This is a genomic window from Halopseudomonas salina, assembly GCF_014637955.1.
GTDB classification, from domain to species: Bacteria; Pseudomonadota; Gammaproteobacteria; order Pseudomonadales; family Pseudomonadaceae; genus Halopseudomonas; species Halopseudomonas salina.
The window spans coordinates 1-192,287 of sequence record NZ_BMFF01000006.1 but is presented as its reverse complement, the minus strand read 5'-3'; the positions used below and the strand labels follow the sequence as shown (position 1 = coordinate 192,287).

At 57.9% G+C, this 192,287-nt stretch carries 141 protein-coding genes, 4 tRNA genes, 3 rRNA genes, 1 other RNA gene and 5 pseudogenes; 66 read left to right on the top strand and 88 right to left on the bottom strand.

Annotated elements, in window-relative coordinates; all coding sequences use genetic code 11:
- On the top strand, window positions 1–224 hold a 224-nt coding region (locus tag IEV54_RS17395), incomplete at its 5' end, for a hypothetical protein (RefSeq protein ID WP_229734579.1).
- 255 nt (window positions 225–479) lie between these two features.
- On the opposite strand, the gene rrf is transcribed toward IEV54_RS17395, so the two are convergent.
- The 9 genes from rrf to IEV54_RS14420 form a co-directional block, all read right to left on the bottom strand.
- Window positions 480–595: ribosomal RNA gene (rrf, locus tag IEV54_RS14460) — 5S ribosomal RNA — on the bottom strand.
- Between the two features lie 148 nt (window positions 596–743).
- Window positions 744–3,633 (bottom strand): 23S ribosomal RNA (locus IEV54_RS14455).
- 279 nt (window positions 3,634–3,912) lie between these two features.
- A tRNA-Ala gene (locus IEV54_RS14450) sits at window positions 3,913–3,988 on the bottom strand.
- A 29-nt stretch (window positions 3,989–4,017) separates the two neighbouring features.
- Window positions 4,018–4,094: transfer RNA gene (locus IEV54_RS14445), tRNA-Ile, on the bottom strand.
- Between the two features lie 146 nt (window positions 4,095–4,240).
- Window positions 4,241–5,777, bottom strand: a 16S ribosomal RNA gene (locus IEV54_RS14440).
- Together the 16S, 23S and 5S rRNA genes with 2 tRNA genes alongside form the textbook arrangement of a ribosomal RNA operon.
- Window positions 5,778–6,350: 573 nt before the next feature.
- Window positions 6,351–7,184 carry a CDP-diacylglycerol--serine O-phosphatidyltransferase gene (gene pssA, locus IEV54_RS14435; RefSeq protein ID WP_150278704.1) on the bottom strand — a complete coding sequence of 278 codons (834 nt, stop codon included), beginning with the start codon at window positions 7,182–7,184 and terminating at the stop codon, window positions 6,351–6,353.
- A 129-nt stretch (window positions 7,185–7,313) separates the two neighbouring features.
- The gene (gene ilvC, locus IEV54_RS14430) at window positions 7,314–8,330 is read right to left on the bottom strand and encodes a ketol-acid reductoisomerase (protein WP_150278705.1); all 1,017 of its coding nucleotides are present in this window, start codon (window positions 8,328–8,330) and stop codon (window positions 7,314–7,316) included.
- 47 nt (window positions 8,331–8,377) lie between these two features.
- Window positions 8,378–8,869 (bottom strand): acetolactate synthase small subunit, encoded by a 492-nt coding sequence (gene ilvN / locus IEV54_RS14425; protein ID WP_150278842.1) that lies wholly within the window; start codon window positions 8,867–8,869, stop codon window positions 8,378–8,380.
- A complete protein-coding gene (locus IEV54_RS14420) occupies window positions 8,869–10,593 on the bottom strand; it encodes an acetolactate synthase 3 large subunit (protein WP_150278706.1) in 1,725 nt (574 codons plus the stop codon). Before IEV54_RS14420 ends, ilvN begins: the two co-directional genes overlap by 1 nt.
- A 426-nt stretch (window positions 10,594–11,019) precedes the next feature.
- On the opposite strand from IEV54_RS14420, the gene IEV54_RS14415 reads away from it, so the two are divergent.
- Entirely contained in the window at window positions 11,020–11,451 is a 432-nt protein-coding gene (locus IEV54_RS14415) for a DUF4124 domain-containing protein (protein ID WP_188434470.1), read from the top strand.
- A gap of 34 nt (window positions 11,452–11,485) precedes the next feature.
- Here the strand turns inward: IEV54_RS14415 and IEV54_RS14410 are convergent, their stop codons facing one another.
- From IEV54_RS14410 to mrcB, 3 genes are read right to left on the bottom strand one after another with little or no spacing between them, the layout of a single operon-like run.
- Entirely contained in the window at window positions 11,486–11,818 is a 333-nt protein-coding gene (locus tag IEV54_RS14410) for a YqcC family protein (protein ID WP_150278710.1), read from the bottom strand.
- Window positions 11,815–12,438 carry a tetratricopeptide repeat protein gene (locus IEV54_RS14405; protein ID WP_444542568.1) on the bottom strand — a complete coding sequence of 208 codons (624 nt, stop codon included), beginning with the start codon at window positions 12,436–12,438 and terminating at the stop codon, window positions 11,815–11,817. The genes IEV54_RS14410 and IEV54_RS14405 overlap by 4 nt, the downstream gene beginning before the upstream one ends.
- Window positions 12,439–12,462: 24 nt before the next feature.
- Complete coding sequence (mrcB, locus tag IEV54_RS14400; RefSeq protein ID WP_150278712.1) at window positions 12,463–14,784, bottom strand: penicillin-binding protein 1B; 2,322 nt, start codon at window positions 14,782–14,784, stop codon at window positions 12,463–12,465.
- A 123-nt stretch (window positions 14,785–14,907) separates the two neighbouring features.
- Between mrcB and IEV54_RS14395 the strand changes: the two genes are divergently transcribed.
- The 3 genes from IEV54_RS14395 to IEV54_RS14385 all read left to right on the top strand — a co-directional run bounded on the left by IEV54_RS14395 (window position 14,908) and on the right by IEV54_RS14385 (window position 17,920).
- Window positions 14,908–16,455 carry a bifunctional aminoglycoside phosphotransferase/ATP-binding protein gene (locus IEV54_RS14395; RefSeq protein WP_150278713.1) on the top strand — a complete coding sequence of 516 codons (1,548 nt, stop codon included), beginning with the start codon at window positions 14,908–14,910 and terminating at the stop codon, window positions 16,453–16,455.
- A 209-nt stretch (window positions 16,456–16,664) separates the two neighbouring features.
- The gene (locus tag IEV54_RS14390) at window positions 16,665–16,931 is read left to right on the top strand and encodes a TfoX/Sxy family protein (RefSeq protein WP_150278843.1); all 267 of its coding nucleotides are present in this window, start codon (window positions 16,665–16,667) and stop codon (window positions 16,929–16,931) included.
- 194 nt (window positions 16,932–17,125) lie between these two features.
- Window positions 17,126–17,920: a cyclic nucleotide-binding domain-containing protein gene (locus tag IEV54_RS14385; protein WP_150278714.1), complete on the top strand. Its 795-nt coding sequence runs from the start codon at window positions 17,126–17,128 to the stop codon at window positions 17,918–17,920.
- A gap of 193 nt (window positions 17,921–18,113) precedes the next feature.
- On the opposite strand, the gene IEV54_RS14380 is transcribed toward IEV54_RS14385, so the two are convergent.
- The 3 genes from IEV54_RS14380 to IEV54_RS14370 are packed head-to-tail and all read right to left on the bottom strand — an operon-like array spanning window position 18,114 to window position 20,788.
- A complete protein-coding gene (locus IEV54_RS14380) occupies window positions 18,114–18,977 on the bottom strand; it encodes a ChaN family lipoprotein (RefSeq protein ID WP_150278716.1) in 864 nt (287 codons plus the stop codon).
- 9 nt (window positions 18,978–18,986) lie between these two features.
- A complete protein-coding gene (locus IEV54_RS14375) occupies window positions 18,987–19,751 on the bottom strand; it encodes a heme ABC transporter ATP-binding protein (protein WP_150278717.1) in 765 nt (254 codons plus the stop codon).
- A complete protein-coding gene (locus IEV54_RS14370) occupies window positions 19,751–20,788 on the bottom strand; it encodes a FecCD family ABC transporter permease (RefSeq protein WP_150278844.1) in 1,038 nt (345 codons plus the stop codon). The genes IEV54_RS14375 and IEV54_RS14370 overlap by 1 nt, the downstream gene beginning before the upstream one ends.
- A gap of 86 nt (window positions 20,789–20,874) precedes the next feature.
- On the opposite strand from IEV54_RS14370, the gene IEV54_RS14365 reads away from it, so the two are divergent.
- A complete protein-coding gene (locus IEV54_RS14365; protein ID WP_150278718.1) occupies window positions 20,875–21,213 on the top strand; it encodes a Rieske (2Fe-2S) protein in 339 nt (112 codons plus the stop codon).
- A 23-nt stretch (window positions 21,214–21,236) separates the two neighbouring features.
- Here the strand turns inward: IEV54_RS14365 and sfsA are convergent, their stop codons facing one another.
- Complete coding sequence (gene sfsA / locus IEV54_RS14360; RefSeq protein ID WP_150278845.1) at window positions 21,237–21,938, bottom strand: DNA/RNA nuclease SfsA; 702 nt, start codon at window positions 21,936–21,938, stop codon at window positions 21,237–21,239.
- Window positions 21,939–21,952: 14 nt separating this feature from the next.
- A complete protein-coding gene (locus IEV54_RS14355; RefSeq protein WP_150278719.1) occupies window positions 21,953–23,116 on the bottom strand; it encodes a pyridoxal phosphate-dependent aminotransferase in 1,164 nt (387 codons plus the stop codon).
- Window positions 23,117–23,359: 243 nt separating this feature from the next.
- Here IEV54_RS14355 and dksA point away from each other — a divergent pair, with 243 nt between their 5' ends.
- From dksA to IEV54_RS14300, 12 genes and pseudogenes are all read left to right on the top strand, one after another.
- The gene (dksA, locus tag IEV54_RS14350) at window positions 23,360–23,803 is read left to right on the top strand and encodes an RNA polymerase-binding protein DksA (RefSeq protein WP_150278720.1); all 444 of its coding nucleotides are present in this window, start codon (window positions 23,360–23,362) and stop codon (window positions 23,801–23,803) included.
- A gap of 83 nt (window positions 23,804–23,886) precedes the next feature.
- Window positions 23,887–24,783 (top strand): tRNA glutamyl-Q(34) synthetase GluQRS, encoded by an 897-nt coding sequence (gene gluQRS / locus IEV54_RS14345; protein ID WP_150278721.1) that lies wholly within the window; start codon window positions 23,887–23,889, stop codon window positions 24,781–24,783.
- 130 nt (window positions 24,784–24,913) lie between these two features.
- Window positions 24,914–25,090 (top strand): hypothetical protein, encoded by a 177-nt coding sequence (locus IEV54_RS14340; protein ID WP_150278722.1) that lies wholly within the window; start codon window positions 24,914–24,916, stop codon window positions 25,088–25,090.
- Window positions 25,074–28,025 carry a sensor histidine kinase gene (locus IEV54_RS14335; protein ID WP_150278723.1) on the top strand — a complete coding sequence of 984 codons (2,952 nt, stop codon included), beginning with the start codon at window positions 25,074–25,076 and terminating at the stop codon, window positions 28,023–28,025. Before IEV54_RS14340 ends, IEV54_RS14335 begins: the two co-directional genes overlap by 17 nt.
- A gap of 35 nt (window positions 28,026–28,060) precedes the next feature.
- Window positions 28,061–28,327: pseudogene (locus IEV54_RS17530) on the top strand (response regulator); the annotation flags it as partial.
- 180 nt (window positions 28,328–28,507) lie between these two features.
- Window positions 28,508–29,497 (top strand): annotated as a pseudogene (locus IEV54_RS14330) (sigma-54 interaction domain-containing protein); the annotation flags it as partial.
- An 820-nt stretch (window positions 29,498–30,317) separates the two neighbouring features.
- Window positions 30,318–31,697: a polynucleotide adenylyltransferase PcnB gene (locus IEV54_RS14325; RefSeq protein WP_150278725.1), complete on the top strand. Its 1,380-nt coding sequence runs from the start codon at window positions 30,318–30,320 to the stop codon at window positions 31,695–31,697.
- Entirely contained in the window at window positions 31,694–32,197 is a 504-nt protein-coding gene (gene folK / locus IEV54_RS14320; RefSeq protein ID WP_150278726.1) for a 2-amino-4-hydroxy-6-hydroxymethyldihydropteridine diphosphokinase, read from the top strand. Before IEV54_RS14325 ends, folK begins: the two co-directional genes overlap by 4 nt.
- Window positions 32,198–32,372: 175 nt before the next feature.
- Window positions 32,373–33,167: a 3-methyl-2-oxobutanoate hydroxymethyltransferase gene (gene panB, locus IEV54_RS14315; RefSeq protein WP_150278727.1), complete on the top strand. Its 795-nt coding sequence runs from the start codon at window positions 32,373–32,375 to the stop codon at window positions 33,165–33,167.
- Between the two features lie 5 nt (window positions 33,168–33,172).
- Entirely contained in the window at window positions 33,173–34,024 is an 852-nt protein-coding gene (gene panC / locus IEV54_RS14310) for a pantoate--beta-alanine ligase (RefSeq protein ID WP_150278728.1), read from the top strand.
- 171 nt (window positions 34,025–34,195) lie between these two features.
- Window positions 34,196–36,136: an acetate--CoA ligase gene (gene acs, locus IEV54_RS14305; RefSeq protein ID WP_150278729.1), complete on the top strand. Its 1,941-nt coding sequence runs from the start codon at window positions 34,196–34,198 to the stop codon at window positions 36,134–36,136.
- A 73-nt stretch (window positions 36,137–36,209) separates the two neighbouring features.
- Window positions 36,210–37,391 carry an acetyl-CoA C-acetyltransferase gene (locus IEV54_RS14300; RefSeq protein ID WP_150278730.1) on the top strand — a complete coding sequence of 394 codons (1,182 nt, stop codon included), beginning with the start codon at window positions 36,210–36,212 and terminating at the stop codon, window positions 37,389–37,391.
- Between the two features lie 17 nt (window positions 37,392–37,408).
- On the opposite strand, the gene IEV54_RS14295 is transcribed toward IEV54_RS14300, so the two are convergent.
- Both IEV54_RS14295 and IEV54_RS14290 read right to left on the bottom strand, forming a co-directional pair.
- On the bottom strand, window positions 37,409–37,819 hold the full coding sequence (locus tag IEV54_RS14295) for a DUF2784 domain-containing protein (protein ID WP_150278731.1): 411 nt from the start codon (window positions 37,817–37,819) through the stop codon (window positions 37,409–37,411).
- A 12-nt stretch (window positions 37,820–37,831) separates the two neighbouring features.
- Entirely contained in the window at window positions 37,832–38,200 is a 369-nt protein-coding gene (locus tag IEV54_RS14290) for a DUF1622 domain-containing protein (RefSeq protein WP_150278732.1), read from the bottom strand.
- Window positions 38,201–38,597: 397 nt separating this feature from the next.
- Here IEV54_RS14290 and IEV54_RS14285 point away from each other — a divergent pair, with 397 nt between their 5' ends.
- On the top strand, window positions 38,598–39,917 hold the full coding sequence (locus tag IEV54_RS14285) for an acetyl-CoA C-acetyltransferase (protein ID WP_150278733.1): 1,320 nt from the start codon (window positions 38,598–38,600) through the stop codon (window positions 39,915–39,917).
- Window positions 39,917–42,052: a 3-hydroxyacyl-CoA dehydrogenase NAD-binding domain-containing protein gene (locus tag IEV54_RS14280; protein ID WP_150278734.1), complete on the top strand. Its 2,136-nt coding sequence runs from the start codon at window positions 39,917–39,919 to the stop codon at window positions 42,050–42,052. The genes IEV54_RS14285 and IEV54_RS14280 overlap by 1 nt, the downstream gene beginning before the upstream one ends.
- Here IEV54_RS14280 and IEV54_RS14275 read toward each other — a convergent pair.
- A complete protein-coding gene (locus tag IEV54_RS14275) occupies window positions 42,049–43,485 on the bottom strand; it encodes an MFS transporter (protein WP_150278735.1) in 1,437 nt (478 codons plus the stop codon). The genes IEV54_RS14280 and IEV54_RS14275 overlap by 4 nt on opposite strands.
- A gap of 112 nt (window positions 43,486–43,597) precedes the next feature.
- Here IEV54_RS14275 and IEV54_RS14270 point away from each other — a divergent pair, with 112 nt between their 5' ends.
- Both IEV54_RS14270 and IEV54_RS14265 read left to right on the top strand, forming a co-directional pair.
- Window positions 43,598–44,614, top strand: coding sequence for a hypothetical protein (locus IEV54_RS14270; RefSeq protein WP_150278736.1), 1,017 nt, complete (start codon window positions 43,598–43,600; stop codon window positions 44,612–44,614).
- A 64-nt stretch (window positions 44,615–44,678) separates the two neighbouring features.
- On the top strand, window positions 44,679–46,556 hold the full coding sequence (locus IEV54_RS14265) for an acetyl-CoA hydrolase/transferase C-terminal domain-containing protein (protein WP_150278737.1): 1,878 nt from the start codon (window positions 44,679–44,681) through the stop codon (window positions 46,554–46,556).
- Between the two features lie 34 nt (window positions 46,557–46,590).
- Here the strand turns inward: IEV54_RS14265 and thpD are convergent, their stop codons facing one another.
- Window positions 46,591–47,550, bottom strand: a complete 960-nt coding sequence (gene thpD / locus IEV54_RS14260; RefSeq protein ID WP_223825528.1) for an ectoine hydroxylase — start codon at window positions 47,548–47,550, stop codon at window positions 46,591–46,593.
- Between the two features lie 510 nt (window positions 47,551–48,060).
- On the opposite strand from thpD, the gene IEV54_RS14255 reads away from it, so the two are divergent.
- Window positions 48,061–48,645 carry a hypothetical protein gene (locus IEV54_RS14255; protein ID WP_150278738.1) on the top strand — a complete coding sequence of 195 codons (585 nt, stop codon included), beginning with the start codon at window positions 48,061–48,063 and terminating at the stop codon, window positions 48,643–48,645.
- Window positions 48,646–48,713: 68 nt separating this feature from the next.
- Window positions 48,714–49,406, top strand: coding sequence for a pseudouridine synthase (locus tag IEV54_RS14250; RefSeq protein ID WP_150278739.1), 693 nt, complete (start codon window positions 48,714–48,716; stop codon window positions 49,404–49,406).
- On the opposite strand, the gene IEV54_RS14245 is transcribed toward IEV54_RS14250, so the two are convergent.
- Window positions 49,382–50,656, bottom strand: coding sequence for an MHYT domain-containing protein (locus tag IEV54_RS14245; protein WP_150278740.1), 1,275 nt, complete (start codon window positions 50,654–50,656; stop codon window positions 49,382–49,384). The genes IEV54_RS14250 and IEV54_RS14245 overlap by 25 nt on opposite strands.
- Before the next feature lie 288 nt (window positions 50,657–50,944).
- Entirely contained in the window at window positions 50,945–51,955 is a 1,011-nt protein-coding gene (locus IEV54_RS14240) for a helix-turn-helix domain-containing protein (protein ID WP_223825522.1), read from the bottom strand.
- Between the two features lie 116 nt (window positions 51,956–52,071).
- Here IEV54_RS14240 and IEV54_RS14235 point away from each other — a divergent pair, with 116 nt between their 5' ends.
- Window positions 52,072–53,058, top strand: a complete 987-nt coding sequence (locus IEV54_RS14235) for a sterol desaturase family protein (protein ID WP_150278741.1) — start codon at window positions 52,072–52,074, stop codon at window positions 53,056–53,058.
- 18 nt (window positions 53,059–53,076) lie between these two features.
- Here IEV54_RS14235 and IEV54_RS14230 read toward each other — a convergent pair whose 3' ends face one another.
- Window positions 53,077–53,490, bottom strand: a complete 414-nt coding sequence (locus tag IEV54_RS14230; protein WP_150278742.1) for a PaaI family thioesterase — start codon at window positions 53,488–53,490, stop codon at window positions 53,077–53,079.
- A gap of 136 nt (window positions 53,491–53,626) precedes the next feature.
- On the bottom strand, window positions 53,627–53,986 hold the full coding sequence (locus IEV54_RS14225) for a hypothetical protein (protein ID WP_150278743.1): 360 nt from the start codon (window positions 53,984–53,986) through the stop codon (window positions 53,627–53,629).
- 153 nt (window positions 53,987–54,139) lie between these two features.
- Here IEV54_RS14225 and IEV54_RS14220 point away from each other — a divergent pair, with 153 nt between their 5' ends.
- The gene (locus IEV54_RS14220) at window positions 54,140–54,316 is read left to right on the top strand and encodes a DUF6435 family protein (RefSeq protein ID WP_150278744.1); all 177 of its coding nucleotides are present in this window, start codon (window positions 54,140–54,142) and stop codon (window positions 54,314–54,316) included.
- Window positions 54,317–54,557: 241 nt separating this feature from the next.
- A complete protein-coding gene (locus IEV54_RS14215; protein ID WP_150278745.1) occupies window positions 54,558–55,211 on the top strand; it encodes a DsbA family oxidoreductase in 654 nt (217 codons plus the stop codon).
- A 69-nt stretch (window positions 55,212–55,280) separates the two neighbouring features.
- Here the strand turns inward: IEV54_RS14215 and IEV54_RS14210 are convergent, their stop codons facing one another.
- Window positions 55,281–55,571, bottom strand: a complete 291-nt coding sequence (locus IEV54_RS14210; RefSeq protein ID WP_150278746.1) for a hypothetical protein — start codon at window positions 55,569–55,571, stop codon at window positions 55,281–55,283.
- Between the two features lie 217 nt (window positions 55,572–55,788).
- On the opposite strand from IEV54_RS14210, the gene IEV54_RS14205 reads away from it, so the two are divergent.
- From IEV54_RS14205 to gabT, 3 genes are all read left to right on the top strand, one after another.
- Complete coding sequence (locus IEV54_RS14205; protein WP_150278747.1) at window positions 55,789–56,379, top strand: M23 family metallopeptidase; 591 nt, start codon at window positions 55,789–55,791, stop codon at window positions 56,377–56,379.
- 25 nt (window positions 56,380–56,404) lie between these two features.
- A complete protein-coding gene (locus tag IEV54_RS14200; protein WP_150278748.1) occupies window positions 56,405–56,959 on the top strand; it encodes a pyridoxamine 5'-phosphate oxidase family protein in 555 nt (184 codons plus the stop codon).
- A gap of 255 nt (window positions 56,960–57,214) precedes the next feature.
- The gene (gene gabT, locus IEV54_RS14195) at window positions 57,215–58,492 is read left to right on the top strand and encodes a 4-aminobutyrate--2-oxoglutarate transaminase (protein WP_150278749.1); all 1,278 of its coding nucleotides are present in this window, start codon (window positions 57,215–57,217) and stop codon (window positions 58,490–58,492) included.
- Window positions 58,493–58,565: 73 nt separating this feature from the next.
- Here the strand turns inward: gabT and IEV54_RS14190 are convergent, their stop codons facing one another.
- Window positions 58,566–60,056 (bottom strand): protein adenylyltransferase SelO, encoded by a 1,491-nt coding sequence (locus IEV54_RS14190; protein WP_150278750.1) that lies wholly within the window; start codon window positions 60,054–60,056, stop codon window positions 58,566–58,568.
- A 202-nt stretch (window positions 60,057–60,258) separates the two neighbouring features.
- Here IEV54_RS14190 and IEV54_RS14185 point away from each other — a divergent pair, with 202 nt between their 5' ends.
- Window positions 60,259–61,128, top strand: a complete 870-nt coding sequence (locus IEV54_RS14185) for an ion transporter (protein ID WP_150278751.1) — start codon at window positions 60,259–60,261, stop codon at window positions 61,126–61,128.
- A 12-nt stretch (window positions 61,129–61,140) separates the two neighbouring features.
- Here the strand turns inward: IEV54_RS14185 and IEV54_RS14180 are convergent, their stop codons facing one another.
- Together IEV54_RS14180 and IEV54_RS14175 are read right to left on the bottom strand one after the other, a co-directional pair.
- Window positions 61,141–61,422 (bottom strand): DUF503 domain-containing protein, encoded by a 282-nt coding sequence (locus tag IEV54_RS14180; RefSeq protein WP_150278752.1) that lies wholly within the window; start codon window positions 61,420–61,422, stop codon window positions 61,141–61,143.
- Window positions 61,423–61,447: 25 nt separating this feature from the next.
- A complete protein-coding gene (locus tag IEV54_RS14175; protein WP_150278753.1) occupies window positions 61,448–62,374 on the bottom strand; it encodes a DUF1853 family protein in 927 nt (308 codons plus the stop codon).
- A gap of 88 nt (window positions 62,375–62,462) precedes the next feature.
- Between IEV54_RS14175 and IEV54_RS14170 the strand changes: the two genes are divergently transcribed.
- The gene (locus IEV54_RS14170; RefSeq protein ID WP_150278754.1) at window positions 62,463–62,927 is read left to right on the top strand and encodes an EVE domain-containing protein; all 465 of its coding nucleotides are present in this window, start codon (window positions 62,463–62,465) and stop codon (window positions 62,925–62,927) included.
- Window positions 62,928–62,954: 27 nt separating this feature from the next.
- Here the strand turns inward: IEV54_RS14170 and ylqF are convergent, their stop codons facing one another.
- Together ylqF and IEV54_RS14160 are read right to left on the bottom strand one after the other, a co-directional pair.
- Window positions 62,955–63,965, bottom strand: a complete 1,011-nt coding sequence (gene ylqF / locus IEV54_RS14165; protein WP_150278755.1) for a ribosome biogenesis GTPase YlqF — start codon at window positions 63,963–63,965, stop codon at window positions 62,955–62,957.
- 79 nt (window positions 63,966–64,044) lie between these two features.
- Window positions 64,045–64,572 (bottom strand): DUF421 domain-containing protein, encoded by a 528-nt coding sequence (locus IEV54_RS14160; protein WP_373286453.1) that lies wholly within the window; start codon window positions 64,570–64,572, stop codon window positions 64,045–64,047.
- A 271-nt stretch (window positions 64,573–64,843) separates the two neighbouring features.
- Between IEV54_RS14160 and IEV54_RS14155 the strand changes: the two genes are divergently transcribed.
- Window positions 64,844–65,281 (top strand): DUF2231 domain-containing protein, encoded by a 438-nt coding sequence (locus IEV54_RS14155; protein WP_150278757.1) that lies wholly within the window; start codon window positions 64,844–64,846, stop codon window positions 65,279–65,281.
- The gene (locus tag IEV54_RS14150; RefSeq protein ID WP_150278758.1) at window positions 65,278–66,570 is read left to right on the top strand and encodes a PQQ-dependent sugar dehydrogenase; all 1,293 of its coding nucleotides are present in this window, start codon (window positions 65,278–65,280) and stop codon (window positions 66,568–66,570) included. Before IEV54_RS14155 ends, IEV54_RS14150 begins: the two co-directional genes overlap by 4 nt.
- Before the next feature lie 36 nt (window positions 66,571–66,606).
- On the opposite strand, the gene IEV54_RS14145 is transcribed toward IEV54_RS14150, so the two are convergent.
- The 3 genes from IEV54_RS14145 to IEV54_RS14135 all read right to left on the bottom strand — a co-directional run bounded on the left by IEV54_RS14145 (window position 66,607) and on the right by IEV54_RS14135 (window position 69,906).
- Window positions 66,607–67,650: a hypothetical protein gene (locus IEV54_RS14145; protein WP_188434469.1), complete on the bottom strand. Its 1,044-nt coding sequence runs from the start codon at window positions 67,648–67,650 to the stop codon at window positions 66,607–66,609.
- Window positions 67,651–67,772: 122 nt separating this feature from the next.
- A complete protein-coding gene (locus IEV54_RS14140; RefSeq protein WP_150278759.1) occupies window positions 67,773–68,693 on the bottom strand; it encodes a transglutaminase-like domain-containing protein in 921 nt (306 codons plus the stop codon).
- Between the two features lie 160 nt (window positions 68,694–68,853).
- Window positions 68,854–69,906, bottom strand: a complete 1,053-nt coding sequence (locus IEV54_RS14135; RefSeq protein WP_150278760.1) for an AraC family transcriptional regulator — start codon at window positions 69,904–69,906, stop codon at window positions 68,854–68,856.
- A gap of 115 nt (window positions 69,907–70,021) precedes the next feature.
- On the opposite strand from IEV54_RS14135, the pseudogene IEV54_RS17525 reads away from it, so the two are divergent.
- The 5 genes and pseudogenes from IEV54_RS17525 to IEV54_RS14115 form a co-directional block, all read left to right on the top strand.
- A pseudogene (locus IEV54_RS17525) lies at window positions 70,022–70,468 on the top strand (4Fe-4S dicluster domain-containing protein); the annotation flags it as partial.
- A gap of 1,218 nt (window positions 70,469–71,686) precedes the next feature.
- Window positions 71,687–73,831 (top strand): molybdopterin oxidoreductase family protein, encoded by a 2,145-nt coding sequence (locus IEV54_RS17385; protein WP_223825529.1) that lies wholly within the window; start codon window positions 71,687–71,689, stop codon window positions 73,829–73,831.
- A 134-nt stretch (window positions 73,832–73,965) separates the two neighbouring features.
- A complete protein-coding gene (locus IEV54_RS14125) occupies window positions 73,966–76,074 on the top strand; it encodes a putative bifunctional diguanylate cyclase/phosphodiesterase (protein ID WP_150278762.1) in 2,109 nt (702 codons plus the stop codon).
- A gap of 269 nt (window positions 76,075–76,343) precedes the next feature.
- Complete coding sequence (locus IEV54_RS14120; RefSeq protein ID WP_150278763.1) at window positions 76,344–77,474, top strand: sensor histidine kinase; 1,131 nt, start codon at window positions 76,344–76,346, stop codon at window positions 77,472–77,474.
- Between the two features lie 58 nt (window positions 77,475–77,532).
- Window positions 77,533–78,405 (top strand): MOSC domain-containing protein, encoded by an 873-nt coding sequence (locus IEV54_RS14115; RefSeq protein WP_150278764.1) that lies wholly within the window; start codon window positions 77,533–77,535, stop codon window positions 78,403–78,405.
- A 6-nt stretch (window positions 78,406–78,411) separates the two neighbouring features.
- On the opposite strand, the gene IEV54_RS14110 is transcribed toward IEV54_RS14115, so the two are convergent.
- Window positions 78,412–80,304, bottom strand: coding sequence for a putative bifunctional diguanylate cyclase/phosphodiesterase (locus tag IEV54_RS14110; RefSeq protein WP_150278765.1), 1,893 nt, complete (start codon window positions 80,302–80,304; stop codon window positions 78,412–78,414).
- 164 nt (window positions 80,305–80,468) lie between these two features.
- Window positions 80,469–81,167, bottom strand: coding sequence for a nitroreductase (locus IEV54_RS14105; RefSeq protein ID WP_150278766.1), 699 nt, complete (start codon window positions 81,165–81,167; stop codon window positions 80,469–80,471).
- 242 nt (window positions 81,168–81,409) lie between these two features.
- On the opposite strand from IEV54_RS14105, the gene IEV54_RS14100 reads away from it, so the two are divergent.
- On the top strand, window positions 81,410–82,864 hold the full coding sequence (locus IEV54_RS14100) for a catalase (RefSeq protein ID WP_150278767.1): 1,455 nt from the start codon (window positions 81,410–81,412) through the stop codon (window positions 82,862–82,864).
- Between the two features lie 174 nt (window positions 82,865–83,038).
- Here the strand turns inward: IEV54_RS14100 and IEV54_RS14095 are convergent, their stop codons facing one another.
- The 16 genes and pseudogenes from IEV54_RS14095 to rlmE form a co-directional block, all read right to left on the bottom strand.
- Window positions 83,039–84,280 (bottom strand): hypothetical protein, encoded by a 1,242-nt coding sequence (locus IEV54_RS14095; RefSeq protein ID WP_150278768.1) that lies wholly within the window; start codon window positions 84,278–84,280, stop codon window positions 83,039–83,041.
- 177 nt (window positions 84,281–84,457) lie between these two features.
- Entirely contained in the window at window positions 84,458–86,566 is a 2,109-nt protein-coding gene (gene pnp, locus IEV54_RS14090; protein ID WP_150278769.1) for a polyribonucleotide nucleotidyltransferase, read from the bottom strand.
- Between the two features lie 87 nt (window positions 86,567–86,653).
- Window positions 86,654–86,923, bottom strand: coding sequence for a 30S ribosomal protein S15 (gene rpsO, locus IEV54_RS14085; RefSeq protein ID WP_150278770.1), 270 nt, complete (start codon window positions 86,921–86,923; stop codon window positions 86,654–86,656).
- A gap of 400 nt (window positions 86,924–87,323) precedes the next feature.
- Window positions 87,324–88,244, bottom strand: a complete 921-nt coding sequence (gene truB, locus IEV54_RS14080) for a tRNA pseudouridine(55) synthase TruB (protein ID WP_150278771.1) — start codon at window positions 88,242–88,244, stop codon at window positions 87,324–87,326.
- Window positions 88,245–88,248: 4 nt separating this feature from the next.
- Window positions 88,249–88,635 carry a 30S ribosome-binding factor RbfA gene (gene rbfA, locus IEV54_RS14075; protein WP_150278772.1) on the bottom strand — a complete coding sequence of 129 codons (387 nt, stop codon included), beginning with the start codon at window positions 88,633–88,635 and terminating at the stop codon, window positions 88,249–88,251.
- Window positions 88,636–88,758: 123 nt separating this feature from the next.
- A complete protein-coding gene (infB, locus tag IEV54_RS14070; protein ID WP_150278773.1) occupies window positions 88,759–91,305 on the bottom strand; it encodes a translation initiation factor IF-2 in 2,547 nt (848 codons plus the stop codon).
- A 60-nt stretch (window positions 91,306–91,365) separates the two neighbouring features.
- Entirely contained in the window at window positions 91,366–92,847 is a 1,482-nt protein-coding gene (gene nusA, locus IEV54_RS14065; protein WP_150278774.1) for a transcription termination factor NusA, read from the bottom strand.
- Between the two features lie 53 nt (window positions 92,848–92,900).
- On the bottom strand, window positions 92,901–93,356 hold the full coding sequence (gene rimP / locus IEV54_RS14060) for a ribosome maturation factor RimP (protein ID WP_150278775.1): 456 nt from the start codon (window positions 93,354–93,356) through the stop codon (window positions 92,901–92,903).
- A 166-nt stretch (window positions 93,357–93,522) separates the two neighbouring features.
- Window positions 93,523–93,599, bottom strand: a tRNA-Met gene (locus IEV54_RS14055).
- A 101-nt stretch (window positions 93,600–93,700) separates the two neighbouring features.
- Window positions 93,701–93,785 (bottom strand) — tRNA-Leu (locus IEV54_RS14050).
- 12 nt (window positions 93,786–93,797) lie between these two features.
- Window positions 93,798–94,196 carry a preprotein translocase subunit SecG gene (gene secG, locus IEV54_RS14045; protein ID WP_150278776.1) on the bottom strand — a complete coding sequence of 133 codons (399 nt, stop codon included), beginning with the start codon at window positions 94,194–94,196 and terminating at the stop codon, window positions 93,798–93,800.
- Window positions 94,196–94,954, bottom strand: a complete 759-nt coding sequence (gene tpiA, locus IEV54_RS14040) for a triose-phosphate isomerase (RefSeq protein WP_150278777.1) — start codon at window positions 94,952–94,954, stop codon at window positions 94,196–94,198. Before tpiA ends, secG begins: the two co-directional genes overlap by 1 nt.
- A gap of 82 nt (window positions 94,955–95,036) precedes the next feature.
- Window positions 95,037–96,377 carry a phosphoglucosamine mutase gene (gene glmM / locus IEV54_RS14035; protein WP_150278778.1) on the bottom strand — a complete coding sequence of 447 codons (1,341 nt, stop codon included), beginning with the start codon at window positions 96,375–96,377 and terminating at the stop codon, window positions 95,037–95,039.
- A 48-nt stretch (window positions 96,378–96,425) separates the two neighbouring features.
- Window positions 96,426–97,298, bottom strand: a complete 873-nt coding sequence (folP, locus tag IEV54_RS14030) for a dihydropteroate synthase (RefSeq protein WP_150278848.1) — start codon at window positions 97,296–97,298, stop codon at window positions 96,426–96,428.
- A gap of 132 nt (window positions 97,299–97,430) precedes the next feature.
- Window positions 97,431–99,255 (bottom strand): annotated as a pseudogene (ftsH, locus tag IEV54_RS14025) (ATP-dependent zinc metalloprotease FtsH); the annotation flags it as partial.
- A gap of 174 nt (window positions 99,256–99,429) precedes the next feature.
- A complete protein-coding gene (rlmE, locus tag IEV54_RS14020) occupies window positions 99,430–100,056 on the bottom strand; it encodes a 23S rRNA (uridine(2552)-2'-O)-methyltransferase RlmE (RefSeq protein ID WP_150278780.1) in 627 nt (208 codons plus the stop codon).
- A 108-nt stretch (window positions 100,057–100,164) separates the two neighbouring features.
- Between rlmE and yhbY the strand changes: the two genes are divergently transcribed.
- Window positions 100,165–100,479: a ribosome assembly RNA-binding protein YhbY gene (yhbY, locus tag IEV54_RS14015; RefSeq protein ID WP_150278781.1), complete on the top strand. Its 315-nt coding sequence runs from the start codon at window positions 100,165–100,167 to the stop codon at window positions 100,477–100,479.
- A gap of 4 nt (window positions 100,480–100,483) precedes the next feature.
- Here the strand turns inward: yhbY and IEV54_RS14010 are convergent, their stop codons facing one another.
- Genes IEV54_RS14010 through carA form a run of 4 tightly spaced genes read right to left on the bottom strand, consistent with a single transcriptional unit; the run spans window position 100,484 to window position 105,751 of the window.
- Window positions 100,484–100,900: a DUF4149 domain-containing protein gene (locus tag IEV54_RS14010; protein ID WP_223825523.1), complete on the bottom strand. Its 417-nt coding sequence runs from the start codon at window positions 100,898–100,900 to the stop codon at window positions 100,484–100,486.
- Window positions 100,897–101,373 carry a transcription elongation factor GreA gene (greA, locus tag IEV54_RS14005; RefSeq protein WP_150278782.1) on the bottom strand — a complete coding sequence of 159 codons (477 nt, stop codon included), beginning with the start codon at window positions 101,371–101,373 and terminating at the stop codon, window positions 100,897–100,899. The genes IEV54_RS14010 and greA overlap by 4 nt, the downstream gene beginning before the upstream one ends.
- On the bottom strand, window positions 101,373–104,588 hold the full coding sequence (gene carB, locus IEV54_RS14000; protein ID WP_150278783.1) for a carbamoyl-phosphate synthase large subunit: 3,216 nt from the start codon (window positions 104,586–104,588) through the stop codon (window positions 101,373–101,375). Before carB ends, greA begins: the two co-directional genes overlap by 1 nt.
- A 26-nt stretch (window positions 104,589–104,614) precedes the next feature.
- Window positions 104,615–105,751, bottom strand: coding sequence for a glutamine-hydrolyzing carbamoyl-phosphate synthase small subunit (carA, locus tag IEV54_RS13995; RefSeq protein WP_150278784.1), 1,137 nt, complete (start codon window positions 105,749–105,751; stop codon window positions 104,615–104,617).
- A 326-nt stretch (window positions 105,752–106,077) separates the two neighbouring features.
- On the opposite strand from carA, the gene IEV54_RS13990 reads away from it, so the two are divergent.
- A complete protein-coding gene (locus IEV54_RS13990) occupies window positions 106,078–106,836 on the top strand; it encodes a hypothetical protein (RefSeq protein ID WP_150278785.1) in 759 nt (252 codons plus the stop codon).
- Window positions 106,837–106,857: 21 nt separating this feature from the next.
- Here the strand turns inward: IEV54_RS13990 and IEV54_RS13985 are convergent, their stop codons facing one another.
- Window positions 106,858–107,502 (bottom strand): response regulator transcription factor, encoded by a 645-nt coding sequence (locus IEV54_RS13985; protein WP_150278786.1) that lies wholly within the window; start codon window positions 107,500–107,502, stop codon window positions 106,858–106,860.
- 28 nt (window positions 107,503–107,530) lie between these two features.
- Entirely contained in the window at window positions 107,531–108,997 is a 1,467-nt protein-coding gene (locus IEV54_RS13980; protein WP_223825524.1) for a sensor histidine kinase, read from the bottom strand.
- A gap of 155 nt (window positions 108,998–109,152) precedes the next feature.
- On the opposite strand from IEV54_RS13980, the gene IEV54_RS13975 reads away from it, so the two are divergent.
- The 4 genes from IEV54_RS13975 (at window position 109,153) to IEV54_RS13960 (ending at window position 114,410) form a co-directional block, all read left to right on the top strand.
- Complete coding sequence (locus IEV54_RS13975; RefSeq protein WP_150278787.1) at window positions 109,153–110,772, top strand: acyl-CoA synthetase; 1,620 nt, start codon at window positions 109,153–109,155, stop codon at window positions 110,770–110,772.
- A 77-nt stretch (window positions 110,773–110,849) separates the two neighbouring features.
- Entirely contained in the window at window positions 110,850–112,235 is a 1,386-nt protein-coding gene (locus IEV54_RS13970; protein WP_150278788.1) for a xanthine/uracil/vitamin C permease, read from the top strand.
- A gap of 25 nt (window positions 112,236–112,260) precedes the next feature.
- Window positions 112,261–113,499, top strand: coding sequence for an OprD family porin (locus tag IEV54_RS13965; protein WP_150278789.1), 1,239 nt, complete (start codon window positions 112,261–112,263; stop codon window positions 113,497–113,499).
- 44 nt (window positions 113,500–113,543) lie between these two features.
- Entirely contained in the window at window positions 113,544–114,410 is an 867-nt protein-coding gene (locus IEV54_RS13960) for an MBL fold metallo-hydrolase (protein WP_150278790.1), read from the top strand.
- A 70-nt stretch (window positions 114,411–114,480) separates the two neighbouring features.
- Here the strand turns inward: IEV54_RS13960 and dapB are convergent, their stop codons facing one another.
- The 4 genes from dapB to grpE all read right to left on the bottom strand — a co-directional run bounded on the left by dapB (window position 114,481) and on the right by grpE (window position 119,161).
- On the bottom strand, window positions 114,481–115,287 hold the full coding sequence (gene dapB, locus IEV54_RS13955) for a 4-hydroxy-tetrahydrodipicolinate reductase (RefSeq protein WP_150278791.1): 807 nt from the start codon (window positions 115,285–115,287) through the stop codon (window positions 114,481–114,483).
- Between the two features lie 13 nt (window positions 115,288–115,300).
- Window positions 115,301–116,443 (bottom strand): molecular chaperone DnaJ, encoded by a 1,143-nt coding sequence (dnaJ, locus tag IEV54_RS13950; RefSeq protein WP_150278792.1) that lies wholly within the window; start codon window positions 116,441–116,443, stop codon window positions 115,301–115,303.
- A gap of 126 nt (window positions 116,444–116,569) precedes the next feature.
- Window positions 116,570–118,492 carry a molecular chaperone DnaK gene (gene dnaK / locus IEV54_RS13945; protein ID WP_150278793.1) on the bottom strand — a complete coding sequence of 641 codons (1,923 nt, stop codon included), beginning with the start codon at window positions 118,490–118,492 and terminating at the stop codon, window positions 116,570–116,572.
- 90 nt (window positions 118,493–118,582) lie between these two features.
- The gene (gene grpE / locus IEV54_RS13940; protein ID WP_150278794.1) at window positions 118,583–119,161 is read right to left on the bottom strand and encodes a nucleotide exchange factor GrpE; all 579 of its coding nucleotides are present in this window, start codon (window positions 119,159–119,161) and stop codon (window positions 118,583–118,585) included.
- A gap of 176 nt (window positions 119,162–119,337) precedes the next feature.
- On the opposite strand from grpE, the gene recN reads away from it, so the two are divergent.
- Window positions 119,338–121,011, top strand: a complete 1,674-nt coding sequence (gene recN / locus IEV54_RS13935) for a DNA repair protein RecN (protein WP_150278795.1) — start codon at window positions 119,338–119,340, stop codon at window positions 121,009–121,011.
- Window positions 121,012–121,091: 80 nt separating this feature from the next.
- On the opposite strand, the gene fur is transcribed toward recN, so the two are convergent.
- Window positions 121,092–121,496, bottom strand: coding sequence for a ferric iron uptake transcriptional regulator (fur, locus tag IEV54_RS13930; protein WP_150278796.1), 405 nt, complete (start codon window positions 121,494–121,496; stop codon window positions 121,092–121,094).
- Between the two features lie 92 nt (window positions 121,497–121,588).
- Between fur and IEV54_RS13925 the strand changes: the two are divergent.
- Window positions 121,589–121,963: pseudogene (locus IEV54_RS13925) on the top strand (outer membrane protein assembly factor BamE); the annotation flags it as partial.
- A gap of 88 nt (window positions 121,964–122,051) precedes the next feature.
- Here IEV54_RS13925 and IEV54_RS13920 read toward each other — a convergent pair.
- From IEV54_RS13920 to IEV54_RS13910, 3 genes are read right to left on the bottom strand one after another with little or no spacing between them, the layout of a single operon-like run.
- Window positions 122,052–122,345 carry an RnfH family protein gene (locus IEV54_RS13920; protein WP_150278851.1) on the bottom strand — a complete coding sequence of 98 codons (294 nt, stop codon included), beginning with the start codon at window positions 122,343–122,345 and terminating at the stop codon, window positions 122,052–122,054.
- A gap of 4 nt (window positions 122,346–122,349) precedes the next feature.
- Entirely contained in the window at window positions 122,350–122,787 is a 438-nt protein-coding gene (locus IEV54_RS13915; RefSeq protein ID WP_150278798.1) for a type II toxin-antitoxin system RatA family toxin, read from the bottom strand.
- Window positions 122,788–122,807: 20 nt separating this feature from the next.
- A complete protein-coding gene (locus IEV54_RS13910) occupies window positions 122,808–124,211 on the bottom strand; it encodes a sodium-dependent transporter (RefSeq protein WP_150278799.1) in 1,404 nt (467 codons plus the stop codon).
- Window positions 124,212–124,323: 112 nt separating this feature from the next.
- Here IEV54_RS13910 and smpB point away from each other — a divergent pair, with 112 nt between their 5' ends.
- The 3 genes from smpB to IEV54_RS13895 all read left to right on the top strand — a co-directional run bounded on the left by smpB (window position 124,324) and on the right by IEV54_RS13895 (window position 126,819).
- On the top strand, window positions 124,324–124,806 hold the full coding sequence (smpB, locus tag IEV54_RS13905; protein ID WP_150278800.1) for an SsrA-binding protein SmpB: 483 nt from the start codon (window positions 124,324–124,326) through the stop codon (window positions 124,804–124,806).
- Window positions 124,807–124,885: 79 nt separating this feature from the next.
- Window positions 124,886–125,274: a transfer-messenger RNA gene (gene ssrA / locus IEV54_RS13900) on the top strand.
- A gap of 90 nt (window positions 125,275–125,364) precedes the next feature.
- The gene (locus IEV54_RS13895; RefSeq protein ID WP_373286452.1) at window positions 125,365–126,819 is read left to right on the top strand and encodes an MATE family efflux transporter; all 1,455 of its coding nucleotides are present in this window, start codon (window positions 125,365–125,367) and stop codon (window positions 126,817–126,819) included.
- 45 nt (window positions 126,820–126,864) lie between these two features.
- Here IEV54_RS13895 and IEV54_RS13890 read toward each other — a convergent pair whose 3' ends face one another.
- A complete protein-coding gene (locus IEV54_RS13890; protein ID WP_150278802.1) occupies window positions 126,865–127,842 on the bottom strand; it encodes a potassium channel family protein in 978 nt (325 codons plus the stop codon).
- A gap of 123 nt (window positions 127,843–127,965) precedes the next feature.
- Here IEV54_RS13890 and IEV54_RS13885 point away from each other — a divergent pair, with 123 nt between their 5' ends.
- Both IEV54_RS13885 and IEV54_RS13880 read left to right on the top strand, forming a co-directional pair.
- Entirely contained in the window at window positions 127,966–128,946 is a 981-nt protein-coding gene (locus tag IEV54_RS13885; RefSeq protein WP_150278803.1) for an arsenic resistance protein, read from the top strand.
- 3 nt (window positions 128,947–128,949) lie between these two features.
- On the top strand, window positions 128,950–129,603 hold the full coding sequence (locus tag IEV54_RS13880) for a class I SAM-dependent methyltransferase (RefSeq protein ID WP_223825526.1): 654 nt from the start codon (window positions 128,950–128,952) through the stop codon (window positions 129,601–129,603).
- Here IEV54_RS13880 and IEV54_RS13875 read toward each other — a convergent pair.
- Window positions 129,600–130,367 carry an FCD domain-containing protein gene (locus IEV54_RS13875; protein WP_150278804.1) on the bottom strand — a complete coding sequence of 256 codons (768 nt, stop codon included), beginning with the start codon at window positions 130,365–130,367 and terminating at the stop codon, window positions 129,600–129,602. The genes IEV54_RS13880 and IEV54_RS13875 overlap by 4 nt on opposite strands.
- A 319-nt stretch (window positions 130,368–130,686) precedes the next feature.
- On the opposite strand from IEV54_RS13875, the gene IEV54_RS13870 reads away from it, so the two are divergent.
- The 3 genes from IEV54_RS13870 to IEV54_RS13860 all read left to right on the top strand — a co-directional run bounded on the left by IEV54_RS13870 (window position 130,687) and on the right by IEV54_RS13860 (window position 136,465).
- Window positions 130,687–132,381 carry an L-lactate permease gene (locus tag IEV54_RS13870; RefSeq protein WP_150278805.1) on the top strand — a complete coding sequence of 565 codons (1,695 nt, stop codon included), beginning with the start codon at window positions 130,687–130,689 and terminating at the stop codon, window positions 132,379–132,381.
- An 81-nt stretch (window positions 132,382–132,462) separates the two neighbouring features.
- Entirely contained in the window at window positions 132,463–133,608 is a 1,146-nt protein-coding gene (gene lldD, locus IEV54_RS13865) for an FMN-dependent L-lactate dehydrogenase LldD (protein WP_150278806.1), read from the top strand.
- Between the two features lie 43 nt (window positions 133,609–133,651).
- Window positions 133,652–136,465, top strand: a complete 2,814-nt coding sequence (locus IEV54_RS13860; RefSeq protein WP_150278853.1) for an FAD-binding and (Fe-S)-binding domain-containing protein — start codon at window positions 133,652–133,654, stop codon at window positions 136,463–136,465.
- Window positions 136,466–136,498: 33 nt separating this feature from the next.
- On the opposite strand, the gene IEV54_RS13855 is transcribed toward IEV54_RS13860, so the two are convergent.
- From IEV54_RS13855 to IEV54_RS13845, 3 genes are all read right to left on the bottom strand, one after another.
- The gene (locus tag IEV54_RS13855; RefSeq protein WP_150278807.1) at window positions 136,499–138,133 is read right to left on the bottom strand and encodes a ShlB/FhaC/HecB family hemolysin secretion/activation protein; all 1,635 of its coding nucleotides are present in this window, start codon (window positions 138,131–138,133) and stop codon (window positions 136,499–136,501) included.
- A gap of 42 nt (window positions 138,134–138,175) precedes the next feature.
- Window positions 138,176–154,225 carry a leukotoxin LktA family filamentous adhesin gene (locus tag IEV54_RS13850; RefSeq protein ID WP_188434467.1) on the bottom strand — a complete coding sequence of 5,350 codons (16,050 nt, stop codon included), beginning with the start codon at window positions 154,223–154,225 and terminating at the stop codon, window positions 138,176–138,178.
- 101 nt (window positions 154,226–154,326) lie between these two features.
- Entirely contained in the window at window positions 154,327–155,040 is a 714-nt protein-coding gene (locus tag IEV54_RS13845) for a SapC family protein (protein WP_150278809.1), read from the bottom strand.
- Window positions 155,041–155,398: 358 nt separating this feature from the next.
- Between IEV54_RS13845 and IEV54_RS13840 the strand changes: the two genes are divergently transcribed.
- Genes IEV54_RS13840 through IEV54_RS13830 form a run of 3 tightly spaced genes read left to right on the top strand, consistent with a single transcriptional unit; the run spans window position 155,399 to window position 158,679 of the window.
- The gene (locus tag IEV54_RS13840; RefSeq protein ID WP_150278811.1) at window positions 155,399–156,031 is read left to right on the top strand and encodes a methyltransferase; all 633 of its coding nucleotides are present in this window, start codon (window positions 155,399–155,401) and stop codon (window positions 156,029–156,031) included.
- Window positions 156,032–156,046: 15 nt separating this feature from the next.
- Complete coding sequence (locus tag IEV54_RS13835) at window positions 156,047–157,945, top strand: DUF294 nucleotidyltransferase-like domain-containing protein (protein WP_150278812.1); 1,899 nt, start codon at window positions 156,047–156,049, stop codon at window positions 157,943–157,945.
- Window positions 157,942–158,679, top strand: a complete 738-nt coding sequence (locus IEV54_RS13830) for a 3'-5' exonuclease (protein ID WP_150278813.1) — start codon at window positions 157,942–157,944, stop codon at window positions 158,677–158,679. The genes IEV54_RS13835 and IEV54_RS13830 overlap by 4 nt, the downstream gene beginning before the upstream one ends.
- A 91-nt stretch (window positions 158,680–158,770) precedes the next feature.
- On the opposite strand, the gene IEV54_RS13825 is transcribed toward IEV54_RS13830, so the two are convergent.
- Together IEV54_RS13825 and IEV54_RS13820 are read right to left on the bottom strand one after the other, a co-directional pair.
- On the bottom strand, window positions 158,771–160,432 hold the full coding sequence (locus IEV54_RS13825) for a BCCT family transporter (protein WP_150278814.1): 1,662 nt from the start codon (window positions 160,430–160,432) through the stop codon (window positions 158,771–158,773).
- Between the two features lie 276 nt (window positions 160,433–160,708).
- Window positions 160,709–160,900, bottom strand: a complete 192-nt coding sequence (locus IEV54_RS13820; protein ID WP_150278816.1) for a hypothetical protein — start codon at window positions 160,898–160,900, stop codon at window positions 160,709–160,711.
- 89 nt (window positions 160,901–160,989) lie between these two features.
- On the opposite strand from IEV54_RS13820, the gene ggt reads away from it, so the two are divergent.
- Genes ggt through IEV54_RS13800 form a run of 4 tightly spaced genes read left to right on the top strand, consistent with a single transcriptional unit; the run spans window position 160,990 to window position 165,073 of the window.
- Complete coding sequence (gene ggt, locus IEV54_RS13815; protein WP_150278817.1) at window positions 160,990–162,744, top strand: gamma-glutamyltransferase; 1,755 nt, start codon at window positions 160,990–160,992, stop codon at window positions 162,742–162,744.
- A gap of 59 nt (window positions 162,745–162,803) precedes the next feature.
- Window positions 162,804–163,805: an amidoligase family protein gene (locus IEV54_RS13810; protein ID WP_150278818.1), complete on the top strand. Its 1,002-nt coding sequence runs from the start codon at window positions 162,804–162,806 to the stop codon at window positions 163,803–163,805.
- Window positions 163,802–164,473 carry a gamma-glutamyl-gamma-aminobutyrate hydrolase family protein gene (locus tag IEV54_RS13805; RefSeq protein WP_150278820.1) on the top strand — a complete coding sequence of 224 codons (672 nt, stop codon included), beginning with the start codon at window positions 163,802–163,804 and terminating at the stop codon, window positions 164,471–164,473. Before IEV54_RS13810 ends, IEV54_RS13805 begins: the two co-directional genes overlap by 4 nt.
- A 6-nt stretch (window positions 164,474–164,479) precedes the next feature.
- Window positions 164,480–165,073 carry an IMPACT family protein gene (locus tag IEV54_RS13800; protein ID WP_150278821.1) on the top strand — a complete coding sequence of 198 codons (594 nt, stop codon included), beginning with the start codon at window positions 164,480–164,482 and terminating at the stop codon, window positions 165,071–165,073.
- Between the two features lie 11 nt (window positions 165,074–165,084).
- Here the strand turns inward: IEV54_RS13800 and recD are convergent, their stop codons facing one another.
- The 4 genes from recD to IEV54_RS13780 all read right to left on the bottom strand — a co-directional run bounded on the left by recD (window position 165,085) and on the right by IEV54_RS13780 (window position 175,722).
- A complete protein-coding gene (gene recD, locus IEV54_RS13795) occupies window positions 165,085–167,130 on the bottom strand; it encodes an exodeoxyribonuclease V subunit alpha (RefSeq protein WP_150278822.1) in 2,046 nt (681 codons plus the stop codon).
- Complete coding sequence (gene recB / locus IEV54_RS13790) at window positions 167,123–170,755, bottom strand: exodeoxyribonuclease V subunit beta (protein WP_150278823.1); 3,633 nt, start codon at window positions 170,753–170,755, stop codon at window positions 167,123–167,125. Before recB ends, recD begins: the two co-directional genes overlap by 8 nt.
- Window positions 170,752–174,267 (bottom strand): exodeoxyribonuclease V subunit gamma, encoded by a 3,516-nt coding sequence (gene recC, locus IEV54_RS13785; RefSeq protein ID WP_150278825.1) that lies wholly within the window; start codon window positions 174,265–174,267, stop codon window positions 170,752–170,754. The genes recB and recC overlap by 4 nt, the downstream gene beginning before the upstream one ends.
- 105 nt (window positions 174,268–174,372) lie before the next feature.
- Window positions 174,373–175,722: a glutamine synthetase family protein gene (locus IEV54_RS13780; RefSeq protein ID WP_150278826.1), complete on the bottom strand. Its 1,350-nt coding sequence runs from the start codon at window positions 175,720–175,722 to the stop codon at window positions 174,373–174,375.
- Window positions 175,723–175,899: 177 nt separating this feature from the next.
- Between IEV54_RS13780 and IEV54_RS13775 the strand changes: the two genes are divergently transcribed.
- Entirely contained in the window at window positions 175,900–177,588 is a 1,689-nt protein-coding gene (locus IEV54_RS13775) for a VOC family protein (RefSeq protein ID WP_150278829.1), read from the top strand.
- Between the two features lie 63 nt (window positions 177,589–177,651).
- On the opposite strand, the gene IEV54_RS13770 is transcribed toward IEV54_RS13775, so the two are convergent.
- A complete protein-coding gene (locus IEV54_RS13770; protein WP_150278830.1) occupies window positions 177,652–178,890 on the bottom strand; it encodes a saccharopine dehydrogenase family protein in 1,239 nt (412 codons plus the stop codon).
- A 46-nt stretch (window positions 178,891–178,936) separates the two neighbouring features.
- A complete protein-coding gene (locus IEV54_RS13765; RefSeq protein WP_150278831.1) occupies window positions 178,937–180,034 on the bottom strand; it encodes a carboxynorspermidine decarboxylase in 1,098 nt (365 codons plus the stop codon).
- Between the two features lie 307 nt (window positions 180,035–180,341).
- Here IEV54_RS13765 and IEV54_RS13760 point away from each other — a divergent pair, with 307 nt between their 5' ends.
- Window positions 180,342–182,306: an alkyl/aryl-sulfatase gene (locus tag IEV54_RS13760; RefSeq protein WP_150278832.1), complete on the top strand. Its 1,965-nt coding sequence runs from the start codon at window positions 180,342–180,344 to the stop codon at window positions 182,304–182,306.
- Window positions 182,307–182,367: 61 nt separating this feature from the next.
- Here IEV54_RS13760 and IEV54_RS13755 read toward each other — a convergent pair whose 3' ends face one another.
- The 4 genes from IEV54_RS13755 to glnT form a co-directional block, all read right to left on the bottom strand.
- Window positions 182,368–182,928: a porin family protein gene (locus IEV54_RS13755; RefSeq protein ID WP_150278833.1), complete on the bottom strand. Its 561-nt coding sequence runs from the start codon at window positions 182,926–182,928 to the stop codon at window positions 182,368–182,370.
- A 129-nt stretch (window positions 182,929–183,057) separates the two neighbouring features.
- On the bottom strand, window positions 183,058–183,669 hold the full coding sequence (locus IEV54_RS13750) for a TetR family transcriptional regulator (RefSeq protein WP_150278834.1): 612 nt from the start codon (window positions 183,667–183,669) through the stop codon (window positions 183,058–183,060).
- Window positions 183,670–183,729: 60 nt separating this feature from the next.
- Window positions 183,730–184,827, bottom strand: a complete 1,098-nt coding sequence (locus IEV54_RS13745; RefSeq protein WP_150278835.1) for a putative urea ABC transporter substrate-binding protein — start codon at window positions 184,825–184,827, stop codon at window positions 183,730–183,732.
- A 100-nt stretch (window positions 184,828–184,927) separates the two neighbouring features.
- The gene (gene glnT / locus IEV54_RS13740; RefSeq protein ID WP_150278854.1) at window positions 184,928–186,289 is read right to left on the bottom strand and encodes a type III glutamate--ammonia ligase; all 1,362 of its coding nucleotides are present in this window, start codon (window positions 186,287–186,289) and stop codon (window positions 184,928–184,930) included.
- Between the two features lie 151 nt (window positions 186,290–186,440).
- Here glnT and IEV54_RS13735 point away from each other — a divergent pair, with 151 nt between their 5' ends.
- A complete protein-coding gene (locus IEV54_RS13735; RefSeq protein ID WP_150278836.1) occupies window positions 186,441–187,466 on the top strand; it encodes an alpha/beta fold hydrolase in 1,026 nt (341 codons plus the stop codon).
- Window positions 187,467–187,543: 77 nt separating this feature from the next.
- On the opposite strand, the gene IEV54_RS13730 is transcribed toward IEV54_RS13735, so the two are convergent.
- Genes IEV54_RS13730 through cysP form a run of 5 tightly spaced genes read right to left on the bottom strand, consistent with a single transcriptional unit; the run spans window position 187,544 to window position 192,071 of the window.
- Window positions 187,544–188,158 carry a class I SAM-dependent methyltransferase gene (locus tag IEV54_RS13730; protein WP_150278837.1) on the bottom strand — a complete coding sequence of 205 codons (615 nt, stop codon included), beginning with the start codon at window positions 188,156–188,158 and terminating at the stop codon, window positions 187,544–187,546.
- A 40-nt stretch (window positions 188,159–188,198) separates the two neighbouring features.
- Complete coding sequence (locus IEV54_RS13725; protein WP_150278838.1) at window positions 188,199–189,296, bottom strand: sulfate/molybdate ABC transporter ATP-binding protein; 1,098 nt, start codon at window positions 189,294–189,296, stop codon at window positions 188,199–188,201.
- Window positions 189,293–190,165 carry a sulfate/thiosulfate ABC transporter permease CysW gene (gene cysW, locus IEV54_RS13720; RefSeq protein ID WP_150278839.1) on the bottom strand — a complete coding sequence of 291 codons (873 nt, stop codon included), beginning with the start codon at window positions 190,163–190,165 and terminating at the stop codon, window positions 189,293–189,295. Before cysW ends, IEV54_RS13725 begins: the two co-directional genes overlap by 4 nt.
- A gap of 4 nt (window positions 190,166–190,169) precedes the next feature.
- Complete coding sequence (gene cysT, locus IEV54_RS13715; RefSeq protein ID WP_150278840.1) at window positions 190,170–191,033, bottom strand: sulfate/thiosulfate ABC transporter permease CysT; 864 nt, start codon at window positions 191,031–191,033, stop codon at window positions 190,170–190,172.
- Between the two features lie 12 nt (window positions 191,034–191,045).
- The gene (gene cysP, locus IEV54_RS13710; RefSeq protein WP_150278841.1) at window positions 191,046–192,071 is read right to left on the bottom strand and encodes a thiosulfate ABC transporter substrate-binding protein CysP; all 1,026 of its coding nucleotides are present in this window, start codon (window positions 192,069–192,071) and stop codon (window positions 191,046–191,048) included.
- Window positions 192,072–192,287: the final 216 nt, after the last annotated feature.

The window sequence follows — 192,287 nt, the reverse complement described above, 5'->3', positions numbered from 1 at the left end:
CAAGCTGCAAGCTGCAAGCTGCAAGCTGCAAGCTGCAAGCTGCAAGCTGCAAGCTGCAAGCTGCAAGCTGCAAGCTGCAAGCGAATCAGTGTGGGGGCTGGGGTGGTATTGGGGTCAAGGGTTTTTTGCTGGAAGCTGGAAGAGTCTTGGCGATGGTGCCTATGACGTTAATCGTGGGTGCACATACACCCAGTCATACCCGCGAAGGCGGGTATCCATTTTGACGTTGAACTTGGGTGACTGTGTAACGGGCCTGGGTGCCTCCTGAAACCGACAATGGATCCCCGCGTTCGCGAGGATGACGAGGGTGCAGTGGGCCAGCGCGGAGGCGGGGTTGGGTTCAGCTTCAAGCTTCAAGCTTCAAGCAAAGCAGCATAGGTCTCAGGGTAGCTTGCGGCTTGCGGCTTGTAGCTTGCGGCTTTTATTGCGCGCAAAGAAAAGCCCCGCGCTGTTTCCAGGCGGGGCGTTTCAGTATAAGCGCTTGACGATGACCTACTCTCACATGAGGAAACCTCACACTACCATCGGCGATGCATCGTTTCACTTCTGAGTTCGGGATGGGATCAGGTGGTTCCAATGCTCTATGGTCGTCAAGCAATTCGTTGCTGTGGGGCGTTAGCCACACGGCGTAAAGGGGGTGGGCGGTGATAGTTGTATAGATTTAGCTTGGTAACCTGGATCTCATGCAGTTCCAGACTGTCGTTCATCGGTGTCATGACCACACCAAATTGCTTGGGTGTTATATGGTCAAGCCACACGGGCAATTAGTACTGGTTAGCTCAACGCCTTGCAACGCTTACACACCCAGCCTATCAACGTCGTAGTCTTCGACGGCCCTTTAGGGGAGTCAAGCTCCCGGTGAGATCTCATCTTGAGGCAAGTTTCCCGCTTAGATGCTTTCAGCGGTTATCTTTCCCGAACGTAGCTACCCGGCAATGCCACTGGCGTGACAACCGGAACACCAGAGGTTCGTCCACTCCGGTCCTCTCGTACTAGGAGCAGCCCCTCTCAAATCTCAAACGTCCACGGCAGATAGGGACCGAACTGTCTCACGACGTTCTAAACCCAGCTCGCGTACCACTTTAAATGGCGAACAGCCATACCCTTGGGACCGGCTTCAGCCCCAGGATGTGATGAGCCGACATCGAGGTGCCAAACACCGCCGTCGATATGAACTCTTGGGCGGTATCAGCCTGTTATCCCCGGAGTACCTTTTATCCGTTGAGCGATGGCCCTTCCATACAGAACCACCGGATCACTAAGACCTACTTTCGTACCTGCTCGACGTGTGGGTCTCGCAGTCAAGCGCACTTTTGCCTTTATACTCTACGCACGATTTCCGACCGTGCTGAGTGCACCTTCGTACTCCTCCGTTACTCTTTGGGAGGAGACCGCCCCAGTCAAACTACCCACCATACACTGTCCTCGATCCGGATAACGGACCAGAGTTAGAACCTCAAAGTTGCCAGGGTGGTATTTCAAGGTTGGCTCCACGTGAACTAGCGTCCACGCTTCAAAGCCTCCCACCTATCCTACACAAGCAAATTCAAAGTCCAGTGCAAAGCTATAGTAAAGGTTCACGGGGTCTTTCCGTCTAGCCGCGGATACACTGCATCTTCACAGCGATTTCAATTTCACTGAGTCTCGGGTGGAGACAGCGCCGCCATCATTACGCCATTCGTGCAGGTCGGAACTTACCCGACAAGGAATTTCGCTACCTTAGGACCGTTATAGTTACGGCCGCCGTTTACCGGGGCTTCGATCAAGAGCTTCGCCGAAGCTAACCCCATCAATTAACCTTCCGGCACCGGGCAGGCGTCACACCCTATACGTCCACTTTCGTGTTTGCAGAGTGCTGTGTTTTTAATAAACAGTTGCAGCGGCCTGGTATCTTCGACCGACGTGGGCTTACGTAGTAAATACTTCACCCTCATCGGCGCACCTTCTCCCGAAGTTACGGTGCCATTTTGCCTAGTTCCTTCACCCGAGTTCTCTCAAGCGCCTTGGTATTCTCTACCTGACCACCTGTGTCGGTTTGGGGTACGATTTCTAGTTACCTGAAGCTTAGAGGCTTTTCCTGGAAGCATGGCATCAACCACTTCTCTTTCTAAAAGAAAGATCGTCATCAGTTCTCGGCCTTGATCTCCCGGATTTACCTAAGAAATCAGCCTACCACCTTAAACACGGACTACCAACGCCGTGCTGGCCTAGCCTTCTCCGTCCCCCCATCGCAGTAACTACAAGTACGGGAATATTAACCCGTTTCCCATCGACTACGCCTTTCGGCCTCGCCTTAGGGGTCGACTCACCCTGCGTCGATTAACGTTGCGCAGGAACCCTTGGTCTTCCGGCGTGGGAGTTTTTCACTCCCATTGTCGTTACTCATGTCAGCATTCGCACTTCTGATACCTCCAGCCAACTTCTCAATTGACCTTCACAGGCTTACAGAACGCTCCTCTACCGCTCATCCTAAGATGAACCCGTAGCTTCGGTGTATGGTTTGAGCCCCGTTACATCTTCCGCGCAGGCCGACTCGACTAGTGAGCTATTACGCTTTCTTTAAAGGATGGCTGCTTCTAAGCCAACCTCCTAGCTGTCTAAGCCTTCCCACATCGTTTCCCACTTAACCATAACTTTGGGACCTTAGCTGACGGTCTGGGTTGTTTCCCTTTTCACGACGGACGTTAGCACCCGCCGTGTGTCTCCCGTGCTCGCACTCGCTGGTATTCGGAGTTTGCATCGGTTTGGTAAGTCGGGATGACCCCCTAGCCGAAACAGTGCTCTACCCCCAGCGGTGATACACGAGGCGCTACCTAAATAGCTTTCGAGGAGAACCAGCTATCTCCGAGCTTGATTAGCCTTTCACTCCTATCCACAAGTCATCCGCTAACTTTTCAACGGTAGTCGGTTCGGTCCTCCAGTGCCTGTTACGGCACCTTCAACCTGCCCATGGATAGATCGCCCGGTTTCGGGTCTATACCCTGCGACTAAACGCCCTATTAAGACTCGGTTTCCCTACGCCTCCCCTAGACGGTTAAGCTCGCCACAGAATATAAGTCGCTGACCCATTATACAAAAGGTACGCAGTCACGGAACAAGTCCGCTCCCACTGCTTGTACGCATACGGTTTCAGGATCTATTTCACTCCCCTCACAGGGGTTCTTTTCGCCTTTCCCTCACGGTACTGGTTCACTATCGGTCAGTCAGGAGTATTTAGCCTTGGAGGATGGTCCCCCCATGTTCAGACAACGTTTCACGTGCGCCGTCCTACTCGATTTCACGCTAAAGAGCTTTTCGTGTACGGGGCTATCACCCACTACGGCGGCCATTTCCAGGACCTTCCACTAAACTCTAAAACGCTTAAGGGCTACTCCCCGTTCGCTCGCCGCTACTTGGGGAATCTCGGTTGATTTCTTTTCCTCGGGGTACTTAGATGTTTCAGTTCCCCCGGTTCGCCTCACACACCTATGTATTCAGTGTGTGATACCCAGCTTATGCTGGGTGGGTTTCCCCATTCAGAGATCTCCGGATCAAAGTCTGTTTGCCGACTCCCCGGAGCTTATCGCAGGCTACAACGTCTTTCATCGCCTCTGACTGCCAAGGCATCCACCGTATGCGCTTATTCACTTGACCATATAACCCCAAACAATCTGTCGTTAGCCGAAGCTAGCGCCGATTATTCAAAGCGATATGTCATGACATGATTCACGACAATCCGGAACTTGCACTTGAGATCACAAGTTACCTTAGCCATAACGCGAGCAGTGAAACTCTCGTTATGTCTATATTTCTATCACCTTCCCACATTGTTAAAGAGCGACTGGCACAAAGACCAGACATCAACAATCCACTCGGAAACTTCCCGGTGATTGTTCATGTATGAACTCTGGCGTCTAGCGATATACGGTGTCTTGGTGGAGCCAAGCGGGATCGAACCGCTGACCTCCTGCGTGCAAGGCAGGCGCTCTCCCAGCTGAGCTATGGCCCCTTTTTCAAGACCTTCCACACCTCGACAATTGGTGGGTCTGGGCAGATTCGAACTGCCGACCTCACCCTTATCAGGGGTGCGCTCTAACCAACTGAGCTACAGACCCAATTGCCCGGGGACGCTCGAAACAGATAAGCCTAGACCTAGCTGCTACGGGTGAACTGTAGCTTGAGAGCTAAAGACCCTATCGCTTTCTAAATGAATCAAGTAATTCGTGTGAGTGCTTGACCGAGCGGTCAGTGATCTTTCGATTAAGGAGGTGATCCAGCCGCAGGTTCCCCTACGGCTACCTTGTTACGACTTCACCCCAGTCATGAATCACACCGTGGTAACCGTCCTCCCGAAGGTTAGACTAGCTACTTCTGGTGCAACCCACTCCCATGGTGTGACGGGCGGTGTGTACAAGGCCCGGGAACGTATTCACCGTGGCGTTCTGATCCACGATTACTAGCGATTCCGACTTCATGGAGTCGAGTTGCAGACTCCAATCCGGACTACGATCGGTTTTATGGGATTAGCTCCACCTCGCGGCTTGGCAACCCTTTGTACCGACCATTGTAGCACGTGTGTAGCCCTGGCCGTAAGGGCCATGATGACTTGACGTCATCCCCACCTTCCTCCGGTTTGTCACCGGCAGTCTCCTTAGAGTGCCCACCATTATGTGCTGGTAACTAAGGACAAGGGTTGCGCTCGTTACGGGACTTAACCCAACATCTCACGACACGAGCTGACGACAGCCATGCAGCACCTGTGTCTGAGTTCCCGAAGGCACCAATCCATCTCTGGAAAGTTCTCAGCATGTCAAGGCCAGGTAAGGTTCTTCGCGTTGCTTCGAATTAAACCACATGCTCCACCGCTTGTGCGGGCCCCCGTCAATTCATTTGAGTTTTAATCTTGCGACCGTACTCCCCAGGCGGTCAACTTAGTGCGTTAGCTGCGCCACTAAGAACTCAAGGTTCCCAACGGCTAGTTGACATCGTTTACGGCGTGGACTACCAGGGTATCTAATCCTGTTTGCTCCCCACGCTTTCGCACCTCAGTGTCAGTACCAGTCCAGGTAGTCGCCTTCGCCACTGGTGTTCCTTCCTATATCTACGCATTTCACCGCTACACAGGAAATTCCACTACCCTCTACCGTACTCTAGCTAAGCAGTTATGGATGCAGTTCCCAGGTTGAGCCCGGGGATTTCACACCCATCTTACTTAGCCACCTACGCGCGCTTTACGCCCAGTAATTCCGATTAACGCTTGCACCCTCTGTATTACCGCGGCTGCTGGCACAGAGTTAGCCGGTGCTTATTCTGTCGGTAACGTCAAGACTGATACGTATTAAGCATCAGCCCTTCCTCCCAACTTAAAGTGCTTTACAATCCGAAGACCTTCTTCACACACGCGGCATGGCTGGATCAGGGTTTCCCCCATTGTCCAATATTCCCCACTGCTGCCTCCCGTAGGAGTCTGGACCGTGTCTCAGTTCCAGTGTGACTGATCATCCTCTCAGACCAGTTACGGATCGCAGCCTTGGTGAGCCGTTACCTCACCAACAAGCTAATCCGACCTGGGCTCATCTGATAGCGCAAGGTCCGAAGATCCCCTGCTTTCTCCCGTAGGACGTATGCGGTATTAGCGTCCGTTTCCGAACGTTATCCCCCACTATCAGGCAGATTCCCAGGTATTACTCACCCGTCCGCCGCTCTCAAGAGAAGCAAGCTTCTCTCTACCGCTCGACTTGCATGTGTTAGGCCTGCCGCCAGCGTTCAATCTGAGCCATGATCAAACTCTTCAGTTTCAAACTGATTGGGTTTTGAAAAAACCCTAAACTTGGCTCAGCTTTATTACAAAAAACTCAGTGAATTCACAGAGTAACTTGCTTAGGCTGAAAATCTTTCGATCATCAAACCTCAAGGCAAGCACCCACACGAATTACTTGATTCACATTGTTAAAGAGCGTTTCGGTTCGCGTCTCCGCTTAACCAAGGTGGCGTATATTACGCTAACCTTCTAATCTGTCAAGCATTTTTGTGAGAAGTTGTTCATCACGTTTCTGCTTGATGGCCCCGAGATCAAAACCCTTTCTCGTGACCGGGAGGCGAATTCTACAGGAGTTTTAAGCCCCGTCAACCGCTTCCTTGAAACTTTTCAGATCTCTCTGACTTACCCGAATCAGCGATCGTGCTGCTGGCCCGGTGAGCGGCGTATTCTACCGCCTCAATCCACCCTGTCAACCCCTAAATTATCGCTAACTTATTGATTGTAAAGCGCTTTATGCAAAGCGCCCTGACTGGGCAGACGCGCATTATAGGGGATAGAAAATAACCGTCAACTGATTTCTGACGGTTATTTCATGCCGGGCGGTAAACCCCTATGCCTCGGAAGCAGGCTTCTGCTTCTGACGCCAGCGCCACAAGGCCTGGGCCGGACCGGACAAGCTGTAAGCGATGAAGATGAACCAGAGTATCCGCGACGGATCGGTTGAAATGATTGCGAACACCAGCACCACCAGGAGAATGACGAAGAACGGCACTCGGCCTTTCAAATCAAAATCCTTGAAACTGTAGTAACGGACATTGCTGACCATCATCAGACCCGCCAACGCGGTAAGCAAACCCACCAGAAAGCTGATATCGCCGCCATCAATACCGAAATCGCTGAGAGCCCAGACCATGCCGGCTACAAAGCCAGCACCTGACGGACTGGCCAGCCCCGTAAAGAATCGCTTGTCTTCATCACCTACGTGAGTATTGAAGCGCGCTAGACGCAACGCCGCTCCGGCGACGTAAATGAAAGCAAATATCCAGCCTACCTTACCCAGATCGCTTAGCGACCAGCTAAAGACAACCAGCGCCGGAGCAACACCGAAGGCGACCATATCGGAAAGTGAATCGAACTCCGCTCCAAAGGCACTCTGCGTATTGGTCATTCGGGCTACCCTGCCGTCCAGTCCGTCCAGCACCATCGCCACAAAGATCGCAATTGAGGCGTTGGCGAAATTGCCATCCATTGCACTGACAATAGCGTAGAACCCAGAAAACAGCGCCGCGGTGGTAAATAGGTTGGGCAGCAGGTAAATCCCCCGGTGCCTGACTTTCTCGCCGCCCGGACCTGGAACTTCCTCGATATGCTCATCAATGGGCAACATGTTATGTGCCGCTTGCATGTCGTCGTCGGTGGAATGCTGCTCTTGCTTGTCCGTCATGTATTTACCCTGAAAACGTTATCGTGAACACAGTGTGGCAACTGATCACGTGGTTTGCCAGTTATGGAGAGGGCAGGCACAAAAAACGCGGCCGTGGCCGCGTTCTTCGTCTGCTGCATCAAGGATGCATCAGTTCTTGCTCTTGTCCACGATCTTGTTCGCGGAGATCCAGGGCATCATGCCACGGAGCTTCTCGCCAACCTGCTCGATCGGATGCGCTGCGTTGATGCGACGGGCAGCAGTCATCGAAGGATAGTTGTGCGCACCTTCGGCGATGAACATCTTGGCATACTCGCCGCTCTGAATACGCTTGAGTGCATTGCGCATGGCTTCACGGGACTCGGCATTGATGACTTCCGGGCCTGTGACGTACTCACCGTACTCGGCATTGTTGGAGATCGAGTAGTTCATGTTGGCGATACCGCCTTCATACATGAGATCAACGATCAGCTTCAGCTCGTGCAAGCACTCGAAGTAAGCCATTTCGGGCTCGTAACCGGCTTCAACCAGCGTCTCGAAACCAGCCTTGACCAGCTCGACTGCGCCGCCACAGAGAACTGCCTGCTCGCCGAAGAGATCAGTTTCAGTTTCGTCTTTGAAAGTGGTTTCGATAATACCGGTACGACCACCACCTACACCTGAGGCGTAAGACAGGGCCAGATTCTTGGCGTTGCCGGAGGCATCCTGGAATACTGCGACCAGATCAGGAATACCACCACCCTTGGTGAACTCGGTGCGAACGGTGTGACCTGGCGCTTTCGGCGCGATCATGATCACGTCCAGATCCTTGCGCGGCACGATCTGGTTGTAGTGGATCGCGAAGCCATGGGCAAATGCCAGGGTGGCACCCTGCTTCAGGTTCGGTTCAATCTCGTCACGGTACAGCTGGGACTGAAACTCGTCCGGAGTAAGAATCATGACAACATCGGCAGCCGCAACAGCTGATGGCACATCGCTGACTTTCAGACCATGGGCTTCGGCCTTGGCGACCGAAGATGAACCTGGACGCAGACCAACGGTCACGTCGACACCGGAATCATTGAGGTTGCAGGCGTGGGCGTGGCCCTGTGAACCGTAACCGATGATGGCTACTTTTTTGCCCTGGATGATGCTCAGATCACAATCTTTATCGTAATAAACGTGCATGAAATTCCCCTGTTTCTAGGCAGACCCTATCCGGACCTGCTGTGTGATTAGATACTCAAGACCTTTTCGCCACGGGCGATACCCGAGACGCCGGTGCGTACCACTTCGATGACGGTGGTTGGCCCAATCGCTTCGATAAAGCTGTCCAGCTTATCGGTGGTGCCCGCCAGCTGCACGGTGTACACGCTGCTGGTCACATCGACAATCTGTCCACGGAAGATATCGGTCGTGCGTTTGACCTCCGCGCGCTGTGCACCAGTCGCTTTTATCTTCACAAGCATGAGCTCGCGTTCGATATGCGCCCCTTCGGACAGATTCACCAGCTTGACCACCTCGATCAACTTGTTGAGGTTCTTGGTGATCTGCTCGATCACCTCGTCGTGCCCAACCGTGGTAAGGGTAAGGCGCGACAAAGTCGGATCTTCAGTCGGCGCTACGGTCAGCGTCTCGATGTTGTAATTCCGCTGAGAGAACAGGCCCACTACGCGGGACAAGGCGCCTGGCTCGTTTTCGAGCAGAACGGATATTATATGTCTCATCATGTGCGCTCCGTCTTGCTCAGCCACATATCGCGCATCGAGCCATCCTTGATATGCATAGGATATACGTGCTCGGAGTCGTCAACCCGGATATCCATGAACACCAGACGCTTGGTGTTGGCAAAAGCCTCTTCCATTGCCGGCTTCAGGTCCTCAGGCTTCTCCACACGCATACCAACATGTCCATAGGACTCGGCCAGCTTGATGAAGTCCGGTAGTGACTCCATGTAGGAATGCGAATGGCGGCTACCATACTGCATATCCTGCCACTGGCGAACCATGCCAAGAGCCTGGTTGTTCAGGGTAATGATCTTTACCGGCAAGTCGTATTGCAGACAGGTCGACAGCTCCTGGATATTCATCTGGATACTGCCTTCACCGGTCACACAGGCAACCTGCGCATCGGGATAATGCAGCTTGATACCCATTGCCGCAGGCAAGCCGAAGCCCATGGTGCCCAGACCGCCCGAGTTGATCCAGCGATTGGGTTTGTCGAAGGGATAATACTGCGCAGCGAACATCTGATGCTGCCCCACGTCGGAGGTAACATAAGCATCACCCCGGGTGACATCCCAAAGGGTTTCGATAACGGATTGCGGCTTGATTATCGAGCCGTCGCCCTCGTCATAGGGGAACATCCGGCCTTCGCCACGCCATTCCCGAATCTGTTTCCACCAACTGGCCAGCGACTCCTTGGCCGGACGCAGGTTGTGCTCCTTGACCATGGCGACCATCTCGGTCAAAACGCTGTCTACCGGGCCGACTATAGGCACATCCGCGCGAATGGTTTTGGAGATGGACGCAGGGTCGATATCCACGTGCACGATCTTGGCATTTGGGCAGAACTTGCTTGCACCGTTGATAACCCGATCGTCAAACCGCGCACCAACGCAGAGAATCAAATCACTGTGATGCATGCTGACGTTTGCGGTGTAGCTGCCATGCATACCCAGCCAGCCGATAAATTGCGGGTCGGTACCCGGATAAGCACCCAACCCCATCAGCGTATTGGTAACCGGCACACCCAGTTCACGGGCCAGCTCAGTCAGTTGCGCCGCTGCGCCACCAAGGATGACGCCACCACCAGAATAGATAATCGGCCGCCGGGCCTCGACCATCAGATCCAGAGCCTTGCGGATCTGGCCGGAATGACCACGTACCGCCGGATTATACGAGCGCAGCTTCACCTTTTTCGGGTAGCTGTACTCGAACTTCTCGGCGGGATTGGTCATGTCCTTGGGAATATCCACAACCACAGGACCAGGTCGACCGGTTTGTGCGATGTAGAAAGCTTTCTTGATCACCTCCGGAATTTCCCGCGGATCCTTGATCATGAAACTATGCTTAACGATGGGACGAGAGATACCGACCATGTCGGTCTCCTGGAAAGCATCAGTGCCGACCATATCGCTAGCAACCTGACCGGACAGGATCACCATGGGAATGGAATCCATGTACGCCGTCGCAATACCGGTAATGGTATTGGTTGCACCAGGGCCTGATGTCACCAGCACAACGCCGGCCTTGCCGGACGCACGCGCGTAACCGTCGGCCATATGCGCGGCTGCCTGTTCGTGGCGCACCAGAATATGTTCGACTTCGTCCTGACGGAAAATCGCATCATAGACGTGTAACAGGGCACCACCGGGATACCCGTAAATATACTTAACACCCTCGTCACGCAATGAGCGGACGACCATCTCAGCGCCGGATAAAAGCTCCACTTTAGAATCACCTCTAGCTCGTCACCCGTCTGGGACGGGCAACAGGGTACCTGTTTACTGCTCGGCAGAGCATTGACAACGGTGGTTGCCATGCATCAGCTTGACTACGTGCAATGGAGGCAGACCCTGTTGGTGCCGGGTCTGACTCACCCAGCGCGAGGTAGCGCGTGCGGGTGCCAGGCCAGGAGCTGGCGGATTTCGCCACCTGGTTTGAGCAACAAAGCAGCCTGATTCGGTAACCTGTTGGGCACCAATACCAGCCTGCTCATGTGAACCACGAATTGTTTACACTCAGGCGCCACAAGTCAAGCCAAGTTGGACGAAAGCATGATATCCGACACGGCCTGGACAGAGACCTCTGGTCAATCATTCGGGGTCGGTTATATTAGGCGAGCCAGAAGCCCTCAACACACGGATGGACAGGATATGCACAAGACGCTAATCGCACTCACTTTCGGCCTGCTGAGCAGCGTCGTTGCTGCCGAACAAATGTATCGCTGGATTGATGACCAGGGCGTACCACAATTCGGGCAGCAGCCACCCGAAGGCAAAGCCTATCAACGGATGGACATCAGCTCACCGCCCCCACCCGGCGGCACATTGCGCGCACCGGCGCCGCTACCGAAAAGCGCTGACAGTGAGGCGCAAGCGGAGGAAGACCCTAGCACCACTGATGAGGCGCTGGCTGCCAAACGCGCCGAGCAGTGCGCCAAGATCCGCCGCAATCTGCAGACCATGGAGCGAAACCCTCGTCTGAGTAAGACAACTGATGATGGTGAAACCGTTCGAATAGGGGAAGAAGAGCGCCAGGAAATGATGGAACAGGCTCGCTCAGACCTGGAAGAGTTCTGCAATTGATAATACTGACACTCCGAGCCATCTATCACTCAGATCACTCCAGGTTGCCTGCCAACTGATCGATGCGTGCGAGAAGTGCCAATAAATCGGCCTGCCTGCGCCCCAGGTGCCGGAACGCTTGCTCGCCCATCGGCGTTACCTGGCAGCCACCGGGTAACGCAAGCCCCTGATCGGCAAGCAATCGCAATCGGGGTATGAACACCCATTGCAGCCACTGCTCGAAAGCCATGGTATCCACGCAAAAAGGCTGGGTACTGGCCAGCTGGATTCGGGAAGGCGCCTGCAGCGACCACAAATCCAGACTATACAGCTCACGTTCCAGCTCTTTCAGAGCCAGACATATTTCCGACCAGACAGCTTCTCTCACAACGCTACGCGTGCCCGCTGGCGAGCTTCGGCCGCACCCGCCCCGTTACCCTGCTGCTCACGCGCTTTGGCAATCAACTCCCACAACCCGGCTTGCAATGCGGGACGGCCGGAAGCGTAACTGAGTCCACGCTGGGCCACCTGTTCGGCCTGAGGAGCATCACCCTGCGCCAACCGCACCTGCGCAAGACGATAGAACACCTGAGGCTCGCGCGGTGCGATACGCATGGCACGTTCGAGACTGGAAGAAGCACCACCCAGATCACCTCGTCCTTCCTGGTCACGAGCAGCGGTCAACAATGCCAGCACCGGGCCGTCAAGTTGCTCGTCCTGCTGTAATGCCGAGCCCGTCGAAGGACTCTGAACACTCCCCTGGCCCTGCGTCTGAATATCGACCGGATACGACTGAATGGCCTGCGACCCCCCGGCCTCATCCGGCACCATGACAACGACACCACTGTCTGCGGGCCGCTCAACCTGCTGTGGAGGCGGCATCCCGGGCGAGTAGGTAATGTCTTCGCTGGATACCGGTCGACCGGAGTCGACCACCGGAACCGTACCTCCGGTACCAGCGCACCCCACCAATATTGTCGCGATGGCCAGCAGGCCGGGAAGTCTCATCTGCATTACTGTTTCCTCATTGTTTTACTGCAACCAGCCACGAATAGTGTCCATCAAGCGGTTGGCTCCGTCCTTCAATCCTTCCTCACTCAGTATCGGGTTGCAACCCGGGCCGGGTAACGGCTGATAGCCTGCCTTGAACGGCATCTGCACGCTGCCTTCACAACTCGGATCACTGCCCATTCCCGTCTCGCTATCTACCCAGGCCATGACCACACCCTGTACCGGGGCACTGCTGAGTCCCCTGGGATTGGCCTGGGCCATAAAGCCGCTCCAGACCTGCAAAGCACCGGACGCCCCGGTCAAGCCGGTATTACTGTTATCGTCTCTTCCAATCCAGCTGACCGCCAGCAGGTCGTCCGAGAAACCGGCGAACCAGCTATCACGCAGATCATTGGTGGTACCCGTCTTGCCAGCCAACCGGATGTTGCGATCAATCTGGTTATAGGCTGATCTGCCGGTACCTTCTGTCATGACCCGGGTCATTGCCTGCTGCAAGAGGTAGATACTGGCAGCATCAAAACGCTGTTCTACCTCGAAGGGATAACGCCGCAGCGGATCCCCCTCCGTCGTCAGTACGTTGCGAATGGCCCGCAATGGCGTATTGAACCCGCCACTAGCCAGCGTCTGGTACATGTCTGTTACCTGCATCGGCGTCATCGACCCGGATCCAAGCAGCATGGATGGAAATGCCGGCCAGTCATGCTGAACGCCCATTCGCCTGATGGTATCCAGCACCTCGGCAACACCTACATCAACGCCCAGGCGCACTGCCGCCTGGTTATAGGAGTGGCTAAGCGCTTCATGCAAGGGTACCCATCCATGGGACTTGCGATCGTAATTCTGAGGCGACCATGTCTGACCAGGTTCGGCCTGCAGGGAAATGGGTGCGTCCTCGACCAGCGTGGTCAGCGCGTACTCCTGAGGCCGCTCTAGCGCGGTCAGATAGATCGCCGGCTTGACCAATGAACCGATGGGACGTGAAGCGTCCAGCGCTCGGTTGAACCCCTGGAAGCGTGGATCAGTACCCCCCACCAGCGCCAGCACCTCGCCGCCCTGGGCACTTGTGACCACCATTGCCGACTCAAGCGGACTGGCCGCATCAGCAGGCGTCAAACGTTTAACTGTCGCCTGGACCGCCTGCTCGGCTTTCTTCTGTAATAACGGATCGAAGCTGGTAAAAATACGCAGGCCTTCGCTGGTCAGATCCTCGTCGCGGTAGTCCTCCCGCAGCTGGCGCTTGACCAGATCCATGAAAGCGGGATAACTGGTATCTGCCATGCTGCCGCGCACAGAGATGTCCAGGGGCTTGGCGATTGCCTCGCTGGCCTGCTCTGCGCTTATCATTCCCTGCTCGGCCAGCATTCCGATCACCAGATCACGGCGGGCCTTAGCGCGCTCTGGATGGCGACGCGGGTTGAACATTGACGGGCCTTTGACCATACCCACCAGCAATGCCACCTGGTGCAATTGCAGCTCGTGCAGGGGTTGAGCAAAATAGTACTGGCTACCCAAACCGAAGCCATGCACCGCTCGGCGCCCATCCTGGCCAAGAAAAACCTCATTCAGATAGGCCTCGAGAATGTCTTCCTTGGAGTAATGCGCTTCAAGCAAGACCGCCATGATCGCTTCGGTACCCTTGCGGATCAGACTGCGATCACTCGTAAGATAAAAATTCTTCACCAATTGCTGGGTCAGAGTGCTACCACCCTGCACCACACCGCCAGCCCGGACGTTGGCATACATTGCCCGGGCAATACCTCTTGGAGAGACACCGAAGTGCTGGAAGTAATCACGATCTTCCACAGCCACCAATGCTTCAACGAGAAAAGGCGGTGTCTGCTCGAGACGAATGAGAATCCGGTCTTCGTTATGAGCCGGGTAGATGCCACCTATCAACAAGGGCTCTAGGCGGCCCATTACCAGCCCCCCGTTACCGGCCAGACTCGTCACCTGACCGCCCTGAAACTGCAACTTCAGCAATTGTGCAGGCTCAGTCCCCTCGAAAAACTGGAAGCCGCGAGTGTAGACATTGACGCTGTTGCCATTGACTGAAATCTGACCAGGCTGCCTGGCAGCCGTGGCCCTGCGATAGCCCAATGCACCCAGCTCAGTAAGAAAATCGTCGCGACTCAGCTTCTGACCGGCAAACAGCTCCAGCGGCCGAGCAAATACCTTGGCAGGAACAGCCCAACGTTTACCCGTAAACTTCTCCTGTACCACCGCGTCCAGGTAAATGGTCAGGCCCGCGAGCAGCACCAGGCCCACCAGCACGAGTTTGATGAACAGCCCGGACCAGCCATGCCAAAGCCCTTTCTTTTTGCTGCTAGCGCGTTTTTTAGCCATAACCCTCTGCACTTAAGTAAACAGCGTCATCGACCTGTATCGATAATCGCATCTGTTTGCGGTTGGCCAGAGCCCGACCAACCCGCATAATGACCTTTTTGCCTTTCAAAGCAAGGATACACCGTGAGCCAGACACTGCTGAAAGCCCTGCAGAACCCCGACCTCTTCGACCACCCGGTTACCAGTTTCACATTGATGGAAACGCATATTTCCTGGGTCTTGCTGACTGGTGACTATGTTTACAAGATAAAGAAACCAGTCAATTTCGGTTTCCTGGATTATTCCACACTCGACCGTCGCCAGCATTTCTGCCATGAAGAAGTACGCCTCAACCGCCGGCTTGCACCTGAACTCTATCTCGACGTGATCAGCGTTCATGGCAGTGAAAACAAGCCCAACCTGCATGGCGAAGGCCCTGTTGTCGAATACATGGTCAAGACCCGGCAGTTCCGCCAACAAGACCTGCTCGGCAACATGCAGCGGGCCGGTCAGCTCGAAGCACGACACATCGACAGCCTGGCTCAAAAGCTGGCTGGCTTTCACCAACACATCGAGCGCGCGCCCCTGGAAACACCATGGGGCGAACCGGACAACCTGCATGCTCCGGTGGCAGAAAACTTTACCGACATTCGCGGCCTGATTTCCGAACCAGCTGACCTTGAACAACTCGAACAGCTGGAGCAATGGGCGCATAGTACCTTCCAGCGCCTGACTCCCAAATTCTCCCAACGCAAAGCTGAAGGCTTTATACGCGAATGTCATGGTGACATCTATCTCGACAACGTCACCCTGATAGACGGAGAGGTAACCCTGTTTGACGGAATAGAATTCAACGATGCGTTCCGCTGGATTGATGTCATGAGCGATGTCGCTTTCATGGCCATGGATCTGGAAGACAGGGGCCTTAACAACCTTGCCCAACGGTTCGTCAATGGCTATCTGGAGCACACTGGCGATTACGCCGGCCTGGCACTGCTCGACTACTACAAGGCCTATCGGGCAATGGTTCGCGCCAAGGTGGCCCTGTTACGCCTGACTCAGCCAGATGTCAGCGAAGTGGAACGCAAGGAAGTGCTCGCCCGTTACCACAGCTATGCTGACCTGGCTGAGCGTTACACCCACGTACCACAGCGGTTCGGCATCCTTACCCAGGGCGTGGCTGGCTCAGGTAAAAGCACCATAGCCCTGCACTTGGTACAACAGCTGGGGGCCATTCGTCTGCGCTCGGATACAGAACGTAAAAGACTGTTCGGCACCCGAGGCAGCGGTAACCTGGATGCAGGGTTGTATTCAACCGATGCCAGCGAGAAGACTTACGCCAGGCTGGCAAATCTGGCCACTCAGGTCCTGGCTGCGGGATACCCTGTGGTTATTGATGCGGCCAACCTCAAGCAGTCCCAGCGCGACGCGCTGCGTCTCGCCATCGAGGATCAGGGTGTACCCTGTCTGATATTGCAGTGCACGGCCGCCCTGGAAGTCCTCGAGGAACGCATCAGCAAACGGCAAAGCGAGGCGACCGACCCCTCCGACGCGGACATCAGAGTCGCACGGCACCAGCTCGAACACATGGAAGAGCTGACAGAGGACGAAAAGCTATGCAGCATGAGCGTTGCCACTGATGTGGAAGACAGTCTGGAGCAACTGGTAAACCAGCTACGCGAGCGGTTCTAGTTGTTCCAGCGACGTGGCTGTACCTATCAGCCACGTCGCACTACACTCCTTGCTGGGAACCAATAAAAAGAAGCCCAGACCATGCATACAGAAAAAGTCCAAGGCCGCGACGAAAACGTCCGTGCCTGCATTACCCCGCCAAGGTGTTTTCGAGCATCTTCCAGATACCATGAGTACCCTGCCCACCAGGCGCAAGGGGGCAGATCATGATCGATGATGAGCTCCTGGCCATGCGCAATCTCGGCAAGACCTCCGCCCAATGGCTGCACGCCACAGGCATCCACGATCGCGACGAACTCGATCGCCGGGGCCCCGTCGGGGCCTATTGCGCCGTGCGTGAAAGAGGCTTTCGGGCATCCAAGTCATTGATGTTCGCCATAGCCGGCGCGCTGCAAGGCGTGCACTGGAATGACCTGGACCCGGAATACAAAGAGCAATTGCTCGAGCAGCTGAAACAACGCCAGGCAAATCATTGATTCGGCGTAAATTGCGCTGGAGCCAAGGGTGCGGCACGCTGAATAGTTGAAGCTGATCACGCTCACGACAATTTATATTGGCAGTAGCAGAACCCACTGCAGTATCTTAATGCCAACGGCCAAGATTTCCCGAGCTCGTGCGACTTTCAGCTGCAGGTCTTGCCGAAAACAGGAAAACAAAAAGGAATTCGCACATGTATCTCATCGGTGACCAACCCCCCTACGCAGAAAAACTCATCAATGCGCTGCAGCTCATACCCGAGCAGCTGCTGGATGGGCTGTCACCGTGCGGGGAGCCCATATCCCTTGATGCAGTAAACGATCTGTACGAACACGTAGGCAATAATCGCATCTATCTGCTTCAATCCGGCCTGCTACATGCGGTTATCGAAGACAAACCCCTGTTCTACATTCAGGAGGGCGACCTGATCGGGTTACGTCAGGGCCTCAATACCGCCCCCTGCACCTACCGCAGCGACGAACCATTGATACTGGTCCCCTACGATCGCGAACTGTTGTTCAAGCACATTCATGGCAACAGCCAACGACAGGAACAGTTCACCCAGTATATCCTCGGCCAGGCGGCCCTGATGTCTGACGCGCTTGCCTACAGCCGCCCCCCTGAGGTACGCCCGGTAACCGGTTTTCAGCATTTCCCGGCCGGCGCCGAACTCATTCGTCAGGGCGACGATGCGGATCATGTATTCATTATTACCGAAGGTCACGCCGAGGCCTTTGTGCAGGGTATAAAGGTAGGTGACGTGCAGAAGGACGAAATTTTTGGCGCGATGGCCCTGTTTACCCGCGAGAAGCGTTCGGCGACCGTAATCGCCAGCGCTCCGACAACGGTAATGATGATCCCCAAGGAACAGTTTCTCGCTCTGATGCAAAGCAATCCGCGAATTGCCCATAGCCTGATCGAAAGCATGGCTCGCAGAATAGATCTGATGAACAAGGAACTCACCCAGTACAAACAGGCTACCCGCTAATTACTGCACAACGCTTGACATGCGAATGAGAATCTATATTATTAGCAACAAGTCGTCGCGAGATGACTTGTTGATAGCAGCTTGCTCCAAGCCGTTATCTCCTCATCAGGCTAATCACGGATTAGGCCCGCTCAATGAGCGGGCCATTTTTTTGGCTGATTAACTGATCAACAGAACAGTGCGATCGCCAGCTCTACTCCCATTGCGCACAGTAATCGGTTTCCGGTAGCGCCGCCGTCAACCAGATAAAATCTGCCTGCGTCCTGTCCGGTAACGGAGCTCCGGCTTCCACCAGGATCACGACCAATGGCACCGCAGGCCCATCTGCCGGCCAATACAGGGGCACGCCGAGGTCCTTGCGCACGTGATAACTACCTGCCAGCAGCAATGCAGGCGTCGGTGCTTCCAGCAACTGCTGCGCCATTCGCTGATCACGACCCTGTTGGATAGCCAGCATCGCGGGCAACTGGTCTTCGGGCATCTTTCCGCAATGGGCGGTAGCGATGGTTTCATTGAGTAGCTGTAGCGCCTCGGTGCTGTAAACGTCAGTCTCTAACGCAGGTTCCTGGTAGATTGCGCGCATCTCCTCTTTGGTAAGATTTGCTCCCAACAGACGCTCCGGGTTAGCCAGGCCCCACTTGACCAGCGGGCCGTATAAATTCCAGTCCCAACCGGGACTCCAGTCCAGTTTATCGTGCAGGACTGTATCGTCATTGTCGGCCCTGCCCTGCAATTCGTCTGCCGCCGCCTGCTGCGAGGGGTCGATCATTTCCATCAGCAGGGCGCCCTGGGAACGATTGCTGTGCAATTTCTGCAGGAGCCACAACTGCAAACGGTGGTGATCGGGATTGTCGTGTTTCTCTCCAACCAGCACATGGGGAGCGGAAGCCAGGCTCTCGACCAACATGGCCGGAGTCAGCCAGATACCGTTCGCTGTATCCAGCACCTGACCCAGGTGCGGGTCATTCAGCCCTTCCGGACTGACCCAGTCAGGCAACTGCTGTGCCTGCACCGCGAAACTGCAAACGCATAACCACACCAGGAGCAAACGGCGCATCGCGATACCTCAGCTGATAATTAATGGGCAATCCAGTTGCGGATGGGGTGCGACCTGTACCTCGACACCAAACACCTGACTGATCCGCTCTGCCTTGAGCACATCCCAGGGGGTACCCACGGCAGAAACCCCTCCACGATCAAGCAGTAGCAACCTGTCAGCGTAGCGTGCCGCCAGATTCAAATCGTGCAATACCAACAATACCGCATTGCCGCGCCCGGCGAGCTCACGGGCTTGTTGCAGAATCAGTCGCTGATGGGCCAGGTCCAGCGAGGCAGTAGGCTCGTCGAGTAGCAGGCAGGCAGGCTCCGCATTACTCCATATCTGCGCCAGTACCCGAGCCAGATGCACCCGCTGGCGTTCGCCACCAGACAAAGCAAGGTAGCTACGCTGACGCAAATGCGTGATGTCGGCTGCATGCATCACCTCTGCGGCTATACGCGCATCCTCGTCCCGCCCGCTGGCGTGGGGCAGCCGACCGAGCAGCACAACCTCCTCAACACTGAAGGCAAACGCGAGCGAGGAAGCTTGCGGCAATACGGCAAGACGCTGCGCGCGCTGGTTGGCGGCCCAGGACTCCAAGGGCCTGTCTGCCAGAAGAATATCGCCAGCAGCGCGGGGCAGCTCGCCGCTCAGGGTAGCCAGTAGCGTACTTTTCCCGGCCCCGTTGGTGCCCAACACCGCCAGCACTTCCCCAGCCTGCAGGCGGAAATCAATACCAGCAACAACCTGGCAGCCACCCCGCGCACAACTGAGCCCCCGAACTGCCAGCATTACCACCCCCGGCGCTGTGAGCGCAGCAACAGGATCAGAAAGAATGGCGCACCCAAAAGCGCGGTGAGAATCCCAATCGGCAGCTCCGCCGGTGCAATCACCAGCCGCGCCACCACGTCAGCCAGCAGCAGCAAACCGCCACCCAGCAGCATTGACCCAGGCAGTACCAGGCGATGATCAACGCCCAGCATCAAACGAATCAGATGCGGCACCACCAAGCCGACAAACCCGATCAGGCCCGCTACCGCCACGCAGGCCCCCACTCCCAGGGCAGTCAGCAGGATCAGCTCACGCTTGACCCGCTCAACGTCGACGCCCAGATGCCGAGCTTCGGACTCACCAAGCAGTAAAGCGTTAAGTGCGCGAGCCTGACGCGGCAATCGCCAACATATCAGTGCGCAACACAGCGCAAGTGCAAGGACCCGTGGATAGCTTGCCGAGCCCAGGCTACCCATGTTCCAGAAGGTGAGCGTGCGTAGCATACGGTCATCGGCCAGATAACCCAGCAGACCGATAAGCGCGCCGCTGATCGCGGCGATTGCGATACCGGCCAGTAACATGCTGGCGACCGAAGTGCCTTGAGCCGTCTGCCCCAATCGATACACCAACAGCGTAGTGACAACCCCTCCGCCAAACGCTCCGATAACGGTTGCGTAGGGCAGTAAAGCATCAGGCATGGCGGAAAACAGCCAGCCCCCCAGCACAATAACGACAGCCGCGCCGAGTGCCGCACCACTGGAAACGCCTATCAGGCTGGGATCGGCCAGAGGGTTGCGAAACAGTCCCTGCATAACAGCTCCGGTCAGCGCCAGCGTTACGCCGACCAGCAATCCCATCAGTGTGCGCGGCAACCGGATCTGTTCGATGATCACTTGAACTTCGCCGGGTGCCTCAGTCAACCCCAGCATGTTCCCCAAAGCCGCGAGGGTATCCAGCGGCGCTACAGTGACCGCCCCCAGCCCGAGTGACAATAGAATAGTCGACAGCAGAAAGATAAAAAGCACTGTGAGAATGGCTGGGCGCATCCGCGCATGCATAATCATCAGCGTTTCACCGACAATCTGCAGGGCCGGAGTAGTCTGCGAGACTGGCGGCGGCATGCGCCGGCGGAGATAATGGATCCATGACTGACAATGATGATTTTCTGCCCGCCCCCCTGTGTCGTCTCGACCAGCTCGCCGACCCCGGCAGTCTGGGAGTGGAACGCGATGGCGAAATGCTGATGGTGATACGCCAGGGCAACCGTGCCTACGTTTACGTCAACCGCTGCCCCCATCGCGGTATCCCCCTGGAGTGGGTCCCCAATCAGTTTCTCGACAGCTCCGGCAGACTGATCCAGTGTGCCAGCCACGGCGCGCTTTTTCTGCCGGAAAACGGCGAATGTGTCGCCGGTCCCTGTGCTGGCGCGTACCTGCAACCGCGCCGCTGCCATATCGGCAATGGTCAGGTCTGGCTTGACTGAACGCCCATGTCCGTCGCTCTGGCTCATATCTCCACCGGCAGTTGACCTGCCACTTCCAGGCCATGCGGTGAGGGGACTACCGACCAGGCGATGACCTCCACACCCTGGGCTACAGCCTGACGCAACAGCCGACCGTATTCGGGGTCTATCTCATCGGCGGGCCTCACCCACTCGATGCCAGAATGCATGACACAGAACAGCAGGCAGGCACGCCTGCCATTGGCGGCCAGGCTGGTCAGCTCGCGCAGATGCTTCTGCCCCCGCAGACTGACGGCGTCCGGAAAAGCGCCGCCGCCCGCACCCACCGCCATGGTTACGCTCTTGACCTCGACCACACATTCCCCCGGATCGCTGAGCAGAAAGTCGAAGCGGCTCTCGCCGCCTGGCAGCCTGACCTCCGGCCGCACCACACGATAGCCCACAAGTGGCGTGATCAGATCCTGCGCCAGCGCGGCAGCCACCACCTTGTTGGCCCGTGCACTGTGAATACAGGCCAGACCACCAAGCGGTGTTTCAACCAGCTCCCAGCTACCCGGCAGCTTGCGCCCGGTCTTCTGTTCCAGGCGCACCCAGACGGAGCTGCCCGGCTCGGCACACCCTTTCATTGATCCCGTGTTGGGACAGTGCACGGTCATTTCGCGGCCATCATCCAGGCGCACATCGGCGAGAAAGCGTTTATAGCGCTTGAGCAGGATGCCGCTGTGCAGGAGGGGTGAAAATGGTATCGATGTTGCGGACATTATCTGAGACCCCGCTCCAGACGCTCGACTGCCTGCCCGAGTCGATCGAGGGATGCGGTGTAAGCGAAACGTACATGCTCATGCTGGCGATAGTCACCGAAGTCCAGACCCGGTGTAATCGCCAGATATTCGCTTTCAAGCAAGCGCCGACACAGCGCGCTGCTGTCTGCGGAATGCCTGCTGATGTCGGCATATAGATAGAAGGCGCCCTGCGGGGTGGTCGGTATCCCGAAACCTAGATCACGCAGCGCAGGAAGAAGAAAATCCCGGCGAGCCTGAAAAGCTTTCCGACGCTCCTCGCAAATGGCTTGAGTTTCCTCTTCGAACGCCGCAAGCGCTGCCCACTGAGCCATGTGGGGCGCACAGATGTACAGATTCTGAGCCAGCTTCTCCAGTTCGGGAATCGCAGCCTCGGGGGCGATCAACCAGCCCAGTCGCCAACCGGTCATGCCGTAGTACTTGGAAAAACTGTTGAGCACGAATGCATCCGGCGCCACCTCAAGCACCGAGCTTGCCTCACAGTCGTAGGTCAGGCCATGGTATATCTCGTCAACCACCAGATGCCCACCCAACCGTCTGACTGTATCGGCCATTCCACGCAACTGGGGCTTGCTCAGCAGAGTACCTGTAGGATTGGCTGGAGAGGCCGCCAGTACCGCTGAACAACTGTCATCCCAGTGCTGCTCGATCAACTCGGGAGTCAGTTGGTAAGCGCTCTGCGGCCCAGTGGGTATCATCTTCGCATTGGCTCCGAGCAGGCGCAGAAAATTGCGATTGCAGGGATAGGACGGGTCGGCCATCACCACACTCTGTCCCGGATCAACAAGCAGCGAGGCTATCAGCAACAGAGCTGCCGAGCCTCCGGGGGTGACGACCACTCTACCTGGATCGACCTGCACACCGTAGCGGTGCGCATAGGAAGCGGCGATAGCCTCGCGTAACGCTGGCAAGCCCAATGCCGGCGTGTAGCCGGTATGTCCGTTGTCCAGGGCAGCCTGCCCGGCGCGAATAATCGGGGCAGGGGTTGCAAAATCGGGCTCGCCGATCTCCATGTGGATCACGTCGCGACCCTGCGCTTGCAGCGTCTTGGCCCGCGCCAGCACACTCATGACATGAAACGCCTGAATATCCCGCGTCCGCTCTGCCCACCCCTGCCTGCGCATGCCTGCTCCTGAATCTGTGATCGTTACCTGCGTCGAGACTGCGGATGATACCCGTCCAGCCCCGGCCCGGCAGCCTGTTTACACTGACTTGCATCAACTGAACCAACCATCTGACGGCAAACAGTAGCGCGGTTGGTCAGGTTCTGGTAGTTTTGCCGCCTTGCATGCCACTGGCTGCACCCTCAGGCCATCCGCGACGTGGGCCTGGCACAGAAAGATAGAGCAAAAAAGTGAGGGGTCCTCATGCCCAGCAATGCCAAAGAAAAAAGTTCAATGTTGATCCGTGGGTTCGCACCCTATAAGGAAAAGAAAGGCGAAGAGTATATGAACGAGCAGCAGCTCGAGCATTTCGCCGCCATTCTCAACGGCTGGAAGCGCGAGCTGATGGAAGAGGTAGACCGCACCGTGCATCACATGCAGGACGAGGCTGCCAACTTCCCGGATCCGGCCGATCGCGCCAGCCAGGAAGAGGAGTTCAGCCTTGAACTGAGAGCCCGCGACCGCGAGCGCAAGCTGATCCGCAAGATCGATCAGACCCTCGAGCGCATCGAGGATGACGATTATGGGTTCTGCGATTCATGCGGTGTCGAGATTGGTATTCGTCGCCTTGAAGCGCGGCCAACCGCCACGCTATGCATCGACTGCAAGACGCTGGCAGAAATCAAGGAAAAGCAGGTAGGCAGCTGATACGCCGCCTGTTAACCAACCCTGCCCGTCATCGGCGCCAGGGTTGGCAGCGTTCCTTTGCCTGCTGAAACAGGCCACCTGCCATGACTTTCCAACAAGAACCCTACGTCGGCCGCTTCGCTCCGACCCCCAGCGGTCACCTGCATTTTGGCTCGCTGCTCGCCGCTCTCGCCAGCTACCTGGACGCACGCCACCAGCGTGGACGATGGCTTGTGCGTATGGAAGATCTGGATACTCCCCGCAACATGTCCGGCGCTGCAGAACACATACTGCAAACGCTAGAGGCCCATGGCCTGATCCGGGATGGCGACGTGCTAGTCCAGAGCCAGCAAACCGAACGTTATCAACAGCAGATCAATAGCTGGGTTGGCCAGGGCCTGGCGTATTACTGTAATTGTTCGCGGGCCGACCTCGCGGTATTTGGGGGCGTGTATCCCGGTACCTGCCGCGGGCGTAACCTGCCTCCCGCCGATGACCATGCGGTGAGGTTACGGGTAACAAATGACCCGATCGTTTTTACCGACCGCTTGCAGGGCAGAGTCACCCAACACCTGGAAAGCGAGATAGGCGACTTCGTGATCCGACGACGCGATGGTGTGGTTGCCTACCAGCTCGCCGTGGTAATGGACGATATAACCCAGGGCGTTACTCATATTGTACGCGGCGCCGACCTCCTCGACTCAACGCCCAGGCAGCTGTGGATTTACCAGTTACTCCAGACTACCGCACCTGAATACCTGCATATTCCCCTCTTGATGACGCGGCGCGGGCACAAGCTCAGCAAGCGCCTGAATTCAGCTGCGATCGAAGACTCTCAGGCACCGGCGAGCCTCTACTCGGCCCTGCTGGCACTCCGGCAACAGCCGCCCGCCGAGCTTCAGAACAGGCCGGTGGCCGAGGTCCTCGCCTGGGCAATCGAACACTGGCAGCCAGGCCAACTGCCCGCCGTGCGTGAAATCATGGTGCAAGACCCGCAATGAGCGAGCTCGCTGAACATCGCGGAGCTTGGCAAGCAAGGCCGGCCTGATTACCCTATTACCTCATTCAACCCGTCGCCGGTGGCGCTCGGGCAACCCACGGCAGTGCGCTGTCGTCGATCTCTGGATGCCCATGTATATCTACCGCCTGGTACTCTTGCTGGTGATCGGCATATACCTGTTCTCGCCCGCCATCATGGATTGGTGGATCGAGCCGCAGGGTGCCTGGTATCGCCCCTATATGCTCTGGTTGATCCTGATCATTGCCGGCATTGTGCTGCAGAGTCCGAAAGATGCCGATGAGCTTTGAGCTGAGCCACCTGCTGCTGGTCAGCATCCTTTATCTACTCACGTTATTTGGCGTTGCCTGGGTAACTGAAAGGGGCATGCTGCCGCGGGCGCTATTGCAGCATCCTGCGGTTTACACCCTGTCGCTGGGGGTTTACGCCAGTGCCTGGGCTTTCTACGGCACGGTCGGGCTGGCCTATGAGTACGGGTATGGGTTTCTTACCTACTATCTCGGCGTATGCGGTGCTTTCCTGCTGGCCCCGGTACTACTGGGACCCATCCTGCGTATCACCCGCACGTACCAGCTCTCGTCCCTGGCAGACCTCTTTGCCTTCCGTTTCCGCAGCACCCTGGCTGGCACCCTGACGACACTGTGCATGCTGATTGGCGTGTTGCCACTGCTTGCGCTGCAGATACAGGCAGTCGCTGACTCGGTACAGATTCTCACCCAGGAGACCGGGCAGAATGCAGTGGCTCTGGGCTTTTGTGTACTGATTACCCTGTTCGCAATCCTGTTCGGCGCGCGTCACATTTCCACCCGGGAAAAGCATGAAGGCCTGGTCATGGCCATTGCCTTCGAATCCCTGGTCAAACTGGTCGCCATCGGCGCGGTAGGGCTGTACGCCCTTTACGGTGTTTTTGGCGGCCCAGCCGGCCTCGAGTCCTGGCTCGCCTACAATCAGCAGGCACTGCAAACATTGCACTCACCTCTGCAAGAGGGCCCCTGGCGCACCCTGCTTCTGGTTTTCTTCGCCGCCGCCATCGTCATGCCGCACATGTATCACATGGCCTTTACCGAAAACCTCAACCCCCGGGCCATGGCCACGGCAAGCTGGGGGCTGCCCCTGTTCCTGTTGCTGATAAGCCTTGCCGTACCGCCGATTCTCTGGGCCGGCCTGCACTTGGGCATCCCCACCAATCCTGAATATTTCACCCTGGGTCTGGGTGTGGCTGCCGGGGCCGACTGGCTGACGCTGCTTGCGTTCATCGGCGGGCTGTCAGCGGCCAGCGGCCTGATCATCGTGGTTACCCTGGCCCTTTCGGGCATGGTACTCAACCACCTGGTTTTGCCTGTCTACCAGCCCAGCGCCGAGAACAACATCTACCGCTGGCTGCTCTGGACCCGCCGCACGCTGATCGCGGCCATCATCATGGCCAGCTACGGCTTCTATCGTCTGCTTGGAGCTGAGCAGGACCTGGCCAATCTGGGTATTGCCTCCTTTGTCGCCACGGTTCAGTTTCTGCCCGGCGCGCTATCGGTTCTTTACTGGCAGCAGGCCAACCGCCGGGGCTTCATCGGCGGACTGATTGCCGGCATGCTGGTCTGGGCAATCACCCTGCTACTACCTCTTGTCACCGAGGTAACCGGACTGCAGATTCTCGGTCAGACACTGAGCTTCAATGCCGACACCTGGCATCTGGCAGCCATTGCCTCACTGGCCGCAAATATCTTCGCATTCACCAGCATATCGCTGTTCACCCAGCGCTCGCGCGAGGAACAGAGTGCAGCCGAAGCCTGTTCGGTGGATAACGTCAGCCGCCCACAACGCAGGGAGCTGATCGCCGATTCACCCCAGGAGTTCGCGCAACAGCTGGCCAAGCCGCTAGGCAACAAGACCGCGCAACAGGAAGTAGAACAGGCCCTACGTGATCTGCAGCTACCCTTCGACGAGCGCCGCCCCTACGCATTGCGGCGTCTTCGCGACCGACTCGAAGCCAACCTGTCTGGACTGATGGGCCCCAGCGTCGCACAGGAAATCATCAGCACCTTCCTGCCCTTCAAGCTGGCCCGCGAGGGTTACATCACCGAAGACATTCACTTTATCGAGAACCGGCTGGAAGACTATCACTCGCGCCTTACCGGTCTGGCTGCGGAACTCGACGGTCTGCGGCGCTACCATCGTCAGACCCTGCAGGATCTGCCCATGGGCGTGTGTTCGCTGGCCAAGGATAACGAAGTGCTGATGTGGAACCGCGCCATGCAGGCACTTACCGGCATCAGCGCGGAGAGCGTAGTGGGCTCACGCCTGGACGATATAGAAGCACCCTGGAACGAGCTGCTCGGACGCTTCGTCAGCGACCAGTCAGCCCATTTGCACAAGCAGAAACTTGTCGTAAAAGGACAGACGCAATGGCTGAACCTGCACAAGGCAGCCATTGACGAGCCTGGTAACGTTGTCAGCAGCGGCCTGGTATTGTTGATCGAGGATCAGACCGAGACGCAAATGCTCGAGGAGGAACTGATGCACTCCGAGCGCCTCGCTTCCATCGGTCGCCTCGCCGCAGGCGTGGCCCACGAAATAGGTAACCCGGTTACCGGTATCGCCTGCCTGGCGCAAAACCTGCGGGAGGAATCGGACCAGCCCGAGGCCAGGGAAATGGCCGACCAGGTAATGGAGCAAACCCGACGCATTTCCCGAATTGTCCAGTCTCTGGTCAATTTTGCACACGTCGGCAGTCGCCACAATAACAGCAACGAGAGAGTCGATCTGGCGAGCTGTACCAGCGAGGCCATTCATCTACTGTCACTCAATCGTCAGGGCCCCGAGGTTATTTATGTTAACCTCTGTAACCCCGAACATGTGGTCGCTGGTGATAGCCAGCGCCTGGTCCAGGTCCTGATAAACCTGCTGGGCAATGCCCGGGACGCCAGCAACAATGCCGACACGATTACCATTTCAACCCGGCAGAACGAGCATCAGGTCCTGCTGCATGTCGAGGATCAGGGCAGCGGAATAGACAAGGCGATCATGGATCGGCTGTTCGAGCCATTTTTCACCACCAAGCAACCAGGGACAGGAACAGGGCTCGGATTGGCACTGGTCTACTCGATTATCGAAGAGCACTATGGACAAATAACCATAGACAGTCCGGCAGATCCCATACTCCAGCGCGGCACGCGATTTATCATCACCCTGCCCCGCTACAGCGTTTTGAGCAACGGTGCCAACGCCTGAAGTCCATTCGGCAAGGCATCGAGCACGAGGAACCTATGTCACATATCTTGGTTGTAGAAGATGAGGCAATCATCCGCTCGGCACTACGGCGCCTCCTTGAGCGGCACCAGTATCAGGTCAGCGAAGCTGGATCCGTTGCCGACGCAGTTAACCAGTTCGATCTCGGCACCTTCGACCTGGTGATCAGCGACTTGCGCCTACCCGGTGAGCCCGGCACGGAAATGATTCGACGAGCGCCCGACACGCCGGTGCTGATCATGACCAGCTACGCCAGCCTGCGGTCAGCCGTCGACTCGATGAAACTTGGCGCGGTGGATTACATAGCCAAGCCCTTCGACCACGAAGAAATGCTGCAGACCGTTGCCCGAATCATCAAGGACAGCCAGGAACGCCGTAACCCGCCCCAGGTCCAACCTGCGACAGACGCGGAGATTTCCAGCTCCTCCGCTACGCAACAACCTGCAGTCGCCAAGGGCTCGAGCATGGGAATCATTGGCACCAGCCCGCCAATGCAGCTCCTGTTCAAACGTATCGGCAAAGTTGCACCTACCGATTCCACTGTACTCATTCAGGGTGAATCCGGCACCGGCAAGGAACTGGTTGCCAAGGCCCTGCACGAGCACTCGCGACGAGCCAAGGCACCGATGATTTCCGTCAACTGCGCCGCCATTCCGGAAACCCTGATCGAGTCCGAGTTGTTCGGTCACGAGAAAGGCTCCTTTACCGGCGCTACTGCCGGTCGCACGGGTCTGGTTGAAGCTGCCGATGGCGGCACACTGTTCCTCGACGAGATCGGCGAACTACCCCTGGAAGCGCAGGCGCGTCTGCTGCGCGTACTCCAGGAAGGCGAGATACGCAGAGTCGGCTCTGTTCAATCTCACAAGGTAGATGTACGCCTGGTAGCAGCGACGCACCGCGACCTCAAGACACTCGCGCGCCAAGGGCTGTTTCGCGAGGACCTGTATTACCGTCTCAACGTGATTGAACTTCGGCTTCCGCCGCTACGCGAGCGAGGCGAGGACATCATGCTCATAGCCGAAGCGCTGCTCGCACGCGCCGCGAAAAACATAAACCAGAGTGGTCTGCACTTCAGCGCAGAAGCCAAACAGGCCATCAGCCTGCATACCTGGCGCGGCAACGTCCGAGAACTGGAAAATGCAGTCGAGCGCGCGGCCATACTATGCGATGAGGACGAAATCTCTACAGAGCTTCTGGGCATAGAACTGGATATCGAGCACGAGCGCGCGTCCCAGGCAGCGAATGCGCTGCAGACCATGAGCCATGAGCAGAGCGTCAGTAGCGAACCAACCGAAGATCTGTCGCTCGAAGACTATTTCCAGCATTTCGTACTCGAGCATCAGGATCGAATGACCGAAACCGAGCTGGCCAATAAACTGGGCATCAGCCGCAAGTGTCTTTGGGAAAGACGGCAACGACTTGGTATCCCGCGTAAGAAAACCGCCAACTCCTGAGCTACCTCCCAGGTTCTGGCAAGCGCTTTGGCTCAACGCTTTTCGCTTGTCAGACAGAGTGTTACCCGTTAACCGATCCTAAACCGGGCAAGTGTTACCCCCAACCCGCCCCGCCGTAACACTTGTACGGGTTGATAGGTAACGTCACCCGCCTATCAAGCCTTGAACAAAACACCATAAAATCCTAAGCTCTTGTTTTATAAAGGATTGCAAAAGTTGGCACGACGAATGCTTTATATCTGGCACAACAAAAATAAAAACCAAGCAAAACACAATAAAAATAAGATCTGACTACACACACAATAAAAACAAGACGTGAGAGTCGCAGCAAACTGATTTTTTTGGAGAATGTGTACTTGCCGTGCGGACAGGATGTCCGTCTGGATAGAAGAATAAAAGTTGCCTGAGCAACCCGACAATCCAGAGCCAATGATAGGCCTCGTGTTTTGACATAAGCTTCCAAAGCAATCCGTTTGTTTTGGGCAACCCGGGATGGGTAACCACTATAGCGGCGTTGCCGCTTCTGCCTAAAAAGAAAATCGCTGTTATAAAAACAAGAATAATAAAACCATTGGGGGGAGTGCATGCTCCCCTTGAGTTTATCTGCTTACCCCCTCCGTTATGCCCCAATTTCCGCACTTAATTTAATTTCCGAACCATTCAGGCTAGAATGCACCAGTCAAGTCAGGCCAAGCGCTGACCCGAGCCTATCTGCGCGTTCAATACAGCGTAGAGCTCCTCTGTCCGTTACCCCTGACATTCATGCTCACTACAGCCCCATGAAACCGGGTTGAAAAATGCCGGTGGAAAGCCTGAACCTATGATTCGTAAGTTGTTGAAGAAACTGCCAACGCCCTTTGGCCGTCAGGTCCACAGGCGCACAACGCCGTCGGTCATCCCCGCCAGTCAGCACAGCCTGCGGCGAGAACGGCTGAGCAAGAACGCAGTCAATGTCGTCGAACGGCTCCAGCAAGCGGGTTATCAGGCATTTGTTGTCGGCGGCTGTGTCCGCGACTCCCTGCTCAACATGTCCCCGAAGGATTACGATGTAGCCACCAGCGCTACCCCGGAGCAGGTACGAGCCACGTTTCGCAACGCACGACTCATCGGCAGGCGTTTCAAACTGGTGCATGTTCACTTTGGTCGTGAAATCATTGAGGTGGCCACCTTTCGCGCCAACCACGCGGATGACGAAGCAGGCGAACCCCAGAGCGACGACAAGTCCCGCCAAAGCGAGTCCGGCCGTCTGCTGCGTGACAATGTCTACGGGAACTTCGAGCAGGACGCCCAACGTCGCGATTTCACCATCAATGCCCTGTATTACGATGTCAGCACAGGTTATATCCATGATTATGCCAATGGCATGCATGATATACGTAATGGATTGATACGCCTGATTGGCGACCCAGAACAGCGCTACCAGGAAGACCCTGTGCGCATGCTGCGCGCCGTACGCTTCGCCGCCAAACTGGACTTCGAGATCGAACCGCACAGCGCCGCACCGATTCCGGACATGACCGATCTGCTGTTCGATATACCGCCTGCACGTCTGTTCGACGAGTCGCTGAAACTACTGATGAGCGGCCAGGGCGAAAAGACGTTCGACCTGCTGCATTATTACTATCTGTTCGAGCCCCTGTTCCCGGATACCGAAGAAGCAATTGAAGCGAATCCGGATTACAGCCTGGCGCTGATCCGCCAAGCCCTGCGCAATACCGATGATCGCATTCGCGAAGGACGGCCCGTCACTCCGGCGTTTCTTTTCGCTGCCCTGCTGTGGCCAGCGCTCGCGCCACGCATCCAGGCTCTGGAAGCCCAGGGCATCCCGACCATACCGGCCCAGCAGCAGGCAGCCCAGGATCTGCTGACCGAGCAATGCCAGCATATTGCAATCCCCAAGCGGTTCAGCGTGCCCCTGCGCGAGATCTGGGATATGCAGCCTCGCCTCGAACGCCGCAGCGGCCGACGGGCCGACCAACTGCTCGAACATCCTCGCTTCCGTGCTGCCTACGACTTCCTGTTGCTGCGCGAAACAGCGGGCGAACAGACCGACGGCCTCGGTCATTGGTGGACCCTTTATCAGGAAGCCTCACCGGACCAGCGCCGCAAGATGATCAGCGCACTGGATGACAAGGCCGCCAGCCCAAAGCGCCCACGCAACCGCAAGAAGCGCAAACCCAGGACCTCGGCAGACTCATGAGCCTGCGCTGTTACGTCGGCCTTGGCAGCAACCAGGCGGAGCCGGCAAAGCAATTGCAGCTCGCCTGCAAGGCGCTGGACGGTCTACCAGAAACCCGTTTGCTGAGCTGTTCGCAGCTATACCGGAGCAAACCCATGGGCCCCCAGGACCAGCCTGATTATCTCAACGCAGTCGCCCTGATCGAGACCAGCCTCGCACCACTGCTCCTGCTGGACAAGCTGCAGCAAATCGAGCAACAGCAGGGTCGTGAACGCAAAGCCGAGCGCTGGGGCCCCCGCTCACTGGATCTGGACATGCTTCTGTACGCAAATCAGCAGATAGACACTGACCGCCTGCGGGTGCCTCACTACCACATGCATGCCCGCCCTTTTGTGCTTTATCCCTTGGCTGAACTGGAGCCTGACCTGATAATGCCTGACGGCACTCCTTTGCAACACCTCTTGAAAAAATGCCCCCCGCTGGGCATAGAAGCCCTTGCTGATATGCCTGCACAAGGGTAAAAGATGTTTCCCGAAAACAGACACCAAGTTGCGCTCCACCATGCGCCTATGCACCAGGACTATACTGCCGGCTATAACGTCAGGATCCTGAGCAACCAGAGCCCAGGCTGTGACACAATCCAGCCCAAGCCCAAACGCCCGACGCCTCGCCGAGGCCGAACCAATGGAATCAGCCATGCCTAACGTAACCCTGACAACGCTGAGCAAGCTCAAGCAGACTGGTGAGAAGATCACCTGCCTCACTGCCTACGACGCCACCTTCTCGCAACTGGTCAACGAGGCCGGGGTGGAAGTGATCCTGGTTGGTGACTCACTGGGAATGGTATTGCAAGGCAATGACAGCACTCTGCCTGTGACCGTGGCTGACATGGCCTACCACACCCGGGCTGTAAAGCGTGGCAACAGTAGTGCTCTGATCATGGTCGACCTGCCGTTCATGTCCTACCCCAACGTAGACCAGGCGTTGGCCAGCAGTGCTCAACTGATGCAGGCTGGTGCCCATATGGTCAAACTGGAGGGGGCCGGGTGGCTTGCACCCATCATCAAGGCCCTGGTACAAAATGGCGTACCCGTTTGCGCCCACCTGGGCCTGACTCCGCAAGCGGTGAACCTGCTCGGGGGTTACAAGGTACAAGGGCGTCTTGATGAGCAGGCCCAGGTAATACTCGATGACGCCAAGGCGCTGGAAGCTGCCGGCGCGAGTATGTTGCTGCTCGAATGCGTTCCCAGCGTCCTGGCCAACGCTATTACCGAAGCGGTATCGGTACCGGTGATAGGTATTGGTGCCGGCAGTGGTACTGACGGGCAGGTGCTGGTAGTACACGACATGCTCGGCCTGACACGGGGTCACCGTCAGCCGCGTTTCGTCAAGAATTTCATGCTCGACCAGCAGGACGTGCCCGGCGCATTGCGCGCCTACGTCGAAGCAGTCAAGAAAGTCGAATTCCCCGCCGCCGAACACGAGTTTTAACGACGATGAACACCCTGCACACTATCGCTCAGTTACGCGCAGCGCTTAACCGGGCCCGCCAGGATGGCAAGCGTATTGGCCTGGTACCCACCATGGGCAACCTGCATGCGGGCCATGTCACGCTCGTTGCCAAGGCGCGGCAGCGTACCGACTTCGTGGTCGTCAGTATTTTCGTTAATCCTCTGCAATTTGGCGTTGGTGAGGATCTGGACAGCTACCCACGCACCCTGGAAGAGGATCAGCGCAAGCTGTTGGATGCTGGCGCGGATCTGGTGTTTGCTCCCAACGTCAAGGAAATGTATCCGGAGGGTATGGCCGGCCACACCCGCATCAGCGTGCCTGTGGTGTCCGAGGGGCTTTGCGGCGCCAGCCGACCGGGGCATTTCGAGGGGGTTGCCACGGTCGTGTGCAAGCTGCTCAACATTGTCCAGCCCGATCTGGCGGTATTCGGTCAGAAGGATTTTCAGCAACTGGCTGTCATCCGCAAGATGGCCCACGATCTCTGCCTGCCCGTGCAGGTTATGGGTGAACCCACAGTACGCGCCGATGACGGCCTGGCATTGTCATCACGTAACGGCTACCTCAGCGAGGAAGAGCGCAAGATTGCTCCTGTTCTGTTCCAGACCCTGCAGGACACAGCCAAGGCCATCCAGGCAGGAGAGCGGGACTATCCAGCTCTGATCGAGTGCGCGCGCCAGCGTCTCGCAGACGCCGGTCTGCGTGCCGACTACCTTGACCTGCGCGATGCCCTCACCCTTGACCCGGTCAATACCGGCACCCGTGACATGGTGATTCTGGCAGCCGCCTACCTGGGCAAGACACGACTCATCGACAACCTTCTGTTCCAACAGGACTGATCTCTCCACTCTCTTGAAGCCCTTTTTTGCCGCTGAACAGGCCACCGCTACACTCCTTGTGGCGACCTCGTATCAGACCAAAGAAGGGTTGAATTGCCTGCGGTAATGGCCGACGCTTAAAGCAAGAATGCTTCCGGCTGTGCCGCAGAAAATAACAAGAGGACCCGAGTCATGTACAAGATTGAAAACCATAAGGTATCCGACGCCGCCCGCTCGAATACACACGTCGATGAAGCCGGTTACAACCGGATGTACAAGCAGTCGATCGAGCAACCGGACCAGTTTTGGGCAGAGCAGGCTGAGCGCTTTCTGACCTGGGACAAGCCCTGGAGCAAGGTGCACGAAAGCGACATGACAAAGGGCGAAGCCGCCTGGTTTATCGACGGCAAACTCAATGTCAGCACCAATTGCATTGACCGCCACCTGGCCACCCGTGGCGACCAGACAGCCATCATCTGGGAAGGCGACGACCCGTCCGAGTCGCTGAATATCACCTACCGCCAGCTGCACGAACACGTTTCCCGACTGGCAAACGTACTGCGCGCCCGTGGCGTCAAAAAGGGCGAGCGCGTCTGCCTGTACATGCCAATGATCCCCGAGGCGGCCTATGCCATGCTCGCTTGCGCACGTATCGGCGCGGTGCATTCCGTGGTATTCGGCGGCTTCTCCCCGGATGCCGTGCGTGATCGTATCAACGATTCCGACTGCCAGGCTGTGATCACCGCTGATCAGGGCGTGCGCGGAGGCAAGAATGTGCCACTCAAGCAGAACGTCGACAAGGCGTTGAAGGAATGCCCTGGCGTACACACCGTGGTGACTGTCAAACGCACCGGTGGCGACATTGGCTGGAACGAGAACCGCGACATCTGGTACCACGAGGCCTGCGCCGCGGTCAGTGCCGAATGCGAACCCGAGCCGATGGACAGTGAAGACCCGCTATTCATCCTCTACACCTCAGGCTCTACCGGCAAGCCCAAGGGCGTATTGCACACTACCGGTGGCTATCTGCTAGGCTCGGCGATGACCCACCACTACGTGTTCGATTACCACGAGGGCGAAGTTTACTGGTGCACCGCGGATGTGGGCTGGATCACCGGCCACTCCTATATCGTTTATGGCCCCCTGTGCAACGGCGCCACTACCTTGATGTTCGAGGGCGTGCCGACCTACCCGGATGCCTCACGCTGCTGGCAGATCGTCGACAAGCACAAGGTCAACATCTTCTATACCGCGCCCACCGCTATTCGTGCACTGATGGCTCAGGGCAACGAGCTGGTTACCGGCACATCCCGTGAAAGCCTGCGCCTGCTGGGCAGTGTCGGCGAGCCGATCAACCCCGAGGCTTGGGAATGGTACTACCACGTAGTTGGCGAAATGCGCTGCCCGATTGTGGACACCTGGTGGCAGACCGAAACCGGCGCGATCATGATTACCCCCCTGCCGGGTGCCACTGATCTCAAGCCCGGTTCGGCCACACGTCCCTTCTTCGGTGTAGAGCCAGCCCTGTATGACCCCGAGGGCAACGAGCTGGAGGGTGCTGCCAGCGGTAACCTGGTAATCAAGCGGTCATGGCCGAGCCAGATTCGCACCGTCTACGGCGATCATCAGCGCCTGGTCGATACCTATTTCAGCGCCTACAAGGGTGTGTATTTCACCGGTGACGGCGCCCGACGCGACGAGGACGGTTATTACTGGATTACCGGCCGCGTGGACGACGTTCTCAACGTATCCGGTCACCGCATCGGCACCGCCGAAGTGGAAAGTGCCCTGGTACTGCATGACTCGGTAGCTGAAGCGGCCGTGGTCGGCTGCCCCCATGACATCAAGGGCCAGTGCATCTATGCCTATGTGATGCCCATGCGTGGAATAACGCCGAGCGACGAGCTGGTCAAGGAACTCAAGGCGTTCGTTGCCGAGCAGGTGGGCTCCTTCGCCAAGCCCGATTTCATCCAGTGGACGCCCGGGCTGCCGAAAACGCGCTCAGGCAAGATCATGCGCCGCATTCTGCGCAAGATTGCCTGTGATGAGCTCGAGACCCTGGGCGACACTTCGACACTTGCTGATCCAGCGGTCGTCGAGGAACTGATCGAGCATCGACTGAATCGCGCATGAGACACATCTTGTCCTGACCTGGCGGGCCCTCTATGCTTGTGCCCTTTAAAGCATTCGCATAGAGGAATCGCCCATGCAAGATGTCGTAATTGTCGCCGCAACCCGCACTGCCATCGGCAGCTTTGGCGGTCAGTTTGCCAATATCCCCGCCCATGAACTGGGGGCGACGGTCATTCGCGCCTTGCTGGAAAAAACCGCTATCGATCCTGCGATAGTCGATGAAGTCATTCTCGGCCAGGTACTCACCGCCGGCTGTGGCCAGAATCCGGCCCGCCAGGCAGCCATTCACGGCGGCCTGCCCTTCAGCGTTCCCGCTCTCAATCTGAACAAGGTCTGTGGCTCCGGTCTCAAGGCGCTGCATCTGGGCGCCCAGGCAATCCGCTGCGGGGATGCAGATGTGATCATCGCCGGTGGCCAGGAATCCATGAGCCTGTCGCCCCATCTGATGCCCGGCTCCCGAACCGGTTTGCGCATGGGTCACGGCAAGCTCATCGACAGCATGATCCATGATGGTCTATGGGACGCTTTCAACGATTACCACATGGGTATCACTGCCGAGAATCTGGTCAACAAGTATCAGATCAGTCGTGAAGAACAGGATGCCTTTGCCGCCGCCTCGCAGCAGAAAGCGGTCGCCGCTCAGGAAGCCGGCCATTTCGATGCCGAGATCACGCCCGTCAGCGTTCCCCAGCGCAAAGGCGAGCCGCTGCAGATAGTGCGCGACGAGAATCCCCGCGCCGGCACCACTGCCGAGTCACTGGGTAAGCTGCGTCCGGCTTTCCAGAAAGATGGCAGTGTCACTGCTGGCAACGCCTCCGGCCTGAACGACGGCGCCGCCGCGGTAATGCTTATGAGCGCAACCAAGGCCAAGGAACTGGGTTTGCCAGTATTGGCGCGCATTGCCGCCTACGCCAACGCCGGGGTGGATCCGGCCATCATGGGGATTGGCCCGGTTTCAGCTACCCAGCGCTGCTTGCAGAAAGCTGACTGGCAGATTGCCGACCTTGACCTGATCGAAGCCAACGAGGCCTTTGCTGCGCAAGCGCTGGCGGTCGGCCGTGAACTCAAGTGGAACGCCGACAAGGTCAACGTCAATGGCGGTGCGATTGCGCTGGGCCATCCGATTGGGGCCTCCGGATGCCGGGTGCTGGTTACCCTGCTGCATGAGATGATGCGGCGCGATGCCAAGAAGGGTCTGGCTACATTGTGTATCGGTGGTGGTCAGGGTGTAGCCCTGGCGCTGCAGCGCGACTGAATGTCCGGCGCTGCTGGCTAGAGCCTGTCGCCCTTGAAACGTGGCGGGAACAGCCAGCAGCAGGCCAGCACCAACGCGCCAAACAGACTGTAAACCAGAATGAAAACCCAGGCCGGCAGGTCAAAATACAACACCGACTGAAGCCAGTATTGGATGAAACTGCCGGCGTAGGTAATCTCTCCTCCCTGTTCACGCAACCACATTTCAAGCGTGGTCAGTGGACAAACTATCCCCAACCAGGCCTCAGCGACCACGATTGCAATAGTCGCCAGATGTGCCAAACGGAACCACAGGTTGTTAACCCAGCGCCAACCGCGCAGGTTCCCACCAATAATGATCACCAGGCCCAGCACAACGAATGCAACCAGTCCAATATGGATAGCCAACACCAGATTGGCCAGGGTCTGGTAGGGAAATGACTCAGTCAAGGATCGCTCCACTCAGAGAGGCTCACTCTTCTCTCTTTCTGGCTGCCATGGCCAACGCCCGGTCAGTTCCACGTCCAGGGTAAAACTCAGGAACGTGCGCACCATAACAATCAGCGCCAAGGTGCCGACTGACTCGAAGGTAAGATCCACCGTCACGGTCATGATAATGTCCGCGGCCACGAGAAATTCAAGACCTAATAGAATGCCTCGCCCCAGCCTCTGTCGTACCTCCTGGAACACACCTCTGGCATCGTATTGCTTGGCTATGTGATAGCCGGCAACCGCGATGGAATACACAGCGGTCAGGGTAATGATTCCAATCCCCAGAAGCTCAATAATGGAAACAGCCCATTGGGCGACCAGGATAACGCTGTCATGCATAAAACCTCCGTGCCCCGCGGGTATTGAATCTGCCCGTAATCCATAACACGAATGTCGGCGGCAGTCATTCAATCCGGCAGTGCAACCATGCCAGGCAGGTTCCAGCGACCTGGGTAGATCTTGAATCAACCAGATACCCTGGGTTGGTTACCAGAATGTACTTCACGTGCGCATCAGCGACTCCTGAGGCGAATCAAACCCGTAAAAAGCCGGCCCTGGCGTTGGGACCAGAGCCAGCCACCTACCTGAATGCTGACTGATCCTGGCGGGAAAAGTTTCAAGCACGGTTCGCTGGGGGCCTATCACTTCTTGTTGCCTCCCAGGAACTTGCTAGCCTTTGGGTAGCCACACTTACAAGAACAGTCCTCCGGATTGGTTAACCTAAAAGGAAAGTTCAATGGCAACTCGCGATCAGACCGCCGCCGCGGAGCCGGTTTATATTATCGACGGTGCTCGCACGCCGTTTCTCAAGGCACGCGGCAGGCCCGGACCTTTCACCCCTGTGGATCTCGCAGTGCAATGCGGCCGACCCCTATTGTTGCGCCAATCCTTCGCGCCGGACGCCTTTGATCAGGTGATCCTGGGCTGCGTCAACGTGATTTCCGAGGAAATGAATCCAGCGCGAGTGGCGGCCCTGCGTCTTGGCCTGGGCGAGGACATGCCAGCGTTCACCGTACAGATCAACTGCGGCTCGGGTATGCAGTCCATCGACACCGCTGCCAGATACATCCGTGAGGGCAGTTCAGATCTGATTCTGGCGGGCGGCGCCGAGGCCTTGAGCCATTCACCTTTGCTGTTACGGCAGGATGCCGTGGAATGGCTAAGTGACCTGCAGCAGGCCAAGAGTGTGGCCGCAAAGATGCAGGCAGCCAGCCAGTTCCAACCAGGCATGTTGAAACCTGTCATCGGCATCGAACGGGGCCTGACCGACCCCATCGTCGAGCTAAATATGGGCCAGACCGCCGAGGTGGTCGCGCACCTGTTTGGTATCACGCGCCAGCAGGCGGACGAATATGCACTGGAAAGTCACCAGCGTTTGGCCCACGCCCAGGATGAAGGCTGGCTGGATGACGAAGTAGTACCTGCCATGTCCAATGACGGGGAGTTCTATCGTGCCGATGACGGGGTGCGCGCGGACAATAGCCTGGGCGCACTGGCGAAACTCAAACCCGTCTTCGAGCCACCCCATGGCCAGGTGACTGCAGGCAACAGCTCCCAGATCACCGATGGTGCTTGCTGGGTCATTCTTGCCTCCGAAAAGGCAGTGAAAGAGCACGGACTCAAGCCTATAGCCAAAATCGTCGACAGCCAGTGGTCTGCCCTGGATCCGAAAATCATGGGCCTGGGGCCCGTACTGGCTGTCACCGAGATGCTCAAGCGCAGCGGTCAGACCAGGGATGATATCGATCTCTGGGAGATCAACGAAGCCTTCGCGGCGCAAGTGCTGGGGTGCCTGGCAGCGTGGGAAGATCCCGAATTCTGCCGCAGCGTATTGGGGCTGGATCAACCCTTCGGCCCGATAGACCGGGAGCGGCTGAACGTCGACGGCGGCGCGATAAGCCTCGGCCACCCGGTAGGTACCAGCGGCAACCGTATCGTTCTTCACCTGGTCAATGCCATGCGCCGCAAGGGGCTCAAACGGGGTATTGCCACCGAATGTATCGGCGGCGGTCAGGCCGGGGCCATGTTGATTGAAATGCTACAGGAGACAAGCTGATGACAGGCAAGGTCTATCCCGCGCTGGCTCAGCGTGATCGAGAGTTGGGTCCTTTCAACGCGGCACCGCTGACGTCGGATGGCGAGCGGCAACATTGGCATTTCAAACGCGATGATCACAACGTCGCCTGGCTCCTGATGGACAAGGCGGATTCCAGCGCAAACGTACTGTCCGAAGAGCTGCTGCGCGAGCTCGACGGGATACTGGATAAGCTCGCAAGCGACAGACCCGCGGCCCTGGTGATTCGCTCCGCCAAGGCCAGCGGCTTCTGCATGGGGGCCGATATTTCCCAGTTTCGCCATCTCGCCAGTCAGGATGAGGCGGTAGCGAAACTGAACGAGGCCCACCGCGTAGTGCAGAAACTCGCCGACCTGCCGTGCCCGACGATAGCTGTTATTCACGGAGCGGCGCTGGGGGGCGGCCTGGAGCTAGCGCTATGTTGCGATTATCGGCTGGCGGTGCCCGGGGCGAAGTTCGGCACACCGGAAATTCAACTGGGTCTGCATCCCGGTCTTGGCGCCACCGTGCGCCTGCCCGCACTGATCCCGCCGATTGATGCCATGACCATGATGCTTACCGGCAAGACGGTACATGATCGCAAAGCCAAGTCGCTCGGGCTGGTAGACCAGTTGGTGGAGGAGCGTCACGTAGCCGCGGCGGTCACTGCCGCGGTGCAGGGCGAGATTGACCCATCCGAGCAGAAGGCCTGGAACAGCAAACCCTTCGAACACGCTATACCTCGCCAGTTGGCGGGCAAGCGAATGCGCTCCCAGGCGGCCAGCAAGGCGCCCCCTGAGCATTATCCCGCGCCAGAAGCGTTGATCGAACTGTGGGAAGAGCACGCAGACAATCCGGAAAAGATGCTGCACAAGGAAGTCGAATCCTTCGCCCGGCTGCTGCAGACCCCCACCTCGCAGAACCTGGTAAGGGTGTTTTTTCTGCGTGAAAAACTCAAAGCCCAGAGCAAGGCGGGCCTTGAGGAAGATCGGGATCTGCCCGAGCTGCGCCACATCCATGTGATTGGCGCCGGCGAGATGGGCGGCGACATCGCCGCCTGGTGTGCCCTGCAGGGTCTGCGCGTCACCCTGTTTGACATGAAACCCGAGGTGATTGCCAAAGCCGTAGGCAAGGCAGCCAAACTCTGCGATAGCAAACACCTCTCCCCCGCACGTACCCGGGATGTGCTCGACCGGCTGATCCCTGATCTGGCCAATCACGGTATCCGCCATGCGGACCTGGTGCTCGAAGCGGTGCCAGAGGATCTGGAGATCAAGCGCAAGGTCTACGCCGAAGTTGAGCCCCAGCTCAAGCCCGGCGCCATTCTCGCGACCAACACGTCGAGCATTCAGCTTGAGCAACTGCGTGAAAACCTGCAGAAGCCAGAGCGTCTGGTCGGGATTCACTTTTTCAACCCGGTAGCCAGCATGCAACTGGTCGAAGTCGTCGCCCATGACCAGGTCAGCGAGAGTACCTTGGCCCAGGCGCGACATTTCGTCGGCCGCATAGACCGGTTGCCGGCACCGGTCGCCAGCGCGCCAGGGTTTCTGGTCAACCGCGCACTGACGCCCTATCTGGTGGAGACCATCTGCCTGCTGGATGAGGGTGTCGACGCAGAGGCCATCGATCAGGTAGCCCTGGATTTCGGTATGCCGATGGGCCCGGTCGAACTGGCAGACCAGGTAGGCCTGGATATCTGCCTGGATGTGGCAGCCATGTTGCGCGAGCGACTGGACACCGAGCAACCAGCCACGCCCGACTGGTTCTCTCGCAAAGTCGAAAAAGGCGATCTGGGACGCAAAACCGGCAAGGGGTTATACAACTGGGAGGACGGCAAACCGCAGAAGCGCGATACATTCGATCCCGCGCCTGAAGACACCCTGGATCGGCTGATCCTGCCGATGCTCAATGCCTGCCAGGCGTGCCTTCGGGAGAAGGTGATAGAGAACGAAGACCTGCTGGATGGCGCGATGATATTCGCCACCGGTTTTGCGCCTTTCCGCGGCGGTCCGATGCACTACGCCCGTGACCGCGGCACCGAGGACATTGCTGCTCGCCTCCGCCATTTGCAGGACAAGCATGGCCAGCGTTTCCAGCCGGACCCGGGCTGGGACCAGCAGGAAACCGCGAGCGCCTAGGGCGCCACCTGTGAGGAGACCGCATCGCGCGCGGCGATGGCCTGCGCGGTGTGTTCCTGCCGGGCCCGGTCAATACCGTAAAAGAAATACGCGCAGACCGAGGCGAAGCCGAACAAACAGGCTGAAAGATTCAGCAACGCCAGCCGCGTGACCTCTGCCAGCGTCACCTGACTGGGCTCGGCCTGCACTGGAAAGGCGATCAGGTCCAGACCCACGCCAGCGACCAGATAGCCCACCGCAGCTGCCAGCTTGCCGGTAAAGGCCACGGCGCTGAACAGGAACCCTTCCTGGCTGCGGCCGGTGCGGAACTGATGCTCCTGCGTCACATCGGCCATCATCGAGGCACCCGAAATCATTGCCAGCCCCGCCGCCACTCCTGAAATAAACAGCACGCAGAAGATCAATGGGACAAAGAGTGCGCTGCCCTGCTCTGGAAAAATCCCAGCCAGACGGGAGACGACCGCAATATTGCCCGCTATCGGCCCGATCAGCGCCGCCACAATGATGGTGCGCTTCTTGTCGAACCGTTTATGCAAAGGCGCCGCGAGCATGATGCCGACCGGCCAGCCAACCAGCAAACCCACTGCAAGAAACGCGATAGACGAGCTCGACAACTGCCAGAAGTAGACGTTGAGATGCATGTTCAACGTCTGCACGATACCGATCGAGATCGCCACCAGCATGGTGCCCAGAAATAACGAGCGAAACGAGGTATTGCCCCAGGCTGCGGCAAGATCCTCGCGGACGGGCGCCCGAGCCAGGCTTTCCGAGGCCTGTGGTAACAAAGCGATGCGGTCTCGGGTGCCCCAGGCCGAGAGCAGGATGGCCAGCGCCATGATGATCGCCCCGGCAAGAGCCACTTTCGGATAACCCGCCGGATTCAGCAGACCGTTCTCGAATTCAGCGCTGTCGGGAAAAAACAGCGATAGCCCCACCACTGCCACCAGCGCTGCCGCCATCACTCCGCAGACGCCCCGCCAGGCCGCTACAGAGGTGCGTTCCTGGTAGTCCCTGGTCAACTCCGCGCCCAATGCCAGGTAGGGAACGTAATAGAGCGTCATGGTGCCGCGTACCAGAATTGCAAAGCCGGCCAGCCACAGGAATAGCCCGGTTTGCGACAGTGACTGGGGAGGCATGAATAACGCGAACCAGGCAACCGCCAGAGGCAAAGCCGCGACAACCATAAAAGGATGCCTGCGCCCATGGCGCGAGCGCCAGTGATCCGAGACGTAGCCGGCCAGAGGGTCCGTTACGGCATCGAAGATCAGGGCAATCATGACCGCTACACCCGCGAGCGTCCCGGACAGCCCCAGCACCTGAGTAAAGTAGAAAAACAGGAATATATCGAAGCCGGTGCCCTTGATGGTCTCGGCGACCTGACCTATCCCATAGGCGAACTTGGTTCTGGCTAGCAGAACAGTATGAGGGTGCATAGATTTCTTCTTGTTATTGGATGTCGATCTGCCATACCGCCCATTCGGGTGGTGCCAGCCAGTCTTTCTTTGTGCTCAACTGCCCTTCGGCTGCCAAGGATCATATAACAACATGGCCACATCAGAGCAACTTGCACACAGTATCGACTGCCGTTGGCTATTGAGCCTCTACGCGTTGATACCCGTATGCCTGCTGGCCATCTTCCTGGACATTCTGCTGCTCGACGGGCAGGCCGTTCATCAGTACCTGCCCGATAAACCGGAACAGTGGCCATTCTGGACGGTCATCTTTGGCCTACCCCACATTATTGCCAGTTTGCTGACCATGGCAGATCGCGAATACCTCAGCTTCTATCGACGCACCCTGCTCTGGCCTCTGTTGGTATTCGCGGGAATTACCACTGCGGGGCATTTCGGGCCGCAACCAGTGAGTTATAACCTGCTTTTCATATTGCTCGCTTTCTACACCATCTATCACGTATTGGCCCAGCAGCTTGGGCTGACTCTCATGATGATGGGCATAGCACCGAGCCGTATATTCAGATACTGGAAATGGACCTTGATCCTTGCCGGCTTTGCGATCTACATCAACGTATACGGTCAGCACTACTTATCCAACATGGCCTTCAGCGTGGGCGGTGTGGTAGTGGATATCTACCAGCTGTTTACCTGGATTGCGGCACTGCTGTGTGCCGCGCAGCTGATACTTGCCTGGCGACTGGCTCCCAGCTCGCGCCACCGCATCGGCGTCTGGTATCTGTGGAGCAACGTGGCGCTTATCCTGTCGGCACTGTTGATCAACCACATCGGCTACACACTTTTCGTCATTCTGATCCCGCGGGTTATTCACGACCTTACCGCTTACACGGTCTACATCACCCACGACCGCAATCGCAACCGGCAGAAGCCGGTAAATCTCTTCTACCGGCTTACCGGGTTTGGCCGGGTTCCACCTTTGCTGCTGCTACCCGCACTCTCGATAGCCATTGCTTTTGTACTGACCAGTCACCAGCAGTACCCGGCTATCAGTATCGCCATCCTGACAGTATCTTTTCTGCACTATTACTTCGAAGGCTTCATCTGGCGCGGGCCCAACCCGCATCGGCATCACGTCAACTTCATCCGCTGACCCTCTCCTCGTAACTCCCGGCATCGTCGCTATACTGGGGGCATCGCTGGCTGTGAGAGTATCGATGTCCAATTCCCCCCGCTATTTCAATAACTGTGACGCCCTGGTTGATGCCATTCTGCAGCGGCTGGGTAGTCGAATCGTCCTCGGCCTGCCTCTGGGCCTGGGCAAGGCCAATCATCTGGTCAATGCACTTTACCGGCGCGCCTGCGCTGATCCGAGCATTTCCCTGAGTATTCTGACTGCTCTGACGCTAGAGCGGCCGCGCGCGGGGAGTGAATTGGAAAGGCGTTTTCTGGAACCGGTTAGCGTCCGACTTTTCGACGACTATCCGGCCCTTGAATACGCCCAGGCCGTGCGTTCGGGCGAACTCCCCGCCAATGTCGAAATCAAGGACTTCTTTCTGCAGTCAGGCCAGTGGCTGGGGGTGCCAATAGCCCAACAGCAATATGCATCCATCAACTATACGCATGCGTTAAACGAGCTTATCGACTCAGGCGTCAATCTGATTCTGCAACTCGTCGCACCACTTAACCGGGATCCGCAAGCAACGGGAAATCGTTTCAGCCTCAGTTCCAATCCTGATATCAGTGCGGACCTGCTCAACCTCCGCAGGACCGGTGAGCTGTCCATACTCAGCGTCGGACAGATCAACTGCGCGCTCCCCTACATGGATGGTGCGGCCGATCGGCCAGCCAGCGATTTCGATATGATCCTGCAGGCGCCCGAGGTCGAGTTCGGGCTGTTCATGCCGCCCAACAAACCCGCCTCGGCTACTGATCATGCCATTGGGCTGGAGGTAGCCAACCTGATCGAGGATGGCGGGAGTCTGCAGATCGGCATCGGCTCTATCGGCGATGCCATTACCCACAGCCTGGTACTAAGACATCGCCAGAGCGCGCTCTACGACAAACTTCTCGACCAGCTGGATCAGGACAGACCGGCAAATAGCAAAGAACACAGACAGCCGTTCAATAAAGGCTTGTACGGCGTAACCGAAATGCTGGTAGAGGGTTTTCTCGAGTTGATTACCGAAGGCATCATGACCCGTGAAGTGGACGGCGCCGTGGTGCATGCCGGTTTTTTTGTCGGCAGCCCTACCTTTTATGAGCGGCTGGCGGACATGCCTACCGACACGCGCAGCAAGATTGCAATGATGCCGGTATCTTTCACCAATGAACTGTACGGCGACGAACCGGGTAAACGCCAGGCGCGTACCGCGGCGCGCTTCGTCAACAGTGCAATGATGGTGACGCTCAGCGGGGCGGTGGTGTCCGATGGCCTGGCCGACTATCAGGTGGTCAGTGGTGTAGGTGGTCAGTACAACTTTGTCGCTCAGGCGTTCGCGCTGGCAGGCGGCCGCTCCATCATCACGCTGCCCAGTACGCGAACCCGCAAGGGCAAGCGCCAGTCAAACATCGTGTGGGACTACCCGCATACCACCATACCGCGCCATCTACGCGACATTGTCGTTACCGAATATGGCGCGGCAGATTTGCGAGGCAAGACCGATGCACAGGTCATCGCTGCCCTCCTGGAAATCACCGACTCTGCGTTTCAGACGCAATTGCATGAACAGGCCCAGAAGGCCGGAAAGTTGCCAGCTGATCACCAGATCAAGCCAGCCTGCCGCGCCAATACGCCCGAGCGCATCGAGCGGGCATTGCGCGGCGCGATAGATGCCGGCGACCTGCCGAGCTTCCCACTGGGCAGCGGTCTGACGGCAGAAGAAGAACATCTTGCGGTAGCCTTATCCAGGCTATCCCCACTGGCGGGCAGCACTCGAGCATTGTTGCCACTGATACTCGCGGGCCTTAAACGCAAACCGGGGCCAACTACCCGAGCATGCCTCGAACGCATGCAGCTTGACCGCCCCTATGGCCTAAAGGAGCGGCTGTATCGAACCCTGCTGCTGGGTACGCTGGAAACCGACCGGACCTGAACACAGGGTGCGATCCAGCCATGCACCTTCGGGGTCAGCCGTACCATTGAAAAGGTGCAACGCCCTGACCGGAGAGCTCCGGGTAGTCATCGTAAATTTCCAACGGATCGGTATTCTTGCGCGCTCCGAGAAACTCCGGTCGTTTTGCCGGGGCCGCATAGGGCTCCTTCAACTGGTTCTCGACGCTGTTGTAAACAAAAAACAGATTCGAACGCGGCCAGGGCGACATATTGCCGTTGGATGCGTGTAACACGTTCGACTCGAATAACAGCAATGACCCTGCAGGTCCCTTCGGCGACTGGATTCCACCACGCTCGGCCAGTTTGGCGAGCACTTCCTGGCTGGGCACACCGGTTTCCTGAGACTTGAGGGAGCTCTGCCAGTTGTCATCCGCGGTTTCACCCACACAGGGAACAAAGTGCTGATGCGAGCCCGGAATAATCATCAAAGGTCCATTGAACTCGTTGTTGTCTGTCAGCATCAGCGAGGCACTGACGGCTCGCATGCGCGGCATGCCGTCCTCGGCGTGCCAGGTCTCAAAGTCGGAATGCCAGTCAAAACCGCTACCCTGGAAACCGAACTTGTCGTTGATACGCGACTGATGGATATATACCTCGCTACCCAGGAGTTGCCGCACCATCCCCAGTAGACGTGGATCGCGGGTCATTCGGCTGAATTTTTCGGACAATTCGTGCATACCGAAGACCGACCGAATCGCGCCGCTCGCCGGGTCGGAAATCACCTGCTCGGATTTCATCAGCTCAGGATCCGCGGCCATATCCTTAAGCTCCCGGAAAAATGGCTGCATACTTTCCTCGGAAAAGAAGCCCTCGAACCACAAAAATCCATCTCGCTCATATCGCGACAACGACACCTCGTCCAAGGGACCGTTCCAGCGGTGCTGGTTACGCGAGTGCACTACCGGATCACGACGGGGCACCATCGGCTGGGCTTCTCTGAGGCGGGAGGGGTATAAATCAAGTGGTTTGGTCATGCTGTTCACGCTGGTAACCTCCTGGGGTCATCTGTCTTTGTCATGGCACGGTCCTGGCCCGGCCTGCTGGAGATTCCCTGCAAATACTGCATGTCAGCTACATGGTGACAACTTCTCGTCTTTTTCCCGTCAGGAAAGTGATCAGTCCTGTCATCCAATCGAGCTGACCAGACTGCGGACGCCATATGAATAACAGGACATCACCGGCCAGAACGACATGGGTGTATACAATTAAAACCGTGCCGTACCGCATGCGACTGAAGAAACTGCAAAAAGTTTTTACCGTTTTCTTTTTTGTCTGCCGCGCCAGCCACCTCGACTGTCTCCCACCCTCTGGCACGCACTTATACGCTACAAGTAATAAACGCCGCTAAGCACTCTAATACTCACCGAAAGGCCCCCCAACAACCCGGGGGAACCGTTACAGGATCTTTATCGTCTATATTGAAGATACAAGGTGTGCAAGGCTGGCTTCCCAGGAAAGCACTCCCGGAGCTGAAAGGAGGACCCATGAGTACAATCATCGCAGGCAGGTTCGAGACACAGGAAGCTGCCGATAAGGCGTGTGCTTCGTTACACGATAGCGGCTTTGGTCAGGACGAGATCTCTCTGTTCTTCGTCAATCCGCACGGCCAGCACGACATGTACCCCATCGGCGGAGACGAGCCAGCTTCGCCAGGCGCCGAAAAGTCTGGTCGTGGTGCAGTCGTGGGTGGCGGCGTTGGCGCTGCTGCAGGCGTCGCCATCGGTGTGGCGGCCGCACCAGTAGTAGGCCCCGTTGGTGCAGTGGTAGGTGGTGGCATCGGCGCGTACACCGGGTCACTGGTCGGCGCCATGAAAAAGACCGATAAGGACTCTGAAGTCGACGAAATGGCTGATGAGACGCCACTCAAGGAGGAACAATTAACCGAGCGCCAATCCGGCATGTACGTTGCCGTCAAGGTGAACGGCGATAACCGCAACGATGCTGTAAGCGTCCTGCGCAAAAACCAGGCTGCCGAGCTTGAGGAAGCTCAAGGCGAACTCACCAATGGTGAATGGGTCGACTTTGACCCCCGCGAAGCCGTCAAGCTGCTGCCTGAAGATCGCCCCTGAACTCAGGGGTTTTCGGCAATAATCCGCGAGAACGAGTCAGAGCGTGTGGGCGGCCGTATAATGCCCGCATGAGACTCGATCGCCTTATAAGCAACTTCCCCGAATATAGTCATCGGTCGGCCCGTCAGTTGATCGCCTGTGGTCGCGTACAGGTAAACGGGCAGACGGTGCGTGACACCCAGGCAACGGTGGATCGCTTCGCCGCAGTAAGCATCGACGCACAGCCACTGCGCGGCGGTTATGCATCAATCTATCTGATGCTGCATAAACCCACCGGGTATCTGAGTGCCACATCTGATGACACCCACCCCACAGTACTCGACCTTGTTTCGCCCGAACTCCACCCGAGGCTCCATATTGGCGGACGCCTGGACCGCAACAGCTCTGGTCTGTTGTTGCTTACCAACGACGGACTCTGGTCTCGACGCGTGACCGAGCCACGGATCAAGACCCCAAAGGTCTATCATGTAACAACCGCCATGCCGATTCGCGATGACGACATAATCCGGTTTGCAGAGGGAATCCACTTCGTTTTCGAAGATCTGACAACTTCACCGGCCCAGCTGGAAAGGCTAGGCGGATGCAAGGCCCAGGTAACGATTTATGAAGGACGATACCATCAGATCAAGCGAATGTTTCACGCTGTAGGTAATCGCGTGACGGCATTGCACAGAATAAGCATGGGGTCCATTTTGCTGGACCCCACTCTACAACCAGGTGAATATCGCTCGCTGACTCAGGCTGAAGTAGCCTCGGTCTGAGGGATGAATATGTCTGCATCAGGGCTCGTGCGCATCTGGACATAATCACTCATATCAGTGGTCTGCATGGCTTTCTTGACCAGCATGCGACTTGAGCTGGCATCCGTCGGGAAGCGACTGGATCCCGCTCGCCACTGAATATCAACCGCACCGTTGGCCAGCGTCTTCGGTAGTTGCTGAAGGCGTTTGATCAGCGCACCCCTGGCGGACAGCTGCTGTTGATTTAACAGAAACATGAAGCCGCCAGAGGCATAGCGCGCGATAAAAATATCGTCCCCCACAAGCTGTTTCAATCCTCGCGCAAGGCTTTGAAGTGACGTTTCACCCAGGTGCTTTTCAATCGAACGAAAATTCGCAATGGACAGAAATTCCAAGCCAAACGATGCCTTGCCACCCTCACAGCGGATAATCAGGTCAAAGACTTCCTTATCAAAAGCTGCGCGGTTAGGCAGCCCGGTGACCGTATCAAAGAATGCCATCTGCTTGAGTTTCTCTTCCTGTTCAATGGCCCGTGTCTGCTCCAGATTACGTAGACGCATATCCGCTATCGCAGATATGACTGCCAAGGCAATAAACGCACTGATCGTCAGGGCCAGAGGTAGGCCTAGCCAACCGCCAGACAACTGATTCCCCGGATGCGGCATGGCATCTGCTGGAAAGCGCACCGCCATCATACCGGTGTAGTGCATACCACAAATTGCTGCCCCCATAACCAACGAGGCACCGCCTTGGAGTTTCATGGCATTACGACCGGTTGCCCCTTTTAATGCACGACAGATAACCATCGCTGCCGCCGATGCAGCTACAGCGATCACAATCGAAAGCACCAGCAGCAGCAGGTCATAACTGGGTGCCGGCGTCAGATTGATCGCCGCCATGCCTGCATAGTGCATTGTCGAAATACCGCCACCCATAACTAGGCTGCTGATAACCACATGCAGAACTCGAACGTGTTGAAGGCTGATGATGAACAGCGCAATAGCTGAAGCGAGCACCGCAGCAAGCCAGGAAAGCACCGTGATACCAAGATCGTAAGTCATCGCCACAGGCGTGATGTGTGCACGCATGCCGACAAAATGCATGGTCCAGATACCAGTACCCATGGTCAACGCCCCCAGCGCCAACCAGAATCTGCCCTTGGCACGGCTGGAAGAAGACAACTGCGAGCCAAAGTGCAGTGCACTGTAGGACGCCAGGATGGCGACCAGGTAAGACAGCAGAACAAGACCTGGATCGTAATGGCCGTTCATTGAAAAAGCCCCCTAGTGGATGGGGCAAAGTACCTCGCCCCTAGGCCCGGAATTTTCCATCACAAACCTGTACGCATTCAATGCACTGATAACTTTATGTACAATTATTTGACGTCAATAGTCTTGCGGCCCCGATCGCGCGACACTCCCCTTCCAGAGCTGTATGCACAATCAAGAAAACCCTAACAATCTGATTAAAATGGGATTTTGTGAAAATCCAACTTGACAAGCTATCCATGCAAGCCCAATTCAACGCACTCAAAAGCTTTGGAAAGCTCTAACAACTCCTTACATTTCCTGTACACAAGCAAGTCGCCGCCGATAGCGTTCGGGGCTGCTGCCGGTCCAGCGTCGAAAGGCTCTGTTGAACGCACTTTGCTCCGAAAAACCAAGCAGAAAGGCTATGTCCGTGGCACTCAAAGACGCATCGGCCAAATACTCGCTAGCCAACTGCTCACGGGTCTGGTCGAGCAACTGGCGCCAGCTAATATCCCGCTCAGCCAGACGCCGCTGCAAGCTGCGAACCGACAGATGCAGCAGAGCAGCGATGCGCTCCAGAGTTACCCGACCCTCTGGCAGGCAGCGAATCAGTGCCTGCTGTACCGAACGGTCTATCTCTCCCGCGTCTGGTGCTGCGCGCAGCAGCGCCTGGGCCTGACTATCCAGCAAAGCGCGCAGATAAGGGTCGCTGCCGGGTAGGCGCCTGTCGAGAGTTGCAACGGGCATGACAACCGCCGTTTCAGGCGCTGAAAAATACACCTGACAGGCAAAAAACGTATCGTAAGCCTGCCGTTCCAGCGGGTTATCCGGTGGCGCGAAGGCAAAGCTGACAGACTCAAGAACAAAGAGATTACCCAGCAAGCGGCGCTGAAAAGCTACCAAGGCTGCTATGGCAACGGTATCAGCGAGCTTGCCTGTGGAGGCCGAGGCCGGCCAACATAAACGGACATGCAATCGGTCCACCTCCACGGTTGCCAGGTTGGCACCATAGAACAGACGCTCATAACGGCGATAGGCTTGCATGGCCTCGCCCAGAGTAGCGCTAGACAGAATCAGATAGCCCAGTACCCCAAGATGGCGCGGCTCCACCAAAGCACCTACAGCCAACGCCGGTGCAGTAAGCTCGGGCCGCATTTGCAGTACCTGTTCGAGTAACTCTGTCCACAGAGCCAAAGGTACTGTATCGGCCGGTCGACGAATGCCGATCAATGCCCGCACACCTGGCGCGTAAAGCCTCTGATCATCTAGCCAGTCCGCCAACAGCTGGACCCATGCCCCGGTTACGCGCAACGGCGTCATGATCAACTCACTGTCCATTTGACGTATTGAGTCAAAATCATGGCATGAAAAGTCAATTTATACAGCCCCATCCGTAGCAGACTATGAACCACTCTTGCCTCCAGAGGGATACTCCCATGAACTGGACTGCCGCCTTTAACAGCGTTTACGTCGATAGTGGTCTGGCCAGTCTGGTCAACCGTTTGCCCGCCTGGCTGGCCATGGATGAGCGTCAGCTGGTTTTCATGCTGGCAACACCGGTCTTCATCGGTGTATTTGCCTGGGAATACTTCAAGATCCGCCATAACCCCCGCCTGGTGGATGGCAAGGAATCAGTGCGTAATTTCATGCTCGGTGCCGGCTATCAGACTACCGAGCTTCTGTTTGCCGGATTGATCGCCTTTCCCGTTTATGCGCTGGCCTATCACCATCGGCTGTGGGACATCCCCCTTACGCCACTGACCGCCGTGCTGCTCTGGGTTCTGACTGATTTCTGCTTCTACTGGATGCACCGTTCATCCCACCGGGTGCGCTGGCTGTGGGCAGCGCATGTCACCCATCATTCCTCCGAACGCATGAATTTCTCCACCGCGATGCGTCAGAACGCCACCAACATCTTCAACGGTGGCTGGCTGTTCTATGTGCCTCTGGCCCTGCTCGGCTTCAACCCGGTGTGGATCGGTGTGTGCTATGCGCTGTCGCTGGTATACCAGTTTTTCATTCACACCACGCTGATCGGTCGACTGCACCCGGCCATCGAATACGTGCTCAACACCCCCAACCATCACCGGGTTCACCATGGACGCAATCCCGCTTACATCGATACCAACTACGGTGGCGTGTTCATCATCTTTGACCGACTGTTCGGTACCTTTGCGACCGAGCGGGCAGACCAGCCCATTCAATATGGCATCACCCGGCCCATTGGCGGCGACGGGCTCCTGATCAGCTGGTTGCATGAATACCGGGACATGTTTCGCGACATGGCTCGCAGCGGCCCACTGAGCCAACGGCTCGGGCATCTATGGATGCCACCTGACTGGGAACGTGAGAGCTCCACGGACAGCTCGTCTGCCGCCCACCCCGAGGAAACCCGGCAGATAAAGCCGTCCCGCCCCGAGTGATAAGAAGGAAAAGCGAATTCAGTCGCGGGGAATCGCGTAGGTACCTGTGGCATGAGCGACAGGCTCATCGGAGCCTTCTGAAAAGAGTGAAACCTCGCCGATCGCCAGGGTCTTGCCCACCTTGAGCAATGTACAGACACCCAGAATGTCCCGCCCCGCGACGGGTTTACGCAGGAAATTGATATTCAGGTTAGTAGTCACAGCCAGTGGGACAATACCGATACTGCCAAGAATTGCGGCGTACAGGGCCACATCGGCGGTTGCCATCATCACTGGCCCGGAGACCGTCCCGCCGGGCCGCAGCTCAGTTACGCCAACGCTGTGCCGCACCCGAGCCGAGCCTTTGCCCAGCTCTTCTACAAAGACCTTGGCCTGGGGAAATTCACGGCGGAAAAAATCGTTGAGTTGTTCGACGCTTGGCTTGCCTGTCATGCTTTACTCCGTGCCTGATTGAGGTAGATCACAGCATGCACAGAGTCCATTCCGCACGCCAGACCCTGCCCCTCTGCTGGCAGATCAGACCTTCTGGCTGGCGGCTATAGCGTGACAATGATTCTCGTCGAGCAGATCACCACCTCGAACAGTCGACGGGGGACGCATCCGGCACATTGGCAAGGGCCTCGAAACCCAGAGCACGGGCGAGCTGTAGATGCTCTGGGGCGATCTGGAAGATACCTATCCTGCCGTCCGGGGAGCCGCACATCGCCGTATACATGTTACCGTCCGTCCCGCAGGTGGCCGCAGAAAACGGAATGTCAGCATCCCCCAGCAGCTGCTGCATTTCCTCAAGCTTCATGCCGTCGTCCCGGCACTGGGTAGATCCCGAATCCAGATAGATTCCGACTTCTCCAACCAAGTCTGTAGACCCCGCCTGGCTGCAACCCGAGAGTGCCAGCAAGGAGCCCGCGAGCAAGGTGCGCATGTGCATGTTCACATCCTCAAAAGGACGTACGCGTCGATACACGTACAGTTAATTTGTAACACATGCCGGCGCGATAGGCTGCGTAGTTCCCTTAAGCTGTCATACCCAGGGTGCTCACCCAGTTTCCTTCCAAGCACCTTCAACCAGAGGAGCGAATCCATGTTCGGCTTGTTCAAGTCAGATCCGGCAAAAAAATTGCGCAAGGAATATAACGCCAAGCTGGAGGCCGCAATGAAAGCCCAGCGTAACGGCGACATCCGCACCTACTCGATGCTTACCCAGGAAGCCGATGCCCTATGGCGCGAGCTTGAACCCCTGGAAAAGGCCGGACGCTGATAAGACCGGCAAACAAGCAATCTGTTCAAGACATCATTATTCACCATCGGGGAACACTTGTGCGTTTAAACTCTGACTGTCGGTCGTGCGTGATATCCGCCCGCGGGGTCTTGCTGTGCAGTGGACATGGCGATGCTTCAGCCACGGCCCTTCGAATTTCCGCCTAGCCGGCAATTAGGTCGAGGCACGGACTTGCGTGTAACCTGACCCAGAACCGCCTTCGACAGACCAGGAGTAACTGATGAAAACCCTGCAGATAGACATCGTATCCGACATTGCTTGTCCCTGGTGCGCGATAGGTTATGCGCGGTTGGAACAGGCAATGTCCAGCCTCGCGGGTGAACTGACGTTTCAGGTGGAGTGGCACGCCTTCGAGCTCAACCCGGACAAGGCATCCGACGGCGAGCCAATCCTGCAGGCCCTAAGCCGCAAGTACGGTCGCAGCGTAGAGGAAATGGAAGCCGCACAACGCAATATGATGGGTATAGCCGAGGGCCTGGGTCTGAACTTCAGCAAGATGCAGGAGCGCTTTACCTGCAACACCTTCGATGCCCACCGTTTAGTGAAATGGGCAGGGGAGCAGAATCGCCAGACGGATATGAAAATGGCGTTGTTTGATGCGTACTTTGGTCATGCTGCAGATATTTCTGACATTCAGGTGTTGATTGACTGCGCAGAATCAATAGGTCTGGACGGTTCCAAGGCCAGAGAAATACTCGCATCAGATGCCTTTGCCGAGCCCGTAAGAGCAGACGAAGCCTTGTACCAACAATCTGGCGTGTCAGCCGTACCTGCATTCATTATCAACAACCGGCACCTGATTTCCGGAGCTCAGGAACCCGAAACACTGGTCAACGCCTTTCGTGAAATCGCAACTCGGGGGCCCGATACCTGAGAAAGGAATCGGGAGGAATTACAAGTTCAGTGAGCATGAAAAAAGTACGGTGAAGAGAAGCGCAGAGAGTCAGTTCAGAGAGTCACTGATCAGCATTCCATGCAGCACATAACACACGCGCGTGTTTCGCTGAAGGGTCAGCGGATTGCGCTTGGCGATCACCCAGCCCTCATCGAGCAAATGGTCAATGTGACAGCGCAGCTCATTCAGTTTCCGCTGTTTACGGTCTGGCAGCTCGACGACTTCAATTCCTTCAACGAGCCCAGTTACCAGCGCTTCGCTGACGTGCAAGGGATCTGTACCAGCTACTCTGGCTTGTGCATTAAAAGGCCCAGCAACCGCCAAAGGTTGATTACGCATCTGCATTGCTCTCTGTGGATTAACTCTGGCCGCATCCTGCGAAAATCAAATATCTTAAGCTTGTAGGTAACTGACAGCATCCTGTTGAAGGCTACACTTGGACTGCAGCTTGATCAATTCCTGCGCCAGCAATCCGGACGGACCGCCTCTTTTTACTGACCAGCAGTATCTGTTCTCACACCGTCTGCCATGGCGCCTACAGGAGTTTCGCGACCTTATGCACAGAATATTCACTTACACTTTGCCAGCCGCGATCGCTGTTCTGGGCCTGTTTGTTTTTATTGCGCAAGACTCGCCAGTCACAGAGACCACCTCAGACCTGCCGGCGCTGTATACGACCAGAGTGTCGCAACAGAAACTGAAGCCGGCCTCACTCCAGATACCGGTTCCCGGCGTCGCCTTTGAGGACTTGCGAGACAGTTATCTGGATCAGCGTGGCGGAGATCAGCCCCATGAAGCCATTGACATAATGGGCTCCACGGGCACACCCGTAGTTGCTGTTGGTGACGGCAAAATCATCAAGCTGTTTGACAGCGTACCGGGCGGCCTGACCATCTACCAGTTCGATGTAGCCGAAGAGCTGGCATACTATTACGCGCATCTGGACCGGTATGCAGCCAATCTGAGTGAGGGGCAGTACGTACATCGCGGAGATCTGATCGGTTATGTCGGCGCCACCGGGAACGCTGATCCCGATGCCCCTCACCTGCATTTCGCCATTTTTGAATTGGGTCCAGAAAAACAGTGGTGGAAAGGCACGCCGGTCAATCCCTATCCCCTGTTCAAACCCCTCGGGTCAGTACCCTAGCAGTCACGCAGACAAGGAGCAGCACATGGAACAATTCAAGGAGCTGAACAATAAACTGATGGATTTCATTCGCGCCCAGCACCTTTTTTTTGTGGGTACAGCCGGCGCTGAAGGACTGGTCAACGTCTCACCAAAAGGGCTGGACAGTCTGCGAATCGTCAATCCTTCTGAGGTTGCCTGGCTGAACCTGACCGGGAGCGGCAACGAGTCCGCCGCCCACGTACTCGAAAACGGCCGTATGACCATCATGTTCTGCTCCTTTGACAAACAGCCCTTGATACTGCGCCTGTATGGCGAGGCAGAGGTCGTACATCCGCGAAACCAGGCATGGAAATCTCTGTCGGAGCTGTTTCCACCCCACCCCGGTGCCCGCCAGGTGTTCCGGCTGCGTATTTCGTTGATAACAACGTCCTGTGGCTATGCGGTACCCCATTATGATTTCCAGGGTGAGCGCGCCACCCTGACCAGGTGGGCGGAGAAGCGCGGCGAGCATGGGGTTGAGCAGTACTGGCGTGAAAAAAACCAGCTCAGTCTGGACGGCAAGATCACCGGAATTCTACCCGGTCAAAGCAATTTGTAAGCATTCAGGCCTGCTGAACTTTTGTTCATTGGCGCCAGTTCGTCCATCATGGGCAATGAATCAAGAGCTTCATAATGCGATGTAGCCGCATTAAAGCCAGCATCAAGCTGCCCCGGCAGGCTGAACTTTCGCCGCCGAGGGCTTTTCACAACAGGAACGAGGCCAGGGTTTACCCCCGAGCAGAGTTGCCTTAAGCAGTTATTCGAGGGCCCACCTCGTCCCGCTGAAACGATTTCAAACGATGGAGACGACACAGTGAACAATGCCGAATTGCAAGCGCTCAAAGAACGTTACGTGGCAGCAGGCGCTGCCAGCCCGAACAAACAGTTCGCCGCCCACGCGACCAATGCTGAGATATGGGATGCTGACGGCAAGCGCATGATCGATTTTGCCGGAGGCATTGGCGTTTTGAACGTAGGTCACCGCCACCCCAAGGTCGTTGCCGCGGTAAAAGCGCAACTGGATTTGCTGATGCATACCTGCCAGACGGTCATGCCCTACGAGGGCTACGTCAAGGTTGCCCAGAAGCTTAGCGAGATCAGCCCGGTTCGTGGCCACGGTAAGGTGATGCTGGCCAACTCCGGGGCCGAAGCCCTGGAAAATGCGGTCAAAATCGCCCGCGCTGCTACGGGACGCACCAACATCATCTGCTTTGACGGCGGCTATCATGGCCGTACCTTCATGACCATGGCGATGAACGGCAAGGTCAAACCCTACCAGGACGACTTCGGCCCCATGCCGGGCACCGTGTTCCGGGCCCCCTACCCGGTCGCCTATCATGGCGTGAGTGAGGAGGAAGCGCTGCGTGGCCTGCGTATGACGCTACGCACGGATAGTGCCCCGGAAAGCACCGCCGCGATTTTCATTGAGCCGGTACTGGGTGAAGGTGGCTTTTATGCGGCCTCCCCCACCTTCCTCAAGGCTATTCGCGAGATCTGCGATGAGCATGGCATCCTGATGGTTGTCGACGAAGTGCAAAGCGGTTTCGGGCGGACTGGCAAGATGTTCGCAATCGAACACAGTGGTGTCGAGCCGGACATGATCACCATGGCCAAAAGTATGGCCGACGGCATGCCAATCTCGGCAGTGGTGGGTACCGACAAAATCATGGACAGCTCCGGACCCAACTCGCTGGGCGGCACCTACACCGGTAGTCCCGTTTCCTGCGCAGCGGTGATGGCCGTCATGGACATTTTCGAAAGCGAGGACATTCTAGGCAGAGCCAACAAGCTTGGCGAAAAGCTGGCCAAACGATTTGCCAAATGGCAGGCAGAGTTCGAGTTCGTCGACAACTCGCGCAACCTCGGCGCAATGGCCGCGTTCGAATTGGTAGCGGACAAGACCAGTCGCACACCCCGTGCAGATCTGGCCGCAGCAATCACTGCCAAGGCCAAGGAAAATGGACTGATACTGCTTGCGTGCGGCATGCATGCGAACTCGATCCGCTTCCTGATGCCTGTCACTATCGAGGATGAAGTGCTGGAGGAAGGCCTGGATATTATCGAGAAGATTCTCGGCGAACTCCCCGCCTGATGTAAGGCAAAACCTGAGAAACCGCGGCGATTGCCGCGGTTTTTTTTGCCCAATGCTTTGCCATCGCCAAAACTCAGGTACCGCAGAACGTCGCATACACCCTTTGCTCCGGCGTGGGTGGCAAGGCGTAGCGGGCATCCTGGCTGCGATATTCAAAGGGACTGGCCAGTCGATCGATCAGATCATGGAACGGTTGTAAATCGCCCTCATCCTCGGCCGCACGAATAACCTCCTCAACCAGATGATTCCGCGCGATGTAAGCGGGATTCAGCGCCAGCATCTGCTGCTGGCGTTCTGTGGAAGATAGCGGCTGCTGCTCAAGCGCCAGCCGCCATTTTTCTTGCCATGGCGCAAACGACTCCGGCAACTGGAAAATATCAGCCACGCTGTCACCCTCGCCCCCTCCCTGGGGACCGACCAATTCGGATAATCGACGGAAAGTCAGTGTGTAATCAGTACCGGCAGCTTTCATTAGTTCAAGCAGCTCTTCAACCAATGCGATGCTGCCTTCGTCGCTCGAAGCCAGCCCCAGCTTGCGTGCCATCAGATCGTGGTAGGCCCTCTGGTAAAGGCTTACATAGTCATCGATGGCCTGCTGCGCAGCCTGCACGGCAATCTCTTCATCCTTGTCGAGCAGCGGTAGCAGTGCCCGGGCCAACCATGCAAGATTCCACTGTCCTATTCCCGGCTGATTCACGTAGGCATAGCGTCCACCCCGGTCGATCGAACTGAAGACCGTTTCGGGGTGGTACGCGTCCATGAAAGCGCAGGGGCCGTAATCGATGGTTTCGCCGGAAACCAGCATATTGTCGGTATTCATCACCCCATGAATGAATCCCAGCTGCTGCCAATGGGCAATGAGCGTTGCCTGACTGGCAATCACGGCCTGCAATAAAGCCACGTAGGGGCGCTCTGCCTCTGCAGCCTCAGGGTAATGCCGCGTGATAACGTGATCGGCCAGAATCTGTACGGCCTCGATATCGTCCATACCGGCAAAATACTGAAAGGTCCCTATGCGAATGTGACTGCTGCATATGCGTGTGAGAACGCCCCCGGGCTGAGGATGGTCACGCATGACCTGCTCGCCAGTCGTCACGGCAGCGAGACTGCGTGAAGTAGGCACACCCAGCGCAGCCATCGCCTCGCTCACGACATATTCGCGCAGTACCGGTCCCAGGGGTGCACGTCCATCGCCCCCACGCGCAAAGGGTGTGCGTCCCGCCCCTTTGAGCTGCATATCATAACGCTGCCCATCGACAGCCATCACTTCCCCCAGAAGCACTGCGCGCCCATCCCCCAGGCGCGGGTTCCAGTTGCCAAACTGATGGCCTGCATAAGCAGTGGCGATCGGCACGGAACCGGGTGCAATTTTGTTGCCTGCCAACACCTGCAACCCCTCTGGCGAGGTGAGCCAGTCTGCGGAAATGCCCAGTTCCGCCGCCAGGGCGCGATTGATACGGATAAGCTCTGGCGCTCGTACCGGCGTCGGTTTCTGCCTGGCGTAGAAGCGCTCCGGCAAAGCCGTGTAGCTGTTATCGAACCTGGGGCTATCGAGCTGACTCATTGGCTGCTCCGCTGACAAAATGAACTGACAGGATACGTGAATGTCGATACCGGGAATAAGTCCGGCTACTGCTGTTTGTGACTGACCCTGATGGCAAGGGTTCATCTGCTCTCAGTCGAGTCGCAAAATCCCCGTGAACTTCCTATGCTCTGGGCAGCGACTTTACTTACCCCACCCCTGACAGCCGGAGATATCCATCCATATGCACGCATTCAGACCCGCCGGCGCTGGAGTAAAAACCGGTCTTTTCCAGATCATCTTCGAATCCGACACGCCCCTGGGCAAGGGTTTTGATATCGCACTGGCCGTGCTGATTCTGATGAGCGTCGGCGTGGTACTGCTAGATAGCGTGGAGAGCTACCATCAGCGATTCGGTGTGTTTTTCTACTATGCAGAATGGGTTGTCACTGTTTTGTTCACACTCGAAATCGGACTTCGCGTCTATTGTCTGGAAAAGCCCCGGCTGTACCTGAAGAGCTTCTACGGGGTAATTGATGTACTGGCGGTACTGCCCACCTGGCTCGCACTCTTCATTCCCGGCGCGCAGACCCTGGTCGTAATTCGCTTACTCCGCACACTGCGCCTGTTCCGGGTACTGGAAATGATGACGCTGGTAGGTGAAGGCAAACTGCTGGTCGATGCACTCAAGCGCAGCCGTGGTCAGATTATCCTGTTCCTGTTTGCCGTGATGATGCTGGTCACTATCTTCTCCTCCCTGCTGTTTCTGATCGAGCCTGCGGAGGCCGGCTTCACCAGCATACCCAAAGCGATTTACTGGGGCATTGTGACCTTGACCACGGTGGGCTACGGGGACATCGCGCCGGTGACTCCGCTAGGCCAATTCATATCCATCATGATCATGCTGACCGGTTACTCCATCATTGCTTTACCAGTTGGCGTATTCTCGGTCGAAGTGATAAATACTCTGCGCGACGAGCGCTACTCGGACGAAGCCTGCCCTGGATGTGGAAAGCACCAGCATGAAAAAAATGCCCGCTACTGTAAATTCTGCGGTACCTGGCTCGATGAGGAATCCCTGGATCCCAACGCCGTGGAGCAGGCTGATAGCTGATCCCTGCCAGCGCTAGAGAATCTCCCGCTCGACATCCATGATCCGGCCATCGACTGTGCGCTGCAGCTTTTCCTCTATTTCACTGCAGATCGACTCCACCTTCTGTGCGGAGGTCGCGGCCACCACAAAGGACCACTCACTAGCCTCGAGACGATCAAGGTCGCCGCTCTCGCAAACTGCGATTGATGGGGTTCGGCCAAAGCGTTCGTGCAGGCCGCCCATGCGTTGACGTTTTTCCTTGAGCGAGCTGCAGCCCGGCAAGGAAAACCCGATTCTCAGAACCCCTATATTCATGCCAACTCCCGTTAAAAAATGTCTCTCAATCTGGCCATCGTGCGGGCACAACAAAGCAGCGCTCGGCTTCCTGCCAGAGCCTTGCCGTTTCGTCCCAATACATTCGGGCGAACAACCGCGGTGTCTGAGTCAGGGCGATTTGCTCAAGAGCGGCCTGCGCCTCTGCCGGGTCAGGCTCATCACTCTGTAGCCACGGACCAAGCCAATGGGGTTTTCGCAGCTGGACCCAGCGCGAAATGTCTTTGCTGCTTACGGCATCCAGATACATCCATGTACCGCGCTGATGATCGCTCGGCACATGGCAAGGCGGAGAAACGGCCTTGGCACAGTCGGTAGCGAGTGGATAGAAAAGATAACCCGGCATGAACACCCGCGACCTCACGGGCGGCTCTATACCAAGTTCGGCTAACGCCATAACACTCTCGGGTAACAGTGAGCGCTGACTCTGATGATCCAGCATGCGTGCGGTTTTCAGATCCAGACGGTCAACCGCATTGGGTCCATACCAGCGCACCTGGTCCATATTCAGCTCCAGATCCGGTATGTAGCCAAGATAGAACTTGATCGCAATCTCGTGATGCTCGATAGCGCCTGTAGCCGGGTTGCGAACCACAAAATCTAGCTCCCCCAGGGTTCTCTCCTGATTGCGGATCGGCAAGTTACGGGCCATCACCTCCCAACCCAGAACGTCCGTTAACAGGCACGCGTAGAGCCGCTCGAAATAGTAGCCCAGGCGGGGTTGGGCTGGCTGGGTCAGCATCGCAGGCGCTGTGTCCGGCATGGCCTCCCAGCTCAACAGCTTTTGCATCGTGCCGGCCGGCAACTGCGCGCGCAGATCAAACGCCAGAGGGCTATCGGTAAGCTGCGCTGCGCCGCACATCCAGGCAAGATGGCGTATCGCCGGAATACGAAAGCCTGTTGGATCAATGGGGGAGTAGCTGTCGGATTTCATGTTCTCAGCGTACCTGAAAAACGGCGAGATACCCCATAGGTGAACGCTCACGTAAACTGACGCATTACTCGCAACCGGGACCTGACCCATGGCCAGATGGCTCGTCAAAACCGAACCTGATGAATGCGGTATCGACGATTTCGCCCGAGACCCGAAGAACCCCATTACATGGGACGGCGTGCGCAATTATCAGGCACGCAACTTTCTGACAGAAATGGCCGAGGGCGATGACGTGTTCATCTATCACTCCAGCTGCAAGCACATCGGCGTGGCGGGTGTGGTTAAGGTTGCCCGCGCCGCTTACCCCGATCCAGCACAGTTCGATCCTGAGTCGCCCTATTACGATGGCAAAAGCACCCGGGAAAAACCCCGCTGGAAGGCCGTAGATATGCTATTTCAACGCAAACTGGAGCGCTTGATAACGCTGGATGAGCTTAAAGGCATTGCCGGTCTCGATGACTTGCCCCTGGTCAGGCGTGGCAGCCGCCTGTCAGTGATGCCGGTAAGTGACGAGCACTGGCAAATCATTCTGCAGCAGGAAAAACGTAACTGAGGAAGACGCCTCAGCTGGCACAAACGGCTATTTCTTCTTGCCAGGCTTGCCGACGCCACGCTGACGAGGCGGCTTGGGCAAATTTTTCTGCTCCTTGCGATCGGCCCGATCGGAATTACGTGAACCTTCCTTGAAGCGTTTCTTGCGCTCGGCGTTCTCGGCTTCCTTTTTGGCCTTCGCCTCGGCTATGGCCTGCTTTTCCCGCTCTACCATCGCGGGTGTCTCAAGCGTTATACGGCCCAACTTGCCGGACCTAAGCTCGTTGATCAGCACCTCGCAGATCTTGTGCAGATTGATCCTGCCCCCGGTTTGCAGTGCACCGCGCCGGGCGCCGGCCATTTCCAGAAAATCCAGTTCGCTGGTAGGCAGCCGTTCCAGCTGGAAATGCGCGGTGATCAATTCCGGGTAAGCCTTTATCAGATACTCGGCCAGGAAAAAGCTGACGTCATCGTATTCCATCGCTGTATTCTTGATGGCACCTGTGGCGGCCAGGCGATAACTGCTGTCAGGGTTCTCGATTTTTGGCCAGAGGATACCCGGTGTATCCAGCAGAGTGACGCCGCTGCCCAGGTTGATTCGCTGCTGATCCTTGGTTACCGCCGGCTCGTCACCGGTCTTGGCAACCATGCGGCCAGCCAGCGTGTTGATGATGGTCGACTTCCCAACGTTGGGAATGCCGACAATCATGGCATTGATGTTTTTTGCCCCGGCATCTTTTTCGGGCAGCATCTTGCGGCACAAATCCACCAGCAGCCTGATCCTGCCGGGCTGTTCGGTAGTGGTGGCAAAGGTTTTTACCCCCCGCTCGCGCTCCAGGTATTCCTGCCACTGGGCGGTCAGCTCCGGGTCAGCCAGGTCGGTCTTGCTCAGCACCTTGATACAGGGCTTGTCGCCCCTGAGTTGAGCAATGGAGGGGTTCTCACTGGAATAGGGAATGCGCGCATCCAGCACTTCGATCAGCAGGTCTACCTGAGGCAGAACCTCCTTTATGGCCTTTTGCGCCTTGTGCATGTGTCCGGGATACCACTGAATTGCCATTGTGCCGCGCCTTGAGTGTGCATGAAGCACCATTGTACGTTAACTGGTCGGCGGTTAAGCACACTCCGGTGGCAACCGCTCACTCATCCTGCGGCCCGGCGACCCCCACAGGGACGGTGGCGATCTGACCATCCTGGCGCTTGATCACACTGAAGGATCCATCGGTTTCCAGAATCACGGATGCTGCCTGAGCCAGATTGGCCATACCGGAAGAACGCACTGCTGCTTCGATTTCGTCGACTGTTACCCGAGCGCCAAGCAGCGCTTGCGGAAGCAATCTGCCCTGGTAATACAAGAGTCGTGGCTCACCCGTGACCAACCGCCTTACCCAGCGCGCCCGCACACTGGACCAGGTGACAATGAACTGAAGACCGATAAGCACCGCAAAGGCCAGCGCGCCCTCGGCCAGGGCAACGTCCTTGCTGAGCAGTACGGTAGCCAATGTCGAGCCCAGAGCAACGGTCACAATCAGGTCGAACGCGTTCATCTTCGACAGAGTGCGTTTACCAGAAATACGCAGGAAAACGATCAACACAACATACGCCATCACGCCCACCACCAGCGTGCGCGCCAGTCCGGCCCAGCCATCGAAAAACACATCTTCCAGCATTAGTCCTCCCACCCTGTTAGCGGCTGAAAAAACCGATCGGCCCAGCCTGATGCTGGTTGGACCCTGGCTGGGGTGGAATTATCCTTTCCTGGTTTGCTTTCCACCAATTGCCTGGTTCCGAGCTGTCTTTCGAGCCACACCTGTTGTCCAACTGACGCTGCTCAGGCTTGTTTGGCGATGTCTTTTTTTGCGAACTTTATGCGCTTTCGACCTCTCCAACACCTTGGAAGGTGCATCCCGTTGCACCAGTAAAATCAAGGAATTCGCCATGACAGCCACTGTCGACCGAAGCCACCAGACGCCCCAAATGACGCTTAGTCCGCTGCATGCCGTGCTATTGGCAGGTACCATACCCTTGTTTCTCGGTGCGCTACTAAGCGACATCGCCTACTTCCAGACTTATCAAATCCAATGGGTCAATTTCTCATCCTGGCTGGTTGCTGGCGGGCTGGTTTTTACCGCTCTGGCTCTCCTGTGCGGGATATCAGGGCTTTTTCGAGCGGAGGGTCACAGCGGCCGTAGCAAGCTATATGTCGTGCTTTTGCTGCTCACCTGGGTGCTCGGCTTTATCAACTCACTGGTGCACGCCAGGGATGCCTGGGCCACCATGCCTTCCGGGCTCATTCTGTCGGTTATCGTCGCATTGCTTGCAAGCATAGCTACCGCAGTTCGCTTCTCCGCCCGCCGCACCGGAGGTGCCCTATGACCCGCCCTGGCCTGCTTTCAGTATTGACCCTTTCCATCCTGCTCACCGCCTGTGGCGCAGATGACGACGCGATGGTGCTCTATGGGCCCGACCCGACACTACCGGAGCCGTCACGTGGCCTGCTTCCCAATATGACCATCGCCAAGCCGACAGGCTGGGGTGATGAACTCCCCACCGTTCCTGAGGGTTACAGCGTAAGCGCCATTGCTACCGACCTGCTCATTCCCCGGCAAACCCTGGTGCTGCCCAATGGAGACATCCTGGTCGCAGAAGGCCGCGGCGGTAATGCATCAGCGCTCAGGCCCAAGCACGTGATAGCCGGCTACATCAAGGCGCAGGGCAACACTTCGGTGAAAAGTGGCAATCGTCTGACCCTGCTGCGAGACAGCGATGGAGACGGTACCTACGAGCAGCAAGGTATTTTCGCCGAAGACCTGAACGCACCCTATGGCCTGGCTCTGATCGGTGATGATCTATACGTTGCCAACCAGGACGCCCTGGTCCGGTTTGACTACGAGGAGGGCCAGACCCGCGCCAGCGCCGCACCAGAAACCCTCACTGAACTCCCCTCGGCGATCAACCATCACTGGACCAAGGCGATGACCGCCAGCGAGGATGGTGACTATCTGTACGTGGGCATTGGCTCCAACAGCAACATCACCGAACGCGGGATGGAGGCCGAAGTGGATCGCGCAGTGATCTGGCAGGTCCAGACTGATACAGGGGCGCATAAAACCTATGCCTCTGGGGTGCGCAACCCCACCGCGTTGGCCATGCATCCGGATACAGGTTCGCTCTGGGCTGTGGTCAACGAACGTGACGAACTGGGTCCGAACCTGACACCGGACTATCTGACCTCAGTCCGTGAGGGCGGCTTCTATGGCTGGCCCTATAGCTACTGGGGCCAGAATGTCGACCACCGGGTACGACCTCAGGACCCGGATAAAGTAGCCGCCAGCATCACGCCAGACTACTCCCTGGGCTCCCATGTGGCGCCACTGGGCGTGGACTTTGCCGATGGCAAGCTAGGCGGGGCATTCGCAGACGGTGCCTTTGTTGGTCAGCATGGCAGCTGGAACCGCAAAGACCTCGCCGGCTACAAGGTGGTCTTCATACCCTTCAACGATGGTCAGCCTGCTGGCGATCCGGTCGACTTTGCGACCGGCTTTATCGATGACGAGGGCAAGGCCCGCGGGCGGCCCGTAGGCGTGACTGTGGACCCCGAGGGTGCGCTGATTATCGCGGACGACCTGTCCAATACCATCTGGCGTGTTACACAGGAGAGGTAGCTGGAGTTCAACCACAAGCGCTGACAGGTATAACCGTCAGCGCCGCGCCTCTGGCGAGCTACCGCGACTTTCCAGCTCTTCATTGAGCCGCTGTTCCCGCTGTCGATCTATGACATTGCCGCTGAAGTACATCTCTAGCCGCAGGCTGAGCGCCCAGCGAGGGTCAAAACTGGCATCACGGGGAAAATGCAGTTCGGGGATGATGTCAGCGAACAGGATGTCCTTGTGCAAGTTTCGACGGTATTGGGTGAGCAGGTAATAGTCGTTGACTTGCGGTCGGGACGCACTGTTTCCCACTACAACGGCCGCGTAACGCATTGCACTGCGACGACTCAATACCTGATTGATTTCCACAGACTCGGAAAACTCCAGCGTGTCTTCGTCTTCTTGCCACTGAATATTGGTCAGAAAACGCAGATGCCGTGTGGCATCCAGCGGCTTGCCAATATCCCAGCGGCTGCGGGCTGAATAGCCATCACTGTTGAACCACGAAAGTCTGTTGTAGGACTCCAGTTGCCAGGGCCCCTCCCCCAGATTCCAGAGGCGCTCGCTACTCAGGCGCATATAGGGATCGAGGGGTAGCCGGAATTTGACCCCTGCGCCTACCCGGGTATCCCAATGTCGGGTCTTGTCCTTTTTACTGAGCCGGCTCAAACCGATGACGGTACTGTCACTGCTGGTCTGGTCATCGCGCAAACGTCCCGAGCCCTGTTCACTGAGGGTGCCGCGTGACTCCTCCGGCTCACTCTCGATGATCAGACGCAGCCGCTCCTTGGTGGTCGGCATATCCAGTTTGAACCGGATACTGGGATCGGTACTGAAACCCTCGGATTCCTCCCAGTCGAAATCGGTGCCGATCCGCAGGTAGGACTTGTTTCTGACTGAAAGGCTCTCGTCATCGCTACCGAAAAAGCCGTCAAGGTTGCGCGAGCTGGAGTCAACCCAGCGCGAGATACCCTCGTGCACTGGTTTTATGCGCTCGATTGTCCAATCAGGCAGGTCGGAATCATCCGCAATCAGACCGCCAGCGTAAGGTAGCAACAGAACCAGGAGCATTGTCGGCAGAGGTATTTTACCCATGGAGTCCCTTTCATTTGCTTCAATACTTTTTCCGACTATAACCTGTTCGGGTAAATTCAGCCTCTTGAAGATCCTGTACTGCACATTCTGACTGCCGCTGGCCTTGCCGCCTCCATACTTTCTTAAACTTGAGCAGAGGCAGCTGCGGACTCATCAGTTGCGATAAACAGTGTTGCTGGTGCACCAGCAGTGGATAATGCATTTGCCTGATGCACAGGCAACTCGAGCCCATGCTGAGGGTCATCGATAGCCTCGATGGCGATCAGGGGCGGCGCAGAAGTCGCCGCTCCGAATAAAGTAGCGAAGGAAACATCGGCCGCGTCCCTGCCAGTGCCGATTCGTAGCAACCCCATTGTGGGCGAGACTCCACTGGGGTCGAACAGGTACCAGCGGCCACTCAGAAACACCTCAACGTAGGCATGGAAATCCGAAGGACCCATTGCAGGGTCAGCACCATAGTCAATCCCGGAGACAAAGCGCGCAGGGATGTTCAGGGCGCGGCAGGTAGCAATCATCAAATGGGCAAAATCACGGCAAACACCAACGTGATCAGTCAGCGTATCCACGGCCGAAGTGCTGCCACCTGAGCAGCCTAAGGTAAACCTGGTTCTCCGGTACACCCAGTCACGAATGGCGAGCACGCGCTGATACCCCGGCGGCATATTGCCGAACTCATGGTTAGCCAGCGCCTGAAAGCGGTCTGACTGACAGTACCTGCTTGGATAGATATAACTGAACAAATCCATCGGCAGATCGGCCACAGCCATTTCCTTGAGGGTCTCTGGCTGAGCTACCCGGTGATGAATTTCTACCAGGCCCTCATAACGAACCAGCAAAGCTCCGTTGTTGGCTCGTATTCTCATCCATCGCGTGCCGTCATCTTTCTGTACGAACAGTTGCTGTTCAACAGGTTGATTGATGGTCACTGTCTCACCGAGGACGCGCTGGCTTTCCGTAAGGGCAGGATGGATGTTGAAGAGAAAATCACAGGATGCATCAAGCACCGTATAAGCCAGCTCTATGGAAAACTTTAATCGAACCATGACGGTGAATTCTCTGGTGATACAGGACAATAGGCGGAGCTGAGCCCCGTGCAGCACTTTGCCATCCGTGACCGAGATAGCGTCCTCAGGGAGAGGAAACACTGTTAAGACTGCACCGCCGGCCCCATGTTCAAACTCTTGCGCGGAAAATGTCTGGTCATCATGGGATAGCTCTTCGCCCCGGATCAGTTGACGTGAAATCCCTTTTCCCTTGCGTCAGATTCCCACGGTATTCACCAGGCGTCATGCCGGTCCAGCTGCGAAAGGCGCGAATAAACGAACTTTGCTCGGAATAGCCAAGCAACAGGGCGACATCGGTCTGCGCCAACGCGGGGTCTGCCAGGTATTGCCGCGCCAGAGTATGGCGGGTGTGCGCCAGCAAGCCTCGGTAGCTGTAGCCCGCACTACTCAGCTGCCGGTAAAAGGTTCGCAGGGAGCAGCCAAGCATCCGGGCGACAGCCTCAGCGCTGACATCACCGTTTTTCATCGACTCGACTATCTGCTCCTGCACCTGCGTAAAGAACGCCCCTGTTTGCCCGCCCTCGATGAGCGGCTGCTGTTTGAGTAGGGCCTGTGCCTGCTGCTCAAGCAGGCGCAGCAAATAGGGGTCCTTACTGAAAATCGGCAACGCCAGTAGATGTGCCGGGAGCACCAACTCAATCGCGTTGCAGTCAAAGTCCACCGGGCAACCAAGGAGCACCGGATAGACAGCAGCATCCTCAGGTCTGGAAAAAGGCAAGCCGGCACGCAACGGGGTAATCGGCCGGCCAACCAATGCCTGACACAGGCTGACAAATACCGCGAGGCTGAACTCGCTGGCCAGCGGTGTATTTGCCACCGATTGCGTCCAGCGCATGAAAAGCACCCCGTCCTTGAGCCAGGCGCGGGAGGAGAGCCCGGCCTGCAAAAGTCCTTGATAGCGGTGGTAACGCGCCAGTGCCTGGCCAAGGGTGCCGCAGGAAGACACCATATAACCCACCACGCCAAACTGACTGGGCCTGACCGCCAGACCCAGGCGCACCCCCAGGGCATTGACCGGATCAAGCTGCCGGACTGACTCCAGCAGGTCGCAGAATCGCAGCGCCGAAACGCTTGGTGACTCAAGCTCCAGGCTCATCTCATCCAGAAGCACAGGCGCAGGCAACCCACGCTCACGCACATAGACTTGCAGCGTCTCGATAAAACCTGAGGGGATGTAATCGGTTTTGCTCATGATTGGCACTATCGGGACGCTGGCACAAAATGTCAATCAGGCACTTGTTGCCAATACGAATCAGCAAATCCCGACATAACATGCGGGTTTTGTTGTCCCATGCGTGGAGAAGATCATGGCGTACGTAGTCACTCAGAGCTGTATCGGCAACAAACACACCAGTTGCGTCGATGTGTGCCCGGTTGAAGCCTTTCGTGAGGCCCCCGAGATGCTGTTTATCGATCCGGATGTTTGCATTGACTGTAACGCCTGCGTCTCCGCCTGTCCCGAAGGGGCCATCTTCCCGCGGAGTATGGTGCCAGAGGACCAACAATCCTTCATTGCCCTGAACGCCGAAGGGGCCAAGACCCATCCGGTGATTCGCGAGAGCATCCAGGCTGGTCAACAAGCGGCTAGCCCACTGGCTCGCCTGCCCGGCCGCTTTGCCATTGTCGGTTCCGGCCCAAGCGGGTTCTATGCCGCTGAGGCACTGATGAAGCAGATGCCTGCCGCGCAGGTAGACATGTTTGAACGCCTGCCCACGCCTTTTGGTCTTGTGCGTTATGGTGTGGCCCCAGATCACCCACGCATCAAGTCCGTCACGGCCGGGTTTGAACGTATCGCCGAGTCGCCACAGTTTCGTTTTTTCGGCAACGTGCAGATCGGTCGCGATCTGACCAGCGCCGATCTGCGCCAGTATTATCATGGCGTCATCTACGCTACCGGCGGCTCCCAGAGCCGCCCGTTGACATTGCCGGGGGCCGATAGCGGCAACATCTTTGGCTCTTCGAATTTTGTCGGCTGGTATAACGGCCATCCAGATGAGGCCGCCCTGGCCCCAGCCCTGACCGGACCCACCGCGGTGATCATAGGTATTGGCAACGTGGCGCTGGATATCGCCCGGTTGCTGGTGCTGCCAAATGATCAGCTAGCCAAGACGGACATAGCCGATGATGCCCTTCGGGCACTGGCAGCCAGCGGCATTGAAGAAGTACAACTGTTAGCTCGCCGAGGACCTGCGCAGGCGGCGTTCACGCCGAAAGAACTGGAACAGCTCATGGCCATAGATGGGCTGCAGTTGTTAGTCGATCCCGCTGACCTCGAACTGGACGACGCTACCGCGCACCAGCTGGAACAACCTGAGTATGCCGAGGCTCGCCTGAACCTCGGCCTGCTTCGCGAAATCGCCGGCCGGCCCCGTGGCCCGGGCAAACGCATCCGGTTCATGTTCTACACCAGCCCTACCTCCTTTAGCGCCAGCGACGGGAAGGTAAGCACCGTGCATGCCCAGCGCACAGAGCTGGTCCGCAACGAAACAGGGCAACTGGTGGCCCAGCCATCGGAACAGACACTGGATATTCCCGCCACACTGGTGGTGCATGCCATCGGCTATCAGGGTTCGGCAATCGACGAATTGCCCTTTGATACCGGCCGCGGAGTTATGCAACACGACCAGGGACGTGTCAGCGGCCATATCGAGAGCCGCGATTACGTCGCGGGCTGGATCAAGCGGGGCGCCAGCGGCGTGATCGGCAGTAACCGTCAGTGCGCAACCGAAAGCGTTCAGCGCCTGCTGGACGACTTGGGCAACAGCCTGCCCGAGCTGGCTAATGCCGCAATCACTACCCTGCTGCAAGCGCGCGATGTGAATACCGTCAGCATGGCTGACTGGCGCCTGCTGGATCAGCACGAACAGGCACGGGGCCGAATCGAGGGCAGAACCCGCCGCAAGATAGTCAAGATCGAGGAGATGCTGGGCGTTATTCATGAGGCACGGGAGCGTGAGGCAGAACAGGCCAGGATGCCGGTCAAAACCCATCACCGTGCATGCACCCTGTGCGAGGCCATGTGTGGCGTCGTCATCGAAACCCGGGGCGAACAGATTCTATCGATCAATGGCGACCCGGATGACCCTCACAGCGAAGGGCACATCTGTCCGAAAGGCTATGCCTTGCAGGATTTGCATACCGACCCGGACCGCCTGCGTACGCCGCTGGAAAAGGTCAATGGCGAGTGGTTGCCCATAGACTGGGACAGCGCTCTGGACAAGGTCGCAGCCAAACTGGTGGATATTCAGCAACGCCATGGCGATGACGCCATTTCCGGCTACTGGGGCAACCCCTCTTCGCACAACCTGGGTCTGATGCTGGCATCCGGCTCCTTGCGCAAGGCAATAGGTACTCGCAATATCTCCTCAGCAGCATCACTGGATCAGATGCCGCACCAGTTGGTGTCCTATCTGATGTTCGGCCACAGCCAGCTATTTACCATTCCAGATATTGACCGCACACAATACATGCTGATGCTCGGTGCCAACCCGGCAGCCTCCAACGGCAGCCTGATGACAGCCGGCGATATTCTCAAACGCCTCGAGCGAATTCGTGAGCGCGGTGGCAAAGTGATCCTCGTCGACCCACGTCGCACAGAGTCCGCGCGCTATGTGGACCAGCACCTGTTTATCCGTCCCGGCACTGACGCTTTCTTCCTGCTCGGCCTGATCCGTCACGTGCTCGACAAGGACCTGACCAAGCCTGGCCGATTGCATGAACTGGCTGATAACTGGGATGCCCTTGCGCCACTGTTTGAGGGTGTAACGCTTGAGCAGGTCAGCACCCGTTGTGGTATTGCTGTCGATGAGATCAAGCGCATAGCTGAAGACTTTGCCGCCGCCGAATGTGCCGTCTGCTACGGCCGCATGGGTGTTTCCACCCAGAGCTATGGCGCGCTAAACCACTGGCTGATGCTGGTACTGAACATCCTCACCGGCAATCTCGACAGCCCCGGCGGCATGATGTTTACCACGCCGGCCTTCAACAAGGCCCAAAGCCGACCCATGGGTAGTTTCAATACTTATCAAAGCCGGGCGCGTGGCCTGCCGGAATTCGATAGCTACTTTCCCGCAGTTACCCTGGCCGAGGAAATGCTCACCCCCGGCGAAGGCCAGGTACGCGGCTTTGTTTGCGTGGCGGGTAATCCGGTATTGTCCACGCCCAACGGACGGCAGATGGATGAGGCGCTGGAACAACTCGAATTCATGGTATCGATCGACTTCTATCTGAACGAAACTTCACGGCATGCCGACATCATCCTGCCACCTACCGGACCGCTGGAGCACGAACAGTACGACATCGTGTTCAACATGCTCGCCGTGCGTAACCTGGCACGCTTCAGCGACCCGGTCTTCGCGCCGGCCGCGGGCGCCCGTTGTGACTGGGATATTGTGCAGGGCCTGGCCGAGCGTATTGCTGCGCTGAAAAACCCCGATGGCGCACCAGGACGCAAAATGCCCAGCCCCGAGCAGATTCTCGATCATGGCCTGAAGACCGGCCCCTACGGTCAGGGCTTCAGTGAATACAACAGTGGCCAGCCAGTAAAGCGTGAAGAGCCCTTGAGCGTCGAGGTACTCAAGCGTTACCCACATGGCCTGGATCTTGGACCCATGCGCGAGTCCTTCCCCGGCTACCTGTTTACCCCTGACAAGAAACTGCACCTGACGCCGGCCGAACTGGTCGCGGACCTGGGCCGTGCCATGGCCGAGTTGCGTGGAGCCCAGAACGGCGAGCTGATGCTTATCGGCCGGCGTGACCTGCGTACCAACAATTCCTGGATGCACAACAGTCAGCGTCTGGTCAAAGGCAACGATCGCTGCGCCCTGCTGATCAACCCCGCTGACGCTGAACGCCTGGGTCTGGCCAATGGCAAACAGGCACGCATCATGTCGCGCACCGGTGAGCTGCTGGTCAGCGTGCAGGTCAGTGACGACATCATGCCAGGGGTAGTCTGCCTGCCACATGGCTGGGGTCACGACCGCGAGGGTGTCAGTCTGCGCGTCGCCCAGAGCAACCCGGGCATCAACGTCAACGACATAACAGATGATCAGGTGGTTGACGTGTTATCAGGTAACGCGGTGCTCAACGGGATACCTGTGTCGGTTGTGGCGGCCTGAGACGCCATCGCCCGGCGCATTCATCACTATCTTGTATCTGGCATGGCAAAGCGCTACTTTGAACAAATAATAAAAAGAGCAAAGAAAATGAATATCTATGGCTTGGTGGCCAGCGCACCCTGGCAGACATCCTGATGAGCGGCCGCGAACAAGACGATAACTTTTTCGTTTTGCTCCAGCGGCTGCCTGTTGCCTGCATGCTTACCCGTATTGAAGACAGCCGCGTTCTGGTGATCAATCCGGCATTCGAGCGGCTGTTTGGCTGGGATGCCGAAGACATCGTCAACCGGCATTCCGCCGAACTTCCGATATGGGTCAACGCTCAACAGCGCGACGAATTCATCGAGCGCTTTTCCCGAACTGGCCGCGTGCAGCAGTGCGAAGCCCGATTCAAATGCCTGGACGGTCAAACCAAACCCTGCCTCGTTTATGTTGAACAGATTGATCTCAATGGTCAGGCCTGCCGTCTGGCCATGGCCCACGACATGTCCGAGCGCAGCAACGCCGAACTGACTCTGAAACAGAGTGAAGCCAAGTTCTCCGCGCTATTCATAGACTCACCCGAACCCTATGTACTCTTTGCCAAGCGCAGCGCGCAAATAGCCGATATCAACCATCGATTTACAGAGGTCTTCGGTTATGTACCTCAGGATGTCATCGGCAAAACCGCAATGGATATCGGGCTCTGGCGTTATCCGGAGAAACGCGCTGCGATCATCGACAAGCTGATGCGCGAGCGCTGTCTGCGCAACGAGCCCATCGACTTCATTGCCAAAGACGGCCGGGTGCTGAATTGCGAAGTATCGAGCAACTTTATCCTGATTGGTGACGATCGTTGCACTCTTTCCTGCTTCAAGGATGTAACCGAACAGAAAAACATCGAAGCACGAATCAAGCATCAGGCCTATCACGACGCGCTGACCGATCTGCCCAATCGAATGCTCCTTCAGGACCGATTACAACAGCACCTGGCCCTTGGCGAACGCCATGGTCTCGGCTGCGCCCTCCTGTTCTTTGACCTGGACCACTTCAAGCGCGTGAACGACTCCCTGGGCCACGGCTGTGGCGATGCCGTGCTGCAGGAGGTAAGTAGACGTCTCCAAGAGGGGGTGCGAAAAGCCGACACGGTCGCGCGGCTGGGCGGCGACGAATTCGTCATCCTGCTCACCGGGCTTTCAGGAGACCACGGGCAAATTGCCGAGCATGCCAGAGCAAGCGCGGCTGATTTACTTGAGGCCGTTTCTGCGCCCATGCGCATCGAGGGCCACGGATTGCAGTTGAGTTGCAGCATTGGCATTGCGCTGTCGTCCGAACATGGCAACACGCCGGAGGATCTGCTCAAGCATGCCGACACCGCGCTCTATGGGGTCAAGGCAAGTGGTCGCAACAACATTGCTTTTTTCGAACCGCAGATGCAGGTGGTGGTGAGTCAGCGTCTGCAACTGGAAACCGAACTGCGCAACGCCTTGATCGCCCAGGAGTTCGAGCTGCATTACCAGCCGCAAGTTGACGCCCGCACGCAACAGATCATCGGCGCGGAGGCTCTCCTGAGGTGGCAGCACCCCGAACAGGGTTTGATCAGCCCCGCCACCTTCATGCATGTTCTGGAGGAAAGTGGCATGATTCTGGAGGCCGGCCACGGTGTCGTTCTCCAGGCGTGCGGCTTTATTGCTCACCTGCTCAAGCAGGGCCTGATCACTGCAGACAGCTTCAGCCTCAGCATCAATATCAGCCCACGGCAATTTCGTCAGGCCGACTTCGTGGCCCGTGTTGCAGCCGCCATTGAGGCCCAGCAAATTCCGACCCAATGCCTGAAGCTGGAAATCACCGAAGGAATCATGATCCACAACATTACCGACACCGTGGAAAAAATGAACGAACTGCGCGATATAGGCATTCGTTTTGCCATTGACGACTTTGGCACCGGCTATTCGTCGCTCAGCTATCTCAAACGCCTGCCCGTGGATCTTCTGAAAATTGATCAGTCATTCATCAACGACTGCACCCACGACAGTAACGATGCAGAAATTGTTCGCGCCATTATTGCCATGGCCCGCAGTCTGAAAATGGAACTGATTGCTGAAGGTGTGGAAACGGCCGAACAGCTGGCCTTCCTGCAACAACAGGACTGCCATATCTATCAGGGCTACTATTTCAGCTGCGCGGTGACCAGTGAGGCTTTCTGCACCCTGCTCGGCCCTTCACCCGGGCCAGGCAATGTACTCCAACAGAACGTCACCTGAGGCAAGCAAGGGAGCATGATGGCTCCGGCAAAACGTATTCGACTCAACTCAGGTGCCCCCCAACAGCAAACAAACTTCGTACGACCAATAATTTTCGGTTTTACGGCTAAAAAGTGGTGGCCCAGTCACTGGCTTTGAGCGATTCGCCGCCGTATAGTCAATAAGCTTCCTGTTGGCACAGCTTTTGACTGAGCCCGCCCGTCGCGGCAATCCGGGCCTAGATATTTCGCCCTGTGAACTTTCATCAATCAGGCCAGAGCCCGCACGCCATGCGACTACACAAGTTTATCTCCTCAAACATGGAAGCCATACTCAAGGAATGGGAGGACTTCGCCCGGATCATCCAGCCGCCTGGCGGGGAAATGGAGGTAATCGAGTTACGCGACCACGCCAGAGACCTGTTGAATAACATTGTCCGAGACATGGATACGGCCCAGACCGAACAGGAACGGAAAAAAAAGTCACACGGTAAAAGCACCGCCACGGATCCTGAAGCAGACACAGCCGCCGAAGTGCATGCCGATGAGCGCTTGGGCGCAGGATTTTCTATCAGCCTTCTGGTAGCGGAATATCGAGCGCTGCGTGCCAGCGTGCTCCGTCTGTGGTTCAAGGGTGAAAGCACACGCCAGCATGAGTATGCCGACGAAATGGAAGATCTTATCCGCTTCAATGAAGCCATAGACCAGGCCCTGGCAGAATCCGTTGCACGATACACGGAAGCAGTGACCGAGAACTCCGATATTTTTGTCGGAATGCTCGGCCATGATCTTCGATCGCCGTTGCAAGTTCTCAGTTTTGGCGCGGCCAAGCTAAAGAATATGGAAGATGCCGATAACAGCCTGAACCAGCTCGGGTCTACCATGATAGCCAGCGTACAGCGCATGAAGGAAATGCTGGACAATCTGATGGACTTCACCGAAAGCCGGATCGGGGAAGGCCTGAATATTCAGCTGGAGCCTTCCGATCTCGCTGAGATTACTCGTCAATTGGTCGAGGAGTTTCGCTCCGCCACGCTCAACCACACCTTGACTCGCGTGGTGACTGGTGACTGCACCGGGAACTGGGATGCCAGTCGTATCGGGCAGATTTGTCAGAACCTGATCAATAATGCCTTGCAGCACGGCGCCGCGGATGGCGAAATAATCGTTAGCTGTGAAGGCAAGGACGACAGCGTGACCCTCGCAGTCAAAAGCCAGGGAGCGCCCATACCGCAATCCCAGCATCAGGAGATCTTCGAGATTTCGAACCGTAAGCATGTCGGTAAAGGCAACCCGAACAAGAATCTCGGTCTGGGACTCTATATCGTCAAGGAACTGGCTCAGGCGCATAACGGCAGCGTTGAAGTGGAGTCCAGCAGCGCAGGAACAGTATTCAGGGTCGAATTACCCAGAGGAGCCTAGGCGACTAGCCTCTAGTACTCCTATCATTGAGGGCTCGGGGCAATAACGGAGGGAACCCATGCAGAAAGTCGGCACAGTTCAATCAATCTGGCGTTACCCGGTCAAAGGCATGGCAGGGGAAAGCATGCAGCAATGCCATCTCTCAGCGAACGGCCTGCTCGGGGACCGTACCTGGGCAGTACAGGACCTGGAGCGCCAGGAAATCCAGAGCTGCAAGTTTCGGCCAGACCTGCTGAAATGCCGGGCGAGCCAACGACTGGATAATCATGGCGATCTGAGTGGGCAGGTAGATGTGAGCTTCCCGGGTGGGATAGTACTGGGCAGTGATGACCCCTCGGTACATAAACAGGTGTCCGACACCATCGGCTACGCTAGTACCTTGCAGTCGTTGCGGCCCTTCCCTGAAAACGCGGCTTTCTTCAGACGTCACAAGGCCGATGCGACCACCTGGCTCAAGGAATTGAAGGCTACCTTTACACGTGAACCTGGCGAGCCGCTGCCGGATCTGGATAACCTCCCCCCGGACATGCAGGAATTTGTATCGCTACCCGGTACTTTTTTCCTCGTCTCGCCATTTCACATATTGACCAGCGCCAGCCTGCAACACATGCAGCAGATCAACAGTAACGCCGACTGGGACGTGGAGCGGTTCCGGCCCAACCTGGTGATTGAGACCTTGCCTGGCATGGAGGGACTGATCGAACAGACCTGGTTGGGTAAACAATTGCGCATTGGCGACACGACCATTCAATGCACCGGGACCGCCCCTCGATGTGGCGCCGTCACCCGCGCCCAGGCCAATCTGCAGACTGACAAAAGTATCCTGCGCAGCATCGTGCAGGCTGCGGAACAGAATCTCGGAATATACGGGGCAATCGACGGGAACAGTTTGCTGAATGTGGGCGAGGAAGTGTGGCTGGAAACGCTCTGACCTGAATCACCCCACAGCCAGCTCGGCAAAATCTTCTGCCACCAGAGGTTTGGCAAACAGATACCCCTGACCCCGGTCACAACCCAGGTCTGCGAGGAGCTGTCTGGTAGGCAGATCCTCTATCCCCTCGGCAATGGTGCGCAAATTTAGGCTGTGAGCCATCTGGATGATGGCATTTACAATGGCCCGATGTTGCTCATTTTCACCGATATTCTGAACAAAAGATTTATCTATCTTCAGGGTGTCGACCTGAAAGCGTTGCAGGTAGGACAGGTTCGAATAACCTGTACCGAAATCATCAATCGACAACTTCACTCCCAGCCCTTTGAGATTCTGCAACAGCACCAGGGAAGCATCCGAGTCCTGCAGCAGCATGGACTCGGTAAGCTCCAGCTCCAGATATTGTGGCGGCAACCCCGAACTTGTCAGCGCTGCGCGCACCACTGCTTCAAGATTTCCCCTGCGCAACTGAACAGCCGAAAGATTGACTGACATGACCAGATCCGGCAAACCCGCTGCGCGCCAAGCCATCGCCTGGCGACAGGCTTCATGCAGAACCCATTCGCCAATTTCGACGATTAGCCCCATCTGCTCTGCCACCCCGACGAACAGGGTGGGCCCGACCAGTCCCCGCTCTGGCTGGTGCCAGCGTATCAACGCCTCCACCGCGATGACGCGATCACCGCTCTGCAGATCGACAATCGGCTGATACTGCAGCTTGAACTCCTCGCGCCCCAGAGCCTGACGCAAATCCTGCTCGATACCCAAACGCTCGTAGGTATTGGTACTCATCTCCTCGCTGAACAGACAATAGGCGTTTCGCCCTGCCGCCTTGGCTTGATACATGGCCAGTTCGGCTTTTTTCAATAGCGTCCCGAAATCCTCACCGTCATCCGGATACACTGATATGCCGATCGACAGCGAGGTCACCAGCTCGATATCGTCAAGCACAAGCGGCCGGGCAACCAGCTCCTGGAATCTGCGTGCGACCAGCTCAAGAGTCTCACGGGTGTCCACATCTCCCAGCAACACCAGAAATTCGTCACCACCTTGCCGGCTGACCGTATCGGAGCCGCGAATCAAGCCCTTGAGGCGCTCAGCGATACGCCGAAGCAACTCATCGCCCGCAGCATGGCCGAGTGAATCGTTGATGATCTTGAAGTTGTCCAGATCGAAACTCATCAGCGCTACCCGTGTACCCTCTTCCTCGGCCAGCATAATGGCTTCTGCGAAACGTTCCTGCATCAGTAGCCGGTTGGGTAGATCGGTCAAGGCGTCATGTCTGCTCAGGTGTGTCAGGTTCGCCTGGGAATCCTTTACCCGCAGCATCTCGTCATCCAGGTGAACCCGCGTCACCTGCAGGTCACGGATCAGGACCCAGACAACCGACGCACACATGAGCAAGAGGCTACTCACCACCACGAAGCGGCCCAGGCCATGGGGAGCTGCCTGATAATCCTGCAGCCCACTCATAGATGACCATGTGACAACCGCCACGGTAGACAGCATGATTACCAGTAAAGAAATAAAGAGCCGGGCCGAGGCGATAATGCCTGCCACTACCAGCAATGCCGGGTAGGCAAGCAAACCACCGCTATACAGTCCCTGGTTGAACCACAGCGACATGCTCACTATCACCGCAAGAATAACCAGAAGAAGCGGAACGGCAATCTCGCTCTCTCTCCTGCACAACAGAAAACGGCATACCAGAGCAGAACCCAAACCAACCCCGATCAACGAGGCGTCCAACCACCCACCCATTGCAATCGCTCGAGCCCCCACAAGCGTCATTACCACACACAGGATGTTGACTAGAACCCTGGCTTGCTTGCCGGCTGCCAGCTTCACTGATGCGCGAGACGTATTGACTTCATCATTCTGATTGGGTGTTAAAGACATGGGCCCTCTATTTCCTTGAGGCAATAACTCCGTCAAGCGGACGTGTGAATGGGAATGCTAACTAGTTCGCTAGTCTACGACATTCGTTCTTCATTCAGGTAGAGGGAGAGGGCTTCATCGCATCGACTTTACTCGTAAGAATGCATCAGCCAGCCACCCTCAACCTACTTGTTCAACTCTGAAACCATCTCGTCAAAACCGACAAAGGTCGCCACCTCATTGACGTCACGACGCTTGGATACCACAGCGTTAGCTGGAAATTCTTCATCCGGGTAGCCCATTGCCACGCAGATCAGAATCACCTGGTCCTCGGGAATACCCGCATGCTCGCGAACCACCGGAGAGTGCATGATGCCCTGACTGTTAACTACACAGCCCAGCCCGCGAGACCAGGCCGCATTCACCAGGCCATTAACCAGAGCACCACAATCGAACTGGGCGATATCGCCCTCCTGCAAGACCCGGTCGTAGGTCACCACAATGGAGACAGGTGCATCAAACTGCCGAAAACCTCGGAGGATCCAATCCTGACGCTTTTCCTTGTCGTCACGGGCGATGCCCATGGCCTTGAACAGCTGCACAGCAATCTCCACCTGCCGGTCACGGTGTTCACCCTCGTAGGCACCCACGCCCCGGCTTTCCTTGGAGGGCGGCACGCCCTTGAGCATTCGCTCGGTATTCTCCGCCCGGATACGATCCAACGGCTCACCGGTGAGCACATGCAGGTGCCAGGGCTGGGTATTCATCGATGAAGGCGCGCGGGAGGCAAGCGCAATGACTTCCTCAATCACGTTACGTGGAACGGCTTGCTGCTTGAAAGCGCGAATACTGCGGCGTCCAAAGACGACATCTTCGTAATTCAAACCCTGTCTCCTCAGTGAGTTTTTGAGAACCAAATGTATAACCGAACATTCGGGTAAATCAATCAAGGTCATGGTTAACCGCAATCAGCCACAACTGGTTACATATTTATTTTTGATTTATACCCAATCCACGAGTCGAACGGATCAGCCAGAGAAAAGAACTGGTGATCATTTTTAGTCCGGGAGCCAAGAGACTGACAGGTTTACTGCCCGGCCCGCAACAAATCGAATGGAGAGCTGATATGTCTGATGACAAGCCGAAACCAACAACCAATGATGCAGGCATTCCCGTATCCAGCGACGAGCATTCGCTGACAATCGGCCCCAACGGCCCCATCATGCTCCACGACCATTATCTGATCGAGCAAATGGCGCAGTTCAACCGTGAGCGCATTCCGGAGCGTCAGCCTCACGCCAAGGGCGGTGGCGGTTTTGGTCACTTTGAGGTGACCCATGACGTCAGTGCTTTTACCAAGGCGGCCGTGTTTCAACCCGGCACCAGAACTGATGTCCTGATGCGTTTCTCGACCGTTGCCGGTGAGCGTGGCAGCCCGGATACCTGGCGAGATCCCCGAGGTTTTTCGGTGAAGTTCTACACAAGCGAAGGTAACTACGACATGGTGGGCAACAACACCCCCGTGTTCTTCGTGCGTGACCCCATGAAGTTTCAGCACTTCATCCGCTCGCAGAAGCGCCGCGCCGACACCAATCTGCGTGACCATGATATGCAGTGGGATTTCTGGTCCCTGTCACCCGAGTCCGCCCACCAGGTCACCTGGCTGATGGGTGATCGCGGCATTCCGAAAACCTGGCGCCACATGAATGGCTACAGCAGCCACACCTACATGTGGGTCAATGCCCAGGGCGAGAAGTTCTGGGTGAAGTATCACTTCAAGACCGACCAGGGCATCGAATGCATGACCCAGGAAGAAGCCGACAAGATGGCCGGCATGGATGCGGACTATCACACCCGCGACCTCTACCAAGCGCTCAAGGGCGGCGATCACCCGAGCTGGACGCTGCACATGCAGATCATGCCGTTCGAAGACGCAGAGACTTATCGCTTCAACCCCTTCGACCTGACCAAGGTCTGGCCGCATGGCGACTACCCGCTCATCCCAGTAGGGAAACTGACACTCGATCGCAACCCAACGGATTACCACACGGAAATCGAACAGGCCGCATTCGAACCCAGTAATCTGGTGGCCGGTATTGGCCTCAGCCCAGACAAGATGCTGCTCGGCAGGGTATTCGCTTATGCCGATGCACACCGTGCGCGCCTGGGCGTCAATTACAAGCAGATCCCAGTCAACCGCCCCAGGAGCCCCGTGAACAGTTACAGCAAGGATGGCGCCATGCGCATGGATAACGTCACCGATCCTGTGTACGCACCCAACTCCAAGGGCGGACCGGCAGCTGACCCGACGCTGAACCCAACCGTAGACACCTGGAGTGCAAGCGGCAACATGGTACGCGAGGCCTATACCCTGCATGCAGAAGATGATGACTTTGGCCAGGCCGGCACCATGGTTCGGGAGGTAATGGACGATGCGGCACGCGAGCGACTTGTCAACAACGTCGCTGGCCACCTAAAAGATGGCGTGACACCTCCGGTGCTGGAGCGTTCACTGCAATACTGGCGCAATATTGACCAGGACATCGGTGATCGCATCGCCTTGAAGATAAAAACCAGCTGAGCCATTTCCTGAAACGAGCAGACCCGCCTTGAAGGCGGGTCTTTTCATTTCAGAGTGATCACTTGAATGAGCGAACTTAGCGCCGTCCTGGGAGAAGCACCTCGTCAAGCTACCAGCCCTACCAACTCATTAATTAATGAGGCCGCCCCCAGACACGCCATACGACCCCGATACTTAACTGAACCAGAACAGCAGCGGCAAGCCAATAACGACAAACACAGACCAGCCCGTGTACACCGCTAAATAGCCAGTCACCGACTCAACCAGTGCCTCACTGGTGACACGTAGCTTCTTATAAGCCAGATAGTCTTTGAGGAGAATCAGCAGGTGGATAAAGACCAGAAGGTTGACGCCAGTAACGGCAACGCGGTTTGGCGTAATACCAAATTCGGCCCAACGGAACACGATAGCGGACAAGGCAAACGCGTCTATAACCAGGGTCAAAGTGATCATGATCATGTTGATCATGTCCGAAGAGCGGCTCCCTGACTCCGTGATTTTCCCGGTTACCGAGTAGATGACGATGGCCAGCACGACCAGCAGCAAACCATTAATCGTGATCAGAAAATCCCGGTCAGAATAAGGAGTCGTACCCTGGAGCAGAATCGCAAGCAGGTAGATACCGATGGTCAGCAGAATCAGGGGCGCGAAGAGATTGGCGATGAGTGTCGCAATCCGACTATCGCGGTTCAGCGGCACGTCGTACAGGTAGGTAGCGACCAGCGGCGAGGCAACCAGGCCATACACAACAACGTATTTCGCATACCACTCATCAATATTGATATTGATAAGCTGGAACAAGCCAAAGGTCAGCAGCGTTAACACTATCCCGCCCAGCAGAATGATGGCGGTATAGATGAGCATCTCGCCCAGATAACGTACGTAAAGCGACCTGGACCAGGAAGATCGCCAGTCATCACCCATAAAAGCCAGAGCCAGTACGGACAACACAACCAGTGGCAGGTGAATGAACGCCATGGTGACTGTATCAGAGCCCTCCGCAGACGGCAGTAACGCCGCTAACGCAACACAGGCTGCCAGACCACTCAATGACATGCGGGAGCTACTACGCGCAGATGTTGCCAGAAAGTAGACAATCAAGGTGCCGATTACGATCAAGGGTACAAAGCGGGGCAGATACCATTCATCCTCCACAAACGGGAGCGCATGAAGCTTCACCAGTGTTCCGGCTATCAACGCAACGACAATAACAAACAGCTTGGTGCCAAAAGCGTCGGCGGAAGGTGCATGCTCAGCAAAGCTGAGCCTCGCTTCCCAGACACGGAGGGTTTCAGAAGCGGGCTGGTGAAAAATCGCCTCGTCCAGCCACTTTCTGAACCGGGCCGGCTCAGCTCGATAAAGGCTTTCAAGTGTCTCGGGCTCACCAAGATCACGAATTACGGGATTATCCTGCACAGCGTTCCTTCCGTTGATTTATCTGTGACGTTTCCCCCGAAGTAGAGTGCTGGCAAGCGGGCTTGGCCAGTGATGTAGATATAGCACGGGGGGTGGCGTTAGCAAAGTTGGGGCGTTTTCTGCAGGCATAAAAAACCCCGGTTTTGAGGCCGGGGCTTGTGTGGCGCGGGGCGTGGTTTAGACGCCGCTGGCCTCGGCTGCTTCAACGTCCTTGATGGATAGCTTGATACGGCCGCGGTTGTCGACGTCCAGCACCAGAACCTTGACCATCTGGCCTTCGGTCAGCACGTCAGTGACTTTCTCGATGCGGGTGTTGGCGAGCTGGGAGATGTGAACCAGACCGTCCTTGCCCGGCAGGATGTTGACGAATGCGCCGAAGTCGACGATGCGCTCTACCTTGCCTTCGTAGATCTTGCCGATTTCCGCCTCTGCGGTGATCTCGTCAACCCGTGCCTTGGCTGCGTTGGCGGCGTCCTTGGTGGGCGCGAAGATCTTGACCGAGCCGTCATCGGTGATGTCGATGGAGGCGCCGGTTTCTTCACAGATACCGCGGATGGTTGCGCCACCCTTGCCGATCACGTCACGGATCTTGTCGGAGTCGATCTTCATGCTGATCATGGTCGGAGCGTTGGAGGACAGCTCCTTGCGTGAGGCTGGCAGTACTTCGTTCATCTGCTGAAGGATGTTCATGCGCGCGTCCAGAGCCTGGGCCAACGCGTTTTCCATGATCTCTTCGGTGATGCCCTTGATCTTGATGTCCATCTGCAGAGCGGTGACGCCCTTGGCGGTACCGGCCACCTTGAAGTCCATGTCGCCGAGGTGGTCTTCGTCACCCAGGATGTCGGTCAGGATCGCGTACTTGTCGCCTTCCTTGACCAGACCCATGGCGATACCGGCTACCGGGGCAGTCAGCGGTACACCAGCGTCCATCAGAGCCAGAGAAGCGCCACAGACCGAGGCCATGGAGCTGGAGCCGTTGGACTCGGTGATTTCCGATACCACGCGGATGGTGTAGGGAAAGTCATCCATGTTCGGCATCACGGCGGCTATACCACGACGCGCGAGACGGCCGTGACCAACCTCACGACGACCGGTGCCGCCCATACGACCGCACTCGCCTACCGAGTAGGGAGGGAAGTTGTAGTGCAGCATGAAGGGATCTTTCTTCTCGCCTTCCAGGGTGTCCAGCAGCTGTGCGTCGCGTGCAGTACCCAGAGTGGTAACCACCAGGGCCTGGGTCTCGCCACGGGTAAACAGTGCCGAGCCGTGGGTGCGGCCCAGTACGCCGACTTCAATGTTCAGCGGGCGCACAGTCTTGGTGTCGCGACCGTCAATACGGGGGTTGCCGTTGACAATGCTTTCACGCACGGTGCGGTATTCGATAACGCCAAAGGCATCTTTGACGTCGCTGGCAGAGGGCTTGCCCTCTTCGTCACCGGACAGGGCTTCGATGGTCTGGTTACGCAGTTCGCCCAGGCGGGTATAGCGGGCCATCTTGTCGGTAATGGTATAAGCCTCGGAGATACCGGCACCAAACTGGCCCTTGATGGCATCCAGTAGTGCGGTATTTTCCGGAGCGGGCTGCCAATCCCAACGCGGCTTGCCCGTTTCAGCAGCCAGCTCCTTGATGGCCTGGACCGCTGGCTGGAATTCCATGTGGGCGAAGAGTACGGCGCCCAGCATCTGATCTTCAGTCAGCTCTTGAGCTTCGGATTCAACCATCAGCACGGCGTCTTCAGTACCGGCAACGATCATGTCCAGACGCGAGGTCTTCTGCTCTTCGTAGGTCGGGTTGAGGATGTAACCGTTGTTGGCGTCAAAGCCAACGCGTGCGCCGGCAATCGGGCCATCAAACGGAATACCGGAAATGGCCAGAGCCGCGGAGGTACCGATCAGCGCGGCGATATCCGGATCAGTGGTCTTGTCGGTGGAGACGACAGTACAGACCACCTGGACTTCGTTCATGAAGCCGTCGGCAAACAGCGGACGAATCGGACGGTCGATCAGGCGCGAGGTCAGGGTCTCTTTTTCGGTAGGACGGCCTTCACGCTTGAAGAAACCGCCGGGAATGCGGCCGGCGGCGTAGGTTTTTTCGATATAGAACACGGACAGGGGGAAGAAGTCGCGACCGGCGTCGGCTTTCTTGGCTCCGACTACGGTACACAAAACGCTGACTGCATCATCGACGCTGACCAGAACGGCACCAGAAGCCTGGCGGGCCATGCGGCCGGTCTCCAGGGTGATGGTGTTTTTGCCTAATTTGAATTGCTTGATAACCGGTTTCACGGTGTCTTCTCTCTCTGTTTTTGCCTTTGGGAAACTCTGGGCACGACCGGGTTTCGGACCCGATCATGTCCAAATGGGGCTTGTCGCTTAGCGACGCAGACCCAGACTGCTGATCAAGCTGCTGTAACGCGGAATGTCTTTCGACTTCAGGTAATCCAGCAACTTACGACGCTGGTTTACCATCCGGATCAGACCGCGACGGGAATGGTGATCCTTCTTGTTTTCCTTGAAGTGACCCTGGAGCTTGTTGATGTTTGCAGTCAACAGCGCTACCTGGACTTCCGGAGAACCGGTGTCACCTTCGCCACGGGCATATTCAGTTACGATTGCAGCTTTCTCTTCGACGCTCAGTGCCATGATAGCTTTCCTCTGAGTGAACAGGCCGGGCACATCACTTGGAGTGACCCGTGTTTTAAATCGAGGTATGACCGTGCCTGTTAACAGCCACCCTCGTCGCGACCCTGATGGGTCAACTTCTTTGCTGCTGACTCGGCGTATTGGCCCAGGTCAACATGGTTTCCCGCGTTCGCGGGAATGACGCTAAATCGGGGCTCAGTGTAGTTCGTCTGAGTCCGCCTGGATTCCCGCCTTCGCGGGAATGACGCTAATTCGGGGCTCAGTGTAGTTCAGCTGAGTCCGCCTGGATTCCCGCCTGCGCGGGAATGACGTTTATTCCGGGCCGGCGTGTTTCTGTTGACCGAGTCAGGTGCTTCCTGACTCCCACCCCGTCATTCCCGCGCAGGCGGGAATCCATTGTCTATCCGTTGAAGCGCATTAACCGCTTCGGTGCTACACGGGCGTCGTCGGTAATCTCGCCGATACCAATAAACTGTCCGGTGTGGTCGCGCAAACGCACCATGCCGAATGCCGGACTGTCCGGAACCATGACCGCTTGACCGTGGTTCAAATAATAGGCCGTCTGCTCGGTGAGCTCGACTGAGGGCCAGTCTTCCAGCCCACTGTCGCTGGGCAGCAGCAAGTGATCCAGTGCCTCATGTCCGCCCTCGGCGTGCAACGCTTCGAGGGTTTCCAGGGTCACGGATTGGCTCAGGTCAAAAGGCCCGGCCTGTATGCGTCGCAGTTCCGACACATGCGCGCCACATCCCAGGGCCTCGGCCAGATCCTCGACCAGCGTGCGAATATAGGTGCCTTTGGTGCAGTGCACTTCAAGCCGCAGGCGGTCGCCTTCCAGGCTCAAAATCTTTAACTTGCTGATGGTAACAGATCGCGCCTTGCGCTCCACTGTTTCCCCCGCGCGGGCCAGCTTGTACAGGGGCTGGCCCTCGTGCTTTAGCGCAGAATACATAGGCGGAATCTGTTCGATCGGACCGGTGAACTGCGGGAGCAATGCCTCGACGTCAGCCAGGGTGACATTCACCGGGCGGGTCTGCAGCACATCGCCTTCGGCGTCTCCGGTGGTGGTGGTCATGCCCAGGCGCGCTTCGGTTATGTAGGCCTTGTCCGCATCCAGCAAATACTGGGAAAACTTGGTAGCTTCACCGAGACACAGGGGCAAAACGCCGCTGGCCAGGGGGTCCAGGCTGCCAGTATGTCCACCCTTGGCCGCGTTGAACAACCAGCGGACCTTTTGCAGGGCGGCGTTGGACGTCATCCCCAAGGGCTTATCAAAAATCAGTACGCCGTCGATATCCCGGCGTTTGCTGCGTGGTGCCGACAAAAGCCTACTCCTCGCCGTCCGATTGGTGCTCGCGATCTTCCGCTACAGCACGTTCGATCAACGATGACAGATGCACACCACGGCGTACGCTTTCGTCGTAGTGAAAGTGCAGTTGCGGAACACTGCGCAGCTTCATGACCTTGCCCAGCTGCATACGCAGAAAGCCGGCCACGTTCTTGAGGATCGCAAGGTTCTCGGCAATCTCCTCATCGCTGTCCTTGTTCATCAACGTGATATAGACCTTGGCATGCGCCAGGTCGCGGCTCACATCGACCGCAGTAATGGTGATCATCCCGAGCCGCGGGTCGCGGATCTCGCGCTGGATCAACAATGCCAGCTCGCGCTGCATCTGATCGGCTACGCGGTGGGTACGACTGTTTTCATTCGCCATAAAATCTGTCTCTGGCTGCCCGCAGGCGGCCTAAAAAAGCGGAACATCGCAAACGTGAACGGCAAGCACCCGGATCAGCTTGCGCTGAGCCCGATGCCTGCCGTGTATCACCGCCTGCAGCTATTACAGGCTGCGTTGTACCTGGATGCGCTCGAATACTTCGATGCGGTCACCGGGCTTGACGTCATTGTAGTTCTTCACGCCGATACCGCACTCCATGCCGTTACGCACTTCGCCGATGTCATCCTTGAAGCGACGCAGGGATTCCAGCTCGCCTTCGTAGATAACCACGTCTTCGCGCAGTACACGGATAGGGCGGTTACGATAGACGGTACCTTCAATGACCATGCAACCAGCAATCGCGCCAAACTTCGGCGAACGGAACACGTCGCGCACTTCGGCAACACCGAGGATCTGTTCGCGAACGTCGCTGCCCAGCATACCGCCGAGGGCTTTCTTGACGTCGTCGATGATCTCGTAAATGACGCTGTAGTAGCGCAGGTCAATGCTTTCGGATTCGACGATCTTGCGTGCAGTAGCATCGGCACGGACGTTGAAACCGAAGATCACGGCATTGGATGCCAAGGCCAGGTTGGCGTCGGTTTCAGTAATACCACCTACGCCACCGGAGATGATCTTGACCTGCACTTCGTCATTACCCAGCTCGCTCAAGGAACCCTGCAGGGCTTCCAGCGAACCACGCACATCGGACTTGAGTACGATGTTGAGGGTCTTCTTCTCGTCCTGTCCCATGTTTTCGAACATGTTCTCGAGCTTGGAAGACTGCTGGCGAGCCAGCTTGATCTCACGGAACTTGCCCTGACGGAACAGCGCCACTTCCCGCGCCTTCTTCTCGTCAGTAACCACAGTGAGTTCATCACCGGCATCCGGCGTGCCATCCAGACCCAGAATCTCTACAGGGATAGACGGGCCTGCTTCCTTGATCGACTTGCCGTTTTCGTCATACATCGCACGAACGCGGCCGTAGTTCACGCCAGCCAGGACGATATCGCCCTGACGCAGGGTGCCATTCTGAACCAGAACGGTGGCAACCGGGCCACGGCCCTTGTCCAGACGCGACTCAACCACAACACCACGGCCTGGAGCTGAAGGCTGGGCCTGCAGTTCAAGTACTTCGGCCTGCAGCAGAACTGCTTCGAGCAGGTCGTCGATGCCGGTACCCTCTTTGGCAGACACATGCATGAACATGGTATCGCCACCCCACTCTTCAGGGATGACGTCCAGTGCGGCCAGGGCGTTCTTGATGCGGTCCGGATCGGCGTCTTCCTTGTCGATCTTGTTCACAGCAACAACCAGCGGTACACCGGCAGCCTTGGCGTGGGCCACGGCTTCTTCAGTCTGCGGCATAACACCGTCGTCAGCAGCAACCACCAGAATCACGATGTCGGTAGCCTTGGCACCACGGGCACGCATTGCGGTAAACGCAGCGTGGCCGGGGGTGTCGAGGAAAGTGACCATGCCGCGATCGGTTTCAACGTGGTAAGCACCAATGTGCTGGGTAATACCACCGGCCTCGCCAGAGGCGACCTTGGCACGACGGATGTAGTCCAGCAGCGAGGTCTTACCATGGTCAACGTGACCCATAACGGTTACAACCGGTGCACGATTGACCATCTCGCCTTCGTGCGCCTGGGACTCGGAAACCAGCGCGTCTTCCAGCTCGCTTTCGCTGGTCTGCTTGACCTTGTGGCCCATGTCCTCGGCAATAATGCTGGCCGTGTCCTGATCCAGCACCTGGTTGATGGTTACCATGTTGCCGGCCTTGAACATGTACTTGATGACTTCGGCCGCCTTGATCGACATCTTCTGGGCCAGTTCGGCCACGGTGATGGTCTCGCCAATTACAACTTCTCGCACTATAGGTCCTGTCGGCTTTTCGAAGCCGTGTACATTGCGTTTCTTGTTCGCCTTGAGTTTGCCACCACCACCACGACGACGGGCACCGCCATCGTCGTCATCGTTGCCACGCGGGGCATTACGGCCCTTGGCACTGTTGCCACCGGCACGTTTGCGGCTACGCTCTTCCTCTTCCTCGGCGCGAGTCGGCTTGCGATGCGCGTCCTTTTTCTTGGAATGGTCAGGCTTGTCTGCCGGCGGTGCGATAACCACAGGGGCGGCTGGCGGCTCGGGGGCTGCAGCCGGCGCTTCAGGTTCGACCTTGGCGGGCTGCTCGGGAGCAGCGGCTGGAGGAGTAGCAGGAGCTGCCGCTTCAGGCGCCTTGGCCGCAGCCTCAGCAGCAATGCGAGCTTCTTCATCAGCCTTGCGCTTGGCTTCAGCAGCCACCGCAGCAATCCGGGCTTCCTCGGCGGCACGCAGCTCATCGGCCTCACGCTGACGCTCAGCTTCGAGATCAACCGGGTCGCGCTTGACGTAGGTCTTCTTCTTGCGCACTTCAACGTTGACCGTCTTGCTACCTGCTACCCGCAGGGTGCTGACCGTCTTGCGCTTGAGGGTAATCTTGCGCGGCTCGCCGGCAGATTCACCACCATGGGAATTCTTGAGAAAGGCCAGTAATGCCTGCTTTTCCTCATCGCTCACACGCTGATCCGCGCTGGTTTGGGGCAAACCGGCTTCCTGCATCTGCTGTAGCAGGCGCTCCAGGGGGGTTCCCACTACCTGGGCCAACTCTTTGACCGTTACTTCCGCCATTCAATTCTCTCCTCAGTCGGGTACCTGCTTACGCGCAGGGTAAAAGTACTAACCGACCGGTTATGCAAACCAGGGTGCCCGTGCGGCCATGATCAAGGCACCGGCACGTTCTTCGTCAATACTTTCAATCTCCAGCAGTTCGTCAATTGACTGTTCTGCCAGATCTTCCATGGTGATGATGCCTTTTGCGGCCAGATGGAACGCCAGTGAGCGGTCCATCCCTTCCATGTTCAACAGATCGTCTGCTGGCTGCACTTCATCCAGCTTCTCTTCACTGGCAAGCGCCTTCGTCAGCAGCAGATCCTTGGCCCGCGAACGCAGCTCGGTGACGATGTCTTCGTCAAAGCCGTCGATCGCCAGCATCTCCTCCATGGGTACGTAGGCAATTTCCTCCAGGGAGGTAAAGCCTTCTTCTACCAGGAGTTGCGCCAGATCGTCTTCGATATCCAGCTCATCGACGAAAGTACGCAGGATATCGCCAGTCTCGGCTTCCTGCTTGGCGCGGATATCATCTTCGGTCATCACGTTCAGGGTCCAGCCGGTCAGCATGCTGGCCAGGCGTACGTTCTGGCCGCTGCGCCCGATTGCCTGAGCGAGATTATCCTCGGCCACGGCGATGTCGATGGTGTGCGCATCTTCATCCAGAATGATCGACGCCACTTCGGCCGGAGCCATGGCGTTGATCACGAACTGGGCGAAGTTGTCATCCCACAATACGATGTCCACGCGCTCGCCACCCAGCTCGCCAGATACGGCCTGTACGCGGGAACCGCGCATACCAATGCAGGCGCCCTGGGGATCAATACGCTTGTCCTTGGAGCGGACGGCGATCTTGGCCCGCGAGCCTGGGTCACGAGCAGCGCCCATGACTTCGATAAGCTCTTCGGCGATTTCCGGCACTTCAATGCGGAACAGCTCGATGATCATCTCCGGACAGCTGCGCGACAATACCAACTGAGGACCGCGGTTCTCGGTACGGATGTCCTTGAGCAGTGCGCGAATACGAGTGCCGGTGCGGAAAGTCTCGCGCGGAATCATCTCTTCGCGGGGCAATACCGCTTCGGCATTATTACCCAGGTCAACGATAACGCTGTCGCGTGTCACCTTCTTGACCGTACCGCTGATAATTTCACCCAACCGGTCACGGTAGGCATCAACGACCTGAGCACGCTCAGCCTCGCGAACCTTCTGGACAATAACCTGCTTGGCGATCTGCGCAGCAATACGACCGAATTCGACCGACTCGATCTTGTCTTCGATCACGTCGCCAAACTTGATGTCGGGATCACGCTCCTGGCCCTGGTCGAGGGTCATTTGCATGCCGGGCTCTTCGAAATCCTCATCGGCAACCACAGTCCAGCGCATGAAAGTCTCGTAGCTGCCGGTGTGACGATCGATCGCCACGCGCACATCTACTTCATCCTCATAACGCTTCTTGGTAGCTGTTGCCAATGCCAGTTCCAACGCTTCAAAAATCACGCCGGGCGGTACGCCCTTCTCATTGGAAACGGATTCCACAACCAGCAGCACTTCTTTGCTCATCGTATGCCTCGCCTAACGCCATCCATTGGGGCCACTGGAGCCCGAAATAATGCTCAAAACCGTGGAATGATATTGCTCTTGTCGATTGTGTCGATCGGCAGCAGGTACTCATGCTCTTCTACCTGCAATATGACCTCATCACCTTCGACTCCACGGATGACACCTTGAAAATTCCGCCGCCCCTCATAGGGGACGCGTAACTTGATCTTGGCCTGCTCACCAACATGACTGGCGAACTGCTCAAGTGTAAACAAAGGCCGGTCCATACCTGGGGAGGAAACCTCCAGGGTGTAATCACCTGAAATCGGATCCTCGACATCCAGTACAGCGCTAACCTGTCGGCTGACCGCCGCGCACGCCTCGACACTCACACCCTCGGGATGGTCGATATACACGCGCAAAAGACTATGTCGCCCCTGGGACAAATATTCCACACCCCAACAACGATAGCCCAAAGCTTCGACAATCGGGACCGCAATGGCCTCCAACTCAGTCACTTTGCCGGACAAATTAACCGCCTCGCTTTCAAAATAATAAACGGCCTGAAAACAGTCTGATTTATACAGCCTGAAAAACATGCACCAATAAAAAATGGGCATTGAAGCCCATCCCGTTTTACACCGCCCGAGCGAACAGGACAGCTAATAAAAAGCCCCTGAAAAGGGGCCTTGAAACTGGTTGCGGGGGCAGGATTTGAACCTACGACCTTCGGGTTATGAGCCCGACGAGCTACCAGACTGCTCCACCCCGCGTCGAATCTAGGGCGCTCATTATACGCCCGGATGCCTGACAAGACAACCGGCGTACTTAGCCCTGAAATATGCAGGGCCTGCAAATGCAGGCCCTGTTTGATTGGTGCGGAAGATGGGACTCGAACCCATACACCCTAAGGCACTACCCCCTCAAGATAGCGTGTCTACCAATTCCACCACTTCCGCAAAACTGTTGGCTTACTCGACCGGAGGTACATCGTCCGTCGCGTCTGCCTGAGGAGTCTGCTCTTCAAGAACAGGTACATCTTCCTGCAATACAGGAACATCTTCTTCAATGCTCTGCGGAGCAAAATCCCGCTGCATTGCCGGCGCAGGCAAACCTGCATCACGAATCACATCCGCCTTGTTGCTGGCATAAAATGCCAAGCCCAGCGAGGTGATGAAGAATACAGCGGCCAACACAGCTGTCAAGCGGCTAAGGAAAGTTGCCGAACCCTGACTGCCAAAAACAGTGCCAGATGCGCCGGACCCGAAGGACGCGCCAGTCTCGGCACCCTTACCCTGCTGAATCAGCACGAGGCCGACCAGCGCGAGCGCTGCCATCAGGTGAATAACCACTACCACGGTCTCAATCATTACACTCGTCCTGCGGCACGTGCTATCGCACCAAATTCATCTGCGTTGAGGGAAGCTCCACCTACCAGCCCCCCATCGATATCCGGCATGGCGAAAAGTGCTTCGGCGTTATCCGCCTTGACGCTGCCGCCGTAAACAATCTGAACCAGCTGCGCCTGCTCATCGTCAAGCATCGCAAGCCGCGCCCGGATCATCGCGTGCACATCCTGGGCCTGGTCAGGCTCGGCTGTCAATCCGGTACCTATTGCCCAGACCGGCTCGTAAGCCACCACACCCTGGGCCAATCCTCCTACGCCAAAGGCATCAAGAATCACTTTCAGCTGAGTACCCACTACTTCGGCGGTCCGCCCGGCATCTCGCTGCTCGAGCGTCTCGCCTACACAGAGTACCGGGCGCAAACCGCAAGCCAATGCTGCAGCAAATTTCTTGCGCACTACCTCGTCAGTTTCACCAAACAGACTGCGACGTTCGGAGTGACCAACGAGTACAAATTCACATCCCGCATCTCGCAACTGGGCTGCCGATATCTCGCCTGTCAGAGCACCAGGCTCAGCCTGATAAGCGCAGCTTTGGCCGCCGACATACAGCGGAGAGCCAGACAGACGCTCCAGACAATGCTGAATGTACAGTGACGGCGGGGCAATCATGAGATCTACGTTATCCGGCCAGTCCTGCTGATTCAGCCCTTTCAGAAGGCTGTCAACGGATTGCCGAGTCCCATGCATTTTCCAGTTACCGGCGACGAGCAGACGACGCATCCTCAACCTCTCAGTTCGAGCGGGCGCCAATGTTAACCAAGTTGCCCCACTGACACAACCGCATTTTCAATATGCCGATGGGTCAGGCAAACAAGGCACGCACTTCAGCCGCCAGGGTTTCCGCCTGAGCTGAAACCAGCGCCGCGTCCTGCCCCTCCACCATCACGCGAATCAGCGGCTCGGTACCAGACAGCCGCAAGAGAACACGCCCGCTGGCACCAAGACGATCCTCGGCGGCTTTAACCGCAGACTGCAGACCAGGGTCAGCCAATGGTGACGCACTGCCACGCTGATAACGCACGTTGATCAGTACCTGCGGGCATTTCTGCATACCCTGTCGCGCCTCTGACAACGTCTGACCAGAGCCCTGCAGGGCCTTCAGAACCTGTAGTGCGGCAATGATGCCGTCACCGGTACTGCTGTGATGCAGACACACAAGGTGCCCGGAAGCCTCGCCACCAAGGACCCAGTCACGCTCACGCAACTCTGCCATGACGTAGCGATCACCGACCTTGGCCCGCACGAAATCAATGCCTTTTTCACGCAACGCCAGCTCGAGCCCCAGATTGCTCATCAGCGTACCCACCACACCGCCACGCAATGCCTCGCGCTGCTGCAATTCCAGGGCAAGGATAAAGAGCAACTCGTCACCGTCGACCTCGACACCCTGGTTGTCGACCATCAGAACGCGGTCACCGTCGCCATCCAGAGCGATCCCGATATCCGCCCCGCGGGACAACACCTCGGCACGCAACGCCGTCAGATCAGTAGAGCCCACGCCATCATTGATATTCACACCGTTGGGCGAGGCGCCAATCACGAACACCTCGGCACCCAGCTCGCGGAAAACACTCGGAGCCACCTTGTAGGTAGCCCCGTTGGCGCAATCAAGCACGATTCTCATGCCTTTGAAGCTGGTACTGGTCGGCACACTACTTTTGCAGAACTCGATATAGCGCCCGGAGGCGTCCTCGACCCGGAAGACCTTACCCAGCGAAGCCGAATCGACCACTTCCATCGGTGTGTCCACCAGTCGCTCTATTTCCAGCTCGAGATCATCAGGCAGTTTGCTGCCCGCAGCAGAGAAAAACTTGATGCCGTTATCATAATAGGGGTTATGCGAGGCGCTGATGACGATGCCAGCGCTTGCCTGAAAGGTACGGGTCAGGTAAGCGATGGCCGGCGTTGGCATGGGCCCCAACAACTGAACGTGGGCACCAGCAGCCGACAGCCCGGCCTCCAGTGCCGACTCGAACATATACCCGGAAATTCGCGTGTCCTTGCCGATCATCACCCGGCACTCGCCTTTCTTCCTGAAGGCAGTACCGACAGCCCAGCCAAGCTTCAGAATAAATTCTGGGGTGATGGGTGCAACACCGACCTGCCCGCGAATGCCATCCGTGCCGAAATATTTCTTTTCCATAATGCGCAAAATCCTGATCAGTTCTTTGTTGGGTGATTTCTTATGTATTTAGGACGAGACGATAGCTTCTTCACCCGCCGCTATCACAGCTTCTGTCATTCTTACCGCATCAACCGTCTGAGCCACGTCATGCGCGCGAATAATTCGCGCGCCAGCCTGCACCGCCATTACGGCCAGCGCCAAACTGCCGGAAAGACGCTGATCAACTGGCCGATTCAACAACTGGCCAATCATGCTCTTGCGTGACACCCCGACCAACAGCGGCAAACCCTGCGGCAGCAGACGCCGCATACCGGCAAACAACTGCAGATTATGCTCCAGTGTCTTGCCAAAGCCGAAGCCAGGGTCAAGCAGCAACCTCTCCTCAGGTATACCAGTCTGCGTAGAAGCTGCCACACGCTCAATCAGAAAGGCGCTGACCTCCTCAACAATCGAATCATATTGCGGGGCCTGCTGCATATCCTGAGGACTGCCCTGCATGTGCATCAGGCATACCGGCAACCCTGTGGCAGCCGCCGCCGCAAGGGCTCCGGGACGGCGCAGAGCGCGAACGTCATTGATCAGCCCGGCGCCCGCTGCAGCAGATTCGGTGATGACCTGTGGGGTGCTGGTGTCTACTGAAACAACGGTATCAAAACGCTGCTTGATCGCCTCGACAACCGGGACCACGCGTTCGACTTCCTGCTCGGCACTGACCGGATCTGCTCCAGGCCGGGTGGACTCGCCACCCACATCGATCAGCGTGGCGCCGTCGGCGAGCATCTGCTCGACATGGCGCATTGCCTGATCGAAACGCATAAAGCGTCCACCATCAGAAAAGGAGTCAGGGGTCACATTGAGGATGCCCATGACATGGGCACTGGAGAGGTCAAGCTCCCGATCGCCGCAAGGCAACCGGGAACCAGATTTTACACTTGGCATCTGCATGCTGGGTATATCCGGATCAGTGCTCTCCTGCCGGCCCACCAATAATGCTGTCGCCACGTTTGTCGGAGGGCTCTTCATCCGGAGAGGACCCTGCTGCTGCGCCTGGGCCCGCCTTGTCATCGGAGTTCCAGTCCTTTGGCTCACGCGCCGGCTTGCCGGTCATGATGTCCTGGATCTGGTCAGCATCAATGGTTTCGTACTTCATCAACGCCTGGGCCATCAGGTCCAGCTTGTCGCGGTTATCCTTGAGCAACTGCTGGGCAGTAGCATAGCAGTCGTCAATGATCCGACGGACCTCCTGATCGATCTGCTTGGCAGTCTCACCGGAGATTCCGCTGGTTCCGCCACCGCCCTGGCGACCCAGATAGCCCTGATCCTCGTCTTCACCGTACATCAATGGCCCCAACTTCTCGGACAGCCCCCACTTGGTGACCATGTTCTTCGCCAACTGGGTGGCGCGCTGGATATCATTGGAGGCACCGGTGGTGACCCCATCAAAGCCCAGAGTCATTTCTTCGGCGATACGCCCACCAAACAGCGAACAGATCTGGCTGGTCAGCGCACGCTTGGACAGGCTGTAGCGGTCCTCCTCGGGGAGGAACATGGTCACACCCAGGGCCCGGCCACGGGGAATGATAGAGACCTTGTAGACCGGATCATGCTCGGGCACCAGACGACCGATAATCGCGTGGCCTGACTCGTGATATGCCGTGTTGAGTTTTTCCTTGTCAGACATGACCATGGATTTGCGCTCGGCGCCCATCATGATCTTGTCCTTGGCCATCTCGAACTCTTTCATCTCGACCAGACGCTTGCCTGCGCGGGCCGCGAACAGCGAGGCCTCGTTTACCAGGTTGGCCAAGTCGGCACCGGAGAATCCGGGCGTACCGCGCGCAATATTGCCGGGCATCACGTCATCGCCGAGCGGAACCTTGCGCATGTGCACCTTGAGAATCTGCTCACGCCCGCGGATGTCGGGCAGGCCGACGACAACCTGACGGTCGAAACGACCGGGTCGCAGCAAAGCGGGGTCAAGCACGTCAGGGCGGTTAGTTGCGGCAACAACGATAATGCCATCGTTTGGCTCAAAACCGTCCATCTCAACCAGCAACTGGTTCAGGGTCTGTTCACGTTCGTCGTGACCACCGCCCATCCCCGAGCCACGGTGACGGCCGACAGCATCAATCTCGTCGATAAAGATAATGCACGGAGCATGCTTCTTGGCCTGCTCGAACATGTCGCGCACACGGCTCGCACCCACACCGACAAACATTTCGACGAAGTCGGAACCAGAGATAGTAAAGAAAGGTACCTTGGCCTCGCCCGCTACCGCCTTGGCCAGCAACGTCTTACCCGTACCCGGCTGACCGACCATCAGTACGCCGCGGGGAATATGCCCGCCCAGGCGCTGGAACTTGCCCGGATCGCGCAGAAACTCAACCAGCTCGCTGACCTCTTCCTTCGCTTCGTCGCAACCGGCAACGTCAGCAAAGGTAGTCTTTACCTGATCTTCCGACAGCATGCGCGCCTTGCTCTTGCCGAAGCTCATCGGGCCGCCCTTGCCGCCCGCACCGCCCTGCATCTGCCGCATGAAGAACATGAAGATGGCGATGATGATCAGGATCGGGAAACTGGCAATCAGCAGCTGGGTCCAGATGCTTTGCTGCTCTGGTTGCTTGCCTTCGATCACCACGTTGTTTTCCAGCAGATCACCGATCAGGCCGCTGTCCTGAATTGCCGGCCGCACAGTCTTGAACTGGCTACCGTCACTCTTGACGCCCGTGATCTCGAAACCATCAACAGTAACCCGTTCTACCTGGCCCTGTTTGACCTGCTCGATAAACTGGGAATAGTTGAGGGAGTTGGTCGTTTCACTGGGACCACTGAAGTTGTTCATCACCGTGACCAGTACGGCCGCGATGATCAACCACAGGATGAGATTCTTTGCCATGTCATTCAAATTGCTACCCTCTTGCCCAGTTGGCTGGTTAGCCAGGGCCTGACTGAGTCTTGATTGCCTCAGGATACATTACACTAAACTGCCATGCCGCTGCAGAGAACCCAGTGTAACGCTCTGTGTCGCCCGTTTGCCGGGGCGACTCCCTCTTTATCTGACAGACCAGAGTCACTCCTGGCCCTTGTAACCTTTACCCAGCAGATAGGTCTCCCTCGACCTGCCCCTCGATGCATCGGGTTTGCGGGTTACCACCTTGTCGAAGCGACTGCGCATCAACTTGAAATATTCATCGAAGCCTTCGCCGTGAAACACCTTGATCAGGAAGTCTCCACCCGGCTTCAACACCCTCTCAGCCATATCCAACGCCAACTCGCACAAATAAATGGCCGCAGGCTGATCTACTTCAGGTGTTCCACTCATATTGGGGGCCATATCGGAAATAACAAGGTCAACCGGCTGTTCGTCAATGGCGGCGAGGATCGCTTCAAATACGCTGTCCTCGGTAAAATCGCCTTCGATGAAGGTCACATCGGCGATACTGTCCATCGGCAAGATGTCGGAGGCAATGATGCGACCCTTCTCGCCGATCAGTCGGCTGGCAACCTGGGACCAACCCCCGGGAGCCGAGCCCAGATCGACAACAGTCATGCCGGGTCGGAACAAGCGATCCTTTTCCTGAACTTCCAGGAGCTTGTAGCTCGCCCGCGACCGATATCCATCCTTTTGCGCCTGCTTGACGAAAGGGTCATCAAAATGCTCTTTCAGCCAGCCCTTGCTGGTCTTGCTCTGTGCCACGGAATACCCCATGCAGCGAAGCGCGCCGCCTGTTAAACTGCTTCCTGTCTATATGGACAGCAGCGTTGCATTTAAATTCTCATCAATACTGGTAAGCACCCGATCATTATGACCCTCAGCTCAGCTCAGAAGAAAGACTACAAACGTATTGGCCATCATCTCAAGCCAGTGGTCATCGTCAGCGACCAGGGCGCCAGCGAAGGCGTCATATCTGAGCTTGACCGCGCACTGACTGATCATGAACTGATCAAGATACGCATCAGCGTTGCTGACCGGGAGACCAAACAGGCTCTGATTCAGCAAGTGTGCAAGGCTACAGGCGCCGAACTGGTTCAAGTCATTGGCAAGATGGCAATTCTGTTGCGTCCCAACAAGAAGGCCAATCCCAACTTGTCGAATCTGGTTCGCTTCAAGGAAATCTGAGCGGTCACCCCTCGTCCGGGCGAGGCTGGAGTACCAGCACTAGCCCGGCGAAGGCAATTATCAGATAACCGAAAATCTGCAGATACTCCGTTCCCGAGAACTGCCGCAGGCCGAAGACAGCCCCCACACTGACCAGCACCAGCAGCAACAACTGGCTGCGCAGGTCACGCCAGATGCGTTTACCAAGCGCCACACCAATCACCAGCAACTGCAAAAGCGCGCACACCCCTGCAAATCCGACCATCAGTGGCCGCATGAAATCGGCGATAGCGTTAACCAGCATCGGCGCCATGCCGAACTGCTCAAGCGCTGGCATCAGGACAAAATGGGTCACCCATACCCCACCAACCCACAGGGTCTGGGTCAGTTGCCAGGCGATGCGACCTCCATGCAATGTCGTACGCCCGGCCCCTGCAGTCACTTGTGGCTCACCTCGAGAATTTCATACTCGACAACGCCGCCCGGCGTCTTGACCGCCACCACATCGTCCACTTCCTTGCCGATCAGAGCGCGGGCAATGGGTGAACTGACCGATATCTTGCCTATCTTGATATCAGCTTCATCGTCGCCGACGATCTGATAGACAACAGACTCGTCGGTATCGACGTTGACGATCTCAACGGTGGTACCGAAGATGATCTTGCCGGTGGGCGGTATGCTGGTCACGTCAATCACCTGGGCATTGGCCAGACGACCTTCGATATCCCGGATGCGTGCTTCGACCATGCCCTGTTGCTCGCGGGCCGCATGGTACTCGGCGTTTTCCTTGAGATCACCCAGTTCGCGTGCCTCGGCGATTGCCTGGGTGATCTGCGGACGCATAGTGCTTTTCAGGTGCTTGAGCTCGGATTCCAGGGCTTCTGCACCCTGCTTGGTCATCGGATATTTCATGATCAGATACCTGCGTGCAAATCCTGGAGGCGGCGAACCGTTTTCTCCGGACCAAATTTCAATGCCATGCAGATGGCTTCACCACCTGCCAGGGTCGTGGTAGAGCAGACCTTGTGCTGCAGCGCGTTACGACGGATCGAATAAGAGTCGGCCATCGACTGGCGACCCTCTGTGGTGTTGATAACCATGCTGATCTCGTCGTTCTTGATCATATCGACAATGTGCGGCCGACCTTCGGTTACCTTGTTCACCCGGCGAACCTGCAGGCCAGCGGCCGCGATCACCTTGGCGGTACCACTGGTGGCGACAATCTCGAAGCCCAGCTCGATCAGTGAGCGCGCAACATCGACCACGAACGGCTTGTCGTCATCGCGCACACTCATGAACGCTGTGCCACCGGTCGGCAGTGTCTCGCCAGCGCCGACCTGGGCCTTGGCAAAGGCTTCAGCGAAGGAGTCGCCCACGCCCATCACCTCACCGGTGGATTTCATCTCCGGCCCAAGGATCGGATCCACACCAGGAAACTTGGCGAATGGGAAGACCGCTTCCTTGACGCTGAAGTAAGTAGGAACGACTTCCTTGGTAAAGCCGATTTCCTTCAGCGTCTTACCGGCCATGACCCGAGCGGCAATCTTGGCCAGGGACTGACCGATGCACTTGGATACAAAGGGCACGGTGCGAGAGGCGCGCGGATTTACTTCGATGATGTAGATCGTCTCGCCCTGCAGCGCGAGCTGCACGTTCATCAGACCGACTACGCCCAGTTCGAGGGCCATCTTCTTCACCTGATCACGCATCTCGTCCTGGATATGCGCAGGCAGCGAGTACGGCGGCAGCGAGCAAGCAGAGTCGCCGGAGTGCACACCGGCCTGCTCGATATGCTGCATGATCGCGCCTATCACTACATCGGTACCGTCACACACGGCGTCGATGTCGACTTCAATCGCACAATTGAGGAAGTGGTCGAGCAACACGGGGCTATCGTTGGAGACTTTCACCGCGTCGCGCAGGTAACGCTTGAGCTCTTCTTCCTGATAGACGATCTCCATCGCCCGACCGCCCAGTACATAGGACGGGCGCACCACTAGCGGGTAGCCGATCTTGCCGGCAGCACGGATAGCTTCTTCTTCACTGCGCACAGTCGCGTTCGGCGGCTGACGCAGATTGAGTCGCTCGACCATCTGCTGGAAACGCTCACGGTCTTCGGCGCGGTCAATCGCTTCAGGGCTGGTACCGATGATCGGCACACCAGCTTCTTCCAGCGCCCGCGCAAGCTTCAATGGGGTCTGGCCACCATATTGCACGATCACGCCCTTGGGCTTCTCGACACGGACGATTTCCAGCACATCTTCCAGGGTAACCGGCTCGAAATACAGGCGGTCGGAAGTGTCGTAATCGGTAGAGACGGTTTCCGGGTTGCAGTTGACCATGATGGTCTCGTAACCGTCTTCACGCATGGCCAGCGCCGCATGCACACAGCAGTAATCAAACTCGATGCCCTGGCCAATCCGGTTCGGACCGCCACCCAGCACCATGATCTTGTCCCGATCGGTCGGGTTGGCTTCGCACTCTTCCTCGTAGGTGGAGTACATGTACGCCGTATCGGTAGCGAACTCCGCCGCGCAGGTATCTACCCGCTTGTAGACCGGAAACACGTTCAGCTTGTGGCGATAGCGACGCAGGCTTTTCTCGCTGACAGCCAGCAATTCAGCCAGACGCGTGTCGGAAAAGCCCTTGCGCTTGAGGCAGAACATCAGATCATGGTCGATATCGGCCAGACCCAGGGTCTTGATACGCTCCTCGTCCTTGATCAGGTCTTCGATCTGGATCAGGAACCAGGGATCAATCTTGGTCAGGTCGAAAATCTCTTCACGGCTCATGCCAAAGCGGAAGGCGTCGGCCAGATACCAGATGCGATCGGCACCGGGTACGGTCAGCTCGCGAGTCAGCTCGGTACGTGCATCGCTGGACTTGAGATCCACCTTGGGATCGAAACCACTGACGCCCACTTCCAGACCGCGCAATGCTTTCTGCAAGGACTCCTGGAAAGTACGGCCGATGGCCATGACTTCACCGACGGATTTCATCTGGGTAGTCAGACGCGCGTCGGCGCTCGGGAATTTCTCGAAAGCGAAGCGCGGAATCTTGGTTACGACGTAGTCGATCGACGGCTCGAAGGATGCCGGCGTGCGACCACCGGTAATATCGTTCTGCAATTCATCCAGGGTGTAACCCACGGCGAGCTTGGCTGCGATCTTGGCAATCGGGAAGCCGGTAGCCTTGGAGGCCAAAGCAGAGGAACGGGATACCCGAGGGTTCATTTCGATCACGACCATACGGCCATCAACCGGGTTAATGCCGAACTGTACGTTCGAGCCGCCAGTTTCCACGCCGATTTCACGCAGTACCGCCAAAGAGGCGTTACGCATGATCTGGTATTCCTTGTCAGTCAGCGTCTGAGCCGGGGCCACGGTGATCGAGTCGCCGGTGTGCACACCCATGGGATCGAAGTTCTCGATCGCGCAGACGATGATGCAGTTGTCCTTCTTGTCACGGACAACTTCCATCTCGTATTCCTTCCAGCCGATCAGCGACTCATCGATCAGCAGCTCCTTGGTCGGCGACAGATCCAGACCCCGGGCGCAGATTTCTTCGAACTCTTCACGATTGTAAGCGATACCGCCGCCGGTGCCACCCATGGTGAACGACGGCCGGATGATGCACGGGAATCCAACCTGATCGAGTACCGCGTTGGCTTCCTGCATGTCGTGGGCAATACCCGAAACCGGACAAGCCAGACCGATGGATTTCATCGCCTTGTCAAAGCGCGAGCGATCCTCGGCCTTGTCGATGGTATCGGCATTGGCGCCAATCATTTCGACGTTGTATTTCTTCAGCACGCCGTACTTTTCCAGATCCAGCGCACAGTTGAGTGCCGTCTGGCCACCCATAGTCGGGAGCACCGCGTCGGGACGCTCCTTGGCGATGATCTTTTCCACCGTCTGCCACTTGATTGGCTCGATGTAGGTCGCATCGGCCATGGCCGGGTCGGTCATGATGGTCGCGGGGTTGGAGTTGACCAGGATGACGCGAAAGCCTTCTTCCTGCAGCGCCTTGCAGGCCTGGGCACCGGAGTAATCAAACTCGCAGGCCTGGCCGATCACGATGGGGCCGGCGCCGAGGATCAGGATACTTTTGATATCTGTACGTTTTGGCATAGTCGTCTACTAAATCCTTGGGGAGTTCAAAGGCGCTCGGCCATGGCCTTGATGAAACGGTCAAATAGCGGTGCCACGTCATGCGGGCCGGGGCTCGCCTCGGGGTGCCCCTGGAAACTGAAAGCGGTCTTGTCGGTACGCTCGATGCCCTGCAGGGTGCCATCAAACAGCGACTTGTGGGTCGCGCGCACATTGGCCGGCAACGTCGCCTCGTCCACGGCAAAGCCGTGGTTCTGGCTGGTGATCATGACTTCGCCGGTATCCACGTTAACCACCGGGTGGTTAGCGCCGTGATGACCGTTGGGCATTTTCACGGTGCGCGCGCCGGACGCCAGGGCAAGCAACTGGTGACCCAGGCAGATGCCGAACACCGGCGTGTCCGTTTCCAGAATTTCCTGGATCGCCTTGATTGCGTAATCGCAAGGCTCCGGGTCGCCCGGGCCGTTGCCCAGCAATATGCCGTTGGGCTTGAGCGCAAGCGCTTCGGCTGCGGTAGTCTGCGCCGGCAGCACGGTGATGCGACAGCCACGGTCGACCAGCATGCGCAGGATGTTGTACTTGATACCGTAATCGAAGGTGACCACGTGATAAGGCAACTCACTGGCCGGTATCTCGACATGGGCGTTGGCTTCAAGGGACCAGACGCTGGAGCGCCATTCGTAGGTTTCCTTGACGCTGACTTCCTTGGCCAGATCCATACCCTTCAGGCCGGGAAACTCGCGGGCCAGTTGCAGGGCCTTTTCCTCGGTTGCATCGTCACCGGCCAGAATGCAGCCATTCTGGGCGCCCTTCTCACGAAGAATGCGAGTCAGGCGGCGCGTGTCGATACCGGCAATAGCAACGGTCCCGTTGTCCTTCAGGTAATCGGGTAGTGACTTGGTGCTGCGCCAGTTGCTGGCCATCAGCGGCAAGTCTCGAATGACCAGACCGGCAGCCCAGACCTGAAAGGACTCGCTGTCATCCGGCACGGTGCCGGTATTGCCGATATGGGGATAGGTAAGGGTTACGATCTGGCGAGCATATGAGGGATCGGTGAGGATCTCCTGATAACCGGTCATGGCCGTGTTGAATACGACCTCACCGACGGTGTGACCGTCGGCGCCGATAGCCTCACCACGGAAGATACTTCCGTCGGCAAGGGCGAGAATGGCTGGCTTGGACAAGAAAACCTCCGATAGGGCTGACACATTTTACCAAACGCGGGCTGCACAAAAGCGGGAATGGAGTGCGTAACACTTCATCCCGCCGCAATGCATTGTCAGATGCGCGCTGAATAGACAGATTAGCGCGCAATTGTAACCACTTGCCTACAGAATATCCAGCGCCCAGACGCTCTCCGGGACAACGCTCGAGGGTCAATGTTCCACAACCAGGGGAACTGTGATAAAACGGCAGTTGCAAAGCCCGCACCCGGCACACGCTTACCAACGGAACGCTCGCCAGGTCGCGAATGGACTAGAAGAACAATAAAGTACTCGGGGAATACACCATGTTATTGCGCCTGAAAGGACTGATCGTACTCACGCTGCTGTTTCTGGCGCCCTTCGCCAATGCAAATCTCGAACGACTGCAAACCGCTCACGAGTTTCGCAGTGAAGGCTACACCGTTGGTACCTATCTGCTGATCGACAACAATCTGTTCGAGCGCATCAGGGAACCGGGCAACCGGGAGACCTATCGCGAAGCCTTGTCGCGTATGGAAAACCTGCTCAGACAGATGGACAGCCCGGCTCAGCTACGGGTGCCCTTCGACACCTTTGTCAATTTGATCCGCGAGCTTGAAGCTCTGCCAGGTGAAGAAGCCCACTACGGCCTGGCAACAGTCAACCGCATCATGAAAGCCCACGGAGATGTGGATAGCGCCGCCGCAGCAATGTATGACGAGCTAAAAGAAGCGGCCAGTGAAGACCTGCTTGCGCTCCACCGCCAGAGCATCGAGACCAGCCAGATTCTGACCCTTTACCAGAACAATATGTTCAGCTCCATCGGAGTGTACTTCCTGGAGAACAAAGAAGGCCTGTTCGACGATCTCGACCAGAGCATCGTCAGCCGCTCCGATGAGCTGAAGAAGCTCTACCCGGATCAGGCAGGCGCCTTCGCCCGGATGGACAAGCAGTATCAGTTCATTCAGCCACGCCTGCAGAACCCCCTGTATGACTGGGTGCCGACCATTGCCGCCTTCTACCTGCAGCGCAATATCGAAACCCTCAATGACATGGCCCGCGAGCAGGTGCAGAGCGGCGCCTGAGCGCTGACACCAGCAACAGGATCAGGCGCTCGGCTCAAGACTGAAGGGCTCAACCAATCCAGCGCCAATGGCCATACCTACGAGCGCAGGCAGACTGGCTGCCTGCATTCGTTTCATTACCCGGGAGCGATACAGATCAACCGTCTTGACACTGACTCCCAGTCGCTCGGCAATTTCACGATTATTGAAACCCTGGACCAGTGGCAGCAAGATGTCGCGTTCACGCGGTGTCAGGCTGTCTAGCCGAGCCTTGACCTCATTCTGCACCCGCTGATTGGTCGCCACCACAGGCTGGCGGCTCAGCGCGCGCTGCACGCTGTCCAGCAGCAGCTGTTCATTGTAGGGCTTTTCAATGAAGTCCAGCGCACCCCCACGAAAGGCACGCACTACAATAGGCACGTCGGCATGACCACTGACAAAGATCACCGGCAAATCGATTCCTTTGGCGCGCATGGCTTCCTGTACCGCCAGACCGCCCATACCCGGCATGCGAATATCCAGCAGAACACAGGCCGGCGCGGCCGGATCGCAGGCGTCCAGAAAGGCTTGCCCACTGGTAAAAGGCTTAGCCTTGAGGCCTACCGACTCGAACAACCATACGGTCGAATCAAGCATGCCCTGATCGTCATCGACCACATAGACGAGTTGCTGAGATAGATCGGGCATTCGCGTTCCTCGTTGTTTCACCTTGCTCCTAATCGGAGCTGACCACTGGCAACCAGCAATGCAGGCACAGCCCTGCGCTGTCAGCCGGCACAGCCTCCAAGCCGCCACCAAAACCCTCTACGATACCCTGACTCATCGAGAGCCCCAAGCCCAGCCCATCCGGCTTACTGGTATAGAAAGGCGTGAACAGGCGCGCCCTCGACGCTTCATCCACACCTGGGCCTTGATCCGAGACCCTTATATGCAGTCTGTTCCCATGCTCACTCAGGCCCAGCCTTACCAGAGAGGGAGTATCCGGATGTTGTTCCCGATTCGCCTCAATGGCGTTACGCAGCAAATTAAGTAACACCTGTTGCAACAGAATCGGGTCGACCATAACCGCCGGCAAGGGCCCATCGACCTGCTCGACAATCTCGACCTGATGCTGCCCCGCCTCCCAGGCGCACAGACCTACCGCCTCACGGGCCAGCTGCAAAGGATCAACACACTGCTGCCGGCGCTGCCCCTTGCGCAGAAAACCGCGCAGCCGGCGAATGACCTCCGCCGCGTGTTGCGCGTGCTCGGCAATGCGCGCCAAGCCCTGGGCAACCTTGTCAGACTCCTCGCCATTACGCCCTTCTTCAGTCTGTGACAAAGCCGCCAGATAACGCTGACTGGCATTGGCATAATTGAGGATGGCGGCAAGCGGCTGATTGAGCTCGTGAGCAATACCGGAAGCAAGCTCACCCAGTGTCGCCAGCCGCGCTGCATGCGCGAGCTCGTCCTGGAGACGGCGGTTATTTTCTTCACTCTGAATCCGCGCAGTAATGTCCCGCGATACGCTGATCACCTCAACAACGCCGCCGGTGTAGGTCTCCCGTATAGCGCGGCTGGCCGTTTCAAACCACAGGTAATGCCCAACCTGATGGCGAATGCGATAGGTCAGCGTCAGGTAACCGTCCTGCTCCAGCGCGCGCTGAAAGCGCTCGATCAGTTGCTCCCGCTCCTGCGGGTGCAACAGCTCGGCCATCGACTCGCCGCGCAACTGCTCTGGCCAATAGCCCAGCAGAGTCCAGGCGGCGGGCGAGGCATCCAGAAAACGTCCATCAGGCGTATGCCGGGAGATCAGATCAGTCGTGTTCTCGATGATCAGTCGGTACAGACGGCTGGCACGCATGGCTTCATGCTGTAAACGCAGGCTCTCACTGGCATCACGCCCGCGCACCAGCACGGCCTGCAGTGCCGGCTGGGGAATGTATGTCCAGAGCAGATAGCGATCGCCGACACTTACCTCGACATCTTCAATGCAGCGCTGCTGACGCTGACAGGCTGCCACCAGGGGCGCATGGTTGGCAGGCAACAACGCTGCCAAGGGCGCCACCTGATCAATCAACTGTTGCATAGCAGGATTGGGTGGCCGCACTTCACCTCGAGCCGGAATCAACAACGCCGGTAGCGGTTCGCTTTCGAGCAAAAGACTGGCTACAGCACAGCGTAGATCAGGGTTTTCAGTCACTGAAACACCTTATAGTAGTTTTACTATAATACCTTAGACATGTTTCTATATCAGTCAACTTTACACTATAGTTCTTCCGATCAAATGCTGAACGCCTTGACCCTCACGGCAAGTATGCACCCAGAGCCAATAAATAATCAGCCACAGGTATTGCCATGTCGATCTTCCAGGAAGGCCTGTCTCCGAACCCGGCCAACCACATAGCCCTCACCCCTCTCAGCTTCATCGAGCGCACCGCCAGCGTCTACCCGCATTATCCCGCCGTCATCCACGGAGGGATTCGTCGTGACTGGCAGCAAACCTATCAGCGCTGCCGCCGTCTGGCCTCGGCGCTGCATGGGCGCGGCGTCAACGCAGGGGATACCGTAGCGGTGATGCTGCCAAATATTCCCGCCATGCTCGAGGCGCACTTTGGCGTTCCGATGATCGGCGCCGTGCTCAATACCCTGAATGTGCGGCTGGATGCGGAAGCAATTGCCTTCATGCTCAATCATGGCGAAGCCCGTGCACTCATCACTGACCGTGAGTTTCATGATGTCGTGCGTGAGGCGCTAACCCTGATCAAACGCCCGATTCTGGTGATCGATGTCGACGATCCCGAGTATGGTGAAGGCGAGGCCGTCAGTGACCTTGATTACGAGGGCTTTCTGGCTGAAGGCGATCCGGACTTCGACTGGCACTGGCCCAGCGACGAATGGCAGGCCATTTCACTCAACTACACCTCCGGCACTACCGGCAACCCCAAGGGCGTGGTCTACCATCACCGCGGTGCATACCTGAATGCCCTGGGCAACCAGGCAACCTGGGGCATGGGCCAGCACCCGGTCTATTTGTGGACACTGCCGATGTTCCACTGCAACGGCTGGTGCTACCCCTGGACCATCACCGCGATGGCCGGCGTACATGTGTTCCTGCGCCGGGTGGATCCGCAAAAAATCCTCAACCTGATCCATGAGCATCAGGTCACTCACCTGTGCGGTGCACCCATCGTACTCAACGCGCTGGTCAACATGCCCGACTCAGCCAAAGCCGCCATCGACCATCCCGTCAAGGCCATGGTCGCCGGTGCAGCACCGCCAGCCAAGATCATCGGCGCTGTTGAAGCCATGGGCATTGCAGTCACTCACGTTTACGGACTGACCGAAGTCTACGGACCGGTAACCGTTTGTGCCTGGCATGACGAATGGAACACCTTGCCACTGGAAGAACGCGCCCGCCTCAAATCACGCCAGGGGGTGCGCTATCTGACGCTGGAAGGCGTCATGGTGGCGGATTCAGAGACGCTACAGCCAGTCCCGCGTGACGGCGAAACCATCGGTGAAATATTCATGCGCGGTAACACGGTGATGAAGGGCTATCTGAAAAATCCGGAAGCAACAGCGGAAGCCTTTGAAGGCGGCTGGTTTCACACTGGCGACCTGGCAGTGTGTCATCCCAACGGCTATGTGGAAATCCGCGACCGTCTGAAGGACATCATCATCTCCGGCGGTGAAAATATCTCCACCATCGAGGTTGAAGATACGCTGTACAAACACCCCGCCGTATTGGAAGCAGCCGTTGTGTCTAGGCCTGACGAGAAATGGGGCGAAACCCCCTGTGCTTTTATCACCCTTAAAAGCGGCCAGCAGGCCAGCGACACAGACATCATGAACTACTGCCGCGAGCACCTGGCGGGATTCAAGGTGCCCAAGACCGTGGTCTTCACCGAGCTGCCCAAGACCTCGACCGGCAAGATTCAGAAATACGTGCTGCGCGATCGAGCCAAGGCGCTCTAGCTCAACCCAGCCAACTTCGCATAACCCTTTTTACAACAACAATAAGCCGGGCTCTGCCCGGCTGACGGAGGCTTATCATGCAAGTTTACAAGCGCGCTGACGGCGCGGAGCAACCCTACTGGCCATGCGGGCCGTTCAAGATTCGTCTGCCCTTTGTACATTACCGCTGGGAAACCGCGGAGATGCTGCAGGCCCTGATCATGTTTGTGGTCAGTTTGGCGATGATTCCCCTGCTGGAAAGATTCCTTGGCCTGCCCTATGACGTTGCCCTGGCCTATGTGGTGGTCGGGGGAATTGGCTTCATGTTACCTGCGCTGCTGGGGGTGCCCATGGTGCCTGGCTGGATTACCCCGGCGATTCCGGTGGTGCTACTGTTTCTGGGCGACTTCGAACCCGGCCCGGAGGCCATTCAAGCGCTGTTCGCGCTGCAGCTTCTGGTCTTTCTGATTTTTCTGATACTCGGTATTACCCGGCTCGGCAGCGTCATGGTACGTATCGTCCCCAACTCGATGAAAGGCGGGATCATCATCGGCGCCGGCATTGCAGCCCTGATGGGCGAGATATCCAGCGGCGGGCGGCTGGCCAATACGCCAATTTCACTGGTACTGGGCAGCCTGATCTGCCTGTATCTGATGTTCTCGGTTTCTTTCAAGGGGCTCACCGAACGCGTGCCGTTCACCCGCAAGATCGTCAACTACGGCATGGTCCCGGGCATGTTGATTGCCATTATCGTGGGCATTGTGGTGGGCGAATACGAGATGCCAGATGTGCGCTGGGGCATTACCACACCCGCCTTCGGCGAACTGTGGAACTACCTACCGCTGGTCATCGGCATCCCGGATGCCAAGGTGTTCATGCTCGCCATTCCCACCGCCGTTATCGCCTACATCATCGCCTTTGGTGACATTATTGTTGGCCAGTCGCTGATGCAGCGAGCCGATGAACTGCGCCCGGATGAAGTGATCGAGAACAACATTGATCGGGTGCATCTGGTCACCGCCCTGCGCAATGGCCTGCATGCCTTCTTCGCACCCTACCCTGGCCTCGCCGGGCCCATCTGGACCGCAGTGGCCGCGACCATGGCCGAGCGTTACAAGTATGGCCGCAAAGCGATGGACTCAATCTACAGTGGCGGCGGCACGTTCTGGATCACCGGCTTTATCGCCCTGTTCACGCTGCCGCTGGTCAGCTTCTTCCAACCGGTGCTGCCGATTGCGCTGTCGCTGACGCTGATCCTGACCGGCTATATCTGCCTGATGGTCGGCTTCGAGCAACTCAACAACAACACCGAACGCGGTATCGCCGGCACCATGGGCGTGGTCCTGGCGGTCTATGGCGCCGGCTGGGGGCTGGCGGCGGGCGCTGCGCTGTACCTCCTGATCGAGCGCACCCACATCCTGCGTTTCCGTAGCATCAAGGACAGCGCAGAGAACACAGACAACGCCTCTGAAAGCCGCGACTGACACAACAACAAGAGACAATACCCCAATGAACATACTGCATACCGCTAGCCTGGCGACCCTGAGCACGCTGCTGGCCCTACCGGCCAGTGCCAGCTTTCTGAAGGACAGCCAGAGCCGCATCGAGTTGCGCAACTTTTACTTCAACCGCGATTTTCGCCAGTCCGATGCACCCCAAAGCAAGGCCGACGAATGGGCTCAGGGCCTTCGTGGCTACTGGCAGTCGGGTTATACCGACGGCCGGGTCGGCGTCGGCCTGGACGCCCTGGCGCTGGTCGGCATCAAGCTCGACTCCAGTCCTGATCGCACCGGCACCGGCCTGCTCAAGCGCGACCGCAGTGACAACCGAGCGATGGATGAATACGGCCAACTGGGCCTGACCGCCAAACTGCGACTGGATCAGCATGTACTGCGTCTGGGCACCTTGCTGCCTCAATTGCCACTGGCCATGCACAACGATTCCCGGCTGCTGCCGCAGACCTTCCGCGGCGGCTGGCTACAAGCCAAGGGCAACGAGGCATTGAGCTTTGACCTCGGACGCTTCGATGCAATCAACCTGCGCGACTCCTCCGACCACCAGCGCATGGCACCGGTGCAGGGCGGCGCGCGCAATGTGATTGTCAGCGGCAAACCAGACAGCAATGCCTTTGACTTCGCCGGAGCCACCTACCGCTTCAGTGACAACACCCGGGCCAGCTACCACTATGGCGAACTCGACGGCGTCTATCGTCAGCACTACCTGGTACTCAACCACAGCCAGCAGCTGAATATCGGCAAGCTGGATACCAACCTGCGCTATGCCGACAGCAACAATGCCGGGCGCAGCAACATCGACAACCGCATGACCAGCCTGACTTTAGCCTGGCAGCACAACATGCACCGTCTGGGTACCAGCTATCAGCAGATGAACGGACGTACCGGCTTCGCTTACCTGAGCGGCACGGATCCGTTCCTGACCCATCTGGTGCAGATCAATGACTTTGCCAATCGCGACGAGCGCAGCTGGCAGGTACGCCACGACTACAGTTTTACCGATATTGGCCTGCCCGGACTGAGTCTGATGAACCGTTACACCCACGGTGACAACATCAAGCTGGTCACGGGGCGTGGCAATGAGTGGGAACGCAATACCGATCTGGCCTATACCCTGCAGAACGGCCCGCTGAAGAATCTGTCCCTGCATTGGCGCAACGCAACCTACCGCAGCAGCTTTGCCAGCGACATGGATGAGAACCGGATTATTGTTGGCTACGCCATGTCGTTTTGATGCATGCCATACAGCCACACTCAATAGAGAAAACAGGAGCCCCAATGCGTACATTCACCACTCTGGAAGGCAACAGCCAGCGGCTCGATGGCGGCGCCATGTTCGGCAACGCGCCCAAAGCTTTATGGTCGCGCTGGGTTGAAACCGATGAACAGAACCGCATCAGTCTGAGCTGCCGAGCGCTACTGGTGCAGGAAGAAGGTCGCAACATCCTGGTGGAAACCGGCATTGGCGCCTTCTTCGAGCCACGACTGAAAGAGCGTTATGGGATAGTCGAAGACCACCACGTACTGCTCGACAGCCTCAGCGAAGTCGGTCTGACCCATGAGGACATACAGGTTGTTGTACTCACACACCTGCATTTTGATCACGCCGGCGGCCTGCTCAGCACCTGGGATCAGGGCCAGCCATCGACGCTTTTGTTCCCCAACGCCACTTTCATTACCGGTCAGCGTCACTGGCACCGCGCCAAGCGCCCACATCCGCGCGATCAGGCTTCATTCATACCGGAGCTGCTTGAGCTGCTTGAAACCAGCGGGCGACTGGAACTGATCGAAGATGGCCGACATTCATCGACTCTGGGCAAAAGCTGGCGATTCCACTTCAGCGACGGCCATACGCCCGGCCTGATGATTCCCGAGTTCGACATGCCTGAGGGCCCCGTGGTCTTCCCCGGAGACCTGATACCTGGCACCCCATGGGTACACCTGCCAATCACCATGGGCTATGACCGATTCCCGGAAACCCTGATCGATGAAAAAGAAGGCCTTTTAGATACTTTGGTGGACCGTCACGGACGACTGGTATTCACCCATGACCCCTTGGTCGCAGTCGCCTATGTCGAGCGCGATAACGATGGACGCTATCGGGTCAGTGCCCCACAAGGCAACCTGAAAATGGTCTGCCGCTAACCAGCAACCTGGCCACATAAAAAGGGCGGCACGCTACACGTGGTCGCCCTTTTCTGTTTTTGCTCGTCACCTAATCCTTGAGCGACAACACATCCTGCATGTCATACAGACCCGGAGCCCGCCCATCCAGCCAGAGCGCAGAGCGCACTGCGCCTTTGGCGAAGGTCATCCGGCTGGACGCCTTGTGGGTAATCTCTACCCGCTCGCCTTCGGATGCGAAGAGCACCGTATGGTCGCCCACCACATCACCGGCGCGCACCGTTGCAAAACCGATGGTCTGGCGGTCACGAGCGCCGGTCTGGCCCTCGCGCCCATAGACGGCAACCTTGCTCAGATCACGACCCAACGCATCAGCTACTACTTCACCCATGCGCAGCGCCGTACCCGAGGGTGCATCCACCTTATGGCGATGATGCGCCTCGATGATTTCGATATCCGCTTCGTCGCCCATGACCCTTGCCGCCATATCCAGCAGCTTCAGACACAGGTTGACGCCCACGCTGAAGTTGGGCGCAAACACGATCGGAATATCAGCCGCAGCCGCCGCCAGCATCTCCTTCTGCTGATCGGTGAATCCGGTGGTGCCGATGACCATCGCCTTGCCGGCCTCCCGACACAACTCCAGATTGACCAGAGTCGTACTCGGATGGGTAAAGTCGATCAGCACATCGAAGTCGCCCAGCACCTTTTGCAGGCTATCCTGCACCTGTACCGAGTTACGCCCGATGCCGGCCAGCTCGCCGGCATCGCTACCGACCAGAGAGCTTTCCGGCCGTTCGATCGCGGCAGTAAGCTCGACACCATCGGTCTGGTCAATTGCTTCAATCAGCGTCTTGCCCATACGTCCGGCCGCACCGATAACCGCTACTCTTCTCATGTCGGCGCTCCGCTCAGAATTTCATGTCTTCAAAGAAGTTCTTCACACCGTCGAACCAGCTCTTGGCCCGTGGTGACTGATTGGAACCCTCTTCCTGCAGCGTCTCGCGCAATTCCTGGATGAGCTCACGCTGACGCTTGGTCAGATTGACCGGCGTCTCGACAGCTACCCGGCAAAGCAGATCACCCGGTGACCCACCCCGGACCGGCGTCACACCCTTGCCACGCAAGCGGAACAGCTTGCCGGTCTGGGTGCCATCGGGAATCTTGAGCTTGACGCGGCCATCCAGCGTGGGCACTTCCAGCTCGCCGCCCAGGGACGCATCGGCAAAACTGATTGGCACTTCGCAGTACAGATTCTTGCCGTCACGCTGGAAGATCTTGTGCTCGCGCACGGAGACCACCACGTAGAGGTCGCCCGCCGGGCCACCATTGACGCCCGCCTCGCCTTCACCTGCCAGACGAATACGATCACCGGTATCAACACCAGCCGGGACCTTGACCGAAAGCGTCTTCTGCTCTTCAACGCGGCCCTGGCCCTGACAGTCCTTGCACGGATCTGTAATCATCTTGCCGGTGCCATGGCACCGCGGGCAGGTCTGCTGAACCGAGAAGAAACCCTGCTGCATACGCACCTGACCGTGCCCACCACAGGTGGTACAGGTAACCGGGCTGGTGCCCTTCTTCGCACCGCTGCCATCACAGGTGCCGCACTCGACCAGGGTCGGTACGCGGATGGTCACTGTGGTGCCGCGTACGGCTTCTTCCAGATCCAGTTCCAGTGTGTATCGCAAGTCACTGCCGCGCTGCACGCTGGAACGGCCGCGACCACCGCCGCCGCCACCAAAAATATCGCCGAACACGTCGCCGAAGATATCCGAGAAATTGCCGCCGGCGAATCCACCCGCGCCAGCTCCACCACCCATACTCGGATCCACACCGGCATGACCGTACTGGTCATAGGCCGCACGCTTCTGCGCATCGGTGAGAATCTCGTAGGCTTCGTTGGCTTCCTTGAACTTCTCGATCGCACCTTCATCGTCAGGATTGCGGTCGGGATGGTATTTCATTGCCAGTCGGCGGTAGGCCTTTTTCAGCTCCGCTTCGCTGGCGCCGCGCTCGACACCCAGCACTTCATAATAATCACGCTTGGCCATCGTTCAGATTTCCTTTACCGGGACTTGTCCCTTTGACACAAACAGCAACGCGGGATGAGCTCCCGCGTTGCCTTGCAATGGTATGTCGTGCGCTTTGTAACGCACGACTGCCTGTCGCTGAAAGACTTACTTCTTGTTGTCTTTCACTTCTTCGAACTCGGCATCGACCACGTCGTCACCGGCGTCCTTCTGGCTGTCGCCCTGAGCTTCTTCGCCCTGGCCAGCCTGCGCCTGCTCGGCATACATCTTCTGTACCAGCGGGCCGGACGCTTCGGACAGCGCGTTGATCTTGGCTTCGATCTCAGCCTTGTCGTCAGACTTGATGGCCGTTTCCAGATCAGCCAGTGCCGCTTCGATTGCAGTCTTCTCTTCCTCGGTAGCCTTGTCACCTGCCTCGGTCAGAGTCTTGCGGGTGGCGTGCACCAGCTGGTCAGCCTGGTTACGGGTAGTTACCAGCTCTTCGAACTTGCGATCTTCATCGGCATTGGCCTCGGCATCACGCACCATCTGATCGATCTCTTCATCGGTCAGACCGGAAGAGGCCTTGATGATGATCGACTGCTGCTTGCCGGTTGCCTTGTCCTTCGCCGACACGTTGAGGATACCGTTGGCGTCCAGATCAAAGCTGACTTCAACCTGTGGCACACCGCGTGGTGCGGGCGGAATGTCTGCCAGGTCGAAGCGGCCCAGTGACTTGTTCTGCGTCGCCTGCTTGCGCTCACCCTGCATCACGTGAATGGTCACGGCGGTCTGGTTGTCATCGGCGGTCGAGAATACCTGCGATTTCTTGGTAGGAATCGTGGTGTTCTTCTCAATCAGCGTGGTCATCACACCGCCCATGGTTTCGATACCCAGCGACAGCGGCGTCACGTCGAGCAGCAGTACGTCTTTCACGTCACCAGCCAGCACGGCACCCTGGATCGCAGCACCTACGGCCACTGCTTCATCGGGGTTAACGTCCTTGCGCGGCTCTTTACCGAAGAAGTCGGCAACGGTCTTCTGTACCAGCGGCATACGTGTCTGACCGCCAACCAGAATCACGTCGTTGATCTCGGAAACATCCAGGCCGGCGTCTTTCATGGCTACACGGCATGGCTCGATGCTGCGCTTGACCAGCTCTTCAACCAGAGACTCCAGTTTGGCGCGGGTCACCTTGACGTTCAAGTGCTTGGGACCAGTCGCATCGGCCGTGATGTACGGCAGGTTGACGTCAGTCTGGTTGCTCGAGGACAGCTCAATCTTGGCCTTCTCAGCCGCTTCCTTCAGACGCTGCAGCGCCAGCGGATCGGTGTGCAGGTCGATGCCGTTCTCTTTCTTGAACTCGTCGGCCAGATAGTCGATCAGGCGCATGTCGAAATCTTCGCCACCCAGGAAGGTGTCGCCGTTGGTCGCCAACACTTCGAACTGGTGCTCGCCATCTACTTCGGCAATTTCGATCACGGAAATGTCAAAGGTACCGCCACCCAGGTCGTATACGACGATGGTGGAGTCGCCACGGGACTTGTCCATACCGTAGGCCAGTGCGGCAGCGGTCGGCTCGTTGATGATCCGCTTGACGTCCAGACCGGCGATGCGACCGGCGTCCTTGGTAGCTTGACGCTGGCTGTCGTTGAAGTAGGCCGGAACGGTAATAACCGCTTCGGTTACTTTCTCGCCGAGGTAATCTTCAGCGGTCTTCTTCATTTTCTTCAGCACTTCGGCAGAAATCTGCGGTGGTGCGATCTTCTCGCCCTTCACTTCGACCCAGGCATCGCCGTTATCGGCTTTGACGATCTTGTAGGGGACGAGCTTGATGTCCTTCTGTACGACTTCTTCCTCGAAGCGACGGCCGATAAGACGCTTGACCGCGTTCAGGGTGTTCTGCGGGTTGGTGACCGACTGGCGCTTGGCCGACTGGCCGACCAGGGTCTCGCCATCATTGGTGTATGCAACGATGGAAGGCGTGGTACGAGTACCTTCCGAGTTCTCAATTACCTTGGCTACACCGTTTTCCATCACTGCAACGCAGGAGTTGGTGGTTCCGAGGTCAATACCGATAATCTTGCCCATATGTAAATCTCCGATTCAGCTTTGCCGCGGCTGGCCGGCGGCAGGGGTTTATCTATCTATGCACCCTAGATGGGGGCAGCAAAATCAATTTCAAGCCTGCTCATCAATCGAGGGAGTGTCAGGCTTGTCCGCCGGAGTCTTGCTCACAACGACCATCGCCGGACGCAACAGACGGCCGCTCAGGGTGTAACCCTTCTGAAATACACGGATGACGGTATTGGGCTCGACATTGTCGCGCTCCTCCATCGCCATTGCCTGATGCAGCTCCGGATTGAAGGGCTCGCCATGGGGGTCAACCGCCACGATCTGGAAGCGCTCCAGGGTTTCACCGAACATTTTCAGCGTCAGCTCCATGCCGTCGCGCATCGGCTTGATCGTCGAGTCATTCGGATCAGCCAGCTCAACACCGCGTTCCAGGCTTTCGAGCACCGGCAGCAGATCGTTGGCAAAGCGTTCTAGCGCAAACTTGTGCGCCTTCTCGACTTCCTGCTCGGCGCGTCGACGGGCGTTCTGCACGTCCGCAGCGGCGCGCAGCGCCTGATCCTTCGCAGCGGCCAGCTCATCCTCGAGGACGCTAACCCGCGCAGCCAGATCCTCGGGAGCCTCCGACGAGAGCATGTCTTCCGTCTCTTCAGGGCCAGCAGGATCCTGTCTGTGTTCGTCTGCCATCTGTGTCTCCTATTCTGACTGCGGGGCGCTCGAGCGCCCGTTGACTGGTATCAGCACCTTATATGGGGTCTTTCCCGCGGGCTTCAAGGGGTAGAAACCGCATGCATGCAGAGTACTTGTCGACAGAACGGAAACTACTGTATAAATAACCAGACCAAACTTGCAGGAGCCTGGCCATGCTCGTCCACCTGGCGGTGAACAACTACGCGATCGTCGACCATCTTGAACTGGAGATCAGCAGCGGAATGACTGCGATCACCGGGGAGACCGGTGCCGGCAAGTCGATCATGCTCGACGCCCTCGCGCTGACCCTGGGTGACCGGGCAGACAGCGGCGCCGTGCGCCCGGGCACCGACAAGGCCGACATCCTGGCGACCTTCGACATCAGCCAGATTCCCGAAGCCACCGCCTGGCTTACCGAGCGCGACCTGGCGGGTGACGACCAGCAGGTGATCTTGCGCCGGGTGATTACCGCCGAAGGACGCTCCCGCGGCTACATCAATGGCAGCCCCTGCCCGCAGCAGGACCTGAAAACCCTGGGCGGCATGCTTATCGATATTCACAGCCAGCACGAGCATCAGTCGCTGCTCAAGCCCGATACCCACCGCCGCTTACTCGACGACTACGCCGGAAGTCGCGAGCTCGCCCGCCAGGTGCAACTGGCTGCGCAGCGCTGCAAGCAGACCGAACAGGCATTGCAGCAAGCCAGTCAACAGGGTGACGAGAAGAGCTCACGGCTTCAACTGCTGACCTACCAGCTTGAAGAGCTGGATAACCTCAGCCTGCAGGAAGGCGAAATCGAGGAGCTGGAAAACGACCAGCGTCAGCTGGCCAACGCCGAGCAGATCATGCAGTCGTGCCAGCAGGTCATCAACCTGTGCAGCGAGAACGACAGTGGTAGCGTGCTACAGGCGCTAACAGCCAGCCAACAGCGCCTGACTGCTTTCAAGAACAACCATCACAGCCTGGATGAAGCCAACGGCATGCTCGCCAGTGCGCAGATCCAGATCGAGGAAGCGGTGGGCGAGCTGACCCGCTACCTGGACCATTTCGAGGCAGACCCCGAGCGCCAGCAACAGGTGGAGGAGCGCCTTGGCGTGATCCATGACCTGGCACGCAAGCACCGGGTCAATCCGGACGAATTACCGGCCCTGCAGCAAAAATTGATCGACGAACTGGAGAGCATGCAGCAACAGGATCTGGACGCCGAGCGCCTGGGTGAGGAGCTTGAGGCATTCCGCGAACACTACCGGCAGCTGGCCGTGGAGCTCAGCGGGGTGCGCCATGAGGCTGCTATTCGCCTGGGTGAAGCCGTTACCGGCCAGATCCAGCAACTGGGCATGCCCGGAGGCCAGGTCAAGGTGCAGCTGCAGCCCCACGCTGCCGAAGCCATAATGCCCCATGGACAGGAGGCGGTTGAGCTCCTGGTCAGCGCCAACCCTGGTCAGCCCGCCAAGCCACTGGCCAAGGTCGCCTCCGGCGGCGAATTATCGCGCATCAGCCTGGGCATCCAGGTCACCACCGTGCAAACCTCACGCGTGCCGACGCTGGTGTTTGATGAGGTCGATGTGGGTATCGGCGGCCCTACGGCCGAAATTGTGGGCAGCATGCTGCGCAAGCTGGGCAGCAATGGCCAGGTCCTCACCGTCACTCACCTGCCCCAGGTGGCCGCCCATGGTCACCAGCACCTATTCGTGCGCAAGGAACAGACCGATGAATCCACCAGTACGCGCATCGACCGGCTAAGCCAGGAAGGCCGGGTGCAGGAGATTGCGCGGATGCTGGGCGGCATCGACATGACCGAGGAATCCCTGGCCCATGCCCGCAAACTGATGTCGGTCGCACAATAAACCAACGCAAAACGAGCGCTCACAAAAAAGCCAGGCTCGAGGCCTGGCTTTTTGATCAGCTGACGCGTTCGCTGTCCGCTTTATTTGGTCTTCTTCACGTACAAAACCAGATTGTGATCAACCATTTCAAAACCGTGTTGTTTCACGATTTCCTTCTGCCGACGCTCAATCTCCGCGTCGAAGAACTCGATCACTTCACCGGTATCGACGCAGACCATATGATCATGGTGCTCGGAGTCGGCAAGTTCGAAGACTGCGTGGCCACCATCGAAGTTATGCCGCTCGACCAGACCGGCCGTCTCGAACTGGGTAAGCACCCGGTATACTGTCGCAAGCCCGACGTCCTCACCCGCCTCCATCAACGCCTTGTACACATCTTCGGCGCTCAGGTGGCGTTCCGGGGAACTGTCCAGCATCTGCAGGATCTTTACACGCGGCAGGGTTACTTTCAGGCCGGCTTTACGGAGTTCTTGATTTTCAACCATGTCAGTTTCTCGTTCAGCGCTTCGCAGGGCGGGATCAGTCGGGTATGATTCTCGGCTATTAACCGCTTCAAGATAATGGATGTTAACACGTCATGCCGAACAGCCTATACCGAATCCTCTGTATCCTCGTGTGTCTCTCGGCGCTCGGCCTTGCTGGCTGCAGCTTCCCCGGGGTGTACAAGATTGATGTGCAACAAGGGAATGTAGTGACCCAGGAAATGGTCAACCAACTGCGCCCCGGCATGACCACCCGGCAGGTGCGTTTCATAATGGGTACACCACTGATTCAGGATACGTTCCACCCTGAGCGCTGGGACTACCTGTACAGCATGAAGGCCGGTCACCAGAAACGCGAGCAGGAACGCGTGGTACTCACCTTCGAAAATGATCTACTGGTCGGTCTGGGTGGCGATTTCGTACCTGGCGCAAGCCGCGAACAACAGATCATGGACAACGGCTCAGCTGCCGAGTCCGATGACGTACAGAGCTACCCGGTTGATCTTGGCGCCCCACTGGGCACAGGCGAATAAGACTCCCGATCACCAGGAAGCCGGCTCAGGTTTCCTTGGCTGCCTTGTTCTTTGCCGCCCGCTGCTTGCGAACCTCCTTGGGATCGGCAATCAGCGGACGATATATTTCCACCCGCTCCCCTGAATTGATACGCCGCTCATCAGGCTTGGGCACCGCCTTGCCAAAAATCCCCACCGGACAGCTCTGCAGGTCTACCTCGGGAAAATGCTCGTTGATGCCTGAAGCCATGACTGCCTGACGCACTGTCGTGCCTTCGCTGACTGTCAGACTGAGAATCTTCTGCTTGTGCGGAAGCGCGTATGCCACCTCCACCATCATCGTCTTATCGACCACCGTACAACTCCTTTGCACGCTGACAAAATGCTTCAACCATATTGTTGGCAGCCTGATTGAACAGCGGCCCCAGCGTAGCCTTGACCACCGGTCCCGCGTAATGGAAATTCAGGTCCAGGGTTATCTTGCAGGCATGCTCACCCAGTGCCTTGAACTCCCACACACCGTTCAGATCACTGAAAGGGCCGTCTTCCAGACGCAACTCGATCCGCTCACCGGGTACCAGGCTGTTACGGGTAACAAAAGCCGAGCTGATACCCGCCTTGGCAACGGTCAAGCGTGCGCGCATCTCGATTTGCGTCTCATCCAGCACCTCTGCCCGGGAGCACCAGGGCAGAAACTCCGGATAATGTTCGACCCGATTAACCAGCTCGAAGAGTCGATGCGCAGGATAGGGCAGCAGGGCCGAGCGATGAATATGCGTCATGGGTGGTAGACAGAGCCTCGTTACTTGAACAGTTCAGTGACAAACACGACCAGCACTCCCAGCGGAGCGACGTAGCGTAGCAGGCAATATACCACCGGAAACAGCCGCGGATGCCGCAGAGCCAGTTCCGCGCGGAATACATCACGGCCCAGCACCCACCCGGCAAATACCGCAAACAGCAACCCACCCAGGGGAAGCATGATCCTGCTGGTCAGGTAATCCACACTTTCGAAGAACGTCTTGCCGCCCTGCTCGGTCCACTTGAACAGGTGCCAACCGGCCTCATCGGTTACGAAGAAGCGGGCATCAGCCAGCAGATTGAAAGACAGCACGGTACCCAGACCAACCACCCAGCACAGGAAAGCTACAAGGCAGGTAATGCGTACACGGGTCCAGCCCGTCCGTTCTACCCAGTACGCCACGGCAGGCTCCAGCATCGAGATAGCCGAGCTCCAGGCCGCCACCGCCACCAGTACAAAGAACAGCAGACCAAACACCTGCCCGAGCATGATATTGCCGAAGGCGATTGGCAGGGTCACGAACATCAGGCCCGGCCCGGCGGACGGCTCCAGCCCGGCAGCAAATACAATCGGAAAGAGTGCCAGCCCGGCGGTCAGCGCTACCGCCGTATCCAGCAACGCCACAGTAATAACGGTACCGCCAATGGAGGACTTCTTCGGCATGTAGGAACCAAACACCATGATCGACCCCACGCCCACGCTCAGGGTAAAAAAGGCATGCCCCATGGCCGCAAGAATGCCGTCCGGCACACTGGCCAGATCAAAATGAAAGAGAAACTCTACACCCTGCATGAAATGCCCAGTGGTCAGGCTGTAGCCCAGCAAAATGATCAGCAGCACAAACAACAGCGGCATCATGATCCGCAGGCTGCGCTCCAGACCAGCTACCACACCCCTGGCGATAATGAATGCAGTCACCAGCATGAACAGCGTATGCCACAGGCTCAGGCGCAGCGGGTCGGCCGTCAGGGCGCCAAAGCGGGCCCCGGCACCCTCACCGTCGATCCCGACAAAATCACCACGCCCCATACCGATGATGTAATCCAGCGACCAACCAGCGACAACGCTGTAAAAAGACAAAATCAGCAAGGCCGCAATCATCCCCATGACCGCCGCCCAGGACCAGCGCGCCGAGGCACCCGCCTGTATGGCCAGATTGCGTAAGGTATTCACCGGACTGCGACGCCCCCGCCGACCCAGCACGGTTTCCGCCAGCATGATCGGCAAACCGACCAGCGCGATACAGATCAGATAAACCAGCACGAAAGCGCCGCCACCGTAGACGCCGGCCATATAGGGAAACTTCCATATATTCCCCAGACCCACCGCCGAACCGGTAGCCGCCAGGATGAAAACCCAGCGGCTTGCCCAGATACCGTGAATGGAAACATTGTCCTGCGACATGGCGAGAAACCTGTGGGGTAGAGAAAAAAGGAACGGCATTGTCCAGATTTTGACCAACACGGACAAGGCCCGTATAGCCGAACCTTCCCCCAACCCCTATAATGCGCCCCCTATGAGCAACCAAAAGAAACCCAAGGCCAACAGCGGCACCATTGCGCTGAACAAGAAGGCCAAACACGATTATTTTGTCGAAGCCCGTTTTGAGGCAGGCGTTGCGCTGACCGGATGGGAAGTGAAAAGTCTGCGCGCGAGCAAGGTGCAGCTGGTCGACAGTTACATTCTCCTCAAGAACAATGAGGCCTTTCTGCTGGGAGCGCATATCACGCCCCTGCAGACTGCCAGCGCTCACGTGGTAGCCGACCCCACCCGCACCCGCAAGCTGCTACTGCATGCCCGTGAGCTGGACAAGCTGATCACCGGCGTGCAGCAGAAAGGCTTCGCCTGCGTACCGCTAGCGCTTTACTGGAAAGGCCACCTGGTCAAATGCGAGATCGCCCTGGTGCGCGGCAAGAAGGAGTTCGACAAGCGCCAGGTCGAGAAGGAACGCGACTGGACCAGGGAGAAAGCCCGGGTGGTTCGCGACAACAGCCGCTGACCAATCACGGGCGTTCTATCAACCAGGGAACTTTTGCGGTACAATCCGGTCTGATCTTGTAAGAGACCTAAACAGTTTTGGGGCCGATTTGGATTCGACGACGGTTACAAAGCTTGAAGGGCATGCCGAGTTGGTAACAGAACTCGTAAATCCACTGTTGCAAACCTATATAATTGCCAATGACGACAATTATGGTGCTCAACTAGCAGCGTAAGCTGCCTAGATAGCACTTCTGGTAGCTTCGGCTCCAGCGATCATTAGAGGATGCCTGTAAACTCGAAGTGATTGTCAGATAGAACAGGATCGCCGCTTAGTATGTCGTGGACGATGCGGCTAAACATTACACGACTCGCTCCAAACACCCTGCCACTCGGGCGGTGCGGAGTTAACTTAATTGAGATGGCTAAGCATGTAGAACTGATAGTGGCGGACTGGCGGACGGGGGTTCAAATCCCCCCGGCTCCACCAAATACCAAAGAAAGACGTCTTCGGACGTCTTTTTTTGTGCCTGCCGTTCGGCGGGTGCCCAGCCCCAAGTGGCTCGAAATCCGATTTAACATGGGCGTCAGGCAGAACAGCCGCTCCTGGGTTACTATCCCAGCAGTGAAAACCGCCGCATTCAGCAGCCCAGACCCTATCAGCCCTGGCCACCCTCATGATTCAGAACTCGCCTTGAAAGGCACCCCTGCTTCAACGTCTCTGACAAGCGGCTCCGTCTCAGCCCACATCATTAGACTGTCTATCCCGGCATCCATGGGGATGGTGTTCAACACCCTCTATAACCTCACAGACATCTGGTTCGCAGGTTACCTGGGTGATGATTCACTGGCCGCCTTGTCCATTGCAGGCAGCGTGTTTTTCCTGCTGCTCTCCATTGGCATAGGTATACAGACGGGTGCGTCAGCCATGATTGCACCTGAGGTCGGACGGGGTGCCATGCATGACGGCACAAGTCAGATCAAGGAGTGGGTCGACAACATAATCGGAATGGCGATTGCCTTCAGTGTCGTATCCCTGTTGCTCGGAGCCGTCGCCGCACGCCCTCTGGTGGTATTGCTCGGTGCAGAGCCTCACATTGAGCCGTTGGCCATGGAGTATCTGTGGGTAACCTTGGCTGGCTCTATCGGTTTCACTCTCTCTTTTGCTGCAGCGGGTGCCTTGATGGCCCTGGGCGATACCCACTCCAATCGCAACGCCCTGGCCATTGGCTTTTTCGCGAACTTTGCGTTGAATCCCCTTTTCACGTTCGGCCTTGGGCTTGGCGTAACGGGCATAGCGTTAGCGACCGTTACCATCAAACTGGCAACCGCTTTCTACTTGCTATACGTGCTTGCCAAGCGGCTGAATATCCGAATAAGACCTGCGTTCGACTGGCCTCGTTGGCAAGCCTTGCTCAAGCAGGTACTGCCCGCCAGCTTCAACATGCTCACCATCGTTCTGGGTGGCTTCATTACCGTAGCCCTCATCGGGCAGTTTGGCAGCCAACACGTGGCGGGTTACACAGTAGGCTTGAGGCTGGAACAGCTGTTATTACTGCCGGCCCTGGGTTTGAACAGTGCGGTCATGGCTATCGCCGGCCAGAATATGGGGGCGGGACATAATTCGAGAGTCGCCGAGACCTACCAGAAAAGCCTGTCGATTGGGCTGGTGATGGCACTGATGTCCGTCCCTGTGATGTACTTTTTATCTCCTCTGATGGTGGGCTTTTTCACCGATGCAGAGGCAATACGACAGACCGGCGTGACCTACCTCAGAATCGATGCCTTGGCGTTTTATGCCTATGTCGTTCTGTTTCAGAGCGTCGCGGTGCTGCAGGCAATACGCAAACCCCTGTTTCCGATGTACCTGGGTATAGCGAGGCAATTGGTGATCCCCGCACTGATCAACTATGTCCTCATCGTGGTTTGGGACTATCCCATGGTGTCAATGTTCTACACCATCGTCGCGGTGGTGATAGGCAGCGCAGTGATAGCGCACTTTTATACCAGACGCGAGATCGGCAGGCTGCCTTGACATACGCCGACATCGGATAAAGCATCCTGATCACTCGTCCGCCTGTTACAGGGTCCAACCGTCCTCCTCACATAGCGAAATCAGCCTACGGCGCAGCGGTGCGTATGCCTCGTAAGCCCGGTCGAACTCAGCGCGGTCAGTAGCCAGCTCGAGTGTTGCTGCCACGCCTGCCAAACGGCTTTTCTCGCTGTCGCCGAGCTCCGCCGATGCGGTGCCTGCTCTGCTGAATTCGGCAAAGTTGTTGATGCTGCTTCGCAGCACCCGTGTGATGCCCTGGAGCGATGTGGAGTCTTCAAGATCAAGCAGAAAAAGCGTGTCGCCCAGCAACAGCATTGCCCTGGCAGGGGAAAGCTCCGCTCTGGTGGCGTGGCAGTATTTGAGCACCGGATAGGCGAGATGGCGCAGCGCCTGCTGATCGATAGCCGAAGACAGGCTGAACAGATAGTTCTTCAAGGAGCCCTCCGGATCACGCAGGCTCGCGTTGCGGATAATGTCCTCTTCGGTTTTCCCCATGGCAAAGATACCGGTGGCCAGACTTCGCCGCTCAACCGCAGCCGATATAACGGAGATCACGTAGGAAAGAGACACGGTAATAACTATGGTCGCCAAAAGAGTCGCCAGCGTGCTGACAAAAGTCCAGGGCGGCCCCGAGGGAACCCAGTCACCATATCCCAGGCTCGACAGTGTGGTGCTGGTAAAATACAGCGTCTCCATGGCATCAGCGGATGCGATGGAGACGTTATTAATGACCGACCCGGGGTGAGCGACAAGGACCAGGAAAAGCGCCAGCACCAGCATGAGATACCAGGTCACAATACTCAGCAAGATCATCGCGGGACCGGCATACTTCAGAACGCGATGGATGGGTTGCCTCCGGTGAATAAGCAGCAGAACATGCCAGAGCCCCTGGTAGGCTCTCTGACTCAGGGGGCCGGCGCCACCTGTACTGAATACAGTGACAAACTGATCCCACAAGGTCACGCCAGCAATCAACCCTGCGAGGAGCGTCAGTAAAATTTCCATGGGTCCTCCGTGCTTACACCCTGGGTATGTGACTCCCGAGACCCTTCATTGTTCGCTTGATATGCGAGTACATCCCCAAAACGACCGGAGCATGCAGCGCTCTGATTGCAGGAGCCGATACTATTGAGCCGAGACTGTCTGGAACGTCATCAGGTGTGGATCTATCTAGCCGCTATCCTCAGTGGCCTGGCGCTGGGCACGGTTGCACCCGTTGTCGCACCGCTGTTCGAGAGCGTGCTCTGGCCCGTTCTGGCTGTGCTGCTGTATGCCACCTTTGTGCAGGTGCCTCTGCTACATGTGCGTGAAGCCTTTCGGGACCGGCGCTTTGTGGTGGCCGTGGTGCTCGGCAATTTCCTGTTTATCCCGCTTCTGGTCTGGATCATGCTGCCGCTGCTACCCGATGATCCCGCCTTGCGTTTGGGCGTACTGCTGGTTCTGCTGGTGCCTTGCACAGACTGGTTTATGACCTTTACTCAGCTCGGCCGCGGCAATACTGCCAAGGCCGTTGCCATCACGCCGTTGAACCTGCTGTTGCAGTTACTGCTGTTACCGGTCTATCTCTGGCTGATGTTGCCTGCGACAGAACTGGGTGCAGCCCTTATAACCGCCGCCATGTTACCCGCGGCCCTAACGCTGATTGCCCTGCCGTTACTGCTGGCAGGGGTGACTGAACGCTGGGTCGAGGCCCGCCGAGGGCGTGAGGTCTGGCGGGAGCGTCTTGCCTGGTGGCCGGTGCCCTTGCTGGGTTTGGTCGTATTCATGATTGCTGGGGCGCAGGTCAACACGGTAATCTCCGCTGGTCCGGCCCTACTGGCGGTGCTACCGGTATTTATCGGCTTTCTGCTGGTTTGCGCCCTGCTGGCGCGCGGCCTTACGCGTTGGTTGCGGCTGCCCCTGGAAACCGGTCGCACGCTGGCTTTCAGCATGGGTACCCGCAACTCCTTCGTGGTATTACCCCTGGCGCTGGCTTTACCCGCCGGCTGGGAAACCACGGTGGTTGTGATCGTGTTCCAGTCCCTGGTGGAGCTATTCGGAATGGTGTTTTACCTGTGGTGGGTACCGCGCCGTCTGTTCAAGCCAGCTATTAACGATTCGATGGATTAAACAATGTCTGCTGATTTTCCCTGCCCCGTTTGCCGCAGCAGCGATTGCACGCATTTCATGCTGGTTGAGTCACTGGATTACTGGCGATGCCAGCATTGCCAGGCCACCTTTCTGGATCCCTCGCAGCTACCGGACGGATCAACCGAGGAGCAGCAATACCGCCTGCACCGTAACGAAGTAGAGGATGAGGGATACCGGCGTTTTCTCGGTCGGGTGGCCACGCCCCTGCTGGCGCGACTGGAGCCGGGGCTATCCGGGCTGGATTACGGTTGCGGGCCCGGCCCCGCGCTGGCGGCCATGCTGACCGATGCGGGTCATGGCATGGCTATTTACGACCCCTTGTTTTTTGACCAGCCCGAGGTTCTGGAGCAGCGCTATGACTTCATTACCTGCACCGAGGTGGCCGAGCATTTCCATCATCCGTTCGATGAGTTCGTTCTGCTGGATCGCCTGCTCAAGCCCGGCGGCTGGCTGGCCATCATGACGATGTTCCAGACCGACGACAGCGCCTTTGCCAAGTGGCACTACCGCCGCGATCCCACCCATGTGGTGTTCTATCGGGAAAACACCTTCCAGGCCATCGCCCGGCAGCGCAACTGGCATTGCGAGATACCCTGCGCCAATGTCGCGTTACTGAAGAAACCTGATAACGCCTAGAGCCCCTGGCGGCGCTGGGCCCGGGCGACGCGGTGACTTTCTTCCAGCACGTCGGCGAGCACTTCCTGAACGTAGTGGATATGGCTGTCGGAGAAAGCGCGCGCCTTTTGCGCTTCGCCGGCCATAATCGCCTGATACAGCTCGCTGTGTTGCTTCATAAGCATGTCGCGGGTTTCGGTACGTTGGGCGTACATGCCGCCTATGTTGGTTACCACGTTGCGCTTGAGCAGATCAAACAGCCCACGGATGGTATGCAGCAATACGGCGTTATGGCTGGCCTCGGCAATCGCCAGGTGGAAGCGCGCATCGGCGGCGCCCTCCTCCGCCCGGCTGACCTCGCCCACCCGTGAGTAACAGTTCTGCAGCGCTGCAAATGCCTCGGTCAGACGCTGGCGATCCGGCTCGGTGGCCCGCTGCGCAGCATAAAAGGCGCAGGATCCTTCCAAAGTATGTCGGAACTCGAGCAGATCACGTTGGGCTTCGGGGTTGTCTTCCAGCAAGGGCAACAGTGGGTCGCTAAAGGTAGAGCCCAGGGACTCGGCAACATAGTTACCGCCGCCCTGACGGCTGATCAGCAGCCCTTTGGCCGCCAGTTTCTGAATTGCTTCACGCAGTGATGGGCGCGATACGCCGAACTGTTCGGCCAATACCCGCTCTGCGGGGAGGCGTTCGCCAGCCTTGAGCGTACCCTCGAGAATCATGCCCTCGAGCTTGGTGACGATGTCATCCGACAAACGGCGTGCCTGTATCTGACCAAAACCCATATTTTTCTCCAGAGCTTCTAAACCCTTGTCGGCGCTCTGATGCGCACTAGCACGCCAGTCTAACCAGCCACCGAAACACCCACAACACGCTTCAAGACAAGCCCCACACGACCAAAGTCGTACATCTGCGGGATTGACACCTTGATCGCACACTTTTAGTCTGGGGCCTGCTAATTGTAAATTGGTCTTACCAATTAAACAAACCTGACAATAATTCCAACAATCAGCCGAGGTTTTCCCATGTTGATCGCATTCATCCATCCTGATCGTGCTGTGGCTGTGTTCTGCCGCTGCGCGGCCCTTTGAGCGGAGAACCGACATGTCTAACGGACTCCTCGCGCTCCTGGCGTTTTCACCCATTCTGTTGGCCGCCATCCTGCTGGTAGGTCTGCGCTGGCCAGCCAGACGAGCCATGCCGCTGGTATATCTGGTCACCGCCGCCGTGGGACTTTTTGCCTGGGACATGAGTTTCAACCGGGTGCTGGCGTCTACGCTCCAGGGCCTGGTGATCACCATCGGTCTGCTGTGGATCATTTTTGGCGCCATCCTGCTGCTCAATACGCTCAAGCATTCCGGTGGTATCACTGCAATCCGCGCGGGTTTCGCCACCATAAGCCCCGATCGCCGCATCCAGGCCATTATCATCGCCTGGCTGTTCGGTTGCTTTATAGAAGGCGCATCAGGCTTTGGTACGCCGGCGGCAATTGCCGCTCCGCTGCTGGTCGCGATCGGTTTTCCGGCCATGGCCGCCGTTCTGATGGGCATGCTGGTACAGAGCACGCCGGTGTCATTCGGTGCGGTGGGCACACCAATTGTGGTGGGTGTGAGTACTGGTCTGGATTCAGCAGCTATCGGCGCACAGCTGATCGAACAGGGTTCTTCATGGGCGCAGTTTCTGCAGTTGATCACCAGTGAAGTAGCGATCATCCATGCCATAGTCGGTACGGCGATGCCACTGATCATGGTGCTGATGCTCACGCGCTTTTTCGGCACTGAAAAGAGCTGGAAAGCAGGCTTTGAGGTATTGCCGTTCGCCTTGTTTGCCGGCCTGGCCTTTACCCTGCCCTACGCGGCGACTGGTATTTTCCTGGGTCCCGAGTTTCCATCCCTGGGCGGCGGACTGATCGGTCTGGCCATTGTTACCACAGCGGCGCGCAAAGGCTTTTTACTGCCAAAGACCACCTGGGATTTTGCTCCCGCAAAAGACTGGCCCACTGAGTGGTTGGGTTCTGTGGAAATGAAACTGGACCAGTTGACTGCCAAATCAATGAGCAGCCTGCGTGCCTGGTTGCCCTATGTGCTGGTCGGCCTGTTGCTGGTGCTCAGCCGCGTGGTGCCTGAAGTTAGTGCGGCACTGAAAGCAGTCATGCTCAACTTCCCTGACCTGCTTGGCGAAACCGGTGTCAGTGCCAACTTCATGCCCCTGTATTTGCCTGGCGGTATTCTGGTTGCGGTGGTAATCGCCACCTTTTTCCTGCACGGCATGAAGCCCCGTGAGCTGGGCGTGGCGATCAAGGAGTCTTCGGGCGTGCTGCTCAGTGCCGGCTTCGTTTTGCTGTTCACCGTGCCCATGGTGCGCATCCTTATCAACTCCGGCGTCAACGAGGCGGACCTGGCCAGCATGCCGATCCTGATGGCGCTCTGGGTGTCAGACAGCGTGGGCAGCATCTACCCATTGCTGGCCCCGAGTATTGGTGCGCTTGGCGCCTTTATTGCCGGTTCCAATACGGTCAGCAACATGATGTTCAGCCAGTTCCAGTTCGGTGTGGCCGACAGCCTGGGTATTTCCACAGCCCTGATAGTCGCGGTGCAGGCGATTGGCGCTGCGGCGGGCAACATGGTGGCCATTCATAACGTGGTCGCAGCCTCCGCTACCGTGGGGCTGCTCGGGCGTGAAGGCAGCATACTGCGCAAGACCATCTGGCCGACGCTGTACTATGTGCTGTTCACCGGTCTGATCGCGCTGTTTGCCGTTTACGTGATGGGCATAAGCGATCCGCTGATGGCCAGCTGAGCGACGCTCGCCCCGGCATGACCGGGGCGGGCAGCAGGCATTCCGGCGTTTCCGGCTTTCTTCTGTTACAGAGTGAATTTCATGATTATCTCAGCCTCTACCGATTACCGCGCTGCGGCAAAACGCAAGCTGCCGCCGTTTCTGTTCCACTACATTGATGGCGGCTCTTACGCCGAGCACACGCTCAGGCGCAACGTGGATGATCTGGCCGGCATCGCCCTGCGCCAGAGGGTGCTGCGCAACATGTCAGAACTGAGCCTGGAAACGCGCCTGTTCAACGAGACCCTGGCAATGCCGGTTGCCCTGGCGCCAGTTGGACTGACCGGTATGTACGCCCGGCGCGGTGAAGTGCAGGCGGCCAAGGCAGCTGCTGCCAAGGGTATTCCCTTCACGCTTTCGACCGTTTCGGTATGCCCCATCGAAGAAGTCGCACCGGCCATCGACCGGCCCATGTGGTTTCAGCTGTACGTGCTCAAGGACCGCGGCTTCATGAAAAACGCCCTGGAACGGGCAAAAGCCGCGGGCGTCACCACCCTAGTGTTCACTGTCGACATGCCCGTGCCCGGCGCGCGCTACCGCGATGCACACTCCGGCATGAGCGGCCCCAATGCACCCATGCGCCGCATGCTGCAGGCTGCCATGCATCCCACCTGGGCCTGGGATGTAGGTTTATTGGGCCGCCCCCATGACCTTGGAAATATTTCCACTTACCGCGGCAACCCGACCGGGCTGGCGGATTACATCGGCTGGCTGGGGGAGAATTTCGACCCGTCCATTTCCTGGAAGGATCTGGAATGGATCCGCGAGTTCTGGGACGGCCCCATGGTGATCAAGGGTATTCTGGATCCCGAGGACGCCCGTGATGCAGTGCGCTTTGGGGCTGACGGTATCGTGGTATCAAACCACGGCGGCCGTCAGCTCGACGGCGCCCTGTCCAGCGCCCGCGCCCTGCCCTCGATTGCCGATGCGGTGAAGGGCGACCTGAAAATACTTGCTGATTCGGGCATTCGTACGGGACTGGATGTGGTGCGCATGCTCGCCCTGGGAGCCGACACCGTGATGCTGGGGCGCGCTTATATCTACGCGCTGGCAGCGGCCGGGGGCGCAGGGGTAAGTAATCTGCTGGAGCTGATCGACAAAGAGATGCGGGTGGCCATGGTGCTCACCGGTGCCAAGAGCATCAGCGAGATCAGTGCCGATTCCCTGGTGCGCGAACTGGGACGCTGAGCCAGGCTTTACCGATACGACCGGAGCTACCATGACCGTCTCAATGCCGTTGCCTGCCCCTTTTCTGACCGCAGTCGCGAGCGTCATTCCCGACGAGCGTCGGTTTGACGATCCGCTCTCGACTCTGGCTTTCGGTACCGATGCCAGTTTCTACCGGCTGATCCCCAAGCTGGTGGTGCGGGTTGAATCGGAGCAGGAAGTCGTCGCCCTGCTCAGGCTGGCCGGCAACCATCAGGTACCGGTCACTTTCCGTGCGGCCGGCACCAGCCTGTCCGGCCAGGCCATTTCGGATTCGCTGCTGATTGTGCTGGGCGAGCGCTGGAACAGCCGTGAGGTACGCGACCAGGGTCGGCAGATCCGTCTGCAACCGGGCGTGATCGGCGCGCATGCCAACTCGGTACTGCTGCCGTTCCAGCGCAAGATCGGCCCCGACCCGGCGTCGATCAACGCCTGCAAGATCGGCGGCATTGTCGCCAATAACGCCAGCGGCATGTGTTGTGGCACCGCGCAGAATACCTACCACACCCTGGCCGGCATCCGCCTGGTACTGGCCGATGGCAGCGTACTGGACAGCGAAGACCCACAGAGCATTGCGGCATTCGAAACCAGCCACGCCGAGCTGCTCGGGCAACTGGCCGAGCTCGGCCGGCAGACTCGGGCCAATACCCCACTGGCCGACAGAATTCGTCACAAGTATCGACTGAAAAACACCACCGGGCTGTCATTGAACGCATTGATCGACTTTGATCAGCCGCTGGATATTCTCAGCCACCTGATGGTGGGCTCCGAGGGCACACTGGGCTTTATCAGCTCGGTCACCTACAACACCGTCCCGGATTTTCCGCACAAGGCCAGCGCACTACTGGTATTTCCCGACGTACAAAGCTGCTGCCAGGCGGTGACGGTACTCAAACCCCAGCCGGTTTCGGCCGTGGAGTTGCTGGACAGGCGCAGTTTGCACTCGGTGGAAAACCAGCCGGGCATGCCTGCCTGGGTGAAGGACCTGTCAGCCGGCGCCTGCGCGTTACTGATCGAATCCCGCGCCGCCAGCCAGTCCCTGCTGCATGAGCAACTGGTGCTGATCATGGCCTCGATTGCCGACTTTGCGCTGGAAAAATGCGTGGAGTTCAGTGAAGACCCCCTGGTCTACAACCAGCTCTGGAAGATCCGCAAGGACACCTTCCCCGCCGTGGGTGCGGTACGTCAGACCGGCACCACGGTGATCATCGAGGACGTGACCTTCCCCATCGAACAACTGGCCCAGGGCGTCAACCGCCTGATCGAGCTGTTCGAGCGTCATGGCTATGACGAGGCGATCATCTTCGGCCACGCCCTGGAGGGCAATCTGCACTTCGTCTTCACCCAGGGCTTTGACGACCCGGCCCAGGTCGCGCGCTACGAAGCCTTCATGCAGGATGTGGCCCAGCTGGTGGCGGTGGAATTTGGCGGCTCGCTGAAGGCCGAACACGGTACCGGGCGCAACATGGCCCCCTTCGTGGAACTGGAGTGGGGCAGCGATGCCTACCAGCTGATGTGGCAGATCAAGCGCCTGCTCGACCCCCAGGGCATCCTCAACCCCGATGTGGTGCTCAGCGAGGATCCGCAGATCCACCTGAAGAACCTCAAGCCGCTGCCGGCTGCCGACGAAATCGTCGATAAGTGCATCGAGTGCGGTTTCTGCGAGCCGGTCTGTCCGTCACAGGGGCTTACCCTGAGCCCGCGCCAGCGCATCGTGATCTGGCGGGATATTCAGGCGAAGAAACGCGCGGGCACTGATACCTCGGCACTGGAGCGCGACTACCGCTACCAGGGCATCGACACCTGCGCCGCCACCGGCCTGTGCGCCCAACGCTGCCCGGTGGGCATCAACACCGGGGATCTGGTACGCAAGTTGCGCGCACAACAGGCCAAGAGCCCGCGGGCAGCCACCTGGATGGCCGATCACTTTCACACCACGGTGAGTGCCGCCCGCGCCATGCTCTATCTGGCCAGCGGCGCCCGCGCGACCCTGGGCGCACCGCTGCTGGCTCGCACCTCGGCCGCGCTGACCAGAGCCAGCAGAGGTCGAGTTCCCCAGTGGACTGCTGCAATGCCCGAGCCGGCCCGCCGCATGCGTCTACCCAACCCGCCTAGCGACTCGCGTCCGCGCGTGGTCTATCTGGAGGCCTGTGTGTCCCGGGCGATGGGGCCGGCGGCTTCGGATGGAGAACAGACGTCGCTGATCGATAAAACCCGGATGCTGCTGGAGAAGGCCGGCTATCAGGTGGTATTTCCTGCCGGGCTAGATAACCTCTGCTGCGGCCAGCCCTTCGCTTCCAAGGGCTATCCCGACCAGGCCGAGCGCAAGAAGCAGGAGCTGATCGCCGCACTGCTTGAAGCCAGCCGTGGCGGTGTGGACCCGGTCTACTGTGACACCTCGCCCTGCACCCTGAGTCTGCTGCAGGAGGGCGCCGATCCGCGCCTGGATGTCTATGATCCGGTACGCTTTATCCGCGAGCATCTGTTACAGAAGCTGGATTTCACGCCACAACAGGCACCCATAGCGGTGCACGTGACCTGCAGCACCCAGCACCTGGGCGAAGCCGAGGGTTTGATCGATATCGTCCGGCGCTGCACCACCGAGGTGGTGATTCCCGAGGGTATTCACTGCTGCGCCTTTGCCGGCGACAAGGGTTTCACTACACCCGAGCTGAATGCCCACGCCCTGCGCAACCTCAAGGACGCGGTGCAGTACTGCGGAGAAGGCATCAGCACCAGCCGCACCTGCGAGATAGGCCTGAGCCAGCATGGCGGCATCGACTACCATGGGCTGGTCTATCTGGTGGACCGGGTGACCAGGCCAAGAATGAGCCGCTAGCCCACCATGGCAGGCAGGCTCAGCGCGACGCTGTCACCTGCCCCAATCCCAGCTCAAACGGGCATAGAGAACCCAGTCATCCTGGTCCGGGAGAATATCGTCCAACGCGCTGGCATAGGTCATGCTCGCCGAGAAGCCCTTCACACCCGTCCAGCCAAGGCCCAGACCTACCGCTTGTGCTGTCTGCGCAGGGTTTTTCGAGCGCACCGTGCCAAAGTCATAGAAAACAAACGGGTCGAGTTCACCGCCCAGCGCGTTCATGCCCCGGTAATGGGTCTCGAGACTGGTCTGGATGCCGTAATCCCCGCTGATCAGACCCGGCGCATAGCCCCGAACCGATGTTGGCCCACCAATGGAGTAGGCCACAGCGCCGGGCAGCGCCTCTTCATTGGTGAATTGATAATCCATCTGCGCCAACCCGTACCAGTCGGACTGGCCGTACTGGTAATAGGCGCTGGCATCGCCATTCAATACCGCAAAGCTCTTGTCACCGTCAGTGGCTGCCTGGTTCTGCGCGGTCACCCATCCGGCCAGCTGCCGGGCGGATATCTGCCAGCCCGAGCCAAGCCAGGTCATTTGAGCGCCGGTACTCAGTTTGCTGATGGTGTAGTCACTGATGTCCTCTCCAAGCACCGAGGTCGAGGAGTTCGAGTACATCGCCGAACCGAGCGCGTTGAGCCAGAAATGGCTGGATGAGATGGCAAGCCAGGACGCATCGAGCGTCATGCTGGTCGAGTCTCCCTCTACCGCCAGATCCTTGAAGTCACCCTCGGTCACCTCTGACCGGTTGACCGCAAGACTGCCGCCAAGACGCCAGCGGCTGGCCTTCACCGGCGCGCTGTAAATCGCCGTGACGGACTGGTTGCCTGCCGATGCCAGCGCATACAGCAGTCCGCGGTCATTCCCTGTAAACACACTCTGGCGGCGGTAGATCGCCCCCACTTCTGCTTCGCCGGAACTGGCATAGCCGTAGTTGTCGACAAACAGCTGCACTGTGTTGCGCAGCGGCTCATCGACGACCACGACAATATCCGTGAGACCAAAGTCCTTGCCCGCGCGTAACTCGGCTTCCAAACGCGCATCATTGACCCGGTTGAACTCCAGGATATTGTTTTCCAGGGCATTCATGTCAACCAGGGTCTTGTCAGCCGCGAATGGCACCCATTCCCGCACGTAGGGTTCGGCAAGGTAACTGTTGCCCTCGATAACCATCTCGCCAAGCTTGCCCTCAACCAGGCGAATGATCACCACACCGCCTGTCACGGCCTGCTTGGGCAACAGGGCGGTCGCCGTATAAATGCCTTTTTCCCGGTAGGCCGTGTTGATCTGCGTAACCATCCGATTCAGATCAGACAAGCGTGTTTGCTGGCCCAGGTAGGGCAGCACAATGGTTTTCAGCTCCTGTGCTGAGAGCAACTCCGACTGGGTAAAACGCACGCTATTGAGAATAAAGGCAGGCCCCTCATCGGGCGTCTCGATAACCTCGGGCGCAATCGGCGACTCTTCACGCTGCTGCAACTCCCTGCGTTCCTGCAGATTCTGCTCCCGACGCAGCAGCTCCCTTTCCCTGCCCGCAGGGCCAGCCACTCCGGGGAGTGATTGAGCCTGGACACTCGGGATGAGCATGCTGAGTAACATCACCTGCCGGCATAAACGCCAATAATTCATTCGATATTCCTGGTTGTGAAACGGCCATCCGTGATCGGCTGGTTATCTGGACGAAATTTCCAGCAACTCCTCATCCGCCGGGGGTAACTCAGCGTCCTCATTAGCGCCTGGTGCACCCGTGTTAACGGCGCCTGGGCCGAAGCTCATCGGGCTCGAATAGGTCGCTGTGTTCGGATACCCGGGCATGCCGAGGCCTGTCTCCCAGAGTCCGGTTTCACTGAGCTGGGTCTGCATGTTGTACTCTGCGCTGAGTCGCTGGAAGGCGAGCATCTGCAGATCCTGCGGCACACCTGGCTTGTAGAGGAACATCACCAGCGGATCGGCATAGCGGGTAGGCAGGGCATTGGTGCGCAACTCAAAGCCCAGCGTATCCAGCCAGAACACTGCATCGGGCGACATCAGTTGCCCGTTCACATTCAGTGGCCGCGGATCATAGTTGTTCATGTTCAACGTCAGACCGGCCGTCTGGATAGCCAGGCTCTCAACCACGAATGCCTCGTCCAGATTCAGCTCGCCGTCCACGCTCAACGAGCCCGTTTTGGATTTGAAACCAGCCACATTGAGTTTGCCGGTGTTGACCACCTGCACATTGATCTGGTCGGCAACGCGCCCCTCGAATCCGCTCAGGGTCATATAGGTGTTGGCGGCGCCCTTGCTGTTTACCCCGACATCAATGGTGGGCGCCTCGAGAATCAACGGCCCGCCCCCATTCAATTCGATCTGACGAACGTTCAGACCCTGACTGGCTGCCAGCTTGCCTTGCTGCATGACAATCAGATCGCCGTCTATGGCGCCGTCTACCCACAGGTAGGGATTACCGATCAGCTCACCAAAGGTCAGGCTGCCATTGACGCGCAATTTTACATTGCCATTGCGAGCCCGCAGGAAGGGTGAGTAGAGACCTTGCTCGGCGACAATATTGATATCGCCATCGAGGGTTTCCGCCGACAACCAGGGCATATCGATTACCAGCGGATCACCAATGCCGGTCACGGCGCTGATGCTGCCCTGGGAATTGGCGCCTGTGGCACGCAGGTGCACCGGTGTGTCACTGCGCCCGGCAATGTTGCCGCCACTGATCAGGCGAACCGCATCGGCGCCGTTCCAGTCGGTCTGCAGGGCCGCCAGTTGCATGTCGCCGGTGGTGGCAATACGCAGCTGGCCGGTCGCATCGAGACGTGAGCCAGCATCCATTGTCAGCCTGGCTGCCTGAACATCGACCTTAGCACCGGATTCAACCAGAGCACCGGTGGCCAGGGCAACGGTGCCCACTGCGCCCACATTCAGGTCGTCAGCGCTGGATACGGCTCTGTTGAACCGAACGCTACCAGCGCTGCTCAGTTCGGTCCGCCCACCGGATTCAACGAGGCCCAGAACGATGTCACCCGATTGGCTGGTGACCTTGAAATCACCCGCACTCTGGACTGTGGAATCGACGTGCAGCGCAATCGCACTGCCGTTCAGGATGATGCCGTCTACAGTCGAGGTCAGGCTCGCAGCCTCGCCCGCCACCAGCATCCCCGTACCACCATTAAGGGCCAGCGAGCTACCTGTCATCGCTGACTGTGCTTCTATACCTGTGGATGCCAGCACGTCGATATCCAGGGCCTTTACCGGGCCCGCGAACAGCACACTGCCGGTAGTCGAGTCGACATCCAGATCGCCACCGAAGGTCAGCGCTTGCATGGAGATGTTGCCGATAGCTGTCAGTACAGCCTCCCCACCTCCCTGCAAGGACGAGCTATCACTCATGCTGATGCTCTGCGCATCGGCAATCAGATCACCCCGGGCAGTAACGACACCCTCTGTTTCCAGCGCGCCTGTAGCCAGTAACGCGAGGTCGCCGTTGGTTGTAGCCAGATTGCCCACGCTCAAGGCACCGGCAGTCGCTTCCAGCCTTGCACTTCCGGCGCTGACTTCCACCGCAGCCAGCTGAATGGCAGACGCGGAGATCTCCAGCTCGTCGGAGACATTAACCTGCGGTGCTCCGCTGGCGCTCAGCGCGCCACCCAGATCGAGGCGCAGGCTGGCGGCAGTCAGGTCGCCGGCCAGATCAACAGCGCCGACCGACTTCAGGTCAAAACGCTGATCTACCGTCACATCACCCAGGGTGAAGAGTGTGGTATCGCGCACGTCCAGCCAGGCATTGGCTGCATCCACGCTGAGTGCGCCGGCCCCGGACACTCTCAGATTCAGCCAATCGACAGAGCTACCCAGATCATTCACGCCTGCATCCAGCTTGATGCCGGAACCCTGCAGGAAGTGGTTGGCGTCGTAACCGAGGATATCGCGATCGTTGGACAACGACAGCATACCGCCGGCACCCACGGAGCCCACCAGCAAGTTGCCGCCACTGTGCCGGAGGTAGAGATCACCGGCGGCTCCGGCCTGACGCAAGGCGCCTGACAGCTGCACATTCATCGCCTGGGCAGCAGAACCTATCTCACCCTGGGTATTGGCCAGGTACAGATCATGCGCCTTGATATTGTTGACCCCGGCTTGCGCCGCTATCGCACCATCCACGATCAGGCGAACGTCTGCATCGGTAGAGACTATTTCACCCACGGTCAGAGAGGCGGCCGACTCGATAAAGATCGCATCCCGCGCGGCAACGTTGAGCGCGCCGGAGGTATCTACCTTGATCGGATCCACCTGCTTGACCGTCAGGGTGACCGCGTTATCGGTAAGCACAGTGGAAATATCCCCTGGCCCGGCCGACAGTAATGCAGATTTCTGTTCATTGGAGATGGTGGCCGTATTGTCACGCGGCACACTGAAGACCAGATCGGCCAGGTTCTTGCCAACGCTCCCGCTGTTGGCTTGCAGATGAATATTCGAGGAGACGATGTTGGCCTCGCGATCGGTCAGCTGCCCCGACGCATCGGCACTCAATGCGGCAGCGGAAATACTGATATCCAGCTGGCTCTGCTTCCAGGTCGACCCTTCTACCATCCTGGCGTACCAGTTGCTGGCGGCATCGATCTCCAGCCGGAAGCTGTCGTCGTAGGCACTGGTCAGGAGCGCGCCGTAGTCGTAGCCAACCAGCGTACCCTTTTGTTCCTTGCCGACGGCATCCGCCACGTTGGCGTAACTGTCCGGCGTGGCCACCTGGTCGATAAACCAGGCGTCCAGGGCCTGATACTCTGCCTTGACCTTGGCTGTCAGCTGCGTGACGTCTGTAGTGCCATAGCGGATTTTCATGGCATCAAGATAAACAGCATCGATCGCAAAGCCGCTGTCACTGGCATCGGTCAGACGCTGCTTGAGCATCCAGTAGGTGTGGTATTTGCTGTTGAACTGATTTTCGTAGGCGGTCACCGCGCGGTCACCGGCGGTGCCGCTGAGCAGGTTCAGGGAATCCCATACCGAGGCCTCGTAGGCCAGTTCCTGCTCCGACTTCTGCTGCTGTTCAAGCGCATTGGTCAGGCTGCCATCGCCGAGCCTGAGTACAACATTGTCGTTGGCCTCGATACGCTCGACCTGCAGATCACCCGTCGCCTGGGAGACCACGATGTCGTTGGCCGCACGCAGGGAGACGGCTCCGGTCGAAGCGATATTGACGAAATTGTAGGTGGCCGGATCACCCAGCGTGCCCAGGCTACCGATACTGCCCGACAGACTGCTGAGATCGATGGTGTTGGCCGAGATCAGGGTGTTGCCATCCTTGGCGACAATGCTCTTATCCACCGTACCGAGGATGCCGTATTTCGCTGACAGTTTATCGATGCTCAAGGCCGAGCCCATGGCCGTGGCGTTGAAAGCCAGTGAGCCGTTATCGGACTGCAAGGCCAGTTCATTGGTGGTGATCGACAGCAGGTTGCCGGTGCTACCTATATCGCCATTGGCCTGAATACGGGTAGTCCCCGAGGTAATAGAGGACGCACTGGATGCGGTGAAGTCGGCATCGGTAACGATATTGGTGACACCGCTCGGGTTATAGATGTTGCCGGTCAACTGAATCGGTGAATGCGAGTCGACACTGATATTACCTTCCGCCACCCCGGTGAACTGGAAAAGGATCGAATGGTCCGCCTTGACGTAGGTGTGCGTATCCATGTCCATCCGCGTGGGGATACGGACAACTGGATCAGCGTTGGTCAGACCGGTGCCATAGTACTTGCTGTAGCTTAGAATCCATTTGAAAGCGGTTGCCGATTGGCTGCCGTAGTCATAAGTCTGCTTCAGATATTGCGCGGCGACACCGCCGGAACAGGCTTCGGGCTTCGACGCACAGGAGGTGTAATAGCTGTCTTCAGTATTCCAGTCGGTGGTGTACACCCACTCGCCGACAGTGGTCGGGTATTTCGACAGGTAGCCGTCCGGCACATCGGTGTAGGTTCGACCGACAGTCGCGCCTTCGCGGATATAGAACAGCTGTCCGGCCAGCGGGTTGTAGGTCATGCTCGATGTGGTGCCGTTGCCACCATAACTGCCCATATCGACCGACGAGTTCGGGTCAAGATGCGACACCGCCCAGGCATCGGTCTGGTACTGACGGATCTGGTTGCCCGGGTTGTGGATATACCACTGCGAGACAGTGTTCGACTTGTTCAGGTCGGTGATCCGAATCACTCCGGTAGCGTCCTCACCGGCGCTCAAGGTGCCTATGTTCAGCTGGGTGTTGGAATCGTTATTGATGGCGATCTGGCCCAGTCCATCCTTGACGATGATCTTGCCGTCCGCCCCGGTCGAGGAAATAGCCGCGCGAATGGCTACATAACCACCGCCGCTGACCGGCACATCGTCAATCCCCAGTGTTCCCGAGCCCACGTCATACTTCAGCTTGATTTCCGAGGTGCCGGCTGCATTGGCGATGTCGAAGGTATAGGTGTTGATCCGGTAGTAGTCTGGATCGTAGTCCGGGCGGAAGAAGACCGGTTGATAATCCGGATTGAGCACCCGCAGGGTTTTGGTTTCTCCGGGCGTCAGGCTGAGGGTATCGCCGGCGGCCAGGCCCGCATCCCTGACATACTGCTCGATCTTGGCGTCAAAACCCGTTCCCACGTTGACCGACCAGCTGTTGTCGGTGCCCACCACGATGGCGCCGTTAATGTCCAGGCGCTTGGCGTTGATAATGACCTTTTCGGCAATAATCGAGGTACCGGTATCGCCCAGCTTGGTTTTAACCTGTGCATAGGTGGCAGTCTGCGACAGTTTATCCTGATAGTTCAGGACTGGCCGGAATCTCCATTGAGAGCCGCCACGTGAGCTGTCATCCGAGTTGAAATAGAAGGTCACAGGATTCGCGCCGGTGTATTCGGCGCTGTCGCTGAAGCCCCAGTTGAAATAGATATTCATCTCGTCATAGCCATAGGGCGACGACTGGTAGTACGGGTTCTGGACGCCGCCGTTGCTCAAGGCGCGACCGACAAACCAGTCATTGAATGCCGGCGCTCCCGTAGCTGTAATCGCCGTCGAATACCTGTCGTTCAGATAGAACTGCACGAAGTCGATGGCGTTCGCGGGCTTCCATTGCTTGGTGAAGTTGATCAGCGCATCAGGGTCGCGACCGTAGGTCTGCTCAAGATTCGGGTTATTCAGCAGCAGGCTGCCGTTGTCCACATTCAGGTTGACTGCATTGGCCTGGATCAACGCCTGCTGGATCAGGTCCCCTTCGGCCACCGAGATATTCACGCTGGACAGCAGGTTGGTCAGGTTGCCATTGACGATAACGTCGGCACTCTTGAAGTTCGCGCCGGTGGGGGCGTGGTTGACGTAAATACCCGACTGGCTGCCCGCCTGCTCGTCGATAAAGGCGCTGTCCAGATTGGCACCCCCGTTGACGAATACATTGCCCCCGGTCTGGTTGGCGATTTCCAGATTCGCCAGCATCAGGTGACGGTCGGACAGGTTGTTGATAGTGATGTTCGCATTACCCTTGGCGGTAAAGGTAGGCGTCACCCCGGTAGCCATGTTGATGGAACCAGCCGTGAGACTCACGTTCCCGGCGGAGGCACGCACATCGGCCACCTTGATAGCGAAGTTTGCCGTTGGCGACAGGTCATTGACGATCGCGGACAGCAGCACCACCTGGGTCCGCAGATCATTGATCTCGTCCGTGTATGGATTGCTACCGACGCTGGTGACGTCCGTGCTCTCTGTACCGGTATTCGTGCCGGTGGCTACGCCATCCCCGTCACCGAGCGTTGTACCATCGGTCACCGCCTCTGTCGTGGTCCAGGCTTGCAAGACCGCGATCTGTGCATTCAGGTCACTGATATAAGTCTGCAGTTCGGCGCGCGAAGAATACTTGGCTGCCTGTTGCTCTGCAGAGCCGTAGCGATAGAGCTGGCGGGTAATGCTACCGGCCTGATTGATGCTCACTGACTGATAGGCATACTGCCCGGCGGTCACGCTACCGCTGCCATTGAAGGCAAGGAGATTGCTGACAGCCTTGTTGCTGGAACCGAAGGTGTTCTCGGTACTGAACAGCGACAGGTAGGGGTTTTTCTCAACGCCGGTACCTCTGGCGCTCAAGGCGCCTTCGATAGCACCGATTGCAATATGCCCGTCACTGCCGATAGCGAAGTTGTCGCCGAATACCACCTTGTTGTCGAGAACGATATCGCCTTCGGCCTTGTTGCCTGCCGGGATCGGTATCGCTGTCCAGTTGTAGATATTGCTGCGGGCATCCGCCACCAACTGGTTCTGATACAAGCCATCAGAGCCCCGACCGGCAAACAGGCTGATCTGATCGTAGGCATCAATAACAATGTTGTTACCCAGCGTCAGGGTATTGTCGACATCAATGTGCACATCGGCTATGCCGCCGGCCACACCGGCGACTGCCCATACGCTGACATTGGCCTCCGCGGCCGCGCTACCACGCGAATAGGTCCCCAGCCCGATCTTGCCCCAGGCATTGCGCAGCTGCACACCGTCGCTCAGGGTGACGTTGGTGCGCGCAGCCACATCCACATCCGACTCCGCACCGGCGCCCTGCAGCGCACCACCGACCTCTATCACCGCCTTGTCATAGACAAAGAACTCGGTGCCGGCGTCCACCGTAATGCCCTTGCGATAGCCTTGGTGCATCCAGGCCAGATCGGAGATCTTCAGCACCGCGTTCTCACCGACCTCTACTGCTGCCAGCAGATGCTTGATGTTCTGGCGGGACAAGGCCGCCGTGCCGTTGGCCCCACCGCCACCCACGCCATAAACGCTGGTGGTGTAACTCGAATCCCAGGGCGTTTGAATCTGCCGGGCCTGGTTCAATGCGTCGATATCGATATCCAGCGCATTCAGACTGACATTCTTGCCCAGGACCACCTTGACGTTGGTATCGACATCCACATCCGAGACCGCACCCGAACCGCCCACCACGGACACCGTGGTCGAATCAGTGCCGGCAAAGAAGTTGACGGCATTGCTTGCACGCATGACCACGTTGCCAGCGTCGATCGGCACGCTGCGGTAGCCGCTGAACCAGTCATCCACCAGCACCGCTGCGGCGTAATTGCCGTTGGCGTGATCACCGGCCTCGACCACGGCTTCCGCCGCACTACCGGAAACGAAACCACCACCACCGGCAGTGGTGAACGCCTGGTTCTGATTCTGACTGCTGGCATCCAGAATAAGATCGCCGGTGCGCTCCAGCGTGGCATTCGGGTCCTTGCCGAACTCGACCCGGGTCGAGCTGAACGACTCCGCCAGACCGACCTGATAACCACCGGCAAAGGCGCCGACAAAGTAACCATCGGCGTCGGCGATCTGTACGCCGGTATGCCGGGCGTAAACTTTGAAGTCGGCATCCGGAATAGTGACGTAGTTGCCTACTCTGGCCACTGACTGCGCATTATTGCTTGCGCGGGCTTCTGCGCCGGCGACACCCAGCATCAAGCCGCCGGAAGCTGCGAAGGCGGCCGCATGCGCTGTTTGATAGTCGGCATCGGAGCCATCGCCAACTTCACTGCGCACCAGTACATCACCGCTGCCGGTGAAGATCACACCGTCAGCTACGGTAGCCCGTGCTTCGGCGTCGGTCATGGCGTAGGCGAAGGAGCCGCCCATGGAGTAGCCACCGGATACGGTCACACCATAGGCGCTCGAATATATTTCCGGCACTACCTGCGCAGACACATTGACCAGTCCGCTGCCGGTACCAATGGTGCCAAACAGCGTGGCATCGGCATGGGAGTTGTCATGGGCGTCGGTGACCACGCCCTGGATACCGGCAGAAATACCGCCGGCCAGGGAAAACGCGGTGCTCTTGACCATGCCCGAACTGTTGGCGCTGACTGTCATGTTGTCGTAGCCGTCGACCAGCTTGCCGGTCTCGCCCAGCAAGGCATCCACGTCGCTGGCCTTCTTCGCATAGCCGTAGCTTACGCCGATGGCGGCGCTACCCAGATTGACGTTAAGCGAACCGTCGGTGGCCGAGTCCGGCCGGCCAGGATCGACATCGCCCAGGCGCAGTTCCGTGGTATCAGTCGCGGTGACGATCAGATCGCCAGTGTCCGAACCGCTGGCCGATGAAACACCTGCCACGACGCGGTTTTCTGCTCGAATATCGACATAGTTGACCACCACGCTGATGCCGCCCAGGCCAACCACCACCGATTTGGCTTCGCCGGCCGCATCGTCATCAGACACATTCTCGATAGTGGCACCGACCACCACATTGTCCGCCGTCAGGTTGCTGTCGACGGTGGCGATGCTCATGTCATACATGCGGGTAATGCCGATCACACCGGCAATACCCGCCGCCGAGATCTGCGCCGCGCCGAGCAATTGGCTGTTGTGCAGCAAAGCGCGGCTGTTCACGTTCAGGGTATCAACGTCGGTCACGCCACCGGAGACCCGCGCGGCGGTCAGACTTTCACCTTTGATTTTAAGGGACTTGCCGGCATCGGTGGTCATGGAGGCCGCCGGTGTTGCCGTGCGTTCAACACTAGCGGCGGGGCCAGCGTCCATGGCGGCGACATCATCGCTGGACAGATGCGTATTGAAGCTGGCGGTGTCCGCCTGCAGAACCGAGTTGGCCACGTCCCGTGACACATCGAATTCGTCTTCGGCGTTGGTGCCGTCATCCGCGGTGGTATCGCCTTGCCCGAAGAGCGCAACACCAATGCTGACCGCCGCGCTGAACTTGCCCGCTGCACCGGCAATACTGGTCAGATCGGTCTGACGTTGCGAGGTGGCATCGATATCCAGCAGATCCGCCTTGATGTCGCTGCCAACCACTTCGCTGACTACCTGAGTGCGTCCCAGCACCACGTTGGCGACGGCGCCAATACCTACCTTGGCCCCCACCCCTACGCCCAATGCGAACTGCCTGGCATCGAGGATTTCCTGGGCGCTTAGAACCACGCTGGTCGCATCGGCAATACCGTTCTTGCCACGGATGCTGGTGCTGTAACCGCCACCTGCAGGCTTGCCGAAAATACCGGCCCGTGTCTCTCCGGTAAATTCACTGACATCAATCATTGCCGCTGCGCCGAAACCGGCACTGATGCCCGCGCCAAAGGCATGACTGTTGACGTTCTCGAGACGCTGGGCATCGACTGTCAGGCTGCCGACATTGACCCGCGTGGTGCGCGTGTCCGTCGGGTCGTCGAGGTCATTGCCGATCAACGCCTGACTGTCACCGCCGATGAGGTTCACGGCAAGGCCAAAGCCCACCCCGACTTTCCCGCCGATGCCCACGGCACCTGCTGCCACGTTGGCTTCCTGACGACGGTCCGAGCTCACCTTCAGGCTGTTGGCCGTAAGAGTGCCGCCAAGCAACCAGGATCGGGTGGTACCCGATTGCTCGGTAATCACCACCGAGGCCGCGCCGCCCAGACCGCTACCACCGGCGCCCACGCCGGCCGAAACCGCCTGGGCAACCTTGGAGCTGTTGGCGTTGATGCTGGCCGCATCGGCCATGACGGTGCTGTCTGCGACGGTAGCTTTGGCCGACTTCTTCTGACTGTTGGTGGCGAAGCCGCCGACGCCCGCATTCTTGCCCGAGATGGCGATGCCTGCCGATACGGCGAGACCGGCCTCATGGGCGTTGGCACGGACCAGCACATCGGCTCCGCTCTGGTTGTTCACGCCGGCGTTGATCACGCTGTTGTTGATGTTTGCGCTGGTTTCACCGGATGAGCTGTTGGTCGCCACATTGACACTGATGGCCAGCGACTCGGCGCCTGCGCCACCCACGGTGATGGCCTGCTGCTTGGTGCGACTGGTGGCGTTGACTGCCAGTCCGTCTACGCTTTGCGTGGATTTGTCCAGGTCGAGCAGGGCAAAACCGGTCGTCAGCGCGTCGCGGTCAACCGGGTCGGCGTTGTTGTCATCGCCGTCATCCTCGGCCTGACCCGAGGTCGACAGGTCCGGCAAGGTGCCGTAGTTGGCCAGCGCGCCGCTGTCCACGATGATGCTCGCGCCTCTGCCTTCGGCAATCACGTTGGCATTGTCTATTGAAGCCGAGGTGTTGCCATACTCCAGTGCAGTCGCTATTGCCACTGCCCCGGCACCATTACCCAGACCGATACCCAGCGCGCCACTGCCGACCAGATTGACGCTGAGCGCGTCGGCGTTGACCGCCACATTATTCCAGGCCTTGACGCGCGCGCCTTCAGCGATACGGGCGCTGACATCACCATCAATAATGCCGCTGCTCACCGATCCGGCGAGTGCGCTCTGCTTGGGCGATGCCGCGACCCCGGCGCTGATGCTCAACAGCCAGTTGTCGCGTACGGCATCGACCATCAGGTTCTGCACCTTCAGCGTGGTGCTGCCCACCGTGACGCCGTCGCCGAGCACTGCCGCTTTGACATCCGAGTCGACTCTATTGGTCGCCACGGCGATGCCGCCGGCAGAGCCGCCACCGGAGCCAGCGCCCATCCAGGCAGTGGAAACGCTGTCGGTGAAGTCATAGGCCTGCACAGTGACCGTGCCGCCAAGGGTGGCGCTGGCATCGGTACTGCGATTGGTGCCAGTATCCTTGATCGCCGCTTCGACCAGTTGATCAACATTGTTGACGCCGATCGCACCGGCAAAGGCCAGTCCGGAACCACCGGTAGCGCCGATGGCAATGGCATTGCCAACCAGCAGATTGTGATCATTGGAAGCGCCGCTGGTGGCCTTGACCAGCACATCGCCGGAGGCCTGCAACGCCGTATTAGCAATATGTGCCTTGGTCGAGTGCTCGTCGGTGCCCACCAGATTCAGTGCGACTGCCAGGCCACCTGCCTTTCCGGTAGAGCCGGATGTACCCACAGCGACTGCACCAGCGACGTTGACCATGTCCATGTCATTGGTGGCGGTAACGGCAACCGTCTCGGCGTTGATGCTGCCGCTGTCTGCCCCGTCCCAATCGCCGATTTCCGCAACGACACGGTTGTTCAGGCGGTTGACCGCAACCGAACCCACACCCGAATATTTTCCGGTACTGACGCCGACGCCAATGGCCACGCTATACAGCAGGGAGTTGTCCCGCGCATTGACTACCACATCTGCCGTGCTGGTTGCGCCCTGATTGATGTTCACATCCGCCATGCGCGCGGAGGTATCGCTCTGCACATCGGCGTGGGCATAGGAGATGCCCAGATTGCTCTTGCCGGCCTGCACCACACCGGCTACGGCGATGATGCGCTTGCCGGCCGAACTGTAGTTGTAGCTAGAGCCTGTACCGTCCTCGTCGGTGAACACCTCGGTGTTGTCGATAGCATCCGCGCCGCTGAAGTCGAAGTCACTGTTGATCGTGCTGCTACCAAGCCCGGCCAGCAGAGTGTCCAGCGTGGCATTGTCTTCGCCACTGGCATTGACGTGCAGCGTCTGCACGCCCTTGATGTCGGTTTTGCTGATCAAGGCCCTGGTGTCGGCACCAATCGAGCCCACCGCAAAGCTGCCGGCAAATCCCTGGGAATTTTCCACGCCGCCGTTGTAGCCACCGCCTGCCGCGCCGATGCCGATGCTGTTCACTGCACTGGCAGAAACAGTCAGGCTGTCGAAGTTGGTCAGGGTACTGCGAGCCCCGTCAACGCCGCTGATGACGGCCTCCGCGGCGCAACCGCTGTACACATCCTCGTTATGGGCGGTGCTCAGCACGTTGTTTGAGTCGGGGTTGATCCCTGCCAGCATGGCGCTTGGGTCATTGATCTCGGCAAAGGTAATCGCCAGCCCGCCGCCCTTCTTGCCGCCCAGATAAAGTGAACCGCCACCGACGCCGATGTCGGCGTTGTTGTGGGCAGAGACTTCCAGGCTGTCGTCACCGTCGTTGTTGCTGGTGATCGAGCTGTTATCGATACGCGCCGAGGTACCGTCATAGATCTGCGCGCCGGAGATCGACAGGGCGCCGTTGTTGCTGTTCTGGGTATTCTGATCCGAGCTGGTGACTGCCAGGGCCAGCGCCACCGACGTGAGCTCGCCACCATGCACTGCCTGCACTTTCACATCGCCGGCATTGCTGATAGTGCTGTTGCGGATATGCGCCAGCGCATCATTGAAGCTGATCTGGTAGGCAATGGCGCCAGCGATGGTGTTCTGGTTGGACGGTGAGTCGGCACCCAGCTTGGCCAGGGCTGCGCCACCCGAAGCCGAGGCGGAAATCACCTTTTCCAGGGCCTGCACCGTGACATCAACGTCTGCAGCACCCTTGCCACTGATCACCGCGTCATCGATAAGGGCCTTGGCGTCCAGGTTATTGACCGACACGGTGAAACTGCCGGCAGCAGCAAGCCCCGTCTTGTCGGGGTCGACCGGGGCATCACCACCCGCGGCAGGATTGCCTTCATCCGTCTTGCCATCCCCGGTGGCATTGCCGATCGAGGCCGCACCCGTGCCTGAAACCGCATCGTTGTGGCTATCTGCCGACTTCTTCCCGAGCTTTTCCCACCAGTTCTCGAACCGCTCGGCTATTCCCGGCTTGTTGTTGGGCTCAGTGACAACGGCTCCCGCCACGGCCAGCGAACCGTTGGTGCCCGCGCTACGGGCCCGAACACGAATGTCGTTGGCCACAATGCCGCGTGGATCCGGCGCAGGCGTTGTCGGCGCGTCGGGGGCAGGCTGCGCACCATTCTTGAAACCGACCTTGGCCGATTCGCTGCTGTTGTCGCCGATGAACGCCTTGGTATCGCCCTGGGCTATGTTGATCGCCACAGACAGGCCCATGGCCGATTCGTCTGACTTATTGAATGCGCCCGCCGCAGCCCAGTTGCCAAAGTCGTGATCAGCCAGCACATCCAGGCCCGTGGTATTGACCTTGGCCTGATTGCTCAGCGAAGCGTGGGTAAGCGACTCACTGTTGAGAATCGCCATGACGCCATTGAATCCCAGCCCTTTTCCCGAACCTGAAGAAGGTGTTATCAGGAAATGCCGTTCGTCAGTGTGCGCCTGGATGCGCACATCCCCATCCACAAGCAATGTGGCATCGCCAATCCCCGACACAGCAGTCGCAGTCTGCTGGACATAACTGATACTGCCCCCAACCGATTTCCCCTTTTCGTTGGTGCCGTTGCCGTTCGGCAGGAGCCCGAGGGTGCCCAGATTGCCGGCCAGGTGAACGCTTTCATTGAGGTTGTAGGCTTGTACATCTACCGAACTGATGAAGTCGAAGCGGTAATCGATGGTCTTGAAGGGAATCGTGGTAGCAAACAGCGTGGGCGCCACCATGTTACCGGCCACTATCCGGCCGGCAGACCAGGCAGCCTTGCCCGTGGTAGTGATCTTGACGTTATCGCCAATCCAGGCCTTGGTGCCCAGATCGTTGATGACCACGTTGAGGGAGCCACCGGTAGCGGAATTGTCTGCTGATGTGCCCGCATTGGCGAAAGACGACAGTATATTGTTCTGCATGCCGCCAATGCCGGTGAACTTGCTCCACAGATCAGAAAAAGAATCCCACTTGTCATAACTGGAAGAAATGGGCACTTTCTGCCGCGCCAGCACACCGACATTGGCCGCTGAAATTTCCACGTAGTTGCCGATTTCGGCCACGGCCTCGCCGCTGTTGATGGCGAAGTTCAGGGCCACCGCCAGGCTCTTTTCCGAGGAGCCAGTCTGGTTGCTGCCATTGGTACGGCTACTCGGCGATGCCACTGCCGCCTCTGCCGAGGTGCGCCAGGCGCCCTGGTCATCGCCATGGGCTGCGTTATTGTTGCCACCGGCGATCGAGGCGTTATCCGTCCCCAGATCAATGGCACTGGCCAGCAGCAGATTACCCGTGGAATGAATGCTCGGTGCTTCAGCCTGGCCGGCCTGGTTGTTGCCCAGAAATGCATAGGCTTCGTGGTCGGACAGGTTCATGGTGAAGGCCAGGCCGCCCTTGAAGGAGATCTTGCCATCGCCGTCTTTGGGTACCTCTGTACCCGCCGGCTTTTTCGTATTGATAAGGTTGTTCACGCCATTCTGCATGGCCGCGAGGCCGGCAACCGGCTTGGCACCGACGCTACGGAAAAGCGTGTTGCTACCCACAGTGACACCCGACTTGACCTGCTGGTGTACGGTGCGGTCCAGCGCAGTGATGCTCACATCACCGGTCTTGTCGGTAGCAGAGCCCAGCGATGCGCCCATCTCCGCGGTGGCATTGGTATTGAAATCACCCACCGCAACGGCAATGCCGTACTCGGTATCCTTCAGACCCATGGCAGTTGCCGAGACCGAGTAATAGTTCTGGTTCTCTGCTGCCAACACCAGGCTGCTCGCGCCGAGCACAGCACCGCTCTCGATCACGGCTGTCGCATCAACATCCGACTCACCCACGGCTATGGCCACAACCACCTTGTTGGCGTCCGCAGCGATCAGATCCAGCGCACTGGCAGCGATGAAGGCTTCGTTATGAGCCGTTACCGTCAGATCACCTTCCGACTGGACTGTTGCACCGCTTTTGATGCGGGTCGTACTGGTCGCATCACTGGTGTTGTATATTGCCGACAAAGATCCCTCGTTGCCGGAGAGGTTGATCTGGCTGGCCTGGCTCAGTGCGTGGGACTCGGAGCCCAGCTTTACATCGCCACTGGCCTGCACATTCGCCGTGCCTTCCACGTTGACCGTGGCTTCGGCGTCGGCGGCCATAAGGTAAAAGCCTGCACCCGTGAAGGGCCCTGCCGCCATGACAGTCAACCCGGCAGTCGGGTCTTCATAGAATGACGCAGTCGCCTTGCTCTGCGCCGAGACGGTCACATCATTGGCATGGACCTGGCCGGCAAGCGTGACGGAGGATTCGGCACGCGCTACGCCAAAGCCTATGTCCTTGGCGCTACTGGCAGTGAGCGTGACATCTCCGCTGGTGTTGGCGGTGACATTGTCGCGGGCATCCAGCAAGCCGGTGCTGGTTATTTCGATACTGGTGGCTTCGATGGTGATACCGCCATCAGCCAGCAGATCGCCGGCGATCAGTGCATCACCGGAACCAGACCCACCGCCCGCCACGATATGAATCGTGCCGCCATCCTTGACCAGCGCGGTGGGCGCGGTGTAATCACCGGTATTAACCGCAGCGGTGGCTACATAATCGGCGTTCAGGGCATTGCCGGCGATCAGCTTGCCACCACTGCCGACATTGACCCCGGCGCCCTGCAGATCGATACCCTCGCTGGCATTGACCTTGCCATCGATGGTAATCAGGCCGTCAGACGAGACGGCCAGAGTTTCGTCAACAGTCTTGGTGCCAGCAATGAGCTTATCGAGGTCACCCTCGGTGGGTGTGCGCACCGTCAACTGACCCACGTTGACTACGCCTGAGGCGCCCACCAGAAATCCCTGGGAGCTGGCGAATACCACGTTGCCACCCAGGGTGCCGTTCTTGTAGCTGTTGAGAACGCCATGGATCTCCGCCTTGCCGTCCTTGACGATGTTCACCAGCTTGCTGGCATCACCCGGCACTACCAGATCGACCGTGTTGAGCTCACCTACGACAAAGTGCTTGAACACATTGACCGGGACGCCTCCCACTCGGTTGGCGTTCTGGATGCTGTGTGTCAGGCCTGTAGTCGACATGGTCGCCGTGCCGGCGTCCACCACGATATTGTGTGGGGATGCGGCCAGTGCCTGCAGCGAGGCACTAGACAGGAATGCTCCCCACGCCGCTGTTCGCGCTGCCAGTGACCGAGCAAAAGGGTTGCAGCGACTAACAGCCAGCGCTAGCGGATGGTGAGGAAAGTCCATTTTTCTGCCCAACTTTTCAAGAGGGAACAACATCATCCGGCTGAGCCGAAGCGAATAACAACAAGCAACTATCCGGTCACCCGGACGCGATATCGGGCATTTCAGGTGCGGGTATCGAGCTTCTCACTCAGGCGCTGGAGCGCGCCCAGAGAATGCAGGTGGGCGTAGGCCCAGGCGAGATATCCCTGTCGAAACCAGTGAGTTACGACCGAGTCGTCCAGAGCCATGAGCTTCTTCTCGTCGATAACGAACAGACCATCAAGGCGCAGAGGCTTCTTGTCTGCAGTGATGATCTGGAGGACAAAGGGTTTGAACACATCCTGCTCGGTTGCTGCCTGACAGAATTCGCGGGTACGGACATGCTCAGCTTCAAAGTTCGTGACGAACTCGATGATTTTGCTCAGCGTGTCGGTATAGGCGCCTTCTTCAGTAAAAAGAAGCTCGCCCTCACCCTCTGTCTCTTGCAGACCAGAGTAGTCGGCATCAAAACAGACATTCTTGTCAGTGCTCAGGACGAACGGATAACGACGGATGAAGGCCGGGGTGTAATTACCCAGCCATACGCCCGCCTCATCGACCTGCTCGTGCCCCTGGTTCTTCAACGAAAGCAAAGCAATGGGAAAGTATTGCCCTTGCTGATCCTGGCTGAACAGCACGGACAGATCACGACTGGCCTCAAAAAACTCGATAGCAAGAAGAGGGACAGAATTGACCTTGTTGGTAAATCTGAAATCTGCCACTGGCGAAAAACGAATGCTCTTGTGGACTTCTTTGTTCAGGACCGTGGGCCGCTGATAGAACAAAAGTTCGGACATTATCGGATCCCTGATAATTGATTTATCTAAACGCCATTCGCTTATAGCCCCTTCCTGTGTAAATAGAAATGAATATTATTTTTCCTGGAAATAGGCACAGTAAGCGTCATGTTCCACGACCATCGCTCAAGATGCACACCCCAAATTGACGCCTGTTTAATGGCACCCGTGTTTCCGATATTTTCAAGGCACGAACGACTGCAGCCGATGATATGAGCCACGTCGGAAAAGCAAGACTCCGCCCGGACGATATTCCGCCTGACATACGAGCCCGTGCACTATAATCAACGCACTAAATCCCGCGCTGCGCCGGAGACTTCGCGTAGCGCAACACAGTGTTCATCCTTACAGGTAAAGCATGAGAGGAAGGTTTCAGGAAAGCAGTCTGCATGATGAACGCCTCGATATCGTCGTTCAGCACTTGTTGGAGACAGATGCCTGTCAGGTCCTGGACCTGGGTTGCGGCGGCGGCGAATTACTGCAGCGGCTGGTGCATCAGAATCAATTTCAGCGGATTGTCGGTATCGACATTGATGAAGTCAGCCTCGGCCAGGCCAGGCGTGTGCTGGGTATCGATCTGCTCGACGAAACAGACCGTATTCAGGTGCGCTACGGCTCCTTTGAGGAGCCCAATTCGCAACTACGCGGCTTCGATGCCGCCACGCTGATCGAAACCATTGAGCATATAGATCCGGGCCGGCTATCACGCGTCGAGACAGCGGTCTTTGGTGGCATGCGACCGGGAGTGGTGCTGGTCACCACGCCCAACGTCGAGTACAACGTGCTGCACGGCATGCCTCCAGGTGAGAAACGTCACCCCGATCATCGCTTTGAATGGAGCCGCGCCCGCTTTCGCCAGTGGGCACGGGGAGTCGCTGAACGTAACAGCTACCGGGTCAGTTTTATCGACATTGGTGAATTCGACCCGCAACATGGCAGTTCGACCCAGATGGCGCGCTTTGTCGCCTTACCCTTGAGCGAGAACAACTAGAACCGGAGGTCCGGCGTGGAAGTCGAGCTGATCGAGATACGAGACCACCTGAAACGTTTTCCGCCCTTTGACAATCTGCCGGATGAAACTCTGGACGATATCGCCAGGCAGGTGGAAATCACCTATTTCAAGGCCGGCACCGAGATCCTGCACTTCAACGAGGATATCCAGTATCTGCATTACCTGCGCAGCGGTGCAGTGGACGTATTCAGGCGCAATGGCGATCTCTACAACCGGCTGACCGAAGGCGATATTTTCGGTCACTTCGGCTTGCTGCGTAACAATAAAGTACGCTTCCCGGCCACTGCGTTGGAAGATAGCCTGGTCTATTTTATTCCAGGCGCCCTGTTCCAGAAGCTGTGTGACGAACACGAAACCTTTGCCGACTTCGTTGAGGCCGAAGGCCAGTCGCGGCTCCAAACCGCTGTTGAGAGTGACAGCAAAGCCGGCGAGATGATGAAGCTGCGCGTGCGCAAACTGATCGAGCGCTTGCCGGTAACCGTGACCGCAGACACAACGGTGATGCAGGCGGCGCAGACAATGAGCGATCACAGCGTCTCGTCACTGATCGTTGTGGGTGCCGCAACCGGTCCGCAGGAAAGCCACCGGGGTGCCGGCTCCATGATCGGTATTGTCACTGATCGGGACTTTCGCAGCCGGGTGGTCGCTGCCGGCCTGCCCGCCGATACCCCCATACGCGAGGTCATGACGGCAGATCCCGTCGTGGTCCAGGCGGACGACTCGATGTTCGAAACCATGCTGTCGATGCTGCGTCACAACATCCACCATCTGCCGGTCATCCAGCGCGGCCGCCCGATCGGCGTGGTCAATCTGCGCGATGTCATCAAGTATGAATCCCAGAGCAGCCTGTATCTGGTCAGCAATATCCACAACAAGCAGAACGTCGAAGCCCTGCAAGCGCTGCTGCCGGATATTCGCGCCACCTTCGTGCGCATGGCCACGGACGAGGTGTCCTCGCACATGATCGGCAGCACCATGGCTGGCATCGGCCGCAGTTTCAGTCAGCGCCTGCTGGAGCTGGCGGAGGCGTCCCTGGGACCACCGCCCGTGCCCTACTGTTTCATGGCACTGGGGTCCATGGCGCGGGACGAGCAGCTGGTGGTGACCGACCAGGACAACGCCCTGGTACTGGATGACAGTTTTGACCCGAAACAACATGACGACTATTTTTTCAAGCTGGCCAGCTTTGTCAGCGACGGTCTTGCGGCGTGCGGTTATACCTACTGCAAGGGTGGCATCATGGCTACCAACCCCAAATGGCGGCAGCCGCTTAGCGTATGGAAAAAATACTTTACCCAGTGGATCACCCGGCCCAATCCCGAGACCCTGCTTAACAGCTCGATCTTCTTTGATCTGGACAGCGTTTACGGCAAGGCGGAGCTCGTCGAGGAGCTAAAGGACCTGCTGGCGACCAGCGCCAGCTCGAATGAGCCCTTTCTTGCCGCCCTGGCCCGCAACGCGCTGAACCGCACACCACCGCTCGGGTTCTTCCGCACCTTTGTGATGGAACAGGATGGCGAGCACAAGAACATTATCAACCTCAAGGGCCGGGGCACCGCGCCGCTGACCGATCTGATCCGCGTGCATGCACTGGCGTGCGGCTCCAAGGCGCAGAACTCATTCGATCGTCTTGATGCCATCGCTACTACGCGCCTGATGCCACCTGACGCCGTGACGCGTTTGCGCTATGCGCTGGAGTTTCTTTCCAGCGTGCGGATCCGTCACCAGGCCCTGGAGCTGGAAGAAGGCCGCGAGCCGAACAACTATATCGAACCGGAAAAGATTTCCACCGCTGAACGGCACAACCTGAAAGAAGCCTTCCAGATCCTCAGCAACGCCCAGAAGTTTCTGCGCTTCCGTTATCCGGCCCTGCAGTCGATGCGTACCCTATGAGCAACAAACGCCATCCGGCCCGCCCTCCCGGCCACGAGACGCCCAATTGGCGAACCCTGTGCGCCAGCCTTGCTCAGACCGCCCTGGATGAAGATCTGAAGCGCTTCTATGAGGCTGGCGCGGTGGGCCCATTAACGCCGATCAGCGATGTGCCCCTGGTCGCCCTGGATGTTGAGACCACTGGGTTGGATCCCAAACGCGACGCCATCGTCAGCGTGGGGCTGATCCCTTTCAACCTGAAGCGCATACGCTGCGCCGATGCACGCTATCAGGTAGTCAAGCCCATCTCCGAGCTGACCCACGAGTCGGTCGCTTTTCATCACATCACTCATAGCGACCTCAAGCAGGCGCCCCGCCTGGACAGCATGCTGACTGAAATCCTGGAAATCATGGCTGGCCGGGTGGTGGTTGTACATTACCGCAACATCGAGCGCGGCTTTCTGGATGAGGCGGTCCGCTATTACCTCAATGAGCACCTGCACTTTCCGGTTATCGACACCATGGAAATCGAGGCACGTCTGCATCGGGGCGCCAATCGCCTCGGCTGGTTCGACCGCCTGCGCGGCAAGAAGGACGTATCCATACGCCTTGCCGAAAGCCGCCTGCGCTACGGACTGCCGCTCTATCACGCCCATCATGCACTGACCGATGCGCTGGCCAGCGCAGAGCTGCTGCAGGCTCAGATTGCCACTCACTTCGATGCAGATACGCCGGTCGCCGACCTCTGGGACTGAACGCGGTGCCGGCGCCGGGTCGCGCCCCCCTATCCTAGGCACAAAAAAAAGCGCGGCCAATAATGGCCGCGCTTTTTATGTTGCGCTGATTCTAGCGCGGTTCGGACATCAGTCCCTTGACGATAGATATGCAGCCCACCAACAGCACGATGGTGAAGGGGAAGCCGGTAGACACTGCCATTGCCTGCAGCGCTACCAGGCCACCACCCAGCAACAGCGCAATCGCGATTACGCCCTCGATGCATACCCAGAACACGCGCTGGGGCACAGGAGCGTTGACCTTGCCGCCCGCGGTGATGGTATCGATAACCAGTGAACCCGAGTCCGAGGAAGTCACAAAGAACACAATCACCAATATGATGCCGATAAACGAGGTGATGGATGCCAGTGGCAACTGCCCGAGCATGGTGAACAACTGGATTTCCAGAGCCGCGTCCTGCACACCGGTGAAGCCATTGGCCAACTGGTCAATGGCAGTGCCGCCCAGGGCTGTCATCCACAGGACCGACACCAGGGAAGGCACCAGCAGGACCGCGATAAGGAATTCACGAACGGTACGGCCACGGCTTACGCGTGCGATAAACATACCGACGAAGGGCGACCAGCTGATCCACCAGGCCCAGTAGAAGGCAGTCCAACCCTGGCTGAAGTTGGCATCCTCACGGCCGATCGGGTTTGACAGCGCTGGCAGGTATTGCAGATAGGCACCCAGGTTCTCGAAGAAACCGGTAAGGATCGCCAGAGTCGGCCCGACGACGATGATGAAGCCCAACAGCAGTATTGCCAGACCCAGGTTAAGCTCGGACAGACGCTTGACGCCCTTGTCCAGACCAGCCAGTACAGACAACAGCGCAATACCGGTAATGCCGACAATCAGCAACACCTTGCTGGTGTTGTTCGCGGTAATGCCGAAGAGGTAATCGATACCCCCGGCAGCCTGCTCAGCGCCCAGACCCAACGAGGTCGCCAGACCGAACAGCGTTGCAAAAACCGCAAGAATATCAATTACATGTCCCGGCCAGCCCCACACGCGCTCGCCCAGAATCGGGTAGAAAATAGAGCGAATACTCAGCGGCAGACCCTTGTTAAAGGAAAACAACGCCAATGCCAGCGCAACAACGGCGTAGATCGCCCATGGGTGCAGGCCCCAGTGAAAGATAGTAGACGCCATACCCAGCCTGGTGGCTGCCTCGACATCGCCGGCCGCGGCGCCCAGCGGTGCCCAGTCAGTCCGCGCGCCAGCTTCTGAGGCGGTACCACCCAGCGCCGCGGAAAAATGCGACATCGGCTCGGATACACCGTAGAACATCAGGCCGATACCCATGCCGGCGGCGAACAGCATCGCGAACCAGCCCAGATAGGAGTAGTCAGGCTTCGCGTCCATCCCCCCCAGGCGTACCTTGCCCAACGGCGAAACAATCAAGGCCAGACACAACACCACAAATATGTTGGCAGCACCAAGGAAGAACCAGGCCAGATTGGCCGTCAGCCAACCGCGCAAGGCGCCGAAAAGCGGAGCCACATCATTCTGCAAAGCCAGGGTCAGAAATACGAAAAGCAGAATGGTTATTGCCGAAATGCTGAAAACCTTGCCGTGGATATCCAGGGCAAAGGAAAACTGGCCCTTGATGTTGTCCTGGCCGATAACATAGTCGGTATCAATAAGGGTGGACTCGCCCGAGGGCGCGGGAATTGCTTGCACGGTTTCCACTACCGGCTTGTCATTCAGATCTTTGAGGGGATCTTTTTCCATCGGAAAACACTCCTGATTTGGTGTCAGGGCTACTCACGAGGCATTGCACAAAAGGGGCGCAATAAAACTCAATGTCCAGCCAGCCAGGTAACTCAGATTTAGGTGACAGAACACCGGCAACAGCATTGCCGATCAACAGCCATTTGATGAAATTTTTCCATCAATTGACGCATATGATAGACATTGGAGGAACAATAGGGAAATCAGATTGCCAAAGGGAGCCGTTCTCGACCTTATATTTTCGGGTTATATCAAGATCGAGAGAAATGACTGAGCTCACTCCGGCGCGGATCGCAGGATAGCCAGAACTTTGGCTGGCGAGTAGTCATAGCTGTCCATCAGGGTGCGCAGCTCCTCATTGAAGGCCATTTCCGCCTGCAATCCGGCATCCTGCTTCATGGTCTCGAGTTGGGCCAGTTGTTGAGCCAATTTGCGCTCTGCAGCGCGAAATTCAGCAAGATTGGTCATAATGTTTCCTGATCTGTAATTGATTGACGAATTCTACACCAAAGATCGCGAATTAGACGCTGGACGGAGTAAGGTCTAAGCTTTCCGGCATGACCCACCAAGCATTCTCCGGCGCTCTGCGCTGCATCTTGATTCCCGCCTTCATCACAACGCTGATCGGCGGGCTTGCCGCCTGCAGCGGCACTGACCCGGCTACCAGTTCAAGAACAGAACAACCCTTGGCAGATCGTCAGGCCACGAACATGATGGTCGCAGCAGCTCACCCTGCGGCAGTTGAAGCGGGCTTGCAGATGCTGCGCCAGGGTGGGCACGCAGTTGATGCGGCCATTGCCGTACAGATGGTCCTGGCCTTTATCGAGGCACCAGAAACCGGCATAGGCGGCGGCGGGTATCTGCTGCTGCACGATGACAAAACAGGGCAAACCCGCGTGTACGACGGCCGGGAAACCGCACCCGCTGCAGCACAGCCCGACCGCTTTCAGGTCCTGGGTATCGACATGCCCCTGGCGCTAGCCATTCCCAGCGGATCGTCTGTCGGGGTACCCGGCCTGATAGCAATGCTTGCCAAGGCCCATAGCGAGCATGGGCGCCTGCCCTGGAACGAACTGTTCGTACCGGCTATCAACTTGGCTGAACGGGGCTTGCCAATGCCCCAAAGGCTCCAGCGGCAGATCCAGCAGGACCTGTCGTTGCGCCTGTTTGCCGATACCCGGGCCTATTTTCGGCGCCAGGCAGAAAGCGAAACACCGACACTTCGCAATCCAGAGCTGGCAGAGACCTTGCGGTCAATCGCTCAGGAGGGGCCTCAGGCCTTCTATCAGGGCCCTGTTGCAGAGGGCCTTCTTGACCGGCTGGAAGATGCACGCTGGGGTGCTACCGATATGACCGCGCAGGATCTGGCCGGCTATCAGGCAATCAATCGAGAGGCCGTGTGCCGCCCCTACCGCCAATGGACGGTGTGTGGCGCCCCGCCGTCTTCGTCCGGCGGCATTACGGTGTTACAAATTCTCGGCATGCTGGAGCATTTCGACATGGGCTCCCTTGAACCGGACAGCGTCGAAGCACTGCATCTGATAGCCGAGAGCAGCCGTCTGGCCTTCGCCGATCGCAATCACCATATCGGCGATCCCGCCTACGTCAACGTTCCGATGGGGCCCCTGCTCGACCCTGACTACTTGCACGAACGCGCGGGTCTGATTCGCACTGAACGGGCCCTTACCGAGGTGCATCCGGGGGAGCCGGGTACACGCACGGAAATCGAAAACATCGAATTTACCCCCGAGGCAGATGAACAGGGCACCTCCCATTTCAGCCTGGTGGATGCAGACGGCAACCTGCTGGCCCTGACCAGCTCGAACGAGGCGCCGTTCGGCAGTCGCATGCTTAGCCAGGGATTTGTATTGAATAATCAGTTGACCGATTTCAGCTTCAGTCCGGAAATCGCGGGCATACCCCACCCCAATGCCGTGGCAGGCGGCAAGCGCCCGCGCAGTTCCATGGCACCGACCATGGTTTTTGATTCCGCGGGCCAACCCCGTCTGATCATCGGCTCACGGGGCGGCAGTCGGATCATCGGCTATGTGGTCAAAACTCTGATCGGCGTGCTGGACTGGAATCTTGACGTCCAAGATGCCATAGCCCTGCCCAACGCACTCGACCGCGGGCTGGGTCTGGAACTTGAGGCGGGCACAGGCCTCGAAGCCCTGGCTCCAGCGCTTGAGACATTGGGACACAACGTCAGCGTGGTACCGATGACCAGTGGGCTGCACGGTATCGAGCGCACAGACGGAGGTTGGCGTGGCGGCGCTGACCCACGCCTGGACGGCGTTGCACGCGGGGACTGAACCGCGGGATCGCGGATAGCCGTGATAAGCTACACAACCTGATTTCAACGGAGGCAGGCATGTCGAACACTGATGCTTTTGCACTGCCGCCCTGGCAGAACACCACCGAAGGCGCCATGCGCCGTGTGGGCATTGAACTGGAAATGAACGGCCTCGAGCTGGATGAGATAGCCCAGCTGGCTGCAGATTTCCTCAACTGTGAAGTCAAAAAGACCAGCCGCTATGAACGCTCCCTGAGTGGCGATCCGGCCGGCGAGTGGATTGTGGAGCTGGACTTCACATTATTGAAAAAGATGGGCCGTGAACACCGCGTCGCCAGTGACCTGGGCGACGAAATCATGAGCGGCGCAGAGGACGTGATCAAGTGGTTTGCCGACGGTCTGGTGCCCCACGAGCTGGTCAGTCCGCCCTTGCCCATGGACCGGCTGCCTGAGGTCGATCGCCTGATCGCCCATCTGCGCAAGGCGGGAGCCAAGGGTACCGGCGACCGTGTCACCAACGCCTTCGGCATGCAGTTCAACCCCGAAGTGCCTGCGTGCGAGGCCAAGTGCATCACCGCCTATCTCAAGGCTTTTCTATGTCTGTTCGACTGGTTGAATACCCGCGCCGATATCAACGTGACCCGGCGCCTGACCAGTTATGTCGATCCCTTCCCGGGCGCCTATGTAAAAAAACTGGTGAAAGCCGACTACTGGCCCGACATGGATCAGTTGATAGACGACTATATGGAAGCCAATCCGACCCGCAACCGGGCCCTGGACATGCTGCCGCTGTTCAAGCATATCGACGAGGATCGGGTACTGGCCAAAGTGGGCGACGAGCGCATCAAATCCCGTCCGACCTTTCACTACCGCCTGCCTGATTGCCTTATCGATCAGCCTGGCTGGGGCGTACACGTAGCCTGGAATGACTGGGTAGAAGTAGAGCGTCTGGCTGCCGATGAGGAACGTCTGGAAGCTTGCTGCAAGGCATATGGTGTTTACCTGGACAGGGGTGTGGGCCGGCTGCTGCATAACTGGGAGGATGAAGTAGAACAGAAGTGGTTGAGCAAGGACGCATGAGCAAACCGGTCATTGCCATCACTGGCCCCCGCCGCGGCGCCTTCGGACCGCGTTTCATGGTGTCCTGCGCGGTGCGCTGGTATGGCGCTACTCCTTTGCAGGTCCGCCCCGGGGAAGATATAACAGAGCTGCGTTATGACGCGGTCGTAGTGACGGGCGGGCACGACATAGACCCGGTGCTCTATGCCGAAGAGCCGGAAGTGCATCCCAAATATGATCCCGAACGGGACACTCTCGAATCGGCCGTCATTGACGACGCACTCATCCGCGGATTGCCCCTGCTGGGCATCTGCCGGGGCGCCCAGCTACTCAACGCCCGACGTGGCGGCAACCTGTTTCAGGACCTCAAATCCAAACGCCAACTGACTTCCAACCGACGCACACTGTTGCCCCTAAAGACGCTATTGCCAGAATCAGGCAGTTATCTGGCCAATCTGCTCAGGACCGAACGCTGCAGGATCAATAGCCTGCACAATCAGGCCATCGACCGGGTGGGCACCGACCTGCTGGTCAGCGCACGCGACCTGGACGGCATTGTTCAGGCCGTGGAGGATCCGGGCCGGGCGTTTCTGATTGGCGTGCAGTGGCATCCGGAGTTTCTGCTTTTCAACGGCCGGCAACGGCGCCTGTTTGGTGCCCTGATCCAGGCAGCCCGGGAACGCTTGTAAATCCCGATGTACAGCCTCGCCCAAGCCGTCACCTGCACCCTGGAGATTCGCAAGAGCCGCTTTATCGGCTGTGTGGAGCCAATTGCTGATCGCCCCGCTGCGCAGGAACGGGTGGCCCGGTTGCGCGCCGAGCACCCAGACGCCGCACATGTGTGCTGGGCGCTGCTGGCGGGCGGACACAGCGCCGCAGTGGATGATGGCGAACCCTCCGGCACCGCCGGGCGACCGATGCTGGAGGTTCTCCGGCACCAGGAACTCGACGGCGTGCTGGCGACCGTTGTGCGTTATTTCGGCGGCACCAAGCTGGGCGCGGGTGGACTGGTGCGCGCCTACACCGACGCCATCGCACAGGCCCTGCAACAGGCTGAACGGATAGAGCTGGTCAGCCAGCGGCGATTACGTTGCCAGCTACCCTTCGCCCAGGAAAGCCAGGCTCGGCGGTTGTTGGAACAGCTGGGTGGCGAACTGCTTGAGGTACAGCACAGCAACAGCGTGCAACTTGAGATTCAACTGACAACAACGGCCGCCGAGGACTTTCTGCAGCAGTTGCAAACCGCCAGCCGCGGAGCCTTGTCCTGGACCGACATGGATCTGGGCTAGCCTGCTCCCGCTCAGCCCAGCGCCAGCCCACTGATACGCCGCACCGGCGTGCGCACTGCCTCTTCGAATACGCCGTCCCGGCTTTCCAGCAGGGTAAAGTGTTTACTGGCGCGGGTTATGGCGGTGTAGACCAGCTCCTTCGTCAGCACCGGGTTACGCGATGGCGGCAGCACCAGTGCTGCATGGGTAAACTCCGAGCCCTGGGATTTATGCACCGTCATCGCAAAGACCGTTTCCACCTCGGGCAACCGACTGGGCAAGACAAAGCGGATGCCCCCACTGCCATCGTTGCGCGCAAAAGCTACCCTGAGCGCCTCCCGCTCTGGCGCGCCTGGCTGCAGAGCAGGCTCGGCAACACGCAGGGCAATCCCGATGTCCCCATTCATCAAGCCCAGGGCGTAATCATTACGGGTTACCAGCACGGGTCTGCCTTCATACCAACCCTGATCGCTACCCAGCAACCCTCGATGACGCAGCAGGCTGGCAACCCGCTGATTCACCGCTTCCACGCCCCAGTCCCCCCGGCGCACCGCGCAGAGCAGCTGGAACTGATCGAAGGTCGTCAGCACCTGCCGCGCCCATTGCTGCCAGGTATCACTGTCGGCTGGCGTGCCCGCGGGTGGACGAGTATCACCCAGTACTTGCAGATAACGCTGATAACCCGGCAATGCGTCGGTGCCCAGCACACAGGCAGCAAAGGCCGGATCAGCCGGCTTGCTCAGGCTACGCTGATGAATATCGGCAAAGCTGCCCGACTGCAACAGACGACGGGCATCCCCGGCAGCACAGCGATTGACCGCACGCGCCAGCTCACCGATACCGCTGTCGCCGCCGAAGCGGTGCGAGTACCGCAGCATCGCCGTCTGCTGCTCCAGCGGATGAGTGGCCTCGCTGCCAGGGTGCAGGCCAGCCGAGGTCAGCGTCTGACCACTGACCCGTTCCAGCCATGCCAGCGTCTGCTCACTGTAGTGACCCTGGTCAGCGCCCCGACACAGGTCACCCAGCACAGCCCCGGCTTCCACCGAGGCCAACTGGTCCTTGTCACCTAGCAGGATCAACCGCGCCGAAGGCGGCAAGGCAGCCAGCACGCACGCCATCATTTCCAGGTCGATCATTGAGGCTTCGTCGATCACCAGCACGTCCAGCGCCAGCGGATTATCCCGGTGATGGCGGAAGTGCCGGCTGTGCGGCAAGCTGCCAAGCAACCGATGCAGCGTCCCTACCTCGCTGGGAATTGCCCCTTTGACCACATCATCCACCGGGAGACTGCCCACCTGCCTGCCAATGGATTCGGTCAAGCGTGCCGCCGCCTTGCCGGTTGGTGCCGCCAGACGAATACGCAGCGGTTTGCCGGCAGCCACTGCCGGCGTCTGCAGTAACGCCAGCAGGCGCACAACGGTCGTGGTCTTGCCGGTACCCGGGCCACCGGTAATGATGCTGAAGCGGCCCCGGGCGGCCAGCGCGCAGGCCAGCTCCTGCCAGTCCGGGTGCTGTTTACTGTCGGCAAAAAGCCCCTGCAAACGCTCTGGAAAGTCGGCCTGCACATCCAGCGGTGCGTTCAGGCGGCGGTGCACATCAGTCACTACCTGCTGCTCGTACTGCCAGTAGCGGCGCAGATACAGGCGCTGGCCCACGAGTACCAGCGGGCGCGTGCCCTGATCGGGCGCCTGGCTGTCCACCACGTCGCTGGCACTCAGGGCAGCACACCAGTATTCGAGGTTATAGCCGCGCAGCAATTGCGAGGGCAGAAGCACATTGCTGTCCTCGGCATTATCCGGTGGCAGGGACAGGGCAAAATCCGGTTCAGCGAGGGTGGCTCCCAGATCCAGGCACACATGACCGTGGCCCAGCTGATGGCTGACCAGGGCCGCTGCGAGCAAGACCGGCGCACTGCAGTCAGGCGCCTGCTCCACCAGAAAACCGGCCAGTGCACGATCCAGCGCCCGCAACCAGCCATGTTGCTGCCAATCATCGAGCAGGCCCAACAAGGCTGCACTACTGTCGAGATAGGCATGTGTGGTGGGCTGCGCGCCCAGCAGATCCAGTTGTTCAGACATGCGCCACCTCCCGGGCCTGACCGGCAAACAGCCGATCCAGGGTTTCGATCAATTCGCGTGGGGGGCGGGTATGCCAGAGGCCGCCGCTGTCGGCGTCGATGCCGCGGATGAACCAGTAGGCGGCGCCGCCCATGTGCTGGTCATAGTCATAGTCGGGCAGGCGCGCGCGCAACTGTCGGTGCAGCGCCAGCACGTAGAAAACGTATTGCAGATCATAGCGATGTTCCAGAATCGCCTTGCCCATCGCCTGCTCGCTGTAGGCGCTGGCATCCGCGCCCAACCAGTTGGATTTGTAGTCCAGCACCCAATAGCGGCCCTGGTGCTCGAATACCAGGTCGATATAGCCCTTGAACAACCCGTTCAACCGGTCGCTGCCGAGCGGCGGCCGCTCGGCAGCCCCCAGGGTATGCGCGCTGACCAGTTGATCAATAGCCTGGGCACTGACCCCGTGGGCCGCGAAAAGAAACTGCATCTCGCTCTGGTACTGCCCCCCCTGCAGGTCCGCCAGACTCAGCTCACTTTGCGGTGCGACGCCTTTGAAGGTCAGCAGACTGACCATCCAGTTGCTCAGGCAGCCGCCCCATTCAGCCCAGTTACGGCGCTGACAACGGGGGTAGACCCGCTCCGCACATAAATCCGGATCGGCAAACTGGGCAAAACCGTCATCCGCGGCCAGCTCGAGCAGACCGTGCAGGAAGGTGCCCGGCTGTGGGCCCCGCGGGAAGCGATGCATGCTTGGCGTCTCGCCGGGCCGCAGGGGGGCAAAGATATCGACCTTGTCATCGGCAAAGTAGTCGGTCTCATGGCCGCCGATCAGCGCGCTGTAGGAGCCGATCCACCAGCGGGCAAAGGTCGGGTGGTCCGGATGCCGTTCGCGCAGTTCGGTGTGTGGAACAGCAATGGGTTGATACTCTATGTCCTCTGCTTTTGGGGCGGCATCGACAACCAGAGTCCCTGGCTGCACCCAGGCGCTCAGCCATTCGCCGAGTTGCGCTGGCTGCTGCAGTACCGCCCCGCCAGTCAGCAGCCAGGCAATAGCGCTGTGATGCAGGACCGAGGATTTGCGATTGCCGCTTTTCAGGTCGGCCAACCCCAGCCAGCAGGCATGTCGGGCTCGGGTCAGCGCCACGTAAAGCAGACGCAGATCTTCACCCAGCCGTTCGCCGTCGGCCTGGGCCACGGCATTGTCGTCCGGCGCCAGATCCAGGCGGCGCGTGTCGCCATCATGCAGCCACAGCGGCTTCTTGCCGTCGGCTGGGCGGCTATGGGCGATAAAGGGCAGGAACACCAGCGGGTATTCCAGGCCCTTGGATTTGTGGATGGTGACGACCTTGACCAGTTCAGCGTCGCTCTCCAGACGCAACACCTGATCGTCTGCGCTGCTGTCTGCGGGGTTGAGCAGCAATTCGCTCAAATGGCGGATCAGGGCCTGCTCGCCATCCAGCTCGCGGGCGGCGCGCTGCAACAGTTCGGCCAGATGCAGCAGGTTGGTCAGTCGGCGTTCACCGTCATTTTGCTTTAGAAGACGGGTGGGTAACTGGAATGCGTGCAGCAGTTGCTGCAGCATGGGCAGCACACCCTGACGCAGCCACAGCCGCCGAAAACCGTGGAACTGATCGACGCGCTGCTCCCAGAAACGCTCGTCTTCATTCAAGCGCTCCAGCTCTGCCCAACTCAACCCGAGGCTGGCGCTGGCCAGGGCGGCGCGCAACAGGCCGTCGTTACCCGGATCTGCACAGGCGCGCAGCCAGCGCAGCAGGTCCTGCGCCTCCTGACTGGCAAATACCGAATCCTTGTCGGAGAGATACACACTGCGCACGCCACGCGCCGCCAGGGCACTGCGGATACATTGGGCTTCGCGCCCCGTGCGCACCAGCACCGCCATGTCTGCGGGCTTGACCCCGGTGAAAGTGCCGTCGGGGTGGGCAAAACCGGCGTCACCCCGTTGCCCGGCGTTGAGCAACTCCACCATGGTTGTTGCACAAATTTCAGCCATCGACTGCCGGTAGTCATCCCCTTTCAGCGGCTCTTCGCCTGGCAGGTGCCAGAGGGTCATGGCCGGAGCTGCTGCGCCCTGCAGTTGCCAGACTTCCTTGCGACCGTTAGCCGCCACAGGAAGAAACGGCAGAGGATTGTCCGCTCCGCGGGCAAAGCGGAAAGCGCCCTGGGCATTGCCCGTTTCCGCCAGTTCAAACACCCGATTAACCGCATCGACCATGGGCTGGCTGGAGCGGAAGTTGGTATCCAGATTTTCATGCCGCCCGGATGTGTCCCGCCGTGCACGCAGGTAAGTATGAATATCCGCACCACGAAAACTGTAGATTGCCTGCTTGGGATCGCCGATCAGCAGCAGCGCGGTGCTCTGATCATTCTCCGCGACCCGGTAGACCGCATCGAAAATGCGGTATTGCAGCGGGTCGGTATCCTGAAATTCGTCGATCATCGCGACCGGAAACTGCGTGCGTATGACCTCGGCCAGACGTGGACCACTTGGGCCTTGCAGCGCGGCATCCAGGCGTTTGAGCATATCGTCAAAGCCCATCTGCGCGAGCCGCCGCTGTTCCTGCTCGAAGCGCTCGGCGATCCAGGCGGCGGCGTGCCTGAGGGCGTCCTGGTGAGGGTCGGGCAGGTCCGCCAATGCCTGCCGCAGCAGCGGCACCTGCTGTGGAGCCGGGTGCTCGGGAGGTATACCATTCTTCCAGGCCGCCGCCAGCCCGTCTTCGCTCAAGCGTTCCCAGGCCGAATCTGTTAGGCCTGGAGTTTGCATTTGTGGGTCTTCGGCCCAGGCGCGCAGGGCCTCGAACCAGGGCGCAAAATAGCGGCGCTGCAGCATGCGGCCATTGACCTCTTTTTGTTCCACCCCCTGCTCGAGCAGCTGTTCCAGCTCATCCGCCCATTGCAGCCAGGGAGCCTTCAACTGCGCCAGATCCTGTTCCCGCTGCGCAAGACTGTTGGCGATCAGTGCATGCAACTGACCCTCAGTCGGGGGCAGCTGATCAGTCAGCAGGGCGTGCAGCGAGCCCAACAAACGCCCGGGGCTTTGCCAGTGCTTGGCCACCCAGTCCAGTGCCGCGCCACTCAGTGGATAACACTGTTCGCGCCAGTAATCCCGGGCAACCTGGGCGCGCAGCTCCCGTTGATCGGTTTCCAGGGTCTGTTCAAACAGGCTACCACTGTCAAAGGCGTGCTCGCGCAGCATGCGCTGGCACCAGCTATGTATGGTGGAAACGGCGGCCTGATCCATCCACTGGGCGGCAATTTCGAGTTTGCGCGCGCAGCCGGGCCACTGATCGGCAGGCGTCTGCTCGCGAAGCTGGGCAATGATCGGGTCGGGCTTGTCCAGCTCGCCACGAAAAGCCATGGCAGCATCGACCAGACGAGCGCGAATACGATCACGCAGCTCCTGGGTCGCAGCCTCGGTGAAGGTCACTACCAGGATGTCCGGCGGTAGCAGCGCGCGCGGATAATCCGCCGCTGCGCCACGACCTAGTACCAGACGCAGATAGAGCGCGGAAATGGTAAAGGTCTTGCCGGTGCCGGCACTGGCTTCGATCAGGCGGCTTCCACGCAGGGGACAGCGCAGGGCCAAAGGCATCTGGCTATTATGAACAGGCGTATTGCTCATGCCTCAACCTCCACTGGCTGCACTGTTAACCATGTATTTTCCAGCATCTGCGCCAGCGGCTGGTAAAGGGATTGCGCCCAGGTCTCAAAGCCTGCTGCCTGCAGGCTGGCGTAATCCGGATAGCTGCGTTGCAGGGCAACACTTCTAAGCATCGCGCCCGGCTTGAAGTCAGTGCCCTCGTAGTGCTCACGTGTCTTGCCATCGTCACCGTGGGCCAGCCAAAGCATGCCGGTTTCCAGTTCGGCAGGCAGGGGCTGCTGCAGGCCAGCCAACCAGGCGGCCAGCCAGGCTTGCAGAATATCCTGAGCCTGCTCGACGGGTACCGGCAGCAGTAACAGATTGGCATCCTCGGCGATCAGGCACCCTTGTATGGCATGCCCGTTGGCACAGGCCAAAAGATGTCGGCAGACCGCCGACAGCACGCGCTTCCAACGTAAGGTCTTGTTCTTGCCGGTACCATCCTGCAGACGTCCCGTTTCCAGCTGCAGCAACATCTGCCCATCAGTCGCGCCGGATTCCCGCAACCCGGTGAGCCAGTCCCGCAGCTCGATCCCCGGAGCGCTGGCCACCAGCGCCAGCGGCTCATCCACGGGACGATCCCATATCTCGGCAAGCTGGCGGTAGCGCGTCAATTGCTCGGCCAGGGGTTCGATCAGCGCCTGCCGACCCAGCTCGCCAAAACCGGCCAGGGGCAAGGTACCGCGCCGACTCAGGCGCGCGGACTCCTGCTTGACAACGGCAGTCCAATCAGCGTATGGCCCACTGGCCAGGGTGCGCTGCAACAACCATTGCCTGAGCTCAAAACGTTGCAGGCCGTCCAGCACGAAGGACTCATCGTCCTCGCTGTGCAAGTCAGCGTCGCGAAACCAGATCTTGAGGCGGCGCGCAAAGAAATGCTCTACCGGGTTACGCAGAAAGCGTTGCAGGGCATTCAGGTCAATAGGCTCGGTCAGGTTGACGGGCGGCAGTGGCGTATCACTGACTGCCTGCAAGGGGCTGTCGTGCAATGCCCGCCAATCGCCGGCATAGCTGAACAGCGCAGGATTGCTGGCATCGAAATACTGACGACTGAACGGCTGCAACGGATGTTCTGTGGACAATGCTGCAAGGAGGTCCACATCCGGTTCGGCGGCCTGCCAGCCAGCGGCAAGATGATCACGTAACTGCCCGATCAATACTGACGGGGGGCGTTCGCCGTTGTCGCGGATGCTGCGCCCGACCCAACTGATGTACAGGGTGTCGCGGGCCGACAGCAGGGCTTCGAGCAACAGATAGCGATCATCCTCGCGCCGGGACCGGTCCCCCGGGCGGTAATCGTTGGCCATCAGGTCGAAATCCAGCGGCGGTTGGGCGCGCGGGTAATCTCCATCATTCATGCCCAGCAGGCAGACCTGGCGAAAGGGAATCGCGCGCATCGGCATCAGGGTGCAGACGTTCACCGAGCCGGCCAGAAACCGCTGACTCAACTGACTCTGGCCGACACTCTCGAGCCAGGCTTCGGCCACCACATTCAGGGGCAGCGCCTCGTTCAGCTCTACGTCGTCACACAGCTCCAGCCATTGATCGAGACTCTCCTGCAATTGCCCGATGAGTACCTGATCCGTCTCGCTGGCAGCCAGGAAGAAATCCGCCAGCAGCGCCCGCAAACGCTCGCCCCAAAGGGCCGGCAACGCGGGCTCGGCAAGCGACCGTTCGTGCCGATCGAGCGTATTGAGCAGTTGATCAAGTGGACCGATAAGCGCCGCATCCAGGCCGCCCACTTCATCGTAGGGTTCGGTCGTGCCCCAGGCAGATCCTCCCCCGCTGGCGTAACCCAGCAGCATGCGCCGCAGCCCGAAGCGCCAACTGTTGTTATCCAGTCCGGCGGGCAGCCCGCGCGCGCTGAGACGCTCCTGATCCAGGCCCCAGCGAATGCCGGCGCCCTCGATCCACCGCTGCAGCGTCGGCAGGTCGGCCTCAGCCAGGCCGAACCGGCTGCGCACGGCGGGTACATCGAGCAGATCCAGCACCTCGCTGACCGGCAGCCGACTGTGCGGCAACTGCAGCAGGTGCTCCAGGGCGATCAACAGCGGCTCGCGGCCGCGTTGGTTCTGATCGGCCAGGGTGAAGGGTATATAGCGCGGGTCATCCGGAGCGTACTGGCCGAAAACCGCCTGTATGTGCGGGGCGTAAGTGTCCACGTCGGGGACCATGACGATGACATCACGGGGGCGCAACTGATGGTTGCGGGCAAAGCCATCGAGTAACTGGTCGTGCAGGATCTCCACTTCCCGCTGCGGGCTGTGGGCGATGTGAAAACGGATGGATGTGTCACTCGCCAATGGCCGTCGCGCATCAGCTGTCCCTGGCTGCAGCGTCAGGGGCGGCCACTGGCTGCGGGTTTCCGCCAGGGGACGCAACTCGAGGATATCCTGCTGCAACTGTTCGAGCAGCGTGGCTCCGGCGTTATCCTCGAACAGGTCGACACGGCCGCCGTTGATCGCGGCAAAACGGACTTCATAGCTGACGCGCTCGTCGTGCACATCAAGCAGATTGATATAGTCGCGACCCTGCTTGCCCCAGGCGGCCAGCAGCGGATGCGCATGCTGATGCAGGGTGCTTTCATCCAGGTGCAGCGGGCTGTCGGGCTTGGCTTTCTGGCGGCGATACTGGTGGCGAAGCAATTCCCGGTCGGCAACGATGTCGCCCCAATAGAACTGGCAGGGATTCAAAACGGCCAGCAGCACCTGGCTGAAGCGTCCCAGTGCGGCCAGGGCTTCTAGGGTCTGCGCTGGCAGGGACGAGATACCAAAGACAATAACGCGCCGCGGCAGGCCGGCAGGCCGCTGGCTGGCAGTCAGTAAACTGTCCAGGGCCCGTGGATGTACTCCGGCGCGACTGTTGCTGACATGCTCACTGCCCACATCCGCCAGCACTGCCCGCCAGAGCGCCGGCTGCCAGAGCTCATGGTCCTCCAGCTGCCGGGTTCCGCTGCGCGCCAGACTGACCCGGTTGTGGCCCTGGGCCCAATCATTCAACCAGTCCGCCCGGTAAACCTGATACTGATCGAACAGGTCGGCCAGACGCTCGGCCAGTTGGTAACGTTTGCGGCAGTCACCATCGTCGGCGAGAAAACGCTCGAGGGGGGCAAAGGCGGGGTCCTGCAGCAGACCCGGCAGTAGACGCAGCAGACGCCAGGTTAGCGGTTGCTTGTCCAGCGGCGAGCTCGCAGGCACGCTGTCGGCGCCGAGCACGCCACGGTAGAGTTGCCAGAGAAACTGGGCAGGTAGCTGCACATCCAGGGCTGCCGCAATGCCGCAGCCACCCTCCTCCCGATCTGCCGCCAGCGCCATTTCCAGCCATTGGCCGATGCCATTGCTCTGGACCAGCACCACCTCGTTCTCGAGCGGGCCCAGGGGGTGCTCGCGCATCCAGTCAACCACCAACTGGCGCAGGGTCTCCAGCCGATTACCGTGCAGAATCATGAATCCGGGGGCGAGGTTGCCGGGGGCAAAACTGGCGCTGTCCTGCATCAGAACTCCTGTATTGACCGGCCTGCACAGGTGCAGCGCAGGTGACGCCATAGTATCAGGGGTTAGCGCGACAGATCAGGTCGCAGCGCGGTCAGTTCCAGGCCTCTAGACTTGCGAGCCAAGAAAGCGGCGCTCCCAGGGCGTTATCTCGTCCAGGAAGTGTTCGAGTTCCAATGTCTTGGTTGCCAGATAGCCATCAATGAATTCGTCATCAAACAGTTCCCGCGCCAGTGTGCTGCGACTCAAGCGATTGATAGCCTCGTGCAGCGAGCCGGGCAGCTTGAGATGATCCGGCGCGACAAACTGGCCGCTGACAGAGGGGCTAGGTTCTATTTCGTTATCAATGCCGTGCAGACCGGCAGCAAGACTGGCGGCTATCGCCAGATAGGGGTTGGCGTCGGCACCGGGCAAACGGTTTTCTACCCTGCGTGCATCCGGCGTACTGGCCGGAATGCGCAAGCCAGCGCTGCGGTTATCCTGCGCCCAGCAGAGATTGTTGGGCGAAGCAAAGATATGGCAGAAGCGCTGATAGGAGTTGATATTCGGCGCCATCAACAACGTCAGGTCGGCCAGGCAAAGCTGCAGGCCACCAATGTAATGCGGGAAGCTGAAGGTCGGTTCGTTGTTGCGCGGATCGGTGAAGATGTTCCGTCCATGGGTTTTCTCGATCACGCTCTGGTGTATGTGCATTGAGCAGCCCGGTACCCGCGCCAGCGGCTTGGCCATGCACACCGCAATCAGACCGTGCTTGAGCGCGACCTCATGCAGCATGTGCTTGAACAGGAAGGTCTGGTCGGCAATCAATAGCGGATCGCCGTGCACGAAATTGATCTCGAACTGACTAACACCCATCTCGTGCATAAAGGTATCACGGGGAATCCCCAGCGCGGCCATACCCACCTTGATTTCATCGAAGAAAGGCCGCAGTCCGTTGTTGGAGCTAACGCTGAATGCGGCATTGCCCGGATCGCGGCGACCATCTATACCGACCGGCGGCTGGAACGGCAGATTAGCATCAGAATGCCGTTCGAACAGGAAGAACTCCAGCTCGGTGGCAACGATCGGTTGCCAGTTGCGTTCGGCGTAACGGCCCACCACCTGCTTGAGCAACGTCCGGCACGAGAGTCCCGACAAGGTACCGTCGAGTTCCACCGCCTCGCACACCGCCAGTGCCCGGGGTGTTTCGGCCCATGGCAATACGTGCACCTGATCGGCCAAGGCGCGCAGCTGCAGATCACCATCATCGTCACCAAAAAAGCGTGGTTCCGGATAGCCGCCCATCAACGCCTGCAACAACACGCCACGGGCCATTTGCAGACGCCGGCCAGCGAGAAAGCCTTCCACGGTCATCACCTTGCCGCGGGGTATGCCGTTGAGGTCGGGGGTCACGCATTCGATTTCAGCGACTCCGGCCAGACGCATTTCCAGCGAGAGGGCAGCTAACGGCGAGGACATGGGCAGACACCTTGTTCTGAACGGGGTAATTGACGTGAGACCGGATGATAGCCTGCCCTAACGCGGCCGTCACCGCTCGAGCTATTCCCCGGTTGCCATCCCTGTAAGCTAAGCGTATCTTGCACTCATGAACGAACGTTCATTCTGTTTGCTCCCACAATAACAAGGATGCTTTCCATGTCCGCTTACCCCTACCTCAAGATTCTGCTGTTGTTGGTAACAATGACCCTTCTATCGGGCTGCCTCGGCGGCGGTGGAGGCAGTTCGAGCGACCTGCCTCCACCGGACGCTGCTGCGCCCCAGGCCAACCTGACGTTCATGAGTGCCGCCGGCATCGGCGTAACTGACCTGGACGCATCGGTTGCTCTCTACACCGACGGCATGGGCATGCGCGAAGTGGGACGGCTTATCCGGGACAACCGCACCGAAGTGGTACTGGAGTCAGCGGATGCACGTGGCTCGAAGGTTGTGTTGATGGATTTCACCGACGGAATAGGCCGTAATTTTCAGCAGAATCCGGGCAAACTGGTGTTCTATGCGAAGGATCCACAAGCCTTTGCTGCGCAGTTTACTGCGCAGGGCGGCCGTATCACCGTACCCCCAGCTCCGCAGCCGGCATTTGGCAATGTGGTTGTGGGCTTTGGCCGGGATCTGGATAACAACCTGATCGAGATTGTGGGTGAGCCGGACGCGACCAACTCCTTCTTCGGCGCCTTCGGAATTGGCGTCAGCGACCTGGAGGCGGCCCGCGATTTCTATGTCGATGTGCTGGGCTTTGAAGAAAGCCAGTTCCTCCGGGTTCCCGGACAATATGACGAGTATATTCTGACCTCCCCGGTACCAGGCAGCTCAGCCGTGGTACTGATGAACTGGACCAACGGCAGCGTCCGCAACTACACGGACAACCCGGTGAAGCTGCAACTCGACGTCGCTTATCCTACTGACCTTGCCGACAATATCCGCCAGGCCGGTGGTGATGTCCCGCGTGCTCCTGCTGCATCCGCGGAGGCTGATCTCGACGGAGCCCTGGTCAGCTATGCCAGTGATGCCGATGGCACCCTGCTGGAGCTGCGTCAGGGCATCCGCGCCTATCTGGGCGCTGCCGGTATCGGGGTAGAGGATCTGGAAGCAGCGGTTGATTTCTACCGTGCCGGCCTGGGAATGACTGAAGTAACCCGCCGCACCCGTGACGATCGCGAGGAGGTGGTGATGCAATCGGCGGACGAGCGTGGCTCGCAGGTTGTGCTGATGGGTTTCACTGACGGCGTGGTCCGCAACTACCGACAGAATCCCGGGAAACTGGTGTTCTATGTAAAAGACCCCGAGCAGTACGCGCGCGACATACTCAATGCTGGCGGCCGGGTCACCGTGCCCCCCGCACTGCAGCCCGGCCTCGGCGTCACCGTGGGCTTCGGGCGGGACCTGGACAACAACCTGATCGAGTTCGTTGGCAGCGATGATGCAGTGGAATCCTATTTCGGCGCCTTCGGTCTCGGGGTGAGCGATCTGGAGGCTGCCCGGGATTTCTATGTTGAAGATCTGGGCTTTCGCGAGGTGTTGTATCTGCCCATCCCCTTCCAGTACAACGAGTACATCCTGCAGGGTCAGGGTGGATCGGCACTGGTGTTGATGAACTGGATCAATGGCAGCCCGCGCAATTACACCGACAACCCGGTCAAGCTGGAAATGCGCAGCATGTCGCCAGAGGGCTTTGCGCAGGCAATCGAGGATGGCGGCGGACAGGTGATTACACCTGCGCAACCGTCCAGCGATAAAGATCGTACTGACGAGACGGTGGGCTACGGCAAGGACACCGATGGCACCCTGATAGAGATACTCCGTGCGCCCTGGGCAAAACAGGAATAACCGGCGCGAATAGAAAAGGCCCGCCTGAACGCTCAGGCGGGCCTTTTTTACTGCTCTGGTGGATCAGAAGCTGAGCGCCCGATCACCCTCTTCATCACGGATGCGTGAGGGCAGACCCATGGTGTTCAATAGATTGATAAACGGCTTGGGCGGGAGCTCCTCGACGTTGACCATCTTCTGCACGTCCCACTCGCCATTGGCGATCAGGATAGCGGCAGCTACCACAGGCACACCGGCGGTATAGGAAATACCCTGGCTACCAACTTCACTATAAGCCTCGGCATGATCGGCGACGTTGTAGATGAATACTTCCTTGTCCTTGCCATCCTTCTTGCCCTTGACCAGATCACCGATGCAGGTTTTGCCCTGATAGTTCGGCGCCAGCGATGAGGGGTCGGGCAGCACGGCCTTGACCACCTTGAGCGGAATGACTTCCTGACCTTCGGCAGTAGTAACCGGCTGTTCAGACAGCAGACCGAGGTTGTTCAGTACAGTAAAGACGTTGATGTAATGCTCGCCAAAACCCATCCAGAAGCGGATGTTGGGCACGTTCAGATTCTGTGACAGCGAGTGCAATTCATCATGGCCGGTCATGTAGCTGGTGTGTTCGCCAACCACGGGCAGATCGTCGGTCCGCTTGACCTCGAACATCCGGTTGCTGACCCAGCTGCTGCTCTGCCAGGACCACACCTCACCGGTAAACTCGCGGAAATTGATCTCCGGATCAAAGTTGGTGGCGAAGTACTTGCCATGACTGCCGGCGTTGATGTCGATGATGTCGATGTCGCTGACACTGTCGAAGTACTCGTTCACCGCAACTGCCGCATAGGCATTGACCACGCCTGGATCAAAACCGATGCCCAGGATCGCGGTGATGTTGTTGGCTTCGCACAGCTCGCGACGCTTCCACTCGTAATTGGCATACCAGGGTGGCGTCTCGCAGATCTTTTCCGGCTCTTCGTGAATAGCGGTATCCAGATAAGCCGCACCGCTCTCGATGCAGGCCTGGAGTACCGACATGTTGACGAATGACGATCCGACATTGATGACCAGTTGTGACTGCGTCTTGTCGATCAGCGCCTTGGTGGCCTCGACATCAAGTGCATCGAGCGCGTGCGCCTGCAATTCACCGGCAACCTTGAGGCTGCCCTTCTCCCGTACGCTGTCGACCAGCTGCTGGCATTTTTCCACCGTACGCGAAGCAATATGGATATTGCCCAACACATCGTTATGCTGCGCGCACTTGTGTGCGACAACCTGGGCAACACCACCGGCACCAATAATCAGAACGTTTTTCTTCATGTCTCTTCCTCGAAACGCCTCCTTGGAAAAGGCTGGGTTATTCGCCTCAAGAGAGGCCGTTTACGAAATCGTCGAAGCTGAACTCACGAACCACTTCAACACTGCCATCAAGCTGACGCACCACAATGGAAGGCATCTGAACGCCATTGAACCAGTTTTTCTTGACCATTGTGTAACCGGCCGCATCAATGAATGAGAGGCGGTCACCAATCTGCAGTTCCTTGTCGAACTGGAATTCACCGAAAATATCCCCCGCAAGGCAGGATTTACCGCACACCATATAGGTGTGTTCGCCATCACAGGGCGCCATCCTGGCGGGTTGCCGGTATATCAGCAAGTCCAGCATGTGCGCTTCGATGGAGCTGTCGACCACAGCCAGATTCTTGCCGTTGAACAGCGTATCCAGCACTGTGACCTCAAGTGAACTACTCATGGTGATAGCAGCCTCGCCGGGCTCCAGATAGACCTGTACGCCGAACCGCTCGGAAAACGCCTTGAGCCGAGCGCAGAAGGCGTCCAGCGGATAGCCATCGCCGGTAAAGTGGATACCGCCGCCCAGGCTTACCCACTCCACTTGCTCCAGCAAGCCACCGAAACGCTCCTCGATCTGCCCGAGCATCTGGTCGAACAAGGCGAAGTCACTGTTCTCACAGTTGTTGTGGATCATGAAACCTGAGACCTGGTCGATCACCTCGGCGACCTTGGCAGCGTCCCACTCACCCAGCCGGCTGAATGGCCGCGATGGATCGGCGATAAGAAATTCGGAACTACTGACCCCGGGGTTCAGACGCAGGCCACGTACGTGATCTGTCGAAGCCGAAGCAAATCGCTGCAGCTGACTGATTGAGTTGAAGATGATCTTGTCCGAATGGGCCAGTACTTCCTCGATCTCGTCATCGGCATAGGCCACGCTGTAGGCATGGGTTTCACCGGCAAACTTGAGGCGGCCGAGCTTTACCTCGTTGAGCGAGGAGGAAGTGGTGCCGTCCATATACTGCTGCATCAGATCGAATACCGACCATGTCGCAAAGCACTTCAGGGCGAGCAGCGCCTTGGCGCCGGAGTGCTCGCGTACGTAGGCAATGCGCTCCATATTGCGCAGCAATTTACTCTTGTCGATCAGGTAGTACGGGGTTTTGATCATGGCCCAACGACCCTCCACTGCTTGCCGATAAACCGGGTTATGCCCAGCCTACGCAAAGCGCGCGATTATAGTGAAAAAAGCGCCGACCTTCGAGGGAAAATACGTTTCCCGAATGACGCCTACGTCCGCACCAGCTTAACTGCCAAATGTGGCAATTGCAGAACAACGCACAAAGCCGAGTAGCAGCAAAGCACTAACTGATGCGCTACGCGCATCAATCAAGCAATAAAAATGCATTAGACATATGAGAGCTGTGCCCTATAAGGTCAATATCAAGCCGATAAAAACAAAACCGGAGTACCCACCCATGCGATACCGTTCCTTTCTGTTGACCAGTATTCTCATTGCGGGCACTGCGCAGGCAGTGCTGGCCGGGCCAAAACCCGCTGAAAGCGTCACCGCCGAGCGCAATGCTGCCGCTCTTGATGCCCTGCCCTTTAGCAACACCCAGGCCTTTGACGATGCCAGGCGTGGCTTTATTGCCCAATGGCCTGAAGGCAAGGTGATTGATAGTGAGGGACATGTCGCATGGAACATGGCCGCCTACGCCTTCCTGAAGGATAAGCCAGCCCCTGACACGGTAAACCCCAGCCTCTGGCGACAGGCGCAATTGAATGCCATTCACGGTCTATTTCAGGTAACCGAGGGCATGTACCAGATCCGCGGCATGGATCTGGCCAATATGACCATCATAGAGGGCGAAACCGGCCTGATTATCATCGACCCGCTACTGACTCCAGCCACGGCCGAAGCCGGTCTTGAGCTCTACTATCAGAATCGTCCACAAAAGCCTGTCGTGGCTGTGCTTTACACGCATAACCATGCTGACCATTTTGGTGGCGTAAAGGGTGTGATTGATGAGGCCGACGTGCGTGCCGGGAAGGTCAAGGTTTATGCACCCTATGGCTTCATGCAGCATGCGGTATCGGAGAACATCATTGCCGGAAACGCGATGAGCCGCCGCGCTATCTACCAGTTTGGCGCGGCGCTGCCAGCGGGTGAGCGCGGACACGTGGACACCGGGCTCGGCAAGGCCCTCGCCAGCGGCCCAATGACCCTGATCGCGCCAACCGACACCGTTCCCGACAATGCGACCCTGACTATCGACGGTATTGAAATCGAATTCCAGATGGCCCACGGCACCGAAGCCGAGTCGGAAATGATGATGTATTTTCCCCAGTTCAAGGTACTCAACACGGCTGAGATCACCAGCCAGCACCTGCATAACATCTACACCATCCGCGGCGCGGCAATCCGCGACGCCAGCGCCTGGTCGCATTATATCGACAAGGCCCTGGAGCGTTTCGGTGACCGGACCGACATCCTCATCGCCCAGCATCACTGGCCGATCTGGGAACGCGAAGGGGCGCAACACTTTCTTGGCGTCCAGCGCGATCTGTACAAGTTCATCCATGATCAGTCTGTACGCATGATGAACAAGGGTTACCTGGCCGGGGATATTGCGGAGAACATCAAGCTTCCAGAGAGTCTGGACCAGGAGTGGTATGCCCGCGGGTATTACGGCACGCTGAAACACAACGCCCGAGCAATATACCAGCGCTATATGGGTTGGTATGACGCCAACCCGGCCAACCTCGACCCCCTGCCGCCACAAGAGAACGCTGCCAAGACAATCAGCTATATGGGTGGTATGGACAGTGTGATCGACCAGGCTCGCAAGGACTTCGCCAATGGCGAGTACCGTTGGGTCGCCTGGGTAATGAGTCAGGCCGTATTCGCCAACCCCGACCATCAGGCGGCTCGCGAACTGGGTGCAGATGCCCTGGAGCAACTGGGCTATCAGGCCGAGGCCGGCACCTGGCGCGGCGCCTATCTGACCGGCGCGCAGGAACTGCGTGAGGGCGTTGGCGAACAGCGCACAGGTACTGGTATTTCTCCTGACCTACTGCAGGCTCTGGAGGCAGGCATGTTCTTCGATTTGCTGGCAGTGCGTCTGGATGCAGAAAAAGCCGCTGGCCAGCACCTGGTAATCAACTGGTCGCTGACGGATATCGACGAGCAATATCGCCTGAACCTGCAGAACGCCACACTCACCTACCGCGCCGGCAGCCTGGCCGAAAATCCCGATGCCAGCGTCAACATGACGCGGAAAACCCTCGACCGGATTTTACTCCGCGAGCTTACGTTCCCCGAAGCGGTCAAAGCCGGTGAAATCAAAGTGGAGGGTGACCCGAGAGCATTCTTTGGTCTGCTGCAAATGATTGAAGAGCCTTCTGCGAACTTTCCGATCATCGAGCCTGTGAAACCGTAAGACCCAAGCCGCAAAAACTAAAAAGCCGGAGCATGAGCCCCGGCTTTTTTGCGCGTATTGGTCAGAAGTTGTAACGCAGACCTGCCGAAAGCATGTCGACGTCGTATTCGTCTGCCACATCAGAATACATTTCGTATTCAGCGAGAATATCAAGATTGGCTGTCAACTCGTAAGCCGCGCCAATGCCGTAAGACATAACCCATTCAGTGGCGTCATCACTTGCCGAGACCCCAAAACCGCTCGCGCGTATTTCAGTTTCCATACGGTGATAGCCGAGCTTACCGAAAAGCTGGAATCGCTCGAAGGGCAGAGTGCCAACCAGGTTCGCTCCAAAACCTTGGGTTTCAGCTTCAGCTTGAAAAGGAACGCCGCCTACCCAGACGTCACCTTCTACTTGGCCCAAGTCCGTATATTGAAGCTCAACACCCCAGTTGTCGCTCAGTTGCAAGCCACCGCCCAGCTTCCAGGCGGTATCTTCAGTATCAGAGGCACCGCTGACGTTGGCGTCGGACTGGCCCAGGCTGCCAAACACATAACCGCTGGACTCCTCCGCGTGGGCAACGGCAGCCATAGTGCTAAAGCTCACAACAACAGCAGCAACAAATAAAGTCTTCTTGAACATTTATACATCTCCAGATGCTTGTTATGACTGTCTTCTGACAGTGATCCCTTTAGACGGGCCTCCTGGCCCGCGCGGGGATATCATAAGGGCATTTTCAGGCCACGCACCATAGGGCGAGATGGTTTCTTTTCAAGGGGCGCGCAGGAGACAGTGCAGCCGTTGCACGAGGAAGGTCTTCTCCTCTTTGAGGCAGAAAAGATCCGGCGCAAACAGCCAGCTCTGGGTGATCCCCATCAGATGGGTGTAAATCAGTAAACCCAGTTTATTAGCAGGCTGGGAGGCAGGGAGCTGCTTGATTTCCTGCGCCTGGGCTACAAGCTGAGAGAGCGTTTCGACAATATGCCGTGTCAGCTCTTTTTCACGCTGAATCGTAGGAGCAATAGCATCGGTCAGCTCCGTCTTGTTCAACAGGATTTCGAAGGATTGGCGGAACCAGACATCCTCAGCGAGCAGTTCAAGCCATTGGTGGGCAAACCTGTCTATGGCAGCAAGAGCATCGGTACCGGACCTCGCCGCATTGCCTACCAGCGCTTCCAACGGTTCTTGAGAGTAAGCCAGAACGGCCTGGTAGAGATCATCCTTGTTTTTGAAATGCCAGTAGATAGGTCCGCGACTGTATCCTGCCTCGGTGCCAATCATCCCCAGCGTGGTGTTGGAATAACCGTTGCGACTGAATAGCGTCAGAGCGGCTTCTATGATTTTCAGACGCGTTTTTTCCGCGTCTTCCTTGGTACGGCGCATGAATTATCCGCTTGCGGCAATCCCCCACGGCCTGATGACCATGGAGGATTCGGGCTGAGATCAGAGTGCGTCGTCCGCCGCCATCTGCATGTAGGCAGGATCGAAACGCAGCTTTATATTAGCGCTGTCGCCCAGCGTCTTGCCACCAGGGAAGGAGATACCCACGAAATCAGCAGAGCTGGCGCCCTCGCCAAGCAAGCCTTTCTGATAAGAGAACTCGCGAACACTGTCCATCGCCTCGATGGCCTGATCGCTGGAGATAAAGGCTATCGCATCTTTTGGCTCCCAGAACATCTTCATACCTGCCAGCTGAGCTTCATAGCCCGCCTGATCAGTGCCTGAAGCCTCACCCAGAAAAGCTCTGGCTTCCTGACCAGCTTCACTGTCGGTACTCATCTCGGCCATGAGCTCGAACCAGGCGCCAACCAGGGCCTTGCCCAGGGCAGGATTCTCCGCAAGCGTTTGCGTGTTGACGATGGTCAGATCCTTGATGTGACCGGGTATCTGGCTTGAATCGAATACGCCGTTGGCGCTAGGCATTTCCAGAACATCCGCCAGCAACGGGTTCCAGGTCACCACGTTCTTGACGCCGTCGGTGCTGAAAGCGGCAACAATATCCGCATCGCCGGTATTCACCACAGTGACATCACGCTCACTCATACCCACGGAGTCCAGCGCGCGCGCAAGCAAATAGTGTGATACGGACAGCTCGACCAGATTGACCTGCTCGCCCTTGAGGTCCTTGATGTCGCTGCTACCCTTCATCACCAGGCCGTCATTACCATTGGAATAGTCACCGACGATCAGCGCCGTAGTGTCGACGCCACCTGCGGACGGGATGGACAGGGCATCCATACTGGTAGCCACAACACCATCAAACTCCCCTGCGGTGTATTGGTTGATCGACTCTATGTAGTCGTTGATCTGCACAATCTCGACTTCAATACCGTACTTGTCGGCCCATTTTTTCATGATTCCGGATTCATCTACGTATTTCCATGGAATCCAGCCCGCGTAGATACTCCAGGCAATCTTGAAGCTGTCACGCTCCTGGGCACTGGCTGCGGGAACGATCAACATGGTCGATACGGCTGCGGTGATAAGCGCACCACCAAGTATCTGCGTGATACGGCGCTTCAATGCAAAAGGCTTTTTCATGTTTCTACTCCTGAAAGAATGTGGCGACTTGCCAGATCATGGGTCCAGATAGGGGTAAAGCGTAGCAAGAGCCGCGCCAGTTTTTGCTGGCGCGGGATCATCAGAAGAATTTGAGGTACCGGCTCAACTCCCAGTCAGACACATGGGTGTGATAGCTGGTCCATTCCTCGCGCTTGTACTGCACGAAGCTTTCGAACATTGCGTCACCAAACACCAGTCTGGAAAGCGGGTCTGCCTCGAAGGCGTCAATGGCTTCACCGAGGTTCTGCGGAAGCATCTCGATATTCATGTCGCGCACCTCCTGATCGGTGTAGCTGTACATGTTTTCCCGATGCGGCTGGCCGGGATCCATTGCCTCGCGAATACCCTCCAGACCTGCCGCCAGGATCATTGCCGAGCCCAGGTAGGGGTTGCAGGCGATGTCCGCAGCCCGACACTCGACCCGCGCGCCCTGGGACGGGATGCGCAACATATTGGTGCGGTTGTTGTTGCCGTAACAGACGAAGACCGGCGCCCAGGTGGAGCCTGACATGCTGCCCTTGCGCACCAGGCGCTTGTAACTGTTAACCGTGGGCGCAATAACCGCACTGATCGCCTTTGCATGCTTCATCACGCCAGCGATGAAGTGATAAGCCATGGCGGTTACGCCGCAGCCATAGGTGTCCTCACCGTTGGCTGTATCAAACAGGTTCTTGCCAGTCTCGAGATCAGCCAGGGACATGTTGTAGTGCGCGCCGCTACCGGTGCGGGTAGCAGAAGGCTTGGGCATGAAACTGGCAAATGCACCGTGCTTGCGGGCAATTTCACCGGCCATCAGACGGAAGAACACCAGCCTGTCGGCCATGCCCAGCGCATCGGTGTAGGTAAAGTCGGTTTCAAACTGACCGTTTGCGTCCTCATGATCGAACGAATACACGTCCCAGCCCATGCTGTTCATTGCTTCGACCAGCTCTCCAACTATGTGCATGTTGTCGCCCAGAGTGCGGGGGTCGTAGCAAGGCTTGGCCAGGGTATCGCGTGCACTTATCGGCTCGAAGCCGCCATCAGCGGAATCCTTGAACAGGAAGAATTCGGTTTCAATGCCCAGGTTGAATTTGTAACCCATGTCTGCAGCATCGGCCACCTGCCGCTTGAGGATGTTGCGCGAGCAGGCCTCGAACGGAGCACCGTCCAGATAGAGGTCGCTGGCAAACCAGGCCAGATCAGGGTTCCAGGGGCACTGGGTCAGGGTAGCGGTATCCGGCATCGCAGCTACTTCATTATCGCTGATCTCCTGGGGTACGCCGTCCAGGGCAGCGCCGGTGAAGAGCTCAGAACCTTTGAGCATCCTGTCCAGATGATCGACAGGGACGAACTTCCCCTTGATGATGCCGTGGATGTCTACATACCCGGCAAGGGCATACTTGACTCCCTTGTCCCTGAGCGTTTGTTTCAAGCTTTCGGCGGATGGCTGTACCGTCATGACTGCACTCCAGATCGTGATCTCGCCGGGAATGGCGAGCTTGGTACGAATCTTCCATTCAACATACATGCCAGCATGCATGTATATGTTCGTTTTATTGACCCCCCAGAACGGCATCTGGCCAACAAACAGGATTAAAGGAGTGGCCAAAATGGTTATAGATCAAGGCGTTGTAAAGCGATTCGAGCTCGGCGAGCTGGTTTTACAAAGTGGCGCTGTATTGCGCGAATCCCAGCTCACTTATCTACAATTCGGTGAATTGAACACGGCGGGCGATAACCTGATTCTGCTACCGACGTACTACGGTGGAACACATTCGGGCATCGCGCCCCTGATTGGTGCACATGGTCCTCTGGATCCGGATCATTACTGCATCGTCATACCCAACCTTATCGGCAATGGTTGCTCCACCTCGCCCACTGACGCACATGGGACACAGACAGCCGGGAATTTTCCCCAGGTCACTATTTTCGACAACGTCATCGCGCAACAGCAATTGATCACCGAGCAGTTCAATGGTGCATCATTGGCATTGATAATGGGCTGGTCCATGGGCGGCATGCAGGCTCTGCAATGGGGCTGCACCTTTCCTGATCAGGTTCGACGCATCATGAGCGTATGCGCCACCGCACGCTGCTGGCCGCATAACCGGGTGTTTCTTGAAGGTGTGAAAGCTGCGTTGACCTGCGACCCGGTTTGGCAGCACGGGTTTTATACTCAGCAGCCGGAAACGGGGCTCAAGGCATTCGCTCGAGTTTATGCGGGATGGGCTTACAGCCAGGCTTTTTTCCGGGAAGAGCTTTACCGCACGCTTGGCCATGACAGCATCGATGCCTTGCTGGCCTATTGGGAAGCAGATCATCTCGAACAGGACGCGAATAACCTGCTTGCGGTTCTTTCCACCTGGATGCATGGCGATATCAGCGCAAATGAGCGATACCGGGGAGACTTCATTGCTGCTCTTCAGGCAATAAAGGCGCAGACGGTAATCATGCCTTCGAGTACTGATCTGTACTTCACCCGACAGGATGCCTGTTGGGAAGCCCAGCACATACCTGACGCACGATGTCTCCCGCTTATCTCGGACTGGGGTCACTGCGCCGGTGCGCCTGGACGCAACCCGGTGGACACTCGCGTCATTCTCGACGCCTGCGCCGAATTACTCGGGCGTGCCTGATCACCGCAGCGCCCTCAACCAACTACAGGCCTTCAAAGGTATGGCTTCCGACCTGGCAAAGGGGCTGACACACAGGCTTATTTATGCGCCCAACCGCTGTAAACAAAGGTCATCGGCCGAGGGCCTGGAAGATACTCGGTGTGCAGCTCACCTATGCTAAACCCGCCCGCTTCAATCAGAGCCGGAATATCCCGATTGAGATGACAGCCACCTGCCAGTGGTTTCCAGAGCGGCGTCAGCCGGTGCTGCCAGCGCTCTACTGAGGCATCGGGTGCAAGCCCATGCTCACAAAACAGCAACCGCCCACCGGGTTTGAGAACGCGGTGCATTTCTTTCATGGCGGGTATCGGGTCGGCAATACTGCACAGGGTAAAGGTCATCACGATCGTATCGAAGCGATCAGTTTCAGCGTGAATGCCTTGCACATCCACCGCCACCATATCAACAGGAATGCCGATTGATGCAGCGCGCTTACGAGCAAGCGTCTGCATCTGTGCAGCGGGGTCAACGCCGATAATAGAGGTTACTTTTTCGGGATTGTAGAACTGCAGATTCAGGCCAGTACCAATGCCAATTTCCAGGACCTCACCTGTCGCTTGGGGCACCACTCTGGATCGGGCTTTCATCACATCACCCATGCCACAGGCAATGTCGATCATCTTCGGCAGTACATAGCGCTCATACGGATTCATTGACTCTCCCAGCGAGCGGTGCAGGCACCGCCGAGAAAGCTCAGCGACCAACCCAGCTCAGCGTGCGGGGCGGTTTACCCTCGCAATTGAACAGATGACCCACGTCCGGGACAGCATAGCACCGGTCACCTCGCTGGGGCTGCCAGCGATTGAACTCGGCGTGACTGATACCAACCTCCCAGGGCTCTTCACTCTGCCAACCGCAGGGCGTAAGCTCCAGGCGAACTTCAGCTCCGATCAGACTGATGGAGTCAATCCGCAGGGGTAAGTGGGCATGAGCTGCGGGCTCATCCTGTAGTCGAAGTTCGTGGGGACGAATATATAACTGTACAGCTTCCCCATCGGTATCCTCGGGCAATTCAATCCAGCCCTCCGATTGCTGCAGACGGCGACCCTGCAGGTCCCCGGAGAACACGTTGACGTGCCCCAGAAAATCAAACACAAAACGGCTTTCTGGCTGCGCATAGAGGGCACGGGGTTCGTCAACCTGCTCGATCTTGCCAGCACTCATGACCACTACCTGATCGGAGAGCTCAAGCGCCTCTTCCTGGTCGTGGGTAACGAACACGCTGGTGAAGTGCAATTCGTCATGCAGAGCGCGTAACCAGCGACGCAAATCTTTGCGCACCTTGGCATCAAGCGCGCCGAATGGCTCATCAAGCAAGAGTATCTGCGGCTTCATTGCCAGTGCACGGGCCAGGGCGATTCTTTGTTTCTGCCCACCAGACAGTTGAGCAGGAAAGCGCTCGGCCAGATGAGCCAGCTGAACCATTTCCAACAGATCCGCAACACGCCTACGTATCTCGGGGGCAGAGGGGCGATCCTTGCGCGGCATGACTTCAAGGCCGAAGGCGATGTTCTGCGCTACTGTCATGTGCCGAAAAAGTGCGTAATGCTGAAATACAAAGCCAACACGGCGCTCGCGTACGTGCAAGGGAGTGACATCCTCGCCATGGAAAAGCACCCGCCCACTCTCGGCATTTTCCAGACCCGCTATTACGCGCAGCAGTGTTGTCTTGCCTGACCCCGAAGGACCCAGCAAACCAATCAACTTGCCATCAGGGATGTCCAGGGAAATGTCCTTGAGCGCTTGAAAGGACCCGAAATATTTATTGATGCGCTCTACAGTAATACTCATCCAAGGATTTCCGACTGATGGTTTTCAGGTTCAGGTTGCCGGCTCTGGCGCCACTCGACGACACTTTTGATCAACAGCGTGAGAAGAGCGATGCCTGCCAGCAGCGATGCAGCAACAAAAGCACCTACTACGTTGTAGTCCTGGTAGAGCAGCTCCACGTGCAATGGCAAGGTATTGGTTTGACCGCGGATATTTCCCGCTACTACCGACACCGCGCCAAACTCACCAACAGCTCGGGCATTGGTAAGCACGACGCCGTATATCAGGGCCCAGCGGATATTTGGCAGGGTCACGCGGCGGAAAAGCTGCCAGCCACTGGCACCGAGGATCACACCTGCCTCTTCTTCCTCACTGCCCTGTTGCTGCATTAACGGGATGAGTTCCCGTGCAACAAATGGACAGGTAACAAACACGGTGACCATGACAATTCCTGGCCAGGCGAACATCAATTGGACATCGTAATCGGCCAGCCAACTACCTAACCAACCGTTGGATCCGTACAGGAGCAGATACAACAGGCCAGCAACCACTGGCGAGACGGCGAACGGGATATCGATCAGCGTGATCAGCGCCTTGCGCCCCGGGAACTCGAACCGCGTGACCAGCCAGGCAAGAAAGACCCCGAACACCAGGTTGATCGGCACTGTTAACGCAGCTACGAACAATGTGAGCCCAATTGCATGCAGCGTATAGGCATCAGTCAGGTTATCCCAAGCCGTCTGCACGCCCCCTGACAGGGCCTGGGCAAAGATCAACACCAGCGGGATAACCAGAATCAGCAGCGTAAGAGTCAAAGCGATGCCAATGAGTGTCCATTTGGTCCATGGGCGCTCGCCGACCCTGAGGCTCGAGTTTCGATGTTTGCTCATGGTCTCACCGCCCATGCAGACGTTTGAGATAACGCGCCTGCCACAGATTGATACCCAGAAGAAGGACGAGAGAAGCCATCAACACCACGGACGCAATGGCGCTGGCGGCCGCGTAATCGAATTCCTGCAGTCTGACAAAAATCATCAGGCTGGTGATTTCGCTTACATAGGGTGTATTACCGGCTATGAATATAACTGCTCCGAACTCGCCGAGACTACGTGTAAATGACAACGCAACGCCCGTCATCAGCGCTGGCCAGAGCGCCGGAAACAGTATGCGGCGGAACACCGTAAGATCTGAAGCTCCCATACTCATAGCCGCCTCTTCGTCCTCCGGCGCTAGATCCTCCAGCACCGGTTGAACCGTGCGAACCACAAAGGGAAGACTGGTGAAAGACATAGCAACAACAATACCCAGTGGGGTGTAGGCGACCTCGATTCCGAGCCGGGCGAGATATTGGCCGTACCAGCCGTTTTCAGCGAAAAGTGCTGCGAGCGTAATGCCTGCTACCGCCGTTGGCAGTGCAAAGGGCAAGTCCATCAGAGCATCGACAAAACGCTTGCCCCAGAACTCATAGCGTACCAGTACCCAAGCCATCAAAAGCCCCACCACCCCGTTGATGAGTGATGCAATTCCAGCAGCCCACAGCGTTACCTTATAGGATGCAACAACCCGTTCGTCGGTGATAACCGCCCAGTATTCTGCCAAGGTCATACCGGACGTCTGAACGATGAGTCCGGTGACAGGGAGCAACAGAACCAGACTGATGAATAAGAGCGAAACGCCCAGGCTCAACGAGAACCCGGGCAACACTCTCTTTGCCTTACCAGCGCTGGCAGGCAAGACTTGTGCTGAGACTTTATTCATGGACTTTATGCATCAACGTCTCTGCAATTGGTCCAGTTTGCCGCCAGGCGCAAAATGAACACGCATGGCTGTTTCCCAATTACCGGCAATTTCTTCGATGGGTAGCAGTTCAAGATCCGGGAAACGGTCAGCAAATTCGGTCTGTACCTTTTCGTTGTGAACCCGGTAATTGAAACCAGCGATCAGGCGCTGTGCTTCCTCGGAATACAGATACTCGAGATAGTTTTTAGCCAAGGCTTCGGTTTCGTTACGCTCAACATTACGGTCGATCCAGGTAACAGGAAACTCCGCAAGGAAACTGATTTTTGGTACAACAACCTGATAACCGGCCTCTGGATTTTGCGCGACGATGTTGTTCACTTCAGACTCGAAAGTAAGCAGCACATCGCCGATTCCCCGTTCGATAAAGGTCGTTGTGGCACCGCGTCCGCCGGTGTCATATACCGCTACATTGCCCAACATGGTTTTCAGGAACTGGTCTATCTTCGCTTCATCACCATCAAAGGCTTTCTGGGCATAGCCCAAAGCGGCAAGATAGGTATAACGACCATTACCGGAGGTCTTGGGATTCGGCAACACGGAGCTGACATCATCCCGAGCAAGATCATCCCAGTTACGAATGTTTTTCGGATTTCCTTCGCGCACCAGAAAGGCCATTGTTGAATAGTAAGGCGAGCTGGCATTAGGTAGCCGCTGACGCCAATCTTCGGGTATCAGATTGCCACGGGTATGCAGAATGTCGACATCAGTCACCTGGTTATAGGTCACCACATCCGCCCGCAGGCCTTGAATTATGGCCTGCGCTTGTTTCGACGAACCGCCATGGGATTGACTGATTTCCAACGTATTGCCCGTTTTCTCTTGCCAGTACTCGGAAAACTGCTGGTTGTAGGCAGAGAACAGTTCTCTGGCAATGTCGTAGGAAGAGTTGAGCAGTTTCTGGTCAGCAGCATGAACCGGAGATAAAGCCGCACTGGCTCCCAGCAATAAAGCACCAGCGATCGCGCTGACGCGAGTACGTATCGATTTATCAGCCATAAATCCTCCAAGGACTTGGGGAAGCACCAGTCGGCTTCCCGAACAGGCTGCACAGGGTATCGAACCGATCGATTTATAACAACTTGCTGGTTATACGGTTTTACTTATTACTTAAGCCTCTAAAGCATAAAGGGAAGCTGCAAGCTGCAAGCTGCAAGCTGCAAGCTGCAAGCTGCAAGCTGCAAGCTGCAAGCTGCAAGCTGCAAGCTGCAAGCT

Excerpts from the sequence above, each read along its gene's own strand:
- IEV54_RS14255 (WP_150278738.1), top strand. The coding sequence starts at position 48,061 with ATGAGTACAATCATCGCAGGCAGGTTCGAGACACAGGAAGCTGCCGAT.
- IEV54_RS13825 (WP_150278814.1), bottom strand. The coding sequence starts at position 160,432 with ATGGAAAAAGATCCCCTCAAAGATCTGAATGACAAGCCGGTAGTGGAA.
- IEV54_RS14135 (WP_150278760.1), bottom strand. The coding sequence starts at position 69,906 with ATGAGCAAAACCGATTACATCCCCTCAGGTTTTATCGAGACGCTGCAA.
- IEV54_RS13775 (WP_150278829.1), top strand. The coding sequence starts at position 175,900 with ATGTCCGCTTACCCCTACCTCAAGATTCTGCTGTTGTTGGTAACAATG.
- IEV54_RS13880 (WP_223825526.1), top strand. The coding sequence starts at position 128,950 with ATGTCTGCTGATTTTCCCTGCCCCGTTTGCCGCAGCAGCGATTGCACG.
- tpiA (WP_150278777.1), bottom strand. The coding sequence starts at position 94,954 with ATGCGTCGTCTGCTCGTCGCCGGTAACTGGAAAATGCATGGGACTCGG.
- infB (WP_150278773.1), bottom strand. The coding sequence starts at position 91,305 with ATGGCGGAAGTAACGGTCAAAGAGTTGGCCCAGGTAGTGGGAACCCCC.
- IEV54_RS14240 (WP_223825522.1), bottom strand. The coding sequence starts at position 51,955 with ATGACGCCGTTGCGCGTAACCGGGGCATGGGTCCAGCTGTTGGCGGAC.
- IEV54_RS14325 (WP_150278725.1), top strand. The coding sequence starts at position 30,318 with ATGATTCGTAAGTTGTTGAAGAAACTGCCAACGCCCTTTGGCCGTCAG.
- gluQRS (WP_150278721.1), top strand. The coding sequence starts at position 23,887 with ATGACTTTCCAACAAGAACCCTACGTCGGCCGCTTCGCTCCGACCCCC.
- IEV54_RS14225 (WP_150278743.1), bottom strand. The coding sequence starts at position 53,986 with ATGCACATGCGCACCTTGCTCGCGGGCTCCTTGCTGGCACTCTCGGGT.
- IEV54_RS13895 (WP_373286452.1), top strand. The coding sequence starts at position 125,365 with ATGGGCGTCAGGCAGAACAGCCGCTCCTGGGTTACTATCCCAGCAGTG.
- IEV54_RS14180 (WP_150278752.1), bottom strand. The coding sequence starts at position 61,422 with ATGAATATAGGGGTTCTGAGAATCGGGTTTTCCTTGCCGGGCTGCAGC.
- IEV54_RS13960 (WP_150278790.1), top strand. The coding sequence starts at position 113,544 with ATGCGTACATTCACCACTCTGGAAGGCAACAGCCAGCGGCTCGATGGC.
- IEV54_RS14340 (WP_150278722.1), top strand. The coding sequence starts at position 24,914 with ATGTATATCTACCGCCTGGTACTCTTGCTGGTGATCGGCATATACCTG.
- dksA (WP_150278720.1), top strand. The coding sequence starts at position 23,360 with ATGCCCAGCAATGCCAAAGAAAAAAGTTCAATGTTGATCCGTGGGTTC.
- IEV54_RS14205 (WP_150278747.1), top strand. The coding sequence starts at position 55,789 with ATGCACAGAATATTCACTTACACTTTGCCAGCCGCGATCGCTGTTCTG.
- IEV54_RS13920 (WP_150278851.1), bottom strand. The coding sequence starts at position 122,345 with ATGATGGTGGAGGTGGCATACGCGCTTCCGCACAAGCAGAAGATTCTC.
- ggt (WP_150278817.1), top strand. The coding sequence starts at position 160,990 with ATGACCCACCAAGCATTCTCCGGCGCTCTGCGCTGCATCTTGATTCCC.
- grpE (WP_150278794.1), bottom strand. The coding sequence starts at position 119,161 with ATGGCAGACGAACACAGACAGGATCCTGCTGGCCCTGAAGAGACGGAA.
- rpsO (WP_150278770.1), bottom strand. The coding sequence starts at position 86,923 with ATGGCACTGAGCGTCGAAGAGAAAGCTGCAATCGTAACTGAATATGCC.
- IEV54_RS17385 (WP_223825529.1), top strand. The coding sequence starts at position 71,687 with ATGCCGGTCAAAACCCATCACCGTGCATGCACCCTGTGCGAGGCCATG.
- yhbY (WP_150278781.1), top strand. The coding sequence starts at position 100,165 with ATGACCCTCAGCTCAGCTCAGAAGAAAGACTACAAACGTATTGGCCAT.
- IEV54_RS14175 (WP_150278753.1), bottom strand. The coding sequence starts at position 62,374 with ATGAAATCCGACAGCTACTCCCCCATTGATCCAACAGGCTTTCGTATT.
- IEV54_RS13725 (WP_150278838.1), bottom strand. The coding sequence starts at position 189,296 with ATGAGTATTACTGTAGAGCGCATCAATAAATATTTCGGGTCCTTTCAA.
- IEV54_RS14170 (WP_150278754.1), top strand. The coding sequence starts at position 62,463 with ATGGCCAGATGGCTCGTCAAAACCGAACCTGATGAATGCGGTATCGAC.
- ilvN (WP_150278842.1), bottom strand. The coding sequence starts at position 8,869 with ATGAGACATATAATATCCGTTCTGCTCGAAAACGAGCCAGGCGCCTTG.
- IEV54_RS13845 (WP_150278809.1), bottom strand. The coding sequence starts at position 155,040 with ATGTCCGAACTTTTGTTCTATCAGCGGCCCACGGTCCTGAACAAAGAA.
- IEV54_RS14265 (WP_150278737.1), top strand. The coding sequence starts at position 44,679 with ATGTCCAATTCCCCCCGCTATTTCAATAACTGTGACGCCCTGGTTGAT.
- IEV54_RS14215 (WP_150278745.1), top strand. The coding sequence starts at position 54,558 with ATGAAAACCCTGCAGATAGACATCGTATCCGACATTGCTTGTCCCTGG.
- IEV54_RS14250 (WP_150278739.1), top strand. The coding sequence starts at position 48,714 with ATGAGACTCGATCGCCTTATAAGCAACTTCCCCGAATATAGTCATCGG.
- IEV54_RS14120 (WP_150278763.1), top strand. The coding sequence starts at position 76,344 with ATGCGACTACACAAGTTTATCTCCTCAAACATGGAAGCCATACTCAAG.
- recB (WP_150278823.1), bottom strand. The coding sequence starts at position 170,755 with ATGAGCAATACGCCTGTTCATAATAGCCAGATGCCTTTGGCCCTGCGC.
- IEV54_RS14275 (WP_150278735.1), bottom strand. The coding sequence starts at position 43,485 with ATGCACCCTCATACTGTTCTGCTAGCCAGAACCAAGTTCGCCTATGGG.
- IEV54_RS13810 (WP_150278818.1), top strand. The coding sequence starts at position 162,804 with ATGTCGAACACTGATGCTTTTGCACTGCCGCCCTGGCAGAACACCACC.
- IEV54_RS13730 (WP_150278837.1), bottom strand. The coding sequence starts at position 188,158 with ATGAATCCGTATGAGCGCTATGTACTGCCGAAGATGATCGACATTGCC.
- IEV54_RS14125 (WP_150278762.1), top strand. The coding sequence starts at position 73,966 with ATGAGCGGCCGCGAACAAGACGATAACTTTTTCGTTTTGCTCCAGCGG.
- IEV54_RS14155 (WP_150278757.1), top strand. The coding sequence starts at position 64,844 with ATGACAGCCACTGTCGACCGAAGCCACCAGACGCCCCAAATGACGCTT.
- IEV54_RS14300 (WP_150278730.1), top strand. The coding sequence starts at position 36,210 with ATGCAAGATGTCGTAATTGTCGCCGCAACCCGCACTGCCATCGGCAGC.
- IEV54_RS14380 (WP_150278716.1), bottom strand. The coding sequence starts at position 18,977 with ATGCGCCGTTTGCTCCTGGTGTGGTTATGCGTTTGCAGTTTCGCGGTG.
- IEV54_RS14415 (WP_188434470.1), top strand. The coding sequence starts at position 11,020 with ATGCACAAGACGCTAATCGCACTCACTTTCGGCCTGCTGAGCAGCGTC.
- panC (WP_150278728.1), top strand. The coding sequence starts at position 33,173 with ATGAACACCCTGCACACTATCGCTCAGTTACGCGCAGCGCTTAACCGG.
- IEV54_RS14335 (WP_150278723.1), top strand. The coding sequence starts at position 25,074 with ATGCCGATGAGCTTTGAGCTGAGCCACCTGCTGCTGGTCAGCATCCTT.
- IEV54_RS14200 (WP_150278748.1), top strand. The coding sequence starts at position 56,405 with ATGGAACAATTCAAGGAGCTGAACAATAAACTGATGGATTTCATTCGC.
- rbfA (WP_150278772.1), bottom strand. The coding sequence starts at position 88,635 with ATGGCGAATGAAAACAGTCGTACCCACCGCGTAGCCGATCAGATGCAG.
- IEV54_RS14245 (WP_150278740.1), bottom strand. The coding sequence starts at position 50,656 with ATGAACGGCCATTACGATCCAGGTCTTGTTCTGCTGTCTTACCTGGTC.
- secG (WP_150278776.1), bottom strand. The coding sequence starts at position 94,196 with ATGATTGAGACCGTGGTAGTGGTTATTCACCTGATGGCAGCGCTCGCG.
- glnT (WP_150278854.1), bottom strand. The coding sequence starts at position 186,289 with ATGACGGTACAGCCATCCGCCGAAAGCTTGAAACAAACGCTCAGGGAC.
- IEV54_RS13830 (WP_150278813.1), top strand. The coding sequence starts at position 157,942 with ATGAGCAACAAACGCCATCCGGCCCGCCCTCCCGGCCACGAGACGCCC.
- IEV54_RS13820 (WP_150278816.1), bottom strand. The coding sequence starts at position 160,900 with ATGACCAATCTTGCTGAATTTCGCGCTGCAGAGCGCAAATTGGCTCAA.
- IEV54_RS14280 (WP_150278734.1), top strand. The coding sequence starts at position 39,917 with ATGACAGGCAAGGTCTATCCCGCGCTGGCTCAGCGTGATCGAGAGTTG.
- IEV54_RS13860 (WP_150278853.1), top strand. The coding sequence starts at position 133,652 with ATGCCGTTGCCTGCCCCTTTTCTGACCGCAGTCGCGAGCGTCATTCCC.
- smpB (WP_150278800.1), top strand. The coding sequence starts at position 124,324 with ATGAGCAACCAAAAGAAACCCAAGGCCAACAGCGGCACCATTGCGCTG.
- IEV54_RS13735 (WP_150278836.1), top strand. The coding sequence starts at position 186,441 with ATGGTTATAGATCAAGGCGTTGTAAAGCGATTCGAGCTCGGCGAGCTG.
- IEV54_RS14270 (WP_150278736.1), top strand. The coding sequence starts at position 43,598 with ATGGCCACATCAGAGCAACTTGCACACAGTATCGACTGCCGTTGGCTA.
- thpD (WP_223825528.1), bottom strand. The coding sequence starts at position 47,550 with ATGACCAAACCACTTGATTTATACCCCTCCCGCCTCAGAGAAGCCCAG.
- IEV54_RS14210 (WP_150278746.1), bottom strand. The coding sequence starts at position 55,571 with ATGCGTAATCAACCTTTGGCGGTTGCTGGGCCTTTTAATGCACAAGCC.
- IEV54_RS13765 (WP_150278831.1), bottom strand. The coding sequence starts at position 180,034 with ATGATCAAAACCCCGTACTACCTGATCGACAAGAGTAAATTGCTGCGC.
- IEV54_RS14385 (WP_150278714.1), top strand. The coding sequence starts at position 17,126 with ATGTATCTCATCGGTGACCAACCCCCCTACGCAGAAAAACTCATCAAT.
- IEV54_RS13780 (WP_150278826.1), bottom strand. The coding sequence starts at position 175,722 with ATGTCCTCGCCGTTAGCTGCCCTCTCGCTGGAAATGCGTCTGGCCGGA.
- IEV54_RS14185 (WP_150278751.1), top strand. The coding sequence starts at position 60,259 with ATGCACGCATTCAGACCCGCCGGCGCTGGAGTAAAAACCGGTCTTTTC.
- IEV54_RS14115 (WP_150278764.1), top strand. The coding sequence starts at position 77,533 with ATGCAGAAAGTCGGCACAGTTCAATCAATCTGGCGTTACCCGGTCAAA.
- IEV54_RS14100 (WP_150278767.1), top strand. The coding sequence starts at position 81,410 with ATGTCTGATGACAAGCCGAAACCAACAACCAATGATGCAGGCATTCCC.
- IEV54_RS13855 (WP_150278807.1), bottom strand. The coding sequence starts at position 138,133 with ATGAATTATTGGCGTTTATGCCGGCAGGTGATGTTACTCAGCATGCTC.
- carB (WP_150278783.1), bottom strand. The coding sequence starts at position 104,588 with ATGCCAAAACGTACAGATATCAAAAGTATCCTGATCCTCGGCGCCGGC.
- IEV54_RS13990 (WP_150278785.1), top strand. The coding sequence starts at position 106,078 with ATGTTATTGCGCCTGAAAGGACTGATCGTACTCACGCTGCTGTTTCTG.
- IEV54_RS13850 (WP_188434467.1), bottom strand. The coding sequence starts at position 154,225 with ATGGACTTTCCTCACCATCCGCTAGCGCTGGCTGTTAGTCGCTGCAAC.
- IEV54_RS13805 (WP_150278820.1), top strand. The coding sequence starts at position 163,802 with ATGAGCAAACCGGTCATTGCCATCACTGGCCCCCGCCGCGGCGCCTTC.
- IEV54_RS14370 (WP_150278844.1), bottom strand. The coding sequence starts at position 20,788 with ATGCATGCGCGGATGCGCCCAGCCATTCTCACAGTGCTTTTTATCTTT.
- recN (WP_150278795.1), top strand. The coding sequence starts at position 119,338 with ATGCTCGTCCACCTGGCGGTGAACAACTACGCGATCGTCGACCATCTT.
- lldD (WP_150278806.1), top strand. The coding sequence starts at position 132,463 with ATGATTATCTCAGCCTCTACCGATTACCGCGCTGCGGCAAAACGCAAG.
- dnaK (WP_150278793.1), bottom strand. The coding sequence starts at position 118,492 with ATGGGCAAGATTATCGGTATTGACCTCGGAACCACCAACTCCTGCGTT.
- IEV54_RS14140 (WP_150278759.1), bottom strand. The coding sequence starts at position 68,693 with ATGGTTCGATTAAAGTTTTCCATAGAGCTGGCTTATACGGTGCTTGAT.
- IEV54_RS13875 (WP_150278804.1), bottom strand. The coding sequence starts at position 130,367 with ATGGGTTTTGGTCAGATACAGGCACGCCGTTTGTCGGATGACATCGTC.
- IEV54_RS14355 (WP_150278719.1), bottom strand. The coding sequence starts at position 23,116 with ATGCGCAGGCAGGGGTGGGCAGAGCGGACGCGGGATATTCAGGCGTTT.
- IEV54_RS14150 (WP_150278758.1), top strand. The coding sequence starts at position 65,278 with ATGACCCGCCCTGGCCTGCTTTCAGTATTGACCCTTTCCATCCTGCTC.
- IEV54_RS14230 (WP_150278742.1), bottom strand. The coding sequence starts at position 53,490 with ATGACAGGCAAGCCAAGCGTCGAACAACTCAACGATTTTTTCCGCCGT.
- fur (WP_150278796.1), bottom strand. The coding sequence starts at position 121,496 with ATGGTTGAAAATCAAGAACTCCGTAAAGCCGGCCTGAAAGTAACCCTG.
- cysW (WP_150278839.1), bottom strand. The coding sequence starts at position 190,165 with ATGAGCAAACATCGAAACTCGAGCCTCAGGGTCGGCGAGCGCCCATGG.
- IEV54_RS14405 (WP_444542568.1), bottom strand. The coding sequence starts at position 12,438 with ATGAGACTTCCCGGCCTGCTGGCCATCGCGACAATATTGGTGGGGTGC.
- IEV54_RS14110 (WP_150278765.1), bottom strand. The coding sequence starts at position 80,304 with ATGTCTTTAACACCCAATCAGAATGATGAAGTCAATACGTCTCGCGCA.
- nusA (WP_150278774.1), bottom strand. The coding sequence starts at position 92,847 with ATGAGCAAAGAAGTGCTGCTGGTTGTGGAATCCGTTTCCAATGAGAAG.
- recD (WP_150278822.1), bottom strand. The coding sequence starts at position 167,130 with ATGTCTGAACAACTGGATCTGCTGGGCGCGCAGCCCACCACACATGCC.
- IEV54_RS13985 (WP_150278786.1), bottom strand. The coding sequence starts at position 107,502 with ATGCCCGATCTATCTCAGCAACTCGTCTATGTGGTCGATGACGATCAG.
- IEV54_RS13755 (WP_150278833.1), bottom strand. The coding sequence starts at position 182,928 with ATGTTCAAGAAGACTTTATTTGTTGCTGCTGTTGTTGTGAGCTTTAGC.
- IEV54_RS14190 (WP_150278750.1), bottom strand. The coding sequence starts at position 60,056 with ATGAGTCAGCTCGATAGCCCCAGGTTCGATAACAGCTACACGGCTTTG.
- IEV54_RS14220 (WP_150278744.1), top strand. The coding sequence starts at position 54,140 with ATGTTCGGCTTGTTCAAGTCAGATCCGGCAAAAAAATTGCGCAAGGAA.
- IEV54_RS13800 (WP_150278821.1), top strand. The coding sequence starts at position 164,480 with ATGTACAGCCTCGCCCAAGCCGTCACCTGCACCCTGGAGATTCGCAAG.
- glmM (WP_150278778.1), bottom strand. The coding sequence starts at position 96,377 with ATGGAAAAGAAATATTTCGGCACGGATGGCATTCGCGGGCAGGTCGGT.
- IEV54_RS14375 (WP_150278717.1), bottom strand. The coding sequence starts at position 19,751 with ATGCTGGCAGTTCGGGGGCTCAGTTGTGCGCGGGGTGGCTGCCAGGTT.
- folP (WP_150278848.1), bottom strand. The coding sequence starts at position 97,298 with ATGCCAAGTGTAAAATCTGGTTCCCGGTTGCCTTGCGGCGATCGGGAG.
- IEV54_RS13760 (WP_150278832.1), top strand. The coding sequence starts at position 180,342 with ATGCGATACCGTTCCTTTCTGTTGACCAGTATTCTCATTGCGGGCACT.
- IEV54_RS13745 (WP_150278835.1), bottom strand. The coding sequence starts at position 184,827 with ATGAAAAAGCCTTTTGCATTGAAGCGCCGTATCACGCAGATACTTGGT.
- ylqF (WP_150278755.1), bottom strand. The coding sequence starts at position 63,965 with ATGGCAATTCAGTGGTATCCCGGACACATGCACAAGGCGCAAAAGGCC.
- acs (WP_150278729.1), top strand. The coding sequence starts at position 34,196 with ATGTACAAGATTGAAAACCATAAGGTATCCGACGCCGCCCGCTCGAAT.
- IEV54_RS13870 (WP_150278805.1), top strand. The coding sequence starts at position 130,687 with ATGTCTAACGGACTCCTCGCGCTCCTGGCGTTTTCACCCATTCTGTTG.
- IEV54_RS13840 (WP_150278811.1), top strand. The coding sequence starts at position 155,399 with ATGAGAGGAAGGTTTCAGGAAAGCAGTCTGCATGATGAACGCCTCGAT.
- folK (WP_150278726.1), top strand. The coding sequence starts at position 31,694 with ATGAGCCTGCGCTGTTACGTCGGCCTTGGCAGCAACCAGGCGGAGCCG.
- recC (WP_150278825.1), bottom strand. The coding sequence starts at position 174,267 with ATGCAGGACAGCGCCAGTTTTGCCCCCGGCAACCTCGCCCCCGGATTC.
- IEV54_RS14365 (WP_150278718.1), top strand. The coding sequence starts at position 20,875 with ATGACTGACAATGATGATTTTCTGCCCGCCCCCCTGTGTCGTCTCGAC.
- IEV54_RS14290 (WP_150278732.1), bottom strand. The coding sequence starts at position 38,200 with ATGCATGACAGCGTTATCCTGGTCGCCCAATGGGCTGTTTCCATTATT.
- IEV54_RS13915 (WP_150278798.1), bottom strand. The coding sequence starts at position 122,787 with ATGACGCATATTCATCGCTCGGCCCTGCTGCCCTATCCTGCGCATCGA.
- cysT (WP_150278840.1), bottom strand. The coding sequence starts at position 191,033 with ATGAATAAAGTCTCAGCACAAGTCTTGCCTGCCAGCGCTGGTAAGGCA.
- cysP (WP_150278841.1), bottom strand. The coding sequence starts at position 192,071 with ATGGCTGATAAATCGATACGTACTCGCGTCAGCGCGATCGCTGGTGCT.
- panB (WP_150278727.1), top strand. The coding sequence starts at position 32,373 with ATGCCTAACGTAACCCTGACAACGCTGAGCAAGCTCAAGCAGACTGGT.
- dnaJ (WP_150278792.1), bottom strand. The coding sequence starts at position 116,443 with ATGGCCAAGCGTGATTATTATGAAGTGCTGGGTGTCGAGCGCGGCGCC.
- ilvC (WP_150278705.1), bottom strand. The coding sequence starts at position 8,330 with ATGCACGTTTATTACGATAAAGATTGTGATCTGAGCATCATCCAGGGC.
- IEV54_RS13970 (WP_150278788.1), top strand. The coding sequence starts at position 110,850 with ATGCAAGTTTACAAGCGCGCTGACGGCGCGGAGCAACCCTACTGGCCA.
- IEV54_RS14145 (WP_188434469.1), bottom strand. The coding sequence starts at position 67,650 with ATGGGTAAAATACCTCTGCCGACAATGCTCCTGGTTCTGTTGCTACCT.
- IEV54_RS14235 (WP_150278741.1), top strand. The coding sequence starts at position 52,072 with ATGAACTGGACTGCCGCCTTTAACAGCGTTTACGTCGATAGTGGTCTG.
- IEV54_RS13770 (WP_150278830.1), bottom strand. The coding sequence starts at position 178,890 with ATGAAGAAAAACGTTCTGATTATTGGTGCCGGTGGTGTTGCCCAGGTT.
- dapB (WP_150278791.1), bottom strand. The coding sequence starts at position 115,287 with ATGAGAAGAGTAGCGGTTATCGGTGCGGCCGGACGTATGGGCAAGACG.
- IEV54_RS13910 (WP_150278799.1), bottom strand. The coding sequence starts at position 124,211 with ATGTCGCAGGACAATGTTTCCATTCACGGTATCTGGGCAAGCCGCTGG.
- IEV54_RS13965 (WP_150278789.1), top strand. The coding sequence starts at position 112,261 with ATGAACATACTGCATACCGCTAGCCTGGCGACCCTGAGCACGCTGCTG.
- IEV54_RS14285 (WP_150278733.1), top strand. The coding sequence starts at position 38,598 with ATGGCAACTCGCGATCAGACCGCCGCCGCGGAGCCGGTTTATATTATC.
- pssA (WP_150278704.1), bottom strand. The coding sequence starts at position 7,184 with ATGACGGACAAGCAAGAGCAGCATTCCACCGACGACGACATGCAAGCG.
- IEV54_RS13975 (WP_150278787.1), top strand. The coding sequence starts at position 109,153 with ATGTCGATCTTCCAGGAAGGCCTGTCTCCGAACCCGGCCAACCACATA.
- IEV54_RS13750 (WP_150278834.1), bottom strand. The coding sequence starts at position 183,669 with ATGCGCCGTACCAAGGAAGACGCGGAAAAAACGCGTCTGAAAATCATA.
- mrcB (WP_150278712.1), bottom strand. The coding sequence starts at position 14,784 with ATGGCTAAAAAACGCGCTAGCAGCAAAAAGAAAGGGCTTTGGCATGGC.
- IEV54_RS13890 (WP_150278802.1), bottom strand. The coding sequence starts at position 127,842 with ATGGAAATTTTACTGACGCTCCTCGCAGGGTTGATTGCTGGCGTGACC.